Below are 229,415 nucleotides of genomic sequence, written 5' to 3' on the forward strand. Positions count from 1 at the left end.
ATTCGAGGGCGGCGAGCAACCCAACTGCCCCGCCTGCGGGACGGTCATGCGCGACGTCGACGGCGGCTACCAGTGCGGCGGATGCGGATGGTTCCAAGACGTTCCTTGGATCGAACGCCCGGATGCCGCCGACAACCTGCCCGGCGTCTGCGGCGCGTGACCGGTAGGCTCCCCGCGTGAGGAAGCTCGGAGTCGTGTCGGTGGCCGCCGCCGTGCTGCTGCTCGCTGGCTGCTCAGGAACATCCGCGCAGGATGCTGGGGTCCGCCTCTGCGTGGACGACCTGCAGTACGAGATCGAGCAGGCTTTGCCGGTGCCGGCGGCTGGGTGGCTGGACTCCGAGTTGTCGACGGAGAATGTCGTCGCGGTGCCGATGGAGTCGGATGGTGTCGAGGCGTCGGACATCTCGGGGGTGGCTGTGGTCGCCCTGTCGGATGGCTCTGAGGTGTCCGCCCGGTGGACGTGCTTTGCTCAGCGTGTCGACGGGAAGGACTACGCGACAGTCCTGAGCATCGACGGCTTCTGCTCCACCGCGTACACCGGCAATAACCCGTCTGTCTGTAAGCCCAGGGATTGAACGAAACGCCCCTCCTGCACTCCGTGTGCGGTGAGGGGCGTTTCGTGCGTTCACGAGGCGCACGGAGCCGGAGGATGTCGGTAGTCGGTGGGATCCTCTCGGCATGGATGAAGATGAAGACGACATGCGGATCCGTTGCGGGACTTGCCAACCCGTTGAGGAACCACCGTGCTAACGACGAAGCAGCTTCTCGAGTTCGAGGCGCGCTACCCGAATCACCCGTCAGGGAAGCAGCAGGCCATAGAGGCTGAGCTTGGACTCACCTCCGCTCGCTACTACCAGCTCCTCGGTCGCGCGATCGACACACCCGAAGCAGCCGTGCTCGACCCGATGCTGGTGCACCGCCTTCGCCGGCTTCGGAGCCGCGCCGAGTCACGCCTGCGATCACGACAACGCACAGCCTGATCTGACCTCCGCGCCCCGCCGCCCGTCATGGATGGCGGGGCGTTTCGTCGTCCGCGGCCTACTGTCGGTTCGCGCTACACGACGTGCACGCGCGACCCGTCCGGCAGCGACGCGTCGACGAACGGTTGGCTGAGGTCGACGCGGCGGCCGGTGGCGTGCAGCATCCGCTCGACCAGGTCGCGCACGGCCGCGTCGGTCAGGACGATCGGTGCGCGTTCGCTGCGCCCCTCGCGGGCGACGTAGACGCGGTCGGGCGCGTTGATCCAGATCTCCTCGACCTCCGGGTCGTCGAGGAGCGCCTGCAGGGGGCCGTACCCCGCCACGGTCGACAGGATGTCGCGGACCGACCCTGCTTCGTCCTCGATGACCTCCACGCCTCGCGCGAGGGCGAAGTCGTTGTGGCGACGCACCTCGGCGCGAGCGATGAACGCTGCGCGGTCGGGGTCTCGCGACGGGTCGACCTGCTCGCTGCGCAGCCGCTCGCGCACCCGCTCGGCGACCGCGGCGAGCCCGCGGGTCGAAGTCGGGGCGGACGCGATGCTCATGGCCAGGGATCCTCGCAACCCGACCCCGCCCGGCGCGGAAGTTATCCACACGCCACCTGCTCCAGGTGGACTGCGGACGCCCTGTCGGCGGAAGGCGAGAATCGAAGGATGGACGAAACGCGACGTGTCGAACTGCCCGTGCTGTACTTCGGGACCCCGGTCGCGTTGATCACCACGGTGAATCCCGACGGGTCCTCGAACATCAGCCCGATCTCCTCCGCCTGGGCGCTGGGCGACCGCTACATGCTGGGGCTCGGCGCCGACGGCCAGGCGGTCGCCAACCTCCGCCGCGTCGGCGAACTCGTGATCAACCTGCCGTCATCCGACCTCGTCGCCGCGGTCGAGGCGATCGCGCCGACGACGGGGCGGAACCCGGTGCCCGAGGCCAAGAGACCCGCCTACCGCCACGAGCCCGACAAGTGGACCCTGGGGGGTCTCACCCCCCTGCCGTCGGACGCGGTGACGGCGGCACGTGTGGCCGAATGTCCGGTGCAGATCGAGGCTCGTGTGGCGCAGATCGTCGGCATCGACGGTGGCGACGCCGTCGCCGTGGAGGCGCAGGTCCTGCAGGTCCACGCGCACGAAGGGATCCTGCGGGAGGGGCAGGACCGCGTGGACACCGACGCGTGGCGACCGCTGTACTACGGGTTCCGCCACTACTTCGCGCAGGGGCCGCACGTCGGCGCCAACTTCCGGGCGCCGCTCCTGGACGATCCCGCGCTGACCTGACCAGGTCCGCATCGCCGCGCGATCCTCGGGATATCCCTCTCAGGCGTCTCCCACCGCGCGCCCTAGACTGAACGCACCAGCGGGAGTGGTGAAATCGGCAGACACGCAGGATTTAGGTTCCTGTGCCTTCGGGCGTGGGGGTTCAAGTCCCCCCTTCCGCACGAGGCACCCGCGTGCCTCACACCTTGCGCCCATCCGTCGGCGGGCCCACCGCCGCGAATCGAAAGACCTCCGTGCACCCCTTCGCACTGCTTCCCTGGCTCGATCCCGAGACCATCATCAACGCGGCCGGCCCGTGGGCCCTCGTCGTGGTCTGCTTCATCGTCTTCGCCGAGACCGGCCTGCTCGTCGGCTTCCTGCTGCCGGGTGACACCCTGCTGATCATGGCGGGCCTGCTGTCGAACCCGGTCACCCACGCCCCGAACGGCGTCTTCGGGATCAATGTCTGGGTGGTCGGCCTGCTGATCGGTCTCGCGGCGTTCCTGGGCGGTGAGGTCGGATACCTGATCGGTCGCAAGGGCGGACCCGCCGTGTTCGAACGCAAGGAGTCCGGCCTTTTCAGTCGCAGCAACGTCGAGCGAACGAATGCGTTCTTCGAGCGCTACGGCGGCGTGACGGTCATCCTCGCCCGTTTCGTGCCGATCGTGCGCACCTTCGCCCCGGTCGCCGCCGGCGTCGGCAAGATGGCATGGCACAAGTACTCGCTCTACAACCTGATCGGCGCCGTGATCTGGGGCTTCGGTCTGACGGTCGTCGGTTACCTCGTGAGCCTCATCCCGGGCGTCGGCGAGTTCGTCGCCGAGTACATCGACGTCATCCTGCTCGTGGCGGTGGCCGGCACCATCATCTTCATCGTGTGGCACTACTTCGCCGAGAAGCGCAAGGTCAAGCGCGAGATGGCCGCCGGACCCGACGGCGTCACCGACCAGGCCGAGGCGCAGCAGCTCGTCCTCGAGCCCGAGGCGTTCGACGAGCGCCCCGACGGGGAGAGCCGCCGCTCCTGATCAGGAGGCCTTCTTCTTCGCGGGCTTCTTCTTCGCCGCCGCCGGCTTCGTGTCGGCGGCGGCGTCTTTCTTCCCAGCGTCCTTCTTCCCGCTGCCCGCGCGCGCGGCGCGGCTCTTCTCGACGCTCGCCCGCAGGGCCTCCATCAGGTCGATGACCTCTCCGCCGGAGGCATCCGTCTTCTCGCCGAAGGTCTCGGCGGTGTCGAACGCGTCGCCCTTCTCGAGCTTCGCCTCGATGAGGGTGCGCAGCTCCTGCTGGTACTCATCGGTGAACTCGGTCGGGTCGAAGTCGCTCGAGAAGCTGTCTACGAGGGATGCCGAGAGCTCCAGCTCCTTGCTCGAGATCTTCACTGGCTCATCCAGCACGGGGAACGACGCCTCCCGCACCTCGTCCGCCCACAGGAGCGTCTGCAGCACGAGCACGTCGCCGCGCACGCGGAGCGCCGCCAGCCGGGTCTTCTGCCGCAGCGCGAAACGGACGATCGCGGTGCGGTCGGTCTGTTCGAGCGTCTGCCGCAGCAGGACGTAGGCCTTGGGGCTCTTCGAGTCGGGCTCGAGGTAGTACGCCTTGTCGAGCGTCAGCAGGTCGATCTGCTCGGTCGGCACGAACTCGACGACTTCGATCTCGCGGCTGCGTTCGCTCGGCAGGGCCGCGAAATCGTCGGAGGTCAGGACGACGGTGCGCTCGCCGTCGTCGTACGCCTTGTCGATCTCGGCGTACGGGACGACCTCGCCGTCGATCTCGCAGATGCGCTGATACCGGATGCGGCCGCCGTCCGCGGCGTGCACCTGGTGCAGCGACACGTCGTGGTCCTCGGTCGCGGAGTACACCTTGACGGGCACGTTCACCAGGCCGAAGGTGAGGGCGCCTTTCCAGATCGCTCGCATCACACCAGTAGACACCCGTCACAGCACGTTGCGACAGGGCTTGCGCACTACTCTGGGCCCATGCCAGCCCCACCGCAGGAGGTCGTCGTCGACGGGCGCCGCCTGCGGCTGACGAATCTCGACAAGGTCATGTACCCGGAGACGGGGATGACCAAGGGCGAGGTCATCGACTACCTCACCCGCATCGCGCCGGCGATGCTGCCGCACCTCGCCGATCGGCCGGTCACCCGCATCCGCTGGCCCGACGGCACCGGCGGGGGCTCGTTCTTCGCGAAGCACCTCGAAGCGGGGGCGCCGCCCTGGGTCGCGCGGCGGCCCATCGAGCATTCGACCGGCGCGAAGGACTACCCGCTCGTCGACGGGATCCCGACTCTCGTCTACCTCGCGCAGGTCGCCTCGATCGAACTGCACGTCCCGCAATGGCGCTTCGACGCCACCGGGGGACGACGGAACCCCGACCGACTCGTCCTCGACCTCGATCCGGGCCCGGGAGCGGGGCTCGCCGAGTGCGCGGAGGTCGCGCGCTGGGCGCGCGCGATCCTGATCGACCTCGGGATGGACCCGGTGCCCGTCACGAGCGGCAGCAAGGGCATCCACCTGTACGCCCCCCTCGACGGATCCCGCACGAGCGACGAAATCAGCGCCTTCGCGAGAGAACTCGCCCGCCTGCTCGAAGCCGACCACCCCGACGTCGTCGTCAGTCAGATGTCGAAGGCCGCCCGTCCCGGCAAGGTGTTCCTCGACTGGAGCCAGAACAACGGCAAGAAGACGACGATCGCACCGTACTCGCTGCGGGGCCGCGACCGGCCGACCGTCGCCGCGCCGCGCAGCTGGGACGAGCTCGACGACCCCGATCTGCGCCACCTGCTCTTCGACGAGGTCCTCGAGCGGCTGGGCGAGGTCGGCGACCTGTTCGCCGCCCTGGCGCCGACGGATGCCGGGCCGCTCGCCTCGTACATCGCGAAGCGCTCCGCGGCGAAGACGCCCGAGCCCGTGCCGGACTCCCCCGCCGGCGCACCGTCCGCCGGCTCCGCGCGCTTCGTCATCCAGGAGCACCACGCCCGGCGCCTGCACTACGACCTGCGTCTCGAACGCGACGGCGTGCTCGTCAGCTGGGCGGTGCCGCGCGGCATCCCGGACTCCCCCTCGACGAACCACCTCGCGGTCATGACCGAGCCGCACCCGATGGAGTACCTGGGCTTCGCGGGCGAGATCCCGGCGGGCGAGTACGGTGCCGGGTCGATGTCGATCTGGGACACCGGCACCTTCGCGCTGGAGAAGTGGCGCGACGACGAGGTGATCTTCACCGCGACCGGTCGCGAGGGCGGCCCGCTCGGTTCGGTGCGCCTCGCTCTCATCCGCACGAGCGGCGACGGGGAGAAGTCGCAGTGGCTGCTGCACCGGATGAAGACGGATGCCGCGCCCCCCGCATCCGCTCCTCCGGCACCCGCGTCGCCGCCCTCCCCCGCCACGCCCCTCCCGCCCCCGTCGCCGATGCTCGCGACGACCTCCACCCCTCCCCTGGCGCGCCGGGCGGCGGAGCGATGGGGAGCCTGGGTCGAGTTCAAATGGGACGGCGTGCGGGCCCTCGGCATCTGGGACGGACAGACGTTGCGGCTGCGGGCCCGCAGCGGCACCGACATCACGGCGCGCTACCCAGAGGTGACCGCGGCGGCGGCGTTCGGTCCCGCCTCCTGCGTGGTGGACGGCGAGATCGTCGCTCTCGACGGACGCGGTCGACCGAGTTTTTCGCTGCTGCAGCACCGGATGCACCTGACGAAGGCGCCCGAGATCGAACGCGAGGCGCGGCGGATCCCGGTGCAATACCTGCTGTTCGACGTCCTCGAAATCGACGGAAGGGATGCCGCGCCGCTGCCCCTCGCGCAGCGGAGGGAGCTCCTCGAACGGCTCGCCGCCGATGCGCACGAGCCGATCGTCCTCCCCCCGATCGCGGACGACGTCGACGACGCCCTCGCCACGGCGCGCGCGATGGATCTGGAGGGTGTCGTCGTCAAGGACCCGTCGTCGATCTACCGACGCGGTCAGCGCAGCGACCAGTGGCTCAAGGTCAAGCTCACCCTGATGCAGGAGATCGTGATCGGCGGCATCCGTCCGGGCAAGGGCGGTCGCTCAGGGGGGATCGGGTCGCTCCTGATGGGGATCCCGACGCCCGACGGGCTGCACTACGTCGGGCGTGTCGGCTCCGGCTTCGGAGACGCGACCCTCGCACGATTGGATGCCGCGCTCACCCCGCTGCGCACCGACGAGAACCCGTTCGTCGACGTCGGCCGGGAAGAGGCATCCGATGCGCTCTGGGTGCGCCCCGAGCTCGTCGGCGAGGTCGAGTACGCCGAGGCGACGCCGAACGGGACCCTCCGCCACGCGCGTTGGCGCGGTCTGCGACCCGACAAGACCCCGGACCAGGTCCGGATGGAGGACTGACCGGCGTCAGGCGTGGGCGTCGTGTTCGACGTGACCGGCGGGTTCGAGCTGGAACGTGGAGTGCGCGACGTCGAAATGCCGGGACAGGCAGGACTGCAGCTGCGACAGGAGTGCGCCGGCGCGATCGTCGGCGAAGTGGTCGGGTGCGACGACGACGTGGGCCGTGAACACCGGCGCGCCCCGGGTGAGCTGCCACACGTGGACGTCGTGGACGTCGACGACGCCCTCGGTGCCGAGGATGTGATCCCGGATGTCGGCGACCTTCGTCCCTGCCGGCGCGCGCTCCCCGAGCACGGCGAACACCTCGCGCAGCAGGGCGACGGCGCGGGGCACGATGAGGGCGGCGATGAGGAGGGAGGCCACGGCGTCCGCCGGCATCCATCCCGTCAGCCAGATGACCCCGGCGGCGAGGATGACGACGACGGAGCCGACCAGGTCGCCCAGCACCTCGAGGTACGCGCCGCGGACGTTGATGCTCGTGCGTTGAGCGGCGCTCAGGACGTAGAGCGAGACGCCGTTCGCGACGAGGCCGATGACCGCGACCACGAGCATCGGCAGCCCCTGCACCTCGGCCTCGGCGGGGTCGACGAGGCGCGAGATCGCCTCGACCGCGATCCATCCGCCCAGCACGATCAGGATGACGGCGTTGAGCAGCGCGCCGAACACCTCGGCCCGCTGGTAGCCGTAGGTCTGGCGTTCATCGGCGGGACGCGCCGCCACCGACGCCGCGATGAGGGCGATGACGAGACCCGAGCTGTCGGTGAACATGTGCCCGGCGTCCGCGAGGAGCGCGAGCGATCCCGTGAGGATCGCGCCGACGAGCTGGACGACGAGCACGGTCGCGGTGATGCCCAGCGAGACGGCGAGCAGACGGCGGGGATGTCCGCCGCGGATGCCGGTGGGCGCGTGATCGTGCATACCTCGAGGGTAGGGCGGGGCGGCCGCCCTCCCGCCCGGCTCGGGCTACTCGGGAATGAGTCCGATTCTCAGGCTCAGCGAACCGTGTCGGCGGGAATCAGAGCGCGGCGAGGAGCGGCGCCAGCGCCTCGAATGCGCGGGCGCGGTGCGACGTCGCGTTCTTCTCCGCCGCCGACAACTCCGCGGCCGTGCGCCCGCCGGCGTCGTCGGGCAGGAACACGGGGTCGTAGCCGAATCCGTTCCCACCCGCGGGAGCCGTCGCCAGCCGGCCCGGCCAGACCCCCGTCACCACGTGCTCCTCGCCGCCCGGGACGACGAGCGCGATCGTCGACACGAATTGCGCCGTCCGATGCGGGTCGGCGATGTCGGAGAGTTGATCGAGCAGCAGCTCGTAGTTCGCGACGCCGTCCTTGCGGTGCCCGGCCCAGTAGGCGGAGAACACCCCGGGCGAACCGCCCAGAACGTCGACGCTGATCCCGGAGTCGTCGGCCATCGCGGGGAGCCCCGTGTGGACGGCCGCCGCGCGCGCCTTGATCAGCGCGTTCTCGGCGAACGTCACGCCGTCCTCGACGGGCTCGGGTCCGTCGTAGCCGACGACCTCGAGGTCGGGCCGCGTCGCGGCGACGATCGCACCGAACTCCTCGACCTTGTGCGCGTTGTGCGTCGCCAGGACGATGCGGCTCACGCGCGCTCCTGCGCGAGGGCGGCGAGCTGGATGTCGCGGAGGTCGCCGCATCCGTTCACACCGAGGTCGAGCAGCGCGTCGAGCTCCCGCTTGTCGAAGGGCGCCCCCTCGGCGGTGCCCTGCACCTCGACGAACAGCCCGCGACCGGTGACGACGACGTTCATGTCGGTCTCGGCGCGGACGTCCTCGACATAGGCGAGGTCGAGCATGGGCTCACCGTCGATGATCCCGACCGAGACCGCCGCTACCGAGTCCAGGAGCGCCTTGGCGTTCTTCCCGACGAACCCCTTCGCCCGGCCCCACTCGATCGCATCCGCGAGGGCGACGTAGGCGCCCGTGATCGCCGCGGTGCGGGTGCCGCCGTCGGCCTGCAGCACGTCGCAGTCGATGACGATCGTGTTCTCGCCCAGCGCCTTCGTGTCGACGACCGCGCGGAGCGCGCGACCGATCAGCCGGGAGATCTCGTGGGTGCGGCCGCCGACCTTGCCCTTGATAGACTCGCGGTCGTTGCGGGAGTTGGTCGCGCGCGGCAGCATCGCGTACTCGGCGGTGACCCACCCCTTGCCTTTGCCGGTCAGCCAGCGCGGGACGCCGTTGGTGAAGGATGCGGTGCACAGCACCTTCGTGCCCCCGAAGGAGATGAGGGCCGACCCCTCGGCGTGGGCGCTCCAGCCGCGTTCGATGGTGACGGGGCGCAGCTGGTCGACGGCGCGGCCGTCGGCACGGGTGGTCTCGGTCATGAGGTCTCCTTCGGTAGGTCGATGGCACCGGTCTGGACGAGGCGGACACTGCTCACACCGCGTCCCATCAGCCGGTCGGCGAGGCGGAGGAAGTCCTCGGCGGAATCCCCCGTCGCCTCGTAGACATGCGTCGCTTCCGCGTCGGGTCCGGCCAGCAGGTCGCGCGACACGAGCTGACGATAGACGTCCTTCGCGGTCTCAGTGTCGCTCGAGACGAGCGACACGTCCGGGCCCATCACATAGCTGATGGCGCCCTCGAGGAACGGGTAGTGGGTGCAGCCGAGCACGAGGGTGTCGATCCCCGCATGACGCAGCGGCGCGAGGTACTCCTCGGCGACGCGCAGGACGTCGGGCGTGTCCGTGACCCCCGCCTCCACGAAGTCGACGAAGCGCGGACAGGCCTGGGCGAAGACGCTCAGGCGCTCGTTGACGCCGAGCATGTCCTGGTACACGCCCGAGCCGATGGTGCCCGCGGTGCCGATGACGCCGATCCGCCCGTTGCGCGTGGTCGAGATGGCGGTGCGCACGGCGGGGCCGATGACCTCGACGACGGGGACGTCGTATCGCTCCCGCGCATCGCGCAGGAGCGCCGCCGACGCGGTGTTGCAGGCGATCACGAGCATCTTCACGCCCTCGTCGACGAGGGCGTCGAGCACCTCGAGGCCGTAGCGACGCACGTCGGCGATCGGTTTCGGTCCGTACGGGGAGTGCGCCGTGTCGCCGATGTAGAGCACCGACTCCCGCGGCAGCAGCTGCGAGACAGCGCGGGCGACGGTGAGGCCGCCCACTCCGGAGTCGAAGATCCCGATCGGTGCGTCCGTCACGATCGTCCAGCCTAGTCTCGCGCGGGGGTCCGCTCGCGCGTGGCTAGAGTGACGGCATGGGCATGTCCACGGCGCTGCTGACCGACCGCTACGAGCTCACGATGCTGGATGCCGCGCTGCGCGACGGCACCGCCGACCGCCGCTGCGTGTTCGAACTCTTCGGCCGCCGCCTCCCGGGCGGACGCCGCTTCGGTGTCGTCGCGGGAACCGGGCGACTGCTCGCGGAACTCGCCGACTTCCGGTTCGAGGAGGCGGAGCTCGCCTTCCTCCGCGACCACCGCATCGTCAGCGCCGAGACCATCCGCTTCCTCGAGGACTACCGCTTCCGCGGGACGATCAGCGGGTACCGCGAGGGAGAGCTCTACTTCCCCGGCTCGCCGATCCTCACGGTCGAGGGCTCGTTCGCCGAGGCCGTCATCCTCGAGACCCTCGCCCTCAGCATCCTCAACCACGATTCGGCGGTCGCCACCGCTGCGGCGCGCATGAGCATCGCCGCCGGCGACCGCCCGCTCGCCGAGATGGGGTCGCGCCGTGCGGCGGAGCGCTCCGCCGTCGCCGCGGCGCGGGCCGCCTACATCGCGGGATTCTCCGCGACGAGCAACCTCGAGGCCGGGCGCACCTGGGGCATCCCGACCATGGGGACGGCCGCACACGCGTGGACACTGCTCCACGACACCGAGGAGGACGCCTTCCGCAGCCAGATCGACGCGCTCGGCACCGACACGACGCTCCTCGTCGACACCTACGACATCCGCCAGGGCGTCGAGACGGCGATCCGCGTGGCGGGCACGGGCCTCGGAGGCGTGCGCCTCGACTCGGGAGACCTCCCGACCGTCGCCGCGTCGGTGCGCGCGCAGCTCGACGAACTCGGCGCCACGGGCACCCGCATCACCGTGACGAGCGACCTCGACGAGTACGCGATCGCGGCACTGGCGGCATCCCCCGTCGACGCCTACGGCGTCGGGACCTCGGTCGTGACGGGATCGGGCACTCCGACCGCGGGCATGGTCTACAAGCTCGTCGCACGGCAGGGCGCCGACGGCGGGTGGGTCTCCGTCGCGAAGGCCTCGACGTCGAAGGCGTCCGTGGGCGGACGCAAGGCTGCGTTCCGCACCCGCGTCGACGGGGTCGCGACGGGCGAGGTGGTCGCCGTCGCCGCCGGCTTCGACGAGCTCGACACGCCCGCCGCCCACCCCGATGCCCGTCCGCTGCAGGTCGCTCTGGTCCAGCAGGGCGAAGCGGATGCCGCGCACCTCGGACCCGACGGCGTCGCCGCCGCACGGGCGCATCACCTGAGCGTGCGGGAGGAGCTGCCCGTCACCGCTCTCGCCCTCAGCCGCGCCGATCCGGCGCTGCCGACGGTCTACGAGGTGAGCGAGGCGTAGATCTCCTTGCACGTGGGGCACACCGGAAACTTCTCGGGGTCGCGCCCCGGCGTCCACTTCTTGCCGCACAGCGCGCGAACGGGCTTGCCGGTGATCGCCGATTCGAGGATCTTGTCCTTCTTGACGTAGTGCGAGAACCGCTCATGGTCACCCGGCTCGATGGACTCCTCGCGGATGAGCTCCTCGAGCTCACGGTCGAGTGTGGCGAGGCCGCCCTGATCCGGGCTGTCGATCGGCGTGCTCATTCCCCCGAGTGTACTGCCGGCGGGACCCTCGTGGACGGGGGTCAGTGCGTTTCGGCGAACTCCATGAGGCGGCTCGTGCGGCGCTCGAAGACCGCCCCGCCGACGGCGATCCCAACCGCCAAAACCGTCACCCCCACACCCATGCCGGCCCAGAAGGACGTCCATGCGGCGCCCTCGTCGCCGCCGAGCGCGAGCCAGCCCGCCCACAGCGCGGGGACGGAGAGGATGATCGCCCCGAACAGGACCGCCGCCTGAGCGACCGACCCGCCCGTGCGCTGCGGCTGCTCGAACGGTCCTTCTCCGGGACGCGAGACCGCGTAGGGCGCGGCCGCAGACGCCACAGAGCTGAGGCCGAGACCCGTCGCGAAGAGCGAGACGCAGACTCCGACGAGGGCCGGGAGCACCACCCACCGCCCGTGGACCCAGATTGAGAGGGTGATGGCGAGCGCCAGGAGCGGCACCCCGAGGAGCAGGACGGGGACGAGGCGCCCCACCCGGTCGGCGACGCCGCGGACACCGGCGGAGATGTGCAGCCAGATCCCGGTCGAGTCGTACGCGAGGTCGTTGTGCACGAGCCAGCCGAGGAACAGCGCGAGGATCGGCGGCGGGATCAGCGCGACGGTCGACAACGGCACGCCCACCACCAGGAGCGGCAGCACGATGAGGACGGAGGCGATGGGAACGACCACGATGTTGGCGAGGTGCCGAGGGTCGCCCGACCAGTACACGATGCTGCGCGCGGCGATCGCGCCGCCGGGGGTGCCGGGCATGACGGCGAACCAGCCGAGTCCGCGACGCTCGCGCACCGGTACCTCGCGCTCCGTCGCGCTCATCATGATCTGGACGAGCAGCCGCCACGCACCCGCCAGCGCGAGCACGGTCACGAAGGCCACGAGGACCGAGACGACGAGGTCGCCGCCGGTGCGCAGCGGGATGGCGACGGCTGCCCCGAGAGGCGTCGCGCCCAGCACCTGCGCCGCCTCAGCGAGCTGCGAGGGCAGACCCCCGGACCACTCGAGCGAGAAGGCGAACACGGCCACGGGGATGACGACGATCGCGGCCGCTGTGACCATCAGGCCCGTGAGCTGCGGCGACCTGCGCTCGCGGAGGGCGAGGACGGAGACGGCCATCGCGCACCGCGCGGCGAGGACGTTCGTGGCGACGAACAGCACCGCGGCCAGGACGGCGAGGGCGGGTGACGCCCCGTGACCGATCCACGCCACCGACATCGCGACCGCAACCGCGATCGTGACCAGTCCCGGCAGTCCGAAGGGGGATGCCGCCACCACCGACCACGCGACGATCCGAGGCTCGACGCCCGTCACGACGAACCGCCGAGGGTCGAGAGGATCGTCGGCCCCCGTGAAGAGCGGTACGAGGAGGAAGCCGCCGACGATGAGCGATCCGCCCACGACGACGAGCGTCGCCGCATCCGCATCCGGAACGCGGTCGAGCCGGACGAGCGCGACGCACACCGCCGCCACGGCGACCGCGAGGATCCCGAAGGCGGCCAGGCGGCGGACGAGCACGCCGGGGCGGGCGTTCAGCGAACCCGCGAGCAGCGCGAGCCTCAGTCGGAGTACGTGTGCAACCACTCGAGGCCTTCCACGTCGCTGAGTCCGCCGGACAGCTGGACGAAGCGCTCCGCGAGGGTGTGATCGCCGCGGACCTCGTCGACGGATCCATGGGCCAGCACCTGGCCGGCGACGATCACGGCGACGCCGTCGCAGACGCGCTCGACGAGCTCCATGCCATGGCTCGAGAGGATGACGGTGCCACCGCGCGCCACGTATGCCGTGAGGATCTCGAGAATCACCTCGCTCGAGACGGGGTCGACCGCCTCGAAGGGTTCGTCCAGCACGAGCAGGCGGGGAGCATGGATCATCGCGCCCGCGAGCATGATCTTCTTCGTCATGCCCGCCGAGTAGTCCGACACCGGCCGCACGAGCGCCGCGGTCAGATCGAAGGCGCGGGCAAGGTCTTCCGTCCGCTCGGCGACGACGGCCGGGCGGAGCCCGCGCAGGACGCCGTAGTAGTGCAGCAACTGCCGCCCGGTGAGGCGGTCGAACGTGCGCAGCCGGTCGGGCAGGACCCCCATCAGCGCCTTCGCCGCGCGGGGATCCCGCTGCAGGTCGACCCCGCCGACGACGATCGTCCCGGCATCGGGCCGCAGCAAACCGGCGATCATCGACAGCGTCGTCGTCTTCCCCGCACCGTTGGGCCCGACCAGCCCGTAGAAGGTGCCGGCGGGGATCTCGAGGTCGACGGCGTCGACGGCCCGCGTCCGACCGAACGACTTCGAGACCTTCTCCAGTCGCAGTGCCGGGGCGGGATCGGATGCGTCGAGGCCCGCCTCGGCGCCGTCGAGGTCGAGGACGGCCGTCGCCGTCTCGAGGGCGCCGGCGTCGGTCGCCGTGTCGTCGTCCGTCGCGGTCTCGTCAGCCGGGACCGGCTCGGTCTCCGGCGCGGGCTCGACCTCGGGTTCAACCTCGGGCTCCATCACGGGCTCGGTTTCGAGCTCGAGGACGGTCTCCGGCTCGGCTTCCACGTCGGGCTCGGATTCGATCTCGGGTTCGGTCTCGGGCTCGGTTTCGACGCCGGCCGAGGGTGCGACCTCGGGTTCAGGTTCGGATGCGGAGACGTGCTCGGTTTCGGCTGGAGACTCGTATTCGCCGTCGGGCTCGCCGTCAGCCTCGGGCTCGGGCTGAGCCTCGGGTTCGGCCTCGGGCAGCACCTCCTGCTCCGACACCGGCTCCGACGTCGCGTCGTCCTGGTCGGCGGGGTCCTCACCCGGGTCGCGAGAGGCCTCCTCAAACCGCGCAGCGGCGAGGGCGGCCGGCACCTCGGGCTTGGGCGGCAGGGCCTGCGCGACCTCGTCGACGGGTACGGGCGGAGGCGGCGGAACCGGGTTGTCGGCGCCGGACACGGGAGCCTTCTTGCGGGGCGGTCGTGTCTTGGGAGGCGTCACCCCTCAAACTTAGCAAGCCCGACCGGTGCGACTTCCGGCGCACGCCACAGGGGGTCGCACTATCACGAATGCACAACGTCGGGCCAGGATACGGGCCCTTTTCAGGTGACACCGATAGCATCGAGGGCGGCACGAAGATGTGTCTTTCCGATGTACGGACAGTGACCACATCGTCAGGAGCACCCCGTGACCAAGATCGTCATCCTTGCAGCCGGCATGGGCTCGCGCCTCGGCCGCAGCCTGCCCAAGCCGCTGACCGCGCTGAGCGACGGCCGCAGCATCATGGGGCAGCAGCACGACAACATCCGCGCGGCATTCGGGCCCAAGGCCCACATCACCACGGTGGTCGGCTACCGTGCCGAGACCATCGTCGAGGCCTTCCCCGACGTCGACTACGTCTACAACGACCGCTACGACCAGACCAACACGTCCAAGAGCCTGCTGCGTGCCCTCAAGGCGACGGGCAAGTCCGGTGTCCTCTGGATGAACGGCGACGTCGTGTTCGATCCGCGTGTGCTCGGCCGGGCCCTGGCGCTCATCGAGGCGGACCAGTCCTTCGTGACGGTGAACACCTCGAAGGTCAGCGACGAAGAGGTCAAGTACACCGTCGACGCGGACGGCAACATCGCCGAGCTGTCGAAGACCGTCGTCGGCGGCCTCGGCGAAGCGGTCGGGATCAACTACATCTCGCGCGCCGACAAGCCGGCGCTCATCGCTCAGCTGGGCCACGTCGACAACCAGGACTACTTCGAGCGGGGTCTCGAGCTCGCGATCGCCGAGAACGGCCTGAAGCTGCGGCCCCTCGACATCTCCGACCTGTACGCCGTCGAGGTCGACTTCGCGGAAGACCTCGATCGGGCGAACCTCTACGTCTGAGGCAGCGGACGATGCGTCCCGGCGCATCGTGAGATCCACCATGAGTGACGTCCCCCGCATCCACTCCCTTCCGGACGGGGCGCCCTGGGCGGGCGGGCTCCCCCCGGAGGGTTCCCCCGAGCACCCGTGGATGATCCGACTGCTCGACCGCGTGCTCGCGGTGCAGCGGCCAGCCGTCCTCGCGCACCTGCGGACGATCCGCGCGCGGCATCCCGAAGCGACCCCGGCCGAGATGGGCCGGATCCTCGAGCGTCGTTACCTCGCCACCGTCACGACCGGCGGTGCCGCCGTCGGCGCCACCGCCGTCGTGCCCGGCATCGGCACGGGCGTGACGCTCGCGCTCAGCGGTGCCGAGACCGTCGGATTCCTCGAGGCGACAGCCCTGTTCGCACAGTCCCTGGCGGAGGTGCACGGCATCCGCGTCAACGATCCCGACCGAGCCCGTGCACTCGTGCTGACCCTCATGGTGGGTCGCGAGGGTGTCGACCTGGTGAGCCAATTCGCCCGCCAGGTGAGCGGCACCGGCCCGGCCCGCGATGCGTACTGGGGCCAGATGATCACGACGTCGCTGCCGCGAGCGATGGTCGGTCCCCTCATCGACCGCCTCAAGGGCGCCTTCCTCCGTCGATTCGCCGCCCAGGGCAGCGCGTCCCTCCTCGGGCGGGCACTCCCCTTCGGCATCGGTGCGGTCATCGGCGGCGGCGGCAACCACATCCTCGGCCGACGGGTCATCGTCGGAGCCCGGCGCGCCTTCGGTCCGCCGCCGCTCGAGTTCCCGGCGGAGCTCACGGCCGTCGCTCCGCGTCGGCTGCCGCGATCCCGCAGGAAGCGACACGGCGACGACCCCGCCCTCAGCGGGTAGCGTGGCCGCGTGCTCCCCATCTTCGTGGCCCTTCTGATCGCCAACGCCCTGTTCAACGTGCTCGTGTGGCCGACGTTCTTCCGTCGCGTCTCTCGCGACACACGGGCGCGGGACGCGCAGGGCCGACCGACCCGGTTCCTCGTCGTGCACGCCGTCCTCATCGGCGTCGCCCTGCTGCTCGCGGCGGCATCCCTCGTCGTCGGCGTCCTGGCCGCCACCGGCGTCGGCAGCTGACCGTCGCGGGGCTGCACACCCGGCCCGGCGCGCGCAAGTGGTGTGGAGGCGGCGCGCGGACTGACTAGCGTTGTCGAGTGGTCACGACTCCCTCGCAGCAGCCGTCCGGCCGGATCCAGAGCCTGGACGGACTTCGCGGAGTGGCCGCCCTCGTCGTGCTCCTGCACCACTGGCTGCTGATCGCGGAGCCGCTGCTGGAGGGAACCGTCAGCTGGGCGGTCATCTCCCAGTCCCCCGTCAAACTCCTCACGGCCGGCAACGAAGCGGTCCTCGTCTTCTTCGTGCTCTCGGGACTCGTGGTGGTCCTGCCGGTCTTCAAGGAGAACTTCTCCTGGATGGGTTTCCTCTCGGCCCGCGTCGTCCGCCTCTACGGACCCGTCATCGCCTCGCTGGCCCTGAGCGCGATCCTGATCCTCCTGGTCCCCCGCGACCCGTCGCGTATGCCGCCGGGGTCCTGGATGGCGGAAACGCACGCGGACAGCGTGTCGGCGGGATCGTTCCTGGCGCAGGCATCGCTCGTTCCGCGTCAGTATCCCCTCAACAACCCGTTGTGGTCGCTCCACTGGGAACTGCTCTACTCGATCGTCCTGCCGCTGGCGACGGCTCTGGCTCTGCTCGTGCGGCGGCACGCGCTCGCGGCGGTCATCGTCTGCTGCGCCCTGAGCGTCGTCGGGCGCCTCTTCGAGCAGAGCGAACTGCTCTACTTCCCCGTCTTCGTGATCGGGACGATCATGGCTGCGCGGATGCCGGACCTGCTCGCCTGGGTGGAACGCCCCCGCCCGCGCTGGTTCATGCCGCTGTTCACCCTGGTGAGCGCCCTCATGCTCATCGGCAGCTGGCTGGCGCGCCCGATCTTCCCCAGCGGCACCGACCTCAATCACCTGCTGTGGGCGTTCGCCGCACCGGGTGCTGCCGGCACCGTGCTGGTCGCGCTCGCGTGGCGGCCGGCGATCCGGCTCTTCGAGACACGCCCGATCCAGTGGCTCGGCAAGATCTCCTTCAGCCTCTACCTCGTCCACGTGCCGGTGCTCGCCACCCTCGCCTTCGCGTTCGGATCCGAGGCCTGGGGGCTCGTCGGTCTTCTCGGCATCCCCCTCAGCCTCCTGGTCGCATGGGGGTTCTACGAGGCGGTCGAAGCTAGAATGCACAAGGCGGCGCGACGCGTTCACCGAGCAGTTGCGGCGCGAGCGCGTCGCCGGGCCGGAGAAGTCGCGCCCTGACCTGCCGTCGACGAGAGCACAGCACCCCTCATGCGTTCGCCCCTTCCGCCCGCCGTCACCCGTGCCATCCGCTCCGCCCTCACCCGCGCCAAGCGCGTGCCGACCTCCGAACTCATCGCCTGGTCCCGGTCGCGGCCGATCCGGCATCGGACGGTCCTCTACGAGTCCTTCGCGGGTAACGGTGCGCTCTGCAATCCCGAGGCGATCTTCCGGGCCCTCCTCGCCGATCCCGAGTTCGCCGACCTGACGCACATCTGGGCGATCAGTGACGCGGATGCCGCAGCCACCCTCCGCAAGGAGTTCGCCGGCGACCGGCGGGTCGAGATCGTCTCCCGGGGCAGCGGCGCCTATTGGCGTGCGGTGTCGACCGCGGGGTACCTCATCAACAACGCGACCTTCCCGACGGCATTCAGCAAGCGGGTGGGACAGGTCTACCTGAACACCTGGCACGGCACTCCTCTGAAGCTGATGGGCTTCGACATGCCGGGCGGCGCACGGGAGTCCGCCAACACCCTGCGGAACCTGCTGAACGCCGACTACCTCCTCGCGGCGAACCCCTTCATGGCCGAGACCATGTACGAGGACGCCTATCAGCTGCGCAACGTCTACCGGGGCGCGATCATCGAAGAGGGCTACCCCCGTATCGACCGTCAGCGGATGCCCGAGGCGGAACGCGTCGCCCGGATCGCCGACCTGGGGAGCCGTCTGGGCATCGACCTCGCAGGCCGGCGCATCGTCCTGTTCGCACCGACGTGGCGCGGCAGTTCGTTCCAGGCGCCGGACGCCGACCTCGCCCATCTCGCCGACCAGGCGGCGGGCCTGCAGCGACAGCTCGGCGACGACGTCGTCGTCCTCCTCAAGACGCACCAGGTGGTCCACCGCGCGGCCAGCGGCATCCCGGCACTGCGTCGCCTGCTCGTTCCCAACACGACGCCGACCAACGTGCTCCTCGGTCTCGCGGACGCCCTCGTGACCGATTACTCGTCGATCTTCTTCGACTACCTCGCGACCGATCGGCCGATCGGCTTCCTCGTGCCCGACGGCGACGCGTACGGCGCCGAGCGCGGCACCTATATGCCGCTCGACGAACTGCCCGGTCCGGTGCACACCGACCCCGAGGCGCTCGGGCGCGACCTGGCCGCGCTCCTGGCCCCCGGTGCTCCAGCGCATCCGCGGTACGCGGACTGGGCTCGCCGCTTCGTACCCCACGAGGACGGCGGAGCCACGTCGAGGGTCATCGACGTCGTGTTCCGGGGCCGCACCGCCGAGCGCCGGGTCCGCCCCGTGCGCCGCGACGAGCGTCCGCGCCTGCTGTTCTACCTCGGCGGCATGCGTCTGAACGGCATCACGACCGCAGCCGTCAACCTGCTGAACTCGCTCGACACCGAGAAGTACGACGTGACGGCGCTCATGGCGTTCCCGCGCGGCGCGACGACCACGCACAACCAGTCGCGGCTCGACCCGGGCATCCGGCAGGTCTTCCGCGTCGGCGGCATGAACGGGCTGAAGGCCCGTCAGATCATGCGGCGCGTCGCCGACGTCAGCACCGACCCGCTGCGAGCCCACCGGCGACTCGGCCACCGCACGCTCTGGCGCGACGAGTGGACGCGCATCTTCGGGTCCGCCACGTTCGACTGGGTCGCCGACTTCAGCGGATACAGTCCGTTCTGGGCCCACCTGATGCTCCACTCGCCGCGCGCCGTCCGCGCCATCTGGCTGCACAACGAGATGGCCGCCGATCGCGACCGCACGGTCAACGGCAAGCAGCCGTTCCGCCGCTCCCTCGGCCGCGTGTTCGCCATGTACCGGGCCTACGACCAGCTCGTCTCGGTGTCGCCCGCCCTCACCGACCTCAACCGGGCCGAGCTGGCGGAGTACGCCCCCGGCGACCGGTTCGTCACCCTGCGGAACCTGCCCGACATCGTGCCCGCGGCCGCGCTCGACGAGCGCGACGAGGAAGGCGAGGAGCCGGAGGAGGATGCCGCGCTCGGCGAGACGCTCGACGCCGCCCTCGCCGTGCCGGGGAACCGCAGGTTCGTCACGGTCGGACGGCTCTCGACCGAGAAGAACCACGCGCGCCTGATCCGCGCCTTCGCCCTCCTGTCCGCGACCGAACCCGACACCCAGCTGCTCATCGTCGGCGGAGGGCCCCTCCGTCGCGACCTGGAGCAGCAGGTCCGCGACGCGGGACTCACCGGACGCGTCATCCTGACGGGGCCGCTGCGGGACCCGGCATCCGTCATGCGGCGGTGCGACTGCTTCGTCCTCTCGAGCGACTACGAGGGCCAGCCCATGGTCCTCATCGAGGCAGCGCAGCTGGGCCTCCCGATCGTCTCGACCGCCTTCGGATCCGCCCGCGGTGCGCTCCCCGGCGACGACATGCACATCGTCGACCGCGAGGACACCGCCCTCGCCGCGGGGATGGCGGACTTCCTCGCCGGGCGCGTGGCACCGGCATCCCTCGACGTCGCGGCCTACACCGCCGAGGTGCTCGCCCAGTTCGACGCTCTCATCCCCCGTACCCCCGGCGCGTCGTGACCGTCGACGCCCCTGTGCCGGCGCCCGGATCGGGAGTCACGTTCGTCATGCCCGTGCTGAACGAACGGGACTACCTCGAGCGCGCGGTGCAGACGGTCCTCCAGCAGGACGTCGACGGACCCGCGGAGCTGATCCTGGCGCTCGGCCCCTCGAGCGACGGCACGACGGAGCTCGCCGGGCGACTGGCCGCGGCGGATCCCCGCATCCGTCTCGTGGAGAACCCGCAGGCCGACATCCCGGTGGCCCTCAACCTCGCGATCCGCGCCGCGCGGCATCCCACGATCGTACGGGTCGACGCGCACTCCGAACTCGCCCCGGGGTACACGCGGCGCGCGCTCGCCACCCTCGAGCGCGCTCGCGCCGCGAACGTCGGTGGCGTGATGCGCGCCGACGGGCGCACCCCGTTCCAACGCGCGGTGGCGATCGCCTACAACTCCCCCGCCGGCCTCGGCGGCGGGGCGTATCACGTCGGGGCGCCGGAGGGCCCGGCCGAATCGGCCTACCTCGGCGTCATGCGACGTGAGGTGCTCGAGGAAGTCGGACTGTTCGACGAGTCGATTCGCCGCGGCGAGGACTGGGAACTCAACCTCCGCATCCGTCGGGCCGGCTACCGCGTCTGGTTCGACCCCCAGCTGGCCGTGACGTATTGGCCGCGCGAGAGCTGGGCGCGCCTGGCGCGGCAGTTCGTCGCAACGGGGACCTGGCGCGGTGAGCTCGTCCGCCGGTTCGGGCGGCTCAACTCGCTCCGCTTCTTCGCACCGCCCGCGTTGGTCGCCGCCGTCGTGGCGAGCATCGTGATCGCGGTGCTGCAGGTCACCGGCCTGGTGAGCGGTGTCGCCTCGGCGGTCCTGTCGCTCGTCCACCTGCCGATCGCGCTCTACATCCTCGGCGTCCTCGGCTTCAGCGTCGTCGCCGGGCGGTCGTTGCGGGAACGCGCCTGGCTGGCCGCGGTCCTGCCCACCATGCACCTCTCCTGGGGAGCGGGCTTCCTCGCCGGCCTCGTGCGGGGGGCGAAGGACACGATCGACACGTCGCGGTTGGATCGCAACACGCCCCTGCCGTGACGACAGCCGCCACGGCAGCGGCGAGGCGTCAGTCGCGCGAGATCATGCCCTGGTCGAGGAGGCGCGCGACGACACGCTCGGCGGCGCGGCCGTCGTCGCGCGCGTTGAACCGTGCGCTCCAGGAGGCATAGCGCTCCGCGAAACGCTGGGGAACGTCCGGATCGTTCAGTCCCGCCGTCAGCTCGTCCTGCGTCGCCGCGAGCGGCCCCGGTGCCCGTTCGGCCAGGTCGAAGTAGAACCCGCGGAGCCTGCCGCGGTAGTGCTCCAGGTCGGGCACGAAGAAGTGGACCGGTTTGCCGGTGGCGGTGAAGTCGAACATGACGGACGAGTAGTCCGTGACGAGCGCATCGGCCGCCAGGAGGAGCGCCGAGATGTCGGGGTACCCGGTGACGTCGACGACGCGGGGCCCCGTCGCATCCGCGCCGGGGAGGAGGGTCCGCGAGTGGCCTCGCACGAGGACCGTGGCCCCGGCATCCTGCGCCAGCTTCTGCAGGTCGAGGAAGTCGACCATCTGCTCGCGGTCGTCACGCCACGTCGGCGCGTAGAGGAGGACGCGCTCGTCCGGCCCGACGCCCAATCCGCGGCGGACGGCGTCGCGATCCCCGGTGAGCAGCACGTCGTTGCGGGGATAGCCCTCCACCCACACGGGCCGCCGACCGAAGGCGTAGGCGGTGCGGAGGATGCGGGCCGCGTACGGGTTCTGCGCGAGCAGCACGTCCCACCGCCGGCTCTCGCGGACGACGGCGAGAGCACGACGCGGGTCGAACCCGGGCCGGTCGAGGGCGAGCCGTTTCAGCGGTGTGCCGTGCCAGGTCTGCAGGACGCGTTGGCCGGGACGCCGGACGAACCGACGGCGCAGCCAGTCGTTGACGACGAGCAGGCGCGCCGCACCGCGCGCGCGCCACCACTCCGGGGACCCCTCGACCACGGCGACGGCGCCGGGCGGCACCTCGACCGACCGGTCGACGACGCTCCAGTAGCGGACGACGGTCGGGGCGATCCGCGCGATCTCGGCGTCGATCGCCCGCGGGTTGCAGCTGGCGTTGCGGCCGTAGAAGCTCTCGAAGAAGACCGCGTTCTCGAGGTCGTCCGATCGGTCGGCGTAGGCCCGCTCGAGCGCAGCCTGGCCGGCGGGCGCGGCGTCGGCCTCGGTCAGCGGCGGGCCGACGATCACCTGCCCGTCCCGGACCTCGACGGCGAGAGTCTCCGCCACCGTGCGCGCCAGCGGAGCGATCTCCGCCGAGCCCCGCGCGGGACCGTCGAGCTCGAGGCGGTAGGTGCCGCTCGGGAGCGCGAGCTCGGGTCTTCCCCACCGCGACACCCGCAGCGGGAGGACGGCGGTCCAGCCGGCATCCGTCGCCGAGATCGACGCGGCGGAGACGGCTCGAGGCCCTGCGACACGGAGCCCGGCGGGAGCGGGGCCGCGACCCTCGAACTGCAGCGCGTCCCCGGCCACCAGCGACACCCGGATCATCCTCGACCCCTTCCCCGGCGCGTGGTCGACAGTCCGCGGCGGATGGCGGCGTGGACGCGCTCGGCGTTGCGGCCGTCGCGGTAGGCGTGGACCTGTGCGCTCAGCGCCTCGGCACGCGCGACGCGGCGCTCGCGCTCGCGGTCGTCGCCCAGCACCGCCGTGACCTGCGCCATGACGCCCGTCCAGTCGACGGCGACGTCCTCGCCCGCGACGTCGCGGTAGCGACCGTAGAACCCGCGCTCGGCGGCGTAGCGGGCCTCGTCCGGCGCGAAGAACACCACCGGTACCGGCACGAGCGCCGTGTCGTAGACGAGCGACGAGTAATCCGTGATGAGGACGTCGAGGGCCGGGAGGGCCGGGGTCACGTCCGGCAGCAGGTCGGACCCGAGCAGACGGATGCGGTCGCCCGCCGCCCCGGCGCGGTACTCCCCCGCCCCCAGCGGATGCGATCGCACGAGCAGCACGGCGTCGACGCGCTCGAGCGCGGTCGACATCGTCTGCCACTCGCTCGAGGTCGGCACGGCCGGATCCGGCTCGCCGTCGCGCCACGTCGGCGCGTAGAGCACGACTCGGGCGCCGCCGAGCGGCCCCACGAGCGCCTCGACGTCCGCCCGGGCCTCGGCGGCGGAGCGCCCGCTCGAGAGCACGTCGACACGGGGCTCGCCCGTGACGAGCACCCGGTCGTGACCGAGCCCGAACGCCGACTCCAGCCGACCGCGGACGAGGTGCGAGGCCGCGGGGAGCAGACGGATGCGTCGCTGGGTCCGCCGATAGGCGATCCGCAGGAGGCGGGCGAGCCCCGGGATCGGCAGGGGGGCGCGCGCCGTGACCGGGGAGTCGAGACCGAGTCGCTTCAACGGGATGCCGTGCCAGAGCTGCACGAGGTAGGACCCGGACGTGGCGTAACGGTTCACGTCGCCGGCGCCGTGCGTGACGACCACGACGCGGGCGCGCGCCGTGAGCCAGAAGCCCCGCAGCCCGCGTTTGGGGGCCGACGGGATGCCCGCTCGGCGCGCGGCATCCGCGTCGGCATCCGACCCGGTGAGCCACACCGCACGTTCGCCCGCAGCGGCCGCGACGTGCCACAGCGCGAGGGCGCCCTCGCCGATCCCGACGGCGGAGCCAAAGACCCACAGGTCCCGGGAGCGCGGGATGACACGGGTGAGGACGAGCCCGAGGACGTGGAGCGGAAGCCTCATCACCTGGGCGGCATTGCCCGACGCGAACGAGAAAGACCCCACCCCGCGAGCCTATCGCGGGGTGGGGTCGTGACTCGGACGGGCTACTCGGTCAGCTCGCCGAGGGTGACATCGGCGCTCTGCGTCTTGCCGTCGCGGACGTAGACGAGACTGGCCTTCGCGCCCGCCGCCAGCGCACGGACCTGAGCGGTCAGATCGGTCGCGTCGCGGACCGGGACGCCGTCGAACTCGGTGACGACATCGCCCGCCTTCAGTCCTGCCTGCGCCGCGGCACCACCCGAGGTGACGTCGCTGATCAGGGCCCCCGCGACGGTGCTGTTCTCGGCGTCCGCGGCGTTGCCGACCATCGCGCCGAGCAGACCGTGGCTGGCGGAGCCGTCCGCGATGATCTCGTCCGTGATCCGCTTGACGATGTTCGACGGGATGGAGAACCCGACGCCGATCGATCCCGCCTCGCTCGAGGAGGACGAGCCGCCGCCCGCCGTCGCGATCGCGACGTTGATGCCGATCAGGTCGCCGGTGTCGTCGACGAGCGCACCGCCGGAGTTGCCCGGGTTGATGGCCGCGTCGGTCTGGATGACGGCGATCGAGATCGTGCCCGAGGATCCGGAGCCGCGCTCCTGACCCTGGCCGAAGTCGAACTGGAACGGCGACTCGCCGTTCTGGCCCTGGTCCTGCTGCTGCTCACCGGAGTCGGGGACGGCCGAGGACGCGATCTGGATCGAGCGGTTCAGCGCGCTGACGATACCGGTGGTGACGGTGTTCGACAGACCCAGCGGAGCGCCCACGGCGACGGTCGTGTCACCGACGTTGAGCTTGCTCGAGTCGGCGAAGGTGGTCGGGGTCAGCCCGCTCGCCCCCGTCAGCTTGATCACGGCGAGGTCGTAGATCGGGTCGGTCCCGACGATCTTCGCGTCGTACACGCGGCCGTCCGACGTGGTGACGCGGAGGGCGGCATCCGAGCTCGCGCCGTCGAGGGTGACGACGTGCGTGTTCGTGACGATGTAGCCGTCGGAGCTGAGGATCACACCCGATCCGGTGCCGCCGCCGTCCGACGACGTCGCACTGATCGTCACGACGCTCGGGAGGGTCTTGGCCGCGATCCCCGTCGTCTGGTTCACGTTATCGGGATCGTTGACCGTGACGGTCGTCGATCCGCGCGACACCGAGGTGCTGCTGTTCGCAGCGAACATGTCGTTGCCGATCGCGGCACCGCCGAGACCAGACACCGCGCCGACGATGGCCGCGGCGACGAGGACGGCGACGATCTTGCCGGAGCCGACCTTGGCCTCGGCCGCACGGGGCGCGTGAGCGTCGGGCTGGGGTGCGGTCGGCTGACCGGAGAAGCTCGCTCCCGGTGCGTGCTGCCCGCTCGCCTGCGAGCCGTGCGAGAACCAACCACCGCCCGCGTGCGGGGCGCCGGATGCCTGCGGGCCGGCGGCCGACGGACCGGCGGCGCCCGAGTCGGGCAGCGGCGGACGCGGCGGCACGGGGGCGCCGGACGTGTTCGGGTCGGGGATGTTCGAATCGCTCATGGGACTGCTCCTTCTTCGAGGCGACTTCAGAGTGCTCCCGGAGTCTGTGGACCAGCTATGCCGACCCTCCGATCAGCCTATGGGAGTGGATGACGCCCCGGGTCGCGCCCGCGGACGCCGCCCGGCGCCGGGCGATACGCTGGGCCGGTGCTGCACATCCCCGGTGCCTGGCAACGCGCAGCCCGCGGCGCCGGCCTCCTCGCCCCCGACGGGACGCTCGCGGCGACGATCTTCGCGGAGATCACCGCCGCCGCCGTCCGCCACGACGCGATCAACCTCGGCCAGGGCTTCCCCGACGAGGACGGTCCCGCCGAGGTGCTCGCCGCCGCCGTCGACGCGATCCGTTCCGGCGTCAACCAGTACCCGCCGGGACGGGGGATGCCGGTGCTCCGAGAGGCCGTCGCGGATCACCAGCACCGCTTCTACGGCATCGACCTCGACCCCGACCGGCAGATCCTCGTCACGGCGGGAGCGACCGAGGCGCTGACGGCGACCCTGCTGGCTCTGCTGGAGGGACCGGATGATGAAGTGGTCGTCTTCGAGCCGTACTACGACTCCTACGCCGCTGCGATCGCCCTCGCGGGCGCCCGGCTCGTCCCGGTGCCGCTGCGCTGGCCCGACCTCGAACCCGACCTCGCCGATCTGCGCGCGGCGGTCGGCGACCGGACCCGGATCATCCTCGTCAACGACCCGCACAACCCGACCGGAACGGTGTTCTCCGCCGAGGTGCGCGCCGAGATCGTGCGCCTGGCCGCACACCACGACGCCCTGATCGTCACCGACGAGGTCTACGAGCACCTCGTGATCGACGGGACGCACACGCCGATCGCGACGCTTCCCGGCGCCGCCGAACGGACCCTCACGATCTCCTCGGGCGGCAAGAGCTTCCGCACGACCGGATGGAAGGTGGGGTGGGTGAGCGGCCCGGCCGACCTCGTCGACGCCGTCCTCGCAGTCAAGCAGTATCTGACCTATGTGAACGGCGCCCCGTTCCAACCCGCGATCGCCGTCGGCCTCGGGCTGCCGGACGCCTACTTCGACGACCTCGCCGCGACGCAGCGGGAGCGGCGGGACCTGCTCGGCGAGGGCCTGATCGCCGCCGGCTTCGACGTGTCGACACCGGCCGGGTCGTACTTCACCGTCGCCGACGTCGGTCCGCTGCTGGATGCCGGAGAGGATGCGGCCGGGTTCTGCCGCACGCTGCCCGAACGGGTGGGGGTTGCCGCCATCCCCCTCACTGCCTTCGTGTCCGAGGACCACCGGGCGGACTACGCGAGTCTCGTGCGGTTCGCGGCGTGCAAGCGGACGGACGTCATCGCCGAGGCGGCGCGGCGCCTCGCGGCATCCGCTCGGTGAGACCCGTCCAGGACCTCACTCCCGCGGCACGACGCGGTAGCGGCGCAGCGCCAGCGCCGGATTGACTCGCCGGACCCGGTCGACCACCGCGGCGTCGACGGCGGCCACCGCGACATCGGTGGCGGTGCCGATCGAGGCCACCGGGACGCCCAGCGGATCGATCACGACGGAGTGCCCGACGCCCAGCGGCGGCGGGTGATCGGCGCCGGCCACATACAGCGTGTTCTCGATCGCTCGCGCCTGCAGGAGCGTCCGCCAGTGATCCTCCTTGAGCGGCCCCCGCACCCACTCGGCGGCGACGAGCACCGCGTGCGCGCCGGTGTCGGCGAGGATCCGGGCGACTTCGGGGAAACGGAGGTCGTAGCAGGTCATGAGGGCGAAGCGGATGCCGCCGACCTCGAACGTCTCGGGTGTCTCGATCCCGCCCGGCTCCACCCAGTCCGATTCGCGCTGCCCGAACGCGTCGTAGAGGTGGAGCTTCCGGTAGCGCGCGACGACACCGCCGGCGTCCACGGCGACGACGGTGTTGCGCACGCGATCGCTGCTCGCGGCCCGTTCGACGAGGCCCGCGACGATGTGGACGCCGTGGCGGGCGGCGAGGTCCGTGAGCGCCGTCACGAAGGGGCCGTCGAGGTCCTGCGCGTGCGCGGCGAGCGAGGCGTCGAACGGGTCGACGAAGTAGCTCGAGTACTCGGGGAAGAGGACGATCCGCGCACCGCGCGAGGCGGCGCGCGCGACGAGGTCGGAGATCGTGTCGAGGTTGGCCGCGTCATCGGCGGCCGGCGCGAACTGCGCGACCGCGAGGCCGAGCGGGGTGACGGTCATGGAGTGCCTTCCGAGCGACGGCGCGTGACGAGCGGGACGATGAGCCAGAGGGCCGCGATCACGACGGCCAGGCCGACTCCCGCCACCCAGGATGCCGCACCGCCCACGACGACGTCGAACACGAACGCGACGACGCCGACCAGCAGGGCCGACACCAACACGAGCGCGCCGATCATGCAGAGATGACCGAACCGGACGATGGCGGGCTTGGCGCGACGGGCGAACAGGATGCGGTGCACCGAGACCGGGGCGAGGGCCACGACGGCGCTCAGCGCCGAGAGGACCACGAGCACGAGGTACCCGAGCCGCTGCGAGGACTCCAGGTCGCCGAAGGAGGGTTGGAACGCGAGGGCGAGGAGGAAGCCGGTGAGGATCTGCGTGCCCGTCTGCAGCACACGCAACTCCTGCAGCACCTCGTTCCAGTTGCGGTCGGCCCGTTCGTCGCGGGTCTCGTCCCGCCCGTCGGGCTGTGCGTCGGCGGAGGCATCGGTGTCGCGGCGGACCATGCGTTCCATCCTGCCGACAACCGGCCGCATCCTCGGACCAATTCGCGTGTCCGCGAAACCCGTGCTAGTGTTTTCTCTTGTGCCGCGGGGTGGAGCAGCTCGGTAGCTCGCTGGGCTCATAACCCAGAGGTCGCAGGTTCAAATCCTGTCCCCGCAACAAGAAAGAGGAAGGCGTTCCCTCTCCGGAGGGGGCGCCTTCTTCGCGTTCGGACCACGGATCGAGCCGTCACTCGGGCAGCATCGCACGCTCCATGTCGGCGAGGAACCGCACGATCGTGCGCAGTTCGTCGTCGGAGTACGGTTCGGTCGCCTCCCGCATCCGCCGCAGCCGTTCCCCGAAGTGCTTCCGGAAGGTCGCACGCGCCTCGTCGGTGAGCGCGACGATCCGCGACCGTCGGTCGTGCGGGTGAGGCTTGCGGACCAGGTAGCCGTCGGCCGTCAGCCGGTCGAGCAGTTTCGTCGTCGATGCGGTCGAGATCGCAAGGTGCGTCGCGAGATCGTGGGGCTTCACGACCTCGCCGTGCTGCTCGCGGACGATGAGCATGCGGAGGGCCGCGAGGTCGGTCGTGTTCATGTCCATGTCGCCGCGCATCGAGGCGTACATTCGGTCCAAGGCGTCCGAGAAGGCCCGCACCGCCTCGAGCGCGCCGAGCACAACGACGTCGCGCTCGGTAGCCGGAATCCATGGTTCCGCCACCATTGGACACCTTTCCGGTCGGTCTGTAGCATGTCGATTGATCGCTAGATAATCTAGCAAATTACGGAGGAATCGTGTCGGACATCGAATACGTCGTTCTGCTGGACGACGACGGACGCGACGTCGGCACGGCTCCGAAGGCTAGCGTGCACGGGACCGACACCGCACTCCACCTCGCCTTCTCGTGCCACGTCTACAACGATCGCGGGCAGCTGCTCGTCACTCGACGCGCGCTCGGCAAGGCCGCCTGGCCGGGCGTCTGGACGAACTCCTTCTGCGGACACCCCGCCCCCGCCGAGCCCGTGCTCGACGCCGTCCACCGTCGGGCGGCGTTCGAGGTCGGCCTCACCCTCCGCGACGTCTCACTCGCCCTCCCGCTCTTCCGGTACCGGGCCACGGACGCCTCGGGCATCGTCGAGCACGAGATCTGCCCCGTCTACGTCGCCTACACGGACGACGAGCCGCGGCTGAACCCCGACGAGGTCGCCGAGGCCCGCTGGGTCGACCCCGCCGACCTGGATGCCTCGCTCACGACGACGCCGTGGGCCTTCAGTCCATGGCTCGTACTGCAGGCGCAGCAGCTCGAGCTGTTCGCCCCACACGAGCAACGGAGGGCCTCGTGATCGGCCTGCTCCCCGCCGCCTGGCGGGAGATCGACGATGCGCTCGAGGTGGCGCTCGAGCGGCTCCGGGTGCGCTCGGCGGCGCTCGGCGAGGCATCGGCGGCTCTCGGGGACGCCACCGCGGCCTCTGCGACCGGGGGCAAGCGCCTCCGGCCCGCGCTCGTCGTCGCCGCCTTCGAGGCGTTCGGCGGTGATGCCGGCCGCTCCCCCGGCCTGTGGCGCGTCGCGGCCGCCTTCGAACTGCTCCACGCCGCCTTCGTCGTCCACGACGACCTGATCGACGGCGACGTCGAGCGGCGCGGCATCCCGAACGTCGTCGGCCGCTTCCGCGAACGCGCGCGCGTGCGGGGCGGGGACGAGGACGAATCGCGACTGCTCGGGTCGGCGGCGGCGGTGCTCGCGGGAGACCTGCTCCTGTTCGAAGCGACCCGGCTGATCGCGACGGCACCCGTCACGTCGCCCCAGCGTGCGGCCCTGTTCGTCCTGCTCGACGACGCGGTCCTCGTCTCGGCGGCCGGGGAGCTCGCCGACGTCGAACAGTCCATCGGCGCGGACCTGCCGCCGACGGATACGCTCCTGCGCACCGCGCGCGACAAGACGGCCTTCTACTCGTTCCAAGCACCGCTGGCCGCCGGCGCCCTGCTCGCCGGCGCGAACGACGACCAGCGCGCGGCGCTCGAGGCGGCCGGGTCCGCCATCGGCGTGGCGTTCCAGCTGGCCGACGACCTGATCGGCACCTTCGGCACCCGTGCCGAGGCCGGGCGCGAACCCGGGGCGGACCTGCGCGCCTCGAAACGAACCCCTCTCATCGCGATGGCGGCCGAGACCGAGGCCTGGCCCCAGATCGCCTCGGCCCTGGCGATGGCCCCCACCGGCCCGATCGCGATCGAACACGCCCAGCGCGAGCTGACGGCGAGCGGCGCCCGGGAGCGCACCGTCGAGATGATCGCGCAGACGCTGCGCTCCGCGCGGACCCTCGCCGCCGACGCCGCGCTCCCCCGCGACGCCGTCGTCCTCCTCGCCGCACTCGCTGCCGCCGTGGAGGACCGCATCCCCCGATGACCGACACGCTCTACGACGAGACGGCGGTCGCCGCCGCGGCATCCGTCATCCGCGCCTACTCCACGTCGTTCGGCCTCGCGACGAGCCTGCTCGGGCCGCGCGTCCGGCCGCATGTGCGGAACGTCTACGCCCTCGTCCGCGTCGCCGACGAGATCGTCGACGGCGCCGCCTCCGCCGCGGGAGTCCCGCTCGGCGAGCAGCGCGACGTGCTCGACGCACTCGAGACCGAGACCTACGCCGCGATCGAGCGCGGCTTCAGTGCGAACCTCATCGTCCACGCGTTCGCGCGGACGGCGCGGGAGTGCGGCATCGCGCGGCACCACATCGAACCCTTCTTCGCGTCGATGCGCACCGACCTCGAGCGCGCCGAGCACGACGAGGCGTCCCACGACGACTACGTCTACGGCTCGGCGGAGGTCGTCGGGCTCATGTGTCTGCAGGTGTTCGTGAACGCCGGCGCGGGAGTTCCCCACGACCCCGATGCCGTCCTGGTCGCGGGGGCGCGTCGGCTCGGCGCGGCGTTCCAGGACATCAACTTCCTCCGCGACCACGCCGACGACGCCGGGCGGCTGGGACGGGACTACCTCGGTGTCGGCGACGGCGCGACGCGCCGCCGCGAGGTGCTCGCCCGCATCGACGGGGACCTGGATGCCGCGGCCGCGACCATCCCGCTCCTCCCCGCCGACTGCCGGGTCGCCGTCGCCACCGCGCACGGCCTCTTCGCCGAACTCACCGAACGGCTGCGCCGCACCGAGGACCTCAGCGTCCGGGTCCGCGTGCCCACGCCGGTCAAGGCGGCGATCGCCGCCCGCGCGGCCGTCGCGCACCATCGACCCCTCACGCCTCGCACGACACGACAGAACCGGAGAACCCCCGAATGAGCCGGCGTATCGCGATCATCGGTGGCGGCATCACAGGCCTGGCGACCGCGGCGCTGCTCGCCGACCGCGGTGACCGGGTGACCGTCTTCGAGGCGTTGGACGACGTCGGCGGGCGTGCCGGGAGCTGGGAGAAGGACGGTTTCCGGTTCGACACCGGCCCGAGCTGGTACCTCATGCCCGAGGTGTTCGACCACTTCTTCGCCCTCCTGGGCACGAGCGCCCGGGAACAGCTGGATCTGGTGCGCCTCGAACCGGCCTACCGCGTCTACCACGAGGGCGAGCGGGAGCCCTTCGACGTCGTGTCGGGGCGGGATGCCGCCGTCGCGGCCTTCGAGGCGCGCGAACCCGGCGCCGGCGCCGAACTGGCGACGTACCTGGACTCGGCGGGCGAGATCTACGACCTCGCCGTCTCACGGTTCCTGTACGACCCGTACGTGTCCCTCAAGGGCCTCGCCCACCCCGACGTCCTCCGCAAGCTCGGCACCCTTCTGCCGCTGCTCCTGCGCCCCCTCTCGACCCACGTCGAGAAGAAGTTCTCCGACCCCGTGCTGCAGCAGGTGCTGGGTTACCCGGCCGTCTTCCTCGGCGGATCGCCCTACGACGCGCCGAGCCTGTACCACCTCATGAGCCACCTCGATCTCGACGACGGCGTGCTCTATCCGCGCGGGGGCCTCGTGCAGGTGATCCGGGCGATCGCGCGCCTGGCCGAAGGCCGAGGCGCCGAGATCCGCACCGGCACCCCGGTCGAACGGATCCTCACCGAGGGGGGCCGGGCCACCGGCATCCGCCTGGCCGACGGCACCGTCGTCGCGGCCGACCACGTCATCTCGACGGCGGACATGCACCACACCGAGACGGTCCTCCTCGAGCCGGAGCTGCGCTCGCGCAGCGACGCATGGTGGGACAAGCGCACACCGTCGTTCGGCGCGCTGCTCATCCTCCTCGGCGTCGAGGGGGAACTCCCCCAGCTCGAGCACCACACCCTCCTGTTCACGAAGGACTGGAAGGCGAACTTCGACGCGATCTTCGGCGAGGGAGCCGCAGACGGCATCCCGGACCCCGCGTCGCTCTACGTCTGCCGCCCCAGCGCGACGGACGACGACGTCGCGCCGGCCGGGCACGAGAACCTCTTCGTCCTCGTCCCCATGCCCGCCGCTCCCGAGCTCGGCCGCGGCGGCGTGGACGGCGCCGGCGACCCCCGAATCGAGGCGGCCGCCGACGCCGTCATCGCGCAGATCGCCGACTGGACGGGCGTCCCCGACCTCGCCGCCCGCGTCCGGGTGCGTCGCACGATCACGCCCGGCGACTTCGCCGCGGACTTCGGCTCGTTCCGGGGCGGGGCGCTCGGACTCGCGCACACGCTCCGACAGTCGGCGATGTTCCGACCGGGCCTGCGCTCGAAGGTCGACGGACTGCTCTACGCCGGCCAGACCGTGCTCCCCGGCGTCGGCCTGCCCATGTGCCTCATCTCGGCGGAGCTCGTCGTCAAACTGCTCGACGGCGACACCTCCACGGGGCAGCTGCCCACCCCGGCGCACGCGAAGGGCTGAGCACGGTGGCGGGACTGTACCTCCTCGCCCTGATCGTCTCGGCGCTCGGGGTGCTCGCCGTCGACCTCCGGCATCGCCTCGCCCTCGGCGCCGCACCCGGGAGGACGCTGCTGCTCATCGGATGCGGCACGGTCTTCCTGCTCGTCTGGGACATCGCCGGCATCGCGAGCGGCGTCTTCGTCCGCGGCGACAGCCCGCTGCTGCTCGGCGTGGACCTCGCCCCGCACCTCCCGCTCGAGGAACCGGTCTTCCTCGCCTTCCTGTGCCACCTGACGCTCGTCGTGCACGCGATCGCCCTGCGTGTCGCCGCGCGGCGACGTGCCGGGCGGGAGGCGGCGTGACGTATCCGCTCCTCGTCGTCCCGTTCGCGCTCGTCACCGTCGTCGTGACCCTCGTCTCCGCGCGGCGCCCGGGTGCTGCGGCGCGCCTGAAGGCCTCCCTCTGGACCGCGCTCGTCCTCATCGCCTTCACCGCGGTGTTCGACAACCTGATGATCGCGGCCGACCTGTTCACCTATCCCGAGCAGCACATCAGCGGCATCCGCATCGGCCTCGCACCGATCGAAGACTTCGCCTATCCGATCTGCGCGGCGTTCCTGCTGCCCGCGATCGGTGCACTCCTTCCCGCGCCCCGCCTTCGTTCGCAGCGGGATGCCGCATGAGCCCGGCGCTGTTCGTCCGTCAGCTGTTCGTCTCCTCACGACCGGTGAGCTGGATCAACACGGCGTACCCGTTCGCCGCGGCGTACCTGCTCAGCGCACGCGAGATCGACCTCGCGCTGGTGATCGGGACGATCTTCTTCCTGATCCCGTACAACGTTGCGATGTACGGCATCAACGACGTGTTCGACTACGAGTCCGACCTCCGCAACCCCCGCAAGGGCGGCGCGCACGGAGCCATCCTCGACAAGCGGCTGCACCCCGCCGTCCTCTGGGCGTCCGTGCTGCTCTGCGCCCCGTTCGTCATCGCCCTCGTGATCGCGGGGACCCCGGCATCCTGGCTCGTCCTCGGCCTGAGCCTGCTCGCGGTCGTCTTCTACAGCGCGCCGCCGCTCCGGCTGAAGGAGCGGCCGTTCGCCGACTCGATCACCAGCAGCATCCACTTCTTCTCGCCCGCGGTGTACGCGCTCGTCCTCACCGGCGCGATGTGGACGCCGCAGCTCGTCCTCGTGATCGTCGCGTTCGCCCTCTGGGGCGTGGCGTCGCACGCGTTCGGCGCCGTGCAGGACGTCGTCGCCGACCGCGAGGCGGCGATCTCCTCGATCGCCACGGCGCGCGGCGCCGCGTGGACCGTGCGGTTCTCGCTCGTCGCCTACGCGGCCGCCGGCGCGCTCATGCTCGCCACGGAATGGCCGGGACCGCTGGCCGCGATCGTCGCCATCCCCTATCTCGTCACGGTCTGGCCGTACCAGTCGATCCGTGACGCGGATGCCGCAGCCGCCACCCGCGGCTGGGACCGCTTCCTGTGGCTGAACCAGATCGCCGGGTTCCTCGTCACGCTGCTGCTGATCTGGTGGTGGCTGCTCGTGCGCTGAGCCGCCACCACCCGATCGGTCGGGGTCACTCCCCGTCGAGCTGGATGAGCCGGTCGATGATGTTGGTGAGCCGCTCGTCCTGCTCGCCGTAGGCGGCCCAGTCGCCCTTCTGCATCGCGTCGTCGCGGGCGAGCATGACCTCGCGCGCCTCCTGCAGCAGGCGGGCGGTCTCGTCGCCGACACCGGCCGGCGGCGTGGAGGTGCCGTCCGTCGGCTCCGGCGACGGGGTCGCGCCGGGTGTCGCCGACGGAGTCGGGGTCGTCCCGTCGTCGCCCGCGGTCGCGCCGGAGTCGCCGCCGAAGAGCTTGTCGAGTGCCTGCTGGAGGGTGTCCTCGAAGGCGACCTGCTTGCCGAAGGAGACCAGGATCTTCCGCAGCTGCGGCAACTGCGTTCCGCTGGAGGCCTGCACGAAGACCGGCTGCACGTACAGCAGACCGCCGCCGACGGGCAGAGTCAGCAGGTTGCCGTTCAGGACGTCCGACTGGCCCTGCTGCAGCAGGTTGACCTCGCGGGCGACGCTCGCGTTCGAGCGGAACTCGTTCTGCACCTGTCCGGGACCGGGAACGGACACGTCCGCCCCGATCTCGAGCATGCGGAGCGTGCCGTAGTCCTCGCCCTTCTTGCCGGCCTCGGATCCCGCGTTCGAGTCGACCGCGAGGTAGCCGAGCAGCACGTTGCGCTCGTCGTCGCCGACGGATGCCGGGATGAAGGAGGTGAACATGGAGAAGGAGGGCTGGTCCTGCCCCGGCATCTGCATCGTCAGGTAATACGGCGGCTGCAGGTTCGCCGGCGTCACCGGGTCCTGCGGGGTGCGCCAGGCGTTGTCGCGGCGGATGAAGGACTGCGCGTCGTCGACGTGGTAGGTCCCGAGCATGGCGCGCTGCACCTTGAACAGGTCCGTCGGGTACCGCACGTGGCTCATGAGATCGCCCGACATCTCGCTCACGGGCTTCAGCGTCGACGGGTAGATCTTCTGCCACGCCTGCAGCAGCGGGTCCTGGTCGTCCCACGCGTAGAGCGTCACCGAGCCGTCGTACGCATCGACGGTCGCCTTGACCGAGTTGCGGATGTAGTTGACGTCGTCGAGGGCGACGCGCGGCTGGGTGTTGGTCGTGTCCGAGATCGCGTCGCGCAGGCTCACGATCGAGGAGTACGGGTAGTTGTTGCTGAGCGTGTACCCGTCGATGATCCAGACCACACGGCCGTCGACGACGCTCGGATACGGGTCACTGTCGAGCTCGAGGTAGGGAGCGACCTTCTGGACGCGGTCGCGCGGGTTGCGGTCGTAGAGGATCTGCGACTCCTCGTTGATGCCGTCCGAGAAGAGGATGTCGGTCGACTGGAACTTCAGCGCGTACAGCAACCGGTTGAAGGGGTTGCCGATGTTCGGGCCGCCGTCGCCCGCGAACGTCGTACGGGTCTGGTCGGCGCCGTCCTCACCGCGGGGGTAGTCCAGCTCGACGGGGTCGCTGCCCTCGGGGGCTCCGACGATCGAGTACGGCGGCGACGACTCGCCGAAGTAGATGCGCGGTTCGTACTCCTCGTTCTGCGTGAGGTCGCCCGCGGTCGGGATGCCGCGCTCGAGGAAGACGGGGTTGCCGTCGTCCGTGCGCTCGTTGCCCTTGGCCGCGACGACACCGTAGCCGTGCGTGTAGACGAGGGTGTTGTTGTACCAGGACTGCGCGTTGCCGAGCTGGTCGAGATTGAGCTCGCGCACCGAGACGACGGCATCCTGCGTCTTGCCGTCGATCTCATAGCGGTCGACGTCGAGCGGATTCTGGAACTGGTAGTACGAGCGGTACTGCTCGAGCTGGCGCACCGTCGGACCGATGATGGCGGGGTCCATGATACGGATCGACGCCGTGGTGTCGGCGTCCGCACGGAGCTGCCCCTGTTCGGCGGTCGTGACCGCCTCGTACGGAGTCTTCTCGAGCCCATCGATGCCGTAGGCGAACTTCGTCGCCTCGAGGTTCCGCTCCACGTAGGGCGCCTCGTAGGTCTCGAGGTTCGGCGCCACCTGGAACTGGCTCACCGCCCACGGGTAGGCGACGCCCACCACGAGCGAGGAGACGATCAGGAGCGCGGTGCCGATGAGCGGGAAGCGCCAGCGGCCGATGATCGCGGTGACGATGAACAGCGCCGCGACGATGGCGGCGGCGACGGAGAGGATCGCAAGTCCCGGGATGACCGCGTTGACGTCGACGTAGCTCGCGCCGGTGAAGCGCTCGCCCTGCGTCGTGAGGGTCTTGTACTGGTCGAGCCACAGGCTCACGGCCTGCACGGCGAGGTAGAGCGCCGCGACGATGGCCAGCTGGATGCGGGCGGCCTTCGAGATGCGCAGCTCGCGCTGGCCGACGCGCACCGATCCGTAGAGGTAGGAGACGACGACGGTGACGAGCAGGCAGATGAGCAGGACGGCCGAGGCGAACCCGAGGACGACGCTGTAGAACGGCATCTGGAACAGGTAGAACCCGGTGTCCAGACCGAACTGCGGGTCCTTCTGGCCGGTGGAGACGCCGTTCGCCCAGAGCCAGACCGTCTCCCACTGCGCGGAGGCCGCGAACCCGGCGAAGAAGCCGAAGAAGACCGGGATGCCCCACATCGCCAGGCGTCGCAGCGGTTCGACGACCTCCTGGTAGTGGTCGAGCTGCGAGCTGAGTCGCGCGTAGACCGGACGGAGACGGTAGGCGAGCTGGATGGCCGCGAACACCGGCAGCGCCATCGCGGCGAAGCCGACGAGGAACATGACCACACGGGCGGTCCACTGCGTCACCAGGACGCCGTCGAAACCGAGTTGCCGGTACCACTGCCAGTCGGTGTACAGGCCCGCGAACGCGAAGAACGCGATCACCAGGACGACGAGCACGCCGACGGTGATGGCGATCGTGCGACGAACGGGATTCGGAGGGGTGGACGTGGCAGGCCCGGCAGGTGTCGAGGTCACCCTTTCATCCTAGGCGGGGGTCATCGGGCGCGCGGCCGGGGCGCGGTGCGCTCTGGGCGGAATCGCAGGGGCGGGATGCCGCGCTCAGCCGACCGTGCACACGGGCAGGTCGTCGACGCCCTCCCCCGTGCGGATGGCGTCGAGGGCGGCGAGCGAGTCGTCCAGGGTCGCGACCGGGATGACGCGCAGGTCACCCGGGATGTGCTCGACGACCTCGTCGCAGTTGCGCTGCGGGGCGAGGAAGTAGTCCGCACCGGCATCCAGCGCTCCGTAGAGCTTCTGACGGATGCCGCCGATCGGACCGATCGTGCCGGCCGAGTCGATCGTGCCGGTGCCGGCGACCTGCTCGCCGCCGTTGAGCTCGCCGGGGGTCAGGGTGTCGATGATCCCGAGGGCGAACATCTGACCGGCGCTCGGACCGCCGATGCGGTCGAGCTGGATCGTCACGTCGATCGGGAAGTCGAAGTCGCGGGCCGTCGTGATCCCGATGATCCAGACCGGGCCGTCCGCCGTCTCGCTGCGCACCGGGGTGACCGAGACCGTGCGCTCGGCGTCACTGCGACGGATGACGAGCTCGACCGGGTCGCCCCCGCCGTCGTTGATGACGGACCGGAGCTGCGCCGTGTCGCCGATCGGGGTCCCGTCGGCGCTCACGATCTCGTCGCCGACCTCGAGGATCCCGCTCGAGGGCGAGCCCTCCGTGAGGGCGCCGACGCCGACGTGCGAGCGGACCTCGTAGCCGAGCTGCGTGAGCGCCGCCGCCGTCGCCTCCTTCTGCGAGTCGACCATCAGGGCGGCGTTCTCCTCGTTGCGCTGCTCGGTGGTCGTCCCGGCGGGGAACACCTGGTCGATCGGCAGGACCGCCTGGGACGGGTCGAACCACGCCATCGCCAGCTCGAACCACGACGGGGTGCGTTCGCGGTTGCCGGCGATCTGCACGGTGGTGAGGTCGAGGGCACCGGCCGTCGGATAGGTCTCCGCGCCGCGGACGGAGATGAGCGGGACCTCCTCACCGTCGGTGTTCTCGGCCGAACCGAGGGTGTTGACGACGGGTCCCTGGCGCTGGATGACGAACCCGGTCGGGAGGAAGCTCAGCACCAGGAGCGCCACCAACGCGATCACGAGCGCCCAGACGCCCACGGAGAAGCGACGTGACCCGCTGGAGCGCCGCGGGTCGGTGGAGCGCGACGGGGTGGCGGTGGCGTCCTCGAAAAGCGACACGCGGGTCCTTCCTCCGGCGCTCGTTCGCGGCCGGCGTACACGGGATGTCTCCCGCTCGGACCGGGCGGAGAAAACCTGCCATTAGCGTAGAACGAGACGTCTCCCCCCTGCTGAAAGGCGCCTGACATGACCGATGACGCGGACCGGACCGGCGACGATCTGCCCGGCGACGACGACCTCGCCGAGATGCTCCGCCGGATGCTGGGCGGTCAGGGCGGGATCGACCCCGACCAGCTGCGGCAGCTGTCGGGGATGGGGATCGACCCGGCGATGATGCAGAGCATCATGCGCCAGTTGCAGGCGGCGATGGCGGGAGGCGACGGCGACGACGGCGTGGACTGGTCGGCGGCGAAGACGCAGGCACTCCACATCGCCAACCGCGACGGACTCGGGATCACGGCGGGGGCGCGCACCGAGTTCGACCAGGCCTTCGCGCTGGCCTCGCTCTGGCTCAGCGAGGCGACGACGATCGGCGAGCTGGCTCAGACGCCCCGCCCGATCACCCGCGGGCAGTGGGTCGAGGCGACGCTCCCCGTGTGGCAGGAACTCGCCGAGCCGGTGGCGACCTCGATCAGCGACGCCCTCATGGCGGCGCTCGAGTCGCAGACCCCGGAGGAGATGCGTCCGGCCATCGAGGGCGCCGGCCGCCTGATGCGCCGCGTCGGCGGGGCGCTGTTCGCCGGCCAGCTGGGCGCCGTGATCGGCAAGCTCTCGCTCGAGGTGGTCAGCGGCGGCGATGTCGGCATCCCGCTCATGCCCACCGGCGAGGCCGCGATCCTGCCGCAGAACTTCGCCGACTTCGGACGCGACCTCGAGATCGAGGAGGACCAGCTCGCCCTCGTCCTCGCCACCCGCGAACTCGCCCACGCACGCCTGTTCCGTCACGCCAAGTGGCTGCGCCTGCACGTCATCTCGCAGGTGACCGACTTCGCGCGCGGCGTCCACGTCGACACCGACGCGCTCGAGGACCTCGCGTCGCGGTTCGACCCGTCCTCCCCCGACGAGCTGAAGGCCGCGATCGAGAGCGGCGCCCTGCTGCCGCAGCGCTCCGAGGCGCAGGTCGCGGCCCTGACCCGGCTCGAGAACCTGCTCGCGACCATCGAAGGCTGGGTCGACGTCGTCACGGCGGACGCGACCACCCGCGTGCCCTCCGCCGACCGCATCGCCGAGGCGGTCCGCCGTCGCCGGGCTGTCGGAGGTCCTGCCGAGCAGGCGATGGCGTCGCTCGTCGGCCTCGAGCTCCGTCCGCGACGACTCCGGGAGGCCGCGGCCATGTGGCGCGCCGTGACGGATGCCGTCGGCTCCGCTGCTCGCGACGGTCTCTGGGACTACCCCGACCTGATGCCCACGGCCGAGGACATCGACGAACCGGCGGGACTCATCGCGCGACTGCAGGCGCGTCAGCGGGGCGAGGAGCCCGAGCGCGACGCGTTCGACGACGCGCTCGAGGCGCTGCTCGACGAAGAGGCCGGCGGACAGGACGACCCGACCACGGGCGACGCCGCGGGCGGGGACGACGGTCCCACCGGGCCGCGCCCCGTCTGACCCGCGCCTCCTCCACAGCCCCCGCCCGCGCCCTCGGCACGACGGGTCTGTGGAGGGCACACCCGACGGCGACGGCATCCCGGCCAGAATCGCGGCATGCTGCGTCTCGCCCCCTCCCACCCGCCGCTGTGGCGCACCCCCACCAGCGTGCAACTCGGCATCGACGACGAGCGCCCGCTCACGGGCCTGCAGCCCTGGCAGGAACGTCTGCTCGACGCGCTGGTCGACGGCATCCCGGACGGTCGCCTCGTGCCGCTCGCGCGGGAACTGGGCGCGGGTCCGGATGAGGCGAACGCCTTCCTCAGCCGCATCCAGGACGCCCTGGTCGCCGACGCCGCGCCGGTCCCGCCGATCCGCATCGAGCTGCCCGCCGACCTCGGCCACGACGACGAGACGACCCTCGTGGCGGGCCTCGCGGCCGCGGGCCTGGAGATCGACGCGTGCGAGCGGTGGTCGCTGCCGCCCGGGCCGGGTCCGGTCGTGGTCGTCGCCGCCCAGCTGATCGATCCGCACCGCGCGGCGCGCCTCACGGCGGAGGACACCCCGCACCTGCCGATCGAACTCGCCGGCGACCGTGTCGTCGTCGGCCCGCTCGTCGTGCCGGGCCGGACGGCCTGCATCGCGTGCCTCCACGCGGACCGGCGCGACCGCGACGCGGGCTGGCCGCTCGTCGCGGCTCAGCTGCTCGCGCGCCCGTCCGTCGCGACCGAGCCGCTCCTGCTCGTCGAGGCGGCGGCGCTGGCCGCCCGGTTGCTGCGCACCGGCGACGCGGGACGGTCGGTCGTCCTCACCGCGGCGGACGGACAGCGCGAGACCCGCGCGCACCGCCCTCACGCAGCGTGCCTCTGCCGATCTCCTGAAGGAATCTGGAGCGCTGACGCTCCCGGTTCCCCGACCGTCGCGCCCACGAGAGCGACAGCGTACGCGCGGCCCGCGTGACACCCACGTAGGTCAGGCGACGCTCCTCGTCGATCTGCTCGAAACTCGTCGCGTACGAGATCGGGAGCAGACCCTCGCTGAGGCCCATGAGGTGCACGTGCGGCCACTCGAGGCCCTTCGCGGCGTGCAGGGTCGCGAGGGTCACCGTCCGCATCGTCGGCTCGTGCTGCGCCTTGGCGCGCGCCGTCAGCTCGTCGGTGAACGCGCGGAGCGTTGTGCCCTCGGGCGCCTCCTCGGCGAGACGGAGCACGGCGGCGCGCGCCTCCCAGGCGTCGCGCAACGCCCCGCCCGCCGGCGGCGCCTCGTCGGTCAGCCCCAGCGACCGGAGGACGTCGCGGACGGTCGCGAGGAACGATCCCGACAGCGGCGCCACGGAGGCGCCGCGCAGGGCGAGCAGGGCCTGGCGCACCTCGGGCAGGTCCCAGAACCGCTTGCCGCCCAGGACGGTGGCGGGGATGCCGCGGGCCGAGAGCGCGGCCAACAGCGGCGCCGACTGCGCGTTCAGCCGGTACAGGACGGCCACGTCGTGCGGGTCGACTCCGGAGGCGAGCTGCGCGGCGATCCGGGCTGCGATGCCCTCCGCCTCCGCGGCGTCGTCGTCGTATGCGGTGACCTCGGGAGCGGGCCCGGCGGGTGCGGGTGTCGAGAGCTGCAGTGCCCCGGGGCGCCCGCGCATCAGCTCGTTGGCGACCGCGAGGACCGCGGCATCCGATCGGTAGTTGCGCTCCAGGCGCACGACCGTCACGTCGTCGTCCCGCGCGGCGAAGTCCAGGAGGTAGCGGGGATCGGCGCCGGCGAAGGAGTAGATCGTCTGACTCGCGTCGCCGACGACGCAGAGGTCGCGGCGATCGCCGAGCCACAGCTCCAGCAGCCGGTTCTGCACCGGGGACACGTCCTGGAACTCGTCGACCGTGAAATGCCGGTACTGCTCGTGGACGGCGGCGGCGACCCGCGGCTCCGACTCGATCATGCCCGCGCACGCGAGCAGCACGTCCTCGAAGTCGAGCTGACGCCGCTCGTCCTTCAGCTTCTCGTAGGCGCGCTGGAGGGCGATGAGGGGGTCCAGGGCCAGACCCGGGATGCCGCCGGGGCGATCGACCGCGTACTGCTCGATCGAGCGCATCGTGACCTTGCGCCATTCGATCTGCGACGCGACGTCGCGGAGGGTGGAGGCATCCAGCCGCAGACCGATCCCGTCCGCGGCGTGCGAGAGCAGACGCACCTTGCTGTCGACGATCGCGGGAGCGGTGTCGCGCGCCACCTGCGGCCAGAAGAAGTTGAGCTGCGCGAGCGCGGCGGCGTGGAAGGTGCGCGCGGCCACGCCCTCGACCCCGAGGGCGCGCAGCCGGCCACGGAGTTCACCGGCGGCCTTCGTCGTGAAGGTCACGGCCATGACGCGCTGCGGCGAGTACGCGCCGGTGTCGACGCCGTGGGCGATCCGGTGCGTGATGACCCGCGTCTTGCCGGTCCCCGCGCCGGCGAGCACGCAGACGTGCCCGCGCAGCGTCGACGCCGCTTCGCGTTGCCGCTCGTCCAGGTCCGCGAGGGGGTCGACGCTCACTCCCCCACCCACCGCAGGATGAGGCTGCGCGCGATGGACGCACGGCCGGGCAGGCGGATCTCCCCTCGGCCGGCGAGGGCGTCGCGGATCTCGTCGCGGGTGAACCAGCGGACGTCGAGGATCTCCTCGCCGTCGGCGCGCGCCTCCGCATCTGCGACGGCGTGGGCGGTGAAGCCGAGCATGAGCGAGCGCGGGTAGGGCCACGCCTGCGACCCGCGGTACAGGATCCGGTCGAGCCGGACGCCGGCCTCCTCCGCGACCTCACGCTCGACGGTCGTCTCCAGCGATTCGCCGGCCTCGACGAACCCGGCGAACGTCGAATAGGTGGGGATGTCGCCCCAGGCCGCGTTCCGGCCGAGCAGCAGACGCTCGCCGTCGGCGCTCGCGACGGCCACGATCACGGCGGGATCCGTCCGCGGGAAGTGCTGCCGGCCGCACTGCAGGCAGCGTCGGGACCAGCCGGCCTGCTCGACGCGCGTTTCTCCGCCGCACGCGGGGCAGAACGGCGCGTCGATCAGCCACCGCCCGATGCTGAGTCCCTGCACGAAGCGTCCGGCCTCGTCGGCGTCGAGGTCGCCGCCCACCGCGCGGAGCCCCGCCCACTCGACGCCCGGGATCACGGGCTCGTCCGCGGATGCCGGGAGCGCTGCGACGGCGACGGGGCGGTGCGCGTCGTCGCGGCCGAGGAAGGCCCATACCGCTCCGTCCGGGACGGCGTCGGGGGCGACCCACTGCAGCGTCGCCGGGCTCCCGACGGGGGCGCGGTCCCCGTGCAGCAGCAAAACGCGGGTGTCGGCATCGGTACGGATGCGGTCGAGCAGACCGTCGTCGAGTCGCTCCTGCGCCGCACGGTCGATGACCGCGCGCGCCAGGGGCGGCGGGACGTCCTTCGTCGTCATCGAGGACCTCTCTTGCGGGCGTGGCGCCGGTGCGCGGGGGCGTGCCCCGCCTACCCTGGGGGGCATGGCACGCTCTCCTCTCACTCTAGCCGCGGCTGCCACGGCGGCTCTCTCGCAGGCGACGGGTGTGCGCACGGCCATCACGGGCGCCGCCGCCCTCACCGAGGGAGCGGGCGGGCGTTTCGACAGCGCCGTCGTCCACCTCGACGACGGCTCTCGCCTCGTGGTGCGTGTCCCCGAGAGCGACGAGGCCGAAGCCGAGGCCGTCCGAGAGACGACGGCGCTGGCCGCCCTCACGGCGGGGGTCCGCGCCATGATGCCCTTCCGGGCTCCCGAGCACGTCGGACAGGCGCGCCTCGGCACCCGCACGGCCCGCGTACAGACCTACCTGCCGGGCTACCGGGTCGATGCCGCGCACGTCCCGCCGGGTCGCGGGGTGGCGACCGCCCTCGCGGCGGCGATCGCCGGCATCCACGACCTGCCGACCTCGATCGTGCAGGGCGCGGGGCTCCCCGCCCGCACCGCGGCGCAGGTCCGCACCGAGACCGAGCGCCTGCTCGACCGCGCCGAGGCGACGGGCCGTCTGCCGTTCGGCCTGCTCCGCCGCTGGAGCCGCGCCGTCGCCCTCGACGCGCTCTGGAACGTCGAGCCCACCGTCACCCTGGGTGGCGTCGACCCGTCCGCCTTCACCCTGACCGACGTCGACGGGGTGCCGACGGTCTCGGGGCTGCTGACGTGGGGCGGCCTGAGCATCGGAGACCCGGCCGAGGACCTGCGCTGGATCGCGAGCGCTCCCGACGCGGCATCCGACGTCGTCGTCGCCTACAGCGCCGCCGCCGGCCGCTCCCCCGACACGATGCTCGCCGAGCGGGCCCGCCTGCACGCCGAGCTCGAGTTCGCGAAGTGGCTCGTCCACGGACACGATTCCGCCTCCGAGACGGTGACCGCGGATGCCGTTGCGCTGCTCGAGTCGCTGGACGAGAGCGTCCGCGACGAACCGCCGATCGGCAGCGGGACGATCAGCGTCGACGACGCCATCGCCGCGCTCGGGCGCGTCCCCGCCGGCGCGGCCGAGGCCGTCGACACCTCGATGCACACCGACGCCTACGACCCCGGCCTCATCGACGGGCTCCTCGACGAGGACGCCGAGGCCGCGCCTGCCGCGTCTGACGCCGTCGACCAGGAGACCGAGCCGATCGAGTTCAGCGACTGGCCGGGAACCGACGAGGCACCCCCCGCCGAGGAGAGCGATCCCGACGACGCCGCGAAGAACGCGCTGCGCCGGTGGACGGGCACGGCCTGACCCCTCCCCGGACCGCCCACCGGTTCAGCCGCGCAGGACGAGGCCGTCGGCGACGTAGAACAGCGCGACGTCGATCCGCTCCATCGGCACGCCGTGCTTCGCGTGGTACGCCCGCCGGTAGAGCTCGAGCTGCAGCATCCGCTCCGTGCGCTCCGCCGCGGTGCGGGGCGGGCGCCCGGTCTTCCAGTCCACGATCTCGATCCGGTCGCCCCGGCGGTAGACGGCGTCGAGCTTGCAGATGACGACGTGCGGCCGGCCGTCGCCGAGCGGATCCGGTTCGACGAAGTCGATCTCGGTCTCGACCTCGATCGGCTGCAGGCCCCCCCACTCCGAGGCGAGGAACGCCTCGCGCAGCCGGTCGAGCGTCTCGGCGTCCGCGGGCGACGCCGAGGTCGCGTCCTCGTCGTCGTCCCAGAGGACGTCGTCAGCCGACCGCGCGCGGCCCACCAGTCCGGAACGCTGCTCGACCCACGCGTGGAAGAGCGTGCCCAGCCGCGTCTGACGGTAGGGACGCTCGGGCAGCGGCCGGGCCGCCGCGATCGCGGCCGCGCCGTAGTCCGCCACGAAGTCCTTGAATCGGGATGCCGGGATGCGCGTCGGTGCGTGCGGCGCCCGCCCCGCGGCCCGGGCGGCCCGCTCGGCCAGCAGGAGCTCGAGGTCGCGCGCGGGTGTCGCCGGGGCGGCCGCCATCGCCTGCCGCACCCGCGCCGCCGCATCCCGCACCCGCGCCGACCGCGCCCCGAGCGGGTCGATCGGCCACTCGAGGGTCGCTCGCGCCCCCTCGTACGGGTTCTCCGTCGTCTCCGACTCGGGCAGGGGCGCCTCGAGTTCGTCCGCGATCTCACGGACGAACCGGCTCACGACGCGCGGCTTCTTCGTCCCCGCCCAGGGGGACGCCGAGATGAGCAGGTGCTCGCGCGCCCGGGTCACCGCGACGTACGCGAGCCGCCGTTCCTCGGCGAGGTGTCGCTCGCGGATGCCGTCCTTGAACGCCGCGTGCTCCCGCTTGAGATCTTGCTGCGTCGGCGCGTCGTGCGCCGACCACAGGAACGCGGGCAGCCACTCGCGGTCGCCGCGGAAGGAGTACGGCAGGACGCCGAAGCCGAGCCATCCCTGCGCATCCCGGAGTGCAGCGGGCAGCTCGTCCTCGACGGCACGGACGACGGCGACGGCATCCCATTCCAAGCCCTTGGATCCGTGGATCGTCAGGAGCTGAACGACATCGTCCTCGGGCGGTTCGGTCCGGGGCGCGAACTCGTCGATGCGCTCGGCCCGGTCGAGCCAGGCGAGCAGGCTGGGCAGCGAGCCGCGCTCGTCGGTCTGCAAGAACCCGTGCAGCTCGTCGACGAACGCGCGGAGCTGATCGGAGGCCGTACGCGCGGGTCCGCGCGACTCGTTCGCCGCGAGCTCGATGTCCAGGTGCAGCTCGTTCTCGATGAGTCGCACGAGCTCGGGGATGGGAAGCCCCGCGGCCCGGCGCAGACCTGCGAAGACGGCTCCGGCGTCGCGCAGCCGCTCACGGGCGGCGGGCGTGAACCCGGCCAGCCACCCGTGGTCGGGCTTCTGCCGCGCGACGAAATCGAGCGCGGCGACGAGCGATCCACCCTCGTCGCCGGCGGAGGCGCGGATGATCTCGGCCAGCTCGGTCGGCAGCGGCTGCAGGGCGGTGTCATGCCGCACCAGCCGCGCCGCGACCTGCGCGAGTTCGCGGAGGTCCGCGAGCCCCACGGACCACCGCGGGCCGGCGAGCAGCCGGATGAGCGCGGAGCCGGACCGCGGATCGCTGATGACCCGCAGCGCGGAGACGACGTCGACGACCTCCGGGGTCGAGAGCAGTCCGCCGAGCCCCAGGATGCGGTGAGGGATGCCGCGACGCCCGAGCGCGTCCGCGAAGCGCAGCATGTGCTTCTTGCTGCGCAGCAGGATCGCGCCCGTCGTCGCCCGTCCCGCGCGGTGACGCTCGTCCCGGACGTCCGCGAACCACGCCGCGACGGCATCCGCCTCGGCGTCGAGGTCGTCCTCCACCACGATGTCGACCCGCCCCGCCGGCGCCCCCGGACGCGGCCGGAGGGAGCCCACCTCGACGGGGGCGTCCAGCGGAGCGAGCACCGCACCCGCGGCGCGCAGGACGTCGACGCCGTTGCGCCAACTGGTGAGGAGCGCGTAGCTGCGGCCGGCGGCATCCGGATCGAACGAACGGGCGAAGTCGCCCAGGTTCCCCGCGCTCGCCCCGCGCCAGCCGTAGATCGACTGGTGCGGGTCGCCGACGGCCATGACGGCGGTGCGCCGGAAGAGGGTCGCGAGCAGGTCGGTCTGCACGACCGACGTGTCCTGATACTCGTCCAGCAGGACGACCCGGTACCGCTCGCGCAGCTCCGCGGCCACCGCCGGATGCGACCGGACCACCTGAAGCGCCCCGGCGACCTGATCGGAGAAGTCGATGAGCCCGCGGCGGCGCTTCTCGGCCTCGTACGTCCGCGCGAGGGCGACGAGCACGGACAGGCCCGACACCTTCTCGGCCGCCGTCCGCACCTCGGCGTAGACGGAGGTCCCGGCGCGCTGGCTGGGACGCTCGAGGACGCCCTGGAAGGCCGTCGAGAACGCGTCGAGGTCGTCCAGCTCGACGAGGTTGTCGACGCTGTCGCGGGCGATCCGCAGCGCCGCGTCGATGATGGTCGACGGACGCTCGGCGCGATCGGGCAGACGGGGGTCGTCGGAGGAGAGCACGACCTGCCGCATGAGCAGCCACGCCGCCGACTCGCTCATCACGACCGCCTCGGCATCACGACCGATGCGGACGGCGTTCTCGCGGACGATGGCGTCGGCGAAGCTGTTGTACGTCGACACCGCCGGCCGCTCGAGCAGGGCGTCCGCGCCGTCACCGCCGGGCGACTCGGGTGCGAGGGCGTCGAGCGCCGCACGCCGAGCGGACTCGGGAGCACCGGACCGCTCGAGCTCGCCGAACACCGCGAGCCGCCCCTCGGCGTGGAGCCGACCGAGGTGCGGGAGCAGGCCGCGCCGCTCGAACTCCCCGAGGCGACGCAGCCGCGAACCGATCCGTTCCGCGAGTTCGCCGGCGGCCTTGCGCGTGAAGGTGAGCCCCAGCACCTCGTCCCGGCGCACGAGACCGTTCGCGACGAGCCAGACGACACGACCGGCCATCGTCTCGGTCTTGCCGCTGCCGGCACCCGCGACCACGAGCGCCGGCGCCAGCGGCGCGGAGATGACGGCCGACTGCTCCGCCGTCGGCGGAAACTGCCCGAGGGCCGCCGCAACGGCCTCGGGACTCAGGAGTGCGGAGGTCACGCGGAGCTCACCGGTCCGATCGTGTGGATGCGGCAGAGTCCGCGGGTGTGGTCGTCACGGCAGTGCTCCTCGAACGGGGCGACGAACGATGTGCCGCGCATGATCCGCACCGCCTCGTCGACGCGTCCCAGGAACGCGGCCCGCGTCTCGTCGTCGAAAGGCTCCTGCCTCGGCTCGGCGTACGGGCCGTGACGGGTGCCCTTCAGGACGAGGAGTTTCGCACCCCCGGGCTCCGCTCCCGCCGCCGCGGGGATCGCACCGCGCTCGAAGGCCAGCTGGTAGGCCGCGAGCTGCGGGTTCTCGAGGGCGGCGCGCTCACCCGTCGCCTCGCTGCGCCCCGTCTTCAGGTCGACGATCACGACGCGTCCGTCCCGGGTGCGTTCGACGCGGTCGATGTACCCCGAGAGGATCGCCGGGTGCGCGGCATCCGGCACCGGGAGCTCGACCTCGAAGTGCGGTTCGGCGCCGACGAGCTTCGTGCCCGCCCGCTCGGTGTCGCGCAGGTACGCGGCGAGCCGGGTCACGAGGTCCCGTGCGCGACGGCGCTCCGCCTCATCGATCCAGGGCGCCTCGAACTCCAGCTGAGACCAGCCGTCCTCGACGTACGACCACAGCGCCTCCTCGTCCGCCGTCGCGACGTGCTCGAGCGCGCCGTGCAGCAGCGTCCCGAGCCCGGCGACGGCCGTGCCGGGATCCCCGCCGAGGTCGCCGATCGCCCAGTCGAGCTGGCACTGCTCGAGGGCATGGATGCGGGAGGGCGACACGCGCAGCGGCGCGACGTCGAGATCCCGCAGCGGCGCGGTGCTCGTGGGTTCCGCGAGGCCGTACCACTGCGCCGGATGCGCGCCCGGCACACCCGCCGCGGCGAGGAGCGCGAGCTGGCCCGCGGCATCCTCCCGGTCGGACTCCGACGACCGCGGGTCGGTGAGCCGGCGGCGGTGCGCGGCGACGAGTCCCCGCAGCGTGAGGGGGTGCTCCGCCGAGCGCGGCGCCGGAGAGGCGGGCGGGAGGAGGTCGAACAGGACGCTCGGACCGGTGTCGTCGTCGTCGACGGCGGTGACGATCAACCGGGAGCGGGCGCGCGATACGGCGCGGGCGAAGAGCCGCAGCTCGTCGTGCAGCACCGCGCGACGTCGGTCGGCGGTGTCGAGGTCGGTGTCCTCCTCGGCCAACCGCGCCGTCTCGAGGAGGCTCCCTCGCAGCCGCAGGTTCGGCCAGACGCCGTCCTGCACGCCGGCGACGACGACGGTGTCGAACTCGAGGCCGAGCGCCGCGGCAGGCGTCGAGATCTGCACGCCGCTGGCGACGGTGCCGGTGCGGAGGCGATCCTCCGCGACCTCGGAGTGCAGCAGCGCGCGCAGGTGGTCGATCGGCGCGGTCCCGTCCTCCCGCTCGCCGTGCCGCTTGGCCGCTTCGAAGAGCGCCACGACGGCGTCGAGGTCGCGACGGGCCTGGTCGGCCAGCGGTCCCTGGCCGTCGGCCAGCGTGCGCAGCTGCCGCTCCAGCCCGCGCTGCTCCCACACGGTCCACAGCAGCTCGTGCGCCGTCGCGCCGGCCCGGATCTGCTCGGCGACCTCGGCCAGCGTGCGCGACAGTCGTGCGGCGCGCCGGGCCTCCGGGGTGTCCACCACGTCGAATTCCACGGGATGACGCACCCCCGACGCGAGCAGCTCGCGCGCGGACCGCTCGCCGCCGCGGCGCAGCTCCGCGTGCCGCAGCGCCGCCCGGAGCCGGCGGAGTTCGACGGGGTCGAGACCGCCGCCGACGAGCACGTCGAGCACCTCGTCGTCGCTGCGTGACTCCGCGGAGACGGCCGCGAGGTCGACCGCCCGGAGGAGATCCCGGACGATGGGCGTCTCGGCGAGGGCGCGCGCAGGCCCCACCGCCGCGGTCGGGACGTCGCGCGCCGACAGCTCCGCCTCGAGCGCCGTCACCTGTCGGGAGTCGTGCGCGATGACCGCCAGCTGCTCCCAGGGGACGCCGTCGTGGACATGCCTTTCGCGCAGCAGGCGTGCGATGAGGTCGACCTCCTCCGCTCCGGAGCGGAGTGCGAAGGCGCGCAGGCTCTCCTCGGGTTCGACCCCGACGGGCGGATGCCGGTGGGCGACCAGTCCCGCGGCGCCGATGCGCGAGGTGACCTGGGCGACGAGGTCCCGCTGGGCGGGCGTGCCGCGGTGGATGCGGTCCAGGACGTGCGTCCGCGTCGCGAGACGGGCGAAGTTCTCCGGGCGCGCGCCGCGGAAGGATCCCGAGCCCACGTCGGGGTCTCCGAAGGCGAGCACGGCGATCCCCCGCCGTCGGCACGCCTCGAGCAGTTCCACGCCGCCGAGGGTCAGCTCCTGCGCGTCGTCCACGAGGATCGCCCGCAGTCCCGCCACCGCGCCGAGCGCCGGCGAGCCGGCGGGGGCGTTGCGGAGGAGACCCACCGCCTCGCGCACGAGCCCCGCCGCGTCGCGGTGGGCGCCGCGCATGCGCGCGCGGACTGAGCGGTACTCCCGCGCGAACGAGGCGAGCGACGCCCAGACCGGACGGTCCGTCGCCGCCGCGCGCGCGGCGAGTTCCTCGGGCTCGATGCCGAGCGTCGTCATCTCGGCGAGGAAGGCACGGATCTCGGCCCGGAGCCCCGGAGTGCTGCGGATGTCGGCGGGCAGCCATTCCGGCCAGCGCGACGGGCCGTCGGCCTCGTCCTCGGCGTCGCCCGCCAGCAGATCGCCGATGATCCGGTCCTCGTCGGGCCCGGTGAGCAGCTGCGGCGGCTCGTCGCCCGCGTGGACGGCGTGCGACCGGACCACCTGGTAGGCGAAGGCGGGGACGGATCGCGCGAGCGGACCGCTCGTGGCGACGCGCACGCCGACCGCGAGACGGTCGCGCAACGCGGTCGCGGCCGTCCGTGTCGGGGTGAGCACGACGACCTCGTCGGGACGCATCCCGTCGTCGATGAGTGCGACGACGCGGGAGACGAGCGTCGCCGTCTTGCCCGATCCCGGCGCACCGATCACGACACCGGATGCCGCCGGTTCGAGACCCACGACGGCCTTCTGCGCCGTGTCGAGGGCGAACGGCAGGTCGGGCATGGGCTCCACGCTAATCGGAGCGACGGACACCCGCCCCGCAGCGCCCCGCGTGGCGCCGACGGGCCGTTCGCCGACAGCGAGCGGCCCGCGCGTCCGGGCCGGGAGCCGGTGCCGTAGGCTCGAGACGCGCCCGGAGACCCGGGCCGGGAAAGGCAGGCATCACCGTGGAGATCCGCATCGGCATCGCGAACTCGCGCGAGCTCGGCTTCGACTCGAACGAGACGGCCGACGCCGTGAAGCAGACCGTCACCGCCGCTCTCGACAGCGGCGCGACCTACGTGACCCTCACCGATTCCAAGGGCGCCACCTACGTCATCCCCACGGCCGGCATCGCGTTCGTCGAGGTCGGGACCGACCAGTCGCGTCGCGTGGGCTTCGTCGCCTGACATGCTCGTCGTCCTTGCGCTGGTCTTCGGGGCGATCGCGGGGACGGCCGTCCACTTCGCCCTGCCGCAGCGCGCGCTCCGCGGCGTCGCGATCGGTCCGCTGCTCGGCGCCGCCCTCGGCACCGCGACGTGGACCGCACTCACCTGGGCGGGTCTCGGGCCGGATGCGGCGTGGATCTGGCTCGCCAGCATCCTGGTGCCGATCCTGCTCACCGCGGCGGTCCTCGTGCTCCTCACCCGTACGCGGGCGGCGCGGGACGCCCGGACCCGTCACGAGCTCGGCATCGCCTGATCCCGGCGCACACCCGCCGCCCTCCGCGGCCCGCCGCCGGTCTCAGGCGTCGAGGCCGATGCTCGTCATCCGGCGCGAGTGGGCCCCCAGCAGCTGGGTGAACACCGGCTCAACCTGCTTCTCGTCGTCGACGTCGAGCGCTCCCGGGCGCTCGGTCGTGCTCGACCGCAGCGCGCCGCGCGCGACCAGGAGGGTGTCGCCGACGAGGCGCCTCCCCCACAGGCTCAGCAAGGAGCGCAGTTCGTCGTCGTCCGAGATCGCGTCGGTGATGATGCCCACGAGCGGGGCGCGGTCGGCATCCGCTCGGAGGATCGCGGCCGCACGGCGTCCGGTCTCGCCGTAGCTGCCGGACAGGGACAGATAGAAGTCGTCGAGCAGGCCCGCCGTCAGGTGGACCGACAGCATCGTCTCGAGGGGCCGCGCGCCGTGGGTGGCGCGGCGGAAGGCGTCGAGGGGTTCGCGGAACGGCAGCATCAGCTCGAGCGGGTCGTCGCCGCGGTCCCGGATGAGGGCGACAAGTGCCTGGTGCTTGAACAGCGCGGCGCCGGCCGCGCGGGAGAGCGACTCCTTGTGCCCGAGCTCGGGGCTGCGCTCGATGAGCGAGCTGAGGGTCTCGACGTAGCCGAGCTGCAGGTAGGCCGCCTGACCGAGATAGGTGGCGAGGTCGGGAGCGAGCTGCTCGAAATCGACGCGCCGGACGTCGCTCGCCTCGTCGCGCGAACGCAGCCGCAGGGTGCGCCCGGGGGGCCGCCGTCGCTGCCAGAACCACCTCACCACGGCAACAGCCTACGGGGCGCGACGGCCCCCTCCGGTAGGGTGGTGGGGTCCCGGCGTCGGATCGGGACCCCGCGCCTGGGGCTGAGTGAAGGGCGTGGACCCCTCATGACGGCGGCATCTCACCGCCAGACAGGCACGGAAAGCATGACCACGTTCGCAGAGCTCGGCGTCGACCAGGACATCGTCGACACCCTCGCCGCCAAGGGCATCGTCGACACGTTCCCCATCCAGGAGCAGACGATCCCGCTCGGCCTCCCCGGCCAGGACATCATCGGCCAGGCCAAGACCGGCACCGGCAAGACCTTCGGCTTCGGCATCCCCGTCGTCCAGCGACTCGGCCTGAACCCCGAGCCCGGCGTCAAGGCTCTCATCGTCGTCCCGACGCGCGAGCTGGCCGTCCAGGTCTACGAGGACATGGACATGCTGACCTCCGGCCGCGCCACCAGCGTCGTCGCCATTTACGGCGGCAAGGCCTACGAGGGTCAGATCGATCAGCTCAAGGCCGGCGCGCAGATCGTCGTCGGCACCCCCGGTCGCCTCATCGACCTCAACAACCAGCGACTCCTCGACCTCTCGAACGCGACCGAGGTCGTCCTCGACGAGGCCGACAAGATGCTCGACCTCGGCTTCCTCCCCGACATCGAGAAGATCTTCCAGAAGGTCGCGCCCGTCCGCCACACCATGCTCTACTCGGCGACGATGCCCGGGCCGATCGTCGCCCTCGCGCGCCGGTTCATGTCGAACCCGATCCACATCCGCGCGAGCGACCCCGACGAGGGCCTCACGCAGGCCAACATCAAGCACCTCGTGTACCGCGCGCACTCGCTCGACAAGGACGAGGTCATCGCCCGCATCCTGCAGGCCGAGGGCCGCGGCAAGACCGTCATCTTCACGCGCACCAAGCGCGCTGCGCAGCGCCTCGTCGACGAACTGAACGACCGCGGCTTCAGCGCCGGGGCGGTCCACGGCGACATGAGCCAGGAGGCGCGCGAGCGCTCGATGGCCGCGTTCAAGGCCGGCAAGCGGGACGTCCTCATCGCCACCGACGTCGCCGCCCGCGGCATCGACGTCGACGACGTCACCCACGTCATCAACCACACGATCCCCGACGACGAGCAGACCTACCTGCACCGCGCCGGCCGCACCGGCCGCGCCGGCAAGACCGGCATCGCGGTGACCTTCGTCGACTGGGACGACCTGCACAAGTGGGCCCTCATCAACCGCGCGCTCGACTTCGGCCAGCCCGAGCCGCTCGAGACGTACTCGTCGAGCCTGCACCTGTTCGAGGACCTCGACATCCCGGCCGGCACGAAGGGCCGCATCACCGCGGCGCCCAAGGCGGCCCCCGCACGGTCGAGCGCCGCTCCCGCCCGCGCGGCCGACGCCGCCGCCGACGCGTCCGGCGAGGCGGGCACCCGTCGTCGCCGCCGCCGGCGTTCCGGCAGCGGCGAGGCGAAGGTCGGCTCCACCTTCATTGAAGGGGCGGATGCCGCGGCATCCGACTCGTCCTCGGCGTCCGCCGACAGCGCGGACCGCGCAGTCGACGGTGCCGGCACGCACGACGGCGCCGGCAAGGAGCACCACGACGGCAAGCCCGCACCGGCGCGCCGGCGGCGCCGCCGTCGGGGCGGATCGGGCGCCGGCGCGCCCGTCGCGGGGGCCTGATTCCGCTCGTCGCGCTACGGCGTGACGAGCGAGCTGCCCGACCCGAGGGCGACGATCCTCGCGATCGCGTCCTCGGACGTCGTGTTCTCCCCCGGCACGTTCGGCTTCCCCCGGCCGTGGTAGTCGCTCGAGCCGGTCGCGATGAGGTCGTGCGCGGCGACGAGGCGCCGGAGTTCCCCGAGCGCGGGTTCGACGTTCTCGCGATGGCCGAGCTCGAAGCCCGCGAGGCCCGCGTCGAGCATGTCCCGCACGACCCGGTCGGGCAGGCGGCCGGCGCGGCCCGCCGGGTGCGCGATCACCGGCACTCCCCCGGCGCCGGCGACGGCCGCCACCGCCGCGACCGGGTCGGGCGCGTACAGGGCGACGTAGTAGTCGCTCCGAGGGGACAGGATGCCGCTGAACGCCTCGCCGCGGTCGCGGACGTGGCCGCGGGCCACCAGGGCGTCGGCGATGTGGGGCCTGCCCACCGTCGCCCCCTCGGCGGTCTGCGCCTCGATGTCCTCCCACGTGAGGTCGTAGTCGCGGCCGATCCGTTCGGCCATCGTGCGCGCACGGGAGCGCCGCGAACGCCGGATGCGGTCGGTCAGTGCGCGCAGGCCCGCATCGTCCGGGTCGACGAGGTAGGCCAGGACGTGCACGCTCCGCCATTCATGCCGTGCCGAGAGCTCCATGCCCGGCAGGAACGACATGCCGAGCGACACAGCCGCGTCGGCAGCCTCCGCCCATCCCGATGTCGTGTCGTGATCCGTCAGCGCGGCGGTCCGGATCCCGTGGCGGTGCGCCGCGGCCATGACCGCCGCGGGCGGCTCGGTGCCGTCGGAGTGATCCGAGTGCAGGTGCAGGTCGCCGGGTCCGAACGGGCCGGACGGAGCGGAGGACCCTGCGGACATGGACACGAGCGTACCGCGCGCAGAAACTCCCCAGCCTCCCCGCCTAATCTCGTGGTGTGCTGCGACTGACGGGGATCCTCTTCACGATCGCCACCGCCATCGTCGCCGCCGTCCTGACCTGGCCGCAGTTCTTCCGCCTCGAGCAGACCTTCCCGATCGCACAGCTCGTGTCGCTGCGCCCGGTGCTCGCCGTCGGCTTCGCGGTTCTCGCGCTCGTCGGCCTGCTGATCTGCCTCGGGCGCCGCACCCGCGGATTCGGCGCCGGACTCGCGATGATCGGCCTCCTCGCGGGCGGGGCGAACGTCGGCATCCTCGTCGTCCGCGGCGTCGGGACGACGGGCCTGCCCGAGAAGACGGCGGACAGCATCCGCGTCATGACGTGGAACACCGCGGGTCCCGCCACCGACGTCGATGCGATCGTCACGACCGCCATCGCGATGGACGTCGACATCGTCGCACTCCCCGAGACGAACGACGACACCGGCGAGGCGATCGCGATCGCGATGCGCGAGCGCGGCAACCCCATGTGGGTGCACGAGGAGAACTACCAGGGGTGGGACGCGACCTACACGACCCTGCTCATCTCCCCCGACCTCGGCGACTACGCCGTCGTCGAGTCCGACGCATCCGGCACCACCAACACCTCGGTCGTCCCCAGCGTCGTCGCGATGCCCGTCGACGGCGACGGTCCGATCGTCGTCGCCGTCCACGCCGTCGCCCCTCGCCAGGGCGACATGGACCACTGGCGCAGCGACCTGCGCTGGCTCGCCGACCAGTGCGCCAGCGACGACGTCATCATGGCCGGCGACTTCAACGCGACGGTCGACCACATGAGCCGGCTCGGGACCGACGGCGGCACGATGGGCCGCTGCCGCGACGCGGCGACGGCGACGGGCAACGGCGCCGTGGGGACGTGGGACACCGCGTGGCCGGCGCTGGTCGGCGCGCCGATCGACCACGTGATGACGACGGATGCCTGGCGGCCGACCGGGTCGGTGGTCGTCACCTCGCTCGACGGTTCGGGCGGCGATCACCGTCCGGTCATCGTGCAGGTGGAGCGGGCGGGCTGACGTCCCGCGCGGTCGGTGGGAGACTGGGAGGATGACCACCGACGATCGCGACACCATCGCACCGGAGACCACCGAGACCGCGGCCGCAGCGACCACCAATCGCAAGCAGCCCTTCCCCGCGGGCTTCCTCGACTCCATCTCGACGGGCTGGGCCGAGCGTCCCGCGTCGCTGCCCCAGCAGCGCGCCGAGGCACCGTACGCCGCAGCGCGCCGCGCGGCGGTCTCCGCCGCGTTCCCGGGCTCGCGCCTGGTCGTCCCCGCAGGCTCGTACAAGCAGCGCTCGAACGACACCGATTACCCCTTCCGCGCGCACTCCGCGTTCTCGCACCTGACGGGGTGGGGCGCCGACGCCGTCCCCGACTCGGTGCTCGTGTTCGAACCGACCGGCGACGGCCACGACCTCACGCTGTACCTGCGCGAGCGCGCCGATCGGACGACGACCGAGTTCTACGCCGACGCCGCGATCGGCGAGTTCTGGATCGGCCCGCGCCCCGCGCTCGACGCGGTCGCGGCGGACCTCGGCATCCCCACAGCGCACATCGATGCCTTCTACAGCACGGCGGAGGACCGCAGGGTCGAGGTCGACGACGAGCTCACCCGGTTCGTGTCCGAGCTGCGCCTCGTGAAGGACCCGTACGAGATCGCCCAGATGCGGCTCGCGGTCGAGGCGACCGGCCGGGGGTTCGACGACATCGTCGCCGAGCTCCCCCGCATCATCGACACGCCCCGGGGCGAGCGTGCCATTGAGGGCGTCTTCCACCTGCGCGCGCGCACCGACGGCAACGGCGAGGGGTACGACACGATCGCCGCCTCGGGCCCGCACGCCTGCTACCTGCACTGGACCCGCAACGACGGCGCGGTCGTCCCCGGCGACCTCGTGCTGATCGACGCGGGCGTCGAGGTCGACAGCCTCTACACGGCCGACATCACCCGCACCCTCCCGGTCTCGGGGACGTTCTCCGCCGTGCAGCGCCGGATCTACGACGCGGTCCTCGAGGCGGCGGATGCGGCCTTCGCCGCGGCACGCCCCGGGGTGAAGTTCCGCGCCGTCCACGAGGCGGCGATGGCCGTCATCGCCGCCCGCACGGCCGAGTGGGGCCTGCTCCCCGTGACCGCCGAGGAGGCGCTCCACGCCGACAAGGGTGGGCAGCACCGCCGGTACATGGTGCACGGCACGAGCCACCACCTGGGCATCGACGTGCACGACTGCGCGCAGGCGCGGCGGGAGATGTACTACGACGGCGAGCTCGAGCCCGGCATGGTCTTCACGATCGAGCCGGGGCTCTACTTCCAGATCGACGACCTGACGGTCCCCGAGGAGTACCGGGGCATCGGGGTGCGGATCGAGGACGACATTGTCATGACCGAGAACGGCCCGGTGAACCTGTCGGCGGACATCCCGCGCACCGCGGACGAGATCGAGGCCTGGATCGCCCGCGCCCGCTCCTGAGAACGCCTCGATGTCCGCCGCCGGGTACACCCCACCGCCGTCGTTCACGACCCGCCCGCAGCTGACGGGGACGTTCGGCATCGCCGCGTCGACGCACGCCACGGCGACGGCGACGGCCATGGCGGTGCTCGAGCGCGGCGGGAACGCGTTCGACGCCGCGTGCGCGGGCGGGTTCGTGCTGCACATCGTGGAGCCGCACCTGAACGGTCCCGGCGGCGACCTCGTCGGGATCTTCCAACCGGCGGATGCCGCGACCCCCACGGTCCTCATGGGCCAGGGCGCGGCGCCCGCCGGCGCGACGATCGCGCACTTCCGCGCCGAGGGCCTCGACCTCGTGCCGGGCGCGGGCGGACTCGCCGCGGCCGTGCCCGCCGCCGTCGACGCGTGGCTGCTGCTGCTCCGGGACCACGGCACGTGGCCGCTGGCCGACGTCCTGTCGTTCGCGATCGGGTACGCCGAGGACGGCCATCCGCTTCTCCCCGCGGTATCGGCGACCATCGGTCGGGTCGCCGACCTGTTCCGGGAGCACTGGCCGGCCTCCGCCGACCTGTGGATGCCCGGCGGCGCCCCCGCCGCCGCCGGCGCCCTGCATCGCAACCCGGCGTACGCCGCGGTCCTCCGACGCCTCGTCGAGGCGGGCTCGGGCGACGACCGGATTGCGGCGATCGACGCGGCACGCACCGAATGGCGCCGGATCCTCGGCGACGCGTGCGACGAGCTCGCCCGCCCGCACCGGCACTCCAGCGGCACCGACCACGCCGCGGTGCTCACCCGCGCGGACCTCGTCGACCCGCCGGCGGGGTACGAGGAGCCCCTCTCCATCCCGTTCCGCGGTCGCACGGTGTTCAAGGCGGGGGCGTGGACGCAGGGCCCCGCACTCCTCGAGGCGCTCCGGATCCTCGACCCGCTCCCCGACGACCGCCTCGATCCCGCGACCACGGCGGGCGCGCACACCGTCGTCGAGACGCTCAAGCTCGTCCTCGCCGACCGCGACGCCCACCTCGGCGACGGAGCGGATGCCGCGGCCCTCCTCGCGGACGACGTCGTCACCGCTCGTCGGGCCGACCTCGGCGATCAGGCCTCGTCGCAGTGGCGCCCCGCGCGCCTGGCGGCTCGGGACCCGTGGCGCCCGCCGCTCCGATGCGACGGCGCCGCCGCCGCGGGCACGGGCGAACCGACCGTCGCCCGTTCGGGAGCGACCCGCGGGGACACCTGCCACATCGACGTCGCGGACCGCTGGGGCAACGTCATCGCCGTCACGCCGTCGGGCGGGTGGCTGCAGTCGTCCCCCGTCATCCCCTCGCTCGGCTTCTGCCTCGGGACACGCCTGCAGATGACGTGGCTCGACGAGGACTCGCCCGCGGCGCTCCGGCCCGGCACGCGGCCGCGCACGACGCTGTCGCCGACCCTCGTGCACGACGGCGACACCCGCATCGCGATGGGGACGCCCGGCGGTGACCAGCAGGACCAGTGGCAACTGCCGATGCTCCTGCGCATGTTCGTCGGCGGGTACACCGCGCAGCAGGCGATCGACGCCCCCACCCTCCACACGACGGGCATGGTCGACTCGTTCTGGCCGCGCACGTGGGATCCGACGGGAGTCGTCGCGGAGGACCGTCTCGGCGACGAGGTCCTCGGCGGCCTCGCCGACCGGGGCCATCGGGTCACGCGCGCGGGCGACTGGTCGCTCGGACGGCTCTCGGCCGTCGGGGTCGACCGGGCCACCGGCATCCTGTGGGCGGCGGCGAACCCCCGCGGTGTGCAGGGTTACGCCGCGGGGCGCTGAACCCGCTCGCGCAGCCACGGGAGCGCGGCAGACGCGGTCGCCGCACCCACCTCGTCCGCCGGCAGAGCGCGGCCGGCGACCTCGAACGAGTGCCGGGCACCCTCGAACCAGAGGATGTCCGCGTCCCGGCACGCGGCGACCGCCGCCTCCAGGTCGGCGAGCGGCTGCAGGAACGGGTCCTTCGTCCCCGACAGGAACAGCTGGGGCGCGGCGACGGCCGGCAGGTGCGCCGTGCGGGCGTTCTCGGGCTTCCCCGGCGGGTGCAGCGGATAGCCGAGATACACGAGCGCGTCGGGGGCGATCCGACCCTCCGCCGCGGCCATCGACGCCATCCGCCCGCCGTAGGACTTGCCCGCCGCCACGAACGGGATGCCGGGGGTCAGGCGACGACAGAACTCCTCGACGGCGGCCCACGTCTCGATCGCGTGCGCGGCGGGCCCCGGCATCCGTCGTCCCGCCTGACGGTAGGGGAAGTCGAACCGCACGGTCGTGAACCCGGCGGCGGACCAGGCGTGCGCCGCGCCGGCGAGGAACGGGTGCTCGTGCCCCGCGCCCGCGCCGTGGGCGAGCGCGACGATCGCCGTAGGCTCGGGGGCGTCGTCGATCACCACGGCCAGTTCGACCCCGCCCGCGGGCAGGGTGACCGGGATCATCGCGGCGCGTCGGGAGCGGCAGGCTGCGCCGGTGCGCCGCCCTGCTGCGGCGCGGTCGGCGGCGGCGTCACGGGCGGGAGGGGCGCCGGGTCGACGCGCTCGCCGTACCGGGGCGGCTCGGCCGGGTCCACGTGTTCGCCCGGCGCGGGTGCCGGGGCGGGGTCGACGCGCTCTCCCGCCCCGGGGACGGGAGCGGCCGGGTCGACACGCTCGCCGTAGCGCGGGGGCGCCGTCATGTCGGTCGGCGGTACCGGCGGGGCGGTCGGGGCCGCCGCGGCGCCGAGCAGTTCTTTGGCGCGGCCGAAGCTGCGAGGCAGCACCGTCACGTCGTAGTGGTCGGCGATGACCTGGGTCACCGAGGTGAAGTCGCGACGACGGCGCAGGATCGAGTAGCTGATGATGCTCATGAGCATGCCGAGCGCGATGCCCACGAGCATCACGCCGACGAACAGCTGCAGCGCGGCGCCGGGGCTGCCGAGCACGAAGATCGCGGCGAACAGCAGACCGAGCAGGACGCCGTTGATCGCGCCGGACCGCGCCGCGGTCGCGTATCCCAGCCGACCGGTGACGCGTTCGACCGAGCGCAGCCCGCGGCCGACGATCGCGATGTCCTGCGCCGGGACGTCCGCGCCGATGAGGGTCGACACCGACTTCTGCGCCGCCTCGTACGACGAGTACTCCGCGACCGTCGCACCGTGTTCCTTCGGGGCCCCACCCATCATGCTCATGGCCTCAGTCTCCCACGCGAGCCTTTGCGTGGGCGCAGGGAGCGCGAGGGATCCGCCGACTACGCTGGTCGGGTGAGTACGCAACGGGTCTTCGTCGCGCGCCTGACCGGGTGCGCCGTCTTCGACCCCGCGGGCGACCGGCTGGGGAAGGTCCGCGATGTGGTCGTGATCTACCGCAAGGACGATCCTCCGAGAGTGGTCGGGCTCGTGGTCGAGATCCCCGGCCGACGCAATGTGTTCCTGTCCATCGGACGGGTCACCTCGATCGCCAGCGGCCAGGTCATCACGACCGGCCTCATCAACGTCCGCCGCTTCGAGCAGCGCGGCGGCGAGGTGCGTGTCATGACGGAGCTCATCGGCCGCAACGTGCACCTCACCGACGGGTCGGGCTCCGCCGTGATCGAGGATGTCGCCATCGAGCGCGACCGCCTGGGCGACTGGCAGGTGGGGCAGTTGTTCCTGCGCCGCCCCAAGACCAGTGCGTCGCCGTTCGCCAAGGGGCCGACGACCTTCGCGCAGTGGAACGACGTGCGCGACGAGCAGGTCGCGGGACAGACGCAGTCCGCCGAGCTCCTGGTCGCCTCGTACTCCGAGCTCAAGCCCGCCGACCTCGCCAACACGCTCCTCGACCTCCCCGAGGAGCGCCTGCTCGAGGTGGCCGAGGAGCTTCCCGACGACCGTCTCGCCGACGCCCTCGAGGAGATGCCCGAGGACGAGCAGGTGCACATCCTCGAAGCCCTCGGCGACGAGCGCGCCGCCGACATCCTCGACGCGATGGAACCGGACGATGCGGCCGACGTGCTGGGTCAGCTGTCGGATGCCCGCGCCGGACAGCTGCTCGACCTCATGGAGCCCGAGGAGGCCGAGGACGTCCGCGCCCTCCTCGAGCACGGCCCCGACACCGCGGGCGGTCTCATGACCAGCGAACCGATCGTGCTGTCCGCCGACGCGACCGTCGCCGAGGCGCTCGCCCTCATCCGCCGCCACGAACTGCACCCCGCCCTCGCGGCCGCCGTCTTCGTGACCCTGCCGCCCTACGAGACCCCGACGGGGCGCCTGCTGGGTGTCGTGCACTTCCAGCGGATGCTGCGCTACCCGCCGCACGAGCGGCTGGGCGCCATCATCGACGACACCGTCGAGCCCGTCACCGTCTCGGCCAGCGCCGCCGAGGTCGCCCGTCTCCTCGCGAGCTACAACCTCGTCTCGCTGCCCGTCGTCGATCAGGCCCGCCACCTCGTCGGCACGGTCACGGTCGACGACGTGATCGACTACCTGCTGCCCGACGACTGGCGATCGCAGGACGCGCCGCGACAGGGTCCGGAGGTGCGGCGATGATGGCACGCGCGCCGAAGTCCGGGTTCGAGGCGCCCCGCGGGCGGCGCACGAGCGTGCTCAGCCGCACCCCGCAGCCTTCCCGCGACCGCTTCGGTCGGTTCACGGAGTGGATCGCCCGGGCGATGGGGACCCCCGCGTTCCTGCTCATCCTGACGCTCTTCTGCGTCGCCTGGATCGTCTGGAACACCGCCGCGCCCGAGGGACTGCGCTTCGACGACGCGGCGCTCGGGTTCACCGCCCTGACGCTCATGCTGTCGCTCCAGGCCTCGTACGCCGCTCCCCTCATCCTCCTCGCCCAGAACCGCCAGGACGACCGGGACCGCGTGCAGATCGAGCAGGACCGACAGCGGGCCGAGCGCAACCTCGCCGACACCGAATACCTCGCCCGCGAGGTCGTGGCCCTGCGGATGGCGCTCACCGACATGCAGGACGAGATGATCAGCCGCGACGTGCTCCGCCAGGAGCTCAAGGCCCTCATCGAGCGTCTCGACGAGCGCGACCGGCCGGGCGACGACGCCCGCTCCTCGTGAGCACCCCCGCGACGGCCGACGACGTCCGCCGTGCCGTGTCCGCCGTCGTCGACCCGGAGCTGCGGCGTCCGATCGGCGAGCTCGACATGGTGCGGGAGATCACCCTCGACGAGGGAACCGCGCACGTCGGCATCGCCCTGACGATCGTCGGATGCCCCGCCGCGGACCGCATCGAGCGGGACGTGCGGGATGCCGCGGCATCCGTCCCGGGCGTCGACGACGTCCGCGTCGAGGTGGGCGTCATGACGGCGGCGGAGCGCTCGGCCCTCGTCGAGCGGATCCGCGGCGCGCGTCGCATGCCGTTCACCGCCGACGCGCTGACCCGTGTCATCGCGGTCACGAGCGGCAAGGGCGGTGTGGGCAAGTCCACCCTCACGGCGAACCTCGCCGTCGCCCTGGCGACGCGAGGGTTGGCCGTCGGGCTGATCGACGCGGACGTGCACGGCTTCTCGATCCCGGGACTGCTCGGCCTCGTCGGCGAGGACGGCCGCCCGCCGCAGCCGACCCGCCTCGACGACCTCATGCTGCCGCCGGTCGCCCACGGCGTGAAGACGATCTCGATCGGGATGTTCCTCCCGGAGGGCTCCTCCCCCGCCGTCGCCTGGCGCGGGCCGATGTTGCACCGCACCGTGCAGCAGTTCCTCACCGACGTGCACTTCGGCGACCTCGACGTGCTCCTCATCGACATGCCCCCGGGGACCGGCGACGTGGCGATCTCCGTAGGTCAGCTCCTTCCGCATGCCGAGGTCCTCGTGGTGACGACGCCGCAGGCGGCCGCGGCCGACGTCGCCGTCCGCAGCGGCGTCGTGGCCCGTCAGACGGGCCAGCGCATCGTCGGCGTCATCGAAAACATGGCGGCCTTCGCCCTTCCCGACGGCACCCTCGTCGACGTGTTCGGCGCCGGCGGCGGGGCGGCGGTCGCCGCCGAACTCTCGACCGACGACGCCGCGGTGCCGCTCCTCGGCTCGGTCCCGCTGAGCCCTGCCCTCCGCCGCGGCGGCGATGAGGGCGAACCGGTCGTCCTCGCCGATCCCGGCGATCCCGCGGCGCGTGCGATCTCGGCGGTCGCCGACACCCTCGTCTCGACGCGCTCCTCGCTCGCCGGTCGCGCCCTCCCCGTCTCCCCCGCCTGAGGAGAGACGGATGCCGCCGGTCAGGTGGCTTCGGAGTCGAACGGGACGACGCCCGCATCGACCGCATCGACCGCCGTCGTGACCTCGGGTGCCGGAGGCGCCGCGACCGCGGTCATCGCCGCAGCCCCGGCGGCGACGGGCTTCACGGGCGCGTCGTCGATGAGCGCCTCGCGGATGATGCGCCGGGGGTCGTACTGCCGCGGATCGAGCTTGCGCCACTCGATCTCGTCGAAGTCGTCCCCCATCTCCTCCTTGACGCGTGTCCGCGCGCCGTCCAGCCAGTCGCGGACGCGGCGCGTCAGACGTGCGAGGGAGGCCGCGTAACCGGGCAGGCGCTCGGGCCCCAGCAGGAGTGCGGCGATGAGCGCGATGAGGAGGATCTTCTCCAGATCGAGCCCGTTCGACATGCTTCCCAGGTTACCCGTGCGCCTGAGGGTTGCGGCATGCGGGCCCGCCTAGGCTGGGCGGAGGAGGTTCACCACATGGGAGATCACGAGGCGGTCCGCAGGTTCGCTGCCGAGGCGACGGTCGAACCCGACGCCATCGCCCGGGCGCGAGCGCACGCCCTCGAGATCGGCGCGAATCCGATCAGTCCCGAGGTGGGCGCGCAGTGCGCGGTGATCGCCGCGGCGAGCCGCGCGCTGAACATCGTCGAGATCGGCACCGGCGGCGGCGTCTCGGGGCTGTGGCTGCTGCACGGGTCCCCCCGCGCGACACTCACGACGATCGACAAGGAGCCCGAGCACCTCGCCGTGGCGCGGAAGGCGTTCACCGACGCCCGCGTCCCCGCCGCCCGCGCGCGCTTCATCACGGGCCGCGCCGCCGAGGTCCTGCCGCGGATGAACGAGGCCTCCTACGACATCGTCCTCATCGACGCGGACCCGGACGGCGTCATCGAGTACGTCGAGCACGGCCTCCGGCTCGCCCGGGCGGGCGGAACGGTGCTCGTCCCGCGGGTCCTGGCCGGCGGCGCCGTCGCCGACCCGGTCCGTCGCGGCCCCCTCGAGACGGCGTATCGCTCGCTGATCCAGGAGACCCAGGCCTCCCCGGCGGTCCTCGGGGCCCTCTCGATCGCCGGAGAGGGACTCCTGCAGCTGACGACCGTCGCCGACGCGGGCTGATCCCGGCGCACGCCGGATACGCCGAAAGGCCGGTCCCCACGGGGACCGGCCTCTCGCATCGAGTCGGGGTCAGGCGGCGCCGACGACCCCGCTGAGAACACTGTGGAGTTCCTTCGCCTCGTCGTCGTTCACCGAGACGACCAGTCGACCGCCCCCCTCGAGTGGAACACGCACGATGATGAGGCGGCCTTCCTTGACGGCCTCCATAGGTCCGTCTCCGGTGCGCGGCTTCATGGCTGCCATTGTGGGGCTCCCTTTCGTCTTCGGCCTTCCCCATTAGTCTACTCAATGGGCTGATCGCCTTCGGCGCGCGCGCCTGTCAGCGGACGCTTATCGTCACGGAATCCGGTAGAACGTGTCGCCGAGCGCGAGCATCTCGTGGATCCACAGCCACTGCCCGCCGAGGCACAGCACCAGCATCCCGATCCGCCACCATCGTGAGGGCGGGACCGCCACGGCGGCGACCACGGGCGTGAGGGGCAGCAGCAGCCGGAACACGCTCGACTGCGGGAAGAACACCGCGAGCAGGTAGACGAGGTAACTCGCGCCCCACAGCCGGATCTCGGGCCCGAGACGGCGCACCTGGGGCGCCCGCACGAGGAGCGCGGCGGCCCCCAGGACCAGGACGGCGAGGGCGATCGGTCCGAGCATCGGCGGCAGCCCCCAGATGCCGAACCAGAGCGAGGATGCCTGCACGAAACCGGCGAAGGGGACGAACTGCTCCTCGGAGCCGACCCAGCTTCGCCGCCAGGCGAGCTCGGTCTCGAGGTACGCGGAGGGATCCCCCGTCGCGACACCGGCGATGACCTGCCAGGCGAATCCCACGATCGTCGCGAGGGCGCCCAGGGCGATGATGTGGACGATGTGCGGGGTCGGCAGCGGATCGACGCGCCGCCGCATCCACCGATGGATCCCGTAGAGGCCCAGCAGCAGGGCGAACGCGAGCACCCCCGGCCGGGTGAAGCCCATCAGGACGACGAGCGGATAGATCCAGCCGAACCGCCGGCGCTGGAGCGCCCACAGCGCGAGGAACAGCCAGACCAGCAGGAGCGACTCGGCGTACCCCATCTGAAACAGGGCGGCGAGCGGACCGTTGGCGAACAGCACCACCGCCCAGAGCGACGCCGTCTCGCCGAGGCGTCCGCGCAGCAGCACGAAGAGCACCACGGATGCCGCGTACCCCGCCACGAGCGCCAGCACCACCGCTCCCATCGGGTAGCCTCCGAGGACGGCGCCCAGCGTCCGGGCGAGCACGGGGAACAGCGGCATGAACGCCCACGCGTTCTCGGCCACCTGCCCGGTGTCGTTCACCGGGAGCTCGGACGGGTAGCCGCGATCGGCGATCACCCAGTACCACTGGGCGTCCCATCCCATCGCGAGCGACGGGATGGTGGCGTCCGCACCGAAGCGCGAGGTGGGCCCCGAGAGGCTCGCCGCGGCCCAGAAGAACAGAGTCGTGACGAGGCGTGCCGAGAGGTAGACGGCGGCGACGGTGCCGGCGACGGAGGCTGCGGACCTCAGTCGCCGCTCAGCCATGCCCGCAGGCCCCGCTCGACGTCCTCGATCTGCGCGATCGGCACGCGCTCCTCGTCGTGATGGGCCAGGTGCGGATCGCCCGGGCCGTAGTTGACCGCGGGAACGCCCATCGCCGAGAACCGCGCGACGTCGGTCCAGCCGTACTTCGGCTTCGGCACCGCGCCGACCGCCGCGACGAACTCCCGCGCGAGCGGGGCGTCGAGCCCGGGCCGGGCCCCCTCCGACAGGTCGACGATCTCCACCTCGAACCCCGCCAGGACGTCGCGCAGGTGGGCCTCGGCGGCGGCGGCATCCCGACTCGGAGCGAAGCGGAAGTTGACGTCGACCTCGCAGGCGTCGGGGATGACGTTGCCGGCGATGCCGCCGCGGATCGCGACGGCGTTGAGGCCCTCACGGTAGAGCAGTCCGTCGACCTCGATCTCGCGCGGCCGGTACTCCGCGAGCCGGGCGAGGATCGGAGCGGCCTTGTGGATCGCGTTCTCGCCGACCCACGCACGGGCGCTGTGCGCGCGGACGCCAGAGGTGCGCACGACCGCGCGGAGGGTGCCGTTGCAGCCGCCCTCCACCTGCCCGTCGGAAGGTTCGCCGAGGATGGCGAAGTCCGCCGCGAAGAGGTCGGGACGGGATGCCGCGAGCCGGTTCAACCCGTTGAGGTCGGCGGCGACCTCCTCGTGGTCGTACCACATCCAGGTGATGTCGACGCGGGGATCGGTGAGCTCGGCGGCCAGTTTCAACTGGACCGCGACACCGGCCTTCATGTCGACGGTGCCGCGGCCCCAGAGGTACGGCTCGCCGTCGACCTCGATATCGCGGGCCGGGACGTTGCCGTTGATGGGGACCGTGTCGATGTGCCCGGCGATCGCGACACGCTGCGCGCGCCCGAGGCGGGTCCGGGCGACGATCGTGTCGCCGTCGCGGTGGACCTCGAGGTGCGGCAGCTCCGAGACGGCCTCGAAGATCGCGTCCGCGAGGACGGTCTCATCGTCCGACACGCTCGGGATGTCGCAGATGGTCCGTGTCAGGTCGACAGCGGTGGAGCGGAGGTCGAGCCGGGGCATGACGTCGAGTCTAACGACGGCCCGATAGCCTGGAATCATGAGTGACGCACGGTGGGTCTGGGGCATCGGTCTGGCGACGACGAGCGAGGACGGTACCGTCCTCGACACCTGGTACCCCGCACCGGCTGTCGGCCGGGCACCCGCCGAGGTGGACACGACGGGCCTCGCCGCCCACGTCGGCGACGACGAACGGCGCGCCGTCACCGTCGGTGTCGTCGTCGTCGAGATCGACCTCGACGCGCCGCCCGCGGGCACGTCCGACGCCTACCTCCGCCTGCACGCGCTCTCGCACCGCCTCGTCGCCCCGAACGAGCTCGACCTCACCGGCATCTTCGGGCATCTGCCGAACGTCGCGTGGACGAGCGCCGGACCGATGCACCCGCAGGATCTCACCCGTCTGCGCCCGACGCTGCAGCGCGCCGGCATCCAGGTCGCCGGGATCGACAAGTTCCCGCGGCTCACCGACTACGTCGTCCCCTCGGGCGTGCGCATCGCCGACGCCTCGCGCGTCCGACTCGGGGCGCACCTCGCGCCGGGGACCACGGTGATGCACGAGGGGTTCGTCAACTTCAACGCCGGGACGCTCGGTGCCTCGATGGTCGAGGGACGCATCTCACAGGGTGTCGTGGTCGGCGACGGCAGCGACATCGGCGGCGGCGCGTCGATCATGGGCACGCTCTCGGGCGGCGGCAGCCACCGGGTCTCGATCGGTCGCCGCACCCTGCTGGGCGCGAACGCCGGCATAGGAATCTCCCTCGGCGACGACTGCATCGTCGAAGCGGGTCTCTACCTGACCGGCGGGACCAAGGTCGTCCTCGTGGGCGAGTCGCCGCGGGCCGACGGCACTGTCCCGACGGCGAAGGCCGCCGAACTGTCGGGGCGGAGCGGCCTCCTGTTCCGGCGCAACTCGCTCACGGGCGCCGTCGAGGCCGTGCGTCGCGAGGGCGTCGGGGTCACCCTCAACGCCGACCTGCACGCCTGAGGGGTCAGCCCTTCAGGACGGCGGCCCGCGCCTCGCGGTGCTCCTCGTCGCTGATGATGCCACGCGCCCGGAGACCGTCGAGTTCGATCAGGCGCTGCTCGATCGCCGGCACGGCAGGGGTCGGCGCGGCAGGCGGTGTCGCGACCGCCGGCTCGGATGCCGCGGGCGCGAGCGCGTCGCTGCGCAGCACCTTGGCGGCGATCTGCGCGTCCACGGTGAGCGGGTCGATCCCCGCGTCGCTCAGGATGCGATACTTCCGTGCGCGGACGACGAGCCCGAAGACCGCCCCGACGATGCCGAGCACCAGGACCAGGCCGAAGACGGCCGAGAACCCCGCCGCCATCCCGTCCATGCCGGTCGGATCCATGAACCCGCCGTCGTCCATGCCTGGCGGCACGCCGATCACCCCGTCGTCGATGTACCCGCTGTCGTCGACGAAACCCGAATCGTCGAAGGTCAGTCCTACCCCCGGCATCCACCCCATGGGCACACCCTAGCGGGGTGCGGGGCGTGCGTCAGCGGGAAACGGGGTAGTCCCGCTCCGTCGCTCCCGTGTACAGCTGCTGCGGGCGACCGATCTTGGTCTGCGGGTCGTTCTGCATCTCACGCCAGTGCGCGAGCCAGCCGGGAAGCCGACCGATCGCGAACAGGGGCGTGAACATCCGTGTCGGGAAGCCCATCGCCTTGTAGATGACGCCGGTGTAGAAGTCGACGTTCGGGTAGAGGCGACGCTCCTTGAAGTAGTCGTCGTTGAGCGCGATCTCCTCGAGCTCGTTGGCGAGGGCGAGGAGCGGGTCCTCGACGCCGAGTTCGCGGAGGACCTCGTCGGCCGATTCTTTGACGAGCTTGGCGCGCGGGTCGTAGTTCTTGTAGACGCGGTGCCCGAAGCCCATGAGCTTGACGCCGTCTTCCTTGTTCTTCACCCGCTCGACGAAGCGCTGCACGCTCTCGCCCGAGTCACGGATGCGCGCGAGCATGTCGAGGACGGCCTCGTTCGCGCCGCCGTGGAGCGGCCCGTAGAGCGCGTTGATGCCGGCCGAGATCGACGAGAACTGGTTGGCCCCGGTCGACCCGACGAGCCGCACGGTCGAGGTCGACGCGTTCTGCTCGTGGTCCTCGTGCAGGATGAGCAGCCGCTCGAGCGCCCGCGACATGACCGGGTTGATCTCGTAGGGTTCGGCGTTGTTGCCGAAGTTCAGCTTGAGGAAGTTGTCGACGAAGCTCAGCGAGTTGTCGGGGTAGAGGAACGCGTGCCCGATGCTCTTCTTGTGCGCGTACGCCGCGATCACGGGGAGCTTCGCGAGCATGCGGATCGTGTTGAGCTCGACGTGCTCCGGGTTGTGCGGGTCGCTCTGGCCCTCGTAGTAGGTCGAGAGCGCGGCCGTCGCGGCCGAGAGGACCGACATCGGGTGCGCCGTGTGCGGCAGAGCTGAGAAGAAGTGCTTGAGGTCCTCGTGCAGGAGCGTGTGGCGCCGGATCTTCTCGTCCCAGCCGGCCAGCTCGTCCGCCGTGGGAAGCTCGCCGTAGATGAGGAGCCAGGCGACCTCGAGGTAGGTGCTGTGCTGTGCGAGCTGCTCGATCGGGTACCCGCGGTACCGCAGGATGCCCTGATCACCATCGATGTACGTGATCGCGGACTTCGTCGAAGCGGTGTTCACGAAGCCGTAGTCGAGCGAGGTGTGCCCGGTCTGCTTCGTGAACGTCGAGAAGTCGACGCTCGGTACCCCTTCGCTTCCGGCGACGAGCGGGAGCTCCGCGGTCGTGTCACCGATGGTCACGGTGGCCTTCTGAGGGGTGTCCGCGTTGGTCACGAAGCCTCCTTGCGGTCGTCGGGAGCGGTCTCTACAGCCTAACGGGGAGATGGCGCCTCTCCTGACGCGCCCAACGGATCGCGGCATCCGTGAGAGGAAACCTACGAAACGCTACGATCCCGCGGATGCCGTCAGTCGCCCCGCCGCGGCGGCGATGCGCTCGTCGGTCGCGGTGAGCGAGAAGCGCACGTGCTGCGGGTGATGCGCGCCGTAGAAGTGCCCGGGACCGGCCAGGATGCCGAGCTCGGCGAGCCGGCCGAGCGACGTCCACGCGTCCTCCCCCGCCGTCGCCCAGAGATACAGGCCGCCCTCGCTGTGGTCGATCCGGAACCCGGCCGCCTCGACGGCGGGCTTCAGCACGTCGCGCCGCGCACGGTACAGCGCGCGCTGGTGCTCGACGTGCGCGTCGTCCTCCAGGGCGGCGACCATCGCGTCCTGCACGGGACCCGGAACCATGAGCCCGAGGTGCTTGCGCGCCGTCACGAGCCCCGCCACCAGATCCGTGTCGCCCGCCAGGAACGCGGCGCGGTACCCGGCGAGGTTGGACTGCTTGCTGAGCGAGTAGACCGACAGGAGCGCGGTGAGGTCGCCCTCGGTGACGCGCGGATCGAGGACGCTCGGCACCGCGGCATCCGCCCACGGTCCGTCCCAGCCCAGCTCGGCGTAGCACTCGTCCGAGGCCAGGACGGCACCCAGCTCGCGCGCGCGACGCACAGCGCGGCGGAGCTCGTCGACGCCCAGCACGCGGCCGTCGGGGTTGCCGGGAGAGTTGAGCCACACCAGGCGGGTCGTCTCGGGCCATTCGCCCGGATCGTCCGAGGCGAGCGCGGTCGCGCCGACGAGGCGGGTACCGACCTCGTACGACGGGTAGGCGGCGCGGGGGTGGACGACGGTGTCGCCGGGGCCGAGCCCGAGGAGCAGCGGCAGGAGCGCGACGAGCTCCTTCGAGCCGACCGTGGGGATCACGTGCGCGGGCGTCAGGCCGGGGACGCCGCGGCGCCGCGCGTACCAGGCGGCGATCGCTTCGCGCAGCGCCGGGGTGCCGACGGTCTGCGGGTAGGCGTGCGCATCGGTCGAGCGCCGCAGGGCGTCCGCCACGACGCCGGGCGTCGGGTCGACCGGAGAGCCGATGGAGAGGTCGACGATGCCGTCAGGATGCTGCCGTGCGCGCGCGGCGTACGGTGCGACGGCGTCCCACGGGTAGTCGGCGAGGTCGCGGACGCTCATGGACGGTCAGTGCGCCTGCGGCGGAAGACCCGCGATGACGGGGTGGTCCTTCGCGATCACACCGACCTTCGCGGCACCGCCGGGCGAGCCGATGTCCTCGAAGAACTCGACGTTGGCGGTGTAGTAGTCCTGCCACTCGGCGGGGAGGTCGTCCTCGTAGTAGATCGCCTCGACCGGGCAGACCGGCTCGCACGCACCGCAGTCGACGCACTCGTCGGGGTGGATGTAGAGCGACCGTTCGCCCTCGTAGATGCAGTCGACGGGGCACTCGTCGATGCAGGCACGGTCTTTGACATCCACGCACGGGAGAGCGATCACATACGTCACACGACGAGTCTAGTTCGTGGAACGGCGCCGGGATGCCGACGGCCACGCCACGACCAGCGCGGCCACGAGCGGCACCAGGAAAGTCCAGATCAGGCCGGGTGTGATCGCCGCGTCCTCGGGCGGGGCGGGCACGACGACCGAGCCGCCGGGTCCCTCGTTGGCGAACAGCAGGGTCGCGACCATCGCACCGAGGCCGCAGGCCAGAGCCGACGCGCGCTCCCCCGTGAGGATGCGGACGGCGACCAGCAGGGCGATGAAACCGAGCGAGGCGACCAGCAGGCCGACGGGGACTACACCCCACACCGCCGCCTGACCGATGGTGCCGGCCACGCCGTAGACGACGCCGATGACGGCGGCGAGGATCCACGTGGCGACGCGGGCGAGCAGGGCGTTCACCACCACAGTCTAGGCGCGCACCCTGGGACGATCACGCCGCCCAGCCCCACAGGCGCAGGAGCGCCGCCGTGGCGGCGGCCGCGACCACGACCACGAGGAACGGCACACGGATCACGAGCAGGCCCGCGGCCACGAGGACGGCGGGCAGCCGCGCATCGACGACCACCGCCTGGCCTGCACCGAGGGTCTGCACGACGACGAGAGCGGCGAGCAGGGCGACGGTGAGCAGATCGATCGTCCGCGACGGACGCGGCGCGTCGAACCACGCCGGCGGCACGAGATACCCCACGGTCTTCAGCGCGACGCAGACGATCGAGGCGAGCAGGATGGCGTGCCACAGGGTCAAGACGCGGCCTCCGTGGTGGTCTCGCGGGCGCCGAGCCAGTTCGTCCAGCCGACGACGAGTGCGACGACCGCGGCGACGAGGACGGGAAGCCCCGGCATGAGCAGCGGGGTCGAGATCGCCGCGACGACGGCCGCCGCCGCCCCCACCGCCATCGCCTGACGTCGGCGCAGACGCGGCCAGAGCAGTGCGAGGAACGCGGCTGCGGCCGCGGCATCCAATCCGTAGGTCCGGACGTCGCCGAGGACGTCCCCCAGCAGCGCTCCCGCGAGGGTCGTGAGGTTCCAGCCGAGGTAGATGCCGATGCCGGTCATCCAGAAGCCGATGCGGCGGGTACCGGCATCCGTCTGCGCCAGCGCGACCGCCGTCGATTCGTCGATCGTGAAATGGGATGCCGCGGCGCGCCGCCAGAAGCCCGTACCCACGACCGGCGACATTCGCAGTCCGTAGGCGACGTTGCGCATGCCGAGCAGCCCCGCCGACGCGATCGCCGCGCCCGGGAGGCCTCCCCCGCCGATCACACCGACGAAGGCGAACTGCGATCCACCGGTGAACATGAACAGGCTGAGGACGCAGGTCTGCCACACGTCCAGACCCGAGGCGACCGCGAGGGCGCCGAAAGACACCCCATAGGCGCTGGTCGCGAGGACCACCCCGAGGGAGTCGCGCCACGCCCGTCGGGTGGGCTGCTCCTCCCCCGTCACCGCGTCAGGAACCGGCGTCCTGGCGCTTCAGGCGCGAGGCGGCGCGGCCGCGCTCGGTCGCGTCGAGGACGACCTTGCGGATGCGCACCTTCTCGGGCGTGACCTCGACGCATTCGTCATCGCGGGCGAACTCGAGGCTCTCCTCGAGGGTGAGCACGCGCGGCGGCGTCATCGACTCGAAGGAGTCCGAGGTCGACGAACGCATGTTCGTGAGCTTCTTCTCCTTCGTGATGTTGACGTCCATGTCGTCGGCGCGCGAGTTCTCGCCGATGACCATGCCCTCGTAGACCTCCTCGGTGGGCTGCACGAAGAAAGACATGCGCTCCTGGAGAGCGATCATCGCGAACGGCGTAACGACGCCGGCACGGTCGGCGACGATCGAGCCGTTCTGACGGGTCGAGATCGCGCCCGCCCACTCGTCGTAGCCGTGCGAGATCGCGTTCGCGATGCCGGTGCCGCGCGTGATGGTGAGGAACTCGCTGCGGAAGCCGATGAGTCCGCGCGAGGGGACGATGAACTCCATGCGCACCCAGCCGGTGCCGTGGTTGGTCATCGTCTCCATGCGGCCCTTGCGGCCGGCCATCAGCTGCGTAATGGCGCCAAGGTGCTCCTCGGGCGCGTCGATCGTGAGGTGCTCGAACGGCTCGGTGAGCTTGCCGTTCTCGTCGCGCCGGGTGACCACCTGCGGCTTGCCGACGGTGAGCTCGAAACCCTCGCGGCGCATGTTCTCGACGAGGATCGCCAGCGCGAGCTCACCACGGCCCTGGACCTCCCACGCGTCGGGCTGGCCGATGTCGACGACCTTCAGCGACACGTTGCCGATGAGCTCGCGGTCGAGGCGGTCCTTCACCATGCGGGCGGTGAGCTTGTGCCCCTTGACCTTGCCCATGAGCGGCGAGGTGTTCGTGCCGATCGTCATCGAGATGGCGGGGTCGTCGACAGTGATGGCCGGGAGGGGACGGATGTCCTCGGGGTCGGCGATGGTCTCGCCGATCGTGATGTTCTCGAAGCCCGCGATCGCGACGATGTCGCCGGGGCCGGCGGACTCGGCGGGGTAACGCTCGAGGGCGCGAGTCATGAGCAACTCGGTGACGCGGGCGTTGCTCGTCGTGCCGTCCGCGCGCACCCAGGCGACGGTCTGCCCCTTCTTGAGCGTGCCGTTGAAGACGCGCAGGAGGGCGAGACGGCCGAGGAACGGCGAGGAGTCGAGGTTCGTGACCCACGCCTGCAGCGGAGCCTCGTCGTCGTACGACGGAGCGGGGACGTGCTCGAGGATCGCCTCGAACAGCGGCTCGAGGTCGTCGTTGTCGGGCAGCGAGCCGTTGTCGGGGCGCGTGCGCGAGGCGGCGCCGGCGCGGCCCGAGGCGTAGACGACGGGGACGTCGAGCAGCGCGTCGACGTCGAGGTCGGGCACGTCGTCCTGCAGGTCGGAGGCGAGACCCAGCAGCAGGTCGTGCGCCTCTTCCTCAACCTCCGCGATGCGGGCGTCGGGACGGTCGGTCTTGTTGACCAGGAGGATGACGGGGAGCTTGGCCTCGAGCGCCTTGCGCAGGACGAACCGGGTCTGCGGGAGCGGGCCCTCGGAGGCATCCACCAGCAGGACGACGCCGTCCACCATAGACAGGCCGCGCTCGACCTCGCCGCCGAAGTCGGCGTGACCGGGGGTGTCGATGACGTTGATCGTGATCGGCTGCTCGGTGTGGATGCCGTTGTACGTGATCGCCGTGTTCTTGGCGAGGATCGTGATCCCCTTCTCACGCTCGAGGTCGTTCGAGTCCATCGCGCGCTCTTCGACGTGCGCGTGCTCGCCGAACGAGCCGGTCTGGCGGAGCATGGCGTCGACGAGCGTCGTCTTGCCGTGGTCGACGTGCGCGACGATCGCGACGTTACGGAGGTCAGGACGGAGGGCGTGCGCCATGAAGGGAGTTCCTTGCAGAGAGGGATGATGCCGGGATGCCGGCAGTCCACTTTACCGCAGCCCGTGACACGCCGACGGGGCGAGGACCTTTCGGTCCCCGCCCCGCCGGTGTTCAGGTGATGCAGGTGAGCGATGCTCAGATCACTCGGTGTAGCCGACCAGGGTCCAGTCCGTGTTCTTGAACGTGGCGGTGCCGTAGTTCGCGAGGCCCTCGTCGGTCGCGACGACCTCCGGGTAGGGGTAGATCGGAACGCTCGGCAGGAAGTCGGCGATCACTTCGTTGATCTCCTTTGCGATGCCCAGACGCGCGTCCTCGTCGAGCTCGGCGTTCGCCTGCTCCCAGAGGCCGGCGAGACGGTCGTCCGTGACGCCCGCGTAGTTCTGCGGGGAGTCAGCGGGGGTGTAGATCGTCTCAGCGGACGAGATCGGGAACAGGGTGCCCTGCCAACCGAACGTCACCGCCTGGAAGTCACCGGCGTCGATGTTGGTGAAGTAGTTCTCGCTCGGGACCTCGTTGAGCGTGACCTCGACACCGATGCGAGCCAGGGAGTCCTGGACACCGAGCGCGCGGTTGATGTTCGACTGCGTACCCGCGGGGACGGTGATCGCGAAGGTGAGGGTCTCGCCGTCCTTCGTCCAGCCGTCGTCGCCCTTGGTCCAGCCGGCCTCCTCGAGCAGGCTCTCCGCCGCGTCGGTGTCGCTGCCGATGACCTCACCGAAGACGTCGCTGTAGCCGGCCTGACCGGGCATGAAGATCCAGTCGCCGAGCGTGGTAGCCGGGGCGCCCAGCGGCTCGTTGGCGACGCGCGCGATCAGCTCGCGGTCGATCGCCATGCCGACGGCCTTGCGGACGTTGACGTCGTCGAACGGCGCGGCGGTCGCGTTGAAGGTCAGGTGCGACCAGGTGACGCCACCCGAGCGACCGACGACGGCGCCTTCCTTGCCGCTGGCGGTCTCGAGGGCGTCGGGAGTCTGGATCTCGATCGAGTCGATCTCGTCGTTGGCGTACGCCTGCGGGAGCGTTTCCTGCGCGATCACCTTGAAGGTGATGCTGTCGAGCTTCGGAGCGTTGGCGCCCCACCAGTTCGGGTTCGGAACCAGCTTGAAGATCTTCGCGCTGTTGTCGATCTCGTCGACGACGTAGGGACCCGCGGAGGGAACGGCCTCGGAGGCGAAGCCGCTGTTGAAGGCCTCCTTGTCGTTCGCGATGTCAGCGGGGAGGACCGGGGTGCTGAACAGGCTCGGCCAGTCGGCGTACGCACCCGTGAAGGAGACCGTGTACTCGAAGTCGCTCACGACGTCGACGGAGTCGATCGCGTCGAAGACCGACGACGGGACGACCTCGTAGCCCTCCTCCGCGCCGCCGGCAGCGGCGTAGGTCGCGGCGTAGTCCTCGGCCGTGATCGGGCTGCCGTCGGGCCAGACGGCGCTCTCGTTCAGCTTGACGGTGACGACCTGCGGTTCCTCGCTCGTGAGTTCGATCGAGGTCGCGTAGTCGGGGTTCGCCGTCCAGCTGCCGTCCTCGGCGATGACCCACATCGAGGAGAGCGTCGGCTCGAGGAGCTTCTGCACGTCGACGTTGGCCGCCAGGGCGTGATTCGGGTTCCAGCTGCCCTCATCGGTCGGGCTGCTGGTGACGGACAGGTTGAGGTTGCCGCCGTCGGTGAGGTCGCCGTAGGACACCTCCTCGTAACCGACCAGGGGGAGCGATTCGGGCGACGCCGAGGAGGACGGCGACGGCGACGACGTGGTCCCGCCAGCACAGGCGGTGAGCATGAGAGCTCCCGCGCTGAGCACAGCAAGACCCGCAAGTGCTGTCTTACGGATCATGTGCATCTACTTTCTTCTTGGGTCCGCCGGAAAGGACGGAGTTCAGGGGTCAGGTGACGACGAGGACGTTCTTGTCGACGTGGTGGCAGGAGACCTCGACGCGGCCATGCCGCGCCAGCTCGGGGTACTCCCCCAGGCACCGCCGCTGATCCTCTTCGGGAAGCAGGCGGAACAGCGGGCATCGGGTGCGGAAGCGGCATCCCTGGATCTCGACGGCCGGGCTCGGCAGGTCGCCGTCCAGCAGCACGCGCTCCCGGGTGCGCTCGATGTGCGGGTCCGGGATGGGAGCGGCCGACATGAGCGCCTGGGTGTACGGATGCCGGGGGTTGCTGAAGACCTCGGCGATCGGGCCGGACTCGACGATCCGCCCTAGGTACATGACCGACACGTCGTCGGCGAGCTGACGAACGACCGCGAGGTCGTGGGCGACGAAGACCATCGACAGGCCCAGGCGGTCGCGCAGGTCCTGCAGCAGGTTGATGACACCCGCCTGAATGGACACGTCCAGCGCGGAGACGGGCTCGTCGAGCACGAGCACCTTCGGGTTCGTCGCGAGCGCGCGGGCGATGCCGATGCGCTGACGCTGACCGCCGGAGAACTCGTGCGGGTAGCGATCGGCCATCGCGGGATCGAGCCCCACGAGTTCGAGGAGCTCGACGACGCGCTCGTCGCGCTGCGCCTTGGGAACGTCGTGCACGAGGAGCGGCTCGGCGATGACCTCGCCGATCGGCAGTCGCGGGTCGACGGCGGCAGCCGGGTCCTGGAAGACGATCTGGATGTCGCGGCGGAGGTCGCGTCGACCCTTACGGGTCAGGGACGCGACGTCCTTGCCGTCGAACGTGATCCGTCCCCCCTGCGGCGCGGTGAGCTCCATCATCTCGAGGATGGTGGTCGTCTTGCCGCATCCGGACTCCCCCACCAGGGCGAGTACGCGACCCTCCCGCAGGTCGAAGGAGACGCCGTCGACGGCCTTGACGTCGCCCACCCGGCGACGGAACACGCCGCCGCGGTAGAGCGGGAAGTGCCGCTTCAGGTCGCGTACCTCGACGATGGGCGCCTCTGTGGTCTCCGCCACGACCTCGGCCGGCAAGGGCTCGGGACGGGGGAAGATCTCGGAGCGCCGCAGCGTCCCCTCCGCCAGCTCATCGGAGCGGTGGCAGGCGGCCGACTGACCGACCGCACGCCCGGCGGGGACGAGTTCGGGCTCGACCTCATGGCACACCGCGATCGCGGCGGGGCAGCGCGCCGCGAAGGGGCAGCCCTTCGGAAGCGATGCGAGGGACGGCGGACGCCCCTCGAGCGGAACGAGTCGTTCGGTCCCCGCGGTGCGGATGTTCGGAACGGACCGGAGCAGACCGACCGTGTACGGCATGACCGGCTCGCGGAAGATGGTTTCGACGCTGCCGTACTCGACCATCTTGCCGGCGTACATCACGCCGACGTTGTCGGCATGACCGGCCACGACACCGAGGTCGTGGGTGATGAGCGACACGGCTGCGCCCGTGATGCGCTTCGCCTCCTCGAGGACTTCCAGGATCTGCGCCTGGATCGTGACGTCGAGGGCGGTCGTCGGCTCGTCCGCGATGATCAGGCGCGGGTTGTTGGCGATCGCGATGGCGATCATCGCCCGCTGACGCATGCCGCCGGAGAACTCGTGCGGGAACGCCTTGGCTCGACGTGGGGCATCGGGGATGCCGACGATCTTCAGCAGTTCGACGGCGCGCGCCGCGGCCGCCTGCTTGCTGAGGGCGGAGTCGTGCAGGCGCAGCGCCTCGGCGATCTGGTCGCCCACGGTGTAGACGGGGGTCAGCGCAGACAGCGGATCCTGGAAGATGATCGCCAGTTCGCGGCCGCGGATGCCGGAGAGTCGCCGGTCGTCGAGGGTGAGGAGGTTCTGTCCCTGGAACAGGATCTCCCCCTCGACCTGCGCCGTGTCGGGCAGGAGACCCATGACGGCCAAAGAGGACACCGACTTTCCGGACCCGGACTCCCCCACGATGCCGAGGAACTCGCCCTCGTGGATCGTGTAGCTCACATCGCGCACGGCGCGCACGGGCGACCCGTCGCGCTGGGGGAAGGTCACCGACAGATTCCGAACCTCGAGGATCGGGCGTCCCTTGTCGCGAGCGGACTCCTCGACCGAACGCAGCAATTCGTCAACCACGGTTGGCTCCAGACGTGGGATCGATGGCGTCGCGCAGAGCGTCGCCGACGAGACTCAGGCTCAACAGCAGGACGACGAGCGTGCCGGCGGGGAAGACGAACAGCCAGGGGCGGGTCGCGGCCGCCGTGTTGCCGGCGGCGATCAGCGTGCCGAGGGACACCTCGGGCGCCTGCACACCGAACCCGAAGAAGCTGAGGCTCGTCTCGGCGAGGATCATCGCGCCCACACCCAGCGTCGCGTCGATGATGAGCAGCGAGGCGACGTTCGGGACGACGTGGCGGGTGACGACGGACCACGTGCCGAAGCCCATGTACCGCGCGGCCTTCACGAACTCACGCTCGCGCAGCGACCGTGTCTGCGAACGGATCACCTGCGCCATGATCATCCAGCCGAACAGGGCGAGGAAGAAGGTCATGACGATCCAGCCGGACTCCCGGAAGAAGGGGAACAGCAGCACCAGGATGAAGAAGGCGGGCAGCACGAGCAGCAGGTCGATGAACCAGGCGATGACCTTGTCGCTCCAGCCGCCGACGTAGCCGGCGATGGCGCCGACGAAACCGGCGATGAGCGTCGCGAGCGGACCGGCGACGAATCCGACGATCAGCGAGATGCGCAGACCGGCCATCGTCTGAGCGAACAGGTCGTACCCGAGGGTGTCGGTGCCGAACGGGTGCGCCGGGCTCGGCCCCTGGTTGAGGGAGAAATAGTCGCGCGTCGTGTGCGAGATCGGCCAGACGAGCGGCCCGATCACCGCCCACAGGATGATCGCCACGAGCACGGTGGAGCCGATCCAGAACTGCTTCGACGAGCGCAGCCGCTGCCAAATCAGGCGTGAACGGGTGAGCGGCTTGCGAGGCTTCTGGTCGGCGGAGACCGAGAGCTCGGCGACCTCGGCGGATTGTTCGAGAGGGATGACCATGATTACCTCCGCACGCGCGGGTCGAGGGCGGCGTACAAGATTTCGGAGAGGGTCGACGAGCAGAGGATGAGGACGGCGACGAACATCGTCGAGCCGGCGACCGCGTTCACGTCGTCCTGCTGCACCGCCTGGATCGTCAGCTCGCCCATCCCGTGCCAGCCGAACATGATCTCGAGCATCGTCGCCCCCGCGACGAGGGTGCCGAAGCTGTACGCGAAGAACGTCGACATGGGGATGAGGGCGACGCGCACACCGTGCCGGACCAGAGCCGACCCGCGCGTGCGGCCCTTCGACCGCGCGGTCCGGATGTAGTCGGCACCGAGCACGTCGAGCATCGCGCTGCGCTGGTACCGGCTGTACGATGCGGCGGCGCCGAGGATGAGGACCAGGGTGGGCAGCAGGAGGTGTGAGAGCCGATCCCCCAGCTGCGGCCAGAACTCGTTCGGGATGCCCGGCGAGTACTGACCCGTGAACCGGATGATCTGCGATCCCGCCGCCTGGTTGAAATAGGTGGCGAGGATCATGAGCAGGATGGCCATGACGACCGTCGGCGTCGCGAAGAGCAGGTAGGACGCCGCCGTGACGATGCGGTCGCTCGTGCGGTACTGGCGCACGGCGCCCCAGACGCCGAGGATCACGCCCAGGATGGCGCCGATGATCGAGCCCACCAGCAGCAGCTGCAGGCTCACCCCGGCGCGGACGAAGATCTGCTCGACGACCGGCTGATTGCCCGTCGTGAGGCCGAGCGAACCCTGGGTGAAGAGATTGCCGAGCCAGCGGAAGAGCCGGAGCAGCAGCGGGTCCTCGGGATTGACACCCCAACGGTCCAGGATCCCGTCGATGGTCGACTGCGGCACCGGAGGGTTTCGCTGAAGGAACCGGCGTTCGGGGACCAGTCCGATGCTCGCGAGCACGTACGCCAGCGACGTGGCGACGAGGGTGAGGATCGCGTAGTTCAGGATTCTCCTGATCAAGTACAACGTCACGCGTCTCGGGTGTCCTCTCCGGCCGTTCCGGCGTCGAGGACGCCTTGCCTAACGGGGCTTCGCTGCCCCGCCCGCACAACGCTAACAAATATGCCCACAGATCAGTCGAAGCGGTGAACAGTTCGTTTCACGATCTTTACTTCACGGATGCACAAGTGTCACAGAGGCGATCGTGAGGGCCGCGAGGGCGACTCCCACGAGGAGCGCTGGGACGTCCCAGTGCGAGGTCGCGACACGCTCGGAGGGCGTCGCCGCCTCGCGCAGCGCTTCCATGACCAGCGCCGCATCCGCCGACGGCTCGGGCGTCCGCGTCATCCGTCGGCGCGGGGGGAACGGTCCGCCCCAGCAGTCGATGCGCCGGCCGCCGACGAGGACGACACGCAGCTGCGCAGACTGCACGACCTCCTCGACCGAAGACCACGGCAGATCGTGGATGCGTAGCGCGTTGATCACCACGGCGCCGTCACGGTCGGCACGCACCTGCGACCTCCAGAAGAGCAGCCACGCCCCCCAGCCGATCAGCAGGAGCGGGGCGGTCCACTTCGCCAGGAAGAGCCAGCTCCCCCGCACCGCCGCATCCCCCAGGAAGAAGGCGAGCATCGCGACGACCACCCAGAAGGACAAGAGGGTCGAGGAGGCGCGGAACACCCGAGGGCGGAGGAAGCGAGCATCGCGCTCGCCTCCCCCGCCCTCGGTGTGGTTCGTCACGCACGCCCCCCGAGCGGGATGTCCGCACCGGGGATCGCGTCGAGAAGACGACGGGTGTACTCCTGCGTCGGCGAGGCGAAGATCTCGTCCACCGTGCCCTGCTCGACGACACGGCCCTGCTCCATGACGCACACGAGGTCCGCCGCGACCCGGACGACGGCGAGGTCGTGGGTGATGAACAGGTATGTCAGGTCCAGCTCGGACTGCAGCTCCGCCAGCAGGCGCAGGATCTGGTCCTGCACGAGCACGTCGAGCGCCGACACCGCCTCGTCGAGGACGACGATCGACGGCTTGAGGGCGAGGGCTCGCGCGATCGCGATGCGCTGACGCTGACCGCCCGAGAGCTCGTTCGGGTAGCGCCACGCGACCTCGCGCGGAAGCGACACCTGCTCGAGCAGCTCGAACACGCGGTCGCGTCGGGACTTCTCGTCACCCACGCCGTGTACGCGAAGCGGCTCGGCGATCAGCGCACCGATGCTGCGGAGCGGGTCGAGCGACCCGTACGGGTCCTGGAAGACCGGCTGCATGCGACTGCGGAGGGCGAAGACCTCCTTGCGGTTCATGCCCGAGGTGTCGGCACCGTCGACGATCACGGCGCCGCTCGTCGGCTGCTCGAGCTGGAGCACCATCTTCGCCACGGTCGACTTGCCCGACCCCGACTCCCCGACGAGGGCGAGCGTCTTACCCCGCGGGATCTGGAAGGAGACACCGTCCACCGCGCGGAACGGCTCGCTGCGGAAGCCGCCCGAGCGGATCTTGTACTCCTTGACGAGATCGCGCACCTCCACGACGGGCTTCGCATCGACGACCTCGTCGTGGTGCTCCACGCCGCGCCGTTCGGCGACAGCCTGGATGCGCTGCGACGCGAGGCTCGGGGCGGCGGCCACCAACCGCTGGGTGTAGGGGTGCTGGGGGTTCTCGAGGATGACCCGGCTCGGCCCCGCTTCGACGATCTCACCCTGGTTCATCACGACGATCCGGTCGGCGCGCTCCGCCGCGAGTCCGAGGTCGTGCGTGATGAAGAGGACGGAGGTGCCCTTCTCACGGGTGAGCGAGGCGAGGTGATCGAGGATGACCCGCTGCACCGTCACGTCGAGCGCGCTGGTGGGCTCGTCGGCGATCAGGAGCTTCGGGTCGGCGGCGAGACCGATGCCGATGAGGGCGCGCTGCCGCATCCCACCCGAGAACTGATGCGGGAACTGGTGCATGCGCCGTTCCGCATCGGCGAGCCCGGCCTGCTTGAGCACCTCGATCGCGCGCTGACGCGCCTGCCTGCGGCTGGAGGCGAGACCGTTGGCGCGCACGGCCTCCTCGACCTGGAAGCCGATCGACCAGACCGGGTTGAGGTTCGACATCGGGTCCTGCGGGACGTAGCCGATGTCGCGACCGCGGATCGCCTCCATGTCGCGACGGCTCGCCTTCGTCAGGTCGACGCCGTCGAGCATGATCGAGCCGCTCGTCACCTTGCCGGTGCCCGGGAGCAGGTCGATGACGGCAGCGGCCGTCGTCGACTTACCCGAACCGGACTCGCCGACGATGGCGACGGTTTCTCCCGGGAAGACGTCGAGGTCGACCCCGTGGAGGACCTGGCGCTCCTTCTTGCCGTTCGAGAAGGCGACCTTCAGGTCGCGGATCTGGAGAAGGGGTTGCGACACGACGCTCTCCTTGTGGCTGCCGCGCAGCGAAGCGCGGCTCGACGGGTTCTCGGTGGCGCTCATCGCTGGGCCCTCGACTTCGGGTCGACGGCGTCACGCAGGAGCTCGCCGAGGGTGATGAAGGCGAGGACCGAGATCGTCAGAGCGAGCGACGGCCACAGCAGGGCGAACGGCGCCGTGCGGATGGAGGACTGCGCCTGGCTGATGTCCGCGCCCCACGACACACCGCCGAGGCCGACACCGAGGAAGGACAGGGTCGCCTCCGCGACGATCGCGGTGCCGAGGCCGAGCGTCGTGACGACGATCACGGGAGCCATCGCGTTCGGGATGACGTGGCTGAGCAGTGTCCGGAAGCGCGACAGACCGATGGAGATGGATGCCGTCACGTAGTCGGACTGCTTCACCCGGAGGACCTCGGCGCGTGCGATGCGAGCCGTGCTCGCCCACGAGAATCCACCGATCGCGAGCGCGAGGACGAAGACGTTCTTGTACTCGGCGAGGACCGACATGACCACGACCGCCGCAACGATGTAGGGGATCGTGAAGAAGACGTCACCGACGCGCGAGAGCAGCGAGTCGAGGAATCCGCCGTAGAAGCCGGCCAGGGTGCCCATGATGAGACCGATGACCGTCGAGATCACGGTCGCCAGGACACCCACCGACATCGACACCCCCGTGCCGTGGACGACGCGCGACCAGATGTCGCAGCCGAGGTAGGTGAACCCCAAGGGGTGGCCCGCCTCCGGTCCGCCGTTGCTCTTCGCGAGGTCGCACGCGCCGCCCGACGGGGCGACGGAGGTGAAGAGGTTCGGCGCGACCGCCATGACGACGATCAGCAGCGAGAAGGCGATCGAGATCCAGAACGTCGGACGGCGACGCAGGTCGCGCCAGGCATCCAGCCAGAGGTTGCTCTTCTTCTCGGACAGGCGCAGCTGGTCGACCACCACCGTCTCGGTGCGGGTCGGCGCCACATAGTGCGTGGAATTACTTGACATAGCGGATCCTCGGGTCGAGCAGGCCGTACAGGAGGTCGACGGCCAGGTTCACCAGCACGTAGATGACGACGAAGATCGTGACGAAGGAGACGACCGTCGGGGTCTCGTGGCGGATGATCGCGTTGAAGAGGGTGTTGCCGACGCCGGGGACGTTGAAGATGCCCTCCGTCACGGTGGCGCCGACCATGAGGACACCGAACTGCGTGGCCGTGTCGGTCACCATCGGGATCATGGAGTTGCGCAGGACGTGGACGGGGATGACCCGGCGACGCGGCAGGCCCTTCGAGTAGGCGGTGCGGACCCAGTCCTGCCCCAGCGACTCGATCATCGAGGCGCGCGTGAGGCGCATGCTCGAGGCGTAGATGCTGAGACCGAGGACGATCGCGGGCAGCCAGAGGTCGCCCCAGTCGTTCTGCCCGCCGACGGTCGGCTTGAACCAGCCGAGCTGCACGCCCAGGAAGTACTGCGCGAGGAAGCAGAGGACGAAGATCGGGATGGCGATGAAGATCAGCGCCGTCACGAGGGCGCCGTTGTCGAAGATCGAGCCCTTCCACACCGCAGACAGCGCACCGATGACCAGGGCGAGCACGAAGGCGATCGCGACGGACATGATGGCCAGGCGCATGGTGACCGGGATGGTCCGCGCGAGGACGTCGTTGACGCTCTGACCGGAGAAGGTGTTCCCGAAGTCGAGGCGGAGGACGCCGCCGAGGTAGTTCGCGTACTGGACGATGAACGGCTCGTTCAACTTGTACTGGTCGCGGATCGCGTCGATGACCGCCTGCGGCGGCTGCTTGTCGCCGAACAGTGCGGCGATCGGGTCGCCCGGGAGTCCGAAGACCATGTAGTAGATCAACAGGGTCGCGCCGATGAAGACCGGAATGACCTGAAGGATCCGTCGGAGGATGTAATAGGCCACCCTCGGCCCCCTTTCAGGGAAAAGACGTATCAGTGCTGACGCACGAAGAAGGGCCCCGCTCTGCGGCGCCCCTGTTCATCCATCCTCCGCCCGCCCCCTGTGAGAACAGTGAGACAGGCGGGTCACGCCACGAGGCGGTGACGGGTGACCGTCACCGCCTCGTGCGAGGTGATGCTGTGTGCGGGTTACTTGGTGATCTCGTAGTAGAGCGGCACCGAGTTCCAGCCGAACTCGACGTTCTGGACGCCGTCGGCCCAGCCGCCGTTCACGTTGGAGTACCACAGCGGGAGGGCCGGGAGGTCCTCGAACAGGACCGACTGCGCCTCGAGAAGGGTCGCGTTGCGCGCGGCCTCGTCCGTCTCGCTGATGCCCTTGGCCAGCAGGTCGTCGAACGCCTTGTCCGAGTACTTGCCGTCGTTCGAGCCGGCCCCGGTCGCGTAGAGCGGGCCGAGGAAGTTGTACAGACCGGGGTAGTCGGCCTGCCAACCGGCGCGGAACGCACCGACCTTCTCGTTGTCACGGGCGTCGAGGTAGCTCGCGAAGTCCGGGAAGGGCTGGCCCACCGCGGTGATGCCGAGCGTGCCCGAGATCGAGTTCGCGACCGCGTCGACCCAGGTCTGGTGGCCACCGTCGGCGTTGTAGGCGATCGTGAAGTCCTCGCCGCTGTAGGGCTGAATCGCGTTGGCCTGGTCCCACAGCTCCTTGGCGAGCTCGGGGTCGTACTCCAGGACCTCATTGCCGGGGACCGAGTCGCTCCAGCCGTCGATGACGGGCGAGGTGAAGTCCTTGGCGGGGGTGCGGGTGCCCTTGAAGATGACGTCGGTGATCTGGTCGCGGTTGATCGCGTGCGAGATCGCGGCGCGGCGCAGCTTGCCCTCTTCATCGGTCTGGAAACCGTCGAGCCACTCGGGGATCGTCAGCGACTGGAAGATGGCGGCGGGCTGGTTGACCGCGCGGCCGTCGAGGTCGGACTCGTAGGTCTCGAGCGCGCTGTCCGGGATGGCGTCGAGCACGTCGAGGTTGCCGGCCTGAAGGTCCTGGTACGCGGCGTCCTGCGTCGCGTAGAAGACGATGTCGAGACCGCCGTTCTTCGCCTTGCGAGGACCGTCGTAGTCCTCGTTCGGGACCAGGTCGATGCGGACGTCGTGCTGCCACGCGCCCTCCTCGGCCAGCTTGTACGGGCCGTTGCCGATCGGGTTCTCGCCGAACGCCTTCATGTCCTCGAACGCGACGTCGGGGAGCGGGAAGAACGCCGAGTAACCGAGACGCTGCGCGAAGTCGGATGCCGGCTTGTTCAGCGTGATGGTGAAGGTGTGGTCGTCGACCTGCTTCAGACCGGTCAGCTCCGAGTCCTCCTCGTAGCTGAAGCCCTCGATGTCCTCGAAGAAGTACGAGGCGTTCTGTGCGTTCGACAGCAGGGCGCCGTAGTTCCACGCCTTGATGAAGTTGTCGGCCGTGACCTCTTCACCGTTCGTGAACGTCAGGCCCTTGCGGATCTTGACGGTGAGCTGCGTGGGCGAGTCCGTGGTGATCTCTTCAGCGACGTCGTTGACGACCGAGCCGTCGGCCTCGTAGGAGATGAGCCCCGCGAAGATCGAGTCGACGACCTTGCCACCACCGGTCTCGTTGGTGTTGGTGGGGATGAGCGGGTTCTGGGGCTCGGAGCCGTTGGTCGTGATGACCGCATCCGTCGAACCGCCGGTGCCCTCGGTCTCGGTACCGGTGCCGCCGCCGGAGCTGGCGCAGCCGGCGAGAACCAGGCTGGTGGCGCCGAGCAGGGCGAGGCCCGCGACGCCGATCTTGTTGCGCTTCAAAGTGTCCTCCATGAGACCTAATGAAAGCCCGGGTCGAGGCTTCGCGACCCAGGCGTGATGAGAAGCACACTAAGCAGCTTGAGCGCAATGCGACAAATCTCTCACAAGACCGTTACACAGCCTTTACTTGAGAAGCCGTCGATGAAGCAGTCTGATCGGTGGGCCCACCGGCACCCCCCTCATACGAAGTCGTGCCATTCTGACCGGATGGCAGCGTTCACGGACCTCCCCACGGATTCCTCCCCGCGGCGGCGGGCACGCCTGTGGTGGGAGATCGTCATCGTCCTCTCACTCTCGCTGGGGCGCTCCGCGGTGTACTCCGTGCTCTCGTTGATCGAGGCGCTGACCCGTGCACCCCTGAGTGACCAGCAGACCTCGCTCAACCCGGGCGCCGCGCCGTCGGAGGTGTGGGATGTCATCTCGCAGTTCCTGTCGGCGCTGTTCGGTTTCGCCCCGGTCGCGCTCGCGATCTACCTGCTCTGGGAGCCCGCCCGGTCGGGCTTCGCGAAGATCGGCCTGACCTTCGAGCGGTTCGGCCGGGGCCTCGGCGGCGGCGTGCTGCTCGTGCTCGTGATCGGCGTCCCGGGCCTCGTCCTCTACGCCGTCGGGCGCGAACTCGGGATCACCGTGCAGGTGGATGCCTCGCCGCTGGACTCGTCCTGGTGGACCGTGCCCCTGCTGCTGCTCGCCGCCCTCCGGGCGGGGCTGCTCGAGGAGGTCATCATGGTCGGCTACCTGTTCGACCGCCTGCGCCTGCTCGGCTGGAACACCTGGGCGATCATCCTGTCCACCGCGGTGCTGCGCGGCTCGTACCACGCATATCAGGGGTTCGGTCCCCTGATCGGCAACATGGCCATGGGCGTCGTGTTCGGCTGGGTGTACTCCCGCTGGGGCCGCGTCATGCCGCTCGTCGTCGCGCACGTGCTCATCGACATCATCGCCTTCGTCGGGTACCCGCTCGCCGCCGCGTGGTGGCCCGGGGTGTTCGGCCCGCCCGGCGGCTGACGCGCGGCATCCCGGGCCTGGGTCTTTTTTCCGCGAGACTGCACGGGCGGGCCGAGACGGCGGCGCGGCGCAGCTGTCTCGCGCGTCGGGTGCAGTCCCGGGGGGGATCGGTGAGGCGGGGCGGTTCCTCCACCGCGGGCGCGGCGGGCGGGGTGTCCACGGGGTGGAGCGCAAGAGGGGCGGTGCCGGGGGCGGGTCTGGAGCATCAGGGGTATGCCCGCGATCGCCCGCCCCCTGCCCTTCGTCCGTCCCGCGCCCGTCGCCTGCCCCGTGCCGCTCCTGCGGGCGCGGGACGTTCCGCACGCCGCGCGCGTCGCGGCTCGCGGCGAGCTCGTGTCCGTCGTGCGCGGGGTGTACGCGCCGACGGGGTTGTGGCGACGGCTCGCTCCGTGGGACAGGTACCTCGCGCGCATCCACGCGACACTCCTCACGCACCCGGGGCTGGTGCTGAGCCACGAGTCGGCCGCGGCGATCTGGGGGATGCCGGTGCTCGGCGACCCCGGCGTGGTCCACGCTCTCGGCGACCCGACCCGCACCTCGCGCCTGCACGCCGGCCTCCGGATGCACACGACGACGGGAGCGCGGGACGTCGTCGACCTGGGCGGGTTCGCCGCGGTCGCACCCGCGGACTGCGCCGTCGACCTCGCGCGGGCTCGGCACGTGGTGGTGGGGCTCATCGCGGCGGACGCCGCGCTGCGGCTGGACCCGGCGGCATCCGTCGAGTCGCTCGTCGAACAGAACGAGCATCGACCGAGTTCGCGGGGGCGCCGCATCGCCCGGTGGCCCCTGCATCGTGCCCGCGCGGATGCGGAGTCGACGCTCGAGTCCGCGAGCCGGGCGATCATCGAGCTGCTCGGCTACGAGGAACCCGAGCTGCAGACCGAGTGGAGCGGGCAGGGCGCGACCGACCGCACCGACTTCTGGTGGCCGGGAGCGGGAGTCGCCGGCGAGGCGGACGGCGACCTGAAGTACGACGGCCGATTCGGCGACCCCGGGTCGTTGTTGCGCGCGCGCCGCGAGCGGGACCACCGCCTTCGGTCAAGAGGCATCCGATCGGTCGTGCACTGGGGATGGTCCGATGTCGCCGACCCCGATGCGCTGGACGGCATCCTGCGCGGCGCGGGCGTCACGCGCGTCGCGCTTCCCGACGCGTACCGCCTCGCGACCGCCCGGACCGCCCTCGGCTCTCGCCACCCCGCCGCGAGACTGCACACGCGCGCCGAGATCGGGGTCTGAACCCGCTGTCTCGACGGCCGTGTGCAGTCTCGCGGAAATGGGCGCGGGGGTCAGGCGAAGGCCTCGATCGGCGGGCAGGCGCAGACGAGGTTGCGGTCGCCGTAGGCGTTGTCGATGCGGCGAACGGGCGGCCAGTACTTGGTGCGCACGATGCCGGGCACGGGGTACACCGCGGTCTCGCGCGGGTACGGGTGCGCCCACTCGCTGGTGATGACGGATGCCGCGGAGTGCGGCGCGTTCACCAGCGGGTTGTCGTTCGCCGGCCACTCCCCCGCGGCCACCGCATCCGCTTCGGCCCGGATCGCGATCATGGCCTCGACGAACCGGTCGAGCTCGGCGAGGTCCTCGGACTCGGTCGGCTCGACCATGAGCGTTCCCGCCACCGGGAACGACATCGTCGGCGCGTGGAAGCCGTAGTCGATGAGCCGCTTGGCGACGTCATCGACCGTGATGCCGGTGGCCTCCTTGAGCGGGCGCAGGTCGAGGATGCACTCGTGCGCGACGAGTCCGCCCTCCCCCGCGTACAGCACCGGGTAGTGCCCCTCGAGCCGCCGCGCGACGTAGTTCGCCGCCAGCACCGCCGCGGCGGTCGCCTGCCGGAGCCCCTCGGCGCCCATCATGCGCACGTACGCCCACGAGATCGGCAGGATGGATGCCGACCCGTAGGGCGCCGCCGACACCGGACCGCCGTCGAAGACGTGTCCGCCGGCGTGCTCGGCGCGCTGCGCCATCGGGTGCGAGGGCAGGAAGGGCGCGAGGTGGGCCTTCGCCGCCACCGGACCGACGCCGGGCCCGCCGCCGCCGTGCGGGATGGCGAACGTCTTGTGCAGGTTCAGGTGCGAGACGTCGCCGCCGAGATCGCCGAACCGGGCGAACCCGAGCAGCGCGTTCAGGTTCGCGCCGTCGACGTACACCTGACCGCCGGCGTCGTGCACCGCGCCGGTGATATCCATGACGTCGTGCTCGTAGACGCCGTGCGTCGACGGGTACGTGATCATGAGCGCCGCGAGGTTGTCGGCGTTCGCCGCCACCTTCGCGCGAAGATCGGCGAGGTCGACGTTGCCGGCCTCGTCGCACGCGACGACGACGACCCGCATCCCGGCGAGGACGGCGGATGCCGCATTGGTGCCGTGCGCGGACGACGGGATGAGGCAGACGTCGCGGTGCACGTCGCCGCGGGAGTGGTGGTAGCCGCGGATGGCGAGCAGGCCCGCCAGTTCGCCCTGCGAGCCGGCGTTCGGCTGCAGCGAGACCGCGTCGTACCCGGTGACCTCCGCCAGCCACGCCTCGAGCTGCTCGATCATGACGAGGTAGCCGGCGACGTCGTCCGCCGGGGCGAACGGGTGCACCCGGGCGAACTCGGGCCATGACACCGCCGCCATCTCGGTGGCCGCGTTGAGCTTCATCGTGCACGAGCCGAGCGGGATCATTCCGCGGTCGAGTGCGTAGTCGCGGTCGGCGAGCTGCTTGAGGTAGCGCATCATGGCGGTCTCGGAGCGGTGCGTCGTGAACACCGGATGCGTCAGGTAGTCGTCCGTGCGGCGGAGCGCCTCGGGCAGGTGGGCGTTCCGGTCGCGCAGCGGCACGAACACCTTCGACGAGTCGACGCCGAAGACGGATGCCACGGCCTGCAGGTCGGCGACGGTCGTCGTCTCGTCGACGGAGACCCCGACCGAATCGCTGTCGCGGAACCAGAGCTGGTAGCCCCGGCGCCGCGCGTCGGCGATGACGTCCTCGGCGCGCCCGGGCGTGCGGACCACGAGGGTGTCGAAGAAAGCGTCGTGGAGCACGTCGGCGCCGGCCTGGACGAGCCAGTCGCGCAGCAGCGACGCCTTGGCGGTCGTCTCCTCGGCGATCCGCTTCAGGCCGTCGGGGCCGTGGTACACGGCGTACATCGACGCCATGACGGCAAGCAGCACCTGCGCGGTGCAGATGTTGGAGGTCGCCTTCTCGCGGCGGATGTGCTGCTCGCGGGTCTGCAGCGAGAGTCGGTACGCCGGCGCTCCCGACGCATCCATCGACACGCCGACGAGACGGCCGGGCAGCTGACGCTCGAGCCCCGCGCGCACCGCCATGTACCCGGCGTGCGGACCGCCGAAGCCCATCGGCACGCCGAAGCGCTGCGTCGTGCCGACGGCGACGTCGGCGCCCATCGAGCCGGGCGAACGCAGCAGCGTCAGAGCGAGCAGGTCGGCCGCGACGACGACGAGACCCTTGTGCGCCTGCACGGCGGCGATGATCTCGGAGGGATCCCAGACCCGCCCGGTCGCGCCCGGGTACTGGACGAACGCACCGAAGGCCTCGGGGACCTCCGCGAAATCGGTCTCGACGATCTCGACGCCGACGGCGGCCGCGCGGTGGTGCAGCAGCGCCTTGGTCTGCGGCAGGGCGTCCGCGTCGACGAGGAACACGTTCGATGCGGACTTCGAGGCCCGGCGGGCCACCAGCATCCCCTCGACGACGGCGGTCGACTCGTCGAGCATCGACGCGTTCGCCGTCGCGAGCCCGGTGAGGTCGGTCACCATCGTCTGGAAGTTGATGAGTGCCTCGAGCCGGCCCTGCGAGATCTCGGGCTGGTAGGGGGTGTACGCCGTGTACCAGGACGGGTTCTCCAGGACGTTCCGCTGGATGACGGACGGCGTCAGCGTGTCGTAGTAGCCGAGGCCGATCATCGCTCGCGCCGAGCGGTTCTGCGACGCGAGGTCGCGGAGCTCGGCGAGGGCCTCGGCCTCGGTCGCGGCGGGCGGGATGATGCTCTCGCGCTCGGCGACCTGGATCGCGTCGGGGACGGCGGTGCCCATGAGATCGTCGACGGACGGACGCCCGAGGACACGGAGCATCTCGGCCTGCGCGGCCGAGTCGGTGCCGATGTGGCGATCGCGGAAGGCCGAGCTCACGCCTCGCCGCCCGTCAGCGCGACGTAGGCGTCGCGGTCGAGGAGGTCGCCCGTGGGCGCGCCGTCCACGCGGATCTTGACGAGCCACGCGTCGAACGCGCCGGCGTTGACCGAGGACGGGTCGTCCACGACGGCGTCGTTGATCTCGACGACCTCGCCGGTCAGCGGGGCATAGAGCTCGCCCACCGACTTCGTCGACTCGATCTCGCCGCAGGTCTCGCCCGCGGTGACGGTCGTGCCGACGGCGGGCAGCTCGACGAAGACGACGTCACCGAGCTTCTCGGCGGCGTAGTCGGTGATCCCGACGGTCGCGACGTCGCCGTCGAAGGCGATCCACTCGTGCTCGGCGGTGTAGGACAGGGCGGTCAGGTCGGTCATTTCTGTCTCCGGTAGAAGGGCAGGGCGGTGACGGTCGCGGGGATGCGGGTCCCCCGGACGTCGATGGTCAGGGCGGTGCCCTCAGCGGATGCCGAGGGGTGGACGAGGGCCATCGCGACGGGATGGCCGAGGGTCGGGCTGAGGGCTCCCGAGGTGATCTCGCCGACGATGTCGTCGCCCGCGAGCACGGCGTAGCCGGCACGGCCGGCGCGGCGGCCGTCGGCGACGAGCCCGACGAGGACGGGCGCCTCGCCGAGGTCGCGGGCGGCGAGGCCGTCCCTGCCGACGAAGTCCTCCTTGTCGGCGGCGACGACGCGGCCGAGTCCCGCCTGTGCCGGCACGATGTCGCGCGATAGCTCGTGGCCGTAGAGCGGCATCCCCGCTTCGAGGCGGAGCGTGTCGCGCGCGGCGAGCCCGGCGGGGACGAGCCCCGCGTCGCGGCCTGCGTCGGTGACGGCCTGCCACAGGCCCTCGGCGACCTCGTTCGGCACCATGAGCTCGAAGCCGTCCTCACCGGTGTACCCGGTGCGCGCGACGAAGAGGCTGCGGCCCTGGAACGAGCCACGCGCCCACGAGTAGTAGGTCATGTCCGCGAGCGCCGGTTCGTCGCCCTCGACGCCCGCGGTCGACTCGAGGATGCCGCGGGCCGCCGGGCCCTGCACGGCGATGAGCGACATCCGGTCGGTGATGTCGTCGATGCGCGTGTCGCCCGCCGCGACGGCGGCGAACGCGGCCGCGACCTCGGCGCGGTTGCCGGCGTTGGAGATGACGAGGAACTCGTCGTCGGCGATGCGGTACACGATGACGTCGTCGACGATGCCGCCGTCGGCGGCGAGGACGAGGGAGTACTTCGCCTTGCCGACCTTCATCGTCGACAGGCGGCCGGCCAGCGCGCGGTCGAGGAACGCCGCGGCATCCGTCCCTTCGATGCGGAACTCGGCCATGTGCGAGATGTCGAAGATCCCCGCCGCACGGCGCACCGCGTGGTGCTCGGCGAGGTCCGACGTGTAGCGGACGGGCATGAGCCAGCCGCCGAAGTCGGTGAAGGACGCGCCGAGCCGCTCGTGCAGCTCGTGCAGCGGCGATCGCCGCGGCTCGGTCGTGGTCTCGGTCATGCCGTCTCCGCTCAACATTCCACGACGCTGACCGCGAGGCCCCCGAGCGCCGTCTCCTTGTACTTGCTGCTCATGTCCCGCCCCGTCTCGCGCATGGTCACGATGACCTCGTCGAGCGACACGCGGTGGGTGCCGTCGCCCCACAGCGCCATCTTGGCGGCGTTGATCGCCTTCGCCGCGGCGATCGCGTTACGTTCGATGCACGGGATCTGCACGAGACCGCCGATCGGGTCGCACGTGAGGCCGAGGTTGTGCTCCATTGCGATCTCGGCGGCGTTCTCGACCTGCCGGGGCGTTCCGCCGAGGACCTCGGCGAGTCCGGCAGCCGCCATCGACGACGCGGACCCGACCTCGCCCTGGCAGCCGACCTCGGCGCCCGAGATCGAGGCGCGCGCCTTGTAGAGGACGCCGATCGCGGCGGCCGTCAGCAGGAACGGCACGACGACCTCTTCGCGGGGGCGCGGCGGCGCGGCGTAGTGGGTCGCGTAGTGGAGCACGGCAGGGATGATGCCCGCCGCGCCGTTCGTGGGGGCCGTGACGATCCGTCCGCCGGACGCGTTCTCCTCGTTGACGGCGATGGCCACGAAGTTGACCCATTCCTGCCAGAGCGCGGGATCGTCGCCGGTCGGGTCGTCGCGCCGCAGGCGCGCGTGCCAGGCCGGAGCCCGTCGCGGGACGCGCAGGTCGCCCGGCAGCATCCCCTCGCGCGCCGCCCCGGAGGCGACGCTGCCCTCCATCACGTCGGCGAGGTGGAGGATGCCGGAGACGATGTCGTCGTCGGTGCGGGAGACCCGCTCGTTGCGCCGCTGGACCTCGGCCATCGAAAAGCCCTCGCGCTCGCAGTGGGCCAGGAGCTCCGCCGCCGTCTCGAACGGGAAGGGCACGGGCGCCGCATCCGCCGTGCCGGCAGCCTCGCCGTCGCGGACGATGAACCCGCCGCCGGTCGAATAGTAGACGGCCTCGTCGAGGAGCGCGTCGTCCGCGTCCCACGCCTGCAGCCGCAGTCCGTTCGTGTGCGCGGGCAGGATCGTCAGCGGGTGCAGGACGATGTCGTCCGTGCACAGCGGCACGTCGCCCGTGCCGCCCAGCCGGACGCGACGCGCCTCGGCGATCGCGGCGGTGCGCTCCTCGACCTCGGCCGGGAGGACCTCCTCCGGCTGCAGCCCCTCGAGTCCCAGCAGCACGGCGGTCAGCGTGCCGTGGCCACGTCCCGTCGCCGCGAGAGAGCCGTACAGGTCGACCCGCACCCGCGCGGCGCGGTCCGCGTCGATGCGCGAGACGAAGTCGGCGGCCGCGCGCATCGGACCCACCGTGTGCGAGCTCGACGGCCCGATGCCCACGGTGAACAGGTCGAAGACGCCGATGCTCAGGGACATCGTGTCGACCCGGCGGAGGGGTGAGGTGAGGGGAACAACGGAACTCCTGACGGCGCAGCGGGATGCGGGTGAGTTCCTCCCCCTCTGTCATCGGCCTGAGAGATTTCGCGGGCGATGCCCGCTTGCCCCGTCGGCGGGCACCGCGAGGGTGCCGCTTTTCAGAGTGACCATGTCGGCTCGGTACGGGGGCCTGAGAGATTCCGGGGAGGGATTGCTCCTTCGGCAGCCACGAGGGCTTCTCCCGAGCAGACGCGATGGTCCGGTGTGCGGTTGTGAGTGCGAGCCTATCACCGGGGCCCGCCGCGCCGATACGGCCCGGTCAGTCCGTCGTGCAGGCGCCGGAGGACACCGTCGCGTCGCCCGGCGAGACCTGGAGCGCGGGGCGCAGTTCGGCGGTCGTCATGGCGTACCCGCGGCTCGCGTCGTCCTGGCCGCGGGCGAAGACCACACCCGCCACTTCGCCGTCCTCGGTGAGGAGGGGACCGCCCGAGTTGCCCGGACGCACGTTCGCCTCGAGGGCGTAGATCTCGCGCGGCTGCGAGCTGTCCTCGTAGATGTCGGAGACGACGGCGCTGCCGACCGAGAGGACGTAGGCGGCACTGCTCGTGAAGGGACCGCCCAGCGGGTAGCCCTGGACGGCGACGGGGGTCCCCGCCGCGACCGGGTCGACGATCTCGAGCGGTGCCGCGTCGAGGCCGTCGACGCTGATGACGGCGAGGTCGTCGATGGGGTCGAAGTAGACGATGCGACCCTCCTCGGCATCCCGTCCCGGCAGTTCGACCAGCGGCTCGTCGACACCGGCGACGACGTGGGCGTTCGTGACGACGAGATCGGGCGCGGCGACGAACCCCGACCCGGTGAGCGACGCACCGCACGCGTAGGCGTTGCCGCTGATGCGGGCGACGGATGCCGCGGCCCGCTCGAGCGCGGGATCGTCGAGCGAGACGGGGGGCGCCGTCGGCTCCACCTCGGGCGCCAGGAGCTCCCCGACGCGCGGGATGCCCTCGTCGACGATGAAGCCGCGGAACTCGGCGAGCGCGGAATCGACCGCCGGCGGGGTGAGGGCGTCGAGGGCGCCCAGGACGCGGGAGGACGCGACGGCGGGGGCGACCACCGGCATCCCGGAGCCGACGATCGCGCCGCTCGTGAGCAGCAGCACGACGGCGGCCGCGGCGGTGTTCACGACGCCGCCGAGGATGCGGTCGAGCGGGGCGAGCCGCGCGCGGTCGACGCCGCGGCGGAGGCGTCTGCCGACGGCCGTCCCGAGCGCGGCGAGGAGCGCCACGATGCCGAGGGCGATGATCGCCAGCACGAGGCTGCGGTACTCCCAGCCCGTGAAGGCGGGCGCGATGACGGGGGTGAGCCACACGGCGACGACGGCGCCGAGAACGATGCCGACGAGCGTGCCGGCGGTGGCCACGAGACCCCGCAGGAGTCCGCCGAACAGCGCGGCGATGAGCACGAGCACGACGATGATGTCGACGACGAGCACGGCGGGCCTCCCTTGACGAGTCCGCCCGGGAGAGCCGGCGGTTCCTCCCGATCAGCGTAGGCCGCCGCTGCTGGGAAATCGGTTCGTGTTGCGGTTCTGGTCATGTCGACTCTAAGATCGACGTCGGCAGTTAAGGTCACTATGACAAGAACAACCTCCCCTCCCCCCATCGGCGTCGCCGTCTCGACCGTCATCTTCCGGTTGCGGCGCGAGGCCGACGACGCGCGCATCGAGCTCCCCCTCGTGCGACGCACCCGCGATCCCCACGAGGGTCAGTGGGCGCTTCCGGGCGGCTGGGTCGATCCCGCGGAGAACCTCGAGGCCACCGCGTCGCGCACCCTCGCCGAGACCACGGGTCTCGCGCCCAGCTACCTCGAGCAGCTCTACGCGTTCGGCGACGTCGGCCGCTCGCCGGGGCGCGTCGTGTCGATCGTCTACTGGGCGCTCGTGCGCGAGGACATCGCCCGGGCGACCGAGCAGCACAACGTGGCGTGGTTCGACGCGACCGCCCTTCCGGCGCTCGCGTTCGACCACAACCACATCGTCGACTACGCCCTCTGGCGCCTGCGCAACAAGGTGGGCTACAGCCGCATCGCGCACGGCTTCCTGCCCGACCGGTTCACCCTCGCCGAACTGCGCGAGGTGTACGAGGCGATCCTCGGTCGCCGGCTCGACCCCGCCAACTTCCGGCGGCAGGTCGAGGGGTCGGGCACCCTCATCCCCACCGACGACTTCCGCACGGGCAGCCACCGGCCCGCGCGGCTGTACCGCTACAACCAGGACGTCGAGCTGGCCGATCGCGGCCCGCTCCCGCAGTGAAGGACCCGAACCGACATGAGCGCCACCCCCGTCACCCTCCAGCCCCGCCCCGTGGACCCCAGGCCCGTGGATCCCAGCGTCGACCACGAGATCCAGGCGATCGTCGCCGGTGAGCTGACGACCGAGACCTGCACCACCGACCTCGCCGCAGGCCCCTGGACCTTCGACACCCGCCCCGGGTACGGGCCGGGCTCGTCCATGGGCGACGTCATCCCGACCGGGGCTCCTCGCCAGGGCGAGCTCCCCGCCGAGTACCGCGAGGCCGGCGAGGAGGAGCTCGCCGCACGGATCGTCGCCGCCAAGGCGACGCTCGGCGACCGCGTCGTGGTGCTCGGGCACTTCTACCAGCGCGAAGAGGTCGTCACCCACGCGGACTACGTCGGCGACTCGTTCCAGCTGGCCAACGCCGCCCTCGAACACCCCGAGGCGGAGGCGATCGTCTTCTGCGGCGTCCACTTCATGGCCGAGACCGCCGACCTACTCTCCCGTCCCGAGCAGTCGGTCATCCTCCCGAACCTGGCCGCGGGCTGCTCGATGGCCGACATGGCCGACATCGACCAGGTCGAGGAGTGCTGGGAGCAGCTCGCCGACGTCTACGGCGACATGGACACGCCGGATGCCGAGGGGCTGCTCCCCGTCGTCCCGGTGACCTACATGAACTCCTCCGCGGCGATCAAGGGCTTCGTCGGTCGTCACGGCGGAATCGTCTGCACGTCCTCGAACGCCCGCACGGTGCTGGAGTGGGCGTTCGCCCGCGGCCGGAGGGTGCTCTTCTTCCCCGACCAGCACCTCGGCCGCAACACCGCGAAGGCGATGGGGGTCCCGCTCGAGCGGATGCCGATGTGGAATCCGCGCAAGCCCCTCGGCGGATCGACCGAGGCCGATCTCGAGGACGCCCGGGTCATCCTCTGGCACGGGTTCTGCTCGGTGCACCGCCGTTTCACCGTCGACCAGATCGCCCAGGCGCGCGCGGAGCACCCCGGCGTCCGCGTGATCGTCCACCCCGAGTGCCCGATGGACGTCGTCGACGCCGCCGACGAGGCGGGGTCCACGGACTACATCCGCAAGGCCATCGCCGCCGCGACCGAACCGACGACGTTCGCGATCGGCACGGAGATCAACCTCGTCCAGCGCCTCGCGGCCCAGTTCCCGCAGCACGAGATCTTCTGCCTCGACCCCGTCGTCTGCCCGTGCTCGACGATGTACCGCATCCACCCGGGATACCTCGCGTGGGTGCTCGAGGGTCTCGTGGCCGGCGAGGTGCGCAACCGCATCCAGGTCCCGTCGGACGTCGCGGTTCCTGCGCGGGTCGCGCTCGAGCGGATGCTGGCGGCCAAGCCGTGACCACGGTCGTCGTCGTTGGATCGGGGATCGCGGGCCTCACCGCGGCTCTGCATGCCGAGGCCGCCGGCTGCCGGGTCACCCTCGTGACGAAGGCGGCACTGACCGAGGCGAACACCCGCTACGCGCAGGGCGGCATCGCCGGCGCGCTCTCACCCGCCGACCGCACCGCCGACCACGCGCGGGACACCCTCGTCGCGGGAGCCGGCCTCGCCGATCCGGGCGCCGTCGCCGTCCTGGTCGAGGAGGGTCCCGACCGCATCCGCGAGCTGATCGCGGCCGGTGTCGGCTTCGATCGCGACGAGTCGGGAACCCTCCGGGGCGGGCTCGAAGGCGCGCACTCCTTCCCCCGCATCCTGCACGCGGGCGGCGACGCGACCGGCGCCGAGATCCAGCGCGCCCTGGTCGCCCGGGTGCGTGCGAGTCGAGTGAGCGTCCGCGAGCACGCGTTCGTGACGGAGCTCGTGCGCGAGGACGGTCGGGTCGCGGGGGTGGAGCTCCACGGCGGCGAGCGGATCGAGGCGGATGCCGTGATCCTCGCCACGGGCGGAGCGGGCGAGCTCTTCGCGCATTCCACGAACCCGACCGTCGCGACGGGGGACGGCATCGCGCTGGCGGCGCGCGCCGGCGCCGCGGTGCGCGACCTGGAGTTCGTGCAGTTCCACCCGACCGTGCTCGCCGTCGGCGAGGCGTTCCTCGTCTCGGAGGCCGTCCGCGGCGAGGGCGCGGTCCTCCGCGACGAGGCCGGCCGGCGCTTCGCCCTCGAGTCGCACCCCGACGGCGAACTCGGTCCGCGCGACGTCGTCACGCGGGCGATCGCCGCCGCGATGGCGCGTCAGGGCGGCCGGCCCGTCCTCCTCGACGCGACCGGCCTCCACAGCAGCGACCCCGACCGCCGCGCGGCGTTCCTCGCGGCGCGCTTCCCGACGATCGACGCCGCGGTCCGCGCGCGCGGCCTCGATTGGGCCCGCGAGCCGATCCCCGTCACCCCGGCGGCGCACTACCTCATGGGCGGGGTCGTGACCGATCTCGACGGCCGCACCGACGTCCCGGGTCTCTACGCGGTCGGCGAGGTCGCCCGCACCGGGGTCCACGGCGCCAACCGGCTCGCCTCGAACTCGCTGCTCGAAGGCGCCGTGTTCGGCGCTCGCGCCGGGGCTGCGGCGGCGACCGACGCGGGGCGCCCCTGTCCCGTGCCCACGGGAGCGCCGGCATCGCCCGTCGTCGAGCCGGCGACCGCCGGCATCCGGCATCCGCCGTTCTCCCGGCGTGCACTGCAGGACGTGATGTGGGCGGATGCCGGGGTGTCCCGCGACCGCACGGGGCTGATGCGCGCGGCCCGCACCCTTGCCGCGTGGCGGGCGGAGACGCCGGCACCGGCCACGGTCCGCGCTCACGAGGACGCGAACCTTCTGCAGGTCGCGCAGCTCGTCGTCGCCGCGGCGACCGCACGCACCGGATCCGTCGGGTCCCACCTGCGCACCGACGATCCCGCCGCCCTCGCCGCACCGACCGCACGCACCGACCTGGAAGGCGCTGCCTGATGCTCTCCCCCGCCGTCATCGAGACGACCGTCCGCTCCGCCCTCGCCGAGGATGCGCCGTGGGGCGACCTCACGAGCGAGGCGCTCATCCCGGCCTCCGCCACCGCGACGGCGGAGCTCGTCGCGCGGGAGTCCGGCGTGTTCAGCGGCGGCGAGGTCTTCGCAGCGGCCTTCGCCCTGGCCGATGCGCGCGTGGCCGTCGACGTGCGCGCCGCCGACGGGACCCGGTTCGCCCCCGGCGACGTCCTCGCGGTCGTCACCGGGCCCGCCCGCGCGGTGCTCACCGCGGAGCGCATCGGCCTGAACTTCGCCCAGCGGATGTCGGGGGTCGCCACCCTCACGGCGCGTTACGTCGACGCGGTCGCCGGCACCGGCGTGCGCATCGCCGACACGCGCAAGACGACCCCGGGCCTGCGGGCGTTCGAACGCCACGCGGTCCGCAGCGGCGGCGGCGCGAACCACCGGTACTCGCTGTCGGATGCCGTCATGGCCAAGGACAACCACCTCGCCGTCCTGGTCCGCTCCGGGATGTCGGTGACCGACGCCCTCCGCGACGCGAAGACGCGGCTGCCCCACACGACGCACCTCGAGGTGGAGGTCGACCGCCTCGACCAGATCGAGGCGGTGCTCGCCGCCGGGATCGGCACGATCATGCTCGACAACTTCTCGCTCGCCGACCTGCGGACGGGAGTCGCCCAGGTCGCCGGGCGCGCGACGGTCGAGGCGTCGGGCGGCGTGTCGCTCGACACGGTCCGCGCGATCGCGGAGACCGGAGTGGACGTCATCTCCGTCGGCGCCCTCACCCATTCGGCGCGCGCGCTCGACCTGGGGCTCGACGTCCGCATCGACGAGACCTGACGTGCTCTACCTCGACCACGCGGCCTCCGGCCCGGTGCGCGCCGAGGTGCGCGAGGCGATGCTGCCCTTCCTGGGCGACCGGTTCGGCAATCCGTCGAGCCACCACACCGTCGGGGAGGATGCCGCGGGTGCGCTCGAGGACGCGCGGCGGCGGGTGGCCGCGGTGCTCGGCATGCGTCCGGGGGACGTGGTCTTCACGTCCGGGGCGACGGAGGCGAACAACCTCGCGATCAAGGGGGTCGCCGTCGCCGCCCTCCTGCGTCACGGACGCCCCGGCCACGTCGTCACCACCGCGATCGAGCACGAGTCCGTCCTCGCCTCGGTCGACCACCTCGAACGCGTCCACGGCGTACGGGCGACCCGCCTACCGGTCGACCCGCACGGCGTGCTGGACCCCGCGGTCCTCGCCGGCGCGCTGCAGGACGACACGGTCCTCGTGTCGGTGGGGTACGCCAACAACGAGATCGGCACGGTGCAGGATGCCGCAGCCCTCGCCGCCGTCACGGCGGGCAGCCGCATCCCCTTCCACCTCGACGCGGTGCAGGCGGCGGGATGGCTCCCGCTGTCGGGGACCGGCGCCGACGCCCTGTCGCTGGCGGGCCACAAGATCGGCGCACCCCAGGGGGTCGGCGTCCTCGCCATACGGGGCCGCATCCCCCTGGAGCCCGTCCTCCACGGCGGCGGTCAGGAACGCGATCAGCGCAGCGGCACGCAGAACGTCGCCGGCGCGGTCGGGTTCGCCCTCGCGCTCGAACTCGCCGAACGCGAGCGCGACGCCGCCGCCGCCCGGGTCACCGTCCTCCGGGACGCCTTCGTCGCCCGCGTGCAGGCGCTCGTCCCCGAAGCGGTCCCCACGGGGCATCCGACGCGTCGCCTTCCCGGCACCGCGAGCTTCACGTTCGCGGGGGTGAGCGGCGAGGCCGTGCTCCTCGAACTCGAACGCCGCGGGGTGGTCTCCTCGAGCGGCTCGGCCTGCGCGGCGGGCAGCGACGAACCGTCGCACGTCCTCGTCGCCCTCGGGATCGCCCCCGAGGTGGCGCAGACGTCCGTGCGGTTCAGTTTCGGCCACCACGCCGCGGGCGACCCGACCGGGATCGCCGACGCGGTCGCGGCCTCCGTCGCGGCGGTACGATCGCGGTGATGAGCTCCCCGACCGTCACCGTCATCGTGCCCGGCCGCGATGTCGGCGCCTTCGTGGACGAAGCCCTCGCCTCCCTCCGCGCACAGACCCGCAGCGACTTCCGCGCGATCCTCGTCGACGACGCCTCGCGGGACCGGACGGCCGAGGCCTTCGCCGCCACCGCGGCGGCGGATCCCCGCTTCCGCCTCGTGCGCCACGAGGTGGCCCGCGGCCTCGGCGCATCGCGCAACGAGGCGCTCGAGCTCGTCGACACCCCGCTCGTCGGCTTCTTCGACGCCGACGACGTCATGACCCCTCGCGCGCTCGAGATCCTCGTGGGGAGCCTCGAGGCCTCCGGCAGCGAGGTCGCCGTCGGCGCGTACGTCCGACTGCGAGCGGATGCCGCGGGGCACTACGCCCCCGGGGTCGTGCAGCCGTGGGTCGCCGCCTCGACCTCCCCCGCCCGGCGCGGCACGAGCCTGGCGGAACACCCCGACGTCTCGGGCAACATCGTCGCGTGGTCGAAGGTGAGCCGCCTGGACCTGTGGCGCCGCGAGGACCTGCGGTTCACGGAGGACAAGGCGTACGAGGACCAGGTCGTCGCCCAGCAGCTCTACACCGCGGCCCGCGGCATCGACGTGATCCCCGACGTTGTCGTCCACTGGCGCGAGCGCGCCGACGGCACCTCGATCACGCAGCTCCGTCACGCGGTCCCCGTCCTGCAGGACTACCTCGACGGCATGAGCGGCGGCCTCGCGATCCTCGATGCCGCCGGACGCACCGCCGCCGCGCGTTCGCGGGTGCGCCTCATCCTCGGAATGGACGTCCCCGCCCTCGTGAGGATCGCCGAACACCACCCCGACGACACCTACCGGAAGCTCCTCGGCGCGTTCACCCGTGGACTCACCGAGCGCGCCGAGCGCGACGGCATCCCTCTCGACGAGGACTCCGCCGCGCTCCGGGCCGCCGCCCTCGCCTGGTGACGCGCGGGCCCGGTGCGGATCAGACCGCGCCCTCGATGCGACCCGCCGCGATCTGCTGGGCGGCGAGCTCCGCGTAGAGACCGCCGAGAGCGAGGAGCTCGGCGTGCGTGCCGGACTCGACGATGCGCCCGCCGCTCACGACGTGGATGACGTCCGCGGCGACGACCGTCGAGAGCCGGTGCGCGATCGACAGGGTGGTGCGCCCCCGCGCCGCCTCGTCGATCGCCTCCTGCACGACGCGTTCCGAGACCGTGTCGAGCGCCGAAGTCGCCTCGTCGAGGAGCAGCACGGGCGGGTCTTTGAGCAGCACGCGCGCGATGGCGATCCGCTGCTTCTCCCCGCCCGAGAGCCGGTACCCGCGCTCGCCCACGATCGTGTCGTACCCGTCTTCGAAACCCGCGATGACGTGATGGATGTTGGCGGCGACGCACGCGGCCTCGATCTCGGCATCCGTCGCCTCCGGCCGGGCGTAACGCAGGTTGTCGCGGATCGAGGCGTGGAAGAGGTACGTCTCCTGCGACACGATCCCGATCCGGTCGATGATCGAGGCGTGCGCGAGGGTGCGGACGTCGGCACCGGCGAACAGCACCGTGCCCGCCGCCGGCTCGTACAGGCGCGGGGCGAGGTAGAGGATCGTCGTCTTGCCGGCCCCCGACGGTCCCACGAACGCGACGTGCTGGCCCGGCTCGGCGACGAAGGACACGCCGTCGAGCGTCGCGGGGCTCTGCGGACCGGCATCCGGGTATCGGAAGGACACGTCGCGGAACTCGATCCGTCCGAGCGGACCCGGCGCCGCCGTCACGTCGATCGCGTCGGGGCGGTCCGTGATCGCGGGGCGCAGGTCGAGGTACTCGAAGATGCGGGCGAACAGGGCGCGCGAGGTCTGGACGTCCAGCGCCACGCGCATGAGACCCATGAGCGGCATCAGCAGGCGCGCCTGCACCGTCGTGAAGGCCACGACCGCACCGGCCGTGATCGCGGGGCCGTCGCCCGAGATGAAGAGGCCCGCGACGAGGTAGATGACGGCGGGCACGGAGGACATGATGATCTGCACGACGGCGAAGAAGCCCTGACCGCTCATCGCCTGCCGCACCTGCAGGCCGATCTGCGTGCGGTTCTCGGCGGCGTACCGCTCGGACTCTGCGCGCTGGCGGTTGAACGACTTCGACAGCAGGATGCCGGAGACGCTCAGGGTCTCCTGCGTGATCGCGCTGAGCTCGGAGAGGGACTCCTGCGTCTGCCCCGCGATGCGCGCCCGCACCTGACCCACCCGGCGCTGGACGAGCACGAGGATCGGCATCATCACGACGGCGATGAGGGTCAGCCGCACGTCGATCAGCACCATCGCGACGAGCGCCGAGATCACCGTGACGGTGTTGCCGAGGATGCTCGTGACCGTGTTGGTGAGCACGCCCGAGACGCCGCCGACGTCGTTCTGCAGACGGGACTGGATGACGCCCGTCTTCGTGCGGGTGAAGAAGCCGAGGTCCATGGCCTGCAGGTGCTCGAACATCCGCACCCGCAGGTCCCCCGTGACGCGGTTGCCGACGGTCGAGGTGAGCCAGGTCTGCGCGATGCCGAGCCCCGCGCCGAGCACGAACAGCGCGATCATCGAGAGGACGAGGACACCGAGCAGGCCGAGCCGGGGCGACGAACCGTCGACGGGGAAGAGCGCGTCGTCGAAGATCCGCTGCACGAGGAGGGGCGGGATGACGCCCACCGCCGCACCCGCGACGACGAGGACGGCCGTCACCGCGAGCCGGCGGCGGTACGGCCGGAACAGCGCGGCGACGCGGCGGCCGAGGTCGGGGACCTCGGGGGCCGACGCGTTGCGGCGGCGCTGGGCCTCCTCGTCGACCGCGCGGAACCCGCCCCGCCCGCCTCCGGGTCCGCCCATGCTCATGCCGTCACCATAACCCCGGGTCGGGGTCGCGGCGCCGGCGCGGGAATGCCCGACTCACAGCATCCGTTAAGCTGAACGGCTCGCCCGGGCCCGGCACCTCCGCCGCATCCCGCCCACTCGAAGGATCCCCGTGCCCCTTTCGGACACCGCTTCCACTCCCGTCGTCCCGACCGATTCGCGACCCGCCAGAACGGGTCCGGTCATCGCGCTGCTCGTCGTCGCCGCATTCGTCGTCATTCTGAACGAGACGACCATGTCGGTCGCACTGACCGACATCGTCGCGGACCTGGGCATCACCGTCGCCTCGGGTCAGTGGCTGACCACCGGCTTCCTGCTGACGATGGCTGTCGTCATCCCGTTGACCGGCTTCCTGCTCGAGCGCTTCCCGCTGCGCTCCGTCTTCTTCGCCGCGATGAGCCTGTTCGCCGCCGGCACGCTCATCGCCGCCCTCGCCCCCGGCTTCGGCTTCCTCCTCGTGGGCCGCATCGTGCAGGCCAGCGGCACCGCGATCATGCTGCCGCTCCTGTTCACGACGGTCCTCAACATCGTTCCCCCGTCGCACCGCGGACGGATGATGGGCCTCATCTCCGTCGTCATCGCGGTCGCGCCGGCGATCGGCCCGACCGTCTCCGGCGTGATCCTGTCGACGCTGACCTGGCACGCGATCTTCTGGGTCATGCTGCCGATCGCCCTCATCGCCCTGGCGCTCGGAGCGGTGTGGGTCAAGAACGTCACCACGACGCGACCCGATGCGCGCTTCGATCTGCTCTCGGTCCCCCTGTCGGCCTTCGGCTTCGGCGGGCTGATCTACGGCTTCAGCGCGATCGGCGAATCGGCATCCGGTCACACCCCTGTGCCCGTCTGGATCCCGCTCGCCGTCGGCGCCGCATCCCTCGTCCTCTTCGTCCTGCGCCAGCTGCACCTGCAGAAGACCGACAGCGCCCTCCTCGATCTCCGGACGTTCCGGACGCCGGCCTTCTCGCTCGCGATCGTGCTCGTCGTCATCGTCTTCATGGCGCTGTTCGGGTCGATCATCCTGCTCCCCATCTACCTCCAGCAGGTCCTCGGCCTGGACGTGCTCGGGGTGGGGCTCGTGCTGCTCCCCGGCGGCATCCTCATGGGCGCGATGGCGCCGTTCGTCGGCAACGCGTTCGACCGCTTCGGACCGACCCCCCTCGTGATCCCGGGGATGCTGCTGGCCGCCGCGGCCCTGTGGGGCATGACGTTCTTCGGTCCGGACACCGGCGTCGCCTTCGTCATCGCGGTGCACCTCACGCTGAGCCTGGGGCTGGGACTCACGTTCACCCCGCTCATGACGTCCGCGCTCGGCTCGCTCCCTCGCCGGTTCTACCCGTACGGTTCGGCGACGGTCGGCACGCTGCAGCAGGTCGCCGGCGCCGCCGGCACCGCCGTGTTCGTCGCGATCATGACCGTGGTCACGGCCGGCGCCATCGCCGACGGCAGCGACGAGGTCATCGCCAAGGCCGACGGCATCCACGCGGCGTTCCTCGTGGGTGCGATCGTCGCCACGGCGGCGGTCGCCCTCGCCCTGTTCGTCCGGAAGCCCGCGGAGGGCGACGTCGATCTCCCGGCCGCGGCGCACTGATCCCCGCCGCGCCTTGACGCCGCCGGGGCGGGAGCCGTCAGTCGATGCTGCAGCTGCCGCCGCCGCAGCACGCGGCGCCCTGATCGAGGATCTGGAGCGACGGCTTCTCGTCGGCGGCATCGGTCGTCGGGGGGACGGGCTGCAGGTTCGGGGTCGGCAGGTTCGACATCGCCATGTCGATCAGCCTACGCCGCATAAACGCGGGCGGGGCCGCGGTCAAGGGCCCGCCACCGGCGCGGGCCGCGGCGTAACGTGCGGGCCATGAGCAGCACCGACGGAACCCTCAGCGGAAAGCGTGTCGCGTTCGTCGCGACCGACGGATTCGAAGACAGCGAACTGACCTCGCCCTGGCAGGCGGTGACGGATGCCGGCGCCACCGCCGTGCTCGTCTCCCCCGACGCCGGGAGCATCACCGGTAAGAACGGGCACGAGCAGCGGGTCGATGTGACGACCGAGGAGGCGGAGGCCGCGGACTTCGACGCCCTCGTCCTCCCGGGCGGTGTCGTGAACGCGGACGACCTGCGCCTGGACGCGGCCGCCGTCCGCCTCGCGCGCGACTTCTTCGCGCAGCACAAGCCGGTCGGCGCGATCTGCCACGCCGCCTGGCTGCTGGTGGAGGCCGACGTCCTGGGAGGGCGCACCCTGACGAGCTACCCGAGCCTGCGCACCGACCTCGTCAACGCCGGGGCGACGTGGCAGGACGAGGAGGTGGTCGTCGACGCCGGCCTCGTGTCGAGCCGCACCCCCGACGACCTGCCGGCGTTCGACGCCAAGCTCGTCGAGGAGATCGCCGAAGGACGTCACGCGGCGCAGACCGTCTGACCCACCGGATGCCGCACCCCCGCAGGCGCGCGGGGTGCGGCATCCGTCGTCTCAGCTCTCGTCCGACCGGGTCCGGCGACGGGAGAGGACGATGCCGACGACGACGGCGATCACGGCGACCGCGATCACCGAGCCCACGACGACGGGAAGCAGCGCACGGTCGTCGCCCGGGAGGGCCTCACCGGCGACGTCGTCGGAGGTGATGGGGGCGCCGCCGCCGACCGTGAACGGGATGGTCCCGCTGATGGGGTGCCCGTCGCTGGAGACGACACGCCACTCGACGACGTAGCCGGCGGCCGGCAGCTCCCCGTCGAGCGCCATCGTGAGGGTGTTGGTGTCGATGGTCGGATCGCCCTCCGCTCAGTCGCGCCCCTCCGCGTCGAAGACCGCGACCGTCGCCCCCTCGGTCATGATGGCGGCCGAGTACGTGAGGGTGATCTCCGCGGGCGCCTCGGCCAGATCGGCGCCGGCGGCCGGGGAGCTCCCGACGAGCTCGTCGTGCGCTGCGGCGGGGTTCGCGACGGTCAGGACCGCCGCCAGAGCGCCGACGATGCCGGCGAGAGCGGCGCGGACGGAGGCGGGGAGGGACGAGAGGACGCGCATGCCTCGATTCTCCCGCGTCCGGCCGTGCGGGAGGTCTGTGCGACCGGCGCTAGCCACCGGCCCCGTCCGGCGCAAGGCGGGCACGACGCGACGGGCTGCGGGGTAGCGTTCACGGACGACACGACGAGAGGACCGGCGATGACCGACGACACCGCAGGAGTCGACAAGCCCGAGGACCGTGGCGCGCCGAGTGCCGAGTACGGCGTCCGGGTGAGCGAGCACGACGGGGTGACGCGCATCGACATCGCCGACGACGCGGTCGCCCGCCCCGGGCCCGGACCGGGTCAACCCGAGGCCGACGAGGACTGACCCGCGCGCGTCAGAGCCCGAGGAGCTCGTGGGGCGTCGTCCCGTAGCTCCGCAGGTGGTCACGGGTGAGCCCCGTCTCGGTGAACCCCCAGCGTGAGGCGACTTCGGCGACGGTCACCGTCCCGTCGAGGGGGGCGCGCAGAATGTCGGCGTGCGCGGCATCCAGCCGGACCGCCGCCAGGTGCTCTGCGGGGGTGCGTCCCGGAACGGAGTGGGTGCGGAACGCGCGGTCCAGCGCCGCCGAGCCGACACCCGCCGCAGCGGCGGCGTCGTCGATCGTGATCGGCAGCGAGGCGTGGTCCTCGAGGAAGGCCACCGCCATCCGGTAGGCGGCCTGCTGCTGCGCGATCGTCTCGCGCCGGACGCGGGCATCCTCGACGGCGGCGAACGTTTCGAGGGTGGTGACCGCGAGCGAGCGGAAGACGGACGCGCGGACGAGGTCGTTGCCGAGGAGGGACTCGGTGTCGAACGCCAGCGCTGCGGCGGAGCGCCACGCCCGGGAGAGAGCCGGAGTGGACGGGGCGGTACCGCCGAATCGCAGCGTCAGGGTGTCGTCGTTGTACACGGTCCGCGCAACGTCCGTCAGGACCTCGACGGGGAGCGCGACGACACGGACCCGGGCGTCCTGGAGCCGGCAATCCAGTGTCCCCGGCTGGAACAGCACGGGAGCCTCAGCGGTGCCCCGGACGCCGTCGACCTCCCATTCGTAGCGGTCGTCGCTCTGCACGACGATGACGGCCTCGAGCTCGCAGGACGCGCTGTAGCCGCCCTCCACGTGCAGCCGGCGGAGACCGAACCGCTCGTCGCCGGTGCTCGATTCCTCGAAGACGAGGTCGTCGGCGTCGAGCTGGACGTTGCCGTAGCTGCGCCGGATGTAGGCCTCGGCCTCGCCGAGATCCGCGGAGCGGAAGTGCTCCTCGAGCACGGTCATGGGGTCTCCTCACACCGGTGCACGGGTCTCATCCTATGATCCCCTCGCATTCTCCGGGCCGGCGGGATCGATGTGCGCAAAACGGATATCCGTGCGCATAATGGATACACCGCCGCAGAAGGAGCACCGTGGGAAAGTTCATCTACAACGAACGCATCCGTGTCGATTTCGAGGACCGGGTGCTCGCCCACCTGCAGGTGGTCATCACAACCAAACTGCGCCGAGGCGAGTCGTTCACGTTCATGTGGCGCAACGACCAGAGCCTCGGCGACGGCCGACAGGTCGTCTGGCTCCACCCGGGCGCCGACCTGACCTTCCAATACTTCGGAAGCCGGCAGCCGAGCCTCAACCCCGCCTGGCTCGACGCGCTCAGCTACGTTGCGAATTCCCCCTCCGGCCTCTACCTCGTGCCCGAGCCGCAGGGAAGCGCCGCGGCCGGGGTAGGGTCATCGGAGCGGATCGGGTGATCCGGCGCCGGCTCGTCAGGAGAATCCGGCATGGGCGTTGAGGTCGATCCGAAGGTCCGCGACGAGACCATCGTCGCGAGCGACGCCGCCGGGGTGCAGAGCGCCGTCGCGCAGCTGAGTACCCGGATCGCCGTCCGCGACATCGGCTCCCCCCTCGCCCTCCGGCAGCGGATCGTCGGTGACGACCGCCTCCTGCTGACCTCGTTCGGCATCGACACCCACCTGCACGTCGAGTCCGCCATCACCGGCGCGGTCGCGATCGCCCGGCGCCGGGAGGGCGACCTCCGCACCGTCACCAACGGCGAGGAGGTCGACGCGGGCCGGCCGTTTTTGCTGCGGCCCGGGCGAGCCGAGTCGTGGTCGCGCGAGGTGACGGCCGACATCCTCAGCGTGGATCTGCCCGCCCTCGGCGCCTTCACCGGTCACGACGAGTCCGCACTGCACTTCGGTGCGACCCACGCCCTCTCCCCCGAACTGCAACGGCACTGGGACCTCACGATCGACCACGTCACCCGTGTCTTCGACGATCCCGAGCTGCTGCACAACCCCCTCATCCGTCAGGCCGCCGTCGATGCGGTCTTCGCCGCGACGCAGCACGCGTTCGACATCCGATCGGTCGCGGACCGGCCCGACACCCGCGCCGGAACGGATGTCGTGGGCCGGGCGACCGCGTTCATCGACGCGCACCTGGCCGACCCCCTCAGCGTCGGCGACATCGCGCGGGCCGCGCGGCTCAGCGTGCGAGGGCTGCAGAACGCCTTCGCGCGCGTGCTCGACACCACACCGGCCGCGTACGTGCGCGGCGCACGTCTCGCCGCCGTCCGGGCGGAACTGGTCGCCGCCGAACCGCTGCAGACGACGGTCGCCGACGTCGCCCGGCGCTGGGGCTTCGCCCACCTGCCGCGCTTCGCGCAGCACTACCGCGCGGAGTTCGGCGAGCAGCCCAGCGAGACGCTGCGGCGCTCCCGCTGATCAGTCCCAGCCGAGGTAATCCTCGATCTGGAAGGCCGTCTCCCCCGGGTGGGTCATGGGGAAGAGATGGCCGGCACCGGGCAGCCGCACGACGCTCGTGCGGTCGGCCGCGGTCGCCTGCAGATCGTCGCCGTTCGCCGGCGGTGTGATCGCGTCGTCGGCGCCCTGGATGATGAGGATCGGAAGGGATGCCGCGAGGGTCGCCCAGTCCGCGACCGGGGTGGAGGCGAGGGCTCCGCTCTGCAGGTCCTCGACCTCGAGGTCGCGCGAGCGGGCGAACACGTCCCAGGCCAGCGCGGTGTCGATACCGGGGCCGACGAGGGTGCGGACGGCATCCGCGTCGGGGGCCTCGACGGGCGTGGCGAACGCGGTCTGGAGGGCGCGGGCGGCGTCGTCCTCGAGCGGACGCGTCGACTCGACACCGAGAAGCAGGACTCCGCTGACCCGGCCGGGGTGGTCGAGGGCGACCGTCCGCGCGACCGCGCCGCCGAACGCGTGCCCGCCGATCCACGCCGCGGCGATCCCGAGGTGGTCGAGGACGTCGATGACGTCCTGCGCCAGGTCGTGCATCGACACCGCAGCGGGGCCGGGGCGCCGCGAACCGATGCGGACGATCCGGAACCCCTCCTCCTCGAGGATGCTCGCGAGCCCGCCGAGGTAAGCCACGTCGAGGCCCTGAGCGGGGATGAGGACGAGGGCGGGACCCTCCCCCTCATCGATGAACGGGATGGCACGAGCCTCGGCGTCGAACACCTGGCGCTGGATCTGTGACATGGGAGAGGTCCTTCAGTTGTTGAAGCGGAACTCGACGACGTCGCCGTCCTGCATGACGTAGTCCTTGCCCTCGAGGCGCGCCTTGCCCTTCGCCCGCGCCTCCTGGACCGAGCCCGTCGCGACGAGATCCTCGAACGAGATGACTTCGGCCTTGATGAAGCCCTTCTCGAAGTCGGTGTGGATGACGCCGGCGGCCTGCGGCGCCTTCCATCCCTTGCCGATCGTCCAGGCGCGGGCCTCCTTGGGGCCGGCCGTCAGGTAGGTCTGCAGACCGAGGGTGTCGAAGCCGACACGCGCGAGCTGGTCCAGGCCCGACTCGTCCTGCCCCGTCGAGGCGAGCAGTTCCGCGGCATCCTCCGGGTCGAGCTCTGCGAGCTCGGACTCGATCTTCGCGTCGAGGAAGACGGCCTGGGCGGGCGCGACCAGCGCGGCGAGTTCCGCCTTGCGGGCGACATCCGTCAACACAGCCTCGTCGACGTTGAAGACGAAGATGAACGGCTTGGCGCTGAGCAGGCCGAGTTCGCGGATGGGTGAGAGATCGATCCCGGATGCCGAGAGGAGCTCGCCGCGCTGCAGCGCCTCCTGCGCGGCCTTCGCCGTCTCGAGGACCGAGGGGTCGAGCTTTTTGCCGCGCACCTCCTTCTCGTAGCGCACGATCGCCTTCTCGAGGGTCTCGAGGTCGGCGAGCTGGAGCTCGGCGTTGATCGTCTCCATGTCGTTCTTCGGGTTCACGGCCCCGTCGACGTGGACGACGTCGTCGTCGGCGAACCCGCGGACCACCTGGGCGATCGCGTCGGCCTCGCGGATGTTCGCGAGGAACTTGTTGCCGAGGCCCTCGCCCTCGCTCGCACCGCGCACGATGCCGGCGATGTCGACGAACGACACGGTCGCGGGCAGGATGCGCTCGGACGAGAAGATCTCCGCGAGGGTGTCGAGCCGGGGGTCCGGCAGGTTCACCACGCCGACGTTCGGCTCGATCGTCGCGAACGGGTAGTTCGCCGCGAGCACGTCGTTCTTGGTGAGGGCGTTGAAGAGGGTGGACTTGCCGACGTTGGGCAGTCCGACGATTCCGATGGTGAGAGCCACGGGCATCCACTCTACGCGGCGTGCGCGCGGCGCCCCGCCCGCCGGTCCCGGTTCCCGGCGGCGCGCCTCCGCCGGGGCGGCCCTCCCGGCGGCGAAGGTGAGGGCATGCCCTTGGACTTCACCGCGATCGACTTCGAGACGGCGAATCCCTCCAACGCCTCGGCGTGCGCCGTGGGAGTGGCCCGTGTCCGGGGCGGTCGCGTGGTCGCCTCGGAGGGCTGGCTGATCCGCCCCCCGGTCGGCCACGACCGCTTCTTCGAGGTCAACGTCGGCATCCACGGGATCCGCGAGTCCGATGTCGTGACGGCCCCCACCTGGACGGAGCAGCTGCCGCGCCTGCTCGATTTCGTCGGCGACGATATCCTCGTCGCCCACAACGCCGGCTTCGACATGCGGGTCCTCCGCACCGCATGCGAGGTCACCGGTCAGGTCGCACCGGAGGCCCGCTACCTCTGCAGCCTGCACGTCGCGCGCAAGACGTACGACCTCCCGTCGTACCGGCTCCCGTTCGTCGCGGCGGCCGCCGGCCACCTCGACTTCGCCCACCACGACGCCACCGCCGACGCGCTCGCGTGCGCGCAGATCGTCATCGACGCGGCGGCCCGCGCCGGGGCGGGCGACCTCGTCGAGCTCGCGATGCTCCTGGGCGTCCGCATCCCGCAGATCCCCTCCGCCGTGCCCGCCACCGCCGCCTGAGACCCCTCGCCCGCGCGGCGCCGACGGATGTCGGAGGCCTGGGGCACCATGACGGACATGGATGCCGCCTTCCCCGTCGTACTCGCCGTGCTCTGCCTCCTCGCCGGCGCCGTCGCCGCGGGCGCGGTCGTCTCGGCCCGTGAGGCCGGACGGCGCGGCGCCCTCCACGCGCAGGCATCGGCGGCAGAGGCGGCCCGCGACGCCCTGCAGGTCCAGCTCGACCAGCAGCGTTCGCTCCACCGCGACGTGACGGCCCGCATCCACGCCGAGCAGGCCGCGCGCGACGAGCGGGAACGCCGCGAGCAGACGGTGCTGCGCGCACTCGCCCCCGTGCAGGAGACCCTCGCCGCGATGCAGCAGAAGGTCGATCACCTCGAGCGCGACCGGCAGGAGCAGTTCGGGTCGCTGGCCGAGCAGCTGCGCCGCGCCCAGGAGTCCGACGAGGCGCTGCGGGCCACGACCGAGTCGCTCGCCGGAGCCCTGCGCTCCAACGGCGCGCGCGGTGTGTGGGGCGAGACGCACCTGCGCCGCATCGTCGAGTCCGCGGGTCTCACGCGTTACGTCGACTTCGACACGCAGACCTCGATCTCCACGGATGCCGGGGGCGGCCGCCCCGACATGATCGTCCGGCTCCCCGGCGACAAGGCGTTGGCGGTCGACGCGAAGGCGCCGTTCGACGCCTACCTCGAGGCCAGCGCCATCCCCGTGACCGCCGTCGGCGAGGAGGCCGCGCGGCGCAGCAGGCTCCTCGCCCGGCACGTCGCCGCCGTGCGCGGCCACATCGACGCCCTGGCCAAGAAGAAGTACTGGGCCGGGATGCCGTCGAGCCCCGAATTCGTCGTCTGCTTCATCCCGAGCGAGTCGCTGCTCGCCGCCGCCCTGGAGGAGGACCCGGCCCTCCTCGAGTACGCGTTCGGTCGGCGGGTCGCCCTCGCCTCCCCCGTGAACCTGTGGGCGGTCCTCAAGACCGTCGCCTACACGTGGACGCAGCAGGACGTGTCCACCGAGGCGCGCCGGCTGTTCGACCTCGGCAACGAGCTGTACCACCGGCTCGGCTCGCTCGCCGGTCACGCCGACGACCTCCGGCGCGCGATCGAGCGCACCGTCGACAGCTACAACCGGTTCGCCGGGTCCCTCGAGACCCGCGTCCTGGTGAGCGCCCGACGGTTCCCGGGGATCGACGACACGCAGCTCGAGGAGCTGCCGTCGCCGACCACGATCGAGTCGACGACCCGCCGACTCACGGCTCCCGAACTGCTCGAGGATCGAGAGCAGGCGGCCGATCTCGGCGAGCTGCGCGGACGCCTCGCGAGCGACTGAGCGCTCAGGAGGGGAAGAAGGTCATGAGACCTACGACGCCGATGGACACGGCGAGGAACGCGCCGATGAGCCACCACGCGTTCACTTCGTGCCCGGGGGGCATGCGACGGCGCAGGAGGACGTCGGGACGGCGGGCCGGGTCGTCGGCCACGGCGATCGGTGCTGTCACGGGACGCACACCACCGGTCGCCTGACCCACGATCGGGATCTGGCCCGTCGGGGTGACGGGGAGGTGACCCGTGAGCGAGAGCTGGCCCGTGCGCGGGTCACTGGATGCGGTCGACATGTGAACTCCTGGGGGCGGTGGCGAGTGCCGGGGACAGCTGACACCATCGACCATTGTGCCAGAGGGGTCGTGCCGGATCCTGGGTTGACGCTCAGCGCGCGTGTCCGCTACGAGGTCTCGGCGACCGACCGGATCACAGCCACTTCGAGGTGAGGTGCTCCGAAGAGATCCGCCGAAGCGTGCCCGAGGCCCCCCGCAGGACCACGCTCTCGGTGTAGACGAAGTCGCCCACCCGACGCACCCCCGCGACCAGTTCGCCGTTGGTGACGCCAGTCGCGACGAAGAGGGTGTTGTTCCCTCGGACGAGGTCGTCCGCTTCGTACACGTGGTCGTCGAGCCGGAGTCCCGCGTCGATGCCCCGCTGCTTCTCGTCGTCGTCACGAGCCCACAGCCGTCCTTGGATGTGACCCCCGAGCGCCTTGATCGCGCAGGCCGTCACGATGCCTTCCGGGCTGCCGCCGATGCCGACGCACATGTCGGTGCGGGCGTTGTGACGTGCCGCGTTGATGCCGCCGGCGACGTCGCCGTCGCTCATCAGTCGCGTGCCGGCGCCGGCCTCGCGGATCTCCTCGATGAGCTTCGCGTGGCGCGGCCGGTTCAGGACCGAGACGACGAGTTCGTCGACGGGCTTGTCGAGCGCCTTCGCGAGGCGGCGGATGTTCTCGGCGATCGGCAGACGGATGTCGACCACCCCGACGCCGGCGGGGCCGGTCACGATCTTGTCCATGTAGAAGACCGTCGAGGCGTCGAGCATCGCTCCGCGATCGGCCACGGCGATGACCGACAGGGCGTTGTTGCGCCCCTCTGCGGTGAGCGTCGTGCCGTCGATGGGGTCGACGGCGATGTCGCACTGCGGTCCGCGCCCGGTGCCGACACGCTCGCCGTTGAAGAGCATGGGGGCGTTGTCCTTCTCGCCCTCGCCGATGACGATGACGCCGTCGAAGTTCACCGTCGTGAGGAAGGCGCGCATGGCGTCGACGGCCGCGCCGTCCGCGAGCTCCTTCTTGCCGCGCCCGATGAACGGGACGGAGCGGATCGCGGCAGCCTCCGTCGCGCGGACCAGCTCCAGCGCGAGGTTGCGGTCGGGATGCAGCGGACTCATGTCGGCAGTCAGGCTCACCATGGGCTCAGCCTAGGGCCGGCCTCCCTCGTGCCCCGCGGATTCCGTAGTGACGGACACGAAGGAATGCCGAATCTTTCCATCGGTGAAGAGACCGGCCCCGCGCGATACGCAGGCTGACCCCGAACCGGAGCGGATGCCGACCCTTCGATAGAGTTGGCCTGAATCCACACCCCTTCCCGAGGAGCTCACATGCCCGTCGCCACCCCTGACCAGTACGCCGACATGCTGGATCGCGCGAAGGCAGGCGGATTCGCCTACCCCGCGATCAACGTCTCGAGCTCGCAGACCATCAACGCGGTCCTCCAGGGCCTGACCGAGGCCGGCTCCGACGGTATCCTCCAGGTCACCACCGGCGGTGCCGACTACTTCGCCGGCCACACGGTCAAGGGCCGCGCCACCGGCGCCCTGGCCTTCGCCAAGTACGTCACCGAGGTCGCGAAGAACTACCCGATCACCGTCGCCCTCCACACCGACCACTGCCCGAAGGACGCCCTCCCCGGCTTCGTCCTCCCCCTCATCGAGGCCTCCGAGGCCGAGGTCAAGGCCGGACGCAACCCGATCTTCCAGTCGCACATGTGGGACGGATCGGCCGTGCCGCTGGACGAGAACATCCAGATCGCGCAGGACCTGCTCCCGCGCATGAAGAACATCAACGCCATCCTCGAGATCGAGGTCGGCGTCGTCGGCGGCGAGGAGGACGGTGTCGCGCACGAGGGCTCGAACGACGCCCTGTACACGACCGTCGCCGACGTGACGAAGGCCGTCGAGGCGCTCGGCCTCGGCGAGAACGGCCGCTACATCTCGGCGCTGACCTTCGGCAACGTCCACGGCGTGTACAAACCGGGCGGCGTGAAGCTCCGCCCCGAGCTCCTGGGCGAGATCCAGGAGGGCATCGCCGCGCACTTCGGCACCGGCCCGAAGCCGCTCGACCTCGTCTTCCACGGCGGCAGCGGCTCGTCCGACGAGGAGATCGCCCTCGCGGTGAGCAACGGCGTCGTGAAGATGAACATCGACACCGACACCCAGTACGCCTTCACGCGCTCGGTCGCCGGTTACATGCTGTCGAACTACGAGGGCGTCCTGAAGCTCGACGGCGAGGTCGGCAACAAGAAGCTGTACGACCCGCGCGCCTGGGGCAAGGTCGCCGAGTCCGCGATGGCCGAGCGTGTCGTCGCCGCGACGCAGCAGCTCGGCTCGGCCGGCAAGTCGCTCGGCGTCTGAGCAGAGCGGCCCCCACGACGAAACCCCGGTCCGCACGGACCGGGGTTTCGTGTCGCCGGGCTCAGTACCGGGCGGTGCCCAGGACGTCACGCGGGTACAGGGCGTAGCGCACCCCGTCGACGGTGAAGGCGGTGTGCAGGTGGGGGCCGGTCGAACACCCCGTGGAACCGACGGACCCGATCCGCTGTCCGGCGGCGACGGTCTGACCCGTCTTCACCGAGAAGGCGCTGAGGTGGGCGTACACCTGCTCGAGCCGCATCCCGTCGACCGTCGAGGTCACGACGACCTCTTTCTGCTTCGTGGTGTTGGACGCCCAGGAGGGGCAGCCGGTCCGGATCCACACCTCGCGGACCGAGACGGTCCCGCCCCGCATCGCGTAGACGGGCGTCCCGGTGGGCGCGGCGATGTCGTCGCCGCTGTGGCCCGAGTAGGTCGTGAAGGTACCCGAGGGGCGCAGCGGGTACGCCCACCCGTAGCGGCCGGGCACCGACGGCCCGGCGGCCGTCGCGTCGGGCTGGGCGGACATCGCCGCGCTCGTCCAAACGTCGTCGCCGTCGCCGTCGACGAGCCGGAGCACCCCGTCGTTGCCGAGGATCGCGGCCCTCGCCTCGAGCCCGGCGGTCTGGGAGGACCACACCGAGACGCCGCGCTCGTCGAGCAGGAGCAGCTCCCCGTCGCCCGAGAAGAGGAGGCTGGCGTCGAAGGTGCCGGTCGTCCGCGCACTCCTCACGAGGGCGTAGTCACGCGTGAGCGCCACGTTGCCGTCGCCGCGCAGCCCGAACGTGTAGCGACCGTCGGGTGAGGTGAGCAGCACGCCCGGACGGAGGGTCGTCCCGGGGGTCATCACGGACCCGAGCGAGAGGGCCACGGCTTTGCCCGCCGAGGTCGTCGTGACGCTCCGATGATTCTTCTTGACGGCGGTCACCGAGACGCTGACCGAGCGGCCGGCGGCCCACGTCGGGACCTCCCAGCTCGTCCCGGTGGCGCCCTCGATCGCTCCGCCGTCGACCCGCCACTGCACCCGAAGCTGGTCGGGCGCCGGTCGCCACGAACCCGGACTCACGGTCAGCGTCCTGCCCGCTGCGGCCGTCCCGGTGATGGTCGGCTTCGGTGTCGACGTGAAGGGGGCGAGCACGCCGATCCCGGCGGACGTGCGAACGGCCGGGGTGTAGCCCGTCTTCGTGCCGGTGACGCGCACCGCGACGGTGGTACCGGCATCCGCTCCGATCAGGCGATACGTGCGCGCCGTCGCTCCCGCGATCGGGGCGCCGCCGCGGAGCCACTGATACGCGAGTGCGGTCCCCGCGGGAGCCCAGGTGCCGGGGGCCGCCGTCAGCGTGGCGCCGACGGTGCCCGCGCCCGAGATCGTGACGGCGGACGGCGGCGTCAGAAGGCGCGCCACGACCACCCCCGCGCTCGTGCGCACGAGGGACGTGTACCCGGTCTTGGCAACGGTCACGCGGACCGACAACGTCGCGCCGGCATCGGCGGCCGCGGGGGTGTACGTCGCCCCCGTGGCGCCGGGAAGCACGGCTCCCCCGCGCATCCACTGGTACGCGACGGTGACGGGAGCGGGGCCGAACCCGACGACGGTCGCCGTGAGCTTCGCCCCGACGGCGGGGGTTCCGGTGACGGCCACCGTGCCCGCGGTCAGCGCCGCGGCGGTCGGCGAGGGGGTCGCGGCTGCGGAGGTCGCTGCGGGAGTGGATGCCGCCGTGGCGGGCCCGCCGGCCAGAAGCAGACCGATCGTCGCGGCCAGAGCGACGGCGGTGGAGGCGATCCTCCGGGGTGTGCCGGTCACGATTCCCCTCCCGAGATGACGCACGCGAGGGAACACCCGCAGCAGCCGTAAAACTACCAGGTGCTAGGAACCGAGCGCGAGGCCCCGCACGAAACCCGGGTCGCCGAAGATCGGGATCACGAGGCAGACGCTCACGATCACGAACGTGACGATGGCGCCGACGAGCGGGATCCACCAGCTCGCGCGGCCCTTCGCGAGCGACCACCACGACAACCCCGCGGTGAGCACCCAGCCCACCGCGAAGACGGTCGCGCCGACCCCGCCCCACAGCGCGCCCTGGGCCGTGTTGGTGAACTCACCGTTGACGCCGGCGACCTCCATCCAGGTCTTCGCGAACGACGTGAAGTCCACGAGTTGCGGGATCGCACCGATGACGGTCACGAGGCCGTAGGCCAGGAGCGCCACGGTGATGATGCGGTCCGCCATCCGCGTCGGACGGGCCGCCACGGTCGTCGCCGGGGCGGTGGGCGGATGCGGCGGGTCGACGGGTGCCGCCGGTTCCGGCTCCGGCTGCCGGATCGCGGCGCGCTGCTGCTCGGGCGTCGCGTACTCCCCGTACTGCGGTCGCGGTCGGGGGTCGTCGCTCACGGGCGGGTCCGCCCCCCGAGGGCACGGTCGTCGGTGCGGCCGGAGCGGTCCTGACGGAGTTCCTTCGGCAGCGAGAACATGAGGTCCTCCTCCGCCGTCTTCACCTCGGCGACATCCCGGTACCCCGCGCCGGCGAGGTCCTCGAGGACCTCGGTCACGAGCACCTCCGGGACCGAGGCGCCCGAGGTGACACCGACGGTCTCGACGCCGTCGAGCCACTCCTGCTTGATCTCGTGGGCGTAGTCGACGCGGTACGCCGCCTTCGCGCCGTACTCGAGGGCGACCTCGACGAGCCGGACGCTGTTGGACGAGTTGGCCGAGCCCACGACGATGACGAGGTCGGCATCCTTCGCGACCTTCTTGATCGCGACCTGACGGTTCTGCGTCGCGTAGCAGATGTCGTCGGAGGGCGGGTCCTGGAGGTTGGGGAACCGCTCGCGGAGGCGGCGGACCGTGTCCATCGTCTCGTCGACCGACAGCGTCGTCTGCGAGAGCCACACGACTCTGTCGGGGTCCTTCACCTCGACGGTGTCGGCCTCCTCGGGCGAGTTCACGACGGTGACGTGGTCGGGCGCCTCACCGGCGGTCCCCTCGACCTCTTCGTGACCGTCGTGCCCGATGAGGAGGATCTCGAAGTCGTCGCGTGCGAACCGCACGGCCTCGCGGTGCACCTTGGTGACGAGCGGGCAGGTCGCATCGATGGCCTGCAGTCCACGGTCGGCGGCGGCGTTCACGACCGCGGGCGAGACGCCGTGCGCGCTGAAGACGACGTGCGCGCCCTCGGGCACTTCGTCGACCTCGTCGACGAAGATCGCGCCCATCGACTCGAGTTCGGTCACGACGTGGATGTTGTGGACGATCTGCTTGCGCACGTAGACGGGCGCGCCGTAGCGCTCGAGCGCCTTCTCCACCGCGATGACGGCGCGGTCCACGCCCGCGCAGTAGCCGCGCGGAGCGGCGAGGAGGACGCGCTTGGAGCCCTGGACGGGGAGGTCGACGAGCCGCCCGCGGGCTCCCGGGATTCGGGGCATCGGCAGCGAAACGGCAGGTGAGGTCACCCCTCGATTGTACGAAGCCCCGGCTGGGTGGGGGACGTGTGCAGCAAGATGGGTGTCCGTGACGACTTTCCAGACCGAGCCGGGCGCCGTCCCGCCGCCGGACGCCGTGCACCCGCGGGACTCCTCCCCCGACACGCCGACCTCGGTCTCCCGACTGAACGAGACCATCCGCGACTTCGTCCAGAAGTGGGGGTCGGTCTGGGTCGAGGGCGAGATCACGGCCTGGAACCTGCGGGGTGGTCACGTCTTCGGACGCCTGAAGGATGCCGCCGGCGACGGCATGCTCTCGTTCCGGATGTGGTCCTCGACGCTGCAGCGCACCCCCGACGACCTGAAGATCGGCGACCGCGTGATCGCCTGCGTCAAGGCGGACTACTTCACGAAGACCGGAGATTTCACCTTCACGGTCTCGTCAATGCGCCACACGGGCCTCGGCGACCAGCTCGAGCGGCTCGAACGCCTCCGCGCCACGCTCCGGGCCGAGGGACTGTTCGATCCCGCACGCAAGAAGCCCCTCCCCTTCCTCCCCCACGTGATCGGACTGATCACGGGCGAGCGCAGCGACGCCGAGAAGGACGTGCACCGCAACGCCGAGCTGCGCTGGCCGCACGTCGTCTTCCGCACCGTGTACGCCGCCGTCCAGGGCGACCGCTGCGTCCCCGAGACCCTCGCCGCCCTCCGCACCCTCGACGCCGATCCCGAGGTCGACGTCATCATCATCGCCCGCGGCGGCGGCGACCCGCAGTCGCTGCTGGGGTTCAGCGATGAGCGCCTGGTCCGCGCGGTGGCCGCGGCATCCACCCCCGTCGTCTCGGCGATCGGACATGAGAACGACCATCCGCTCCTCGACGAGGTCGCCGACCTGCGTGCGTCGACCCCGACCGACGCGGCCAAGCGCGTCGTGCCCGACGTGTCCGAGCAGCGCGCGCTCGTCCAGCAGCTCCGCAGCCGCGCCCGCACGCGGCTGACCCAGCGCGTCTCGCACGACATCGCGGCGCTCGCTCAGCTGCGCTCGCGTCCCGTGCTGCGCGACCCGGAGTCGATGCTCACCGGTCGAGCCCAAGAGGTCGTGGCGCTGTCGTCGCGCGGGCGCGACGTCATGCGACGGCGATGGGATGCCGCGGCCCGCACGACGGCGGAGCTGCGGGCGTCGCTGCGCGCCCTCTCCCCCGGTGCGACCCTCGACCGCGGGTACGCGATCGCGCACCTGCCGGGCGGCGCCATCGTCCGCGACGCCGCGCAGGCCCCCGTCGGCACGGACGTCGTCGTCACCGTCGGTCGCGGCTCCTTCGCGGCGCGCTCGTCCGGCGAGGTGCCGGAGGCCGGGGCGGAAGGCCCGTCACCCGCGAACTAGGATGGAGGCCATGACGACCGACGCCGGGGATGTGTCGACCCTCTCCTTCGAGCAGGCCCGCGACGAACTCGTGCAGGTGGTCGCACAGCTGGAGCAAGGCTCCCCCACCCTCGAGGAGTCGCTCGCCCTCTGGACCCGCGGCGAGGCCCTCGCCGCGCGCTGCGAGGAATGGCTGCTCGGCGCGAAGCGACGCCTCGACGAGGCGCGTCCCGACGGCGGAACGGCGCCCTGATGGCCCGGCCCCGCATCGTCGCCGAGCTCGGCCGACTCGAGACGCCGGAGGAGACCGCCGCGCGCAAAGCCGCGGCCTCCGAGCGCTACCGCTCGAGCAAGACCTTCCGCAACCTCATCGCCGCGCTCATCGTGTGCGTCGGCATCATGGCCGTCGTCTACCTCGGGGTCCCCCGCGGCACCCCCGCCGACATCCCCGAGGCCGACGTCCCCGCCGCCGCCGCAGAGGCGGAGCGGACCGCCGGGCACGGTGTGATCGTCCCCACCGCGCCCGACGAGTGGCGCGTGAACTCCGCGAAGGTCGAGGGCGGCGAATGGCGCGTCGTCTACGCGCCGTCGACCGGCTACGTCGAGGTGACGCAGGCCTTCGCCCCGCCGGAGGGCTGGGTCTCGCGGGAGCTGGGCGGGTACGCCCCGACTGGGACGACCACGATCGACGGCATCGAGTGGGACGTCTACGACCTCCCCAGCGCCGTCGACGCCATCGACTACGCCCTCGCCACCACGGCGGGCACCGACACCGTCGTCATCGGCCTGGCCGCCTCCACGGACCGCGGCGCCGCCGAGACCGTCGCCGCGAGCCTGGGCGATCAGATCCGCACCCTGAGAGAGGAGCTCCGTTGAGCACGACGACCCCCGCAGACGTCTGGACGGCCATGCTGGAGGGCAACCGGAGATTCGTCGCCGGCGAGCCGCGGCATCCCCGGCAGGACGCCGAACGCCGTCACGAACTCGCACACACGCAGCGTCCGACCGCCGCCCTGTTCGGCTGCTCCGACTCGCGACTGGCCGCCGAGATCATCTTCGACGAGGGCCTCGGCGACCTGTTCGTCATCCGCAACGCCGGCCAGGTCGTCTCCGACTCGGTCGTCGGCAGCCTCGAGTACGCCGTCGCCGTGCTGAACGTCCCGCTCATCGTCGTCCTCGGCCACGACGAGTGCGGCGCCGTGCGCGCGGCCATCGACTCGACCGCGGTGGATGCGCCCGCCCTGCCCGCGAACATCTGGCGACAGGTGGCACCCATCGTCCCGGCCGTCCGACGCGTGCTCACCGCCCACGAGGGCGCCACGGCGCAGACGGTGGATGCCGAAGAGGTCGGCCGCGAGCACCTCCGCGACACCGTCGCCGGCATCCTGCGCTCGTCCGAGCTCATCAGCGAGGCCGTCGCGGAGGGTCGCGCCGCGATCGTCGGCGCCAACTACCGCCTCGCCGACGGCACGGCGATCCCCGACGTCGTCGTGGGCGACGTCGCCTGAGCTCAACACCCCGCACGACAGTCACTGAAACGAGGACGTGAACGACCATGACTGAGCCGACCGAGTACCGCATCGAGCACGACACGATGGGCGAGGTGCGTGTTCCGAAGGACGCGCTCTACGCCGCGCAGACCCAGCGCGCGGTGGAGAACTTCCCGATCTCGGGCTCCGGCCTCGAGTCGACGCAGATCGCGGCCCTGGCACGCATCAAGAAGGCGGCCGCGCTCGCCAACAAGGAGCTCGGCACCCTCGACGGCGCCATCGCCGACGCGATCGCCTGGGCGGCGGACGAGGTCGTCACCGGCGCGTACGACGAGCACTTCCCGGTGGACACGTACCAGACCGGCTCGGGCACCTCCTCGAACATGAACATGAACGAGGTGCTCGCCACCCTCGCGACCCGCAAGCTCGGCGCTCCCGTCCACCCCAACGACCACGTCAACGCCTCGCAGTCGTCGAACGACGTGTTCCCCACGTCGGTTCACATCGCCGTCACGCAGGCCCTGATCGACGACCTCATCCCCGCCCTCGACCACCTCGCCGTGGCGCTCGAGGAGAAGGCCGAGACGTGGAAGAGCGTCGTCAAGAGCGGCCGCACCCACCTGATGGACGCCACCCCGGTCACGCTCGGCCAGGAGTTCGGCGGGTACGCGCGTCAGATGCGTCTCGGCATCGAGCGCGTGCAGTCGGTCCTCCCCCGCGTCGGCGAGGTCCCGCTCGGCGGCACCGCCGTCGGCACCGGCATCAACACGCCCCTCGGGTTCCCGCAGAAGGTCATCGCGCTGCTCGCGGCCGAGACCGAACTGCCGATCACCGAGGCGAAGGACCACTTCGAGGCGCAGGCCAACCGCGACGGGCTCGTCGAGGCCTCGGGTGCCCTGCGCACCATCGCCGTCTCGCTGACGAAGATCAACAATGACATCCGATGGATGGGATCGGGGCCGAACACCGGTCTCGGCGAGCTCCACATCCCCGACCTGCAGCCGGGCTCGTCGATCATGCCGGGCAAGGTCAACCCGGTCGTCCCGGAGGCGACCCTCATGGTCGCCGCCCGCGTCATCGGCAACGATGCGACGGTCGCCTGGGCCGGGGCATCCGGGTCCTTCGAACTGAACGTCGCGATCCCCGTCATGGGCACGGCCCTGCTCGAGTCGATCCGACTGCTCTCCAACGCGATGCGGGTCCTCGCCGACAAGACCGTGTCGGGTCTCGTGGCGAACGAGGAGCGCGCAGCGGCCTACGCCGGCATGTCGCCGTCGATCGTGACCCCGCTCAACAAGCTCATCGGCTACGAGGCCGCCGCGAAGATCGCGAAGCACTCGGTCGCCAAGGGGATCACGGTGCGCGACGCGGTGATCGAGCTCGGGTACGTCGAACGGGGCGAGCTCACCGAGCAGCAGCTCGACGAGAAGCTCGACCTCCTCTCGATGACCCACCCTGGTTGATAATCGGAGCGTGAACAGCGCCGCCGCACCACCGCGACGGGGCACGCCGGGACTCGGGATCCTTCTCGCGGTCGCCGCGGCGGGCCTCGTCGGCGTGGGTGCGGCGGCGTTCGTCGTCGTCCTGCTCACCGCCCCGCAGGCAGCCGGCTGGACCGCGCTCGTGTGGGGCGCGACCGCCGTCCCCGCCCTCGCGGGCGTGGGCGTCGTGGGGTGGGCCGTGCTCGAACGGCGGGGCGCGACATCCCTCCCCTCGGGTGACACGGTCGAGGGGGCGTTCGAGAACCAGCGACGCCTGCTCGACGACGTGCGTCACGAGCTGAAGACGCCCATCACGATCGTGCGCGGTCACCTCGAGATGATGGATGCCGCCGACCCCGACGACGTCGAGGCGATCCGCTCCCTCGGGATGGCGGAGCTGGATCGCATGACACGCCTCATCGGCGACATCGACGTGCTGGCCGCGGTCGAGGGCGGGCAGGTGTCGACGGGGGACGTCGACCTGTCCGCCCTCACGCAGCGGGTCTTCGAGATGGTCGGGGTCATCGGCGATCACGCGTGGCGCGTCGAGCAGTGCGCGGACGGGGTCATCCGCGCCGACGGCGACCGCCTGCTGCAGGCATGGCTGCAGCTGGCCGACAACGCGACCAAGTACTCCCCCGCCGGCACCGCGATCGAGATCGGCAGCGCGGTCCACGCCGGCGGCGCGCAGCTCTGGGTGCGCGATCACGGCCCCGGCATCCCCCCGGCCGTCCGTCACCGCATCTTCCGCCGCTTCGACCGCGGCACCGGCAAGCGCCACGTCGGCGGTTCCGGACTGGGACTCGCGATCGTCGATGCGATCGCGAAGGCGCACGGCGGGCACTGCGCCGTGGCGGACACCCCCGGCGGCGGTGCTACGTTCACCCTGGAGATCCCGACCGGCACCCGGGGCGCCCTGCCGTCCCCGATCCGCGCCGGCGACGTCCTCCTGCAGCGAGAGGCCACTGAATGACCCGCATCCTGATCGTCGACGACGAACCGCACATCGTCTCGCTCGTCTCGCGCGCCGTGCACGCCGAGGGCTACGAGGCCGTGGGGGCCGACGACGGCCCCGAGGCCCTCGAGATCGCGCTGGCGGGCGAAGTCGACCTCATCGTCCTCGACGTCGGGCTGCCGACGATGGACGGTTTCGACGTCCTCCGCGAGCTGCGCGGCTCGGGCGACACGACACCGGTGATCATGCTGACGGCCCGCAGCGGCACGAGCGACACGATCGAGGGGTTGGATGCCGGGGCCAGCGACTACGTCCCCAAGCCGTTCGCGGTCGCCGAGCTCATGGCGCGCGTCCGCTCGCGTCTGCGCGACAGCGCCGCGAGCGCGCCGACCACCCTCACGCGCGGCGGCGTGACGCTCGACATCCTCGGCAGGCGGGCCACCGTCGACGGACGGGACGTCGAGCTGTCGTCCCGCGAGTTCGCCCTCGCCGAGCAGTTCCTGCGCAACCCCGGCGACGTCCTCACGCGCGAGGTGCTGCTGAGCCGTGTCTGGGGTCTCGACTTCGACCCGGGCTCGAACGTCGTCGACGTCTACGTGCGCTACCTCCGTGCGAAGCTCGGCGCCGACCACATCGTGACGGTCCGGGGCGAGGGCTACCGCTGGGAGTGAGCGACGGACACGGCGACGCCCCCGGCCGATCGGTCGGGGGTGTCGCCGGTGCGGACGGGGTCAGCTCAGCTCGCCGGCCTCCAACAGGTCGGTGACGAGTGCGGCGATCGCCGAGCGCTCCGACCGCACAAGGGTCACGTGGCCGAACAGGTCGTGGCCCTTCAGCGTCTCGATGACCGACGCGATGCCGTCGTGGCGGCCGACCCGCAGGTTGTCGCGCTGCCCCACGTCGTGGGTGAGGACGACGCGCGAGTTCTGCCCGATGCGGCTGAGGACCGTCAGCAGGACGTTGCGCTCGAGCGACTGAGCCTCGTCGACGATGACGAACGCATCGTGGAGCGACCGACCGCGGATGTGCGTGAGCGGCATGACCTCGAGCATTCCCCGCGCCACGACCTCTTCGAGGACGTTGCCGGTGACGACGGACCCGAGGGTGTCGAAGACCGCCTGCCCCCACGGGTTCATCTTCTCCTGCTGGTCGCCGGGCAGGTAACCGAGCTCCTGACCGCCCACCGCGAACAGCGGCCGGAAGACGATGATCTTCTTCTGCTGCTGCTTCTCGAGCACCGATTCCAGTCCCGCGCACAGCGCGAGGGCCGACTTGCCAGTACCTGCTCGGCCGCCCAGCGAGACGATCCCGACCTCCGGGTCGAGCAGGAGGTCGATCGCGATGCGCTGCTCGGCGGAACGCCCGTGCAGGCCGAAGACGTCGCGATCCCCCCGGACGAGGCGGTAGGAGCCGTCGCCGGTGACCCGGCCGAGGGCGGAGCCGCGCTCGGAGTGGATGACGAGACCGGTGTTGACGGGGAGCCCGCGAACGTCCTCGCTGACACCCACCTCGCTGTCGTAGAGGTCGCTGACCTCGTCGCCCGACAGGTCGATCGAGGCGATACCGGTCCATCCCGAGTCGACGGCCTGTTCGGCCAGGTACTCCTCGGCGTGCAGACCGAGCGAGGCGGCCTTCACCCGCATCGGGAGGTCCTTCGAGACGACCGTGACCGCCTGACCCTCCTGGCTCAGGTGCATCGCGACGGAGAGGATGCGGGTGTCGTTGTCGCCCAGCCGCATCCCCGCGGGGAGGACGGTGGGGTCGGTGTTCGTGAGCTCCACGCGGAGCGTCCCGCCGGCGCCGACCGGCACGGGGAAGTCGAGTCGGCCGTGTTCGACACGCAGCTCGTCGAGGTGGCGGAGAGCCTGGCGGGCGAAGTAGCCGATCTCGGGATCGTGACGCTTGCGCTCGAGCTCCGTGACGACGACGACCGGCAGCACGACGGAATGCTCGGCGAAGCGGAACAGCGCGCGCGGATCGCTCAGCAGGACGGAGGTGTCCAGCACGTACGTGCGGAGATCCTGGTCCTGGGCCGCGTCCGCGGTCCCGTCCTGGTGCTGCTGCTTCTCAGGTGCTCGTGTGGCCACAACCCACTCCCGCCCCGGGTGGAACCCACCCGGCAGTCACGAGTCGACCTGGGGTCACGAGTCGTGAGAGGCCGACTCGAACAGGCGCTTTGCCCGTTGGGATGAACGTAGGCGCCCCGAGCGACACGGCGGCGCCGCGACACGCCGCCGGATGTGTCGGATGCGTGAACTCTCCGTGTCAGCCGAGGAGCGGCAGCACGGCGGCGGGCGGGGAGACGATCGGACCCGACTGCGAGGCGGCGAGAGCGGCCTCGAGGAGGTCGAAGGCGGCGTCGGAGGTGCCGGCGTGCGGGGAGACCCGGATGAGCCCGTCCCGCACGGTCGCGATGACACCCGCGTTGGCGAGTTCGGCGGCGATGACCCCCGCGCGCCCCGGCTCGGGGGCCAACGCCACGATCCCGGCGTGCCGGTCGCGATCGGTGAGGACCGGGATGCCGTGGGCGTCCGCGATCGCCATGACCCGTCGCGCGTTCTCGGCGACGAGCCCCGCGACGGCCGGGATGCCGGCATCCGTCATCTCGCGCAGGGCGGCGCTCAGGCGACCCGCCGCCTGCGGGTCCGGACGCGAGACGGCGTAGGCGGCGGCGCCCGCCCTGGGCGGACCCACCTCGAGGTCGCCGAGTTCCGCGTCGGTTCCGGCGACACCCGCGAGCACCGGGGCGATGCGTTCCCGGGCGCGGTCCGAGAAGCGCGCGAAGCCCGTCCCGCGGCCGGCGCGGACCCACTTGTACCCGTGCCCGGCGACGACGTCCGCGGCCGCCCAGTCGACGTCGACGACACCGAACCCCTGGATCGCGTCGACGATGAGCAGTCGGTCGCCCACGACCTCCCTCAGGGCGGGCAGGTCGGCGAGGTACCCGGTCCGGTAGTCGACGAGGCTGACGGCCACCGCCGTGACCTCGTCGGTGAGCGCGTCGCGCACGGCGTCGGGGGTCACGCTCGCGATCGCGGGATCGAGCTCGCGGACCGTGAGGGCGCCCCGGATGTCGGCGGCGCGGCGGGCCGCGACGGGGATCGACGGGTACTCGTTCGGCGAGAGGACGACCGTCCCCGACAGGCCGAACAGCGCTTGGAACAGGGCGTCCGTCGTGGACGGCACGAGGGTGACCTCATCGACGTCCGCCTCGAGCACCTCGGCCACGAGCGCGCGGGCCTCGTCGACGTGGCCGGCGACGAGGTCGATGCCGGAGGGACGGCCGGTGACCGAAGCCTCCTCGTCGGCACGCGCTTCCTCCCGCACCGCGGCCGACAGGGGCCCGAAGGAGGCCCAGTTGAGGTAGGCCGGTTCGACGTCGAAACCGGCCAGGTAGGACTCGAGATCGCTCACCGACCGATTTTCCCACGGATGCCGGGGGTGCGCCTCAGCTGCCGAAGCGCCGATCGCGGTCGCCGAAGTCGCGGATCGCGCGCAGGAAGTCGACCTCGCGGAGGTCGGGCCCCAGGGCTTCGACGAAGTAGAACTCGCTGTGCGCCGACTGCCAGAGCAGGAAGTCGCTGAGCCGCTGCTCGCCGGAGGTGCGGATGACGAGATCGGGATCGGGCTGGCCGCCGGTGTAGAGGTGCTCGCCGATCTGTTCGGGCGTCAGGCTCTCGGCGAGCTCCTCGAGGGAGCCGCCCTTCTCCTGATGCTTCGAGATGATGCTGCGGACGGCATCCACGATCTCGCCGCGCCCGCCGTACCCGACGGCGAGGTTGACGTGCAGGCCGGTGTTCTCGCGGGTGCGCTCCTCCGCCGTCCGGAGACCGTCCGCCAGTACGGGCGGCAGCACCTCGGCGCGCCCGACGTGCTTGACCCGCCAGCCCGGCTCGTGCGAGAGCGTCTCGGCGAGGTCCGCGATGATCTCGATCAGATCGGTGAGCTCCTGCGAATCCCGTTTGACGAGGTTGTCGGTGGAGAGCAGGTACAGCGAGACGACCTGGATGCCGAGCTCGTCGCACCAGCGGAGGAACTCGTGCATCTTGGCGGCGCCCGCACGATGACCGTGCGAGACGGTGGTGTATCCGAGTTGACGCGCCCACCGACGGTTGCCGTCGATCATCATCGCGACGTGATGCGGCACGGTGCCCGCGTCGATCTCCCGGCGCAGCCTCGAGCTGTACAGGCGGTACAGCAGACCCCGTCCTTGAGTCGAGGAGGCGCGGGTCACACGGCTACGCTACTCCGGCCCGCCGATCGCGGTGAGCAGGGGCGCGTCCTCAGCCTCGCGCATGGCGGCGAGCGTAGGCTCGTCGCGTGACCCGACACGATGCCGACGGCGGCGCCGAGATGCCTCAGCTCCCCCTCCTCGAAGCCGGTGCGGTCGATGCCCAGGTGGAGGTCCGACCGACCTGGCGCGGCTGGATCCACGCCGGAACCTTCCCCGTCGCGATCGCCGCGGGCGTGGTCCTGATCGCGCTCGCACAGGGCGCTCCGGCGAAGTGGGCGGCGGCCGTGTTCATGGTCACGTCGCTTCTGCTGTTCGGCAATTCGGCGCTGTACCACCGGTTCGACTGGGGGCCGCGGACCAAAGTCGTCCTCAAGCGCATCGACCACGCGAACATCCTGCTGCTGATCGCGGGCACGTACACGCCGATCGCGACGCTCGCCCTCGCCCCCGGGCAGGGCACGCTGCTGCTCGTCCTGGTGTGGTCGGGTGCCCTTCTCGGCATCCTCTTCCGGGTGTTCTGGATCCACGCGCCCCGCTGGCTTTACGTTGCCCTCTACCTGCTGCTCGGCTGGGCCGCCGTCATGTACCTCGGCGACCTGCTGCGGGCGAGCGTGGCGATGATGGTGCTCGTGATCGTCGGTGGCCTGCTCTACACCGGCGGCGCGGTCGTGTACGCGATGAAGCGCCCGAACCCGTGGCCGGGGCACTTCGGGTTCCACGAGATCTTCCACGTCTGCACGGTGCTCGCGTTCCTGTGCCACTGGAGCGCGTGCCTGTTGATCTCGCTGCAGCCCCTCAGCCCTTCGCTGGGTCTTCCGGGCTGACGTCGCCCGGCGCGGCGCCGGGGTCGTCCCCGGGGCCCTCGCCGCGGGCGGCAGCTTCCTCCGCGTCGAGCATCTCGTTGACGTCGGAGCGGTACTGCGCACGACGGATGCGGCGGAGCATGTCGATCGCGAGGAGCACGATGATCACGGCCACGATCGCGATCGCGATGAACCCGGCGACACCGGGGGTCACCGCCTCCGGCGGGGGCGTCGTCGGGGTGGGACTCGGCGAGACGGCGAGCCATCGCAGATCCGGCATGTGACCTCATTCCTCAGCCAGAGCGAATAGCCTGGAATCCCAGCCTAGAACGGATGCCGCATGACCCTGACCGACGTCGACCGCAAGCTGGCGGATCGGTACGGCCGCACGCGTTCCGCGGCGTCGCGTCGGTGGACCTGGGTGGTCATCGGGGTCATCGCCGTCGTTGCGACGGGGCTGCTGGGGTGGACGACCGTCTCGAACGCCGTCAACTCCGTCGACGCGGACACGACGGGCTTCACCCTCGTCGACGACCGCACCGTCGAGGTCCGTGTGCAGGTGACCGTGAATCCCGGCACGACGGTCGCCTGCTCGCTGGAGGCGCAGGACGCCGAGCACGGGATCGTCGGCTTCGCGGTCGTGGAGGTCCCGGCATCCGAGGATCACTCCCGCATCATCACGGAGCGGATCCCGACCACCGCGCGCCCCACCACGGGTTTTGTCCGTTCCTGCTGGATCATCTAGGCTGAAGGTTCTCGCGCCCCGGTGACTTGCCGGGGCGTTTGGCTTACCCATCGACCGCACCGGGAGATCACGTGTCCGAGACGTTCCTGACCCAGGAGGCCTACGACCGCCTCGCCGCCGAGCTCGAGGAGCTCTCGACGACGGGCCGCGAGGAGATCGCCAAGCGCATCGAGGCCGCCCGCGAAGAGGGCGACCTCAAGGAGAACGGCGGCTACCACGCGGCCAAGGACGAGCAGGGCAAGCAGGAGGCCCGCATCCGGACCCTCCAGCAGCTGCTGAAGGATGCCAAGGTCGGCGTCGCCCCCGAGTCCGACGGCACCGTGCAGTCGGGCACCGTCGTCACCGCGATCGTCGCCGGCGGCGAAGAGGTGTTCCTGCTCGGCAACCGCGAGATCGGCGCGAACAGCGAGCTCGACGTCTACAGCGAGGCTTCCCCCCTGGGCGAGGCCATCATGGGCCTGCGCGAAGGCGAGAAGACGAGCTACACCGCTCCCAACGGGCGCGAGATCACGGTCGAGGTCGTCAAGGTCGAGACCTACTCGGGTCAGTGACGCGGGCGGGTCGATGACCCGGGTGCGCCGGCACGCTCAGTTCGGGACGACCGTCGGGGCGTAGCCGGCGTCCTGCAGGATCGCGAGGACCTGCGCGCGGTGCTCCTCGCCGCGCGTCTCGACGCTCAGCTGCAGGATGACCTCGCTGATCTGCAGTCCCTGTCCGTGGCGGGTGTGCAGGACCTCGATGACGTTCGCCCCGACCACCGACAGCAGCTCCGACACCCGCGCCAGCTGACCGGGACGGTCGGGCAGCGGGATCTGCAGCGTCATGTAGCGTCCGGATGCCGCGAGCCCGTGCGCGACGACGCGCTGCAGCAGCAGCGGGTCGATGTTGCCGCCCGAGAGGATCGCCGCCGTGGGACCCGACGCGGTCACCTTGCCGGTGAGGATCGCGGCGACACCCACGGCGCCGGCGGGCTCGACGACCTGCTTCGCGCGTTCGATGAGCACGAGGATCGCCCGCGCGATGTCGTCGTCGCTGACGGTGACGACCTCGTCGATGAGGTCGCGGATGATGTCGAACGGGATCGCGCCGGGCCGCTTGACGGCGATGCCGTCGGCGATGGTCGGCGAGGTGTGCTCGGCGTCGATCGGGCGCCCCGCGAGGAGCGAGCCGGGGTAGCCCGCGGAGTTCTCGGCCTGCACACCGATGATGCGGATCGCGCGACCCTCCGCCGCGGCGCGGGCCTTCGCGGCGGCGGCGACTCCCGCCGCCAGTCCCCCGCCGCCGATGCCGACGACGATGGTCTCCAGGCCCGGGATCTCGTCCATGAGCTCGAGCCCGAGGGTGCCCTGGCCGATGATGATGTCGTGGTTGTCGTAGGGCGGGATGAAGACCGCACCGGTCCGCTCGGCGAACTCCTGCGCGAGGCGGAGCGGGGTCTCCACCGTCGCGCCCTCGAGGATGACGTCGGCGCCGTAGCCCCGCGTGGCGAGGAGCTTGGGGACGGGAACACCGAGCGGCATGAAGATCGTGGCCGGGATGCCGAGGGTCTGCGCACCGAGTGCGACACCCTGCGCGTGGTTGCCCGCTGAGGCCGCGACGACGCCGCGCGAGCGCTCCTCCGCCGTCAGGCGCGACAGCCGGTAGGTCGCCCCGCGGATCTTGAACGACCCGGTGCGCTGCAGGTTCTCGAGCTTGAGGTGCACGGGCGCGCCCAGCACGCCCGAGAGGAACTCCGAGTCCTCGACGGGCGTCCGCGAGACGACGCCGGCGAGTTCGGTCGCGGCGGTCTCGAACTCGGCCAGGGTCGGGGCGGCGATCTTCGCCTGATCGGTCACGCGGTCATCCTCCTGCGTCGCGGCACGGTACTCCAGATGAGGTCGTCGGGGCCGGGGTCCACCGGTTGCTCCCACCCGCGCCGCGAGAGGTAGAGCCAGACGACGTTGACGAAGGCGGCCAGCGGCACGGCGAACACCGCGCCGGCGATCCCCGCGACCATCGCCCCGCCGGCGACGGCGAGCACGACCGCGAGCGGGTGCACCTTGACCGCCGAGCCCATGAGCAGCGGCTGCAGGACGTGGCCTTCCAGCTGCTGCACGCCGAGGACGATGACGAGCATCCAGAGTGCGATCCACGGCCCGTTGTACACGAGCGCGAGGAACACGGCGAGTGCCCCGGTCAGGACGGCGCCGACGAACGGCACGAAGGCGCCCAGGAAGACGAGTACGCCGATCGGGGCCGCGAGCGGCACGCCGAGCAGCGCCGCACCGAGCCCGATGCCGATGGCGTCGATCGTCGCGACCAGGAGCTGGGTCCGCGCGTAGTTGATGACCGTGCGCCATCCCGCCCGGCCGGCTCCGTCCACGGCGGAGCGTGCGCGCACCGGGAAGAGCCGTACCGTCCACCGCCAGATCCCGCCGCCGTCGGCGAGCGTGCAGATGAGGATGAAGAGGGTCAGCAGAATGCCGGTGACCACATGACCGAGCGTGGAGCCGATCGCCAGGGCGCCCGAGAGCAGGAGTTGGGCCTGCTCCTGCAGGATGCCGAACGCCTGCCGGACGGCGTCGTCGATCTGGCCGCCCGTCAGGTGCAGCGGCCCCTCGATGAGGTAGTCGCGGAACTGGGCGATGCCCTGGACGGTGCGGTCTCGGACGGAGGCGGCATCCTGCGTGATCTGCCAGATGGCGATCCACAGCAACCCGACGACGACGGCGATGGTCAACAGCAGGGTGAGGATCAGGGCGAGCCAGCGCGGCAACCGCCGCTGCAGCAGCCACGAGAACAACGGCCACACAAGGGCTGTGATGAGGATCGCCGCCAGCAGCGGGATGATGAGCAGGCGCAGCTGGATGACGATCCACACGAGCACCGCGATCGCCGCGGCGAGGACGAGGAAACGCCAGGCGTAGGCGGTCGCGATCTTGAGACCCCGCGGAACCGTCTGGGACACCTCGGTGGAGACGGTGCGCGCGCGGAGCGCGTCGAAGAACCCGTTCCGGTGCTTGTCGTCGGTGCCGCTCACTGGGCCATCCTAGGCCGTGCGCCCCGGGCGACGCGGCGCGTCAGAACTGGATCCGCGGCGGCTCGGCGATCGCCGCGCCGTCGACCACCTCGAAGAACTCCCGCTCGCCGAATCCGAGCCGCCGGGCGAAGAGGTTGTTCGGGAAGACCTTGATCTTCGTGTTCAGCTCGCGGACGCCGCCGTTGTAGAACCGGCGGGACGCCTGGATCTTGTCCTCGGTGTCGACCACGGCCTGCTGCAGCTGCAGGAAGTTCTGGCTCGCCTGGAGCTGCGGGTAGGCCTCGGCGACCGCGAACAGCGACTTCAGCGCCTGCTGCATGTGGCCTTCGGCGACGCCCGCATCGGCGGGGGTGGTCGCGGTCAGGGTCTCGGCACGTGCCTGAGTGACGTTCTCGAAGACCGCCTTCTCGTGGGCGGCGTAGCCCTTGACGGTCTCGATCAGGTTGGGCAAGAGGTCCGCGCGGCGCTTGAGCTGCACCGTGATGTCGCTCCACGCCTCATCGACCCGCACGTTCAGGGCGACGAGCGAGTTGTAGGTGGCCCAGAGGTAGACGCCGACGATGACGAGGAGGGCGACGACGACGAGGACCGGGATGAGGATTTCCATGAGTCTCCGATCGATAGCCTGATCATCCTAACGAGGCCGACCCGGTGGATGCGGGCGCCCGGCCGCACTTCCCAGGCGTTGCACACGGGGTGCGACTTGTAGTGTCGGTGGGGTGACGGGTCTGCGCACGCATCGGTACCTCCGACTCGCCCTCGTCGGCATCGTCGTGGCCCTGGCGGCATCCGTCCTCATCGAGCTGATACGCAGCGGCGGGCAGCCCCTCCCGTCCATCAGCGACTACTACTACTCCCCCGCGGGCGGCGTCTTCGTCGGCGCGCTAACCGCTGCCGGCGTCGCCCTGCTGGTCCTCTCTGGCCGCGACACGGAGTCCATGCTCCTCGACATCGCCGCCGTGTTCGCCCCGCTGATCGCCATCGTCCCCACCGGCTACCGCGGTGAGCCGTCCGTCCCGTCGGAGGTCCTGCCCACCGTCCGGAACGGGGTCGGCGTGTACCTGACGATGGTGACGATCCTCGTCGCCCTGGGCATCGTCCTGGCGGCACGCGGGGACCTGGCCTGGCGACGGGTGGCGATCGTCGGAGGCACCGCGTCCGCGGTCGTCATCGCTCTCGCGACCCTCGCATTCGCCCCGGGCCCTGCGGCTGTGTTCCCGTTTCCCGGTGGAATCAACCTTCACCTGGTCGCCACGGTCTGCTTCTTCGCGATGTTCGCGGCGATCCCCTGGGTGACGTCCTTCGGCGAGGATCCCCCTGCGGCGGGATATCGCCGCGTCTACCTCGCGGTGTCCATCGTCATCGCGGCGGCCCTCGTCACGACGGTCGGCGCGGCGATCGCGAACCCGGACACGGTGGGCGTGCTGATCGGCGAAGCGGTCGCCCTGGGCGCGTTCGCCGTGTACTGGACCGCGCAGACCATCGAACGATGGGGGGATGCCGATCCGCCCAGCATCGTGCCGGCGTCGTACCCCCGCTGGGACTCGAACCCAGACTGAAGCGATTTTAAGTCGCCTGCCTCTGCCATTGGGCTACGGGGGCCTCCCGTCAGCGTATCCCCGACACGACGCGACCCCCGCCGGCCGAGGCCGGAACGGGGGTCGCGGGAACGCTGTCGGTCAGCTCGCGGCGACCTTGCCGGTCTTCTCCGCGGCGACCGTCTTCGGGTCGATCGCGGGGGTCTCGGGGGCGGCCGGACGCGGACGCGCAGCGAACTCCTCGAAGACGTACCGGGGGTTCTGCAGCGTCTCCATCGAGACGTTGTCGCGGCCGAGCCAGAAGTTCTGCCACCAGTCGCCGACGACGCGGAACTTGCGCTCGAAGGTCGGCATGGCGAGACCGTGGTAACCGCGGTGCGCGATCCAGGCGAAGAAGCCCTTGATGGCGATCTTGCCGGACTGGAAGACGCCGTTGTAGAGACCGAGCCCGGCGACCGCGCCGAGGTTCTTGTGGAAGTACTCCTTCGGCTCCTCGCCCCGGAGGACGGCCACGATGTTCTTCGCGAGCAGCTTGCCCTGACGAACCGCGTGCTGGGCGTTCGGGACGCAGAACCCGCCGACACCGCCGCCGGAGAGGTCCGGGACGGCGGAGACATCACCGGCGGCCCAGGCGCCCTCGACGACCTCCTCGGGCGTGCCCACCCGCAGGTCGGCGCGCGTGCGCAGACGGCCCCGCTCCTCGACGGGCAGGTCGCTGCCGCGGACGACGGTGGGGTTCGCCATGACACCGGCGGTCCAGATGATCACATCGGTCGGGATGACCTGGCCCGTCGAGAGCTCGACATTCCCATCGACGGCGCCCTTGACCTGGGTGTCGAGGTGGACGTTGGCGCCGCGCTTGGCGAGGTCCTTGAGGACCCACTCGCTCGTCTTGAGCGACACCTCGGGCATGATGCGCCCCATCGCCTCGATGAGGTGGAAGTGCGTCTCCTCGAACGAGATCGTCGGGTAGTCCTTCAGCAGCGCACTCGCGAAGGCGCGCGTCTCGGCGAACACCTCGATGCCGGCGAAGCCACCGCCGACGACGACGACGGTCAGCAGACGGTCGCGCTCCGGCCCGGGAGGCAGGTTCGCGGCCCGGTCGAAGTTCGTGAGGATGCGGTCGCGGATCGCGACGGCCTCTTCGATCGTCTTCAAGCCGATCGCGTTCTCGGCGATGCCGGGGATCGGGAAGGTGCGCGAAACGGCGCCGGCGGTCACGACGATCTGGTCGTACTGCTCCTGCCACGGCTCGCCGACCTCGGGCGTGATCGTCGCCGTCTTGCTGGCGTGGTCGATGCCGGTGACCTTGGCGATGACGATGCGCGTGCGCTTCAGGTGGCGACGCAGACCGACCACGACGTGGCGGGCCTCGATGCCGCCCGCCGCGACCTCGGGGAGGAACGGCTGGTACGTCATGTACGGGAGCGGGTCGACGATCGTGACCTCGGCCTCACCCTTGCGGAGGTGCTTCTCGAGCTTCCACGCAGTGTAGAAACCGGCGTAGCCGCCTCCGACGACCAGGATCTTGGGCACAGTGGTAGTCACAGTCGGAAGAACTCCTTGATTCAACGGCTCGGCGGTCGCGGGGTGCGCGCCGATCGGATGCGCCGGGCAGCAGCGGTGACCCCGAGCACGATCAGTATAGTCCCCAGGCTGACCACGATCAGCGGCACCGTCCCGTAGCGCAACGAATCGCTGCTGGGCAGGAGCGGCGATGCGGCCGAACTCGGCGGCTCGGCCTCGGGCAGCGGTGCCACCGTGTAGGGGGTCGGGGTCGGGCTCGTCTGCGGGGTCGATTCGGCCCGGCGGTAGAGCCGGATCCACTCGCGGAGGTCGCCCATCGGGTTCGCCGAGACCTTCGCGACCGGAGCGGAGACCGCCTTGGCGGCGTTGATGAGGCCGTACCCGTACAGCGGGTCGGGCACCTTCTTCGCGCGCTCGCTCGGCGTCGCGGTGGCGATGATCCGCTTGATCACGTTCGCGGCATCCAGGTCGGGGTGCGCGGACCGCACCAGGGCGGCGACTCCGGCGACGATGGGGGCCGCGCCGCTCGTGCCGTCCCAGATGACGAGGTCGCCGTTCGCGGAGACACCCAGCAGCTCCTCGCTCGGCGCGGAGATGCCGATGACGATGCCCTGCGTGGAGGCCGTCCGACTCGCGCGTCCCTCCCGGTCCACCCCGCCCACCGTCAGGACGCCCGGGATCGTCGCGGGGGCGCCGACCTCCTCGGTGCCGCTCTCGCGGTTGCCGGCGGCGACGACGACCACGACGTCGTGGTCGAACGCGTAGAGGAAGGCGTCGTCCCACGACCGGTCCCAATCGAGGGTGTTCGTCGTGAACGAGAGATTGATCACATCCGCGCCGTGATCGACCGCCCACCGAATCGCCTCGGCGACCTGATCGACGAACGGGACGCTCGCTGAGCTGCCGAAGCCGATCGAGAGCGACAGCAGGTCGGCCTCCGGGGCCACCCCGATCATGCCCTTGTCGGCCGCCGTCCCCCGGCCTGCGGCGAGAGACGCGACCCAACTGCCGTGGTTACGGTCGCTGTCTCCCACGGGTGTGCGGCCGTCGGCCTTCCCCACCCCGGAGAAGTCGGCTCCTCCGACGACGGCGCCGTCGAGTTCCTTCGGCCCTTTGCCGATGCCCGTGTCGATGACGGCGATCGTCGTCCCGGCGCCCTTGGTCGTCTTCCAGGCCTCGGAGATCCCGTACTCCTTCAGCCAGTACTCCATGTTCCGCACCGGATCGACCGGCGGGGGCGTCGGCGACGGGGCGGGCGCGGCCGCCGTGAGCACCGCCGTGACGGCGACGACGGCGGCGGCGAGAAGGGCGCGGACTCCCCTCATCCGGTCACCCTCGGCGTCGCGCAGGTGCACCGCTGCGGCGACCACGACCCGCGCGCGAGGGCGATGTCGCCGATCGGGTTCACTCCGGGACCGGCGGCGAGCGAGTGCGCGGCGAGGGCGTGCAGGCACTTCACGCGGGTCGGCATCCCGCCCGCGGACACGCCGGCGATCTCGGGGACGGCACCGTGCACCTCGCGGTCGGCGAGGTAGGCGTCGTGGGCGCGGGCGTAGGACGCCGCGAGGTCCTCGTCGGCGGCGAGGTCGTCGTTCAGCTCCCGCATCACCTGGGTCGCCTCGAGGGCCGACATGGCGGCCGTCGCCCCCGGATGGGTCAGGTAGTAGAACGTGGGGAACGGGGTGCCGTCGGGCAGCCGCGGTTCGGTGGCCACCACCGTCGGATTGCCGCAGACGCACCGCGCCGCGATGCCGATCACGCCGCGCATGGGGCGCCCCAGCTGCTCACGCATGGTGTCGTGATCGGCGGCTGACGCGGGCGAGAGTGTCGGATGAGGCACCGGTCAAGGGTACCGGGCGACGCGCGTGAGAGCTGGGCGTCAGCCCGGGGCGACGGTCTCTGCGAGTCCCGCCTCGGTCACGGAGCGCAGGAACTGCGTCATCCAGTCGCGCTGCGTCTCCTGGACGTCATCGCTCACGGAGCGCTGCGCGGGCTCGATCAGGTCGGTGGGGAGGTCGTCCGCGACGAGGTACACGACCTCGCCGGGGCGCCGGTAGTACAGCCGCTCGCGGGCCTGGGCGACGATGTAGGCCTCGTCGCGCCAGCGTTCGCGCTCGCTCGTCAGCTGGGTGATCTCGTCCTTCGTCGCCTGGACGTCGTGGGTGAGCGCCGCGATCTGCTGCCGCTGGTCGACGTAGGTGCCGATCGTCGGAACGAGGACGAACGCCGCGAGCACGACGAGCCCGAGCATGATCCCCATGAACCCCGACATCCGGATGCCGCCGACCCAGTCGCGGACGTCGACGCGTCGACCCGATCGGGGCGTGCGATCCTCGCCGCGCGGGGTCCGGGACGCACGGGAAGGGGGAGCCGATGGTCGGTCCACGGCTCCCCCTTCTCGTCGGTGTCTGTGCGGTGCGCGTCAGGCGGTGAAACGCGGGAACGCGGCGGCGCCGATGAACTCCGCAGCCTCGCCCAGGTCTTCCTCGATGCGCAGAAGCTGATTGTACTTCGCGACACGCTCGCTCCGAGCGGGCGCGCCCGACTTGATCTGACCCGAGTTGACGGCGACGGCGAGGTCGGCGATCGTCGTGTCCTCGGTCTCACCCGAGCGGTGCGAGAGCATCGTGGTGTAGCCGGCGCGGTGCGCGACGTCGATCGCGTCGAGCGTCTCGCTGAGCGTGCCGATCTGGTTCACCTTGACCAGGAGCGAGTTCGCCGCTCCGCGCTTGATGCCGTCGGCCAGGCGCTGCGGGTTGGTGACGAAGAGGTCGTCGCCGACGAGCTGCACCTTCTTGCCCAGGCGCTCGGTGAGGGCGGTCCAGTTCTCCCAGTCGTCCTCGGCGAGGGCGTCCTCGATCGTCACGATGGGGAACGAGTCGACCAGGTCGGCGTAGTAGTCGGTGAGCTGCTCGGCGGTCCAGTCCTTGTTCTCGAGGCGGTAGACGCCGTCGTTGAAGAACTCGGTCGCGGCCACGTCGAGGCCCAGGGCGATCTGCGAACCGGGGGTGAAGCCGGCCTTCTCGATCGCCTTGACGAGGAAGTCGAGCCCCTCGCGGTTGCTGGGGAGGTCGGGCGCGAACCCACCCTCGTCACCCAGGCCCGTCGCGTAGCCGGCGGCCTGCAACTCCTTCTTCAGGACCTGGTAGACCTCGGCGCCCCAGCGCAGCGACTCGGAGAAGCTCTCGGCGCCGATCGGGGCGAGGAAGAACTCCTGCATGTCGATGCCGTTGTCGGCGTGCTCGCCGCCGTTGATGACGTTGAACAGCGGAACGGGCAGGACGCGCGCGTTCGGTCCGCCGAGGTAGCGGTACAGCGGCAGGTCGGCGCTGTCGGCGGCGGCCTTCGCGACGGCCAGCGAGACGCCGAGGATGGCGTTCGCACCCGTGCGCGACTTGTTCTCGGTGCCGTCGGTCTGGATCAGAACCTCGTCGATGAGGCGCTGCTCGCTGGCCTCGAGGCCCTCGATGGCGGGGCCGAGCTCGTCGATGACGGCGTTCACGGCCTTGAGAACGCCCTTGCCGCCGTACCGGCTCTTGTCACCGTCACGGAGCTCGTACGCCTCGAAGGCGCCGGTGGATGCGCCGGAGGGGACGGCTGCGCGCTGGACGATGCCGTCGTCGAGCAGGACCTCCACCTCGACGGTCGGGTTGCCGCGCGAGTCCAGGATCTCGCGTGCGCCTACTGCCTCGATCAATGCCACGGGGGTTTCTCCTTGCTTGTGGAGGATGGAACGGGAGCGTCGTCGGTCCGCCCCCGAGTCTAGTGAGGCGCGGGATGCCGCACAGGACCCGCCGTCACACGACGAGCGCGATCGCGATGCCGTCCCACCCCTTGCGGTCGAGGGTCTGCAGCGCGGTGGCCTCGAACCGGGGGTCGTCGCGGAGCATCGCGAGACCGGCGCGGACGCCGTCGACCTGGGCCCCGGCATCCGTCTCCACCACATGCCCGGAGCGGACGACGTTGTCGACGACGACCACCGTGCCGGGGCGGCCGAGGCGCGCTGCCCAGTCGAGGTAGAGGGTGTTCGACTCCTTGTCGGCGTCGATGAAGACGAGGTCGAACGGCTCGCCGCTCTCGAGGGCCGGCAGGACGTCCGCCCCGCGCCCCTCGCGCACCTCCACCCGGTCAGCGACCCCGGCGCGCTCGAGGTTGCGTCGGGCCACCGCGGCGTTGTGGGGCTCGGCCTCGATCGAGACGACGCGCCCCTCGGCGGGGAGCGCGCGGGCGAGCCAGATGGTCGAGTAGGCGCCGAGGGTCCCGATCTCGAGCACGCGCCGCGCCCCCGTCATGCGCGCGAGGAGGTGCAGCAGCTTTCCCGACAGCGGCGCGACCTCGATCTCGGGGAGCCCCTCCTCGGCGAGCGAGGCGATCGAGGCGGCGAGCGCGTCGTCGTGGGCGACGAGGGTCGACGTCAGGTAGTCGTCGACGTCGTTCCAGCGAGCGGGGACCGGATCGTACGGGTGTGGATGCGCCATGCCGCCACTCAATCGCCCCGGCGCGCCGGCGTCAACGCGGCGTAGGCGCTCAGCAGGCCCGCCGCGATCGCGGCGTCGTCGACCGTGACCGTGAGGGTGCGGCCGTCGCGGCGGCGCACCAGGAGCCCCTCGCCCGCGCGCAGCACGACGCCCTGACGCCCGCCGCCGGGCCAGCGGATGCCCCACCCGCCGAACTCCCCGAACGGCGAGACCTGGACGAGCTCCGCCGAGACGATGTCCTGCGTCGGGACGTGCACACGCGGCCATCCCGCCGCGGAGACGGCGGTCAGGCCGTCCGGGTCGACGCGCACGTGGAAGCGCAGGGTCGTTGCGACGACGACGAACAGCACGACGACGATGAGACCGGAGATGATCGCCGTCACGAGGTCGCCGAAGAAGACGACGGGCAGGACGGCGAGGCATCCGATCGCGAACGCGATCCACAGGACCACGGCTCCCCCGCGGGCGAGGGTGACCCCCTGCATCCAGACAACCCGCTCCCCCGCGCGGACCGGCACCTCGGCGGCCGGCATCGTCGGGGTCGGACGCCACGGGACGCGGGGTTGCACGGCCCACCCGATCCATCCCGCGGCAGCGGCGGCGAGGAGCACGCCCGGCAGGAGCAGCACGGGAAGAGCGGCGTCCGCATCCGTCCTTCCGACCTGGATGCCGAGGGTCGCGACGCCGAGGCCACCGATGAGCACGGCGAGTCCGAACGCGACGGCTCCCAGGAGGCGGTAGGCGAAGCCGTGGTCGCCGCGGCGCAGCCCGCCCACGCTGGCTCCGAAGAGGGTCGCGGGAAGCCCGAGGCCGAGGATCGCGGTGACGAGCGGGACGGTCCAGGCGGGCGCGAAGCCGTCGGGCTCCCCCGTCCACCCCCAGTGGGTCGCGACGACCGCCGGCACCGCCAGAAGGAGCAGCACCTGCGCGACGACCGCGACGAGGATCACCACGGCGGGGAGCAGCAGGGCGACGAGGGTGAACCGGCGGCGGACGACGGTCAGGGTGTCAGTGGTCACGAGCAGCCTCCTTGACGAGAGCGGACAGGGTGTCGGGCGAGACGCCCAGGGCACGGGATTTATCGACCAGGGCCGCGATCTCGGCTCGCAGGCCCGCGAGGGCGGCCCCTGCCGGGGTGACCACGGCGCCGCGGCCGCGGCGGAGGTCGATGAGACCTTCGTCGCGGAGGTCCTGATAGGCGTGCAGCACCGTGTGGAGGTTCACCTGCAGCGCCTCGGCGACTTCGCGTGCGGCGGGGAGTCGCTCCCCTGCCCCGAGACGGCCGCCGGTGATCTCGGCGCGGAGCCCGGCCGCGATCTGCGCGAACAGCGGAACGGTGCTCTGTGGGTCGACCCGGATCAACATACGGTAATTATAGCGCAACTATAATTAGTCGGGTGGTCGCCCCAATCCGGTACGCTCGCGCCGTGTCCTCCCCTGCTCTAGCGCGCCGCCTCGGTCTCGGCGACGCCGTGGTCATCGGTCTCGGCTCGATGATCGGCGCGGGCGTCTTCGCCGCCTTCCCGCCCGCGGCGGCCGTCGCCGGCCCCGGGCTGCTCGTCGGACTGGCGCTGGCCGCCGTCATCGCGTTCGGCAACGCGACCTCGACCGCGCAGCTCGCGGCCGTCCATCCGACCTCCGGCGGCGTGTACGCCTACGGGCGCGCGGAACTGGGGCCGTGGTCGGGCTTCCTCGCCGGCTGGGGCTTCGTCATCGGGAAGACGGCCAGCTGCGCCGCGATGGCGCTGACCTTCGCGGCCTACATCGCGCCCGCGGGGTGGGAACGACCCGTCGCCGCCGGCGCCGCCCTCGCGCTCGGCGCCGTGAACCTCTTCGGGATCACGCGGACGGCTCAGCTGACACGCGTGCTCGTCACGGTCGTCCTGATCGTGCTGACCGTCGTCGCCGTGGCGGGCTTCACGGCACCGAGCGCGCCCGGTCCCCTCTGGGGTGACGGGATCGCCGGCTCCGGCCCCCTCGGCATCCTGCAGGCGGCGGGCCTGCTGTTCTTCGCGTTCGCCGGCTACGCCCGCATCGCCACCCTCGGCGAGGAGGTGCGCGACCCCGCCCGCACGATTCCCCGGGCGGTCGTGCTCGCCTTCTGCGGCGCCCTCGTCGTGTACGCGGTCATCGGTGTCGTCGCCCTCCGCACCCTCGGACCCGACGGGCTCGCCGCGTCCACCGCGCCGCTCGTGGCCACTGTCGAGGCCGCAGGGTGGGATGCCGCGGCTCCGGTCGTCCGGATCGGTGCCGCCGCGGCATCCCTCGGCGCCCTGCTCGCCCTCATCGCCGGCGTCGGACGGACCACCTTCGCGATGGCGCGGGAGGGAGACCTTCCCCGGATCCTCGCCGCCGTGGACGCGCGTCACCGGGTGCCGCGGAACGCCGAGGTCGCGGTCGTCCTGATCGTCGTCGCCGTCATCGCGCTCGGCGACATCCGGGGCGCGATCGGCTTCTCGTCGTTCGGCGTGCTGCTCTACTACGCGGTCGCCAACCTCGCTGCGTTCCGCCAGCGGGGCACGGCCCGCCGGTACCCGCGATTCCTGCAGCTCGTCGGCGGCGTCGGGTGCGTCGTCCTCGTCGTCACCCTGCCGTGGCCGTCGGTGCCGATCGGGGTCGGGGTGCTGCTGGCGGGATGCGTCTACCGGTTGCTGCGTCTGCGCCGCCGCGCGTGATCGCGTCGCGCGCGACGGGCAGGAGCGCCTCGGCCGTTCGCCGGTAGCCCAGCGCGCTCGGGTGGAACCGATCGAGGCTGAACATGCCGTCGGGGTCGATGCGGAAGAACGGACCGACCGCGCGACGCAGCGACACCACGCCGGCGCCCTCGGCGCGCGCCCGGTCGGCCTGGGCCGTGGCGAGCTGCTGCGACGCACGGGAGCCGATGCTGCGCAGCGGCTGCGGCACGGCGCGGAGGGCGCCCAGGTCGGGGCACGTGCCGACCACGACGGCGGTGCCGACGGCGCGCAGTCGGCGGATCGCCTCCGCAAGGTGGGCTGCCGCCACGGCGACCGGCACCCGGTGCGTCACGTCGTTGCCGCCGACGATGATGACGGCGGCATCCGCCCGGTAGTCCGCCGGGAGCGCGTCGATCTGGCCGGCGAGGTCGGCCGATTCCGCACCGACGACCGCCCCCGTCCGCAGCCGCACGGGCCGGTCGAGCTCCCCTGCGAGACCCTTCGCGAGGCGTCCCCCGAGGGTCTCCTTGCGGTGCTGCGCACCGAGACCCGCCGCGATCGAATCGCCGAGCAGCAGCAGCTCGAGCGGCGTGCCCCCGAGTCCGGCCCGCCAGACCCGGTCGGCGGTCGGGGCGGCGTCACCGAGCGGCTTGCCGATCCGCCGCCGCGCGATCGCCGCCTGCCGCGCGAGCGCGATCCGGGTGCCGAGGACGACGGCGCCGACGACCACGAGGGCTGCGGCAACGGCGACGGGGAACGGAGTCCGAGCTGAACGTGGCACCACCGCATCCCACACCGCCCCGGTGAACGACGGGCGACGTCGCGGTGACGTGCGCGATCAGGTGCTGGCGGGCGAACGGAGGGAGTCCACCGCGGCGGCGATCCGCTTCTCGCGCGTCTCCGACTTCTTCGCGTCGATGACGGAACGAGCGACCTCCTTGCGGCGCGACGGCGCGAGCGCATCGAACGCGGCGCGCACCTGCGGTTCCGCGTCGAGGGCGGCCGCGAGGTCGTCCGGAACGTCGACTTCCCGCTCGTCGGTGTCGAGATCGACGGTCGCCTCGACCGCGTCCCCGATCTCGACGCCCAGCTCGGCGCGCGCCGCCTTCGACATACCGATCAGGTTGCGCCCGCCCATCACACCGAGACGCAGGCGCGCGCTGCGCCCCGCGATCGTCACCCGGACCGCGGCCCGCTTGCCGCCGCCGAGGGCCTCGACCTGTTCGTCTGTCAACTCGATCGCGGTGGCGGGGCCGTTCTTCGGCAGCACGGTGCGGACTGTGAGCGTCATGCGCGGAACGCTAGCAGCGCCGCGCAGCGCCGTCAGCCGAGCGGACGCAGCTCGATCGACGCGGACGGGGCGCCTGCGGACACGGTGCCGAAGGACGTGTACCCGTCGGCGGCGGACCGCTCCAACAGCCCCTTGAGGTTCTTCGCCCGCTGCTCGAGGCGCACACGCGCGCCCTGCGCGACGAAGAACGCCTTGTGGCCGGCGAGCTCGGCGAGGGGGACGTCGCGGTCGGCGATGAGGACGACGGCAGCGGATGCGGCATCCTCCCCCGCTCCGACGAGGTCCACGATCCGCTCGAAGCCGATGGAGAAGCCCACCGCCGGCACGTCCTGGCCGAGGAAGCGGCCGATCATGCCGTCGTACCGGCCACCGCCGCCGAGCGAGTAGGAGACCGAGGGATGCGCGAGCTCGTAGATCGTGCCGGTGTAGTAGCCCATGCCGCGCACGAGGAACGGGTCGAAGTGCAGGGGCACGTCGGTGGTCCCCCGCGCGGCGGCGACCGCGTCGCCGATGCCGACCAGGTGGCCGACGATCTCGTCCGAGACACCCTCGGGGAGCGCCTTGCGGATCTGCGCCTCGCCGAAGGGCAGGTACTCGCGCGTCTGCGGACGGGTCAGGAACGCCTCGAACGCGGTGACGGCGCCTTCGTCGGCGCCGCGGTCCCGCAGCTCGGCGACCACCCCGGCCGGCCCCACCTTGTCGAGCTTGTCGATCGTGATGAGGACGCCGGCGCGGTCCGCCTCGGCGAACCCGAAGGCGGCGAGCATCGCGTCGAGGGCGCGGCGGTCGTTGATGCGGATCGTGCCGCCCTCGAGACCGAGCGCCTCGAGGACGTCGAGGCTCGCCGTCAGCAGCTCGACCTCGGCCCGGGCCGTCGCGTCGCCGATGATGTCGATGTCGCACTGCACGAACTGGCGGTACCGCCCCTTCTGGGGCCGCTCCGCGCGCCACACCGGCGCGATCTGGATCGCGCGGAACACGGACGGCAGCTGTGCACGGTTGGTCGCGTAGAACCGCGCCAGCGGCACGGTGAGGTCGTAGCGCAGCCCCAGGTCGGACAGGGCCGCCGGGTCGTCGGCGGCCGCGCGGATGGCCTCGGCGTCGAGCCCGCGACGCAGGACGTTGAAGGCGAGCTTCTCGTTGTCGCCGCCGATCCCCGCGTGGAGCCGCTCGTAGTCCTCGACGACGGGGGTCTCGATCTCGTCGAACCCGTGCGCCCGGTAGCGGTCGCGGATGACGGCGAGCACCCGCTCGCGGCGGGCTTTGTCGGCGGGGAGGAAGTCGCGCATGCCGCGCGGCGGATTCACGGAGGGCACGGTCCTAGTCTCTCAGACCGCGCTCCCGCGGCCGCGCCTGCAGGCCCCGGGGCGACTCAGCGGGACTCGGCCGCGCGGACGTCCTCGGCGAGCGCGCGCAGACGCTGCCGCAGGGCGCGCTCGGCATCCCAGCCGGCCTCCCTCGCCTGCGCGACCAGCGCCAGCAGCGCCTCGCCCAGCTCCGCCTCGTCGGAGGGCGACGGCGTCGGTGGCGGCGGTGTCACCCCGACCTGGGCAGCCTTCCCGAGCATCTTCTGCGCGAGGGCGAGCGAGGGCATGTGCATCGACACCCCGTCGAGGACGCTCGTGCGCGTGCGCTTCTCGGCCGCCTTCGCCGCGTTCCAGTGGATCAGCACCTCGTCGGGTGTCGTCGCGACGGCGGCGCCGAACACGTGCGGGTGGCGACGGATCATCTTCTCGGCGAGCGCCGCGGCGACGTCGTCGATGTCGAACGGATCCGTCTCGTCGCGCGAGGCGATCTCGGCATGGAAGAGCACCTGCCACAGCAGGTCGCCGAGCTCCTCCTTGAGATCGGCGCGGGTGCCCGCTTCGACCGCGTCGACGAGCTCGGCGGCCTCCTCCTGCAGGTAGGGCACGAGGTCGGCGTGGTCGATCCGCTGGGTCCAGACGCACCGGTCCCGCACGGCGCGCATCGTCTCCGCTGCCTCCCGCAGGTGGTCGCGGCGGGGTTCGCGGGGCTCGTCCGTCATGACGGACACGATACGAGGGATGCCGCGGGCCGGGGTGATCGCCCGCGGCGATGGCCCGGCGGACCGCCGCGCGTAGGGTGGGACGGTGACCCCCGCTCCCACCGCCTCGGGTCCCACCGCACCCGCGCAGGCGACCCACGTCTCCCTCCTGACACTCAGCACGTTCGTCGTCGGCTCCATGATCGGCGCGGGGGTGTTCTCCCTCCCGGCGACCTTCGCGGAATCGACCGGGGTCGCGGGCACGCTGATCGCCTGGGCGATCGCCGGCGGCGGCATGTTCATGCTCGCGCTCGTCTTCCAGCGGCTCGCGGTCCGCAGGCCCGACCTCGACGCGGGCATCTTCAGCTACGCGAAGGAGGGGTTCGGCAACTACGTCGGCTACTTCGCCGCGTTCGGCTACTGGGCGAGCGCCTGCGTCGGCAACGTCTTCTACTGGGTCTTCATCACCGGCACCCTGGGCGCCGTCTTCCCCGCGCTCGGCGAGGGCAACACGCCGCTCGCGGTGGCGATCTCCTCCGCCGGCATCTGGCTCTTCTACGTCCTCATCCGTCGGGGCGTCCGCGAGGCTGCGGCGCTCAACCGGATCGTCACGATCGCGAAGACGGTGCCCATCGTCGTGTTCGTCGTGCTCTGCCTCACGGTCTTCGATCCCGCCGTGTTCGCCGCGAACGGGTCGGGCGACCCGGGCACCGGTCTCGGCGAGCAGATCCGGACGACGATGCTCGTGACGGTGTTCGTCTTCATCGGGATCGAGGGGGCGACCGTCAACTCGCGGCACGCGCGACGCCGATCGGATGTCGGACGCGCCACCGTCCTCGGCTTCCTGAGCGTGCTCGCCGTCTTCGCCTCGGTCACGGTGGTCTCGTACGGTGTCATCCCGCGTGCGGAGATCGCGGGGCTCCGCCAGCCGTCGATGGGCGGCGTGCTCGAGGCCGCCGTGGGCGGCTGGGGGGCCGCGTTCATCGGGGTCGCGCTCGTCGTCGCGGTGCTCGGCGCCTACCTCGCCTGGACCCTCATGGCCGCCGAGGTGCTGCTGTCGGCGGCGCGCGCCGGCGACCTGCCCCGGTTCCTGCAGCGCACCAACGCCAAGGACACCCCCACCGGCGCCCTCACCCTCTCGTCCCTCCTCGCACAGGCGATGCTCGTGGTCGTCCTGTTCGCGCAGAACGCCTTCGACGCGGCGCTCGAGCTCACGAGCGCGCTGGCCCTCATCCCGTTCTTCCTCTCCGCCGCGTTCGCGCTCAAGCTCGCCGTGCAGGACGGTCGCCGGGGTCGTCTCGGCGATGGGATTGTCGCGGTGCTCGCGACGCTCTACACGCTGTACCTGCTGTGGGCGGCGGGGGCGACGTACCTGCTGCTGTGCCTGGTCATCATCGTCCCCGGCACGATCCTCTTCGTCATCGGCCGACGCCAGCAGCGCGCGCGTGTGTTCACTCCTGCCGAAGCGGTGCTCTTCGGTCTCGCCGCCATCGGCGCGGTCGTCGCCGTCGTGCTCATCGCGCAGGGCGTCATCGCCGTGTGACGGTAGCGGGCACCGGCATCCACCGTCACGCGGAAAATGTCGCTCGCAATCCTCGCTAACGTGAAACGGTGCACGAACCGACCCCCACCGAAGCCATCGACCTCGTCGGACGTTACGAAGCCGAGCAGGAGATCCCCGAACGGATGCGCGCCGATGTGCGCACGCTCGGCGCGCTGCTCGGGCGCGTGCTGCGCGAGAGCGGTTCGCCCGGTCTGTTCGAGGACGTCGAGCGACTGCGCGTCGCGACGATCCAGGCGTACACCGACCCGACCCCCGAGGCGTTCGCGCGCGCGGCATCCATCGCGGACGCCTTCACTCTGGAGCGCGCCGAGGAGGTCGCCCGCGCCTTCACCTGCTACTTCCACCTCGTGAACCTCGCCGAGGAGCACCAGCGCGTGCGAGTTCTCCGCGAGCGCAGCGGTCGCGGCGACACTCGCGACGCGGGCGACTCGATCGTCTCGGCGTACCGGCGGCTGTCCGAGGAGATCGGGCGGGAGGGCGCCCTCGAACGGCTGCAGGGTCTGCGCTTCCACCCCGTCTTCACGGCGCACCCGACCGAGGCGCGACGCCGTGCGGTGTCGAACAGCATCCGTCGCCTCGCCGATCTGCTGCGCGAACGGGATGCCGCGGAGGCCGACAGCCCCGACCGCCGCCGCGCCGAGCGTCGCATGCTCGAAGAAGTCGACACCCTTTGGCGCACCGCGCCGCTGCGCGCCGAGAAGCCGTCGCCGACCGACGAGGTGCGCGCCGTCATGGCGATCTTCGACGAAACGCTGTACACGTCGATCCCGCACGTCTACCGCCGCATCGACGACGTCCTGCAGGGGGAGGATGCCGGGGCCCGCCCGCCCCTCGTGCGCCCCTTCATGCGCATCGGCTCCTGGGTCGGCGGCGACCGCGACGGCAACCCGTTCGTGACGGCGAAGACGACGCGCAAGGCCGCCGCGATCGCGAGCGAGCACGTCCTGCTCGGACTCGAGCACACGGCGAACCGGGTGGGGCGCACGCTGACCCTCGACGCCGAGTCCACCCCGCCCACGCCGGAGCTGCTCGCACTGTGGCAGCGGCTGAAGGATGCCGACGAGGAGGCGGCGGCCGAGATCGCGAAGCGCTCCCCCAACGAGCCGTACCGCCGCATCATGCTGCTGCTCGCCCGCAAGATCGCCGCGACGCGCACCCGCAACGCCGACCTCGCCTACCGCGATCCCGAACACCTGCTCGCCGACCTGCGGGTCCTGCAGGATTCCCTCGTCGCGGCGCGCGCTCCCCGTCAGGCCTACGGACACCTGCAGCACCTCATCTGGCAGGTCGAGACCTTCGGGTTCCACCTCACCGAGCTCGAGGTGCGCCAGCACTCGGCCGTGCACGCCAAGGTGCTCGCCGAGCTCGAAGCGGGCGGTGCGCGCTCGGAGCTGACCGAGGAGGTGCTCGAGGTCTTCCGCACCATCGCGTTCCTGCAGGACCGGTACGGGCCGCGGGCCGCGGGCCGCTACATCGTCTCGTTCACGCAGTCCGCCGACGACCTCGCCGCCGTCCACACCCTCGCCCGGCACGCCGTGGGTCCCGACGGCACTCCCCCGGTGCTCGACGTCATCCCGCTGTTCGAGACGTTCGCAGACCTGCAGGCCGCCCCCGGGATCCTCGCCGAGATCGTCGACCACCCGGCGTTCGCGTCCCGGCTCGAGGCGACCGGTCGTCGGCTCGAGGTCATGCTCGGCTACTCCGATTCGTCGAAGGACGTCGGCCCCGTCGCCGCCAACCTCGCGCTGTACGAGGCACAGGCGGAGATCTCGGCCTGGGCGGTCGAGCAGGGCATCGAGCTGACCCTGTTCCACGGGCGCGGCGGCGCCCTCGGCCGCGGCGGCGGACCGGCGAACTCCGCGATCCTCGCGCAGCCGCCCCACTCCGTCGACGGCCGGTTCAAGCTCACCGAGCAGGGCGAGGTCATCTTCGCCCGCTACGGCGACCCCGCGATCGCGATGCGCCACATCGACCAGGTCGCCGCCGCGACCCTGCTCGCCTCGGCCCCCTCGATCGAGGACCGCAACCGGTCGGCGGCCGAGCGCTACGCCTCGGTCGCGGCGACGATGGACGCTGCCTCGCGCGAGCGGTTCTTCTCCCTCGTGAAGGCGCCCGGCTTCGCGCCGTGGTTCGCCCAGGTGACCCCCATGGAGGAGATCGGGCTGCTCGCGCTCGGCTCGCGTCCGGCGCGCCGCGGCCTGTCGGTGGAGTCCCTCGCCGACCTGCGGGCGATCCCGTGGGTGTTCGCGTGGACGCAGGCCCGCATCAACCTCGCCGGCTGGTTCGGCCTCGGGACGGCGCTCGACGCGGTCGGCGACGAGGCCACGCTGCGGGGCGCGTACGAGGAGTGGCCGCTGTTCCGGACCCTCATCGACAACGTCGCCATGAGCCTCGCCAAGACCGACGACCGCATCGCCCGTCACTATCTCGAGCTCGGCGACCGCGACGACCTCGCCGCGCTCGTCCGCGACGAGATGACCCTCACCCGCGACTGGGTCGTGCGCCTCACCGGCGGCACCGAGCTGCTGTCCAACCGTCCCGTGCTGGGGCGCGCGGTGAAGATGCGCAGCCCCTACGTCGACGCGCTCTCGCTCCTGCAGCTGCGTGCGCTGCGCGGACTCCGCGAGACGCAGGCGGGCGGCCGGGTCGACCCCGACCTGCAGCGGCTGCTGCTGCTGTCGGTCTCGGGGGTCGCCGCCGGACTGCAGAACACCGGGTGAGCCCCGGCATCCCTCGACACGGCGCGTCCGGCCCCTGACGGTCCACCGTCGCGGGCGGGACGCGCCGTCTCAGGCGTCCGCGGTCTCGGCGACCGGGAGCGGGAAGATCTGATCGAGCAGCTGCGCCGTCCACGCGATGAGGTCGGCGTCGGCGAGCGGCTCGCCCCCGGCGGTCGGCAACGGGACGACCATCGCCTCGCCGCCCGAGACGACCTTGGCCTTGGGGTGCAGGCGCTGCAGCCGGACCCGGATCGAGTCCGGGATGTGCGCCGGCGCGATGCGGAGGTTCGGTCCCATCGCGACGACGTCGGACAGGCCCGACTGCGCGGCGCGGCGACGCAGCCGCGCGATCGAGATGAGGCCCTCGACCTCCGCGGGCGGGGCACCGTAGCGGTCGGTGAGCTCCTCGAGCACGAGGTCGATGGCGTCGTCCGCCGCGGTGACGGATGCCGCGGCCGACAGCTTCTGGTACGCCTCGAGACGCAGCCGCTCGCTGTCGATGTACGACTCGGGGATGCGCGCCTGCACGGGGAGCTCGAGCCGGAGCTCGGTCGGCCCCTCGGTGTCCTCGCCGCGGAAGGTCGCGACCGCCTCGCCGATCATCCGCAGGTACAGGTCGAATCCGACGCCGGCGATGTGCCCCGCCTGCTCGGCGCCCAGGAGGTTGCCCGCGCCGCGGATCTCGAGGTCCTTGAGGGCGACCTGCATGCCCGAGCCGAGGTCGTTGTTGACGGCGATCGTCTCGAGGCGGTCGGCGGCGGTCTCGCTCAGGGGCTTGTTCTCGTCGTAGAGGAAGTACGCGTACGCGCGCTCGCGGGCACGTCCGACGCGGCCGCGCAGCTGGTGCAGCTGCGACAGGCCGTACTTGTCGGCGCGGTCGATGATGATCGTGTTCGCGTTGGAGATGTCGAGGCCGGTCTCGATGATCGTCGTCGAGACGAGCACGTCGGCGCGGCGCTCCCAGAAGTCGTCGACGACCTGCTCGAGGGCGTGCTCCCCCATCTGCCCGTGGGCGACGACGATGCGCGCCTCGGGGACGAGCTCGGCGAGCTGCGCCGCGACCCGCTGGATCGATGAGACCCGGTTGTGCACGAAGAACACCTGCCCCTCGCGCAGCAGCTCGCGTCGGATGGCGGCGGCGATCTGCTTGTCGCTGCGAGGACCGACGTAGGTGAGGATCGGATGCCGCTCCTCGGGCGGCGTCGCGAGCGTCGACATCTCGCGGATGCCGGTGACCGCCATCTCGAGCGTGCGCGGGATGGGCGTCGCGCTCATGGCGAGGATGTCGACGTTGGTCTTGAGCTTCTTCAGCGCATCCTTGTGCTCGACGCCGAACCGCTGCTCCTCGTCGATGATCATGAGGCCGAGGTCCTTGAAGACGACCTTCTCGGTGAGGATGCGGTGGGTGCCGATGACCATGTCGATCGTGCCGTCGGCGAGCCCGGCGAGGGTGTCCTTCGCCTCCTTCGCCGTCTGGAACCGCGACAGCGGCCGGACCTTGACGGGGAAGCCGGCGAAGCGCTCGGTGAACGTCTCGAGGTGCTGCTTGGCGAGGAGGGTGGTCGGCACGAGCATCGCGACCTGCTTTCCCTCCTGGATCGCTTTGAACGCGGCGCGCACGGCCACCTCTGTCTTGCCGAAGCCGACGTCGCCCGAGAGCAGGCGGTCCATGGGGATCGGCTTCTCCATGTCGGCTTTGATCTCGTCGATCGTCTGCAGCTGGTCGGGGGTCTCCGCGAACGGGAACGCCTCTTCGAGCTCGCGCTGCCACGGGGTGTCGGGACCGAACGCGTACCCCTTCGACGCCATCCGGGCCGAGTACAGCTTCACGAGCTCGACGGCGATGTCGCGGACGGCACGGCGCGCCTTGCCCTTGGCGGCGGCCCAATCCGACCCGCCCATCTTCGACAGCTGCGGCGCCTCGCCGCCGACGTACCGCGAGAGCAGGTCGAGCTGGTCGGTCGGGACGAAGAGCTTGTCGCCCGGGTGTCCGCGCTTGGACGGCGCGTACTCGAGCACGAGGTACTCGCGCTTGCTCTTGACCGCGTTGCGACCGCCCGAGGACACCTCCCGCTGCACGAGCTCGACGAACCGGCCGATGCCGTGGGTCGAGTGGACGACGTGATCGCCGGGCTTCAGCTGCAGCGGGTCGACGACGTTGCGTCGACGCGACGCGAGCTTCTTGACGACGCGCGAGTCGGCGCCGATCGTGCGTCCGTAGAAGTCGCTCTCGGTGAAGACGGCGAGCTTGGCGTCGGCGAAGAGGAATCCTGCTTCCAGGGTCGCGACGGTCGCGACCGCGATCCCCGCATCGGGGACGTCGGTCACCGCGTCGACCGCGCGTGCGGCGAGTCCGCGTTCGGCGAGCACGTCGCGCGAGCGGTCGACGAGGCCGGTTCCGGATGCCGCGATCACGACGCGCCAGCCCGCGCTCAGCAGGTTGCCGATGTGCTCCGTCGCGCCGTCGATGTTCCCTTGGAACGAGGGGACGGCAGAGGCGGGGATCCGAACCGCCGCATCCGCACGCTCGACGAGGCCCTCGGCGGCGGCATCCGACGCCCCCGAATCGAAGGTGCTGAGCGTCCACCACACGCCGCGACGGGAGGACGAAGCCTCGCGCAGCTCGGGGAGGGTGAGGAAGTCGCCCGCGCCGAGGTCGACGGGGCTCTCGGCGCCGGCGGTCGCCGCGCTCCACGCAGCTTCGAGGAACTCGCGGTTCGTCTCGGCGAGCGTCATGGCGCGGGTGACGGCGCGCTCGGGGTCGACGACGGCCACCGCGGCGCCCTCGGGCAGGTAGTCCACGAGGGGAAGGACGGCGTCGGCGACGGCGGGCAGCAGCGATTCCATGCCTTCGACCGGGATGCCCTGGCTCATCTTCTCGAGCATGGTGCCGAGTCCCGGCATCCGATCCCGCAGGGCGGCGGCCCGCTCGCGGACGGCGTCGGTGAGGAGGAGCTCCCGGCTCGGGAGCAGGGTCACTTCGCGCACCTCGCCGGGCAGGGAGCGCTGATCGGCGACGGAGAAGGCGCGGATCTGATCGATCTCGTCGCCGAAGAAGTCCACCCGGTAGGGGTGGTCGGCGACGGGCGGGAACACATCGAGGATGCCGCCGCGGACGGCGAACTCGCCTCGTCGCGAGACCATGTCGACCCGGTGGTAGGCGAGGCCGACGAGTCGGTGGACGATGTCGTCGAGCTCCTGCCCGCGGGATCCGAGCTCGAGCCGGACGACACCCGCATCCGTCAATCCCGCCGCGATCGGCTGCAGCGCGCCACGGACGGACGCAGTGACCACGAGGGGGGTGCGACCGTCCCAGTCGGCCGCATCGCGGAGGACGCTCAGCCGCCGGCCGACGGTCTCGGCGCTGGGGCTGAGACGCTCGTGCGGCAGGGTCTCCCATGCCGGGAGGTGCCGGACGACGGCGTCGGGCAGGAGGCACTGCAGGGCCGCGCCGATGCTCTCGGCGCGCCGCCCCGTGGGGGCGACGAGCAGCAGGACGGGAGGCCGTCCCGACGCGGCGCGTCGCTCGAGGAGCCCGGCGAGCAGCGGAGCGTCGAGGCCCGTCACGGCCGAGAAGTCGACGTCCGATCCGGCGCCGTCGAGGGCCTCCCGGAAGCTGTCAGCCTGTTCGAGGGCGCGCACGATCCCGGGAATTGTCACCGGGGAAGTCTACGCGGCGCGTCGGACACCGGGGTCGGCGAGGCGGGCGAGGTGCGTCATGGGATCGAACATGGGTTCCCCTTCGGTCGGGGCGAGAGGATCTTTAGTTCGAAAATACTACTTGCTTACCATCTGAACCAAACCTAGAATAGAACAAATGTTCCCCTTCGAAGACGACTTCGCAGCCACGCTGAGGGCGATCGTCGATGACGTCGCGAGTGTGGCACGCGAGGTGGCGTCCGCGCAGATCGCGGAGTTGCGGATACTGGCCGCCGCGGGCCGGTTGGCCGAAGCGCAGACCGCGCAACGCAACGCGCGTGTGCAGGTGCACGACATGGCGTTGCGGTCGATCGCGGCGGAGGTCGGCGGGGTGATGCGCGTGACGGATCGGACCGTGCAGCGGCGGATCGGCGAGGCGCGGACGTTGATCGAAGGCTTCCCGGCGACTGTCGAGGCATGGGAGCAGGGACGGATCGTCCGCGGGCATGCGATCGCGATCGTCGAAACCGGAACGAGCCTGCCGGCGGAAATATGGACCGAGTTCGAACAGGTCGCGATCAGCCGATGCGAACGAGACACCCCGAACCGGCTGCGAGGCGAGCTCGAGATCCTCGCCCACCGGATGCACCCCCGCTCATTCGCGGAACGGCACGAGCAGGCTGCCGCCGGGCGGTGCGTGCGGATCGTGCCGGGGCGAGACGGGATGAGCGACGTCGTCGCAACCGTCCCGACGGTGATCGCCGAAGGGATCCACGACCGGCTCACGCAGCAGGCGCGGGCGATCATCGACACCCGCGACGAACGCGTCGCTGCGCGCGGGTGTGCGGGTGTCGCGTTCGGGGAAGCCGCCAGCGACGGCGACACTGACGGCTATCGCGACGACGACGCCGCCGCGATCATCGCCACCGACCAGCGGTCCACCGACCAGGTCCGCGCTGACGTGTTCGCGGACTTGCTCCTGGCGGGAGCACCCGCCCTCGATGACACCCGCGACACCACCTCCGGGCCGCTGGGTGCGATCCGCGCACGTGTGCAGGTGCTCGTGCCCGCCGCCACCCTTACCGGAGAAGACGATGGGCCATGCGACCTCGCCGGGCGCTCCCCCATCGACCCCGCCACGGCGCGCACACTCGCCGGCAGCACCCCTATCTGGGAACGCTTGTTTCACGACCCGACCACCGGGGTCACGGTCGCAACCGATTCGTACCGGGTCCCGTCCGGGATGCGACGATTCCTGCAAGCCCGCGACCAGCACTGCCGGTTCCCCGGATGCCGCGTCGCCGCCATCCGCTGCGAGGTCGATCACACCCACGACCACGCGCTCGGCGGACGAACCGAACTGTCGAACCTCGCCCACCTGTGCCAGAGGCATCACTCCATGAAGCAGTTCACCGCGTGGAGGGTCCGACAACTCAAGGGTGGCGTCCTCGAATGGACCTCACCCCTCGGCAGGACCTACCGCGAAGACGCCCCCACCCCGGCCGTCGCGTTCACCCCTGCCAAGCCACCACCCCACCCGCCCGCGGGACCCGCACCCTTTTGAGGTTCGCGCCGCGGCGAGCCGCCATCAGCGACGTCCCCGGGATTGCATCGCCGGTCGCGCTCACGGAACCTCAACGTCGATCGCGCGAGCTTCGCTCGCACGCTTGAGCCGCGCCAGGTGATACCGCCACCCCGCCTCGTGTTCCGACGGCAGCGAGTGCGGGGTCCCCACGCGCGAGAATCCCGATTCGGTCAGTCTCACCGACGTCGAATCACCATGACCGACGAGTTCGATCACGACGTCGAGAGAGCCTTCCCACCCACTTTCGGTCCAGCAGAAGCCGAGAAGGTGCGGTTGCGCACACTGCGTGATAGTTCCCTCCGCAGTGGCCTGACGCCCGTCCTCGACCCACGTTTCCACGAGCGGCGAACCGACAACCGCGTCGAAGCGCATTTCAGGCCACCATGCGCTCCGACCGACGGTGAGGCATCGCCAGACATCCTCCACAGACGCACGGATGTCCGTCGCCGCCGTCACCGAATCGCGAACCACGTGAACACACGTGACTGTCAGGCGCGCGGAGCGTGGTGACGCTGCTGCGCGGCGAGCAGCCCCTCCTCGACGAGCTGCTCCACGGCATCCGCCGCATCCGCGATCGCGATCGGGAGGTTCGGGCGTTCCGCGGCCCCGAACGGATCGAGCACCCAATCGGCGGGGTCCTGACGCCCCGGCGGACGCCCGATGCCGACCCGCACCCGCGGGAACTCCGGCGTGCCGAGCGCCTTCGCGACGTCACGGACGCCGTTGTGCCCGCCGTGACCGCCGCCGACCTTCAGTTTGAGGGAGTCGAAGGGGATGTCCAGCTCGTCGTGCACGATCACGACCCGCTCCGCCGGCACGCCGTAGAAGGCCGCGAGCGCCGACACCGGACCACCCGATACGTTCATGAACGAGTTGGGCTTGGCGAGCACCAGCTTCGGCCCCCCGGGCCGCAGCCACGTCTCGGCGACCCGCGCGTTCGCCTTGTGCGAGCGCAGCGTCTCGGAACGCCGCCGCGCGAGCTCGTCGATCACCATCTGCCCGACGTTGTGTCGCGTCGCCTCATAGCGCGGTCCCGGATTCCCGAGCCCCACGATCAACCAGGTGTCGGCCATGACCGTCCCTTCCGACGACGAAGCCCGTCGCAGCAACAGCGGCGACGGGCTTCGAACGTGTTCGTCTTACTCGGCGGATTCCTCGGCGGCAGGCGCCTCGTCGCCCTCGGCCTCGGCGCCCTCCTCGGACTCCTCCGCCCCGTCCTCGACGGGAGCCGGCGGCAGCGCGACACCGACGACGAGCGTGTCGGCCTCGGTCACCAGCGTGGCACCGCGGGGCAGCGTCAGCTCACCGGCGGTGATGTGGGTGCCGTCCTCGAGGCCCTCGACCGAGACCTCGATGTTCTGCGGGATGTGGGTGGCCTCGACCTCGAGCGTGACGGTCGTGTTCTCGAGCGTCGCGATCGTGCCGGGGAACGGCTCGCCGACGACGGAGACGGGGACGTCGACCTGGATCTTCTCGCCCTTCTTCACGACGAGGAGGTCGATGTGCTCGATGATCTGGTGCACGGGGTCCTTCTGGACATCCTTGACCAGCGTGAGCTGCTGCTTGCCGGCGATCTCGAGCTCGAGCAGCGCGTTGGCGCGACGGATGAGCAGCGAGACCTGGTGGCCCGGAAGCGCGACGTGCACGGGGTCCGTGCCGTGGCCGTAGATGACAGCGGGGATCTTGCCGGCCGCGCGCAGACGGCGGGCGAAGCCCTTGCCGAACTGCTCGCGCAGCTCGGCGACGACCTTGGTGTCGGTCTCAGTCGACATGAGTGTTCTCCTTGCGGGCCATCACGGCCCAGTCAATCGGGGCCGGTACGGCCTCGTCTGTACCCGGGCCGATGCGGCCCAGACGTGGTCTGTGGTTCGACTCGAACGCATGCGCGTGAGGAAAGCCGCGAAGCCTGCTTCACCGCGTCGATCACGGATGCGCCGCATCCCTCGCCGAAGTTCGAGACGAGTCTATCAGCGCGCCGGATACGATGGAATCTCAGCCCCTCACCCCCGAGACACGGAGGACCCATGGACTACGGATGGATGTCGCACGCACTGCTCTGGTTCGTCGGAGCTCTGAGCGCGGCCACCGCCGTCTGCGTCGTCGGCGCCTTCTTCTCGATGGGTCGCAGCTACAAGGACTGACCGCGTCACACGCGATCGCCCCTCTCGGTCCAGCGGATACAGTGACCGGAGGGGACCGCCGGTCACCGGCACCCATCCCATTCCGCTCACACCTCACGTAGACCTGGAGCCCCGTATGTCGTCGACCCCCTCCCCCACCGGCCCCTCGACGGATCAGGATCAGGCTCCGCACGAGGCGACGCAGCAGCACGAGGGGGCACCGCAGCCCGAAGAGGTCGACCGCCCCACCCAGCCCGAGTCGGCGTCGACCGGCTCCGCACAGGGTCCCGCGAACATCGGCGTCGTCGGTCTTGCGGTGATGGGCTCGAACCTCGCCCGCAACCTCGCGTCGCGTGAGGGAAACACGGTCGCGGTGTTCAACCGGTCGCGTTCGAAGACCGACGAGCTGCTCGAGGCGCACCCCGAGGCCGAGTTCGTCCCCGCGTTCACCTACGAGGAGTTCGCCGCGTCGCTGCAGAAGCCGCGCACCGCGATCATCATGGTCAAGGCCGGCAAGCCCACGGACGCGGTCATCGACGAGCTGATGCGTGTTTTCGAGCCCGGCGACATCATCATCGACGGCGGCAACAGCCTGTTCACCGACACGATCCGCCGCGAGAAGGCGGTCTCGGAGGCGGGCTACAACTTCGTCGGCATGGGTGTCTCCGGCGGCGAGGAGGGCGCCCTCAACGGTCCGTCCCTCATGCCCGGCGGTCCCGACGAGGCGTGGGTCACCCTCGGCCCCATCCTGAAGTCCATCGCCGCGGTCGCCGAGGGTGAGCCGTGCGTCACCCACATCGGCCACGACGGCGCCGGACACTTCGTCAAGATGGTGCACAACGGCATCGAGTACGCCGACATGCAGCTGATCGCCGAGGCGTACGACCTCATCCGCCGCGGCACCGGCAAGTCCCCCGCCGAGATCGCGGACATCTTCGCCGAGTGGAACACCGGCGAGCTCGAGTCCTACCTGATTGAGATCACCGCCGAGGTGCTCCGCCAGACGGATGCCGCCACCGGTAAGCCCCTCGTCGACGTCATCGTCGACCAGGCCGGCGCCAAGGGCACCGGAGCCTGGACCGTGCAGACCGCCCTCGACCTCGGCGTCCCCGTCTCCGGCATCGCCGAAGCCACCTTCGCCCGGTCGCTCTCCAGCCACCGCGAGCAGCGCGATGTCGCGGGCGGCCTCCCCGGACCCTCCCCCGAGGACTTCACCGTCGACGACGCCGACGCCTTCATCGAGCAGGTCCGTCTCGCCCTCTACGCCTCCAAGATCGTGGCGTACAGCCAGGGCTTCGACGAGATCCGCGCCGGCGCCGCCCAGTACGGCTGGAACATCGACCTCGGCGCCGTCAGCAAGATCTGGCGCGGCGGCTGCATCATCCGCGCCCAGTTCCTCAACCGCATCGCCGAGGCCTACGACGCCGAAGCGGACCTCCCCGTCCTCCTCACCGCGCCGTACTTCGTCGAAGCCCTCGGCCGCACGCAGGACGCGTGGCGCGAGGTCGTCCGCGTCTCGGCATCCGCCGGCATCCCCGCCCCCGCCTTCAGCTCCTCCCTCGCCTACTACGACGGCCTGCGCGCCGACCGCCTGCCCGCCGCCCTCATCCAGGGACAGCGTGACTTCTTCGGCGCCCACACCTACAAGCGCATCGACAAGGACGGCACCTTCCACACCCTCTGGTCCGGCGACCGCAGCGAAGTCGAAGCCGAGGACACCCACTGAGCCGCAGCGACACCGCGCTGCGTGTCCACCGGGCCGCCGCGCGCATCGTCCTCGCCGTCCTGACCGCCCTCTACGCATGGCTGGTCGGCTGGATGACGCTGCGCGCGGCGCCGTACGGTTCCGACATCGCGTCGGGACTGAACCGGCTGCTGGAGTGGTTCGCCGAGCGTCCCTCGACGGCCTGGATCACGTTCGACCGCGTCGAGTTCGGCGCAAATGTCGCGATGTTCGTCCCCCTCGGGGTGATCGCCGTCCTGTGGTTCGGCGTGCGCGGCTGGTGGCTGGCGCCCATCCTGGGGGCGCTCGCCAGTGCGGCGATCGAGACCCTGCAGGCGCTCCTGCTCGACTCCCGCGTCGCCGACGTCCGCGACGTGGTCGCCAACACGCTGGGCGCCGTCATCGGGATGTGCCTCATGCTGCTGCTCGCCTTCCTGCTGTCCCCGCCGCATCCGCGTCGGCAGCAGGAATACCGAGCATGACCGAAGCCGGGGCATAGCGCGGTCATAGGAAGGTCATGAGAATGGAGTCATGACCATGCCTGCCCCCGTTCTCCAGCGCCCCGACGGCTCCCCCCTGCGCGTCCTCGTTGTCGACGACGAGCAGATGTTGACCGACCTGCTCTCGATGGCCCTGCGGATGGAGGGCTGGGAGGTGCGTACCGCCGGTTCCGGCTTCGACGCCCTGACCGCCGCGCGGGAGTTCGCCCCCGATGCGATGGTGCTCGACATCATGATGCCCGACCTCGACGGGATGTCGGTGCTGCAGCGTCTGCGCCAGGGCGGCGACGACGTGCCGGTGCTCTTCCTCACCGCGAAGGACTCCGTCAGCGACCGTGTCGCCGGGCTCACCGCCGGTGGTGACGACTACGTGACGAAGCCGTTCAGCCTCGAGGAGGTCGTCGCGCGGCTGCGGGGGCTGATGCGCCGTGCCGGGGCATCCGCCGGCGCCGCCGACCCGATCCTCCGCGTCGGCGACCTCACGCTCAACGAGGACTCGCACGAGGTCTTCCGCGGCGACGACGAGATCGAGCTCACCGCGACCGAGTTCGAACTGCTGCGCTACCTCATGCGCAACCAGCGCCGCGTGCTCTCGAAGGCGCAGATCCTCGACCGTGTCTGGAACTACGACTTCGGCGGCCGCTCGAGCGTCGTCGAGCTCTACATCTCCTACCTGCGCAAGAAGATCGACGCGGGCAAGGAGCCGCTCATCCACACCGTGCGCGGCGTGGGCTACATGATCAAAGCGCCGCAGTGAAAGTGCCCATCCGACGCCGGCACCCCCGGTGGAGCCTGCAGGCTCGGCTGATCACCGCGGTGGTCTCCTTCGTCTCCGTCATCCTCATCAGCACCGGCATGGCCAGTGGTGCCTTGCTCGGCGGCATCGTGAGCGACAACCTCGACTCGCGGGTGCTCCGCGCCCAGGACCGCGTGGACTTCTCCGCCAACGCGACCGCCGAGCAGATGCTCGAGCGCGGGCCCGCCGAACCGGGCACCCTCGTCATCACCCGCAACCTCGCCGGCACCTCCAGCGCCTACATCGACGAGGAGGGCGAGGCCACGACCCTCCCCCTCGGCGGCATCGGCGAGCTCCGCTTCGATGGCGGCGGGTGGGCGACCCACACCTTCGAGGACATCGGCGAATACCGGATCCACATCGCCGACGACCCGTCCGGCATCTACCTGATCGTCGGGATGCCGACCTCCGAGGTCAGCGCGATCACGGCGCGCGTCGTGACGACCGTGACCCTTCTGACGGCGGGAGGTCTGCTCGTCCTCGCCGCGGTCATCGCGCTCATCATCCGCAGCGGGCTCCAGCCGCTCCGTTCGGTGGCCAATACCGCCACACGGGTCGCCGCGACCCCGATGGCCGAGGGGGCGGTGCGCATCTCGGAACGCGTCCCCGACGAGGACACCGACGACCACACCGAGATCGGCCGGGTGGGGCTCGCCCTCAACACTCTGCTCGACCACGTCGACACCTCCCTGGCCGCCCGCCAGCGCAACGAGGAGCGGATGCGCGCCTTCGTCGCGGACGCGAGCCACGAGCTCCGGACCCCGCTCGCCTCGATCCGCGGCTATTCGGAGCTGTCGCTCCGCGGCATCCGTCAGCAGGAGGCCGGAGGCGCCGCCCCGACCGGCGTCGTCGCGGAGACGACCCGCGAGTCACTGGAGCGCATCCAGGCGCAGTCGCTGCGGATGTCGGCGCTCGTGGAGGACCTGCTCCTGCTCGCCCGGCTCGATGAAGGCCAGGAGCTCGTCTACGGCGCCGTCGACCTCACCCGTCTCGCCGTCGAATCCGTCGCCGATGCCCGCGCCGCGGGTCCCGACCACCGGTGGCTGATCGACGTCCCCGATGAGCCGGTCATCGTCGCCGGTGACACCGCGCGCCTGCACCAGGTGGCCGCCAACCTCCTCGCCAACGCCCGCGTGCACACCCCCGCCGGGACGACCGTCACCACGACCGTGGAGCTCGTCGGCACCTCGGCGGTGCTGCGCGTGCACGACAACGGCCCAGGGGTCGATCCCGCCGTCGTCGGTGAGCTGTTCGAACGGTTCGCCCGCGCCGACACCTCGAGGGCGCGGCAGACCGGCGGAACCGGTCTCGGACTGTCCATCGCGAAGGCGATCGTCGACGGACACGGCGGGACCATCGAGGTCGCCTCCGCGCCCGGCTCGACGACGTTCACCGTGACGCTGCCGGCCCGCCCCGGCGCCCCGGCCTGATCGGTCAGTAGCCGGTGAACGCGTCGGTGGTGATCCCGCGCGCCTTCTCCAGCGCGGGTGCGAGCGAGGCGATCAGCGCCGGCGGTCCCGACACGAACGCGTGCCGCGCCGAGATGTCGGGGACGAGGCGCAGCAGCCCTTCCGCGTCGAGGCGCGTCCCGCCGGCCCAGCGCCATCCGTCCGGCAGGTGCGCCGGCTGATCGCGGGTGACGACGATCACGGGCACACCGGATGCCACGAGATCCTCGCGGAAGGCCAGCTCGTCCTCCCCCGACGCGACGTAGACGAAGACGACATCACGCTGCTCCTGCGCGAGCCGGAGGTGCCGCAGCTGTGAGACGAACGGGGTCACCCCGATGCCGGCGGCGACCATGAGGATCGGGGTCGAGGTCTTCCGCGGCAGCACGAAGTCGCCCCAGATGCCGGTGATCGCGAGCTCATCGCCCGGCTGCACGTGGGCGAGCGCCTTCTTGTAGCTCGACTGGGACCCCTCGCGCATCGCGATCTTCACGATCGGTAGCTCCTCCGGCGAGGACAGGATGCTGAACTCCCGTCGCGTGCCGCGCGCGTCGGGATGCGGGTGCGGCACCTCGAGCTCGAGGTACTGTCCGGGCGCGAATCGCACGGGGCGTTCGGCGCGGAAGCTGAGCTCGCGGACGGTGGGGGTGAGGCTCAACCGCTCGACGATGGTGAGCCGGACGGCGGTGCGCATCGCGAAGAAGAAGGCGACCAGGTTGCCGATGAGCAGGGCGCGTTCCTGACCGAGCGTGATCTCGCCGAGCGCGATGGGCCACCCCGCGAGCACGCCGACGACGACCGCGACGACGGCCTGCTGGCGGCGCCGGGGCGGCAGGGTGAGCGGCTCGGACAGCATGAACGCCCCGAGGAAGAGGAAGGGCGACTGCAGGACGAGCTGCGTCAGGGTCAGTCCGAGATCGAGCGGCAGCCCCGCCGCCTGCGTCTGCACGAACGTCCGGAGAAGACCGACCAGCACCGCGACGAGGAGGAACAGCGCGACGACCCGCACCTTCTCGGTGCGCAGCAGCACGACCAGCCCCAGCAGGACGACGGGGGCGACCAGCAGCGGCGACCCCACCCACCACCACGACGAGCCGAGGTCGGGGAACGCGATGCTGAGCGCCGTCAGCACCGTCGCCCCCACCGCGGCGGGGTTGAAGATGTGGCGGCCCTGCCAGGCGAGCACGTATTTCGACGCGGATGCCACGGCCCCCGCGATCGCGATGCCGATGAGCCCCCACGGGTCAAGCGTGGGCCGCAGCACGAAGAGCAGGATGAGGCCGGTGATGAGGGCCGACTCGATGCGCCACGGGCGGCGGAGGATCCGCTGCGCCACCGCGTCGACGGCGGCGATCGCAGCGACCACGACCCCGGCGGAGACGACGATCTGCAGCGGACCGGCGGCGAGCTGCCCGGTGAAGGAGATCCCGAGCGCGATGACCGCGAGGGCGGAGAGCGCGAACAGCACGAGCCGGTACATCGACGCGCGTCCGAGCAGGCCGAACACCCGGTTCCAGAGGCCGGTCAGGGTGGAGATCACAGGAACAACTCCGCTTCGCTTCTCGGGGACCACTCGATGGCGCCGTCGGTGCGCATCCGCACCCATTCTGCGCCCCAGTCAGCCGCCAGGGCCGGACCGCCGTCGAAGAACAGCGCGGTGGCGACGGCGTCGGCTGTCATCGCGTCGGCGGCGACCGCCCACGTCGCCGCATACCGCCGCACCGGTGCGCCGGTGCGGGCGTCGAGCACGTGGTGGAGGCCGGCGCCCCAGGCACGTCGATTGACTGCGGACGCGCACAGCGCGGCATCCGTCACCGACCACACCCCGATGGCTCGGGTGGTATCGTAGGGGTGCTCGAGGGCGACCCGCTGCGTGAGACCGGAGACGGCGAGGTCGCCGCCGGCGTCGATGACGATGCCCCCGCTCACCCGCGTGAGGAGTGCGCCGTGCACCAGATCGACGAGGCGCCCCTTGCCGAGCGCGCCGACGTCGAGCATCGCCGGCGGGGTGATGCGGAGGGTGCCGGCCTCGTGCCGGACGATCCCCCGCCAGTCTGTGGGAGCCGGGGCCGCGCCAGAGTCGACGAGGGAGATCGTGGCGTCATAGCCGCGCCGGGCGAGAGCGTCACCGACGAGCGGGTTCACCGCGCCGCCGGTGGCCGCATCGAGCTCCGCGTACGCGTCGAGCATCATGGCGGTGTCGGCAGGCGCCGTCGTCGTCTCGCCGCAGGCGAGCGCGGTCACCGTCGAATCCGACCGGAACCGCGACCACTCCCGGTCGAACGTTCCGATGATCCCGGTCACGGCCGCCCGGGTGTCGACGGCGAGCGGGTCATCGGTGTCGATCGTCCACCGGGTCCCGATGGCGTCGAACCGCCAGCGGGCGCCGCTCATCCCGCGGCTTCGGTGCGGATCTCCTGAACGGCGGCGTTGAAGCCGCCGCTGGTGAGAGAGGAGCCGGCGACACGGTCGACCTCGATGTCGTCGAGGCTCCTGCCGACGACCTCGTCCGCGATGCCGCCGATGAACAGCCCCTGATACTGCTGGCTCTCCCGCGCCTGCGGGTCTCCGGTGACCTCGACCTCGGTCACGACACCGTCCGCGAGGGTCAGGGTGACGCTGATCGTCTCCACCGACTCGGGGGTCTGGTACGAGCCGTCGGCGGTGTAGGTGCCGTCGGCGTAGTCGGCTCCGGGGGCGACGGGCTCGGCGGCCGCGTCCGGGCTCGCCGTCTCAGCGCCGCACCCGGCGAGGAGGACGAGACCGGCGACGGATGCCGCGGCGGCACCGACGCGGACGGGACGGGAGAGGGCGGGGCGGCTCATCGAAGGCTCCTCGGAGGTGGGGGCGAACGCACTCACGCTAACGGTCACGGCCGAGCGCAGGCTCTGCGCCGTCTATGCGGCAGCCGCGACGGGGCGGCGGACACCGAGCTTCAGCAGCTCGACGACCAGGAACACGACGACACCCGCCCCCAATGCGACACCCACCTGCAGCAGGCTGAGCGGGCGCGAGTCGAACAGTCCGTTCAGCAGCGGCAGGTAGGTGTAGGCGAGCTGGAGCACGAGCAGCGCCGCCGCCGACCAACCGACCACCGGGTTGCCGCGGAGAACGGCCGGCGTGAGGCTCGACCGGGAGAGGAACCGGCAGTTCAGGAGGAACCCGAGCTGCCCGAACGCGAGCACCGTGACCGCCATCGTGCGCGCGACCGGCAGCTCGGCCCCGGCAGCCAGCGCCCAGCCGAACACGGCGAGGGTCACCCCGCCGATGACGAGCGAGACGGCGAGGACGAACCCGAGTTCGCGTCGGGAGATGATCGACCCGCCCGAGGGGCGCGGCGGGCGCGTCATGATGCCGCGCTCGGCCGGCTCGTAGGCGAGGGCGAGCGAGAGGGTGACGCCGGTGACCATGTTCACCCAGAGCACCTGGACCGGCGACAGCGGCAGCGTGAAGCCGAACAGCACGGCCGCGAGCACGACGAGCGACTGAGCGCCGTTGGTGGGCAGCAGGAAGACGACCGACTTGCGGAGGTTGTCGTAGATCCGGCGACCCTCGCGCACGGCGCTGCGGATCGTGGCGAAGTTGTCGTCGGCGAGGACGATCTCCGCGGCTTCCTTCGTCGCCTCGGTGCCCTTGATGCCCATCGCGATCCCGACGTCGGCGCGGGTGAGCGCGGGCGCGTCGTTGACACCGTCGCCGGTCATCGCGACGACCTCGCCGTGCGACTGGAGGGCGCGGACGATGCGGATCTTGTGCTCGGGGCTCGTTCGGGCGTACACGTCGACGTCGCGGACGACCTCGGCGAGCTGCGCCTGGCTGAGCTCCTCCAGCTCGGGACCGGTGAGCACGCGGGAGCGCTCGTCGCTGACGAGCCCCATCTCGCGGCCGATCGCGACGGCGGTGCCGGCGTGATCGCCGGTGATCATCTTCACCCGGATGCCGGCGGCGTGACAGTCCGCGATGGCGTCGATCGCCTCGGGGCGGGGCGGATCGACGATGCCCCACAGCCCGAGGAACTCGAGGTCGACGAGGTCGCCGGCCTCGACGTGCGCGGCACGCGTGGCCTTGCGGGCCGCGGCGAGCACGCGGAGACCCTGCGCGCTGAGCGCGTCGACCTCACTCTCCCAGCGGACGCGGTCGAGCGGCTCGGAGCCGTCGGCGCCACGCTGCGTGAGCGCGCGTGCGAGGAGACGGTCGGGGGCACCCTTCACGAGGATCGCGCGGGCACCGTCATCGGACTCGTTGAGCGTCGCCATGAACTTGTGCGCGGAGTCGAACGGCACGACATCGCGGCGGGTGGTGCCGGCACTCGACGCGCCGCCCTTCATCGCGACGACCTTCAGGGCGCCCTCCGTCGGCTCGCCGACAAGGCTCCAGCGGTCGCCGTCCTTGACGAGGTGCGCGTCGTTGCAGAGCGTCGCCACGGCGAGCAGGGCGGCGAGGTCGCTGCTGGAGGCCTCGTCGCCGTCGGCGTCGACGATGCGCCCGTCGGGGTCGTAGCCGAGCCCGGTCGCCTCGTAATGCCCGATCGGGGTGACGAGCGTGCGCACGGTCATCTCGTTCTTCGTCAAGGTGCCGGTCTTGTCGGAGCAGATCGTGGACACCGAGCCCAGCGTCTCGACGGCGGGGAGCTTCCGGGTGATCGCGTGGCGACGCGCCATCTGCTGCACGCCGATGGCGAGAGTGATCGTGACGAGGGCCGGGAGCCCCTCGGGAATGGCCGCGACGGCGAACCCGATGGCCGCGGAGATGAGGTCGTCGAACGGCAGATCGTGCACGTAGCGGCCGATCAGCAGCATGACCGCGGCCATCCCGAGGATGACCAGGGTCAGCACCTTGCCGAATTTGCCGAGCTGCATCGACAGTGGGGTCTGCAGCGACCCGGCATCTTGCACCAACTCCTGGATGCGGCCGATTTCGGTCGCACCTCCCGTGTCGGTGACGATGCCGCGCCCTTGGCCGGCCGAGACGATGGTGCCCGAATAGGCCATCGACCGGCGATCGCCGATGCCGACGTGCGCCTCGACGGGTTCGGTCTGCTTCGACGAGGGCACCGACTCCCCCGTGAGGGCGGCCTCGTCGATGCGCAGCTGCACCGCCTGAGTCAAGCGCAGGTCGGCCGGCACCCGGTCGCCGGGCGCGAGGCGGACACTGTCGCCGGGGACCAGCTCGGCGGCGGGGATCGTGATCCAGGCGCCGTCGCGGCGGACCGTCGCCTCGCGCGACAGCATCCCGCGGATACCGGCGAGGGCCTTCTCTGCACGTCCCTCCTGCACGAAGCCGATCACCGCGTTGATGACGGCGACGGCGACGATCACCCAGAACTCAAGCCAATCCCCCATGACCGCCTTGATGGCGGCCGAGGCCAGCAGGATGTAGATCAGGATGTCGTTGAAGTGCGACAGGAAACGGCGCCAGGCGGGCGTCCGCGCAGCTTCGGGAAGCTCGTTGCGCCCGTGCTCGCCGAGCCGGGCGGCGGCGTCGTCGGAGGTCAGTCCGCCGGCGTCCGTGCGCAGCAGCGCTTCGACGTCGTCGATCGGGAGGGAGAACGGGGCGCCGATGCCCGCGCCGGAGTCGGAGTGCGACAAGGCCATCGAATGTCCGATCAGGAGGCGCCGTCGAACATGCTGGTCACCGAGCCGTCCTCGAAGACCTCCTTGATCGCCCGCGCGAGGAGCGGGGCGATGGGGAGGATCGTGAGCCCGGGGAAGCGCTTCTCGGGAGGCAGCGGCACCGTGTCGGTGACGACGACCTCGTCGATGGACGCGTCCTGCAGCCGCTCGGCGGCCGGGTCACTGAAAATCGCGTGCGTGGCGGCGACGATCACGCGCTCGGCCCCGCTGGCCTTCAGCGCCTGGGCGGCCTTCACGATCGTGCCGCCGGTGTCGATCATGTCGTCGACGAGGAGGCACACGCGCCCCTCAACCTGGCCGACGATCTCGTTGACGGTCACCTGGTTCGCCACGTTCGGGTCGCGCCGCTTGTGGATGATCGCGAGCGGGGCGCCAAGGCTGTCCGACCAGGTGTCGGCAACGCGGACGCGGCCGGTATCGGGGGACACGACCGTGAGCTTCGCGCGGTCCTCGGGCGACAGGGTGTTCTCGAAGTGCTCGAGCAGGACCGGCTTGGCGAACAGGTGGTCGACGGGGCCGTCGAAGAAGCCCTGGATCTGCGCCGCGTGCAGGTCGACGCTCATCACGCGGTCTGCGCCGGCGGTCTTGAACAGGTCGGCGACGAGGCGGGCGCTGATCGGCTCGCGGCCGCGGCCCTTCTTGTCCTGCCGCGAGTACGGGAAGTACGGCGCGACCACGGTGATCCTCTTCGCGGATGCGCGCTTGGCGGCATCCAGCATGATGAGGGTCTCCATGAGCCACTCGTTCACCGGCGGGCCGAACGACTGCACGAGGAAGAAGTCGCATCCGCGGATCGAGACCTCGAAGCGGGTCAGGATCTCGCCGGAGGCGAAGGTGCGGTGCTCGGTGGGGACGAGCTGCGTGCCGAGCGCCCCGGCCACCTCGGCAGAGAGATCCTCGTGCGAACGACCCGACGCGACGACGAGACGCTTCTTGGTCTTCGCGACCAGGCCGGGCGCGATGCCGCGCTCGGCGTCCAGGTCAACCGTCTGCTGCTTCTTGCGACCCATCGTCCGCCTTCTGTGCGGACCGGGCCCGGGCGGCGGCTTCCGCAGCTCCGGTTCCCGGTCGGTTGGTCTCGACCCAGCCCTCGATGTTGCGCTGGGGGGTGACGTTCAGGGCGAGAGCGCCGGCGGGCACATCCTTGCGGATCACCGCTCCGGCACCTGTCTTGGCGCCATCTCCGATCCTAACCGGCGCGACGAAGACGTTGTGCGAGCCGGAGTGCACCTCGTCGCCGATCTCGGTGCGGTGCTTGGTGATGTCGTCGTAGTTCGCGGTGATCGCGCCGGCACCGAGGTTCACGTTCCGGCCGATCGTGGTGTCGCCGATGTACGAGAGGTGAGGCACCTTGCTGCCCGCGCCGATCGTCGAGTTCTTCGTCTCGACGAAGGTGCCGATCTTGCCCTTCACACCCAGCTCGGTGCCGGGGCGGAGGTAGGCGAACGGGCCGACCGTGGCGTCCGCGCCGATGACGGCGAGTGTGGCATCCGTGCGGGTCACGGTCGCGCCGGCGCCGACCTCGCAGTCGACGAGGCTCGTGTCGGGCCCGATCGTGGCGCCCTCCGAGACCGCGGTGGATCGCAGGATGTGCGTGTTCGGGAGGACGGTCACATCGGGCGCGAGGGTCGCCGTGACATCGATCCAGGTGGTCGCGGGGTCGAGGACGGTGACGCCCTCGAGCTGCCAGCGGCGCACGGTGCGGGCGTTCAGCGCGCGTGCGGCCTCGGACAGCTGCACGCGGTCGTTGACCCCCTGCACGAGGGCGACATCGGAGACGACGGATGCCGCGACCTGCAGCCGCTCTGCGCGGAGCAGCCCGACGACGTCGGTGAGGTACTTCTCGGACTGCGCGTTGTCGGTGCCGACGCGGGCCAGCTGGGTGCGCAGCTCCGCGGCCCGGAAGACATACACGCCGGAGTTGATCTCGCGGACGGCCGCCTCAGCGTCGTCGGCGTCCTTCTGCTCGACGATCCGCGACACGGTGCCGTCGGCGCTTCGGATGACCCGGCCGTACCCCTGAGGGTCGTCGATCTGGGCGCTCAGCAGGGTCGCGGCGGCGCGGGCGGCGCGGTGCTCGCGCACGAGGGCGCCGAGGGTGTCGGCATCCAGCAGCGGCACGTCGGCGCTCAGTACGAGGACGTCGCCGGCGAAGCCAGGGAGGGCGTCGAGGGCGACCTCGACGGCGCGCCCGGTGCCGGGGATCTCGTCCTGGTCGACCACCACGACCTCCGGGGCGACTCCGAGGACGGCGTCCGCGACCTGGTCGCGTTCGTGGCGGACCACGACGACGACGTGAGCCGGAGCGAGGTCGCGGGCGGTGTCGAGGACGTGGCCGACGAGCGGGCGGCCGCCGATGCGGTGGAGGACTTTGGGGAGGGCGGACTTCATGCGCGTCCCGGCTCCGGCGGCGAGGATGACGACGGCGAGGCCGGAGTCCAACGAGTTCTCGGTCATGCTCCGCCGCCAGGACTCGAACCTAGACCTCACAGCTCCAAAGGCTGTCGTGCTGCCATTACACCACGGCGGACCGCGGCGCTCCGGGGTCCGGGGGCCGCCCGACAAGTCTGCCATGCGAGTGCGGGCGGCCGCCTCGGACACGGGCGCCGCAGCCGCTCTGCGATGATGAGGGGATGGCTCCCGAACACGACGAGGTCGACCGGATCGTGAGCGCCTGGATAGCGCAGCGACCCGATCTGGACTTCTCGCCGCTCGAGGTGCTCTCGCGGGTGGACCGGCTGTCGCGCCACCTCGACCGCGCCCGTCGCGAGGCCTTCCACCGCAGCGACCTGGAGCCGTGGGAGTGGGACGTGCTGTCGGCTCTCCGCCGCGCGGGCGAGCCGTACACCCTCAGCCCCAAGCAGTTGCTGCAGCAGACGCTCGTCTCGAGCGGCACGATGACCAACCGTATCGACCGGCTCGTCGACCGCCGCCTCGTCGTGCGCGCGGCCGACCCCGGTGACGGCCGCGGCGTGCTGGTCACCCTCACCGAGGAGGGCCGCAATCGGGTGGATGCCGCGATCACCCGCCTCGTCGACGCCGAGGCCGAACTCCTCGGCCAGCTCTCGCGCGCCGACCGGGACCGGCTCGCCGCGCTCCTGCGCAAGCTGAGCCTCGGATTCGACGTCTGATCCGCGATGGCGATGCGCGCACCCCTTCCTGTCCGTGACGGGGTCGGTCCCACGCGTCTGCGCGTGCCGCAGACCGGGCCCTGGGCGACCATCGCGGACTACGTGACGGGCCGGTTCGCGCACATCGACGCCGAGATCCTCCTCAGCCGCTTCGACCGGGGCGAGGTGGTCGCCTTCGACGGCACGCGGCTCACGCGGGAGACCCCGCTCGGTGCGGAGGACTTCATCTGGTATTACCGGGAGCCGCCCGACGAGCCCGACATCCCGTACGAGGTGACGGTGCGCCACCTCGACGACGATCTGCTCGTCGTGGACAAGCCGCACTTCCTCCCGACGACGCCCGGCGGCGGCTTCCTGCGCAATTCGGCGCTCGTCCGACTGCGACAGCGGTTCGATAACCCGGATCTGACGCCGATCCACCGCCTCGACCGTGCCACCGCCGGTCTCGTCATGTTCTCCGTGCGCCCCGCGACCCGCGGCGCTTACCAGACCCTGTTCGCCGACCGGGCCGTCGACAAGGTCTACGAGGCCGTCACCGCCGTCCCCGCCGGCGGGATGCCGGAGCTCCCCCTCGTCATCCGTTCGCACCTCACGAGCTCCCGCGGGAGCCTGCGGGCGATCGTGCGCGAGGACCGTGAGCCGAACGCCGAGACGCGCGTCGAGGCGATCCGGGTCACTGCCGACCGGGCGCACCTGCGGCTGCATCCCCGGACCGGGCGCATGCATCAGCTCCGGTCGCACCTCGCCGGGATCGGTCTCGGCATCCTCGGCGACCGGTTCTACCCCGACCTGCTCGACGAGGCACCCGACGACCCCGACCGCCCGCTGCAGCTGCTGGCACGCGAACTGCGCTTCGTCGACCCACTGTCGGGCCGTCCGCGCGAGTTCACGACCGGGCTCCGCCTGCGCGAGGCGCCGCCCGCCTGATCAGCCGAGCTGCTCGCTCAGCTCGAACCAGCGCTCCTCGGCCTCGGCGACCTCGGCCTCCATGGCGGTGATGCGCTGCATCTTCTCGCCGAGCCCGACGTAGTCGGCCTGGTCGTGATCGGCCAGCGCCGTGCGCACCGCCGCGATCTGGTCGCTCAGCTTCGCGATACGTCGCTCGAGGCTCGCGGCCTCCTTCTCGGCCGCGCGTCGCTCGGCTCCGCTGAGAGCGGATGCCGGTGGTGCCGCGGCATCCGCCTGACGTCCCGCGGTGGGCGCCGCGCCCGTCGCCTGCGGCTGGGCGGCGCGCAGGCGCAGGTACTCCTCGATGCCGCCGGGCAGGTGCCGGAGTGTGCCGCCCATGACGGCGTACTGCTGATCGGTGACGCGCTCCATGAAGTAGCGGTCGTGCGAGACGACGATGAGGGTGCCGGCCCACGAGTCGAGGAGGTCTTCGATGGCGGCGAGCATGTCGGTGTCGAGGTCGTTCGTCGGCTCGTCGAGAATGAGGACGTTCGGCTGGTCGAGGAGGATCAGGAGGAGCTGGAGTCGGCGCTTCTGCCCGCCGGAGAGATCTCTGACCGGCGTGGAGAGCTGAGCCGACGAGAAGCCCATGCGCTCGAGCAGCTGACCCGGCGTGAGCTCCTGCGCCTTCGACCCGGCCCCGAACGTGTACGTCGTCCGCAGGCGCGAGACGACGACGCGGACGGGCTCGTCGAGATGCGGGTCGAGCTCGTCCATCCGCTGCGTGAGGGTGGCGACCTTGACCGTCTTGCCGTGCGTGACGCGTCCGGCGGTCGGCTGGACGGCACCGGAGACGAGCCCCAGGAGCGTCGACTTGCCGGCGCCGTTGACACCCAGGATGCCGGTGCGCTCCCCCGGCGCGATGCGCCACTCGACGTCGCGCAGGATCTCGCGGCCGTCGTAGCTGACCCCCGCGTCGAGCAGGTCCACGACGTCCTTGCCGAGCCGTGCGACGGCCAGCGATTGCAGCGAGACACGATCGCGGATCTCGGGGACGTCGGCGATGAGCTCGTTGGCGGCGTCGATGCGGAACTTCGGTTTGCTCGTGCGCGCGGGGGCACCCCGGCGCAGCCAGGCGAGCTCCTTGCGGGCGAGGTTCTGCCGGCGCGCCTCGATCGAGGCGGCCTGCCGGTCGCGCTCGACGCGCTGCAGGATGTAGGCCGCGTAGCCGCCGTCGAAGGGCTCGACGATGCGGTCGTGCACCTCCCACGTCTTCGTGCAGACCTCGTCGAGGAACCACCGGTCGTGGGTGACGACCATGAGCGCCCCCGAGGCCGCCGACCACCGTCGCTTCAGGTGCTCGGCGAGCCAGGCGATGCCCTCGACGTCGAGATGGTTCGTGGGTTCGTCGAGCGCCAGGACGTCCCAGTCACCGGTGAGCAACCGCGCGAGGGCGACACGACGGCGCTGACCGCCCGAGAGCGTGCCGATGACGGCATCCCAGTCGAGGTCCGAGAGGAGACCCGCGATGACGTCGCGCACGCGCGGGTCGCCGGCCCACTCGTGCTCGGGTCCGTCGCCGACCACCGCGCGACCCACGGTGAGGTCGTCGGGCAGCACGTCGCTCTGCTCGAGCACACCGATCGTCACCCCGCCGCGCACCGTCACGCGGCCGGAGTCCGGCTCGCGCCGCCCCGCCAGCATCGCCATGAGACTCGATTTGCCGTCGCCGTTGCGGCCGACGATGCCGATGCGGTCGCCCTCATCGACACCGAGCGAGACGCCGTCGAAGACGACCTTGGTCGGGTACTCCAGGTGCAGGGCCTCGGCCCCGAGAAGATGTGCCATCGCCTCCAGGCTACGCGGCGCGCGGTGGGTGCTTGCTCAGTACCAGAAGCTCAGTCGCGGCGTGGTGGTCGAGGCGAACACGCGGGCGAGGCGGTGCGGATCGTCCGTCTCGATGCGTCCCGCGCGCGCGAGCGTCACGGGCGAGACGCCGCCGAGCAGGATCGCCGACAGCTCTGCGACCCCCAGAGTCGCCCGCGGGATGCCGAGGGGCGCCTCGTCGACCACGTCGACGCCCGGCTCCGCCCCCGCCGACAGGACGAACGTGCCGTCGGCGATTCCGAGCGGATCGGTGACCTCGAGCGCCACCACGTCGTCGACGTCGTACCCGCGGGCCGCGAGCACCGTCGGGACGTCGAGGATGCGCAGGTAGTGGTGGTCCGCGATCGTGATGCGGGCGGCGCGCTGGTCGGCGATCATCCACCAGAGCGGCTCGTCGAGCGAGAGCTCGCTCGCCCGGACGGTGCCGATGAGATCGAGCGAGAGGAGGAAGCGCCAGAGCCCGGCGTAGGCGGCATCGGTCACCGCCAGGAGCTGGTGCACCGTGGCATTCGAGGCGGACCAGTCGTCGTCGTTCTCGCTGACCGAGTACAGCGCGACACCCTCGACCTCGCCCTCCGGCGAGCGGTACTGCACGGCGCGGAGTCGCTCCGCCTTCTCGGCGTCGGGCCGCGTACCGTACGTGCGGTCCCAGTGCCCGCCCGGCATCGCGATCTCGCCGGGCGAGGCGAGCCGCGTGCGCTCGTGCAGCGCGGCGGCGGCATCCCTCGCCTGCTCGCGCGTGACGTAGTCGAGCCGGCCCGGTGCGACAGGCCCGATCCACCCGGCGCGGCGCGTCCGGATCTCCCACGAGGTCGCCGCCGCGGCGGGGGCGAAGCCGAACCGGCCGTAGATGCCGGACTCGCTCACCGTCAGGCCCGCGATCGGCGCGCCCTGCACCACGGCGGTGCGCAGCTCCCCCGCCATGACCCGCGAGAGCAGACGCCGGCGGCGGTGCGTGGGCGCGACGGTGACGGCGCTAACCGCGCACATCGGGATGGCGGCACCGCCGGGCACGGTGAGCTCGGCGATCCACGACGCGAACGTCGTGACCGGCTCGTCGGGCTGGACGGCGGCGGGGTCGTACACACCGATCTTGCGACGGTAGCGGCTGCGCGCGAAGGCCTCGCCGCGCTGCAGGTCGTTGCGTTCGCCGTCGAGGAAGCCGCGGGCCACGGCATCCGTCCACCGGTCCGACGCGGCTCGGTCGTCGTCGCCGACGCGGTCGATGCGAAGGCCGTCGGCCTCGATCGCCGCGCGGAGGGTCTCGTCGAGCGGAGCGGAGTGGAAGGCGTCGCCGAGGGAGGTCATGCGTCCCAGGCTACGGGGAGCCGCCGACGCGCGTCAGAGGATCCGCGTGCCGGCGACCGGTCCCGTGACCGCGTGGGAGGTGTGCCCCTGCTCGGCCAGACGGGCCGCGATCCCGTCCGCGTGCGCGTCGTCGGACGCGAGGAACGCGACCGTCGGGCCCGATCCCGACACGAGTCCGCCCAGGGCCCCGGCGGCCAGGCCCGCGTCGAGCACGTCGGCGAGAGCCGGACGCAGGTGGACGGCGGCCAGCTGGAGGTCGTTGCGGATCGCGGCGGCCAGGGCCGCAGCATCCCCCGACCGCAGGGCGCGCAGCACCGCGGGATCGACCTCCGGCATGAGGCGCCCGGGGCGGATGTCGGCCGTCTCGCGCAGCCGGTCGAGGGTGCCGTAGACCTCGGGGGTCGAGAGCCCGTCGCCGTCGGTGACGAGCACCCACGCGAAGCGGCCGCGGCCGAGCGCCGGGGCGAGCTCGTCGCCGCGCCCGGTACCGACGGCGGTGCCGCCCAGCAGCGCGAAAGGCACGTCCGCGCCGAGTCGCGCGCCGAGCGCGTGGAGCTCGGCGGTCGACAGGCCGGCGTCGATCAGCTCGTTGACGGCGACGAGGGCGGCGGCGGCATCCGCCGACCCTCCGCCCATGCCGCCCGCCACCGGGACGCCCTTGTGGATCTGCAGACGGATGCCGCCCTCCCAGCCGACCGCCTCGGTCACGGCGCGCGCCGCGCGGAGCGCGAGGTTGCGCTCGTCGAGCGGGACGCCCGACACGTCGACGTCGCCGGTCACGGTGAGGTGGAAGCCGTCGTCATGCGAGGCCCAGAGGTCCTCGAACAGCGACACCGCCTGGTAGACCGATGCGACCTCGTGGTAGCCGTCGTCGCCGACGGCTCCCACGTCGAAGAAGAGGTTGAGCTTGCCCGGCGCGCGCACGTGCACGCGCCGGGCCGGGTCGATGCTCAGGCTCACGCGTTCGCCGAGTCGGCCCACAGGTCGACGTCGATCGCACCCGAGAGCGCGTCGATACGAGCGAGCTCGTCGTCGTCGAACGGGGCGCCCTCGGTCGCGGCGAGGTTCTGATCCAGCTGCTCGGGCCGCGAGGCTCCGATGAGCGCCGACGTCACGACATCGTCGCGGAGGATCCACTGGATCGCCATCTGCGCGAGCGTCTGGCCGCGCTGCTGAGCGATGTCGTTGAGCCCGCGCAGGGTGTCGAGCGCCTTCTGGTTGAGCTGTCCGTCGGGCAGCGAGAACCGGCTCTGCGCCCGATCGGCCGTGCCGTCGCCGAGGTACTTGTCGGTCAGCAGGCCCTGCGCGAGCGGCGTGAACGCGATCGCGCCCATGCCGGCGGCGCGCAGCGAGTCGGTCAGACCGTCCTCGACCCAACGGTTCAGGATCGAGTAGGAGGGCTGGTGGATCACCAGCGGCGTCCCGAGGTCCTTCGCGACGGCCACCGCCTGCTCGGTGCGCTCGGCGCTGTACGACGAGATCCCGACGTAGAGCGCCTTGCCCTGCCGGACGAGGGTGTCGAGGGCACCGATCGTCTCCTCGATGGGGGTCACCGGGTCGGCGCGGTGCGAGTAGAAGATGTCGACGTAGTCGACGCTCATCCGCTTCAGCGACTGCTCGGCGCTCGCGATGAGGTACTTCCGCGAGCCGTTGTTGCCATAGGGGCCCGGCCACATGTCGTATCCGGCCTTCGACGAGATGAGGATCTCGTCACGGTACGGCGCGAAGTCCTCCCGCATCATGCGGCCGAAGTTGGTCTCGGCCGACCCGAACGGCGGGCCGTAGTTGTTCGCAAGGTCGAAGTGCGTGACGCCCCGATCGAAGGCGTGGCGAAGCAGAGTACGCTGGTTGTCGAAGGGGATGTTGTCCCCGAAGTTCCACCAGAGTCCCAGCGAGATCGCCGGCAGATACAGCCCGCTCGAGCCGACCTGGCGGAAAGCCCCCGCATCGTAGCGGGAGGACGCCGCCTGATAGGGGCGGTGGGTGTCGCCGTTGCGCGACGGGGGAAAGCGGTCCGCGTAGTCGGTCATCCCCCCAGGCTATCGACCGGAGGCACCCGAAACGTCGGCGAAACGACGGAGACCTAGTCTTGCCCGACTGGACAGACACATCAAGGGAGAACATATGGCGCGACTGACTGCACTGCCGTCCGAGGGTGGTTCCTGGACCGCTCTCCTCGAGCGCGAGGACATCGTCCTCATCGGAGGCATGCTGCACCTGCGCCATGACGACACCACTCCCGAGCAGGCCCGCATCGCCGACCTGCTGCTGATCGCCGACACGCTCACGGATGCCGGCATCCCCCACTTTCTCATCCGTCACTCGGGCTCGGTACCCGGGCTCGTCGTCGACCTCGCCCACCGGGCTCGCGCCCTCGCCGCACTCTCGGACCGTGCCGTCACCGAGCCGCTCTACGCGAAGGCGAAGGGCGGCACGCCGGTGCCGTTCGGCGAGCTGCGCCTACCCGCCTCGGGTCCCGCCTCGGTGCGGGTGTTCCGACCGCGCGTCGCCGGCGAGCTGCGCTACGGCGCCGGCTACGGCGTGCGCGTCGAGTTCTGGCGCTTCGGCGAGGAGCTCGTCGAAGCGCCCCACGCGAACGACCTCACGCGTCGCGTGTTCGCCGCCGAGGACGTCGAACCGGCCACGGTGGAGCGCTACGGGCGCACGTGGCAGACCCTGGACGGGATGTTCGACCCGCACCCGGGCGACGTCACGCATGAGATCGACATGGTGTTCTCCTGGGTCGACGGGTCGTCGTCGGAGTTCCAGCGTCAGCGCGCCGCGCAGCTCTCGGAGTACGTCGTCGGCGACGGCGACGACGGTCCCGCCCGCTACCGCCACGTCGACGAGCTGCGCTACGCACTGCGCAGCGTCCACATGTACGCGCCGTGGGTGCGTCGCATCTTCATCGCGACCGACTCCCCCGCCCCGGCGTGGCTGCTCGACCACCCCCAGGTGACGATCGTCCGCAGCGAGGAGTTCTTCGAGGACCCCGCCGTGCTCCCGACGCACAACTCGCACGCCGTTGAGGCGCAGCTGCATCGCATCGAGGGCCTGTCGGAGCACTTCCTCTACTCCAACGACGACATGTTCTTCGGGCGGCCGCTCTCGCCGGAACTCTTCTTCTCCCCCGCCGGCGTCTCGTCGTTCGTCGAGTGCGACGTCCGCATCGGCACGGGCCCGCGCCGCGTCGCCCGCAGCGGGCACGACAACGCGCTGCGCCTGAACCGCGAACTGCTGCAGGAGCGCTTCGGCCGCACGATCGTCCGCGACCTCGAGCACTGCGCCGCGCCCCTGCGCCGCTCTGTGATGTTCGAGCTCGAGCGGGAGTTCCCCGAGGAGATCCGGCGGACGGCGGCATCCCGCTTCCGTTCCGCGACCGACGTCTCGGTGACCAACTGCCTTTACCACTACTACGCGCAGTTCACCGGCCGGGCGATCGCCTCGACGGCACCGCGGGTGCGGTACTTCCAGACCACGCAGGCGGCGTCGCTGCGGCGCATGGAGAAGCTCGCCGAGCGCGGCGACGTCGACATGTTCTGCCTCAACGACGGCGGCGACCACGAGGTGCCCGAGCCCGTCCGGGTGCGGGCCGTGACGGGGCTGCTCGAGCGCCTCTTCCCGATCCGTGCGCCGTGGGAGGACCCGGCCGTCAGTGCAGCGCCGGCACGCCCGGTCGAGCTGCACGCGTGACCGACCCGCTGACGCCGGCTTCCCGCAGACGACGCTGAGCCTCGTCCGGGTCGATGTACTCGAGCGGCGCGGAGACGTCGATCGGGACCACCGAGTGGACGACCGTGTCGTCGTAGACGTGCACCATGTTGTACGCCTGGGCGCCGTCCTGCGGCCGCGTGCCGCCGACCGGGACCGTGAGGTCCTGCGCGTAGCACGTCGATGAGGCGACCGAGACGGGAATGCCGGCGAAGGTCGCGAACGTCGAGTAGTGCAGGTGGCCGGCGATGATCGCGCGCACGTCTGTGCCGCGCACGACCTCGGCGAGGCGGCGCTGGTCGCGCAGTTCGACGCTCGCCGCGAGCGGCAGCACGCTCGGGACGGGCGGGTGGTGCATCGCCAGCACGGTGCCGAGCGGCGCCGGGGTGGCGAGGACGTTCCGCAGCCAGCGCAGCTGGGCGGCGGAGAGCTCGCCGTGGTGGTGGCCGGGCACGCTCGTGTCGAGCGTCACGATGCGGAGGCCGTCGAGCTCGTCGACGCGGTCGTAAGGCGCCGTCGGGTCGGCAGGGGTGTCGTCGAGCAGTCGGGAACGGAACGCGCCCCGGTCGTCGTGGTTGCCCATGACCCAGAGCAGGCGGGCGCCCAAGCGCTCGGCGAAGGGCTCGACGAGCGCGCGGATCGCGTCGTACGCGGCGACCTCGCCGAGGTCGACGAGGTCGCCGGTGAAGACGACGGCGTCGGGGGCGATGCCGCTGGACTCGATGGCCCGGAGGGCGGCGGTGAGCGAGGCCTCGCCGTCGACACTGTCGAACAGGCGGGGGCCGGGACCGCGCAGGTGCGTGTCGCTGAGGTGGAGCAGGATCCGTTCGGCGGCCGGATGCTCGGCGCGGCGCATGGTCACTTCTTCCGTCGGTGCGGAGGCTCGGGTACCCCCGCCTTGCTCCGAAATGTTACCGGCATGTTTCGGGAACGCGCGGTGAACGACGCGCGAAGACCTCGCGACCGGATGCCGCCGGCTCAGGCGCGGGCGATGCGGACGAAGTCCTCGATCGTGAGTTCCTCGCCGCGCGCGGTGGGTGCCACACCGGCGCGCGCGAGCACGTCGCTGGCCGCCGCGGAGGAACCGCCGAGGACGCCGGAGAGGGCCTGGCGGAGCATCTTGCGACGCTGCTGGAACGCGGCGTCGACGATGGCGAAGGTGCGGAGTCGCTCATCCTCGGTGCCGCGGGCATCGGTGTCGCGCTCGAATCCGACGAGGACGCTGTCGACGTTGGGGACGGGCCAGAACACCTGACGCGAGACGGTGCCGGCGAGACGCCAGGTGCCGTACCAGGCGGCCTTGACGCTCGGAGCGCCGTAGACCTTCGAGCCGGAGGGCGCCGCGAGGCGTTCGCCGACCTCGGCCTGCACCATGACGACGCCGCGCTGAATGGTCGGGAAGTGCTCCATGAAGTGCAGGAGCACGGGAACGCTCACGTTGTACGGCAGGTTCGCGACCAGGACGTCGGGGTCGCCGGGGAGCTCGCTCACGCGCAGGGCGTCCTCCGCGACGACGGTGAGCGCACCGTCGGGCACGCCGTGCGCCGCCGCGGTGGCGGGCAGACGCTCGGCGAGGCGGTGGTCGATCTCGACGGCGGTCACCGGCGCGCCGGTCTCGAGGATCGCGAGAGTCAGCGACCCGAGGCCCGGCCCGACCTCGACGACGCGGTCGGCGGAGGTGACCCGCGCGGCGGTGACGATCTTGCGCACCGTGTTCGCATCGACGACGAAGTTCTGCCCGAGCTTCTTCGTCGGGGTGACGTCGAGGTCGGCGGCGAGGGCGCGGATCTCGGCGGCTCCGAGGAGGGTGACGGGCATGGGTTCCAGCCTACCGGCGCCCCGTCCCGCCCCTCAGCCGGCCGCGGCCCGAGCGGCGGCCGGCAGCGCCTCGACGATCCGGCCGATCGCGGCGTCGTCGTGCGCGGCCGTGACGAACCACGCCTCGAACGCCGACGGCGGCAGCGAGACACCGCCCTCGAGCATCGCGTGGAAGAAGCGACCGTAGGCGTCGGCATCCTGCGACGTCGCCGTCGCGTAGTCGGGCACGCCGTTCACGACGGACTCGCCGAAGAAGATGCTGAACAGCGTCCCCGCCCACTGCACGACGTGGGGCACCCCGGCATCCGTCAGAGCAGCGGATGCCGCGTCCGCGACCGTGTGCGCGACGGCGTCGAGCGTGCCGTACACCGCGTCGTCGGCGTGCGTGAGGGTCGCGAGGCCGGCGGCGACGGCGACCGGGTTCCCCGACAGCGTGCCCGCCTGGTAGACGGGACCGGTGGGCGCGAGGAGGTCCATGATCTCGGCGCGACCGGCGACCGCGGCGACGGGGAGGCCGCCGCCGATGACCTTGCCGAAGGCGATCAGGTCGGGCACGACGTGCTCCCCCGCCGCCTCCAGCACGCCCGCGTACCCCGAGCGCGACGAGCGGAACCCGGTGAGCACCTCATCACTGATGAGGAGCGCGCCGTTCCGATGCGCGATCTCGGAGAGGAACGCCGTGAAGCCCGGCGCGGGCGGGACGACGCCCATGTTGGCGCCGGCGGCCTCGGTGATGATCGCGGCGATCCGGCCCTCGTGCGCGCGGAACACCTCTTCGACGGCGGCGCGGTCGTTGTAGCCGATGACGAGGGTCTGCGCGGCGATGGGCGCAGGCACGCCCGCGGACCCTGGCAGGGCGAGGGTCGCGAGACCCGAGCCGGCCTGCGCGAGCAGGCCGTCGGAGTGCCCGTGGTAGTGCCCGGCGAACTTGATGAGCAGATCGCGCCCGGTGGCGGCGCGGGCGAGGCGGATCGCCGTCATCGTCGCCTCGGTCCCGGTCGAGACGAGCCGGATCTTCTCGGCGGCGGGGACGCGAGAGCGGATCTCCTCGGCGAGCTCGGTCTCGGCCGCCGTCGGCGCTCCGAACGAGAGCCCGCGCCGGGCGGCCTGCACCACCGCGTCGATCACGGCGGGGTGCGAGTGACCCAGCAGGGCGGGCCCCCAGCTGGCGACGAGGTCGACGTAGTCGCGACCGTCGGCATCCGTCACGTAGGCGCCCTGCGCCGACACCATGAACCGCGGCGTCCCGCCGACCGACCCGTAGGCGCGGACCGGTGAGTCGACACCGCCGGGGATCACTCCGCGGGCCCGGTCGAACAGCTCCTGATTGCGGCTCATGCGAGTTCCTTCCCGGCGCGCAGCCAGTGCGCGACCTCGACGGCCCAGTACGTGAGGATGACGTCGGCGCCGGCGCGACGGATGCCGACGAGGCTCTCGCCGATGGCGCGCTCGCGGTCGATGAGACCAGCAGCGGACGCGTGCTCGATCATCGCGTACTCCCCCGACACCTGGTACGCCCAGACCGGGACGTTCGAGCGGTCCGAGACCCGGGCGAGCACGTCGAGGTACGGCATGGCGGGCTTGACCATGACGACGTCGGCACCCTCGGCGATGTCGACGAGCGCCTCCTCGACACCTTCGCGCGCGTTCGCGGGGTCCATCTGGTACGTCCGACGGTCGCCCTGGAGCGTCGACTCGACGGCGTCACGGAAGGGGCCGTAGAACGCGGAGGCGTACTTCGCGGAGTAGGCGAGGATCGCGACGTGCGCGAAGCCCGCGGCATCCAATCCCGCGCGGACCGCGGCCACCTGGCCGTCCATCATCCCCGACAGTCCCAGCACGTCGGCGCCGGCGCGCGCCTGCGCGACACCCATCTCGGCGTAGACCTCGAGGGTCGCGTCGTTGTCGACCGAGCCGTCGGCGGCCAGCAACCCGCAGTGCCCGTGATCGGTGAACTCGTCGAGGCAGAGGTCGGCCTGCACCGTGAGGCGTCCGGCGGCCGCGCGCGCGGCGACCGCGATCGCGCGGTTGAGGATCCCGTCCGGATCGGTGGCGCCGCTGCCGACCGCGTCGCGGACGGCGGGGACGCCGAAGAGCATGATGCCGCCGAGGCCTGCGGCCGCCGCCTCGTCGACGACGTCGGCGATCGCGTCGAGCGGATGCTGCGACACCCCCGGCATGCTCGCGATCGGCTGCGCCTCGGTGATGCCCTCCTTGACGAAGACCGGCAGCACGAGCTGCGAGGGCACGAGGTGGTGCTCGGCGGCGATGCGGCGCAGCGCCGGCGTGCCGCGCAGACGGCGCAGGCGACGGGTGGGGAACGAGGTCATGACGACTCCTTGACGGGGAGGTGGGCGTCGAGCTCGGCGATCAGCGCGTCGATGCTCTGGGTCTGTGCGGTGTACCCGACCGTGAATCCGAGGACGGCCGCGTCCCGCGACGTCCCCGGTCCGATCGAGGCGACGAGGGTGGATGCCGGGAGCCGCCCGACCTGGCGGCGCAGCTCCCTGCCGACGCTCAGCGAGGTGAGCAGCACGACGTCGACGCCGCCGGAGCGGAGCGCGTCCGCGACCTGCGGTTCGAGGTCGACGCCGACGGTCCGGTAGGCGATGCAGACGTCGACGGCGAAGCCGCGCACCTCGAGCTCGTCGCTGACGACGGCCTGAGCGAGGTCGCTGCGCACGACGAGCGAACGCCCGGTCGCGGCGGGATCCCGGTCGGCGCACCACTGGGCGGCGAGGGCCGCGGCCGAGGACGCCCCGGCGGGGACGAAGTCGACCTCCCACCCGGCCTCGGTCAGGGCGCGCGCGGTGGCCCTGCCGACGGCGGCGATCCGGGTGGTGTCGGGGATCCTCACCCCGTGCTGCCGCAGCTGCTCGACGCTCGCCGCGCTGGTGACGAACAGCCAGGCGTACGCCCCCGCCGACAGCGCGGCGAAGGCGCGGTCGCGGGCGGCGGTGTCGCGGGGGGCGGCGGAGGAGATGAGCGGTGCGATGACGGCGTCCGCGCCGCGGGCGTGCAGGTCGGCCGCGACGCGGTCACCCCAGGCCCCACCCCGGGGGACGAGGACGCGGGTACCGCGGAGTCCTCCCGAGGTCATCGGGAGGTCCCCGCGAGGTCGGCGAGGTCGGCGGCACCGCCCTCGAGGAGTTCGGCGACCACGTCCGCCGCGGCCGCGTCGACGTCGACGTGCGGATCGAGGCGGCGCGAGGCGGCGACCGACCGCGAACCGTCCTCGGCGTAGACGTGCGCGACGAGCGTCACGACGTCGCCGTGGCGCTCCGCGTCGATCGCGACGGGCGCGGCGCACCCCGCCTCGAGACGGCGCAGCACGGCGCGTTCAAGGTGGGCGGCCAGAGCGGTGTCGGCGTGCTCGATACGGCCGACGGCGTCCGCCACGACGCTGTCGCCGTCGCGGATCTCGACGGCGAGCGCCCCCTGGGCGGCCGAGGTCGGCCAGTCGAGCACCTGGGTGATGGCGCTGTCGCGACCGATGCGACGGAGCCCCGCCTCGGCGAGCACGATCGCGTCGTACTGCCCGTCGGCGACCTTGCGGAGCCGGCTGTCGACGTTGCCGCGGATGCCCTCGACCACGAGGTCGGGGCGGCGTGCCCGCACCTGGGCGACACGACGCGGCGACCCCGTGCCGACGCGCGCGCCGGCGGGGAGCTCATCGAGGGCCACGCCGTCGCGCGAGTGGAGGATGTCGCGCTGGGATGCCCGTACGGGGACGGCGCCCACGACGATGCCGGGGTACGGCGCGGTCGGCAGGTCCTTCATCGAGTGCACGAGGAAGTCGCACTCGTCCCGCAGGAGCGCGTCCCGCAGCGCCGTCGCGAACACGCCGGTGCCGCCCATCTGGGCGAGCGGCCCGGTGAGGACGTCGCCCTCACTGGTGATGGGCACGAGTTCGACGTCCCGCCCGGATGCCGCGGCCACGGCATCCGCCACATGCTGCGACTGGGTCGTCGCCAGCAGGCTCGCGCGGGTGCCGAGGCGCAGGGGGGCGCTCACGGCGCCATACCCGACAGCGCGGGCTGGAAGCCGAGTCGCTTGTTCTCGCAGCATCCCGGACGGCACACGTCGTACCAGGGACCGAGGTCGGTGACGGCGGGGCGCTCCGCGGCGGGGGTGCCCTTCAGGCGCTCCTCGACGAGGTCGACGAGACCCGCGACGTAGTCGGGGTGGGTGCTGGGGGTCGCGGTGCGGACCGCGACGAGTCCGAGCTCCTCCGCCGTCTCCATCGCCTCGGTGTCGAGGTCCCACATGACCTCCATGTGGTCGCTCACGAACCCGAGCGGCACGATGAGCACGGCCTTGCGGCCACGGCCCGGCAGCTCCTGCATCGCGTCGTTGATGTCGGGCTCGAGCCACGGCACCTGCGGCGGGCCGGACCGGCTCTGGAAGACGAGCTGCCACGCGCCCGGGAACCCGAGCCGCGAGATGATCTCCTCGCCGACCGCGAGGTGCTGCGCGACGAACGCGCCGCCGGGGCCGAAGCCGCGCTCGGGCGGGCCGGAGCGGTCGGCGTCGGAGGTGGGGATGGAGTGGGTCGAGAACAGGATCTCCACCTCGTTCTCGAGGTCGGTGATCCCGCGCTCGGCGAGTTCGGCGATGCCCGCACGGATGCCGTCGACGAAGGGCGCGACGAACCCGGGGTGATCGAAGAACTGGCGCACCTTGTCGATCTGGATGTCGGTCTGGTGTCCGGTGGCCTCGACGGCGTCCGCGAGGTCCTCGCGGTACTGCCGGCACGACGAGTACGAGCTGTACGCGCTCGTCGCGATCGCCAGGAGCTTCCGCCGGCCGTCCGCGACGGCCGCGTCGATCGCGTCGGTGACGTACGGCATCCAATTGCGGTTGCCCCAGTAAACCGGCAGGTCGAGTCCCCGTGCGGAGAGCTCGGCGTCGAGGGCGGCCTTCAGCTCGCGGTTGTGCTCGTTGATGGGCGACACCCCGCCGAAGTGGCGGTAGTGGTGCGCGACCTCCTCGAGGCGTTCGTCGGGGATGCCGCGACCCGCCGTGACGTTCCGCAGGAACGGGATCACGTCGTCCTGGCCTTCGGGACCGCCGAAGCCGAGGAGGAGGATGCCGTCGTAGGCGACGGGGACGGTGGCGTGGGGCTCACCGGCGCACGTGCCCTCGGTCGCGTTCGGGATGACGCAGCCGTCGGCGACGACCACTCCCGATGCGCGGGTGGGCTTCGGACGGAACTCCGCGCCCGGGGACCCGATGTTTTCCGCGCTCACGAGAGCACCTCCGCCAGTTCGTCGATCTCCACGCGCCGCCCGGTGTAGAACGGCACCTCCTCGCGCACGTGACGCCGTGCGTCGGTCGCCCGCAGCTCGCGCATCATGTCGACGAGGCTGATCGGGTCGTCGCTCTCGAGCGGCAGCAGCCACTCGTAGTCGCTCAGGCCGAACGTCGACACGGTGTTCGCCACGACGTCGCGGAAGGCGGCGCCCTTGCGGCCGTGCTCGGCGAGCATGCGCGAGCGCTCGTCCTCGGGCAGCAGGTACCACTCGTAGCTGCGGACGAACGGGTACACGCAGAGCCAGCCGCGGGGGTGCTCGCCGCGCAGGTAGCCGGGGACGTGCCGCTTGTTGAACTCGGCCTCGCGGTGCACGCCCATCGCGCTCCACACGTTCGTGAAGGCCGCGAGCACGGGGGTGCGGCGGAGTTCGCGGAGGGCCTTCTGGAGGGCGGCCGGGTCCTCGCCGTGCAGCCACACCATGAGGTCGGCCTCGGCGCGCATCCCGGTGACGTCGTAGAACCCGCGGAGGGTCACCTCGGCGGCGGGCAACGCGTCGACGACCGCTCGCAGCGTGTCGATGTCCGCCGTGGAGGCGGCGGCGCGCGGACGGGGGCCGGCGAGGATCGCGAAGAGCGTGTAGCCGAGGCCGGGGGCTGACACATCGTCAGCGGACATGACGTACTCCTTCGGAGGGGGTGGGGTGGGACAGCAACTCCGCCGCGAGGGCGCGAGCGTGAGGGATAACCGAGGCGAGGCCGGTGCCGGCGGCGACCGCCCCGATCAGACGGATGCCGCGCGAATCGGCGGCGGTGCGGACGGCGGCCTGCACCTCCGGCGTCACAACCGCATCCGACCAGGAGACCGGCACGACCTCCTGTACGTCAGCGGGGTTGACAGCGACGCCCGTGAGGGTGCGGACAGCCGCCGCGACCTCGGCGGGGGTGTCGAGCCCGCCGGCGCCGGCATCCCGAGCGGACAGCCGGACGACGTGGACGCCCGCGGGTACGGCGGCCGCGGCCCACTCCCACTTCGCGTCGACGTGGGTGAGGGCCTTCGCGGCCGAGGGCACGTCGGGCGCGGCGATGACACCGGACCCGACCGGGTGACGATCGAGCGCAGCCACCGCGACGGCGGCGACGACCAGGCGGACGGGAGCGGCCTCGGGCGCCGTGACGCCGAGCAGGCCCGCGGCGGAGACGGGGCCGGTCGCGAGGACCACCTCGCCCGCCGTCAGCGTCTCGCCGTCGAGGACGACCTCGGCGCCCGCCGACGTCGGCCGGATCCCGCGGACGGGCGCACCGGTGCGGATGACGGCGCCCGCGCGGAGGGCCGCGATCTCGAGCTCGGCGGCGAGGCGCCAGAGACCCCCTTCGACGCCGCGCACAGCGGAGCCCGCCCGGGCCTGCGGCGCGAGGGTGTCGACGGCGGCGGTCAGCGACCCGAGCTCGCGGAATCGCTGCCAGAGGGCCGGGTTCAGCGCCGAGAGGGTGACCGCTCCCGCGCTCTGCGAGTAGACGCTCGCGCAGAGGGGTTCGACCAGACGGGCGGTGACGGCCGGTCCGAACCGGGCCGTCGCGAGCTCGGCCAGCGTCGGCTCGGGCTCCTCGAAAATCCGCGGATCGAGCGGGAGGTCGCGCTCCTGCGCCGCACGACGGGCACCGGCGCGACCGAGGACGCGGGTGACATCTGCCGCCGTGGCGTCCGCCGGCATCCCGATCACCGCCCGTCGGGGCAACGGTGCGCGTCCGACGCGCCCCATCTCCCGGCGGAACGCGACGTGCGCCCCGGCGGGCCGGGGCGGGGCGAACTGCACGGCCAGTCGGGCGTCGGCCGCAAGGTCGGCGACGCCGGTCGTGCGGGTCGCGAAGGACTCCGCGCCGAGGTCGAGCTCGACTCCCGCGACGACCCCGCGGCGCAGCATCCCGCCGACGGCGTCGCCGGCCTCGAGCACGACGACGTCGCGGCCGGCGCGGGCGAGCTCCCACGCCGTGGTCAGCGCGGCGACACCGCCGCCGACGATGACGACGTCGTGACGGCGGGGGGCTTCGGTCACGGCGCCCGCCAGTCGTGGACCGTCCGGACCACCGCCGAGATGGCGGCGGGGTCGGCCTCCATCGGCACGCCGTGCCCGAGGTTGAACACGTGTGCGCGCGCGGCGAGACCGGCCTCGAGCACGCGGTGCACACCCGCCGTCCGCACCGGCTCGGGCGCGAACAGCAGTGCGGGGTCGAAATTGCCCTGGATCGTCAGGTCGCGGCCGATGCGGCGACGCGCCTCGTCGAGCGGGACCCGGTAGTCGACGCCGAGTGCATCGATGTCGGGGGTCGCCATGTCGGCGAGGATCTCGCCCGTACCGACCCCGAAGTGCACGAGCGGCAGCCGGTCGACGCCCTCGGGCAGCAGCAGCGCCCGGACGCGCGAGAGCGCCGCGACGGATGCCGGGAGCACCGACGCGCGGTAGTCGTCGGGGTTCAGCCCGCCCGCCCACGAGTCGAACAACTGCCCCGCGCTCGCGCCCGCCTCGATCTGGAGGGCGAGGAAGCGGCCGGTGACCTCGGCGAGCCACATCGTCAGGTCGTGCCACGCGGCCGGGTCCTCGTGGATGAGGCGTCGGGCGGCGAGGTGGTCCTTCGACGGGCCGCCCTCGACGAGGTAGGCCGCCAGGGTGAACGGCGCGCCGGCGAACCCGATGAGCGGCAGCGGCTCGCCGCGCTCCTCGGACAGGTCGGCGAGCATCGCGGTCGTGCGGCCCACGGCATCCGCGATGACCTCCCCGCGCTCGGTGACGAGGGCGGGGTCGATCGCGACGGTGCGCGCGATGTCGGCGGGCGTCCGCAGCGGCTGGGAGAAGACCGGACCGCGACCGGCGACGATCTCGACGTCGACGCCGATGAGGGCGAGCGGCACGATGATGTCGCTGAAGAAGATCGCCGCGTCCACGCCGTGACGGCGCACCGGCTGCATCGTGATCTCGCTCGCGAGCGCCGGGTCGAGGCATGCGTCGATCATCGATCCCTGCGACCGGAGCGCGCGGTACTCGGGGAGGGATCGCCCCGCCTGCCGCATGAACCAGACGGGGGTCGTCTGCGGACGATCGCCCAGCAGCGCCCGGACGAGACGGGACTCGCGGGTGCGCGCGGCGATGAGGGGGTGGCTGAGGCCGGGAATGATGGACTCCTCGAATCGGTTAATCGATATACTAATCCTGATCCAAGGGGGTTCTCCGCACCGTGCTCGTCTGCCTGACCGCGCATCAGCGCTCCACGCCGTTCGATTCCCTCGAGCGGCTCTCGACGGTCGGAGACGACCTCGCCGAGCGCCTGTCCGCGGTCCACGAGTCGGTCCGCGGGGCGGTCGTGCTCGCGACCTGCAACCGGTTCGAGGCGTACTTCGACCTCGCCGAGGAACCCGACCTCGCCTCCCCCGTCCCCGCGATGGATGCCGCGATGGAGGCGATCGCCGGCGCCGCCGACATGGACTACCGGTCCCTCCGCGAGAACGTCGACTTCGCCCACGGCAACCAGGTCGCCCACCACCTCTTCACGGTCGCGTCGGGACTCGACTCCGTCGCCGTCGGCGAGGACGAGATCGCCGGGCAGGTGCGACGCGCCCTCGAGGCCGCGCGCGGCCGCGGCCTGACGACCGCGCCGCTCGAGCACCTCTTCCAGCGCGCCACCGAGACCTCCCGCGCCGTCAAGAACACGACGCGGCTCGGTGAGTCCGGGCGTTCGCTCGTCCGTCTCGCTGTCGACCTCGTGAGCCCCCGCGTCGACTGGGCGACCGCCCGCGTCCTCCTCGTGGGCACGGGACGCTACGCCGCGGCGGCCCTCGCCGCCCTGCGAGCGGTCGGGGCCACCGACATCCGCGTGCACTCGCGGTCGGGGCGCCAGAAGTTCGCCAATCGCGAGCACCTCGTCCACGTCGGCGTCGACGATTACGCCGCCGAGGCCGCAGCCGCCGACATCGTCGTCACCTGCACGGCGACGACCGACACCTTCGCCCTCGACGCCTTCTCTCACGCGACCGCCCGCGCCGGGAGCACCCGCGCGCAGGTGATCATCGACCTGGGCCTGCCCCGCAACGTCGACCCCGAGGTGGCGCTGCTGCCCAGCGTCGAACTCCTCGACCTCGAGACCATCCGACTGCACGCCCCCGTCGACGAGGCCGAGACCGTCGGCCAGGCGCGCGAGATCGTCCAGGCCGCCGCCAAGCGGCACGCCGCCGCCCGGCGCGTGCACGAGGTGTCCCCCTCGGTCGTCGACCTCCGCCGGTTCGTGCACGGCGTGCTGGACGAGGAACTCACCCGCGCACGACGGCGCGGCGACTCGGCCGAGGTCGAGACGGCGCTCCGCCACTTCTCGGGCGTGCTGCTGCACCAGCTCATCGCACGCGGCCACACGCTCGCCTCCTCGGGCGCCGGTCCCGAGTGGGCCGAGGCGGTCCGCACCGTGCTGCCCGGGTCGCGCGAGGGCGCCTCACCGGACGAGGGCGAGCAGCCGTGAGCGCGAGCGTCACGCTGAAGGACATCGCGCGCGCCGCAGGCGTGTCGACGGCGGCCATCAGCCAGGCGCTCAACGATCGCGGCAGCATGCGACCCGAGACGCGGGAACGCATCAAGGCCATCGCCGCCGAACTCGGTTACGTCCCCAACCGCCACGCCGCGGCGCTGCGCAGCGGCCGGACGATGACGGTCGGGTTCGTCATGGGCGACGACCCCGACGACGACCGGCGCGGCGAGCTCCAGCGCGCGCGCAAGCTGACCTCGCTCGTCCGGGCCTCCGCGGCCCACGGTTTCACCGTGACCGTCCTCCCCGACTCGACCCCCGACCTCATCGCCGGCACGACGCTCGACGCGCTCTATGTGCCCGATGCGCGCGGCAACCGGGAACTCCTGCTCGCGGCCATCGCACGCGGCATCCCGATCGTCGCGGACGACCAGTTCGTCGACGGATCGCGCGGACTCAGCATCCGCACGGGGTACGACGTTGCCGTCCGGGCGGGACTCGACGAACTCGAACGCGCCGGCGCCCGCCGCATCGCCTTCCTCACCGAGGACGGCGGCGCCCCCCGCGACGAGATCGGACGCGCTGCGTACGAGATCTGGTGTTCGGTCCGCGGCCGCGAGCCGCTGGTGCGCGCCGTCGACGCCTCGCGGCGCACGCTGCCGCGCCTCATCACCGACGTCCTCGCCGACGGTGCGGACGCGATCTTCGCCGGAGCCGAGGACGGGCCCGACGTCTACCTGCAGCTCGAGGAGATGCGCCTCGTCATCCCCCGCGACGTCCAGCTCGTCGCGCTCTGCTCCACCGACTGCGCCGTCAACCGCCGCCTCGGCGTGACGCACGTCTGCATCCGTCCCGACCTCGCGGCCCAGGCGATGTTCGACACGCTCCCCGGCGCTCTGCTCGATGACGGCCCGCGGGTGGTCGACCTGCCGTGGGAACTCGTGCCGGGGTCGACGACGCGCCCGCCGATGGCCGTCGCGCTGCCTCAGTCCGTGAAGGCGCCGTAGACCTCGAGCGTGTTCTGCGCGAGCTGTGCGCACAGTTCCTCGAGGGGCATACCGAGGCCGGCGGCCAGGAACCGCACCGTCACCGGCACGAGGTACGGGGCGTTGGGGCGGCCGCGGTGCGGTGTCGGGGTGAGGAAGGGCGCATCCGTCTCGACGAGGATCCGCTCGCGCGGGGTCACGGCGAGAGCGTCCCGCAGGTTCTGCGCGTTCTTGAACGTGACGTTCCCGGCGAAGCTCAGCCAGTAGCCGCGGTCGGCGCAGTACCGGGCCATGTCGGCATCGCCCGAGAAGCAGTGGAAGACGGTGCGCTCCGGCGCGCCGACCCGCTCGAGGGTCTCGAGGACGGCCTCGTGCGCGTCGCGATCGTGGATCTGCATCGCGATCCCGTGCCGCTTCGCGATGTCGATGTGCGCCTCGAAGCTCGCGACCTGGGCGGGGATCCCGTCCTCGTCGGTCCGGAAGAAGTCGAGACCCGTCTCGCCGACCGCCCGCACGCGCGGCTGCGCGGCGAGCTCGTCGATGACGGCGATCGCCTCGTCCAGCCGCCCGGCGGCCGCGTACGCCGGCGCCTCGTTCGGGTGGATCGCGACGGCGGCCAGCACCGCGGGGTGGGATGCCGCGGCCCACGCCGACCAGCGCGAGGACTCGATGTCGCCCCCCGCCTGCACGACGCCCACGACGCCGACCTCCGCGGCGCGGGCGAGCTGCTCGTCCAGGCCGCGCGGCTCGTCGCCGTCCTCGATCTCGAGGTGCGCGTGGTTGTCGTAGACGGCGACCGGGAGGGGCTCCGGCGCATCCGGCCATCGAACGTCGCGCGCGGACTGCTCGCGCTGGCGGACGTAGGTGCTCGGGTCGTCCGTCATGCGCTCTGTTCGACGCGCGGGAACAGCGGCGCGAGCGTGCCGACGCGGGTACCCGCCGGCAGCTGCCCCCACGTGCCCGCCTCGCGCAGCGGCTGCGCCGTCAGCTCGCCCGGAGCGCCGAGCGCGCCCCAGAGGGTCGCCGTCGACTGCGGCATGACCGGCGAGAGCAGCACGGCGAGCGCGCGCAGTCCCTCGGCGGCCGTGTAGAGCACCGTCGAGAGCCGCTCCCGGTTCGCGTCGTCCTTCGCGAGCGCCCAGGGCTCGTTCTCGGTGATGTAGCCGTTGAGCTCGTCGACGATCGTCCAGATGGCCGAGATCGCCTCGTCGGGGCGGAAGGCGGTCATCGCGGCATCGGCGGCGGTCGCGGCATCCGCCACCGTCCGCTGCACCCGGAGGTCCAGCTCGGTCGGCTCACCCGGAGTGGGCACGACGCCGTCGAAATAGCGCCCGATCATCGCGATCGTGCGCGAGGCGAGGTTGCCGAAACCGTTGGCGAGCTCGGCCTGGTAGCGCGCCGACAGGTCCTCCCACGAGAACGAGCCGTCCTGTCCGAACGCGATCGCGGAGAGGAAGTAGAACCGGTATGCGTCGGAACCGAAGACGTCGGTGATCTCGGTCGGCGCGATGCCGGTGAGCTTCGACTTCGACATCTTCTCGCCGCCGACGAGCAGCCAGCCATGGGCGAAGATGCCCTTCGGCACCTCGAGACCGGCGGCCATCAGCATGGCGGGCCAGATGACGGCGTGGAAGCGGAGGATGTCCTTGCCGACCACGTGGTAAGCCGGCCACCGCCGCTCGAACTCCGCCGGGTCGTCGCCGTAGCCGACGGCCGTCGCGTAGTTCAGGAGCGCGTCGACCCACACGTAGATGACGTGCGACTCGTCCCACGGCACCCGGATGCCCCAGTCGAACGCGGACCGCGAGATGGAGAGGTCCTTCAGCCCCGACCGCACGAACGAGACGACCTCGTTGCGGGCGGAATCGGGACGCACGAAGTCGGGCCGGCTCCGGTACAGCTCGAGCAGCCGGTCCTGGAACTCGCTGAGCTTGAAGAAGTAGTTCTTCTCCTGCAGCAGCTCCAACGGCTTCGAGTGGATGGCGCACACCTTGAGGCCCTCGAAGGGACCCGTGCCGTCGACGATCTCGGCCTCGGGCTTGAACTCCTCGCAGCCGACGCAGTACAGCGCCTCGTACTCGCCCGCGTAGATGTAGCCGCTGTCGTAGAGGGCCTGCACGAATTTCTTGACGCGCTCCTCGTGGCGCGGCTGCGTCGTGCGGATGAAGTCGTCGTTGGCGACGTCGAGGGTCTTCAGCAGCGGGAACCACGACTCCTCGACGAGCTTGTCGACCCACTCCTGGGGGGTCACCCCGTTGGCCGTCGCGGCGCGGAGCATCTTCTGCCCGTGCTCGTCGGTGCCCGTCAGCATCCAGGTGTCATCGCCTGCCTGCCGGTGCCAGCGCGCGAGGGTGTCCACCGCCACCGACGTGTACCCGTGCCCGATGTGGGGCAGATCGCTCGGGTAGTAGATGGGGGTGGTGATGTAGAAGGAGCCGCCGGAAGTCACCTGGAGATTCTACGGGCGACACGGCGGGCCTCCGCCGATCATGACGGGCGCTCAGGCGCTGGCGCGGGGCACGAGGGTCGTCGGGAGGACGATCGACTCCCCCGCGCCGCCGTCGATGACCTCGAGCAGCACCTCGACCATCCGGCGCGAGATCTCCGTCCACGGCTGGCGCATCGTCGTGAGGGGCGGATCGGTGGTCGCCGCGAGCCCCGAGTCGTCGAAGCCCGCGACCGCGACGTCGTCGGGGACACGCCGGCCCGCCTTGCGCAGGGCGGCGATCGCGCCGACGGCCATGACGTCGGATGCCGCGAAGACCGCGTCGATGTCGGGGGCGCGCTGGAGCAGACGCGTCATGGCGGCCTCCCCGGCGTCGCTGGAGTACGCGTCCTGCTCGACGAGCGCGGAGTCGAACCGCTCCCCCATCTCGTCGCGGAACCCGACGAGGCGATAGCGTCCGCCGGGGGTGTCGTCGGGGCCGGTGATGATCGCGATCCGCTCGTACCCGCGGTCGAGCAGGTGCCGGGTCATCGCCCGCGCGGAGGCCTCCTCGTCGACCGAGACGGTCGGGACGTGCGCACGGTCGCCGAGGGGCACGCCGGAGCAGACGGTGGGCACGCCCGCGCTCGTGAGGGCGGCCAGCAGCGGGTTGGACTCGTGCGAGGAGATGAGCAGGACGCCGTCGACGTGACCGGCGCGGACGTAGCGCTCGATGTTCGCGTACTGCGAGGGGTGCTCGGCGATGAGGAGCACGAGCGTCATGTCGCGGGCGGCGAGCGCCTCGGTCGCTCCGCGCAGCAGCAGGGCGAAGGTGGGGTCGGCGAACAGGAGGTGCTGAGGCTCGGTCAGGAGGAACGCGACGGAGTTCGCCCGGCCCGTCGCGAGCGCGCGGGCGGCGTGACTGACGGTGTAGCCCGTCGCCTGGATCGCCGCCTCGACCGCGATGCGCGAGGCCTCCGAGACCCATCGGCCGCCGTTGATGACCCGGGAGACGGTGCCGTGCGAGACACCGGCGACCTCGGCGACGTCGCGGATGGTGGGACGTCTGCGCTCGGAGGGGAGGACCACGCGCCGACTCTATACCTGGAGGGGCGCCCGCTCCGTCGCGACCTGGGACCAGTCACAGTTCGGTAACGGGGCCGGGGTCGCCCGCGACGGCCGCATAGACTCCAAACGAACCTGTTACCGGTCCCAGCCCCAACCCCTGGAGGCCGTGCCGTGACACGCCCGATCGATGAGGATGGCACCCGAGCATGACGAGCCCCGCCTGGCCGCGACTGGAGGGCATCGCCTACGGCGGTGACTACAACCCAGAGCAGTGGCCGCGCGAGGTCTGGGACGAGGACGTGCGCCTCATGCGCGAGGCGGGCGTGAACCTCGTCAGCATCGGGATCTTCTCGTGGGGGCTTCTCGAGATCCGCGAGGGCGAGTTCGACCTCGGGTGGCTCGACGACGTCATCGCCCTGCTCCACGCGAACGGCATCGCCGTCGACCTCGGCACCCCCACCGCCTCTCCACCGGCCTGGTTCTTCGCGCAGTACCCGGACGCCCGCGCCGTTACGAAGGACGGCGTCCCGCTCGGCTTCGGGGCCCGCGGCATGGTCTCGCACTCCGCTCCCGAGTACCGCGCCGCGATCGCCCGCATCGCCGGCACCCTCGCCGAGCGGTACGGCGACCACCCGGCCGTCGTCCTGTGGCACATCCACAACGAGTACGGCGTCCCCGTGGGCGAGGACTTCTCCCCGCACGCCGTCCGCACCTGGCGGCGGTGGCTGCAGGAGAAGTACGGCACGATCGCCGGGCTCAACGCCGCCTGGGGCACCGCCTTCTGGGGTCAGCACTACGAGGAGTGGGACCACGTCGGCGCCCCCGCCACCGCACCCTCGACGATCAACCCGGCGCAGAAGCTCGACTGGGCCCGCTACACCGACGCGATGCTGCGCGAGTGCTTCCGCATCGAGAGGGACGCGATCCGCCGGCACGCGGCGCAGCCCATCACGACGAACTTCATGGCCAACCAGCACCACGGCGTCGACCTCTGGGCCTGGGCCGACGAGGTCGACATCGTCTCGGACGACCACTACCTGTGGGCCGCCGATGAGGAGGGCGAGATCGGACTCGCGATCGCCGCGGACCTGTCCCGCTCGGTCGGGGGCGGGAAGCCCTGGATCCTCATGGAGCACTCGACGTCGGCCGTCAACTGGCAGCCGCGGAACGTCGCGAAGCGTCCCGGCGAGATGGCCCGCAACTCGCTGAGCCATTTCGGCCGGGGGGCCGACGGCATCCTCTTCTTCCAATGGCGCGCCGGACGTTCGGGCGCCGAGAAGTTCCACTCCGCGATGCTCCCCCACGCCGGCGTCGAGTCCCGCGTCTTCCGCGAGGTCGTCGACCTCGGCGCGAAGCTGGGGCGTCTCGCCGAGGTGCAGGGGGCGCGGGTCGAGGCCGACGTCGCGGTCCTCTGGGACTTCGAGTCGTTCTGGGCGCAGGACCTCGAGTGGCGACCGTCCGAGGACGTCAGCCACGACGAACGCATCCGGGCCTTCTACGAGCGGCTGTGGCGCGACGACCTCACGGTCGATTTCGCCCTCCCCGGTCACGACCTCTCGCGCTACCGCCTGGTCGTCGTGCCCTCGCAGTACCTGTTGACCGCCGCGGATGCCGCGAACCTCACCGCCTAGTGGGCGGCGCGTCCGCGGCGGGAGCCGTCCTCATGGGCGCGGCGGCGGCGTACGCGTTCTCGCGGTTCCGCTTCGCGGGGCGGCGGGTGAGCCTGACGGCGCTGCTCATCGTGCAGATGTTCCCGCAGGCGCTCGCGTTCGTCGCGATCTTCCTCATGCTGCTGACCCTCGGCGAGGTGTTCCCGGTGCTCGGGCTCAACTCCAAGCTCTCCCTCATCTGCGTCTACCTCGGCGGCGCGCTGGGCGTGAACACGTTCCTCATGTACGGGTTCTTCAACACGATCCCGATGGAGATCGACGAGTCGGCGAAGATCGACGGCGCGACGCACGCGCAGATCTTCTGGCGCCTCATCATGCCGCTGGTGACTCCGATCCTCGCGGTCGTGGGGCTCCTCGCCTTCATCGCGGCGTTCGGCGACTACATCATCGCGAAGATCGTGCTCGTCTCGGAGGACAACTGGACACTCGCCGTCGGCATGTTCCAGTGGGTGTCGAACCAGCTCGCCAGCAACTGGGGACTGTTCGCCGCGGGGGCGATCCTCGCCTCGGTGCCGGTGCTCGCCCTGTTCCTGTCGCTGCAGCGCTACATCGTCGGCGGGCTGACCGCCGGGTCCGTCAAGGGCTGAGCGGCTTCTTCGCCGCGACCGCGGCCCGGTAGAGGTCTCGCGAGGGAAGTCCCGTCTCGCGCGAGACCTCGCCGGCGGCATCCTTCAACCGGATGCCGGAGGCCACGAGCGCCTGCACCTGGGCGAGTGCGTCGTCCTCGCTGACCGCGCGGACGCTCGCCCCCTCGACGACGACGACGATCTCGCCGCGGACGCCGGCGGCGGCCCACTCCGCCAGCTCGCCGAGCGGGCCTCGCACGACCTCCTCGTGCAGCTTCGTCAGCTCGCGGCAGACGGCGGCGCGACGGTCCGCGCCGAACGCCTCCGCCATCGCGGCGAGCGTGTCGGCCAGGCGGGACGGCGCCTCGAAGAAGACCATCGTGCGGGCCTCGGAGGCGAGCGCGCCGAAGACCGTGCGCCGCTCCCCCGTCTTGCGCGGAGCGAACCCCTCGAACGTGAACCGGTCGGTCGGCAGCCCTGCGAGGGCGAGCGCCGTGATGACCGCGCTGGGACCGGGGAGGGCCGTCACATCGACGCCCTGCTCGACCGCCGCGGCCACGACCGCGTACCCGGGGTCGCTGACCGTCGGCATGCCGGCGTCGCTGAGCAGCAGGACGTCCTCGTCGGCGGCGAGCGCGACGAGTTCCGCGGCGCGCTGCTTCTCGTTGTGGTCGTGCAGGGCCACCAGGCGGGGGCGGTTGGCGATCCCGAGCGCCTGCAGCAGGCGCTGCGTCGTCCGGGTGTCCTCGGCGGCGACGATGGTCGCCTCCTCGAGGGCGGTGCGCAGCCGCCCCGTCGCGTCGCCCAGGTTGCCGATGGGGGTCGCGGCGAGGATCAGCACCGCCCCAGCATAGGCTGGTCGCCGTGAGCTCGACCGCGGAACCGCTCCTGCCCGCGATCCCCGCGCGGCAAAGGTTCGGCGTCCGTCTCGACGATGCCCGGCGGCGACTCGCGGCCGACGTGATGCTCGGCCGCCGACTCGCGTGGCTCGCCCCGCTGGCGGTCACCCTGCTCGCCGGCATCCTGCGCTTCTGGAACCTCGCCCACCCGCACGCGATCGTCTTCGACGAGACGTATTACGTGAAGGATGCCTGGAGTCAGTGGAACCTCGGGTACGCGGCCACCTGGCCTGACGGCGCCGACGCCCGGTTCACGGACGGCGAGACGGACATCTTCCTCGACGCGCCGAGCTTCGTCGTCCATCCCCCCCTCGGCAAATTCCTCATCGGGGCGGGGATGGCCCTGTTCGGCCCGACCTCGTCGTTCGGGTGGCGGTTCGCCGTCGCCGTGGCCGGCACCCTCGCCGTCCTCGTCCTCTACCTCATCGCCTGGCAGCTGACCCGCTCGGTGCTCTTCAGCTCGGTCGCCGGCGGCCTGATGGCGATCGATGGACTCGCGATCGTGATGAGCCGGGTGGCGATCCTCGACATCCTCCTCACCTTCTTCGTGCTGCTCTCGGTCTGGTTCGTGCTGATCGACCGCCGGCGTCACCTCGACCGGCTCGCCGAGGCGATGCGACGACGGGATGCCGCGGGCCGGGCCGCGTGGTGGGGCGCCGTGCGGTGGGGGCGGCCGTGGCTGTTCGCCGCGGGGATCGCCGGCGGCGCGGCGTGCGGCGTCAAGTGGTCGGGCGCGTGGGTGCTGGCGGCGCTCGGACTCTACGTCGTCGTGAGCGACGCGCTCGCGCGGCGACGGCTCGGCATCCACTTCTGGCCGGCGGATGCCGTGCGGCAGGGAGCCGCGGCCTTCGTGATCCTCGTGCCGGTGGCGGTCCTCGTCTACCTCGCCTCGTGGACCACGTGGCTCACGACCGACGGCGGCTACGAGCGGCACGCCGTCGACGCGAACCCGGCCCGTGGGTTCTGGTCGTGGGTGCCGCTGCCGCTGCAGAACCTCTGGCACTACCACCAGACGATCTACACGGCGACGGCGGAGATCACCTCGTCGCACCCCTACGCGAGTCCGGCGTGGCAGTGGCCCCTGCTGCTGCGGCCGACGTCGATGTACGCGAACAGCACGGCCGACGGCGTCGCCGGGTGCGCGAGTGCACGCGGCTGCATCGAGATCCTCTACTCGATGCCGAACCCGCTGCTGTGGTGGCTCGGGGTGCTCGCCGTGCTGTGGCTCGCCGTGCACGGCGTCCGCACGCGCGACTGGCGCGCGGGGATCGTCCTCGTCGCCGTCGCCGCGACGTACGTGCCGTGGCTGTTCTACCCGAGCCGGACGATCTTCCAGTTCTACACGGTGCTGATCCTCCCCTTCCTGATCCTCGCGCTCGCCTTCGCGCTGCGGGAGATCGCCGGATCGCCGCAGGCCGACCCCGACCGGCGGGCGGTCGGGCGCCGCACGGTGCTCGTCATTCTCGGCGTCATCGTCGCGGTCTCGGCGTTCTGGTACCCGCTGTGGTCGGCGATGCGCATCCCGTACGAGTTCTACTGGGTGCACAACTGGTTGCCGGGATGGGTCTGAGCACCACCCGTCAGTAGGCTGGGTGCGTGTTCCGCTACCCCACCCCGACGCTCGCCGCCGAGGCGGGGTACGCCATCGCGGGCGACCGCTTCGCGATCCTGCTCGGTTCCGGTGTCGCCGAGGGCGTCATCGCCCGGCTGTGGAACGCCGCCGCCGCCGACACCGCCGTCCTCGAGGACGTGCTGAGCGTGCTCGTCGCGGGCGGCATCCACGACCTGCCCGACTTCGCCGTCGCGGAGTTCCCCGACGACGGCGCGGATGCGGTGCGCGTCGCCGTGCGCGGTGCCGCGATCGTCGAGACCTCCGACCGCACGCGCGTCTCGGGCGCCGATGCGCGCACGTGGATCGAGACGGCGCTGGCGGGGGCCGTCGGCATCCGTCTGGCGCTCGGATCCGGACGCACCGGCGGCGACCTGCTGCCCCTGGGTCTCGGCGTCACGCGCGCCGACGAGCTGTCGTGGGGACGCCCCTTCCCCGCCGGGCGCGAGCCCGATGCCGACGTGACCCCGGCCGCCGCGGGCGAGGCGCCCCGTGGGACGGCGGCGCCCGTGACGGTCGCGATCCCGACCGTCGACCCCGCCGCGCCCGCCCCCCACGCCGCACCCGCGCGCGGCGAGGAGATCGACGTCCTGCAGACGATCTCGGTCGACCGCAGCCTGTTCGCGCGTCCGTTCGACGACGACGAGGAGTTGGAGCTCCCCGACTTCCTCCGCGAGGACGAGCGGCCGGCCGCCGTCGCCGACGCGCCCGACGACCGGACGCTGTTCGGGTCGCGACGCGGATCCGCTGCGACGGCGTACGCGCTGCGACTGCCGGGAGGGCGCAGCGTGCCGCTCGACCGTCCCGTCGTGCTCGGCCGCAGCCCGCGACCCGCACGCCACCCGGGTGCCCGGATCGAACCGGTACCCTCGCCGCGTAAGGAGATCTCGGGGACGCACCTCGAAGCGGTCCTGGACGGCGACACGCTCGTGGTGCGCGACCTGGACTCGACGAACGGCACGATCGTCCGGCCGCCGACGGGCGCTGCGGCGCTCCTGCGCGGCGGGGCGGCGTCGCGGGTGCCGCTCGGGACCGAACTCGACCTGGGTGACGGCGTGACGGCCGTGTTCGACACCGCCGGACCGCTGACGGCGGGATGACGCACGGCGTGTCCAGCAGGCTCCCCTCCACCCCGCCCGGACTGTCGGGATTCACCTACGTACGGCCGCTCGGCGCGGGCGGCTTCGCGGACGTGTTCCTGTTCGAGCAGAACCTGCCCCGCCGTCCCGTCGCCGTGAAGGTGCTGCTGGAGGACGTCGTCGACGAGAACGTGCTGCGCATGTTCAACGCCGAGGCCGACGTCATGGCCCGCCTGAGCGCGCACCCCTCGATCCTCACGATCCACGAGGCCTCCGTCTCGGCCGACGGCCGTCCCTACCTCGTCATGGAGTACTGCCCCACGTCGCTGACCCACCGGTACCGCCGCGAGGAGATCCCCGTCGCGGAGGTGCTGCAGCTCGGCGTGAAGATCGGGTCGGCCCTCGAGACCGCCCACCGGGCGGGCCTGCTGCACCGCGACATCAAGCCCTCCAACATCCTCGTGACGGCGTTCGGGTCCCCCGTGCTCTCCGACTTCGGCATCGCGGCCGCCGTCGAGGGCAGGCCCGACACCGAGGAGGTCTTCGCTATGTCCGTGCCGTGGTCGGCGCCCGAGGTCGTCGACGAGCGGGTCTCCGGCTCCATCGCCGCGGAGGTGTGGAGTCTCGGGGCGACGGTCTACTCGCTCCTGGCCGGCCGCAGCCCCTTCGAGCGTCCCGGCCGCGGGCAGAACACCCGGGAGCAGTTGAAGGCCCGCATCCGCAAGGCGGTCTACACGCCGGTGGGCCGCGCCGACATGCCGCCCGAGCTCGACGCCGTCCTCGCGCGCGCCCTCAGCCGCGACCCCGCCGCGCGCCACCCCTCGGCGGCGGCCTTCGCGCACGACCTGCAGATGATCCAGCACCGGATGGGGCTCCCGCACACCCCGCTCGAGGTCGCCGTCGACGAGTGGGCGTCCGCGGGCGCCCACGTGGATTTCGCCGACGACCGCCCCCGCGGTCCCGTGCGGCCGACCGTCGCCCACGCGTCCGCGCGTCCCGAGCGCCGACGCACCGCCTCGCCGCGACGCCCGGACGAGGGCACGGTGCTCGCGGGCGCCGAACCGGCCCCGCGGATGCGCCGCGGAACCGTCGTCGCCCTGGCGATCGGCGGGATCGTGCTGGCCGGCGCCGGCGCCGGCGCGACCTTCCTCCTGCTCGGCGGGGCCGGCTGAATGTCCTCACCCCAGCCCGACCGGCCTCGCGTGCGCCGATCGACGTGGATCGGCGCCGGTGCGGTCGCCGCGATCGTCGCGGTGGTCGGCACGCTCGCCGCCGTGTGGCCCGGCTACGACGCCCAGCAGACGCCGGTCGAGGACCCGACGGTCTGGGCTCTCCAGACCGGCGCCGGCAGCGGCTACGCACGGGTGAACCTCGACCTCGCCGAGGTCGACACCGTCAAACAGGTCGTCAACGGCACCCAGGTCGCGCAGACCGCCGACCGGTTGTTCGTCTTCAGCGAGGGCGGCTCAGCGTTCTCCGACGTCGATCTCGCCCAGCCCGCCGACCTGACCGGTGAGGACGAGGACGCCTCCTCGCCGACACCCGCCGGCACGGTCGAGATCGTCTCCGCGGGCGACGCCCTCGTCTACCGCACGGAGGGCGGCGGCGTGTTCGGGGCGACGCTGTCGGGGGGCGGCGCCGCCTCGCCGATCGACCCGTACGCCGAGGTGGAACGAGAGCCCGGCGAGCAGGCGCCGCGCTTCGCGGCATCCGCCGTCGCGGTCGACGCCGACGGTGTCGTCTACGCCTACTCGGCGGCCGAGAGCGTGGTCGTGCGCGCCGAAGCGGCGACCGGTCGCATCCTGGGGCAGGACCCGACCCCGATCTCGCCCGTCGACGCACAGGTGAGCGCCGTCGACGGCCGCTGGGTGCTGTACGACGTCGCGACCGGCGAGGTCGCCGTGCAGGACCGCGACGACATCGCCGACACGACGCCCGTGAGCGGCGCGGTGCTGCAGCGCGCCGCGACCTCGGGGGACGCCGTCGTCATCGCCGACCCCGGCGGCGTCACGCGGATCCCCCTCGGCGCGGGCGATCCCGAGCGCGTGCTGGACTCCCCCGGCCTCGGCACGCCGGCCGTCCCCGTGGCCTCGGACGGCGTCGTGCACGCCGCGTGGCTCGGCGACGGCGCCGTCGGCGGCACGCTGTGGTCGAGCAGCCGTCCGGCCGAGACGACGCCGCTCGACTACGCCGGCGCGGACATCGGCGACGGGGTCGACCCGGTCTTCATCGGCAACGGCTCGCGCCTGGCCCTGAACGATCGCGGCTCCGGCTGGGTGTGGCGCCTGCCCGACGGCGCGCTCATCCCGTCGTCTCAGCAGTGGCGGGTCGAGGACACCAGCGAGGCCGCGCCGCAGAACGACGATCCCGTCGAGCGGGTGCTCGACCCGAAACCCCCCGTCGCCGTCGACGACGCGTTCGGGGTGCGCGCCGGCTCGGTCGCCCTGCTCCCCGTCCTGCTGAACGATCACGACCCCAACGAGGACGTCCTCAGCATCGACGTCGGCGGCATCGAGGGGGTCGACGCGGCGTTCGGCTCCGTCGCCGTCACCGGCGCCGAGCAGCAGCTGGCGTTCCGCGTCGCGCCCGAGGCGACCGGGACCACGAGCTTCCGCTACCGCGTCACCGACGGCACGACCGCCGGCGGTCGGCTCTCCGAGTACGCGACCGTCACCCTGCGGGTCGTCGCGGAGGAGGACAACGCGGCGCCGGTCTGGTGCGGGGTGGAAGGATGCCTCGCCACCTGGCCCGCCCCGTCCGTGGCTCCCGGCGGCACGGTGTCGGCCGACCTGCTGCGCGGCTGGGTCGACCCCGACGGCGACCCCGTCTACCTCGCCGGGATCGAGGGCGCCCCCTCGGTCGGGACGGCCACGACCTCGCCCGAGGGCGAGTTCACCTACCAGCATCCCGATCCGAGTGCGACGGAGGCCGCCAGCATCCCCGTGTCGGTCGTCGTCTCGGACGCGCGCGGCGCGACGACGACGCAGGCCGTCACGATCCGCGTGACCCCGGCACCCGAGCTGCGCGCAGAGTCGTTCGCGGCGACGGGTGTCGTGGGCGAGCCGCTCGACATCGACCTCTCCCCCCACGTGAGCGGCGCCTCGGGCGCGCTGACGATCGGCTCGCTCGTCGCCCTCGACACCGCGCGCACGACCGTGACCCCGAACGCGTCGGCGTTGCGGATGACCTTCGACGCCCGCGAGGCGGGGTCCTACGTCGTCCAGTACTCCGTCCGCGACGGCGCGGGCGAAGCCTCCGCCCTGGCTCGCATCACGGTCCGCGACCCCGACGACACCGTCGTGACGACGCCCCCGTTGACGGCGTTCGTCCGCCCGGGCGAGGACACCACGATCGACGTCGCGTCGGCGGCATCCAATCCCGCCGGCGTCGTCCTGCTGCTCGAGGACATCCGCCCCGACAGCGACCCGACCGCCGCGCTCAGCGTCGACCTCGTCGGCCAGAGCCTGCTGCGGGTGAGCGGCACGACCGACGACGGCGGCCCGGGCCGCCTCGGCGTCGTGCGCTACGGGCTCACCGACGGCCGCGACGGCGGCGCTCCGCTGGCCGAGGGCGAGGTCACCGTCATCCTGCTGCCGGCGGGATCCGCCGAACCGCCCATCGCCGTCGACGACACGGTGACGGTGCGCGGCGGCACGCAGATCGACATCCCGGTGCTGGAGAACGACCACGCCCCCGCCGGCGCGCTCATCGCGATCGATCCGTCGTCGATCGTGAACGAGACCGGCGGCGGCCTCGCCTTCGCCTCGGGACGGATGCTGCGCTACCTGGCGCCCCGCGAGGCGGGCACCTACGCGCTGACGTACACGATCTACCGCCTCGGCTTCCCCGAGGTGGTCGACACCGCCCGGGTCACGGTGACGGTCACCGGCGGCGACGACAACCGCGACCCCGTCCCCCGCACCCTCGAGGGAAGGGTCGTCGCGGGCCAATCGGTCGCGATCGCGTTCGACCGGTACGCGGTCGACCCCGACGGCGACGACGTCTCGCTCGACGCCATCACGACCCAGCCCGCCGAAGGCTCGGCGACGATCTCGGCCGACGGCCGGTCCATCGTCTACACGAGCCGCGACGGCGCCGCGGGGCAGGTGCGGTTCCAGTACCGGGTGAAGGATGCCCGGGGTCGCACGGGTACCGGCGAGGTGCGCATCGGGGTCATCGCCCAGCAGAGCGACCCGAGCCCCGTCACGTTCAGCGACTACGTCCAGGTGCAGGCCGGAGCCGACAGCACCGTCGTCATCCGCCCGGCCGACAACGACGTGGACCCGTTCGGGAGCACGCTCGACCTGACCGGCGTCACGCCGAACGCGCCCGAGGACAGTCCCGAGTACGCCGCGCTTTCCGAGCGCATCGCGGTCGCCGACGACGGCGCCGTGACCGTCGTGGCCGGGACGGCCCTCGGAACCTTCTCGTACTCGTACGAGGTGTCCAACGCCGACGGCGACACCGCGATCGGGCTGCTCGTGGTGAAGGTCGTCCGCGACCCCGTCCCCGATCATCCCGTGATCTCCGACACCGTCCTCTCGATCGAGGACCGCGACGGTTTCACCCGTGGCGTCGACGTCCTGAGCGGCCGGGTCGCCTGGAATGCGGGAGACCCGTCGGGACTGTCGCTGCGGCTGTGGGGCGAGCAGCGGGACCTCCGCGTGTCGGGCTGGCGGATCTCGGGGCCGCTCCCCGAGCGCACCCGCCTGATCCCCTTCACCGTCGCAGGGGCCGCGTACGACGGCACCGAGGTCACGACGTACGGCTTCCTCCGCGTGCCCGGGACGGACGACATCCGGGTGGCCCTGCGCGCGGACGTCGACCCGCTGCGGGTGCGCGAGGGCGAGAGCGTCGATACGGACGTCGCCGACCTCGTGGCGCTGCCGGACGACGCCGTCCTCGTCGTGGACGCCGACGGCACGAAGGCCGGCGGGGCGCGCGCGGACGCCTCCTGCCGCGTCGTGTCGGGCACCGTCGTGCGGTACACGGCCGGGCGCGGCGCACCCTGGCGGGATTCCTGCATCGTCGCGGCCCGCGTGGCCGGTCAGGACCAGCCCACGTATCTCACGCTCCCCGTCGAGGTCGAGGCGGAGATCCCGCAGCCGTCGCTGCGCAGCGCCTCGCTCGCCGTCCGTCCCGGCCAGACCCAGACGTACGACCTCACCCGGATGGTGCGGTGGGCGGGAGTCGCCGACGAGGACGCCCTCGTCTTCGACGTCGCCTACGACGGGGACCAGTTCGAGGTGGCCGCCGACGGCGCCGTCGTCTCGGTGACGGCCCTCGACGAGGCGCGTCCCGGCCGCGAGGAGCAGGTGCGGGTCTCGCTCCCGAGCCACCCCGACGCGAGCCCCGCGAGCCTCGTGCTCACGGTCGGCCCGTCCCCCTCGGCGCTCCCGCGCGGCGGGTCGGCGGTGCAGACCTGCTCGCAGTCCGACGGGCGCTCCTCGTGCACGATCGAGGTGATCGGCGCCGACGGCGAGGTGAACCCGCTCCCGGGCACCCCGCTGCGCGTGGTCGCGGCGGCGAGCGCCGGCAACTGCGACGGGGTGAGCTTCGCTCCCGCGGGCGACCGCGCGGTGCGGGCGAGCTGGCGATCGGATGCCGAGGGGGCGGCGCGCTGCGCCGGGACCTTCGTCGTCGAGGACGCGCAGGGCCGCCAGTCCAGCGGCGATCGCAACGGGTCGGTCGTGCTCGACCTGCGGGGACTGCCCGCCGACCCCACCCGACTGGAATGGACCGCCTACACAGCGGATTCGGTGACCCTGCGGGTGACCTCGGATGCCGCCTCCTACCCGGCCGTCGAGGGGTATCGGATCACGACGGGCGGACGCGAGGTCGCCTCGTGCCCGGCCTCGGGCAGGTGCGAACCCATCGCCGCGCCCGTGGGCGAGCAGCGGGTCTACGAGGTCCGGGCGGTCAACGCCGTGGGCACCTCCCGCGGCACGGTCCGCACCGAAGCGTGGTCGTACCGCCCGCCGGCGCGGCCGACCGGAGCGAGCTTCGACCCCGTGCCGAACGGCCGCGACGGCGGACGTGCGACCGTCACGATCACGGGACTCGACGACACGACCGGGAGCGTCCGACTGCAGGGCGGCGTCGCCGGCAGCGCCACCCAGACGGTGCGGGACGGCACGGCGGTCTTCACGGGCTACCGCATCGGCTCGAACGAGGCGCAGACTCTGACGGCGACCCCGCTCACGGAGTTCGAACTGCCCCGCGTCGCCGGCGGGTCGAGCGAGGGGCGCTCCCTCGACCTGCGCGCACACGGCGTCGGAGCCCCGACCGTGACGCTCACCCAGACGACGACCTCCGACTCCATGACCGTCACGGCGCAGGTCACCGCCGAGAGCGACGGCACCGAGCCGCTGTTCGGGTTCAGCGACGAGTCGGCCGCGGCCTGCACCCCCGACAGCCGCGAGTCCCGCCGGACCTTCCCGGCGGAGCCCTTCCGCTCCAAGACGGTCTACGCCTGCGTCACGAGCACGTATCAGGGCCGCGACGGCTTCGGGGTGACCACGGGCGAGATCACCGCCCGCCCGACGGGAAACGTCAGCGCACCGGGTGAGCTCACCTACACCGTGTCGCCCACCCCGACCGGCGACCAGGGGTCGGGGTTCACCTACGCCGTGCAGACGTACGAGGACGGGAGCGCCCACAGCGATCCGGGCGCGCGGCCGTTCGAGGACGCGCGCCTGCGGTACCTCCGCAACGGGCAGGTGGTCGGCGCCTTCGCCCCGCGTCCGAACGAGCCCGGCGACCGGTGGGCCGCGCAGTGGTGCGACACGTTCGTCGGCATCGAGGTCGAATGCTCCGACCCGACCCCCATCGTGCCCGCCCGCGACAGCGCCGACTGGCCCGTGTTCGTCGCCACGAGCGACCTGCCGTCGTGCCGGTCCGACGAGGACACCCCGGACTGGTTCCCGAGCGGCATCGGCGGAGACGTGGCATCCGTCCGCAAGGATGTCACCGAGGGAGAACTCGGACCGCTGCGGGTCGAGTACACGATCCGGTGGACCGGCGCCCTGCGCGAACTCGACCAGCTGACGGTGGGCGTCGACTGCGAGCAGATCCCGCCGCCCGCCGAACCTCCCCCCACGGACCCGGATCCCACCGACCCCACCGAGACCACGCCGCCGGGCACGGAGGGACCATGACCTCCCCCGCCACGCGACCCGAGAGGACCGAGATGACGATCACCCAGGAGCAGAGCGCCTGGTTCGCCGACACCTTCACGAAGCTCGTCGACAACGTCGAGCAGGTCGTGCTCGGCAAGCGCCACGTCATCGAGCTCGCCTTCACGGCGATGATCTCCGAAGGGCACCTGCTGCTCGAGGACTACCCGGGGACAGGCAAGACCTCGCTCGCCCGCGCGATGGGGCGCTCGGTGCAGGGCACGAGCTCCCGCATCCAGTTCACCCCCGACCTCCTCCCCGGCGACGTCACGGGGATCACCGTCTACGACCAGCGCCGCGGCGAGTTCGAGTTCCACCAGGGACCGATCTTCGCGAACGTCGTGCTGGCGGACGAGATCAACCGCGCGTCGCCCAAGACGCAGTCGGCGCTGCTCGAGGTGATGGAAGAGGGCCACGTCACCGTCGACGGCGTCACGCGCGGCGTCGGCGTCCCCTTCCTCGTCGTCGCCACCCAGAACCCTGTCGAGCAGGCCGGCACCTACCGGCTGCCCGAAGCGCAGCTCGACCGCTTCCTCATGAAGACCTCGCTCGGTTACCCCGACCGTGCCGCGACCATCCGGATCCTCGACGGATCCGGCGACGGCCCGCGCGAGGTCGGCCCCGTCATCACGCCGCAGGGCGTCGTCAGCATGGCCGACATCGCCCGCGGCGGCTACCTCAACCCCCTCGTCCTGGACTACATCGCGCGCATCGTCGAGGCCACCCGGCTCGCCCGCGAGGTGCGCCTGGGCGTGAGCGTGCGCGGCGCCCTCGCCCTCACGAAGGCGGCCCGCACGTGGGCGCTCGCGCACCGCCGCACCTACGTGACCCCGGACGACGTCAAAGCGCTCGCCGTCCCGGTGCTCGCGCACCGGTTGATCCTCGACCCCGAGGCGGAGTTCGACGGCGTCACCGCCGAGGCGGTCGTCGGCCAGGTGCTCCTGGACGTCGTGCCGCCCTCGCAGCAGGAGCGCGCCGACGACCGCGGTCAGCGAGAGAACGTGTGAGTTCGTCCACCCAGTCGCGACTGACCCGGACGTCGGCGGCGACCGGGTACACCCGCACGGGCTTCGAGGCCGGACGGGGCACCACCGTGCTCGCCGTCCGGGGCCTGCACGGCTGGCGCCGACTGCGCCGCGCGGCCGCCCGTGTGGGGCGCTCCGTCGCTGACACCGTCTCGCCCGCGGGCTGGGTCGTCGTCGCCGTGGCGGTGATCGGACTCGCCGCCGGCCTCGCCTTCGGGCTGCTCGAGTTCGCCGTCGCGGGCGGGGCGGCGGCGCTCCTGCTGCTCCTGTCGGTGCCGTTCCTGTTCGGCGCGCGCGCCTACGAGGTGACCCTGCGCCTCACCCACGACCGCGTCGTCGCGGGCACACCCGTCGAGGGGCGGATCGTCGTGGCGAACGTGGGCCGCCGGACGGCCCTGCCCGGTCACGTCGACCTCCCCGTCGGCGACGGGCTCGTCGACGTCCACGTCCCCCTGCTGCGACCCCGGCACGAGATCGCCGAGACCGTCGTCATCCCGACGCGCCGACGGGGCATCGTGACGGTCGGCCCCGCGCGCACGGTCCGCGGGGACCCCCTCGGCATCCTCACCCGCGAAGCGACGTGGCAGGAGACGCACACGCTCTACGTGCACCCGGTGACGACGGCGCTGCGCAGCTCCGCGACCGGACTCATCCGCGACCTGGAAGGGAGCCCCTCACGGACGATCGTCGACGCCGACTTCTCCTTCCACGCGCTCCGCCCCTACGTCCCGGGCGACTCCCCCCGTCAGGTGCACTGGAAGTCGACCGCGAAGACGGGCGCCATGATGGTGCGCCAGTACGAGGAGACCCGCCGCTCCCGCATGATCCTCGTGGTCGGGCGCGGCGGCGACGAGTTCGCCGACGACGACGAGTTCGAGCTCGCGGTCAGCGCCGCGGCATCCATCGGCGTCCGCGGGATCCGCGACGGCCGCGACGTCGCCGTCGTCACCGGTGCCGAGATCCCCGAGTTCGCGCGCGGCCGGATGCGGACCTTCCGAACGCTCACGACGATCTCGACCCGGACCCTGCTCGACGACTTCGCCGGGCTCGACCGCGGCGTGAACCCGAGTCCGCTGCGCGAGGTCGCCTCGCTCGCCTCGACGCGCCACGGCGACGCGTCGATCGCCTTCCTCGTCTGCGGATCGCCCCTCACCCCGACGCAGCTGCAGAGCGCCGCGCTCGCCTTCGACCCCGAGGTGGCCGTCGTCGCCCTCGTGTGCGCGCCGACGGCCGAGCCCGGCATCCGGCGGCTCGGCAGCATGACCGTCATCTCCATCGGGCTGCTCGACGACCTGCGTCAGCTGCTCGCCAAGGGCGCGCAGTCGTGACCGCCCCCGTCGAGGTCGTCCCGCCGCGCCGGGCCCGGCGGCGCCGGAACCCGTCGCGTGCGGGCTTCTTCGTCGGCCAGGCGCTCGTCCTCGATCTCGTCCTCGCCGTCGGGGCCGTCGCGACCTGGCCGATCTACCGCAGCACCGCCCTCGTCGTCGCCCTGACCGTCGGCATCGCCGCCGGTCACCTCGTGGCCGCCCTCGGCACCCGCTGGCGCTGGTCGGGCTGGTGGGTCGCCCTCGCCGCCCTCGGCGCGTACATCGCGCTCGGGGTGCCGGTGGCCGCGGCGGTGTCGCTCGCCTCGCCCGACGCCGCCGTGGACGCCCTCGTCGACGTCGCGACCGCCCCCGTCACGGGGTGGAAGGACCTGCTGACCCTCGAACTCCCGCTCGGGTCGTATCAGGCGACACTCGCCCCGGCCCTCTTCCTCTTCCTCGGCTGCACGGTAGCCGCGCTGTCGATCGCGTGGCGCAGTCGTCGGCGGTGGATGCCGGCGGTCGCCCTCGCGCTCCTGCCCACCGTCTTCGGGGTCGCCTTCGGCGCGCGCTCGCTCGCCTCGCCCGTGCGGGTCGGCCCGGTCGCGGTGCAGCCCGAGACCCTGCTCGGTGTCGCCGCGATCGTCACGGCGCTCGTCGCGGTGGTGTGGCGGTCCGGTCACGACCGACGCCGGGCCCTCGCCACGGCGGCCGCCGCCTCCGGGGTGGCGCGCGGCCCGGGTGGCCGGCGGCGCGGGCTCGCGGCGCGCGTCGGGACCGCGACGGGCATGGTCGTCGTGGCCGCGGCGGTCGCCGCACTGTGGGGGCCGTGGGCGCTCGCGGACCAGCCGCGCGAGGTGGCGCGGAGCGTCGTCGACCCGGTGCTCGAGCTCGAACGCGCGCCGAGCCCGCTCGCCGCGTACCGCGCCTCGTTCGGCGACGACCGCTTCGACGAACCTCTCTTCACCGTCTCCCCCGCCGCCGGCGCCGAGCGGGTACGGCTCGCGACGCTCCCCTTCTATGACGGCCGGACGGTGCGCGCGGTCGACCCGCAGGCGGGCCTCGCCGACCCGGCGACGGCGTTCACCCGCGTCCCGTCCCGGCTCGACCCGGCCGGCACCGGCGAGATCGCCGTGACGGTGCGCATCGACGCCGGCACGGGGATCTGGGTGCCGACCGTCGGCGACCTGCGCGCCGTGTCGTTCGACGGTCCCCGCGCGGCGGAGCTCGCGGACGGCTTCTTCCACAACGCCGCCACGGGTGCCGCGATCGAGATCGCAGGGAACGGTTTGCAGACCGGGGACGCCTACCGGCTCGCCGGATCCCCCTCCGAGGCGGTCGGACCCGTGGCATCCCTCACCCCGTCCCGCAGCGGGCCGTCCCTGCCGCCGGAGGTCGTCCCGGCCTCGCTGACGGAGTGGATGGAGAGCCAGGATGCCGGTACGGGCGGCGCGGCCCTCGAGACACTCGTGGACCGCCTCCGCAGCCGCGGCTACCTGAGCCACGCGCTGCAGCTGCCGGGAGGCTCCGTCCCCGCCTGGATGCGGGAGCTCGGCGGGGCCGGCTTCCAGCCCTCCCGCGCCGGGCATTCGGCCGACCGCATCGGAACGCTGTTCACGCAGCTGCTCGAGCGCGAGGCGCAGGCTCCCGGCGGCACGGACGCCGACCTCGTGGCCGCCGTCGGCGACGACGAGCAGTTCGCGGTCGCGGCGATGCTCATCGCCGACCAGCTCGGGTTCGAGGCCCGGATCGTCGTGGGGACGCGGCTCGCTTCGGACGAGGACCTGCCCGTGTGCGACGAGGGACGATGCCGGGGCGGCGATCTCGCCGCGTGGATCGAGGTGGCGGATGCCGCCGGGGGCTGGCTCCCCGTCGACGTGACCCCCCAGCACGAGAGCTTCCCGTCTCCCGATCTCGAGCAGCGGCGCGATCCCGAGAACCCGACCGAGGTGAGCCGGGAGGACGCCGAGCCGGTGCTCCCCGCCGACGCGTCGCCCTCCGACGGCGATCAGAGCGCCCCCGAGGCCGCTCCGCAGGAACGCGACCTGTCGGCGCTGTGGGCCGCGGTGCGCGTGGGCGGCGTCTCGCTGCTCGCGGTGATCGTCCTCGTCGGCCCGCTCGTCACGATCCTCGCCGTCAAGGCGCTGCGGCGGCGCGGCCGCCGGCGCGGCGACGTCGCCGCGCGCTTCACCGGCGGCTGGGAGGAGTACGTCGACACGGCGGTCGACCACGGCTACCCGGCTCCCGCCCATCTGACGCGCCAGGAGCTCGCGCGCCTGTTCGCCGGCGACGCGGAGGAGGCGGCGGGCACCCGCCTGGCGACGTGGGCCGACCGGTCGGTCTTCGACGTGGTGCCGCCGACGGCGGCCGAGAACGAGGAGTTCTGGCGGATCGTCGCGGCCGAACGCGCGCGCTTCGCGGCGGAGAAGGGCTTCTGGGCGCGGCTGCGCGCGCGCCTGTCGCTGCGCTCGTTGCTCCCGCGCGGACGGGCCGCGCGCCGATAGGGTGTGCGGTGCGGGATCGACGGAATCGATGACGGAGGGCCAGGACGGATGCAGAGCATGACCACGGAGATCCCTCTCGCGACGACGGCTGCCGAGGCGGCCGGGGCCGCCGCCGGTCTCGCCGTCGCGTCGCTGCTGGTGGCGTTCGTCCAGCTCGTCCTCGCCGCCGGTGTCTACGTGTGGACCGCCCTCGCGCTGAGCGCCGTCTTCCGGAAGGTCGACCGACCCGCCGCGCGCGCCTGGATCCCGGTGCTGAACCTCTGGACCCTGTTCGAGGTGGCCGGGATGAAGGGATGGTGGGCGGCGGTCCTCGTCGGCGGGGGCCTGCTCACCACGATCCTCGCCTCGGTCCTCAACGCGGTGTTCGTCGCGTCGGCGCAGAACGCCGCGTTCGGCGGCTCGGGCGGCGACGCCGCCGGAGCGCTCCTCGGCGCGACGGTGGTGCCCCTCGTCCTCGTGCTCCTTTTCGCGGCGGGAGCGATCATCCTCCTCGTCCGCATGATGGGCCCCCTGAACCGAGGGTTCGAGCGGGGCGGCGGGTTCGTCGTGCTGGGCGTCCTCCTGTTCCCCGTCTGGGCCTCGGTCATCGGGTGGGGCTCGGCGCAGTGGCACGGCCTGCCGCGCACCGGACTGCCGCCGACGCCGTTCGCGGGCGACGCGCAGCCGACGACGGCCGCGGCATCCGTCCCGTCGGACACGACCGCGTTCGCGCCGCCCTCGACGACCCCCTTCCCCGCCGCCGCACCGGTCACGCCGTGGTCGCCGCCGCCGCTCGCGCCGGCCCCCTCCGCGGCTCCCGCCGCCACGCCGGCGGCCCCGGTGGCGCCGCTGCCGCCCGCCCCCGCCCCGGCGGCGACCGAGGTCGAGGAGCACACCGTGCTGGCGGCGCACCGACGCCCGAGCGCCGCGCTGCGGCTCCCGAACGGGCAGACGGTCCCGCTCACCGCCGATCTCGTCGTCCTCGGTCGCAATCCGACGCCCCCGGCGCAGGCGCCCGGTGCCCAGCCCGTCCCCGTCGACGACGCGACCCGCACGGTCTCGAAGACGCACGCGCTGCTGCGCCGCGGCGAGGACGGCTGGAGCATCACCGACCTGTCCTCGACCAACGGCGTGATCGTCGGCGACGGCGACGTCGAGATCGCGGTGGGCACGCCGGTCCCCGTCCCGGGGCGGTTCCTCCTCGGCGACGCGGAGCTGTTCCTCGACGTGGGAGCCCGATGACCTCTCCCCGCCCGCTGCACGTCGAGGTCATCAGCGGATCGCTCACCGACACCGGACTGCGGCGTCGGGTGAACGAGGACGCGCACCTCGCGAGCTTCCCCGTGTTCATCGTCGCCGACGGCATGGGCGGTCACGAGGCGGGTGACCGCGCCGCGGCCGCCGTCGTCGACGCCTTCCGGGGTTTCGTCGGCCGCAGCGACGTCGCGCCCGAGGAGGTCGCCGAGGCCGTCCAGGCCGCCCACCGCGCCGTCGGCGCGATCGCCCGCGGCACCACCCGCGGCGCCGGGTCCACGCTCACCGGCGTCGTGGCCGTGCAGCAGGGCGGGGAGCCCCGGTGGCTCGTCGTCAACATCGGCGACTCCCGCGTGTACCGCCTGCTCTCCGAGCGCCTGGAGCAGGTGACCGTCGACCACTCCATCGCGCAGGAGATGGTGGATGCCGGGCGCCTGACCCGCGACGAGATGTCGACATTCGAGGGGCGCAACGTGATCACGCGCGCTGTCGGCGGCGAGCGCAGCCCCGCCGACTTCTGGCTGCTGCCGGTGGTCACCGGGGAGCGCATCCTCATCTGCTCCGACGGCCTCTCGGGCGAGATCACCGACGAGGCGATCCGGGCGGGCCTGCTGAGCGGCGCGTCCCCGGCGCAGACGACGGGGGCGCTCATCGCCCAGGCGCTCGCCCACGGCGGCCGCGACAACGTGACGGCGATCGTCGTCGACGTGGTGGGGGGCGGCATCCACCCCCGCCTCGAGGACACGACCGGCGGCCTCGTCACGAGCGAACCCGCGACCGGCACGATCGAGGTCGAGACGGTGCCGTCGCGGCGGAAACGCCATGACTGACCAGTTCGAGGACGAGACGCGCCTCGCGCCCCGCACGCGCCGCGAGCTGCGGGCCGAGCGCGACGACGACACCCGGCTCGTCGCACGTCGGGCCGAGACGGGTCCGGTCGCGGCACCGGAGGACGCCGACGAGACGCTCCTCGCCGAGCGGCGCACCGACGAGGGCACCCGGGCGACGGCCCGACGCGTCGGGCCCACGACGACGGCGGGGACGTCCATCGCGCACGGACGCGCCGACACGCCGCGGACCGCGTCGGCGCCGGGCACGCTCGTGTCGCAGCCGGTCTACGCGCCTCGGCGCGGCGAGCCCGCCGCACGCGTCGTGCGGACCCCGGTCGCGCCCCCGGTGTCCCCGGCGCCCGCACCGGCGCGCCGGTCGCGCACAGGGCTGCTGCTGCTCGTCGGCCTCGTCGGCACGGCGGTCGTCGCCGGCGCCGTCTGGGGCATCGTCGTGCTCGTTCAAGGGGGAATGTGATGACGGAGGACATCGAGATGACGGCCGAGACGGAGGCCGCCGAGCTCGGGATCGAGTTCTGCGGGGAGTGCTTCCACCCGACGCCGGGCGAGACCTTCTCCATCGGTCGCGACGCGGACCTCGTCATCGACACGAACCCGTACCTGCACCGCCGGCTGCTGGAGATCGAGTCGTCGCAGGGCATGTGGTGGCTCACCAACACGGGCCGGTCCATCTCGGTCGCGCTCGCCACGGCCGACGGCGCCTACCAGGCGATGCTCGGTCCGGGAACGCGCGTGCCGCTCGTGTTCCCCGAGCTCGTCGTCATGTTCACGGCGGGCGCGTACACGTACGAGTTCACGATCCGCAACGGCGCCGCCCGCTTCACGGGACGCACGTCCCCGCTCGAGGGCGACAGCACCGACGGCGGCACGACGATCGGCGCGGTCCCGCTGACGGCCAGCCAGCGACTACTGCTCATCGCCCTGTGCGAGCCGATCCTGCGCGGCGGGATGATGGGCTCGAGTCAGATCCCCACCTCGGCGAAGGCTGCCGAGCGCTTGGGCTGGCCGCTCACGACGTTCAACCGCAAGCTCGACAACGTGTGCGACAAGTTCGACCGCGAGGGGGTGCAGGGCCTGCGCGGCGGCGCCGGCAAGCTCGCGACGAACCGGCGCGCGCGCCTCGTCGAGCACGCCGTCCTCTCGCGCCTGGTCACGGCGGCCGACCTGCCGCTGCTGGACGCCCCGCAGACCGCCGACCGCTGAGCCGGGTCCGGCAGGCGGCGGGCGACCGCCGGCATCCGCCCGCGCGATAGCATCGAAGGCTGTGTCCGCACCCGCCCCCGTCCTCTCGTATCCCCCGGAGCTGCCCGTCAGCGCCGCGCGGGAGGAGATCACGCGCGCCATCGCGGAGAACCAGGTCGTCATCGTCGCCGGTGCCACCGGGTCGGGCAAGACGACGCAGCTGCCGAAGATGTGCCTCGAGCTCGGGCGCACGCGCATCGCCCACACGCAGCCCCGCCGGATCGCCGCCCGCTCGATCGCCGAACGCCTCGCCTCCGAGGTGCAGGTGCCGCTCGGTGGGGCGATCGGCTACAAGGTCCGCTTCACGGACGAGGTGACCGACGCCACGCAGGTCACGCTCATGACCGACGGCATCCTACTCAACGAGATCCACCGCGACCGTCTGCTGCGCCGCTACGACACGATCATCGTCGACGAGGCGCACGAGCGCTCGCTCAATGTCGACTTCCTGCTGGGGTACCTCGCCCGCATCCTGCCCGAGCGTCCCGACCTGAAGGTGATCATCACCTCGGCGACGATCGACCCCGAGAGCTTCGCGGCGCACTTCGCCGCGACCGCGCCGGACGGCGAGCGCGTGCCCGCCCCGATCATCGAGGTCTCGGGCCGCACCTACCCCGTCGAGATCCGCTACCGCCCGCACGACGCCGCGTCCGAGGACGACGTCGACGGGCTGCTCGCGGCCCTTCGAGAGCTCGACCGCGAGCCCGACGGTGACGTGCTCGTCTTCCTCCCCGGCGAGGCCGAGATCCGCGACGCGATGGATGCCGTCCGCGGCCTCTACGCGAAGGACGCGCGTCCGACGGAGGTGCTCCCCCTGTTCGGCCGGCTCAGCTCCGCCGAGCAGCACCGCGTGTTCGAGCCGTCTTCGGTCGCCGGGGTGCGGCGGCGGATCATCCTCGCCACGAACGTCGCCGAGACGAGCCTCACCGTCCCCGGTATCCGCTACGTCGTCGACGCCGGCACGGCGCGCATCTCGCGCTACAGCGTGCGGTCGAAGATCCAGCGCCTGCCGATCGAGGCGATCTCGCAGGCCTCCGCGCAGCAGCGCTCGGGGCGCGCCGGCCGCACGTCGGCGGGCACCGCGATCCGCCTCTACGGCGAGGACGACTTCACCTCCCGGCCGGAGTTCACCGAGCCCGAGATCCTCCGCACTTCGCTCGCATCGGTGATCCTGCAGATGCTCTCGCTCGGGTTCGGCGACGTCACGGAGTTCCCGTTCCTCACGAAGCCCGACAGTCGCGGCGTGAAGGCCGCGGTCGAGCTGCTCACCGAGCTCCGCGCCGTGACGGGGCGCACGGGCGCGCTGCGGCTGACGGGCCTCGGCCGGCGGATCGCCCGTCTGCCGATCGACCCCCGCTTCGCGCGGATGCTGCTGGAGGCCGAGAAGCTCGGCGTCTCGCGCGACGTCCTCGCGATCGTCGCGGGGCTGTCGATCCAGGACGTCCGCGAACGCCCCGAGGAGCGCCGGGAGGAGGCCGACCGGCTGCACGCCCGGTTCGTCGACCCGACGAGCGACTTCCTCACCCTGCTGAACCTCTGGAACCATCTCCGCGAGCAGCAGCGCGAGCTGGGGTCGAGCGCGTTCCGGCGCCTGTGCCGCAGCGAGCACCTCAACTACGTGCGGGTGCGGGAGTGGTTCGACGTGCACCGCCAGCTGAGCACGCTGTCGCGCTCGGGCGCCCCGAAGGACGCGCCCCGCCGCACCGCCGGCGCCGCCGACCCCGATGCGCTGCACCGCGCGATCCTCTCGGGTCTCCTGTCGCACATCGGCATCCTCGACACGCGCTCGGTCACGACCGATCCCGCAAAGAAGAACGCCCGCAAGCCCCTCCCGCAGTACCGGGGTGCCCGCGGCGCCTCGTTCGCGATCTTCCCCGGCTCGGGCCTGCGCAAAGCCTCGCCCGACGCCGTCATGGCCGCCGAGCTCGTCGAGACCTCGCGCCTGTTCGGCCGGACCGTCGCGGCGATCGACCCCGCGTGGGCCGAGGACCTCGCCGGCGATCTCGCGCACCGCAGTCTCAGCGACCCGCACTGGTCGAAGGATGCCGGTGCCGCCGTCGCGGCCGAGAAGGTGACGCTCTTCGGGGTCGAGATCATCCCGCGCCGGCGCGTGCAGCTCGCCCGCCGCGACCGCGACCTGGCGCGCGAACTGTTCCTGCGCCACGCGCTCGTCGAGGGCGAGTGGAACAGCCAGCACCTCGACAAGCGGCTCACCGCGTTCGAGCGCCGCAACGGCGAGCTCCGCCGCCAGCTCGAGCGCATCGAGGAGCGGGAGCGTCGCCGCGACATCCTCGTCGGCGACGAGGCCGTGTACGCCTTCTACGACGCGCGCGTGCCGCACGACGTGTTCGACGTCCGCTCGTTCGAGGCGTGGTGGCGCGAGACGCAGCCGCGCACCCCGAAGCTGCTCGACATGACCGAGGGCGACCTCCTCGGCGAGTCCGCCCGCACCGACGAGCGCGACTTCCCGGCGCGCTGGCGTCAGGGCGACCAGGTGCTGTCGGTCGCCTACCGGTTCGAGCCGGGCGCCCCCGACGACGGCGTCAGCATCGTCGTGCCGCTGGCCCTCCTCGCGCAGCTGCGGCCCGACGGTTTCGACTGGCAGGTGCCCGGGATGCGGGACGAGCTCGTCACGGCGCTCATCAAGGCGCTCCCGAAGGCGATCCGGCGCCACGTCGTCCCGGCCGCGGACTGGGCGGCGACCCTCGGCGACGAGCTGCGCGGCTCGGGGCCGGAGGACACCGACGGACTCCCGGCATCCACCCTGCGCGCGGCGCTCGCCGCACGCATCCAGCGCGTCGCGCACCAGCCGGTGACCGAGCGCGACTTCGACCTCGAGCGCGTGCCCGCCCACCTGACCGTCTCGTTCCGCGCCGTCGACCAGCGCGGGCGCACGGTGGGGTCGTCCCGCGATCTGCGCGAGCTGCAGGACCGCCTCGCCGGTCGCGCCCGCGAGTCGGTCGCCCGGTCGCTCAGCCCGAGGAGAGGGCCGCAGCCCTCGGCATCCCCCGCCGCGGCCGTCGCGGCCGCGAGCGCGCCGATCGAACGCACGGGCATCACGACGTGGGACGTGGGCGACCTGCCCGCCGTCGTCGACACGAAGGTCGCCGGCGGTGTCGTCCGCGGCTACCCCGCCCTCGTCGACACGAAGGACGCCGTGTCGCTGCGGATCGAGGCGACCGCCGAGCGCGCGGCCGAGCTGACCCGCGCGGGCGCGCGGCGCCTGCTGCTGCTCGCCGTCCCCTCCCCCACGGCCTACGTGATGGACCACCTGACCGCACCCGAAAAGCTGGCCCTCGCGGCGTCGCCGTACCCCTCGGCGAAGGCGCTGATCGAGGACGCCCGGGTCGCCGTGGCCGACGCCGTCATGGGCGACGCCGTCCTCCGCACCGAGGCCGCGTTCACGGCCGCCCGCGACGCGTTCTCGAGCCGCGTCGTCGACGAGCTCTTCCAGGCGGTGTCGCTCGCCGCCCGCATCCTCACCCTGCAGCGCGACGTCGAACGCGCCGTCAAGAACCAGAACTCGATGACGCTGCTCGCCGCCCTCGGCGACGTGAAGGGTCAGCTCGCGGCGCTCCTGCACCCGGGTTTCCTCTCCCGCACCGGCACCGCCCGTCTCGCGCACCTGCCGCGTTACCTGCAGGGGGCGAAGGAGCGCGTCGACGCCCTCTCCGACAACCCCGGCCGCGACCGCCAGCGGATGACCGAGTACGAGCGCGCCGCAGCCCTGTTCGCGGATGCCGGGGGCACCCTCCCGCTCCCCGCCGGCGCTCCCGCGCACCTGGTCCACGCGCGGTGGCTCCTCGAGGAGTTCCGCGTGAGCCTGTTCGCGCAGCGCCTCGGCACCGCCGAGCCCGTGTCGCTGCAGCGGATCTCGAAGGCGCTCGCCGAGCGCGGCTGAACTCAGCCGGCCCGCAGCAGGTCGCGGTAGAACTCGATCCCCCGCAGCCACGACCCCACGCGGATGCGCTCGTTGTGCGAGTGCAGAGCCCCCCGCTCGCCGCGCGTCAGGTGGAACGGCGTGAATCGATACACGTGATCGCTGATCGCGGTGAACCACCGGCTGTCGCTGGCGCCGAGCTGGATGTAGGGCGTCGGGAGGACGTCCTCCCCGAGAGCCGACGCGGTGGCGGCGACGAGGCGGTCCCACGCGGGTCCCGTCCACGGCGACACCGGCGAGGGCTCCGAGGCCGACGCGACCTCGACCTCGACGTGGCGGTCGGCGATGACACGACGGATGCGGGCGGCCGCCGACGCGGCCGTGTCGCCGGGCAGCAGCCTGACGTTCACGCTCGCCCGGGCGGAGGTGGCGAGGACGTTCGCCCCCGCGGCGCCGGCGAGCTCGGTCACCACCGCCGTCGTCCGCACGAGGGCGTTCAACTCGGGACCGAGCCGCGGGAAGACCTTCGCGAGCAGCCGTCCCGTCACGCCGATGCTCGCGAAGACGGGCCGCAGCGGGCCGGTCGTGTGCGGGGCGACGGTCTCGAACATCGCGCGCACGGGCGGCACGAGACGCGTCGGGAACGGCCGGCGATGCAGCCGCAGCACGGCCCGCGCGAGCCGCGCGGTGGCGGGGTCGCGGGGCGGGGTCGAGGCGTGCCCGCCGAGCTCCCGCGCGGTGAGGTGCACGGTCATGACGCCGCGCTCGGCGACGCCGATCACGGCGGTGGGCACGTGCACGCCGGGGATCGCGCCCTCGACGACCGCGCCGCCCTCGTCGAGCACGAGCGAGGGCCGCACGCCGCGCTGCCGCAGGACCTCGACGATGGCCTGGGCGCCGTCGCCGGCGACCTCCTCGTTGTGGCCGAAGGCGAGGTAGACGTCCCGCTGCGGCGTGAACCCCTCGGTAACGAGGGCGTCGACGGCTTCGAGGATCGCGACGAGCGCGCCCTTGTCGTCGACCGCGCCGCGCGCGTGGATCTCGGCGTCGTCGCCCGACCCGACCGTCTCGGCGCCGAACGGGTCGCGGTCCCACTCGTCCGCGACGACCGGCACGACGTCGATGTGCGCCATGAGGACGAGAGGAGCCGCGGCATCCGCTCCGCGCCAGCGGTAGAGCAGCGAGTAGCCGCCGACGACCTCGCGCTCGAGCGCGCCGTGGAGCGCGGGATAGAGCCGCTCGACGGCGTCCCGGAAGCGGACGAACGGTGCGCCCTCGGCATCCGTTTCCCCCGGCGGCATCGACACCGTCGGGATCCGCAGCAGCTCGCGGAACCGGTCGAGGGCGGCGGCGTCGGGACGGGTCACGATCCGACTCTAGATCCGGTGCGCGCGCCGCGCCGATAGGCTCGGGCGATGACCTCTCTTCGCTGGGGAATCCTGGCCACCGGCGGCATCGCGCACGCCTTCACCTCGGACCTGAAGACGGCGGGGCGCACCGTCACCGCCGTCGGCTCGCGCCGGCTCGACTCCGCGCAGGCGTTCGCGGAGCAGTACGGGATCCCCCACGCCCACGGATCGTACGAGGATCTCGTCGCCGACCCCGAGGTGGACATCGTCTACATCGCGACCCCGCACAGCCACCACCTCGCGGGCGCCGCGCTCGCCCTCGAGCACGGCAAGCACGTCCTCATCGAGAAGCCCCTCACGCTCGACGCCGACCAGGCCGTCGCGATCCGCGACCTCGCCGCCGATCACGGCCTGCTCGCGATGGAGGCGATGTGGACGCGCTACCTCCCCCACATGGTGCGCCTGCGCGAGATCCTCGCCGACGGCGTCATCGGCGAGGTCCGCCTCGTGAGCGCCGACCACACCCAGAACATCACCGACGACCCGAGCCACCGTCTCAACGACCTCGCGCTCGGCGGGGGCGCGCTGCTCGACCTCGGCATCTACCCGGTCTCGTTCGCCTGGGACGTCCTCGGCGCACCGGCCGAGATCCGCGCCACGGCGCAGCTGGCCTCGACCGGGGCCGACACCGACGTCGCGATCGCGATGGTGCACGCGAACGGCGGCGTGTCCTCGCTCCTCACCTCCTCGCGCGCGGCGGGCGCGAACGCCGCCCAGGTCGTCGGGACGAAGGGGCGCATCGAGATCGACGGCGTCTTCTACGCGCCGACCACGTTCCGCGTGTTCGGGGCGGACGGGACGCTCGTCGAGGAGTTCCGCACCGAGATCGACGGCCGCGGCATGCAGTTCCAGGCCCTCCACGCCGAGCAGCTCGTCGCGCAGGGGCGCACCGACGGCGACATCCTCCCGATCGACGAGAGCGTCGCGATCATGGGCACCCTCGACGAGATCCGCCGGCAGATCGGCGTCGTCTACCCGCGCGGCTGACGCCGCGGCTCAGGCCGGGTCGCCGAGCTCGCGGCGGCGCCGGGCGAGTTCCGCGCGCAGCCGCTCCTCCTCGATCTCGCGCTCGAGGTCGGCGAGCTGCTGCTCGGTCGAGCGGGCCTCGTGCGCGCGCACCGGGGCGGGTTCGCTCGCCCAGGGGGCGAACTGCGGCGGACGGCTGACCTCGCGCCGCGGGTACTCGCGCCCGATCGCGAACCACAGCACCGTCCCGAGGAACGGCAGCAGGATGACGACGAAGAGCCAGACCGTCTTGGGCATGTGCTTCACGAGGCTCTGATCGCGCGTGATGATGTCGACGAGCGCGAAGATCATCCCGGCCAGGACGACGAGCGAGACCAGATAGGGCATGCGGCCGAGTCTATGAGTCGGCGGTGAACGACCGCATCCCCTCCTCCGCGTCGGGAAGAGGGGATGCGATGGGCCGGTGAGCGGGCCGGTTCAGCCGGTGGTCAGGGCACCGATGAGGCCGCTCACGACCATGTAGAGACCCACGGCACCGCCGCAGATCCACATCGTGATCCGCGCGGTCGTCGGACCGGGTCGGTCGAGGTCGCCCGTGGGCAGATTCTTCGCCATCTCAGTGGCCTGCCCGACGCTTGTTGTAAACGTCGAAGGCGACGGCGAACAGCAGCACGAGACCCTTCACGGCCTGCTGCCAGTCGATGCCGATGCCCATGATCGACATGCCGTTGTTCAGGACACCGATGATGAGACCACCGATGATCGCGCCGCCGATCGTGCCGACACCGCCCTGCACCGCTGCGCCGCCGATGAAGGCCGCCGAGATCGCCTCGAGCTCGAAGCCCTCACCCGCCTTGGGACCGGCGAGGTTGAGGCGCGCGGTGAAGATGAGGCCCGCCAGTGCGGCGAGGACACCCATGTTCACGAAGAGCCAGAAGTCCACACGACGCGTCTTGATGCCCGACAGTTCCGCCGCGTGGCGGTTGCCGCCGATGGCGTAGATGTGACGGCCGAAGACCGTGCGGTTCATCACGATGCCGTAGACGAGCACGAGGACGGCGAGCACGATCAGGGTGACAGGGATGCCCTTGTACGAGGCCAGCGCGAGGGTGAACCAGCCGATGACGACCGCGACGAGCGCGAGCTTGGCGATGAACCAGATGAGCGGGTCGACGTCCTGGTCGTACTTCTGACGGCCGAGGCGCGTGCGGACCTGCTGCACCGCGAGGGCGACGATGGCGACCGCACCGATGACGAGCGTGAACAGGTCGGGGTCGGACTCGCCGAACAGGCCCGCGAGGAAGCCGTTGCCGAGCGCGCGGTACTCCGTCGGGAACGAGCCGATGTTCTGGTTGCCGAGCACCACGAGCGCGAGGCCGCGGAAGATCAGCATGCCCGCCAGGGTCACGATGAAGGCGGGGATGCCGACGTACGCGACCCAGAAGCCCTGCCAGGCGCCGACGAGGGCACCGATCAGGAGCGACAGGATGATCGCGACGCCCCAGGGCAGTCCCATGTCGACCGCCAGCACACCCGACACGGCGCCGATGAAGGCCGCGACGGACCCGACGGACAGGTCGATGTGGCCGGCGATGATGATCATCACCATGCCGATCGCCAGCACGAGGATGTACCCGTTCTGGACGACCAGGTTCGACAGGTTCTGCGGACGCAGCAGGATGCCGTCGGTGAGGATCGCGAACAGGACGACGACCGCGATCAGGGCGATGAAGATGCCGTTGCGGCCGAGGTCGGACAGGACCGTCGCCAGCCAGCGGGTGACGCGGTTGTCGGACGGATGGATGCCGCCGCCGGCGGCGGTCTCCGTGGAAGTGGTGTTGGACATGTGTGTCTCCTGCCCCGTCAGCGGGGCTTCTCCATGGTCATGAGTTTGAGGACGTGTTCGGGGGTGGCCTCGCTGATCGGCACCTCACCGGTGATCCGACCCTCCGACAGCGCGTACACGCGGTCGGAGATGCCGAGGAGTTCGGGGAGCTCCGACGAGATGACGATGACGCCCTTCCCGGCGGCGGCGAGCTTGTTGATGATCGTGTAGATCTCGTACTTCGCTCCGACGTCGATGCCGCGGGTGGGCTCGTCGAGGATGAGCACCTCCGGGTCGGAGTAGATCCACTTCGACAGGACGACCTTCTGCTGGTTGCCGCCCGAGAGCTTCCCGGTCTTGGCGAGCACGGTCGGCGCCTTGATGTTCATGCTCTTGCGGTACTGGTTGGCGACGGCGAACTCCTCGTTGTCGTCGACCAGCCCCGCCTTCTCGAGCTTCTTCAGCGACGCCATCGAGATGTTCCGCTTGATGTCGTCGATGAGGTTCAGTCCGTAGGTCTTGCGGTCCTCGGTGGCGTACGCGAGGCCGTTGGCGATCGCCTCCGACACCGTGCGCGTGCGGATCTCCTGGCCGCGCATGAAGACCTTGCCCGAGATGCGGGTGCCGTAGCTGTGGCCGAACAGGCTCATCGCGAACTCGGTCCGGCCGGCGCCCATGAGGCCGGCGATCCCGACGATCTCGCCCGCGCGGACCGTGATCGACACGTCGTCGACGACGACACGGGTCGGGTCCTGCGGGTGGTGCGCGGTCCAGTTCTCGACACGCAGCAGCTCGTCGCCGATCTGCGGTTCGTGGTCGGGGTAGCGGTGCTCGAGGTCGCGACCCACCATGTCCTTGATGATGCGGTCCTCGGTGACGTCGGACTTCGCGATCGTCTCGATCGTCTTGCCGTCGCGGATGACCGTGACGGCGTCGGCGACCTTCTTGATCTCGTTCAGCTTGTGGCTGATGATGATCGACGTGATCCCCTCCTCGCGGAGGCTGAGGATCAGATCGAGCAGGTGATCGGAGTCCTCGTCGTTCAGCGCGGCGGTCGGCTCGTCGAGGATGAGGAGCTTGACCTCCTTCGAGAGCGCCTTGGCGATCTCGACGAGCTGCTGCTTGCCGACACCGAGCTGGTTGACCTTCGTGGTGGGGTTCTCGCGCAGTCCGACGCGCTTGAGCAGCTCCGCCGCCTCGAAGTTGGTCTTGTTCCAGTCGATGAGGCCGCCCGCGCCCGTGCGCTCATTGTTGAGGAAGATGTTCTCGGCGATCGAGAGGTAGGGGCTGAGGGCGAGCTCCTGGTGGATGATGACGATGCCGCGCGCTTCGCTGTCGCGCAGGCTCTTGAACTCGACGACGTCGCCGGCGTAGTGGATCTCGCCGTCGTAGGTGCCGTGCGGGTAGACACCCGACAGCACCTTCATGAGCGTCGACTTGCCGGCGCCGTTCTCGCCGCAGATGGCGTGGATCTCGCCGCGCTGGACGGCGAAGTTGACGTTCGACAGCGCCTTCACGCCAGGGAACGTCTTGGTGATGCCGCGCATCTCGAGGATGGTCTCGGTCACGATCTCCGACTTCCGTGAGGGATGGATGGGGGTGCGTCGGCGGCGAGGCGAACCTCGCCGCCGACGCGGATGGTCAGTGGCGGACCCGAGTCAGAGACCCAGCTCCTCCGCCGTCCAGTAGCCCGTGTCGACGAGCGCCGACTGGACGTTGTCCTTGACGACCGGGACCGGGGCCAGCAGGTACGACGGGACGACCTTGACGTCGTTGTCGTACGTGGTGGTGTCGTTGGTCTCGGGCTCTTCGTCGTTGAGCACGGCGACGGCCATGTCCGCGGCGACCTTGGCCAGCTCGCGGGTGTCCTTGAAGATCGTCGCGTACTGCTCGCCGCTCAGGATGGCCTTGACCGAGTCGACCTCGGCGTCCTGACCGGAGATGATCGGCCACTCCTCACCGACGGAGTAGCCGGCGTCGGCGAGAGCCGAGATGATGCCGCGGGAGATGCCGTCGTAGGGCGACAGGACGGCGTCGACCTGCGTGCCGTCGCTGTAGTTGGCCGTGAGGATGTCCTCCATGCGGCTCTGCGCGGTCTCGCCGTCCCAGCGGAGCGTCGCTGCCTGCTCGATGCTCGTCTGGCCCGACTTGACGACGAGCGTGCCGTCTTCGATGTAGGGCTTCAGGACGTCCATCGCGCCGTTGAAGAAGAAGAACGCGTTGTTGTCGTCCAGCGAGCCGGCGAACAGCTCGATGTTGAACGGCCCCTCGGGCGCGTCGTCCAGCTTGTTGCCCTCGAGGTCGGTCAGGCCGAGACCGTTGAGGACGGTCCATGCCTGCTGGTTGCCGACGAGCTCGTTGTCGAACGTCGCGTAGTAGTCGACGTTCTCGGTGCCCTTGATGAGGCGGTCGTAGGCGATGACGGGGATGTCGGCATCCGCGGCGTTCTGCAGGGCCTCGGTCAGCGTCGTGCCGTCGATCGAGGCGACGATCAGCGCCTCGGCGCCCTTGGTGATCATGTTCTCGATCTGCGAGACCTGGGTGGGGATGTCGTCCTCGGCGTACTGCAGGTCGACCTTGTAGCCCTGGTCCTCCAGTGCCTTCTTGACGGCGTCGCCGTCCTGGATCCAGCGCTCGGAGCTCTTGGTCGGCATCGCGACGCCGATCAGGCCGCCGTCGCCGCCGCCCTCGTTGCCGCCGCCGCTGGTGCCACCGCCGTTGCCGCCGGCGCATGCCGTGAGTGCGAGGGCGCCGGCTGCGAGGCCGACGAAGATGATCCTCTTGAGTTTCACTGTGATTCCTTTCCCGTTGACTTCGGTGTCGTGGTGTTCGGTTGGTGCATGACCCCTGCCGGGGTCCTGTGGGTGGTGGCCGCGCCCGGTA

201 protein-coding genes, 4 tRNA genes, 3 pseudogenes and 2 riboswitches (1 of these 210 running past the window's edge) are annotated in these 229,415 nt (G+C 71.7%); of the genes and pseudogenes, 91 read left to right on the plus strand and 117 right to left on the minus strand.

From position 1 onward, the window contains the following. The 3 genes from AB0P29_RS01600 to AB0P29_RS01610 all read left to right on the plus strand — a co-directional run. A protein-coding gene (locus AB0P29_RS01600; protein ID WP_363377967.1) for a hypothetical protein crosses the window boundary here: on the plus strand, positions 1 to 160 show its 3' portion. It extends 20 nt beyond the left edge of the window; 160 of the gene's 180 nt are visible here — the last part of the coding sequence; the start codon falls outside the window, past its left edge; its stop codon occupies positions 158 to 160. Between the two features lie 16 nt (positions 161 to 176). Next, complete coding sequence (locus AB0P29_RS01605; RefSeq protein ID WP_363377969.1) at positions 177 to 575, plus strand: hypothetical protein; 399 nt, start codon at positions 177 to 179, stop codon at positions 573 to 575. 168 nt (positions 576 to 743) lie between these two features. Continuing rightward, positions 744 to 980, plus strand: a complete 237-nt coding sequence (locus AB0P29_RS01610) for a DUF3263 domain-containing protein (RefSeq protein WP_363377970.1) — start codon at positions 744 to 746, stop codon at positions 978 to 980. A gap of 74 nt (positions 981 to 1,054) precedes the next feature. On the opposite strand, the gene AB0P29_RS01615 is transcribed toward AB0P29_RS01610, so the two are convergent. Next, on the minus strand, positions 1,055 to 1,525 hold the full coding sequence (locus AB0P29_RS01615; RefSeq protein ID WP_363377972.1) for an ATPase, T2SS/T4P/T4SS family: 471 nt from the start codon (positions 1,523 to 1,525) through the stop codon (positions 1,055 to 1,057). 108 nt (positions 1,526 to 1,633) lie between these two features. On the opposite strand from AB0P29_RS01615, the gene AB0P29_RS01620 reads away from it, so the two are divergent. The 3 genes from AB0P29_RS01620 (at position 1,634) to AB0P29_RS01630 (ending at position 3,258) form a co-directional block, all read left to right on the plus strand. Beyond that, positions 1,634 to 2,254 (plus strand): flavin reductase family protein, encoded by a 621-nt coding sequence (locus AB0P29_RS01620; RefSeq protein WP_363377974.1) that lies wholly within the window; start codon positions 1,634 to 1,636, stop codon positions 2,252 to 2,254. A gap of 79 nt (positions 2,255 to 2,333) precedes the next feature. Beyond that, positions 2,334 to 2,415 (plus strand) — tRNA-Leu (locus AB0P29_RS01625). A 72-nt stretch (positions 2,416 to 2,487) separates the two neighbouring features. Further along, positions 2,488 to 3,258 carry a VTT domain-containing protein gene (locus tag AB0P29_RS01630; RefSeq protein ID WP_217530546.1) on the plus strand — a complete coding sequence of 257 codons (771 nt, stop codon included), beginning with the start codon at positions 2,488 to 2,490 and terminating at the stop codon, positions 3,256 to 3,258. Here AB0P29_RS01630 and AB0P29_RS01635 read toward each other — a convergent pair whose 3' ends face one another. Further along, positions 3,259 to 4,146 (minus strand): Ku protein, encoded by an 888-nt coding sequence (locus tag AB0P29_RS01635; protein WP_363377976.1) that lies wholly within the window; start codon positions 4,144 to 4,146, stop codon positions 3,259 to 3,261. Between the two features lie 60 nt (positions 4,147 to 4,206). On the opposite strand from AB0P29_RS01635, the gene AB0P29_RS01640 reads away from it, so the two are divergent. Continuing rightward, positions 4,207 to 6,588 (plus strand): ATP-dependent DNA ligase, encoded by a 2,382-nt coding sequence (locus AB0P29_RS01640; protein ID WP_363377978.1) that lies wholly within the window; start codon positions 4,207 to 4,209, stop codon positions 6,586 to 6,588. 6 nt (positions 6,589 to 6,594) lie between these two features. Here the strand turns inward: AB0P29_RS01640 and AB0P29_RS01645 are convergent, their stop codons facing one another. The 4 genes from AB0P29_RS01645 to murI form a co-directional block, all read right to left on the minus strand. Continuing rightward, positions 6,595 to 7,506, minus strand: coding sequence for a cation diffusion facilitator family transporter (locus AB0P29_RS01645; protein ID WP_253034198.1), 912 nt, complete (start codon positions 7,504 to 7,506; stop codon positions 6,595 to 6,597). 97 nt (positions 7,507 to 7,603) lie between these two features. Further along, on the minus strand, positions 7,604 to 8,242 hold the full coding sequence (rdgB, locus tag AB0P29_RS01650) for an RdgB/HAM1 family non-canonical purine NTP pyrophosphatase (RefSeq protein ID WP_363377980.1): 639 nt from the start codon (positions 8,240 to 8,242) through the stop codon (positions 7,604 to 7,606). Next, positions 8,188 to 8,931 (minus strand): ribonuclease PH, encoded by a 744-nt coding sequence (gene rph / locus AB0P29_RS01655; protein WP_064001858.1) that lies wholly within the window; start codon positions 8,929 to 8,931, stop codon positions 8,188 to 8,190. The genes rdgB and rph overlap by 55 nt, the downstream gene beginning before the upstream one ends. Beyond that, on the minus strand, positions 8,928 to 9,755 hold the full coding sequence (gene murI / locus AB0P29_RS01660; RefSeq protein ID WP_363377982.1) for a glutamate racemase: 828 nt from the start codon (positions 9,753 to 9,755) through the stop codon (positions 8,928 to 8,930). Before murI ends, rph begins: the two co-directional genes overlap by 4 nt. A gap of 56 nt (positions 9,756 to 9,811) precedes the next feature. Between murI and AB0P29_RS01665 the strand changes: the two genes are divergently transcribed. Continuing rightward, entirely contained in the window at positions 9,812 to 11,140 is a 1,329-nt protein-coding gene (locus AB0P29_RS01665; protein WP_363377984.1) for a nicotinate phosphoribosyltransferase, read from the plus strand. On the opposite strand, the gene AB0P29_RS01670 is transcribed toward AB0P29_RS01665, so the two are convergent. The 3 genes from AB0P29_RS01670 to AB0P29_RS01680 are packed head-to-tail and all read right to left on the minus strand — an operon-like array spanning position 11,119 to position 14,353. Continuing rightward, complete coding sequence (locus tag AB0P29_RS01670) at positions 11,119 to 11,385, minus strand: DUF3039 domain-containing protein (protein ID WP_064001855.1); 267 nt, start codon at positions 11,383 to 11,385, stop codon at positions 11,119 to 11,121. The two genes, AB0P29_RS01665 and AB0P29_RS01670, sit on opposite strands and share 22 nt — an antisense overlap. A 41-nt stretch (positions 11,386 to 11,426) precedes the next feature. Beyond that, positions 11,427 to 12,980, minus strand: coding sequence for a hypothetical protein (locus tag AB0P29_RS01675; RefSeq protein ID WP_363377986.1), 1,554 nt, complete (start codon positions 12,978 to 12,980; stop codon positions 11,427 to 11,429). Beyond that, the gene (locus AB0P29_RS01680; protein WP_363377988.1) at positions 12,956 to 14,353 is read right to left on the minus strand and encodes an ATP-binding cassette domain-containing protein; all 1,398 of its coding nucleotides are present in this window, start codon (positions 14,351 to 14,353) and stop codon (positions 12,956 to 12,958) included. The genes AB0P29_RS01675 and AB0P29_RS01680 overlap by 25 nt, the downstream gene beginning before the upstream one ends. 186 nt (positions 14,354 to 14,539) lie before the next feature. On the opposite strand from AB0P29_RS01680, the gene AB0P29_RS01685 reads away from it, so the two are divergent. The 6 genes from AB0P29_RS01685 (at position 14,540) to AB0P29_RS01710 (ending at position 21,147) form a co-directional block, all read left to right on the plus strand. Then, positions 14,540 to 15,229: a phosphocholine cytidylyltransferase family protein gene (locus AB0P29_RS01685; RefSeq protein WP_082886078.1), complete on the plus strand. Its 690-nt coding sequence runs from the start codon at positions 14,540 to 14,542 to the stop codon at positions 15,227 to 15,229. A gap of 40 nt (positions 15,230 to 15,269) precedes the next feature. Next, on the plus strand, positions 15,270 to 16,091 hold the full coding sequence (locus tag AB0P29_RS01690; RefSeq protein WP_253034192.1) for a hypothetical protein: 822 nt from the start codon (positions 15,270 to 15,272) through the stop codon (positions 16,089 to 16,091). Between the two features lie 9 nt (positions 16,092 to 16,100). Then, the gene (locus AB0P29_RS01695; protein ID WP_363377991.1) at positions 16,101 to 16,325 is read left to right on the plus strand and encodes a hypothetical protein; all 225 of its coding nucleotides are present in this window, start codon (positions 16,101 to 16,103) and stop codon (positions 16,323 to 16,325) included. 77 nt (positions 16,326 to 16,402) lie between these two features. Further along, complete coding sequence (locus tag AB0P29_RS01700) at positions 16,403 to 17,545, plus strand: acyltransferase (protein ID WP_363377993.1); 1,143 nt, start codon at positions 16,403 to 16,405, stop codon at positions 17,543 to 17,545. 30 nt (positions 17,546 to 17,575) lie between these two features. After that, a complete protein-coding gene (locus AB0P29_RS01705) occupies positions 17,576 to 20,083 on the plus strand; it encodes a glycosyltransferase (protein ID WP_363377995.1) in 2,508 nt (835 codons plus the stop codon). Further along, positions 20,080 to 21,147, plus strand: a complete 1,068-nt coding sequence (locus AB0P29_RS01710) for a glycosyltransferase family 2 protein (RefSeq protein WP_363377997.1) — start codon at positions 20,080 to 20,082, stop codon at positions 21,145 to 21,147. The genes AB0P29_RS01705 and AB0P29_RS01710 overlap by 4 nt, the downstream gene beginning before the upstream one ends. Positions 21,148 to 21,175: 28 nt before the next feature. Here the strand turns inward: AB0P29_RS01710 and AB0P29_RS01715 are convergent, their stop codons facing one another. Genes AB0P29_RS01715 through AB0P29_RS01725 form a run of 3 tightly spaced genes read right to left on the minus strand, consistent with a single transcriptional unit; the run spans position 21,176 to position 25,355 of the window. Beyond that, complete coding sequence (locus AB0P29_RS01715) at positions 21,176 to 22,621, minus strand: CDP-glycerol glycerophosphotransferase family protein (RefSeq protein ID WP_363377999.1); 1,446 nt, start codon at positions 22,619 to 22,621, stop codon at positions 21,176 to 21,178. After that, on the minus strand, positions 22,618 to 23,862 hold the full coding sequence (locus tag AB0P29_RS01720; RefSeq protein WP_363378001.1) for a CDP-glycerol glycerophosphotransferase family protein: 1,245 nt from the start codon (positions 23,860 to 23,862) through the stop codon (positions 22,618 to 22,620). Before AB0P29_RS01720 ends, AB0P29_RS01715 begins: the two co-directional genes overlap by 4 nt. A 41-nt stretch (positions 23,863 to 23,903) precedes the next feature. Further along, the gene (locus tag AB0P29_RS01725) at positions 23,904 to 25,355 is read right to left on the minus strand and encodes a trypsin-like peptidase domain-containing protein (protein WP_363378003.1); all 1,452 of its coding nucleotides are present in this window, start codon (positions 25,353 to 25,355) and stop codon (positions 23,904 to 23,906) included. A gap of 147 nt (positions 25,356 to 25,502) precedes the next feature. Between AB0P29_RS01725 and AB0P29_RS01730 the strand changes: the two genes are divergently transcribed. Further along, a complete protein-coding gene (locus tag AB0P29_RS01730; protein WP_363378005.1) occupies positions 25,503 to 26,711 on the plus strand; it encodes an aminotransferase class I/II-fold pyridoxal phosphate-dependent enzyme in 1,209 nt (402 codons plus the stop codon). A gap of 15 nt (positions 26,712 to 26,726) precedes the next feature. On the opposite strand, the gene AB0P29_RS01735 is transcribed toward AB0P29_RS01730, so the two are convergent. Continuing rightward, positions 26,727 to 27,536 (minus strand): carbon-nitrogen hydrolase family protein, encoded by an 810-nt coding sequence (locus AB0P29_RS01735; RefSeq protein ID WP_363378007.1) that lies wholly within the window; start codon positions 27,534 to 27,536, stop codon positions 26,727 to 26,729. Next, complete coding sequence (locus AB0P29_RS01740) at positions 27,533 to 28,042, minus strand: DUF6328 family protein (protein ID WP_253034182.1); 510 nt, start codon at positions 28,040 to 28,042, stop codon at positions 27,533 to 27,535. The genes AB0P29_RS01735 and AB0P29_RS01740 overlap by 4 nt, the downstream gene beginning before the upstream one ends. 83 nt (positions 28,043 to 28,125) lie before the next feature. On the opposite strand from AB0P29_RS01740, the gene AB0P29_RS01745 reads away from it, so the two are divergent. Next, positions 28,126 to 28,199: transfer RNA gene (locus AB0P29_RS01745), tRNA-Met, on the plus strand. A 69-nt stretch (positions 28,200 to 28,268) separates the two neighbouring features. On the opposite strand, the gene AB0P29_RS01750 is transcribed toward AB0P29_RS01745, so the two are convergent. Further along, on the minus strand, positions 28,269 to 28,742 hold the full coding sequence (locus tag AB0P29_RS01750; RefSeq protein ID WP_363378010.1) for a MarR family transcriptional regulator: 474 nt from the start codon (positions 28,740 to 28,742) through the stop codon (positions 28,269 to 28,271). A gap of 71 nt (positions 28,743 to 28,813) precedes the next feature. On the opposite strand from AB0P29_RS01750, the gene idi reads away from it, so the two are divergent. From idi to AB0P29_RS01785, 7 genes are read left to right on the plus strand one after another with little or no spacing between them, the layout of a single operon-like run. Further along, positions 28,814 to 29,362 carry an isopentenyl-diphosphate Delta-isomerase gene (gene idi, locus AB0P29_RS01755; RefSeq protein WP_363378012.1) on the plus strand — a complete coding sequence of 183 codons (549 nt, stop codon included), beginning with the start codon at positions 28,814 to 28,816 and terminating at the stop codon, positions 29,360 to 29,362. After that, positions 29,359 to 30,423 carry a polyprenyl synthetase family protein gene (locus tag AB0P29_RS01760; RefSeq protein WP_363378014.1) on the plus strand — a complete coding sequence of 355 codons (1,065 nt, stop codon included), beginning with the start codon at positions 29,359 to 29,361 and terminating at the stop codon, positions 30,421 to 30,423. Before idi ends, AB0P29_RS01760 begins: the two co-directional genes overlap by 4 nt. After that, complete coding sequence (locus AB0P29_RS01765; protein WP_363378017.1) at positions 30,420 to 31,304, plus strand: phytoene/squalene synthase family protein; 885 nt, start codon at positions 30,420 to 30,422, stop codon at positions 31,302 to 31,304. The genes AB0P29_RS01760 and AB0P29_RS01765 overlap by 4 nt, the downstream gene beginning before the upstream one ends. Further along, positions 31,301 to 32,854: a phytoene desaturase family protein gene (gene crtI, locus AB0P29_RS01770; RefSeq protein WP_363378019.1), complete on the plus strand. Its 1,554-nt coding sequence runs from the start codon at positions 31,301 to 31,303 to the stop codon at positions 32,852 to 32,854. The genes AB0P29_RS01765 and crtI overlap by 4 nt, the downstream gene beginning before the upstream one ends. 5 nt (positions 32,855 to 32,859) lie before the next feature. After that, positions 32,860 to 33,195: a lycopene cyclase domain-containing protein gene (locus tag AB0P29_RS01775; protein ID WP_363378021.1), complete on the plus strand. Its 336-nt coding sequence runs from the start codon at positions 32,860 to 32,862 to the stop codon at positions 33,193 to 33,195. Next, entirely contained in the window at positions 33,192 to 33,515 is a 324-nt protein-coding gene (locus AB0P29_RS01780; protein ID WP_253034177.1) for a lycopene cyclase domain-containing protein, read from the plus strand. Before AB0P29_RS01775 ends, AB0P29_RS01780 begins: the two co-directional genes overlap by 4 nt. After that, complete coding sequence (locus AB0P29_RS01785; protein ID WP_363378024.1) at positions 33,512 to 34,387, plus strand: prenyltransferase; 876 nt, start codon at positions 33,512 to 33,514, stop codon at positions 34,385 to 34,387. Before AB0P29_RS01780 ends, AB0P29_RS01785 begins: the two co-directional genes overlap by 4 nt. Positions 34,388 to 34,412: 25 nt before the next feature. Here the strand turns inward: AB0P29_RS01785 and AB0P29_RS01790 are convergent, their stop codons facing one another. Then, positions 34,413 to 37,331: a UPF0182 family protein gene (locus AB0P29_RS01790; protein WP_363378026.1), complete on the minus strand. Its 2,919-nt coding sequence runs from the start codon at positions 37,329 to 37,331 to the stop codon at positions 34,413 to 34,415. Between the two features lie 84 nt (positions 37,332 to 37,415). After that, the gene (locus AB0P29_RS01795; protein WP_253034174.1) at positions 37,416 to 38,552 is read right to left on the minus strand and encodes a S16 family serine protease; all 1,137 of its coding nucleotides are present in this window, start codon (positions 38,550 to 38,552) and stop codon (positions 37,416 to 37,418) included. 126 nt (positions 38,553 to 38,678) lie between these two features. On the opposite strand from AB0P29_RS01795, the gene AB0P29_RS01800 reads away from it, so the two are divergent. Beyond that, a complete protein-coding gene (locus tag AB0P29_RS01800; protein ID WP_363378028.1) occupies positions 38,679 to 40,097 on the plus strand; it encodes a zinc-dependent metalloprotease in 1,419 nt (472 codons plus the stop codon). Between the two features lie 787 nt (positions 40,098 to 40,884). Here the strand turns inward: AB0P29_RS01800 and AB0P29_RS01805 are convergent. Continuing rightward, positions 40,885 to 42,597 (minus strand): ATP-dependent helicase, encoded by a 1,713-nt coding sequence (locus AB0P29_RS01805; protein WP_363378030.1) that lies wholly within the window; start codon positions 42,595 to 42,597, stop codon positions 40,885 to 40,887. Next, on the minus strand, positions 42,594 to 43,496 hold the full coding sequence (gene nudC / locus AB0P29_RS01810) for an NAD(+) diphosphatase (RefSeq protein ID WP_363378032.1): 903 nt from the start codon (positions 43,494 to 43,496) through the stop codon (positions 42,594 to 42,596). Before nudC ends, AB0P29_RS01805 begins: the two co-directional genes overlap by 4 nt. 64 nt (positions 43,497 to 43,560) lie before the next feature. Here nudC and AB0P29_RS01815 point away from each other — a divergent pair, with 64 nt between their 5' ends. After that, positions 43,561 to 44,799, plus strand: a complete 1,239-nt coding sequence (locus AB0P29_RS01815) for a phosphotransferase (RefSeq protein WP_363378034.1) — start codon at positions 43,561 to 43,563, stop codon at positions 44,797 to 44,799. 24 nt (positions 44,800 to 44,823) lie between these two features. Here AB0P29_RS01815 and AB0P29_RS01820 read toward each other — a convergent pair whose 3' ends face one another. Further along, positions 44,824 to 48,105: an ATP-dependent DNA helicase gene (locus AB0P29_RS01820; protein WP_363378036.1), complete on the minus strand. Its 3,282-nt coding sequence runs from the start codon at positions 48,103 to 48,105 to the stop codon at positions 44,824 to 44,826. After that, complete coding sequence (locus AB0P29_RS01825; RefSeq protein WP_363378038.1) at positions 48,102 to 51,179, minus strand: ATP-dependent DNA helicase; 3,078 nt, start codon at positions 51,177 to 51,179, stop codon at positions 48,102 to 48,104. Before AB0P29_RS01825 ends, AB0P29_RS01820 begins: the two co-directional genes overlap by 4 nt. A 164-nt stretch (positions 51,180 to 51,343) precedes the next feature. Between AB0P29_RS01825 and AB0P29_RS01830 the strand changes: the two genes are divergently transcribed. Then, complete coding sequence (locus tag AB0P29_RS01830; protein ID WP_064001825.1) at positions 51,344 to 51,565, plus strand: DUF3107 domain-containing protein; 222 nt, start codon at positions 51,344 to 51,346, stop codon at positions 51,563 to 51,565. A gap of 1 nt (position 51,566) precedes the next feature. After that, positions 51,567 to 51,857, plus strand: a complete 291-nt coding sequence (locus AB0P29_RS01835; protein ID WP_359917470.1) for a hypothetical protein — start codon at positions 51,567 to 51,569, stop codon at positions 51,855 to 51,857. Between the two features lie 42 nt (positions 51,858 to 51,899). Here AB0P29_RS01835 and AB0P29_RS01840 read toward each other — a convergent pair whose 3' ends face one another. Then, positions 51,900 to 52,634 (minus strand): ferritin-like fold-containing protein, encoded by a 735-nt coding sequence (locus AB0P29_RS01840; RefSeq protein WP_064001823.1) that lies wholly within the window; start codon positions 52,632 to 52,634, stop codon positions 51,900 to 51,902. A 144-nt stretch (positions 52,635 to 52,778) separates the two neighbouring features. Between AB0P29_RS01840 and AB0P29_RS01845 the strand changes: the two genes are divergently transcribed. Beyond that, positions 52,779 to 54,299: a DEAD/DEAH box helicase gene (locus AB0P29_RS01845; protein WP_363378041.1), complete on the plus strand. Its 1,521-nt coding sequence runs from the start codon at positions 52,779 to 52,781 to the stop codon at positions 54,297 to 54,299. Positions 54,300 to 54,313: 14 nt separating this feature from the next. Here the strand turns inward: AB0P29_RS01845 and AB0P29_RS01850 are convergent, their stop codons facing one another. Continuing rightward, the gene (locus AB0P29_RS01850; protein ID WP_253036185.1) at positions 54,314 to 55,189 is read right to left on the minus strand and encodes a PHP domain-containing protein; all 876 of its coding nucleotides are present in this window, start codon (positions 55,187 to 55,189) and stop codon (positions 54,314 to 54,316) included. A gap of 56 nt (positions 55,190 to 55,245) precedes the next feature. Between AB0P29_RS01850 and AB0P29_RS01855 the strand changes: the two genes are divergently transcribed. From AB0P29_RS01855 to AB0P29_RS01865, 3 genes are read left to right on the plus strand one after another with little or no spacing between them, the layout of a single operon-like run. Further along, positions 55,246 to 56,259 (plus strand): endonuclease/exonuclease/phosphatase family protein, encoded by a 1,014-nt coding sequence (locus AB0P29_RS01855; RefSeq protein ID WP_363378044.1) that lies wholly within the window; start codon positions 55,246 to 55,248, stop codon positions 56,257 to 56,259. A gap of 31 nt (positions 56,260 to 56,290) precedes the next feature. Continuing rightward, on the plus strand, positions 56,291 to 57,709 hold the full coding sequence (locus AB0P29_RS01860; protein ID WP_363378046.1) for an aminopeptidase P family protein: 1,419 nt from the start codon (positions 56,291 to 56,293) through the stop codon (positions 57,707 to 57,709). A 10-nt stretch (positions 57,710 to 57,719) separates the two neighbouring features. Continuing rightward, on the plus strand, positions 57,720 to 59,495 hold the full coding sequence (locus tag AB0P29_RS01865; RefSeq protein ID WP_363378048.1) for a gamma-glutamyltransferase: 1,776 nt from the start codon (positions 57,720 to 57,722) through the stop codon (positions 59,493 to 59,495). On the opposite strand, the gene AB0P29_RS01870 is transcribed toward AB0P29_RS01865, so the two are convergent. Beyond that, positions 59,477 to 60,148: an alpha/beta family hydrolase gene (locus AB0P29_RS01870; RefSeq protein ID WP_359917455.1), complete on the minus strand. Its 672-nt coding sequence runs from the start codon at positions 60,146 to 60,148 to the stop codon at positions 59,477 to 59,479. The genes AB0P29_RS01865 and AB0P29_RS01870 overlap by 19 nt on opposite strands. Then, the gene (locus tag AB0P29_RS01875) at positions 60,145 to 60,876 is read right to left on the minus strand and encodes a general stress protein (protein ID WP_311283952.1); all 732 of its coding nucleotides are present in this window, start codon (positions 60,874 to 60,876) and stop codon (positions 60,145 to 60,147) included. The genes AB0P29_RS01870 and AB0P29_RS01875 overlap by 4 nt, the downstream gene beginning before the upstream one ends. Positions 60,877 to 60,948: 72 nt before the next feature. Between AB0P29_RS01875 and AB0P29_RS01880 the strand changes: the two genes are divergently transcribed. The 3 genes from AB0P29_RS01880 to AB0P29_RS01890 are packed head-to-tail and all read left to right on the plus strand — an operon-like array spanning position 60,949 to position 63,874. Further along, on the plus strand, positions 60,949 to 62,211 hold the full coding sequence (locus AB0P29_RS01880) for a CBS domain-containing protein (protein WP_217530245.1): 1,263 nt from the start codon (positions 60,949 to 60,951) through the stop codon (positions 62,209 to 62,211). Then, a complete protein-coding gene (locus AB0P29_RS01885) occupies positions 62,211 to 62,741 on the plus strand; it encodes a DUF1003 domain-containing protein (protein WP_217530247.1) in 531 nt (176 codons plus the stop codon). The genes AB0P29_RS01880 and AB0P29_RS01885 overlap by 1 nt, the downstream gene beginning before the upstream one ends. Continuing rightward, positions 62,738 to 63,874 (plus strand): P-loop NTPase, encoded by a 1,137-nt coding sequence (locus AB0P29_RS01890; protein ID WP_363378052.1) that lies wholly within the window; start codon positions 62,738 to 62,740, stop codon positions 63,872 to 63,874. The genes AB0P29_RS01885 and AB0P29_RS01890 overlap by 4 nt, the downstream gene beginning before the upstream one ends. 20 nt (positions 63,875 to 63,894) lie before the next feature. Here the strand turns inward: AB0P29_RS01890 and AB0P29_RS01895 are convergent, their stop codons facing one another. Continuing rightward, the gene (locus tag AB0P29_RS01895) at positions 63,895 to 64,281 is read right to left on the minus strand and encodes a hypothetical protein (RefSeq protein ID WP_064001812.1); all 387 of its coding nucleotides are present in this window, start codon (positions 64,279 to 64,281) and stop codon (positions 63,895 to 63,897) included. 75 nt (positions 64,282 to 64,356) lie between these two features. Here AB0P29_RS01895 and AB0P29_RS01900 point away from each other — a divergent pair, with 75 nt between their 5' ends. After that, on the plus strand, positions 64,357 to 64,995 hold the full coding sequence (locus tag AB0P29_RS01900; RefSeq protein ID WP_253033956.1) for a class I SAM-dependent methyltransferase: 639 nt from the start codon (positions 64,357 to 64,359) through the stop codon (positions 64,993 to 64,995). Positions 64,996 to 65,064: 69 nt separating this feature from the next. Here the strand turns inward: AB0P29_RS01900 and AB0P29_RS01905 are convergent, their stop codons facing one another. From AB0P29_RS01905 to dapE, 3 genes are all read right to left on the minus strand, one after another. After that, the gene (locus AB0P29_RS01905; protein ID WP_064506455.1) at positions 65,065 to 65,238 is read right to left on the minus strand and encodes a DUF3117 domain-containing protein; all 174 of its coding nucleotides are present in this window, start codon (positions 65,236 to 65,238) and stop codon (positions 65,065 to 65,067) included. Between the two features lie 93 nt (positions 65,239 to 65,331). Continuing rightward, entirely contained in the window at positions 65,332 to 66,531 is a 1,200-nt protein-coding gene (locus tag AB0P29_RS01910) for a hypothetical protein (RefSeq protein WP_363378054.1), read from the minus strand. Next, the gene (gene dapE / locus AB0P29_RS01915; RefSeq protein ID WP_363378056.1) at positions 66,513 to 67,589 is read right to left on the minus strand and encodes a succinyl-diaminopimelate desuccinylase; all 1,077 of its coding nucleotides are present in this window, start codon (positions 67,587 to 67,589) and stop codon (positions 66,513 to 66,515) included. The genes AB0P29_RS01910 and dapE overlap by 19 nt, the downstream gene beginning before the upstream one ends. 37 nt (positions 67,590 to 67,626) lie before the next feature. Between dapE and dapD the strand changes: the two genes are divergently transcribed. Next, entirely contained in the window at positions 67,627 to 68,571 is a 945-nt protein-coding gene (dapD, locus tag AB0P29_RS01920; protein WP_363378058.1) for a 2,3,4,5-tetrahydropyridine-2,6-dicarboxylate N-succinyltransferase, read from the plus strand. A gap of 4 nt (positions 68,572 to 68,575) precedes the next feature. Here dapD and AB0P29_RS01925 read toward each other — a convergent pair whose 3' ends face one another. From AB0P29_RS01925 to AB0P29_RS02005, 17 genes are all read right to left on the minus strand, one after another. Continuing rightward, positions 68,576 to 69,055, minus strand: coding sequence for an SHOCT domain-containing protein (locus AB0P29_RS01925; protein ID WP_363378060.1), 480 nt, complete (start codon positions 69,053 to 69,055; stop codon positions 68,576 to 68,578). Positions 69,056 to 69,086: 31 nt separating this feature from the next. After that, positions 69,087 to 70,382, minus strand: coding sequence for a citrate synthase (locus AB0P29_RS01930; protein ID WP_064001808.1), 1,296 nt, complete (start codon positions 70,380 to 70,382; stop codon positions 69,087 to 69,089). Positions 70,383 to 70,493: 111 nt separating this feature from the next. Further along, positions 70,494 to 71,609, minus strand: a complete 1,116-nt coding sequence (gene dapC, locus AB0P29_RS01935; protein WP_363378062.1) for a succinyldiaminopimelate transaminase — start codon at positions 71,607 to 71,609, stop codon at positions 70,494 to 70,496. A gap of 6 nt (positions 71,610 to 71,615) precedes the next feature. Continuing rightward, complete coding sequence (gene fdxA, locus AB0P29_RS01940) at positions 71,616 to 71,936, minus strand: ferredoxin (RefSeq protein ID WP_064001806.1); 321 nt, start codon at positions 71,934 to 71,936, stop codon at positions 71,616 to 71,618. Between the two features lie 9 nt (positions 71,937 to 71,945). After that, on the minus strand, positions 71,946 to 72,332 hold the full coding sequence (locus tag AB0P29_RS01945) for a DUF6113 family protein (protein WP_363378064.1): 387 nt from the start codon (positions 72,330 to 72,332) through the stop codon (positions 71,946 to 71,948). A gap of 31 nt (positions 72,333 to 72,363) precedes the next feature. Further along, positions 72,364 to 72,678 (minus strand): AzlD domain-containing protein, encoded by a 315-nt coding sequence (locus tag AB0P29_RS01950; RefSeq protein WP_363378066.1) that lies wholly within the window; start codon positions 72,676 to 72,678, stop codon positions 72,364 to 72,366. After that, a complete protein-coding gene (locus AB0P29_RS01955; protein WP_363378068.1) occupies positions 72,675 to 73,379 on the minus strand; it encodes an AzlC family ABC transporter permease in 705 nt (234 codons plus the stop codon). The genes AB0P29_RS01950 and AB0P29_RS01955 overlap by 4 nt, the downstream gene beginning before the upstream one ends. A 4-nt stretch (positions 73,380 to 73,383) precedes the next feature. Then, on the minus strand, positions 73,384 to 75,297 hold the full coding sequence (gene typA, locus AB0P29_RS01960; protein ID WP_217530263.1) for a translational GTPase TypA: 1,914 nt from the start codon (positions 75,295 to 75,297) through the stop codon (positions 73,384 to 73,386). Between the two features lie 141 nt (positions 75,298 to 75,438). Continuing rightward, a complete protein-coding gene (locus AB0P29_RS01965) occupies positions 75,439 to 77,127 on the minus strand; it encodes an ABC transporter family substrate-binding protein (RefSeq protein ID WP_253033965.1) in 1,689 nt (562 codons plus the stop codon). Positions 77,128 to 77,176: 49 nt separating this feature from the next. Continuing rightward, the gene (locus AB0P29_RS01970) at positions 77,177 to 79,291 is read right to left on the minus strand and encodes a dipeptide ABC transporter ATP-binding protein (protein WP_359917422.1); all 2,115 of its coding nucleotides are present in this window, start codon (positions 79,289 to 79,291) and stop codon (positions 77,177 to 77,179) included. After that, positions 79,284 to 80,210, minus strand: a complete 927-nt coding sequence (locus AB0P29_RS01975) for an ABC transporter permease (protein ID WP_251580261.1) — start codon at positions 80,208 to 80,210, stop codon at positions 79,284 to 79,286. The genes AB0P29_RS01970 and AB0P29_RS01975 overlap by 8 nt, the downstream gene beginning before the upstream one ends. A gap of 2 nt (positions 80,211 to 80,212) precedes the next feature. Next, positions 80,213 to 81,184, minus strand: coding sequence for an ABC transporter permease (locus AB0P29_RS01980; RefSeq protein ID WP_363378071.1), 972 nt, complete (start codon positions 81,182 to 81,184; stop codon positions 80,213 to 80,215). Between the two features lie 153 nt (positions 81,185 to 81,337). Further along, on the minus strand, positions 81,338 to 81,904 hold the full coding sequence (locus AB0P29_RS01985) for a hypothetical protein (RefSeq protein ID WP_363378073.1): 567 nt from the start codon (positions 81,902 to 81,904) through the stop codon (positions 81,338 to 81,340). Then, positions 81,901 to 83,622: an ABC transporter ATP-binding protein gene (locus AB0P29_RS01990; protein WP_363378075.1), complete on the minus strand. Its 1,722-nt coding sequence runs from the start codon at positions 83,620 to 83,622 to the stop codon at positions 81,901 to 81,903. Before AB0P29_RS01990 ends, AB0P29_RS01985 begins: the two co-directional genes overlap by 4 nt. Then, positions 83,619 to 84,554: an ABC transporter permease gene (locus AB0P29_RS01995; RefSeq protein WP_253033971.1), complete on the minus strand. Its 936-nt coding sequence runs from the start codon at positions 84,552 to 84,554 to the stop codon at positions 83,619 to 83,621. Before AB0P29_RS01995 ends, AB0P29_RS01990 begins: the two co-directional genes overlap by 4 nt. Then, positions 84,544 to 85,473, minus strand: a complete 930-nt coding sequence (locus AB0P29_RS02000) for an ABC transporter permease (RefSeq protein WP_251580251.1) — start codon at positions 85,471 to 85,473, stop codon at positions 84,544 to 84,546. Before AB0P29_RS02000 ends, AB0P29_RS01995 begins: the two co-directional genes overlap by 11 nt. A 185-nt stretch (positions 85,474 to 85,658) precedes the next feature. Next, positions 85,659 to 87,299, minus strand: a complete 1,641-nt coding sequence (locus tag AB0P29_RS02005; protein ID WP_253033972.1) for an ABC transporter substrate-binding protein — start codon at positions 87,297 to 87,299, stop codon at positions 85,659 to 85,661. Positions 87,300 to 87,494: 195 nt separating this feature from the next. Between AB0P29_RS02005 and AB0P29_RS02010 the strand changes: the two genes are divergently transcribed. Together AB0P29_RS02010 and AB0P29_RS02015 are read left to right on the plus strand one after the other, a co-directional pair. After that, positions 87,495 to 88,292: a CPBP family intramembrane glutamic endopeptidase gene (locus tag AB0P29_RS02010; RefSeq protein ID WP_363378078.1), complete on the plus strand. Its 798-nt coding sequence runs from the start codon at positions 87,495 to 87,497 to the stop codon at positions 88,290 to 88,292. 213 nt (positions 88,293 to 88,505) lie between these two features. Next, on the plus strand, positions 88,506 to 89,528 hold the full coding sequence (locus AB0P29_RS02015; protein WP_363378080.1) for a hypothetical protein: 1,023 nt from the start codon (positions 88,506 to 88,508) through the stop codon (positions 89,526 to 89,528). A 50-nt stretch (positions 89,529 to 89,578) separates the two neighbouring features. Here the strand turns inward: AB0P29_RS02015 and gcvP are convergent, their stop codons facing one another. From gcvP to AB0P29_RS02040, 5 genes are all read right to left on the minus strand, one after another. After that, positions 89,579 to 92,425: an aminomethyl-transferring glycine dehydrogenase gene (gcvP, locus tag AB0P29_RS02020; RefSeq protein WP_363378082.1), complete on the minus strand. Its 2,847-nt coding sequence runs from the start codon at positions 92,423 to 92,425 to the stop codon at positions 89,579 to 89,581. Beyond that, on the minus strand, positions 92,422 to 92,802 hold the full coding sequence (gene gcvH, locus AB0P29_RS02025; RefSeq protein WP_064001792.1) for a glycine cleavage system protein GcvH: 381 nt from the start codon (positions 92,800 to 92,802) through the stop codon (positions 92,422 to 92,424). The genes gcvP and gcvH overlap by 4 nt, the downstream gene beginning before the upstream one ends. After that, entirely contained in the window at positions 92,799 to 93,917 is a 1,119-nt protein-coding gene (gene gcvT, locus AB0P29_RS02030; protein WP_363378084.1) for a glycine cleavage system aminomethyltransferase GcvT, read from the minus strand. The genes gcvH and gcvT overlap by 4 nt, the downstream gene beginning before the upstream one ends. Positions 93,918 to 93,928: 11 nt before the next feature. Beyond that, the gene (locus tag AB0P29_RS02035) at positions 93,929 to 95,287 is read right to left on the minus strand and encodes an L-serine ammonia-lyase (RefSeq protein WP_363378523.1); all 1,359 of its coding nucleotides are present in this window, start codon (positions 95,285 to 95,287) and stop codon (positions 93,929 to 93,931) included. Between the two features lie 80 nt (positions 95,288 to 95,367). Then, positions 95,368 to 95,461, minus strand: a riboswitch (glycine riboswitch). Beyond that, positions 95,462 to 95,547: riboswitch (glycine riboswitch) on the minus strand. A gap of 65 nt (positions 95,548 to 95,612) precedes the next feature. Continuing rightward, positions 95,613 to 96,785, minus strand: coding sequence for a MarP family serine protease (locus AB0P29_RS02040; RefSeq protein WP_363378086.1), 1,173 nt, complete (start codon positions 96,783 to 96,785; stop codon positions 95,613 to 95,615). 141 nt (positions 96,786 to 96,926) lie between these two features. Here AB0P29_RS02040 and AB0P29_RS02045 point away from each other — a divergent pair, with 141 nt between their 5' ends. Genes AB0P29_RS02045 through AB0P29_RS02070 form a run of 6 tightly spaced genes read left to right on the plus strand, consistent with a single transcriptional unit; the run spans position 96,927 to position 103,449 of the window. After that, positions 96,927 to 97,604, plus strand: a complete 678-nt coding sequence (locus tag AB0P29_RS02045; RefSeq protein WP_363378088.1) for an NUDIX domain-containing protein — start codon at positions 96,927 to 96,929, stop codon at positions 97,602 to 97,604. Between the two features lie 15 nt (positions 97,605 to 97,619). Continuing rightward, positions 97,620 to 98,948, plus strand: a complete 1,329-nt coding sequence (gene nadA, locus AB0P29_RS02050) for a quinolinate synthase NadA (protein WP_253033980.1) — start codon at positions 97,620 to 97,622, stop codon at positions 98,946 to 98,948. Further along, a complete protein-coding gene (gene nadB, locus AB0P29_RS02055) occupies positions 98,945 to 100,489 on the plus strand; it encodes an L-aspartate oxidase (RefSeq protein ID WP_363378090.1) in 1,545 nt (514 codons plus the stop codon). Before nadA ends, nadB begins: the two co-directional genes overlap by 4 nt. After that, positions 100,489 to 101,346 carry a carboxylating nicotinate-nucleotide diphosphorylase gene (nadC, locus tag AB0P29_RS02060; RefSeq protein ID WP_363378092.1) on the plus strand — a complete coding sequence of 286 codons (858 nt, stop codon included), beginning with the start codon at positions 100,489 to 100,491 and terminating at the stop codon, positions 101,344 to 101,346. Before nadB ends, nadC begins: the two co-directional genes overlap by 1 nt. Before the next feature lies 1 nt (position 101,347). Then, positions 101,348 to 102,487, plus strand: coding sequence for a cysteine desulfurase family protein (locus tag AB0P29_RS02065; protein ID WP_363378094.1), 1,140 nt, complete (start codon positions 101,348 to 101,350; stop codon positions 102,485 to 102,487). Next, on the plus strand, positions 102,487 to 103,449 hold the full coding sequence (locus AB0P29_RS02070) for a glycosyltransferase family 2 protein (RefSeq protein ID WP_363378096.1): 963 nt from the start codon (positions 102,487 to 102,489) through the stop codon (positions 103,447 to 103,449). Before AB0P29_RS02065 ends, AB0P29_RS02070 begins: the two co-directional genes overlap by 1 nt. 19 nt (positions 103,450 to 103,468) lie before the next feature. On the opposite strand, the gene AB0P29_RS02075 is transcribed toward AB0P29_RS02070, so the two are convergent. Then, a complete protein-coding gene (locus AB0P29_RS02075; RefSeq protein WP_363378098.1) occupies positions 103,469 to 105,352 on the minus strand; it encodes an ABC transporter ATP-binding protein in 1,884 nt (627 codons plus the stop codon). 130 nt (positions 105,353 to 105,482) lie between these two features. Here AB0P29_RS02075 and AB0P29_RS02080 point away from each other — a divergent pair, with 130 nt between their 5' ends. Beyond that, positions 105,483 to 106,958, plus strand: coding sequence for an MDR family MFS transporter (locus tag AB0P29_RS02080; RefSeq protein WP_359917380.1), 1,476 nt, complete (start codon positions 105,483 to 105,485; stop codon positions 106,956 to 106,958). Positions 106,959 to 106,995: 37 nt separating this feature from the next. Here the strand turns inward: AB0P29_RS02080 and AB0P29_RS02085 are convergent, their stop codons facing one another. Further along, positions 106,996 to 107,133 carry a hypothetical protein gene (locus AB0P29_RS02085; protein ID WP_363378100.1) on the minus strand — a complete coding sequence of 46 codons (138 nt, stop codon included), beginning with the start codon at positions 107,131 to 107,133 and terminating at the stop codon, positions 106,996 to 106,998. 86 nt (positions 107,134 to 107,219) lie between these two features. Here AB0P29_RS02085 and AB0P29_RS02090 point away from each other — a divergent pair, with 86 nt between their 5' ends. Next, a complete protein-coding gene (locus tag AB0P29_RS02090) occupies positions 107,220 to 107,780 on the plus strand; it encodes a type 1 glutamine amidotransferase domain-containing protein (protein WP_359917377.1) in 561 nt (186 codons plus the stop codon). A 51-nt stretch (positions 107,781 to 107,831) separates the two neighbouring features. On the opposite strand, the pseudogene AB0P29_RS02095 reads toward AB0P29_RS02090, so the two are convergent. Beyond that, positions 107,832 to 108,383 (minus strand): annotated as a pseudogene (locus tag AB0P29_RS02095) (copper resistance CopC family protein). A 138-nt stretch (positions 108,384 to 108,521) separates the two neighbouring features. Here AB0P29_RS02095 and AB0P29_RS02100 point away from each other — a divergent pair. Beyond that, complete coding sequence (locus AB0P29_RS02100) at positions 108,522 to 108,692, plus strand: hypothetical protein (RefSeq protein ID WP_363378102.1); 171 nt, start codon at positions 108,522 to 108,524, stop codon at positions 108,690 to 108,692. Between the two features lie 10 nt (positions 108,693 to 108,702). Here the strand turns inward: AB0P29_RS02100 and AB0P29_RS02105 are convergent, their stop codons facing one another. Then, a complete protein-coding gene (locus AB0P29_RS02105) occupies positions 108,703 to 109,623 on the minus strand; it encodes a helix-turn-helix domain-containing protein (RefSeq protein WP_363378104.1) in 921 nt (306 codons plus the stop codon). 128 nt (positions 109,624 to 109,751) lie between these two features. Between AB0P29_RS02105 and AB0P29_RS02110 the strand changes: the two genes are divergently transcribed. Both AB0P29_RS02110 and AB0P29_RS02115 read left to right on the plus strand, forming a co-directional pair. Next, on the plus strand, positions 109,752 to 110,090 hold the full coding sequence (locus AB0P29_RS02110; protein ID WP_253033991.1) for an ATP-dependent DNA ligase: 339 nt from the start codon (positions 109,752 to 109,754) through the stop codon (positions 110,088 to 110,090). Positions 110,091 to 110,120: 30 nt separating this feature from the next. Continuing rightward, positions 110,121 to 111,062 (plus strand): helix-turn-helix domain-containing protein, encoded by a 942-nt coding sequence (locus tag AB0P29_RS02115; RefSeq protein ID WP_363378106.1) that lies wholly within the window; start codon positions 110,121 to 110,123, stop codon positions 111,060 to 111,062. Here AB0P29_RS02115 and AB0P29_RS02120 read toward each other — a convergent pair whose 3' ends face one another. Continuing rightward, positions 111,063 to 111,836 carry an alpha/beta fold hydrolase gene (locus tag AB0P29_RS02120; protein ID WP_064001775.1) on the minus strand — a complete coding sequence of 258 codons (774 nt, stop codon included), beginning with the start codon at positions 111,834 to 111,836 and terminating at the stop codon, positions 111,063 to 111,065. A gap of 12 nt (positions 111,837 to 111,848) precedes the next feature. Then, on the minus strand, positions 111,849 to 112,922 hold the full coding sequence (ychF, locus tag AB0P29_RS02125; RefSeq protein WP_311283984.1) for a redox-regulated ATPase YchF: 1,074 nt from the start codon (positions 112,920 to 112,922) through the stop codon (positions 111,849 to 111,851). Between the two features lie 105 nt (positions 112,923 to 113,027). Between ychF and AB0P29_RS02130 the strand changes: the two genes are divergently transcribed. Both AB0P29_RS02130 and AB0P29_RS02135 read left to right on the plus strand, forming a co-directional pair. Then, positions 113,028 to 113,618, plus strand: coding sequence for a 3'-5' exonuclease (locus AB0P29_RS02130; RefSeq protein ID WP_363378108.1), 591 nt, complete (start codon positions 113,028 to 113,030; stop codon positions 113,616 to 113,618). Between the two features lie 57 nt (positions 113,619 to 113,675). Then, a complete protein-coding gene (locus tag AB0P29_RS02135; RefSeq protein ID WP_363378110.1) occupies positions 113,676 to 114,938 on the plus strand; it encodes a DNA recombination protein RmuC in 1,263 nt (420 codons plus the stop codon). A gap of 4 nt (positions 114,939 to 114,942) precedes the next feature. Here AB0P29_RS02135 and AB0P29_RS02140 read toward each other — a convergent pair whose 3' ends face one another. Beyond that, positions 114,943 to 115,224 carry a hypothetical protein gene (locus AB0P29_RS02140; RefSeq protein ID WP_253033996.1) on the minus strand — a complete coding sequence of 94 codons (282 nt, stop codon included), beginning with the start codon at positions 115,222 to 115,224 and terminating at the stop codon, positions 114,943 to 114,945. A 133-nt stretch (positions 115,225 to 115,357) separates the two neighbouring features. After that, entirely contained in the window at positions 115,358 to 116,347 is a 990-nt protein-coding gene (gene glpX, locus AB0P29_RS02145; protein WP_217530336.1) for a class II fructose-bisphosphatase, read from the minus strand. A gap of 189 nt (positions 116,348 to 116,536) precedes the next feature. Here glpX and fbaA point away from each other — a divergent pair, with 189 nt between their 5' ends. Beyond that, a complete protein-coding gene (gene fbaA, locus AB0P29_RS02150) occupies positions 116,537 to 117,568 on the plus strand; it encodes a class II fructose-bisphosphate aldolase (RefSeq protein WP_217530338.1) in 1,032 nt (343 codons plus the stop codon). Between the two features lie 61 nt (positions 117,569 to 117,629). Here fbaA and AB0P29_RS02155 read toward each other — a convergent pair whose 3' ends face one another. From AB0P29_RS02155 to AB0P29_RS02165, 3 genes are all read right to left on the minus strand, one after another. Beyond that, the gene (locus tag AB0P29_RS02155) at positions 117,630 to 119,369 is read right to left on the minus strand and encodes a peptidoglycan DD-metalloendopeptidase family protein (protein ID WP_363378113.1); all 1,740 of its coding nucleotides are present in this window, start codon (positions 119,367 to 119,369) and stop codon (positions 117,630 to 117,632) included. Between the two features lie 63 nt (positions 119,370 to 119,432). Then, the gene (locus AB0P29_RS02160) at positions 119,433 to 119,957 is read right to left on the minus strand and encodes a DUF6264 family protein (RefSeq protein ID WP_363378115.1); all 525 of its coding nucleotides are present in this window, start codon (positions 119,955 to 119,957) and stop codon (positions 119,433 to 119,435) included. Further along, complete coding sequence (locus tag AB0P29_RS02165; protein ID WP_363378525.1) at positions 119,954 to 120,988, minus strand: 4-hydroxy-3-methylbut-2-enyl diphosphate reductase; 1,035 nt, start codon at positions 120,986 to 120,988, stop codon at positions 119,954 to 119,956. The genes AB0P29_RS02160 and AB0P29_RS02165 overlap by 4 nt, the downstream gene beginning before the upstream one ends. Positions 120,989 to 121,073: 85 nt before the next feature. Here AB0P29_RS02165 and xseA point away from each other — a divergent pair, with 85 nt between their 5' ends. Genes xseA through AB0P29_RS02200 form a run of 7 tightly spaced genes read left to right on the plus strand, consistent with a single transcriptional unit; the run spans position 121,074 to position 126,945 of the window. Next, a complete protein-coding gene (xseA, locus tag AB0P29_RS02170) occupies positions 121,074 to 122,369 on the plus strand; it encodes an exodeoxyribonuclease VII large subunit (RefSeq protein ID WP_217530342.1) in 1,296 nt (431 codons plus the stop codon). A gap of 10 nt (positions 122,370 to 122,379) precedes the next feature. Next, a complete protein-coding gene (locus tag AB0P29_RS02175; protein WP_064001765.1) occupies positions 122,380 to 122,601 on the plus strand; it encodes an exodeoxyribonuclease VII small subunit in 222 nt (73 codons plus the stop codon). Beyond that, positions 122,601 to 123,224 carry a DUF4245 family protein gene (locus AB0P29_RS02180; RefSeq protein ID WP_363378117.1) on the plus strand — a complete coding sequence of 208 codons (624 nt, stop codon included), beginning with the start codon at positions 122,601 to 122,603 and terminating at the stop codon, positions 123,222 to 123,224. The genes AB0P29_RS02175 and AB0P29_RS02180 overlap by 1 nt, the downstream gene beginning before the upstream one ends. Positions 123,225 to 123,256: 32 nt before the next feature. Further along, entirely contained in the window at positions 123,257 to 123,856 is a 600-nt protein-coding gene (locus AB0P29_RS02185) for a carbonic anhydrase (protein ID WP_363378527.1), read from the plus strand. Between the two features lie 47 nt (positions 123,857 to 123,903). Next, positions 123,904 to 125,301, plus strand: a complete 1,398-nt coding sequence (locus tag AB0P29_RS02190) for a class II fumarate hydratase (protein WP_359917352.1) — start codon at positions 123,904 to 123,906, stop codon at positions 125,299 to 125,301. 10 nt (positions 125,302 to 125,311) lie between these two features. Then, positions 125,312 to 126,292 carry a HAMP domain-containing sensor histidine kinase gene (locus tag AB0P29_RS02195; protein WP_363378119.1) on the plus strand — a complete coding sequence of 327 codons (981 nt, stop codon included), beginning with the start codon at positions 125,312 to 125,314 and terminating at the stop codon, positions 126,290 to 126,292. Further along, positions 126,289 to 126,945, plus strand: a complete 657-nt coding sequence (locus AB0P29_RS02200) for a response regulator transcription factor (RefSeq protein ID WP_217530350.1) — start codon at positions 126,289 to 126,291, stop codon at positions 126,943 to 126,945. Before AB0P29_RS02195 ends, AB0P29_RS02200 begins: the two co-directional genes overlap by 4 nt. 60 nt (positions 126,946 to 127,005) lie before the next feature. Here the strand turns inward: AB0P29_RS02200 and AB0P29_RS02205 are convergent, their stop codons facing one another. The 3 genes from AB0P29_RS02205 to AB0P29_RS02215 all read right to left on the minus strand — a co-directional run bounded on the left by AB0P29_RS02205 (position 127,006) and on the right by AB0P29_RS02215 (position 130,508). Further along, on the minus strand, positions 127,006 to 128,361 hold the full coding sequence (locus tag AB0P29_RS02205; protein ID WP_253034002.1) for a PhoH family protein: 1,356 nt from the start codon (positions 128,359 to 128,361) through the stop codon (positions 127,006 to 127,008). Between the two features lie 178 nt (positions 128,362 to 128,539). Then, the gene (locus tag AB0P29_RS02210; RefSeq protein ID WP_363378122.1) at positions 128,540 to 129,688 is read right to left on the minus strand and encodes an aminotransferase class V-fold PLP-dependent enzyme; all 1,149 of its coding nucleotides are present in this window, start codon (positions 129,686 to 129,688) and stop codon (positions 128,540 to 128,542) included. A 34-nt stretch (positions 129,689 to 129,722) separates the two neighbouring features. Continuing rightward, the gene (locus tag AB0P29_RS02215) at positions 129,723 to 130,508 is read right to left on the minus strand and encodes an isoprenyl transferase (RefSeq protein ID WP_217530355.1); all 786 of its coding nucleotides are present in this window, start codon (positions 130,506 to 130,508) and stop codon (positions 129,723 to 129,725) included. 119 nt (positions 130,509 to 130,627) lie between these two features. Here AB0P29_RS02215 and AB0P29_RS02220 point away from each other — a divergent pair, with 119 nt between their 5' ends. After that, positions 130,628 to 131,332 carry a hemolysin III family protein gene (locus AB0P29_RS02220; protein WP_064002451.1) on the plus strand — a complete coding sequence of 235 codons (705 nt, stop codon included), beginning with the start codon at positions 130,628 to 130,630 and terminating at the stop codon, positions 131,330 to 131,332. Here the strand turns inward: AB0P29_RS02220 and AB0P29_RS02225 are convergent. Then, positions 131,304 to 131,591 carry a hypothetical protein gene (locus tag AB0P29_RS02225; RefSeq protein ID WP_363378124.1) on the minus strand — a complete coding sequence of 96 codons (288 nt, stop codon included), beginning with the start codon at positions 131,589 to 131,591 and terminating at the stop codon, positions 131,304 to 131,306. The two genes, AB0P29_RS02220 and AB0P29_RS02225, sit on opposite strands and share 29 nt — an antisense overlap. 60 nt (positions 131,592 to 131,651) lie before the next feature. Here AB0P29_RS02225 and AB0P29_RS02230 point away from each other — a divergent pair, with 60 nt between their 5' ends. After that, complete coding sequence (locus AB0P29_RS02230; protein ID WP_363378126.1) at positions 131,652 to 132,056, plus strand: DUF4307 domain-containing protein; 405 nt, start codon at positions 131,652 to 131,654, stop codon at positions 132,054 to 132,056. Between the two features lie 71 nt (positions 132,057 to 132,127). Further along, the gene (greA, locus tag AB0P29_RS02235) at positions 132,128 to 132,607 is read left to right on the plus strand and encodes a transcription elongation factor GreA (RefSeq protein WP_064001754.1); all 480 of its coding nucleotides are present in this window, start codon (positions 132,128 to 132,130) and stop codon (positions 132,605 to 132,607) included. Between the two features lie 36 nt (positions 132,608 to 132,643). Here the strand turns inward: greA and ilvA are convergent, their stop codons facing one another. The 3 genes from ilvA to AB0P29_RS02250 are packed head-to-tail and all read right to left on the minus strand — an operon-like array spanning position 132,644 to position 135,682. Further along, on the minus strand, positions 132,644 to 133,891 hold the full coding sequence (gene ilvA / locus AB0P29_RS02240) for a threonine ammonia-lyase (RefSeq protein ID WP_253034006.1): 1,248 nt from the start codon (positions 133,889 to 133,891) through the stop codon (positions 132,644 to 132,646). Continuing rightward, the gene (locus AB0P29_RS02245) at positions 133,888 to 135,075 is read right to left on the minus strand and encodes an AI-2E family transporter (protein ID WP_363378129.1); all 1,188 of its coding nucleotides are present in this window, start codon (positions 135,073 to 135,075) and stop codon (positions 133,888 to 133,890) included. Before AB0P29_RS02245 ends, ilvA begins: the two co-directional genes overlap by 4 nt. A 40-nt stretch (positions 135,076 to 135,115) precedes the next feature. Beyond that, positions 135,116 to 135,682, minus strand: coding sequence for a LemA family protein (locus AB0P29_RS02250; protein WP_064001751.1), 567 nt, complete (start codon positions 135,680 to 135,682; stop codon positions 135,116 to 135,118). A 112-nt stretch (positions 135,683 to 135,794) separates the two neighbouring features. On the opposite strand from AB0P29_RS02250, the gene AB0P29_RS02255 reads away from it, so the two are divergent. Then, the gene (locus tag AB0P29_RS02255) at positions 135,795 to 136,634 is read left to right on the plus strand and encodes a hypothetical protein (RefSeq protein ID WP_253034008.1); all 840 of its coding nucleotides are present in this window, start codon (positions 135,795 to 135,797) and stop codon (positions 136,632 to 136,634) included. On the opposite strand, the gene AB0P29_RS02260 is transcribed toward AB0P29_RS02255, so the two are convergent. The 9 genes from AB0P29_RS02260 to AB0P29_RS02300 all read right to left on the minus strand — a co-directional run bounded on the left by AB0P29_RS02260 (position 136,605) and on the right by AB0P29_RS02300 (position 143,983). Then, positions 136,605 to 136,677, minus strand: a tRNA-Leu gene (locus tag AB0P29_RS02260). The genes AB0P29_RS02255 and AB0P29_RS02260 overlap by 30 nt on opposite strands. 77 nt (positions 136,678 to 136,754) lie before the next feature. Further along, positions 136,755 to 138,149, minus strand: a complete 1,395-nt coding sequence (locus AB0P29_RS02265) for an FAD-dependent oxidoreductase (RefSeq protein ID WP_253034009.1) — start codon at positions 138,147 to 138,149, stop codon at positions 136,755 to 136,757. 32 nt (positions 138,150 to 138,181) lie between these two features. Further along, on the minus strand, positions 138,182 to 139,465 hold the full coding sequence (locus tag AB0P29_RS02270; protein ID WP_253034010.1) for a S8 family serine peptidase: 1,284 nt from the start codon (positions 139,463 to 139,465) through the stop codon (positions 138,182 to 138,184). After that, the gene (locus AB0P29_RS02275; RefSeq protein ID WP_064001748.1) at positions 139,462 to 139,932 is read right to left on the minus strand and encodes a DUF501 domain-containing protein; all 471 of its coding nucleotides are present in this window, start codon (positions 139,930 to 139,932) and stop codon (positions 139,462 to 139,464) included. Before AB0P29_RS02275 ends, AB0P29_RS02270 begins: the two co-directional genes overlap by 4 nt. Before the next feature lie 87 nt (positions 139,933 to 140,019). Next, positions 140,020 to 140,526 carry a septum formation initiator family protein gene (locus AB0P29_RS02280; protein ID WP_363378132.1) on the minus strand — a complete coding sequence of 169 codons (507 nt, stop codon included), beginning with the start codon at positions 140,524 to 140,526 and terminating at the stop codon, positions 140,020 to 140,022. Positions 140,527 to 140,562: 36 nt separating this feature from the next. Further along, positions 140,563 to 141,843: a phosphopyruvate hydratase gene (gene eno, locus AB0P29_RS02285; RefSeq protein WP_217530374.1), complete on the minus strand. Its 1,281-nt coding sequence runs from the start codon at positions 141,841 to 141,843 to the stop codon at positions 140,563 to 140,565. Positions 141,844 to 141,937: 94 nt separating this feature from the next. Next, positions 141,938 to 142,618, minus strand: coding sequence for an O-methyltransferase (locus tag AB0P29_RS02290; RefSeq protein WP_363378134.1), 681 nt, complete (start codon positions 142,616 to 142,618; stop codon positions 141,938 to 141,940). Positions 142,619 to 142,626: 8 nt separating this feature from the next. Next, the gene (locus AB0P29_RS02295; protein WP_363378136.1) at positions 142,627 to 143,637 is read right to left on the minus strand and encodes a DUF1648 domain-containing protein; all 1,011 of its coding nucleotides are present in this window, start codon (positions 143,635 to 143,637) and stop codon (positions 142,627 to 142,629) included. Beyond that, complete coding sequence (locus AB0P29_RS02300; protein WP_253034014.1) at positions 143,627 to 143,983, minus strand: GntR family transcriptional regulator; 357 nt, start codon at positions 143,981 to 143,983, stop codon at positions 143,627 to 143,629. The genes AB0P29_RS02295 and AB0P29_RS02300 overlap by 11 nt, the downstream gene beginning before the upstream one ends. Before the next feature lie 62 nt (positions 143,984 to 144,045). On the opposite strand from AB0P29_RS02300, the gene AB0P29_RS02305 reads away from it, so the two are divergent. Further along, positions 144,046 to 145,293, plus strand: a complete 1,248-nt coding sequence (locus AB0P29_RS02305; RefSeq protein ID WP_363378138.1) for an APC family permease — start codon at positions 144,046 to 144,048, stop codon at positions 145,291 to 145,293. Here the strand turns inward: AB0P29_RS02305 and AB0P29_RS02310 are convergent. The 4 genes from AB0P29_RS02310 to AB0P29_RS02325 form a co-directional block, all read right to left on the minus strand. Beyond that, positions 145,202 to 146,074: an SGNH/GDSL hydrolase family protein gene (locus AB0P29_RS02310; RefSeq protein ID WP_363378140.1), complete on the minus strand. Its 873-nt coding sequence runs from the start codon at positions 146,072 to 146,074 to the stop codon at positions 145,202 to 145,204. The two genes, AB0P29_RS02305 and AB0P29_RS02310, sit on opposite strands and share 92 nt — an antisense overlap. 57 nt (positions 146,075 to 146,131) lie before the next feature. Continuing rightward, complete coding sequence (locus AB0P29_RS02315) at positions 146,132 to 146,584, minus strand: YdeI/OmpD-associated family protein (protein WP_363378142.1); 453 nt, start codon at positions 146,582 to 146,584, stop codon at positions 146,132 to 146,134. Between the two features lie 32 nt (positions 146,585 to 146,616). Further along, positions 146,617 to 147,873, minus strand: coding sequence for an ATP phosphoribosyltransferase regulatory subunit (locus tag AB0P29_RS02320; protein WP_311284448.1), 1,257 nt, complete (start codon positions 147,871 to 147,873; stop codon positions 146,617 to 146,619). 83 nt (positions 147,874 to 147,956) lie between these two features. Next, positions 147,957 to 148,610, minus strand: a complete 654-nt coding sequence (locus AB0P29_RS02325) for a MazG family protein (protein WP_253034018.1) — start codon at positions 148,608 to 148,610, stop codon at positions 147,957 to 147,959. A gap of 85 nt (positions 148,611 to 148,695) precedes the next feature. Here AB0P29_RS02325 and AB0P29_RS02330 point away from each other — a divergent pair, with 85 nt between their 5' ends. Then, positions 148,696 to 150,132, plus strand: coding sequence for a basic amino acid/polyamine antiporter (locus tag AB0P29_RS02330; RefSeq protein WP_308210376.1), 1,437 nt, complete (start codon positions 148,696 to 148,698; stop codon positions 150,130 to 150,132). A gap of 68 nt (positions 150,133 to 150,200) precedes the next feature. Then, positions 150,201 to 152,873 (plus strand): phosphoenolpyruvate carboxylase, encoded by a 2,673-nt coding sequence (locus AB0P29_RS02335; RefSeq protein WP_363378144.1) that lies wholly within the window; start codon positions 150,201 to 150,203, stop codon positions 152,871 to 152,873. A 69-nt stretch (positions 152,874 to 152,942) separates the two neighbouring features. Here the strand turns inward: AB0P29_RS02335 and mfd are convergent, their stop codons facing one another. Next, a complete protein-coding gene (gene mfd / locus AB0P29_RS02340) occupies positions 152,943 to 156,533 on the minus strand; it encodes a transcription-repair coupling factor (RefSeq protein WP_363378146.1) in 3,591 nt (1,196 codons plus the stop codon). A 157-nt stretch (positions 156,534 to 156,690) separates the two neighbouring features. Here mfd and AB0P29_RS02345 point away from each other — a divergent pair, with 157 nt between their 5' ends. Further along, positions 156,691 to 158,076 carry a DUF222 domain-containing protein gene (locus AB0P29_RS02345; RefSeq protein ID WP_363378148.1) on the plus strand — a complete coding sequence of 462 codons (1,386 nt, stop codon included), beginning with the start codon at positions 156,691 to 156,693 and terminating at the stop codon, positions 158,074 to 158,076. 60 nt (positions 158,077 to 158,136) lie between these two features. On the opposite strand, the gene AB0P29_RS02350 is transcribed toward AB0P29_RS02345, so the two are convergent. From AB0P29_RS02350 to AB0P29_RS02360, 3 genes are all read right to left on the minus strand, one after another. Then, complete coding sequence (locus AB0P29_RS02350; protein ID WP_363378150.1) at positions 158,137 to 158,568, minus strand: SRPBCC domain-containing protein; 432 nt, start codon at positions 158,566 to 158,568, stop codon at positions 158,137 to 158,139. 17 nt (positions 158,569 to 158,585) lie between these two features. Continuing rightward, positions 158,586 to 159,170 carry an aminoacyl-tRNA hydrolase gene (gene pth, locus AB0P29_RS02355; RefSeq protein WP_253034022.1) on the minus strand — a complete coding sequence of 195 codons (585 nt, stop codon included), beginning with the start codon at positions 159,168 to 159,170 and terminating at the stop codon, positions 158,586 to 158,588. 66 nt (positions 159,171 to 159,236) lie between these two features. After that, positions 159,237 to 159,869, minus strand: coding sequence for a 50S ribosomal protein L25/general stress protein Ctc (locus AB0P29_RS02360; protein ID WP_363378153.1), 633 nt, complete (start codon positions 159,867 to 159,869; stop codon positions 159,237 to 159,239). 484 nt (positions 159,870 to 160,353) lie between these two features. On the opposite strand from AB0P29_RS02360, the gene gndA reads away from it, so the two are divergent. The 4 genes from gndA to AB0P29_RS02380 are packed head-to-tail and all read left to right on the plus strand — an operon-like array spanning position 160,354 to position 164,666. After that, positions 160,354 to 161,943 (plus strand): NADP-dependent phosphogluconate dehydrogenase, encoded by a 1,590-nt coding sequence (gene gndA, locus AB0P29_RS02365; protein WP_363378155.1) that lies wholly within the window; start codon positions 160,354 to 160,356, stop codon positions 161,941 to 161,943. 59 nt (positions 161,944 to 162,002) lie between these two features. After that, entirely contained in the window at positions 162,003 to 162,422 is a 420-nt protein-coding gene (locus AB0P29_RS02370) for a VanZ family protein (protein ID WP_363378530.1), read from the plus strand. Positions 162,423 to 162,471: 49 nt separating this feature from the next. Next, positions 162,472 to 163,197 (plus strand): response regulator transcription factor, encoded by a 726-nt coding sequence (locus AB0P29_RS02375; protein ID WP_363378157.1) that lies wholly within the window; start codon positions 162,472 to 162,474, stop codon positions 163,195 to 163,197. Beyond that, the gene (locus tag AB0P29_RS02380; RefSeq protein WP_363378159.1) at positions 163,194 to 164,666 is read left to right on the plus strand and encodes an ATP-binding protein; all 1,473 of its coding nucleotides are present in this window, start codon (positions 163,194 to 163,196) and stop codon (positions 164,664 to 164,666) included. The genes AB0P29_RS02375 and AB0P29_RS02380 overlap by 4 nt, the downstream gene beginning before the upstream one ends. A 4-nt stretch (positions 164,667 to 164,670) precedes the next feature. Here the strand turns inward: AB0P29_RS02380 and AB0P29_RS02385 are convergent, their stop codons facing one another. The 7 genes from AB0P29_RS02385 to AB0P29_RS02415 form a co-directional block, all read right to left on the minus strand. Continuing rightward, positions 164,671 to 166,224 carry a flavodoxin reductase gene (locus AB0P29_RS02385; RefSeq protein ID WP_363378161.1) on the minus strand — a complete coding sequence of 518 codons (1,554 nt, stop codon included), beginning with the start codon at positions 166,222 to 166,224 and terminating at the stop codon, positions 164,671 to 164,673. After that, positions 166,221 to 167,078: an FAD:protein FMN transferase gene (locus AB0P29_RS02390; protein ID WP_363378163.1), complete on the minus strand. Its 858-nt coding sequence runs from the start codon at positions 167,076 to 167,078 to the stop codon at positions 166,221 to 166,223. The genes AB0P29_RS02385 and AB0P29_RS02390 overlap by 4 nt, the downstream gene beginning before the upstream one ends. Then, complete coding sequence (locus tag AB0P29_RS02395) at positions 167,075 to 167,509, minus strand: FMN-binding protein (RefSeq protein WP_359917264.1); 435 nt, start codon at positions 167,507 to 167,509, stop codon at positions 167,075 to 167,077. The genes AB0P29_RS02390 and AB0P29_RS02395 overlap by 4 nt, the downstream gene beginning before the upstream one ends. A 72-nt stretch (positions 167,510 to 167,581) precedes the next feature. Continuing rightward, positions 167,582 to 170,278, minus strand: a complete 2,697-nt coding sequence (locus AB0P29_RS02400; RefSeq protein ID WP_363378165.1) for an HAD-IC family P-type ATPase — start codon at positions 170,276 to 170,278, stop codon at positions 167,582 to 167,584. 11 nt (positions 170,279 to 170,289) lie between these two features. Further along, positions 170,290 to 171,327, minus strand: a complete 1,038-nt coding sequence (locus AB0P29_RS02405; protein WP_359917259.1) for a ribose-phosphate diphosphokinase — start codon at positions 171,325 to 171,327, stop codon at positions 170,290 to 170,292. Beyond that, positions 171,299 to 172,774: a bifunctional UDP-N-acetylglucosamine diphosphorylase/glucosamine-1-phosphate N-acetyltransferase GlmU gene (gene glmU / locus AB0P29_RS02410; RefSeq protein WP_363378167.1), complete on the minus strand. Its 1,476-nt coding sequence runs from the start codon at positions 172,772 to 172,774 to the stop codon at positions 171,299 to 171,301. Before glmU ends, AB0P29_RS02405 begins: the two co-directional genes overlap by 29 nt. Before the next feature lies 1 nt (position 172,775). Then, positions 172,776 to 172,847, minus strand: a tRNA-Gln gene (locus AB0P29_RS02415). Positions 172,848 to 172,950: 103 nt separating this feature from the next. Here AB0P29_RS02415 and AB0P29_RS02420 point away from each other — a divergent pair. After that, complete coding sequence (locus AB0P29_RS02420) at positions 172,951 to 173,448, plus strand: MarR family transcriptional regulator (RefSeq protein ID WP_253034031.1); 498 nt, start codon at positions 172,951 to 172,953, stop codon at positions 173,446 to 173,448. A 12-nt stretch (positions 173,449 to 173,460) separates the two neighbouring features. Further along, on the plus strand, positions 173,461 to 174,375 hold the full coding sequence (locus tag AB0P29_RS02425; RefSeq protein ID WP_363378532.1) for a pseudouridine synthase: 915 nt from the start codon (positions 173,461 to 173,463) through the stop codon (positions 174,373 to 174,375). Here the strand turns inward: AB0P29_RS02425 and AB0P29_RS02430 are convergent, their stop codons facing one another. The 4 genes from AB0P29_RS02430 to mgrA are packed head-to-tail and all read right to left on the minus strand — an operon-like array spanning position 174,376 to position 179,561. Then, positions 174,376 to 176,184, minus strand: coding sequence for an ABC-F family ATP-binding cassette domain-containing protein (locus tag AB0P29_RS02430; protein WP_363378169.1), 1,809 nt, complete (start codon positions 176,182 to 176,184; stop codon positions 174,376 to 174,378). Positions 176,185 to 176,220: 36 nt separating this feature from the next. Further along, entirely contained in the window at positions 176,221 to 177,531 is a 1,311-nt protein-coding gene (locus AB0P29_RS02435; protein WP_363378171.1) for a GNAT family N-acetyltransferase, read from the minus strand. Between the two features lie 33 nt (positions 177,532 to 177,564). Further along, entirely contained in the window at positions 177,565 to 178,491 is a 927-nt protein-coding gene (locus tag AB0P29_RS02440) for a 4-(cytidine 5'-diphospho)-2-C-methyl-D-erythritol kinase (protein ID WP_363378173.1), read from the minus strand. Continuing rightward, positions 178,488 to 179,561, minus strand: coding sequence for an L-glyceraldehyde 3-phosphate reductase (mgrA, locus tag AB0P29_RS02445; protein ID WP_363378175.1), 1,074 nt, complete (start codon positions 179,559 to 179,561; stop codon positions 178,488 to 178,490). The genes AB0P29_RS02440 and mgrA overlap by 4 nt, the downstream gene beginning before the upstream one ends. Positions 179,562 to 179,655: 94 nt before the next feature. Here mgrA and AB0P29_RS02450 point away from each other — a divergent pair, with 94 nt between their 5' ends. After that, entirely contained in the window at positions 179,656 to 181,224 is a 1,569-nt protein-coding gene (locus AB0P29_RS02450; protein ID WP_363378177.1) for a stealth conserved region 3 domain-containing protein, read from the plus strand. Here the strand turns inward: AB0P29_RS02450 and AB0P29_RS02455 are convergent. The 10 genes from AB0P29_RS02455 to hemE all read right to left on the minus strand — a co-directional run bounded on the left by AB0P29_RS02455 (position 181,184) and on the right by hemE (position 191,482). Next, a complete protein-coding gene (locus AB0P29_RS02455) occupies positions 181,184 to 182,098 on the minus strand; it encodes a phosphodiesterase (RefSeq protein WP_363378179.1) in 915 nt (304 codons plus the stop codon). The two genes, AB0P29_RS02450 and AB0P29_RS02455, sit on opposite strands and share 41 nt — an antisense overlap. A 122-nt stretch (positions 182,099 to 182,220) precedes the next feature. Then, complete coding sequence (rsmA, locus tag AB0P29_RS02460; protein WP_363378181.1) at positions 182,221 to 183,060, minus strand: 16S rRNA (adenine(1518)-N(6)/adenine(1519)-N(6))-dimethyltransferase RsmA; 840 nt, start codon at positions 183,058 to 183,060, stop codon at positions 182,221 to 182,223. A gap of 33 nt (positions 183,061 to 183,093) precedes the next feature. Further along, the gene (gene hemL / locus AB0P29_RS02465; RefSeq protein ID WP_363378183.1) at positions 183,094 to 184,398 is read right to left on the minus strand and encodes a glutamate-1-semialdehyde 2,1-aminomutase; all 1,305 of its coding nucleotides are present in this window, start codon (positions 184,396 to 184,398) and stop codon (positions 183,094 to 183,096) included. Further along, the gene (hemB, locus tag AB0P29_RS02470; RefSeq protein WP_359917233.1) at positions 184,395 to 185,390 is read right to left on the minus strand and encodes a porphobilinogen synthase; all 996 of its coding nucleotides are present in this window, start codon (positions 185,388 to 185,390) and stop codon (positions 184,395 to 184,397) included. The genes hemL and hemB overlap by 4 nt, the downstream gene beginning before the upstream one ends. After that, complete coding sequence (locus tag AB0P29_RS02475; RefSeq protein WP_363378185.1) at positions 185,387 to 186,160, minus strand: uroporphyrinogen-III synthase; 774 nt, start codon at positions 186,158 to 186,160, stop codon at positions 185,387 to 185,389. Before AB0P29_RS02475 ends, hemB begins: the two co-directional genes overlap by 4 nt. Further along, positions 186,157 to 187,074: a hydroxymethylbilane synthase gene (gene hemC, locus AB0P29_RS02480; RefSeq protein ID WP_363378187.1), complete on the minus strand. Its 918-nt coding sequence runs from the start codon at positions 187,072 to 187,074 to the stop codon at positions 186,157 to 186,159. The genes AB0P29_RS02475 and hemC overlap by 4 nt, the downstream gene beginning before the upstream one ends. After that, positions 187,071 to 188,309: a ferrochelatase gene (locus AB0P29_RS02485; RefSeq protein ID WP_363378189.1), complete on the minus strand. Its 1,239-nt coding sequence runs from the start codon at positions 188,307 to 188,309 to the stop codon at positions 187,071 to 187,073. The genes hemC and AB0P29_RS02485 overlap by 4 nt, the downstream gene beginning before the upstream one ends. Further along, complete coding sequence (gene hemQ / locus AB0P29_RS02490) at positions 188,306 to 188,989, minus strand: hydrogen peroxide-dependent heme synthase (protein ID WP_359917222.1); 684 nt, start codon at positions 188,987 to 188,989, stop codon at positions 188,306 to 188,308. Before hemQ ends, AB0P29_RS02485 begins: the two co-directional genes overlap by 4 nt. Continuing rightward, entirely contained in the window at positions 188,979 to 190,367 is a 1,389-nt protein-coding gene (locus AB0P29_RS02495) for an FAD-dependent oxidoreductase (protein WP_363378191.1), read from the minus strand. Before AB0P29_RS02495 ends, hemQ begins: the two co-directional genes overlap by 11 nt. Continuing rightward, positions 190,364 to 191,482, minus strand: coding sequence for a uroporphyrinogen decarboxylase (hemE, locus tag AB0P29_RS02500; protein WP_363378534.1), 1,119 nt, complete (start codon positions 191,480 to 191,482; stop codon positions 190,364 to 190,366). Before hemE ends, AB0P29_RS02495 begins: the two co-directional genes overlap by 4 nt. A 62-nt stretch (positions 191,483 to 191,544) precedes the next feature. On the opposite strand from hemE, the gene AB0P29_RS02505 reads away from it, so the two are divergent. Next, a complete protein-coding gene (locus tag AB0P29_RS02505; protein ID WP_363378193.1) occupies positions 191,545 to 192,816 on the plus strand; it encodes a glutamyl-tRNA reductase in 1,272 nt (423 codons plus the stop codon). Beyond that, on the plus strand, positions 192,813 to 193,826 hold the full coding sequence (locus AB0P29_RS02510) for a LacI family DNA-binding transcriptional regulator (protein WP_359917214.1): 1,014 nt from the start codon (positions 192,813 to 192,815) through the stop codon (positions 193,824 to 193,826). Before AB0P29_RS02505 ends, AB0P29_RS02510 begins: the two co-directional genes overlap by 4 nt. On the opposite strand, the gene AB0P29_RS02515 is transcribed toward AB0P29_RS02510, so the two are convergent. From AB0P29_RS02515 to AB0P29_RS02525, 3 genes are read right to left on the minus strand one after another with little or no spacing between them, the layout of a single operon-like run. Next, positions 193,805 to 194,689, minus strand: a complete 885-nt coding sequence (locus tag AB0P29_RS02515; RefSeq protein ID WP_359917211.1) for a TatD family hydrolase — start codon at positions 194,687 to 194,689, stop codon at positions 193,805 to 193,807. The two genes, AB0P29_RS02510 and AB0P29_RS02515, sit on opposite strands and share 22 nt — an antisense overlap. After that, positions 194,686 to 196,254, minus strand: a complete 1,569-nt coding sequence (gene metG / locus AB0P29_RS02520) for a methionine--tRNA ligase (RefSeq protein WP_363378196.1) — start codon at positions 196,252 to 196,254, stop codon at positions 194,686 to 194,688. The genes AB0P29_RS02515 and metG overlap by 4 nt, the downstream gene beginning before the upstream one ends. Positions 196,255 to 196,305: 51 nt before the next feature. After that, entirely contained in the window at positions 196,306 to 197,319 is a 1,014-nt protein-coding gene (locus tag AB0P29_RS02525) for a LacI family DNA-binding transcriptional regulator (RefSeq protein WP_253035948.1), read from the minus strand. Positions 197,320 to 197,504: 185 nt separating this feature from the next. Between AB0P29_RS02525 and AB0P29_RS02530 the strand changes: the two are divergent. Further along, a pseudogene (locus AB0P29_RS02530) lies at positions 197,505 to 198,926 on the plus strand (beta-galactosidase); the annotation flags it as partial. Next, positions 198,926 to 199,555 (plus strand): annotated as a pseudogene (locus tag AB0P29_RS02535) (ABC transporter permease subunit); the annotation flags it as partial. The pseudogenes AB0P29_RS02530 and AB0P29_RS02535, both read left to right, overlap by 1 nt. On the opposite strand, the gene rsmI reads toward AB0P29_RS02535, so the two are convergent. Then, positions 199,545 to 200,375 carry a 16S rRNA (cytidine(1402)-2'-O)-methyltransferase gene (gene rsmI, locus AB0P29_RS02540; RefSeq protein ID WP_253035953.1) on the minus strand — a complete coding sequence of 277 codons (831 nt, stop codon included), beginning with the start codon at positions 200,373 to 200,375 and terminating at the stop codon, positions 199,545 to 199,547. The pseudogene AB0P29_RS02535 and the gene rsmI overlap by 11 nt on opposite strands. Before the next feature lie 23 nt (positions 200,376 to 200,398). Between rsmI and AB0P29_RS02545 the strand changes: the two genes are divergently transcribed. From AB0P29_RS02545 to hrpA, 12 genes are all read left to right on the plus strand, one after another. Next, the gene (locus AB0P29_RS02545) at positions 200,399 to 202,003 is read left to right on the plus strand and encodes a phospholipid carrier-dependent glycosyltransferase (protein ID WP_363378198.1); all 1,605 of its coding nucleotides are present in this window, start codon (positions 200,399 to 200,401) and stop codon (positions 202,001 to 202,003) included. Positions 202,004 to 202,029: 26 nt separating this feature from the next. Beyond that, positions 202,030 to 203,142 (plus strand): FHA domain-containing protein, encoded by a 1,113-nt coding sequence (locus AB0P29_RS02550; RefSeq protein WP_363378200.1) that lies wholly within the window; start codon positions 202,030 to 202,032, stop codon positions 203,140 to 203,142. Between the two features lie 8 nt (positions 203,143 to 203,150). Then, positions 203,151 to 204,293: a serine/threonine-protein kinase gene (locus tag AB0P29_RS02555; protein WP_363378202.1), complete on the plus strand. Its 1,143-nt coding sequence runs from the start codon at positions 203,151 to 203,153 to the stop codon at positions 204,291 to 204,293. Beyond that, complete coding sequence (locus tag AB0P29_RS02560; RefSeq protein ID WP_363378204.1) at positions 204,294 to 210,278, plus strand: Ig-like domain-containing protein; 5,985 nt, start codon at positions 204,294 to 204,296, stop codon at positions 210,276 to 210,278. Between the two features lie 32 nt (positions 210,279 to 210,310). Next, complete coding sequence (locus tag AB0P29_RS02565) at positions 210,311 to 211,303, plus strand: MoxR family ATPase (protein WP_064001698.1); 993 nt, start codon at positions 210,311 to 210,313, stop codon at positions 211,301 to 211,303. After that, positions 211,300 to 212,649, plus strand: a complete 1,350-nt coding sequence (locus AB0P29_RS02570; RefSeq protein ID WP_363378207.1) for a DUF58 domain-containing protein — start codon at positions 211,300 to 211,302, stop codon at positions 212,647 to 212,649. Before AB0P29_RS02565 ends, AB0P29_RS02570 begins: the two co-directional genes overlap by 4 nt. After that, entirely contained in the window at positions 212,646 to 215,129 is a 2,484-nt protein-coding gene (locus AB0P29_RS02575; protein ID WP_363378209.1) for a transglutaminase-like domain-containing protein, read from the plus strand. The genes AB0P29_RS02570 and AB0P29_RS02575 overlap by 4 nt, the downstream gene beginning before the upstream one ends. A gap of 57 nt (positions 215,130 to 215,186) precedes the next feature. Continuing rightward, positions 215,187 to 216,350 carry a DUF5684 domain-containing protein gene (locus AB0P29_RS02580; protein WP_363378211.1) on the plus strand — a complete coding sequence of 388 codons (1,164 nt, stop codon included), beginning with the start codon at positions 215,187 to 215,189 and terminating at the stop codon, positions 216,348 to 216,350. Next, entirely contained in the window at positions 216,347 to 217,192 is an 846-nt protein-coding gene (locus tag AB0P29_RS02585; RefSeq protein ID WP_363378213.1) for a protein phosphatase 2C domain-containing protein, read from the plus strand. The genes AB0P29_RS02580 and AB0P29_RS02585 overlap by 4 nt, the downstream gene beginning before the upstream one ends. Continuing rightward, positions 217,185 to 217,667 carry a hypothetical protein gene (locus tag AB0P29_RS02590; protein ID WP_363378215.1) on the plus strand — a complete coding sequence of 161 codons (483 nt, stop codon included), beginning with the start codon at positions 217,185 to 217,187 and terminating at the stop codon, positions 217,665 to 217,667. The genes AB0P29_RS02585 and AB0P29_RS02590 overlap by 8 nt, the downstream gene beginning before the upstream one ends. 17 nt (positions 217,668 to 217,684) lie before the next feature. Further along, positions 217,685 to 218,413: a hypothetical protein gene (locus AB0P29_RS02595; RefSeq protein ID WP_363378536.1), complete on the plus strand. Its 729-nt coding sequence runs from the start codon at positions 217,685 to 217,687 to the stop codon at positions 218,411 to 218,413. Between the two features lie 61 nt (positions 218,414 to 218,474). Then, on the plus strand, positions 218,475 to 222,353 hold the full coding sequence (gene hrpA, locus AB0P29_RS02600) for an ATP-dependent RNA helicase HrpA (RefSeq protein WP_363378216.1): 3,879 nt from the start codon (positions 218,475 to 218,477) through the stop codon (positions 222,351 to 222,353). 2 nt (positions 222,354 to 222,355) lie between these two features. On the opposite strand, the gene AB0P29_RS02605 is transcribed toward hrpA, so the two are convergent. Continuing rightward, entirely contained in the window at positions 222,356 to 223,699 is a 1,344-nt protein-coding gene (locus tag AB0P29_RS02605; RefSeq protein ID WP_363378218.1) for a M20/M25/M40 family metallo-hydrolase, read from the minus strand. Between the two features lie 48 nt (positions 223,700 to 223,747). Between AB0P29_RS02605 and AB0P29_RS02610 the strand changes: the two genes are divergently transcribed. Beyond that, complete coding sequence (locus AB0P29_RS02610; RefSeq protein ID WP_363378220.1) at positions 223,748 to 224,728, plus strand: Gfo/Idh/MocA family oxidoreductase; 981 nt, start codon at positions 223,748 to 223,750, stop codon at positions 224,726 to 224,728. A gap of 9 nt (positions 224,729 to 224,737) precedes the next feature. On the opposite strand, the gene AB0P29_RS02615 is transcribed toward AB0P29_RS02610, so the two are convergent. The 5 genes from AB0P29_RS02615 to chvE form a co-directional block, all read right to left on the minus strand. Next, positions 224,738 to 225,094: a PLD nuclease N-terminal domain-containing protein gene (locus AB0P29_RS02615; RefSeq protein ID WP_363378222.1), complete on the minus strand. Its 357-nt coding sequence runs from the start codon at positions 225,092 to 225,094 to the stop codon at positions 224,738 to 224,740. A 90-nt stretch (positions 225,095 to 225,184) separates the two neighbouring features. Continuing rightward, the gene (locus tag AB0P29_RS02620; RefSeq protein WP_311862569.1) at positions 225,185 to 225,322 is read right to left on the minus strand and encodes a hypothetical protein; all 138 of its coding nucleotides are present in this window, start codon (positions 225,320 to 225,322) and stop codon (positions 225,185 to 225,187) included. 1 nt (position 225,323) lies between these two features. After that, positions 225,324 to 226,553 (minus strand): multiple monosaccharide ABC transporter permease, encoded by a 1,230-nt coding sequence (gene mmsB, locus AB0P29_RS02625; RefSeq protein WP_254631954.1) that lies wholly within the window; start codon positions 226,551 to 226,553, stop codon positions 225,324 to 225,326. 17 nt (positions 226,554 to 226,570) lie between these two features. Beyond that, positions 226,571 to 228,100 carry a multiple monosaccharide ABC transporter ATP-binding protein gene (gene mmsA / locus AB0P29_RS02630; protein WP_363378224.1) on the minus strand — a complete coding sequence of 510 codons (1,530 nt, stop codon included), beginning with the start codon at positions 228,098 to 228,100 and terminating at the stop codon, positions 226,571 to 226,573. A gap of 90 nt (positions 228,101 to 228,190) precedes the next feature. Continuing rightward, positions 228,191 to 229,324, minus strand: a complete 1,134-nt coding sequence (gene chvE, locus AB0P29_RS02635) for a multiple monosaccharide ABC transporter substrate-binding protein (RefSeq protein WP_253035884.1) — start codon at positions 229,322 to 229,324, stop codon at positions 228,191 to 228,193. Positions 229,325 to 229,415 lie beyond the last annotated feature (91 nt).

It is taken from the genome of Microbacterium sp. NPDC080220 (genome assembly GCF_040686395.1).
GTDB lineage: Bacteria > Actinomycetota > Actinomycetes > Actinomycetales > Microbacteriaceae > Microbacterium > Microbacterium gawkjiense.

Bases quoted from the DNA above. Each gene is read 5' to 3' on its own strand.
- AB0P29_RS01615 (WP_363377972.1), bottom strand. From the start codon at position 1,525: ATGAGCATCGCGTCCGCCCCGACTTCGACCCGCGGGCTCGCCGCGGTC.
- AB0P29_RS01620 (WP_363377974.1), top strand. From the start codon at position 1,634: ATGGACGAAACGCGACGTGTCGAACTGCCCGTGCTGTACTTCGGGACC.
- AB0P29_RS01635 (WP_363377976.1), bottom strand. From the start codon at position 4,146: ATGCGAGCGATCTGGAAAGGCGCCCTCACCTTCGGCCTGGTGAACGTG.
- AB0P29_RS01640 (WP_363377978.1), top strand. From the start codon at position 4,207: ATGCCAGCCCCACCGCAGGAGGTCGTCGTCGACGGGCGCCGCCTGCGG.
- AB0P29_RS01645 (WP_253034198.1), bottom strand. From the start codon at position 7,506: ATGCACGATCACGCGCCCACCGGCATCCGCGGCGGACATCCCCGCCGT.
- rdgB (WP_363377980.1), bottom strand. From the start codon at position 8,242: ATGCGGCGACCTCCGCGACATCCAGCTCGCCGCCCTCGCGCAGGAGCG.
- rph (WP_064001858.1), bottom strand. From the start codon at position 8,931: ATGACCGAGACCACCCGTGCCGACGGCCGCGCCGTCGACCAGCTGCGC.
- AB0P29_RS01665 (WP_363377984.1), top strand. From the start codon at position 9,812: ATGGGCATGTCCACGGCGCTGCTGACCGACCGCTACGAGCTCACGATG.
- AB0P29_RS01670 (WP_064001855.1), bottom strand. From the start codon at position 11,385: ATGAGCACGCCGATCGACAGCCCGGATCAGGGCGGCCTCGCCACACTC.
- AB0P29_RS01690 (WP_253034192.1), top strand. From the start codon at position 15,270: ATGAGTGACGTCCCCCGCATCCACTCCCTTCCGGACGGGGCGCCCTGG.
- AB0P29_RS01705 (WP_363377995.1), top strand. From the start codon at position 17,576: ATGCGTTCGCCCCTTCCGCCCGCCGTCACCCGTGCCATCCGCTCCGCC.
- AB0P29_RS01715 (WP_363377999.1), bottom strand. From the start codon at position 22,621: ATGATCCGGGTGTCGCTGGTGGCCGGGGACGCGCTGCAGTTCGAGGGT.
- AB0P29_RS01725 (WP_363378003.1), bottom strand. From the start codon at position 25,355: ATGAGCGATTCGAACATCCCCGACCCGAACACGTCCGGCGCCCCCGTG.
- AB0P29_RS01735 (WP_363378007.1), bottom strand. From the start codon at position 27,536: ATGACCGTCACCCCGCTCGGCCTCGCGGTCGCGCAGTTCGCGCCGGCC.
- AB0P29_RS01740 (WP_253034182.1), bottom strand. From the start codon at position 28,042: ATGGTCCGCCGCGACACCGATGCCTCCGCCGACGCACAGCCCGACGGG.
- AB0P29_RS01750 (WP_363378010.1), bottom strand. From the start codon at position 28,742: ATGGTGGCGGAACCATGGATTCCGGCTACCGAGCGCGACGTCGTTGTG.
- AB0P29_RS01765 (WP_363378017.1), top strand. From the start codon at position 30,420: ATGACCGACACGCTCTACGACGAGACGGCGGTCGCCGCCGCGGCATCC.
- crtI (WP_363378019.1), top strand. From the start codon at position 31,301: ATGAGCCGGCGTATCGCGATCATCGGTGGCGGCATCACAGGCCTGGCG.
- AB0P29_RS01785 (WP_363378024.1), top strand. From the start codon at position 33,512: ATGAGCCCGGCGCTGTTCGTCCGTCAGCTGTTCGTCTCCTCACGACCG.
- AB0P29_RS01800 (WP_363378028.1), top strand. From the start codon at position 38,679: ATGACCGATGACGCGGACCGGACCGGCGACGATCTGCCCGGCGACGAC.
- nudC (WP_363378032.1), bottom strand. From the start codon at position 43,496: ATGACGACGAAGGACGTCCCGCCGCCCCTGGCGCGCGCGGTCATCGAC.
- AB0P29_RS01815 (WP_363378034.1), top strand. From the start codon at position 43,561: ATGGCACGCTCTCCTCTCACTCTAGCCGCGGCTGCCACGGCGGCTCTC.
- AB0P29_RS01825 (WP_363378038.1), bottom strand. From the start codon at position 51,179: ATGCCCGACCTGCCGTTCGCCCTCGACACGGCGCAGAAGGCCGTCGTG.
- AB0P29_RS01835 (WP_359917470.1), top strand. From the start codon at position 51,567: ATGCTCGTCGTCCTTGCGCTGGTCTTCGGGGCGATCGCGGGGACGGCC.
- AB0P29_RS01845 (WP_363378041.1), top strand. From the start codon at position 52,779: ATGACCACGTTCGCAGAGCTCGGCGTCGACCAGGACATCGTCGACACC.
- AB0P29_RS01850 (WP_253036185.1), bottom strand. From the start codon at position 55,189: ATGTCCGCAGGGTCCTCCGCTCCGTCCGGCCCGTTCGGACCCGGCGAC.
- AB0P29_RS01860 (WP_363378046.1), top strand. From the start codon at position 56,291: ATGACCACCGACGATCGCGACACCATCGCACCGGAGACCACCGAGACC.
- AB0P29_RS01865 (WP_363378048.1), top strand. From the start codon at position 57,720: ATGTCCGCCGCCGGGTACACCCCACCGCCGTCGTTCACGACCCGCCCG.
- AB0P29_RS01870 (WP_359917455.1), bottom strand. From the start codon at position 60,148: ATGATCCCGGTCACCCTGCCCGCGGGCGGGGTCGAACTGGCCGTGGTG.
- AB0P29_RS01875 (WP_311283952.1), bottom strand. From the start codon at position 60,876: ATGAGCATGATGGGTGGGGCCCCGAAGGAACACGGTGCGACGGTCGCG.
- AB0P29_RS01885 (WP_217530247.1), top strand. From the start codon at position 62,211: ATGGCACGCGCGCCGAAGTCCGGGTTCGAGGCGCCCCGCGGGCGGCGC.
- AB0P29_RS01895 (WP_064001812.1), bottom strand. From the start codon at position 64,281: ATGTCGAACGGGCTCGATCTGGAGAAGATCCTCCTCATCGCGCTCATC.
- AB0P29_RS01900 (WP_253033956.1), top strand. From the start codon at position 64,357: ATGGGAGATCACGAGGCGGTCCGCAGGTTCGCTGCCGAGGCGACGGTC.
- AB0P29_RS01905 (WP_064506455.1), bottom strand. From the start codon at position 65,238: ATGGCAGCCATGAAGCCGCGCACCGGAGACGGACCTATGGAGGCCGTC.
- AB0P29_RS01910 (WP_363378054.1), bottom strand. From the start codon at position 66,531: ATGGCTGAGCGGCGACTGAGGTCCGCAGCCTCCGTCGCCGGCACCGTC.
- dapE (WP_363378056.1), bottom strand. From the start codon at position 67,589: ATGCCCCGGCTCGACCTCCGCTCCACCGCTGTCGACCTGACACGGACC.
- dapD (WP_363378058.1), top strand. From the start codon at position 67,627: ATGAGTGACGCACGGTGGGTCTGGGGCATCGGTCTGGCGACGACGAGC.
- AB0P29_RS01925 (WP_363378060.1), bottom strand. From the start codon at position 69,055: ATGGGGTGGATGCCGGGGGTAGGACTGACCTTCGACGATTCGGGTTTC.
- dapC (WP_363378062.1), bottom strand. From the start codon at position 71,609: ATGAGCGTCCGCGACCTCGCCGACTACCCGTGGGACGCCGTCGCACCG.
- typA (WP_217530263.1), bottom strand. From the start codon at position 75,297: ATGGCGCACGCCCTCCGTCCTGACCTCCGTAACGTCGCGATCGTCGCG.
- AB0P29_RS01965 (WP_253033965.1), bottom strand. From the start codon at position 77,127: ATGATCCGTAAGACAGCACTTGCGGGTCTTGCTGTGCTCAGCGCGGGA.
- AB0P29_RS01975 (WP_251580261.1), bottom strand. From the start codon at position 80,210: ATGGTCATCCCTCTCGAACAATCCGCCGAGGTCGCCGAGCTCTCGGTC.
- AB0P29_RS01990 (WP_363378075.1), bottom strand. From the start codon at position 83,622: ATGAGCGCCACCGAGAACCCGTCGAGCCGCGCTTCGCTGCGCGGCAGC.
- AB0P29_RS01995 (WP_253033971.1), bottom strand. From the start codon at position 84,554: ATGTCAAGTAATTCCACGCACTATGTGGCGCCGACCCGCACCGAGACG.
- AB0P29_RS02005 (WP_253033972.1), bottom strand. From the start codon at position 87,299: ATGGAGGACACTTTGAAGCGCAACAAGATCGGCGTCGCGGGCCTCGCC.
- AB0P29_RS02010 (WP_363378078.1), top strand. From the start codon at position 87,495: ATGGCAGCGTTCACGGACCTCCCCACGGATTCCTCCCCGCGGCGGCGG.
- AB0P29_RS02015 (WP_363378080.1), top strand. From the start codon at position 88,506: ATGCCCGCGATCGCCCGCCCCCTGCCCTTCGTCCGTCCCGCGCCCGTC.
- gcvH (WP_064001792.1), bottom strand. From the start codon at position 92,802: ATGACCGACCTGACCGCCCTGTCCTACACCGCCGAGCACGAGTGGATC.
- gcvT (WP_363378084.1), bottom strand. From the start codon at position 93,917: ATGACCGAGACCACGACCGAGCCGCGGCGATCGCCGCTGCACGAGCTG.
- AB0P29_RS02045 (WP_363378088.1), top strand. From the start codon at position 96,927: ATGACAAGAACAACCTCCCCTCCCCCCATCGGCGTCGCCGTCTCGACC.
- nadA (WP_253033980.1), top strand. From the start codon at position 97,620: ATGAGCGCCACCCCCGTCACCCTCCAGCCCCGCCCCGTGGACCCCAGG.
- nadC (WP_363378092.1), top strand. From the start codon at position 100,489: ATGCTCTCCCCCGCCGTCATCGAGACGACCGTCCGCTCCGCCCTCGCC.
- AB0P29_RS02070 (WP_363378096.1), top strand. From the start codon at position 102,487: ATGAGCTCCCCGACCGTCACCGTCATCGTGCCCGGCCGCGATGTCGGC.
- AB0P29_RS02075 (WP_363378098.1), bottom strand. From the start codon at position 105,352: ATGAGCATGGGCGGACCCGGAGGCGGGCGGGGCGGGTTCCGCGCGGTC.
- AB0P29_RS02085 (WP_363378100.1), bottom strand. From the start codon at position 107,133: ATGGCGATGTCGAACCTGCCGACCCCGAACCTGCAGCCCGTCCCCCCG.
- AB0P29_RS02090 (WP_359917377.1), top strand. From the start codon at position 107,220: ATGAGCAGCACCGACGGAACCCTCAGCGGAAAGCGTGTCGCGTTCGTC.
- AB0P29_RS02100 (WP_363378102.1), top strand. From the start codon at position 108,522: ATGACCGACGACACCGCAGGAGTCGACAAGCCCGAGGACCGTGGCGCG.
- AB0P29_RS02105 (WP_363378104.1), bottom strand. From the start codon at position 109,623: ATGACCGTGCTCGAGGAGCACTTCCGCTCCGCGGATCTCGGCGAGGCC.
- AB0P29_RS02115 (WP_363378106.1), top strand. From the start codon at position 110,121: ATGGGCGTTGAGGTCGATCCGAAGGTCCGCGACGAGACCATCGTCGCG.
- AB0P29_RS02120 (WP_064001775.1), bottom strand. From the start codon at position 111,836: ATGTCACAGATCCAGCGCCAGGTGTTCGACGCCGAGGCTCGTGCCATC.
- AB0P29_RS02130 (WP_363378108.1), top strand. From the start codon at position 113,028: ATGCCCTTGGACTTCACCGCGATCGACTTCGAGACGGCGAATCCCTCC.
- AB0P29_RS02135 (WP_363378110.1), top strand. From the start codon at position 113,676: ATGGATGCCGCCTTCCCCGTCGTACTCGCCGTGCTCTGCCTCCTCGCC.
- AB0P29_RS02140 (WP_253033996.1), bottom strand. From the start codon at position 115,224: ATGTCGACCGCATCCAGTGACCCGCGCACGGGCCAGCTCTCGCTCACG.
- glpX (WP_217530336.1), bottom strand. From the start codon at position 116,347: ATGGTGAGCCTGACTGCCGACATGAGTCCGCTGCATCCCGACCGCAAC.
- fbaA (WP_217530338.1), top strand. From the start codon at position 116,537: ATGCCCGTCGCCACCCCTGACCAGTACGCCGACATGCTGGATCGCGCG.
- AB0P29_RS02165 (WP_363378525.1), bottom strand. From the start codon at position 120,988: ATGCCCCGAATCCCGGGAGCCCGCGGGCGGCTCGTCGACCTCCCCGTC.
- AB0P29_RS02175 (WP_064001765.1), top strand. From the start codon at position 122,380: ATGACGACCGACGCCGGGGATGTGTCGACCCTCTCCTTCGAGCAGGCC.
- AB0P29_RS02180 (WP_363378117.1), top strand. From the start codon at position 122,601: ATGGCCCGGCCCCGCATCGTCGCCGAGCTCGGCCGACTCGAGACGCCG.
- AB0P29_RS02185 (WP_363378527.1), top strand. From the start codon at position 123,257: ATGCTGGAGGGCAACCGGAGATTCGTCGCCGGCGAGCCGCGGCATCCC.
- AB0P29_RS02190 (WP_359917352.1), top strand. From the start codon at position 123,904: ATGACTGAGCCGACCGAGTACCGCATCGAGCACGACACGATGGGCGAG.
- AB0P29_RS02200 (WP_217530350.1), top strand. From the start codon at position 126,289: ATGACCCGCATCCTGATCGTCGACGACGAACCGCACATCGTCTCGCTC.
- AB0P29_RS02220 (WP_064002451.1), top strand. From the start codon at position 130,628: ATGCCTCAGCTCCCCCTCCTCGAAGCCGGTGCGGTCGATGCCCAGGTG.
- AB0P29_RS02225 (WP_363378124.1), bottom strand. From the start codon at position 131,591: ATGCCGGATCTGCGATGGCTCGCCGTCTCGCCGAGTCCCACCCCGACG.
- AB0P29_RS02230 (WP_363378126.1), top strand. From the start codon at position 131,652: ATGACCCTGACCGACGTCGACCGCAAGCTGGCGGATCGGTACGGCCGC.
- AB0P29_RS02250 (WP_064001751.1), bottom strand. From the start codon at position 135,682: ATGGAAATCCTCATCCCGGTCCTCGTCGTCGTCGCCCTCCTCGTCATC.
- AB0P29_RS02270 (WP_253034010.1), bottom strand. From the start codon at position 139,465: ATGAGGGGAGTCCGCGCCCTTCTCGCCGCCGCCGTCGTCGCCGTCACG.
- AB0P29_RS02275 (WP_064001748.1), bottom strand. From the start codon at position 139,932: ATGCGTGAGCAGCTGGGGCGCCCCATGCGCGGCGTGATCGGCATCGCG.
- AB0P29_RS02290 (WP_363378134.1), bottom strand. From the start codon at position 142,618: ATGGCGCATCCACACCCGTACGATCCGGTCCCCGCTCGCTGGAACGAC.
- AB0P29_RS02300 (WP_253034014.1), bottom strand. From the start codon at position 143,983: ATGTTGATCCGGGTCGACCCACAGAGCACCGTTCCGCTGTTCGCGCAG.
- AB0P29_RS02315 (WP_363378142.1), bottom strand. From the start codon at position 146,584: ATGACGCTCACAGTCCGCACCGTGCTGCCGAAGAACGGCCCCGCCACC.
- AB0P29_RS02320 (WP_311284448.1), bottom strand. From the start codon at position 147,873: ATGCGCGACTTCCTCCCCGCCGACAAAGCCCGCCGCGAGCGGGTGCTC.
- AB0P29_RS02325 (WP_253034018.1), bottom strand. From the start codon at position 148,610: ATGACGGACGAGCCCCGCGAACCCCGCCGCGACCACCTGCGGGAGGCA.
- AB0P29_RS02345 (WP_363378148.1), top strand. From the start codon at position 156,691: ATGTTCCCCTTCGAAGACGACTTCGCAGCCACGCTGAGGGCGATCGTC.
- pth (WP_253034022.1), bottom strand. From the start codon at position 159,170: ATGGCCGACACCTGGTTGATCGTGGGGCTCGGGAATCCGGGACCGCGC.
- AB0P29_RS02360 (WP_363378153.1), bottom strand. From the start codon at position 159,869: ATGTCGACTGAGACCGACACCAAGGTCGTCGCCGAGCTGCGCGAGCAG.
- gndA (WP_363378155.1), top strand. From the start codon at position 160,354: ATGTCGTCGACCCCCTCCCCCACCGGCCCCTCGACGGATCAGGATCAG.
- AB0P29_RS02375 (WP_363378157.1), top strand. From the start codon at position 162,472: ATGACCATGCCTGCCCCCGTTCTCCAGCGCCCCGACGGCTCCCCCCTG.
- AB0P29_RS02390 (WP_363378163.1), bottom strand. From the start codon at position 167,078: ATGAGCGGCGCCCGCTGGCGGTTCGACGCCATCGGGACCCGGTGGACG.
- AB0P29_RS02395 (WP_359917264.1), bottom strand. From the start codon at position 167,509: ATGAGCCGCCCCGCCCTCTCCCGTCCCGTCCGCGTCGGTGCCGCCGCG.
- AB0P29_RS02400 (WP_363378165.1), bottom strand. From the start codon at position 170,278: ATGGCCTTGTCGCACTCCGACTCCGGCGCGGGCATCGGCGCCCCGTTC.
- AB0P29_RS02405 (WP_359917259.1), bottom strand. From the start codon at position 171,327: ATGGGTCGCAAGAAGCAGCAGACGGTTGACCTGGACGCCGAGCGCGGC.
- glmU (WP_363378167.1), bottom strand. From the start codon at position 172,774: ATGACCGAGAACTCGTTGGACTCCGGCCTCGCCGTCGTCATCCTCGCC.
- AB0P29_RS02420 (WP_253034031.1), top strand. From the start codon at position 172,951: ATGGCTCCCGAACACGACGAGGTCGACCGGATCGTGAGCGCCTGGATA.
- AB0P29_RS02425 (WP_363378532.1), top strand. From the start codon at position 173,461: ATGCGCGCACCCCTTCCTGTCCGTGACGGGGTCGGTCCCACGCGTCTG.
- AB0P29_RS02430 (WP_363378169.1), bottom strand. From the start codon at position 176,184: ATGGCACATCTTCTCGGGGCCGAGGCCCTGCACCTGGAGTACCCGACC.
- AB0P29_RS02435 (WP_363378171.1), bottom strand. From the start codon at position 177,531: ATGACCTCCCTCGGCGACGCCTTCCACTCCGCTCCGCTCGACGAGACC.
- mgrA (WP_363378175.1), bottom strand. From the start codon at position 179,561: ATGACCGACTACGCGGACCGCTTTCCCCCGTCGCGCAACGGCGACACC.
- AB0P29_RS02450 (WP_363378177.1), top strand. From the start codon at position 179,656: ATGGCGCGACTGACTGCACTGCCGTCCGAGGGTGGTTCCTGGACCGCT.
- AB0P29_RS02455 (WP_363378179.1), bottom strand. From the start codon at position 182,098: ATGCGCCGCGCCGAGCATCCGGCCGCCGAACGGATCCTGCTCCACCTC.
- rsmA (WP_363378181.1), bottom strand. From the start codon at position 183,060: ATGCCCGTCACCCTCCTCGGAGCCGCCGAGATCCGCGCCCTCGCCGCC.
- hemL (WP_363378183.1), bottom strand. From the start codon at position 184,398: ATGAGCCGCAATCAGGAGCTGTTCGACCGGGCCCGCGGAGTGATCCCC.
- hemB (WP_359917233.1), bottom strand. From the start codon at position 185,390: ATGACCTCGTTCCCCACCCGTCGCCTGCGCCGTCTGCGCGGCACGCCG.
- AB0P29_RS02475 (WP_363378185.1), bottom strand. From the start codon at position 186,160: ATGACCTCGGGAGGACTCCGCGGTACCCGCGTCCTCGTCCCCCGGGGT.
- hemQ (WP_359917222.1), bottom strand. From the start codon at position 188,989: ATGTCCGCTGACGATGTGTCAGCCCCCGGCCTCGGCTACACGCTCTTC.
- AB0P29_RS02515 (WP_359917211.1), bottom strand. From the start codon at position 194,689: ATGACGGACGACCCGAGCACCTACGTCCGCCAGCGCGAGCAGTCCGCG.
- AB0P29_RS02560 (WP_363378204.1), top strand. From the start codon at position 204,294: ATGTCCTCACCCCAGCCCGACCGGCCTCGCGTGCGCCGATCGACGTGG.
- AB0P29_RS02565 (WP_064001698.1), top strand. From the start codon at position 210,311: ATGACGATCACCCAGGAGCAGAGCGCCTGGTTCGCCGACACCTTCACG.
- AB0P29_RS02580 (WP_363378211.1), top strand. From the start codon at position 215,187: ATGACCACGGAGATCCCTCTCGCGACGACGGCTGCCGAGGCGGCCGGG.
- AB0P29_RS02585 (WP_363378213.1), top strand. From the start codon at position 216,347: ATGACCTCTCCCCGCCCGCTGCACGTCGAGGTCATCAGCGGATCGCTC.
- AB0P29_RS02590 (WP_363378215.1), top strand. From the start codon at position 217,185: ATGACTGACCAGTTCGAGGACGAGACGCGCCTCGCGCCCCGCACGCGC.
- AB0P29_RS02595 (WP_363378536.1), top strand. From the start codon at position 217,685: ATGACGGCCGAGACGGAGGCCGCCGAGCTCGGGATCGAGTTCTGCGGG.
- AB0P29_RS02610 (WP_363378220.1), top strand. From the start codon at position 223,748: ATGACCTCTCTTCGCTGGGGAATCCTGGCCACCGGCGGCATCGCGCAC.
- AB0P29_RS02615 (WP_363378222.1), bottom strand. From the start codon at position 225,094: ATGCCCTATCTGGTCTCGCTCGTCGTCCTGGCCGGGATGATCTTCGCG.
- AB0P29_RS02620 (WP_311862569.1), bottom strand. From the start codon at position 225,322: ATGGCGAAGAATCTGCCCACGGGCGACCTCGACCGACCCGGTCCGACG.
- mmsB (WP_254631954.1), bottom strand. From the start codon at position 226,553: ATGTCCAACACCACTTCCACGGAGACCGCCGCCGGCGGCGGCATCCAT.